The sequence below is a fragment of the Glutamicibacter sp. HZAU genome (assembly GCF_004100365.1).
Taxonomy (GTDB): domain Bacteria; phylum Actinomycetota; class Actinomycetes; order Actinomycetales; family Micrococcaceae; genus Glutamicibacter; species Glutamicibacter nicotianae.
In genome coordinates this window covers 114739-343918 of record NZ_SCKZ01000002.1, presented here as the reverse complement: position 1 = coordinate 343918, position 229180 = coordinate 114739, and the positions used below count along the sequence as shown (strand labels likewise).

202 protein-coding genes, 4 tRNA genes, 3 pseudogenes and 1 riboswitch (2 of these 210 running past the window's edge) are annotated in these 229180 nt (G+C 62.3%); of the genes and pseudogenes, 83 read left to right on the top strand and 126 right to left on the bottom strand.

Annotated features, from left to right (window positions below; all coding sequences use genetic code 11):
- Positions 1-301: the 3' portion of a hypothetical protein gene (locus tag EKH49_RS04175; RefSeq protein WP_128469827.1), read on the top strand. 41 nt of this gene lie to the left of the window's left edge; the window shows 301 of its 342 coding nt (coding positions 42-342); its start codon lies off the left edge, out of view; the stop codon is at positions 299-301.
- Positions 302-306: 5 nt separating this feature from the next.
- Here EKH49_RS04175 and EKH49_RS04170 read toward each other — a convergent pair whose 3' ends face one another.
- From EKH49_RS04170 to EKH49_RS04110, 13 genes are all read right to left on the bottom strand, one after another.
- Positions 307-1098: a TSUP family transporter gene (locus EKH49_RS04170; protein WP_128469913.1), complete on the bottom strand. Its 792-nt coding sequence runs from the start codon at positions 1096-1098 to the stop codon at positions 307-309.
- A gap of 59 nt (positions 1099-1157) precedes the next feature.
- Entirely contained in the window at positions 1158-2945 is a 1788-nt protein-coding gene (locus tag EKH49_RS04165; protein WP_128469826.1) for a proline--tRNA ligase, read from the bottom strand.
- Positions 2946-3435: 490 nt separating this feature from the next.
- Positions 3436-4176, bottom strand: coding sequence for a hypothetical protein (locus EKH49_RS04160; RefSeq protein ID WP_128469825.1), 741 nt, complete (start codon positions 4174-4176; stop codon positions 3436-3438).
- Between the two features lie 363 nt (positions 4177-4539).
- Positions 4540-5286, bottom strand: a complete 747-nt coding sequence (locus tag EKH49_RS04155; protein ID WP_128469824.1) for a hypothetical protein — start codon at positions 5284-5286, stop codon at positions 4540-4542.
- A 52-nt stretch (positions 5287-5338) separates the two neighbouring features.
- Complete coding sequence (locus EKH49_RS04150) at positions 5339-5986, bottom strand: hypothetical protein (RefSeq protein ID WP_128469823.1); 648 nt, start codon at positions 5984-5986, stop codon at positions 5339-5341.
- A 319-nt stretch (positions 5987-6305) separates the two neighbouring features.
- Positions 6306-7118: a GNAT family N-acetyltransferase gene (locus EKH49_RS04145; RefSeq protein WP_128469822.1), complete on the bottom strand. Its 813-nt coding sequence runs from the start codon at positions 7116-7118 to the stop codon at positions 6306-6308.
- A gap of 37 nt (positions 7119-7155) precedes the next feature.
- Positions 7156-8322 carry a flavodoxin-dependent (E)-4-hydroxy-3-methylbut-2-enyl-diphosphate synthase gene (ispG, locus tag EKH49_RS04140; RefSeq protein ID WP_038989684.1) on the bottom strand — a complete coding sequence of 389 codons (1167 nt, stop codon included), beginning with the start codon at positions 8320-8322 and terminating at the stop codon, positions 7156-7158.
- Between the two features lie 139 nt (positions 8323-8461).
- Positions 8462-9016: an NAD(P)H-dependent oxidoreductase gene (locus EKH49_RS04135; RefSeq protein WP_038989685.1), complete on the bottom strand. Its 555-nt coding sequence runs from the start codon at positions 9014-9016 to the stop codon at positions 8462-8464.
- Positions 9017-9138: 122 nt separating this feature from the next.
- Positions 9139-9561 (bottom strand): alternative ribosome rescue aminoacyl-tRNA hydrolase ArfB, encoded by a 423-nt coding sequence (gene arfB / locus EKH49_RS04130; protein ID WP_128469821.1) that lies wholly within the window; start codon positions 9559-9561, stop codon positions 9139-9141.
- Between the two features lie 116 nt (positions 9562-9677).
- Positions 9678-9977, bottom strand: coding sequence for a YciI family protein (locus tag EKH49_RS04125; RefSeq protein ID WP_128469820.1), 300 nt, complete (start codon positions 9975-9977; stop codon positions 9678-9680).
- Positions 9978-10000: 23 nt separating this feature from the next.
- Positions 10001-11350 (bottom strand): M50 family metallopeptidase, encoded by a 1350-nt coding sequence (locus EKH49_RS04120; RefSeq protein WP_128469819.1) that lies wholly within the window; start codon positions 11348-11350, stop codon positions 10001-10003.
- Positions 11347-12561: a 1-deoxy-D-xylulose-5-phosphate reductoisomerase gene (gene dxr / locus EKH49_RS04115; protein WP_128469818.1), complete on the bottom strand. Its 1215-nt coding sequence runs from the start codon at positions 12559-12561 to the stop codon at positions 11347-11349. Before dxr ends, EKH49_RS04120 begins: the two co-directional genes overlap by 4 nt.
- An 86-nt stretch (positions 12562-12647) precedes the next feature.
- Positions 12648-13802, bottom strand: a complete 1155-nt coding sequence (locus tag EKH49_RS04110) for an acyl-CoA dehydrogenase family protein (protein WP_128469817.1) — start codon at positions 13800-13802, stop codon at positions 12648-12650.
- Positions 13803-14035: 233 nt separating this feature from the next.
- On the opposite strand from EKH49_RS04110, the gene EKH49_RS04105 reads away from it, so the two are divergent.
- Together EKH49_RS04105 and EKH49_RS04100 are read left to right on the top strand one after the other, a co-directional pair.
- Positions 14036-14659, top strand: coding sequence for a TetR/AcrR family transcriptional regulator (locus EKH49_RS04105; RefSeq protein WP_128469816.1), 624 nt, complete (start codon positions 14036-14038; stop codon positions 14657-14659).
- Between the two features lie 69 nt (positions 14660-14728).
- On the top strand, positions 14729-15190 hold the full coding sequence (locus EKH49_RS04100; RefSeq protein WP_038989691.1) for a GNAT family N-acetyltransferase: 462 nt from the start codon (positions 14729-14731) through the stop codon (positions 15188-15190).
- Positions 15191-15535: 345 nt separating this feature from the next.
- Here EKH49_RS04100 and EKH49_RS04095 read toward each other — a convergent pair whose 3' ends face one another.
- The 11 genes from EKH49_RS04095 to pdhA all read right to left on the bottom strand — a co-directional run bounded on the left by EKH49_RS04095 (position 15536) and on the right by pdhA (position 31348).
- The gene (locus EKH49_RS04095) at positions 15536-17236 is read right to left on the bottom strand and encodes an ABC transporter ATP-binding protein (RefSeq protein ID WP_128469815.1); all 1701 of its coding nucleotides are present in this window, start codon (positions 17234-17236) and stop codon (positions 15536-15538) included.
- Positions 17233-18303: an ABC transporter permease gene (locus EKH49_RS04090; protein ID WP_128469814.1), complete on the bottom strand. Its 1071-nt coding sequence runs from the start codon at positions 18301-18303 to the stop codon at positions 17233-17235. The genes EKH49_RS04095 and EKH49_RS04090 overlap by 4 nt, the downstream gene beginning before the upstream one ends.
- 51 nt (positions 18304-18354) lie before the next feature.
- The gene (locus EKH49_RS04085) at positions 18355-19872 is read right to left on the bottom strand and encodes an ABC transporter permease subunit (RefSeq protein ID WP_128469813.1); all 1518 of its coding nucleotides are present in this window, start codon (positions 19870-19872) and stop codon (positions 18355-18357) included.
- A gap of 140 nt (positions 19873-20012) precedes the next feature.
- Positions 20013-21821, bottom strand: a complete 1809-nt coding sequence (locus EKH49_RS04080; protein WP_128469812.1) for an ABC transporter family substrate-binding protein — start codon at positions 21819-21821, stop codon at positions 20013-20015.
- A 437-nt stretch (positions 21822-22258) separates the two neighbouring features.
- Positions 22259-23902 carry an ABC transporter ATP-binding protein gene (locus tag EKH49_RS04075; RefSeq protein ID WP_128469811.1) on the bottom strand — a complete coding sequence of 548 codons (1644 nt, stop codon included), beginning with the start codon at positions 23900-23902 and terminating at the stop codon, positions 22259-22261.
- Positions 23903-23905: 3 nt separating this feature from the next.
- Positions 23906-24928, bottom strand: a complete 1023-nt coding sequence (locus EKH49_RS04070; protein ID WP_236641026.1) for an ABC transporter permease — start codon at positions 24926-24928, stop codon at positions 23906-23908.
- A complete protein-coding gene (locus EKH49_RS04065; protein WP_128469810.1) occupies positions 24921-25847 on the bottom strand; it encodes an ABC transporter permease in 927 nt (308 codons plus the stop codon). The genes EKH49_RS04070 and EKH49_RS04065 overlap by 8 nt, the downstream gene beginning before the upstream one ends.
- 189 nt (positions 25848-26036) lie before the next feature.
- Complete coding sequence (locus EKH49_RS04060; protein ID WP_128469809.1) at positions 26037-27668, bottom strand: peptide ABC transporter substrate-binding protein; 1632 nt, start codon at positions 27666-27668, stop codon at positions 26037-26039.
- A gap of 196 nt (positions 27669-27864) precedes the next feature.
- A complete protein-coding gene (locus EKH49_RS04055; RefSeq protein ID WP_128469808.1) occupies positions 27865-29229 on the bottom strand; it encodes a dihydrolipoamide acetyltransferase family protein in 1365 nt (454 codons plus the stop codon).
- The gene (locus EKH49_RS04050) at positions 29229-30218 is read right to left on the bottom strand and encodes an alpha-ketoacid dehydrogenase subunit beta (RefSeq protein WP_128469911.1); all 990 of its coding nucleotides are present in this window, start codon (positions 30216-30218) and stop codon (positions 29229-29231) included. Before EKH49_RS04050 ends, EKH49_RS04055 begins: the two co-directional genes overlap by 1 nt.
- Before the next feature lie 14 nt (positions 30219-30232).
- Entirely contained in the window at positions 30233-31348 is a 1116-nt protein-coding gene (gene pdhA, locus EKH49_RS04045) for a pyruvate dehydrogenase (acetyl-transferring) E1 component subunit alpha (RefSeq protein ID WP_128469807.1), read from the bottom strand.
- A 150-nt stretch (positions 31349-31498) separates the two neighbouring features.
- Here pdhA and EKH49_RS04040 point away from each other — a divergent pair, with 150 nt between their 5' ends.
- Complete coding sequence (locus EKH49_RS04040) at positions 31499-31972, top strand: Lrp/AsnC family transcriptional regulator (RefSeq protein ID WP_128469806.1); 474 nt, start codon at positions 31499-31501, stop codon at positions 31970-31972.
- 85 nt (positions 31973-32057) lie between these two features.
- Here EKH49_RS04040 and EKH49_RS04035 read toward each other — a convergent pair whose 3' ends face one another.
- Complete coding sequence (locus tag EKH49_RS04035) at positions 32058-33683, bottom strand: solute symporter family protein (RefSeq protein ID WP_128469805.1); 1626 nt, start codon at positions 33681-33683, stop codon at positions 32058-32060.
- Entirely contained in the window at positions 33684-34028 is a 345-nt protein-coding gene (locus EKH49_RS04030) for a DUF485 domain-containing protein (RefSeq protein ID WP_038989711.1), read from the bottom strand.
- Positions 34029-34225: 197 nt separating this feature from the next.
- Between EKH49_RS04030 and EKH49_RS04025 the strand changes: the two genes are divergently transcribed.
- Genes EKH49_RS04025 through EKH49_RS04010 form a run of 4 tightly spaced genes read left to right on the top strand, consistent with a single transcriptional unit; the run spans position 34226 to position 38046 of the window.
- On the top strand, positions 34226-35407 hold the full coding sequence (locus EKH49_RS04025) for a sensor histidine kinase (protein WP_038990116.1): 1182 nt from the start codon (positions 34226-34228) through the stop codon (positions 35405-35407).
- A gap of 29 nt (positions 35408-35436) precedes the next feature.
- Positions 35437-36153 carry a LytR/AlgR family response regulator transcription factor gene (locus tag EKH49_RS04020; RefSeq protein ID WP_128469804.1) on the top strand — a complete coding sequence of 239 codons (717 nt, stop codon included), beginning with the start codon at positions 35437-35439 and terminating at the stop codon, positions 36151-36153.
- Between the two features lie 17 nt (positions 36154-36170).
- Complete coding sequence (locus EKH49_RS04015) at positions 36171-36578, top strand: hypothetical protein (RefSeq protein WP_128469803.1); 408 nt, start codon at positions 36171-36173, stop codon at positions 36576-36578.
- A complete protein-coding gene (locus tag EKH49_RS04010) occupies positions 36571-38046 on the top strand; it encodes a sodium/solute symporter (RefSeq protein WP_442903495.1) in 1476 nt (491 codons plus the stop codon). Before EKH49_RS04015 ends, EKH49_RS04010 begins: the two co-directional genes overlap by 8 nt.
- Here the strand turns inward: EKH49_RS04010 and EKH49_RS04005 are convergent.
- The gene (locus EKH49_RS04005; protein ID WP_128469801.1) at positions 38043-38993 is read right to left on the bottom strand and encodes a DMT family transporter; all 951 of its coding nucleotides are present in this window, start codon (positions 38991-38993) and stop codon (positions 38043-38045) included. The two genes, EKH49_RS04010 and EKH49_RS04005, sit on opposite strands and share 4 nt — an antisense overlap.
- A 39-nt stretch (positions 38994-39032) precedes the next feature.
- Here EKH49_RS04005 and EKH49_RS04000 point away from each other — a divergent pair, with 39 nt between their 5' ends.
- A complete protein-coding gene (locus EKH49_RS04000; RefSeq protein WP_128469800.1) occupies positions 39033-39536 on the top strand; it encodes a MarR family winged helix-turn-helix transcriptional regulator in 504 nt (167 codons plus the stop codon).
- 105 nt (positions 39537-39641) lie between these two features.
- On the opposite strand, the gene EKH49_RS03995 is transcribed toward EKH49_RS04000, so the two are convergent.
- The 6 genes from EKH49_RS03995 to rpsB form a co-directional block, all read right to left on the bottom strand.
- Positions 39642-40214: a DivIVA domain-containing protein gene (locus EKH49_RS03995; RefSeq protein ID WP_038989718.1), complete on the bottom strand. Its 573-nt coding sequence runs from the start codon at positions 40212-40214 to the stop codon at positions 39642-39644.
- A 161-nt stretch (positions 40215-40375) separates the two neighbouring features.
- On the bottom strand, positions 40376-41905 hold the full coding sequence (locus EKH49_RS03990) for a phosphatidate cytidylyltransferase (protein ID WP_236641025.1): 1530 nt from the start codon (positions 41903-41905) through the stop codon (positions 40376-40378).
- Positions 41905-42462 (bottom strand): ribosome recycling factor, encoded by a 558-nt coding sequence (gene frr, locus EKH49_RS03985; RefSeq protein ID WP_038989719.1) that lies wholly within the window; start codon positions 42460-42462, stop codon positions 41905-41907. Before frr ends, EKH49_RS03990 begins: the two co-directional genes overlap by 1 nt.
- Before the next feature lie 78 nt (positions 42463-42540).
- Positions 42541-43263, bottom strand: coding sequence for a UMP kinase (pyrH, locus tag EKH49_RS03980; RefSeq protein ID WP_128469799.1), 723 nt, complete (start codon positions 43261-43263; stop codon positions 42541-42543).
- A gap of 203 nt (positions 43264-43466) precedes the next feature.
- On the bottom strand, positions 43467-44303 hold the full coding sequence (tsf, locus tag EKH49_RS03975) for a translation elongation factor Ts (RefSeq protein WP_128469798.1): 837 nt from the start codon (positions 44301-44303) through the stop codon (positions 43467-43469).
- Between the two features lie 145 nt (positions 44304-44448).
- On the bottom strand, positions 44449-45273 hold the full coding sequence (gene rpsB / locus EKH49_RS03970; RefSeq protein ID WP_038989721.1) for a 30S ribosomal protein S2: 825 nt from the start codon (positions 45271-45273) through the stop codon (positions 44449-44451).
- 396 nt (positions 45274-45669) lie between these two features.
- On the opposite strand from rpsB, the gene EKH49_RS03965 reads away from it, so the two are divergent.
- On the top strand, positions 45670-46203 hold the full coding sequence (locus tag EKH49_RS03965; protein WP_128469797.1) for a M23 family metallopeptidase: 534 nt from the start codon (positions 45670-45672) through the stop codon (positions 46201-46203).
- Between the two features lie 164 nt (positions 46204-46367).
- Here EKH49_RS03965 and EKH49_RS03960 read toward each other — a convergent pair.
- The 7 genes from EKH49_RS03960 to EKH49_RS03930 form a co-directional block, all read right to left on the bottom strand.
- A tRNA-Ile gene (locus tag EKH49_RS03960) sits at positions 46368-46444 on the bottom strand.
- Positions 46445-46543: 99 nt separating this feature from the next.
- Positions 46544-47731: a glycosyltransferase gene (locus EKH49_RS03955; RefSeq protein ID WP_128469796.1), complete on the bottom strand. Its 1188-nt coding sequence runs from the start codon at positions 47729-47731 to the stop codon at positions 46544-46546.
- Between the two features lie 54 nt (positions 47732-47785).
- Positions 47786-48697 (bottom strand): DMT family transporter, encoded by a 912-nt coding sequence (locus EKH49_RS03950; RefSeq protein ID WP_128469795.1) that lies wholly within the window; start codon positions 48695-48697, stop codon positions 47786-47788.
- Positions 48698-48783: 86 nt separating this feature from the next.
- Entirely contained in the window at positions 48784-49629 is an 846-nt protein-coding gene (locus tag EKH49_RS03945) for a phage holin family protein (protein WP_128469794.1), read from the bottom strand.
- 272 nt (positions 49630-49901) lie between these two features.
- Positions 49902-49977: transfer RNA gene (locus EKH49_RS03940), tRNA-Asn, on the bottom strand.
- A 138-nt stretch (positions 49978-50115) separates the two neighbouring features.
- Positions 50116-51189, bottom strand: coding sequence for a glycosyltransferase family 4 protein (locus EKH49_RS03935; protein WP_128469793.1), 1074 nt, complete (start codon positions 51187-51189; stop codon positions 50116-50118).
- 42 nt (positions 51190-51231) lie between these two features.
- The gene (locus EKH49_RS03930) at positions 51232-52485 is read right to left on the bottom strand and encodes an MFS transporter (RefSeq protein ID WP_128469792.1); all 1254 of its coding nucleotides are present in this window, start codon (positions 52483-52485) and stop codon (positions 51232-51234) included.
- A 319-nt stretch (positions 52486-52804) separates the two neighbouring features.
- On the opposite strand from EKH49_RS03930, the gene EKH49_RS03925 reads away from it, so the two are divergent.
- The 4 genes from EKH49_RS03925 to EKH49_RS03910 all read left to right on the top strand — a co-directional run bounded on the left by EKH49_RS03925 (position 52805) and on the right by EKH49_RS03910 (position 58809).
- On the top strand, positions 52805-54331 hold the full coding sequence (locus tag EKH49_RS03925) for a pyridoxal phosphate-dependent decarboxylase family protein (protein WP_442903494.1): 1527 nt from the start codon (positions 52805-52807) through the stop codon (positions 54329-54331).
- Positions 54328-55674, top strand: coding sequence for a lysine N(6)-hydroxylase/L-ornithine N(5)-oxygenase family protein (locus EKH49_RS03920; protein WP_128469791.1), 1347 nt, complete (start codon positions 54328-54330; stop codon positions 55672-55674). The genes EKH49_RS03925 and EKH49_RS03920 overlap by 4 nt, the downstream gene beginning before the upstream one ends.
- A 10-nt stretch (positions 55675-55684) precedes the next feature.
- The gene (locus tag EKH49_RS03915; protein WP_128469790.1) at positions 55685-58033 is read left to right on the top strand and encodes a GNAT family N-acetyltransferase; all 2349 of its coding nucleotides are present in this window, start codon (positions 55685-55687) and stop codon (positions 58031-58033) included.
- A gap of 203 nt (positions 58034-58236) precedes the next feature.
- Positions 58237-58809 carry an NADPH-dependent F420 reductase gene (locus EKH49_RS03910; RefSeq protein WP_128469789.1) on the top strand — a complete coding sequence of 191 codons (573 nt, stop codon included), beginning with the start codon at positions 58237-58239 and terminating at the stop codon, positions 58807-58809.
- Between the two features lie 109 nt (positions 58810-58918).
- On the opposite strand, the gene EKH49_RS03905 is transcribed toward EKH49_RS03910, so the two are convergent.
- Positions 58919-59614, bottom strand: a complete 696-nt coding sequence (locus EKH49_RS03905) for a maleylpyruvate isomerase family mycothiol-dependent enzyme (protein ID WP_236641023.1) — start codon at positions 59612-59614, stop codon at positions 58919-58921.
- Positions 59615-59775: 161 nt separating this feature from the next.
- Between EKH49_RS03905 and EKH49_RS03900 the strand changes: the two genes are divergently transcribed.
- The 9 genes from EKH49_RS03900 to bioD all read left to right on the top strand — a co-directional run bounded on the left by EKH49_RS03900 (position 59776) and on the right by bioD (position 67763).
- Entirely contained in the window at positions 59776-60120 is a 345-nt protein-coding gene (locus tag EKH49_RS03900; protein ID WP_038989731.1) for a PadR family transcriptional regulator, read from the top strand.
- Positions 60121-60122: 2 nt separating this feature from the next.
- Positions 60123-60494, top strand: coding sequence for a DUF1048 domain-containing protein (locus EKH49_RS03895; RefSeq protein WP_128469788.1), 372 nt, complete (start codon positions 60123-60125; stop codon positions 60492-60494).
- A 1-nt stretch (position 60495) separates the two neighbouring features.
- Entirely contained in the window at positions 60496-61200 is a 705-nt protein-coding gene (locus EKH49_RS03890) for an ABC transporter ATP-binding protein (protein WP_128469787.1), read from the top strand.
- Positions 61197-61964: an ABC transporter permease gene (locus EKH49_RS03885; RefSeq protein ID WP_128469786.1), complete on the top strand. Its 768-nt coding sequence runs from the start codon at positions 61197-61199 to the stop codon at positions 61962-61964. The genes EKH49_RS03890 and EKH49_RS03885 overlap by 4 nt, the downstream gene beginning before the upstream one ends.
- A 152-nt stretch (positions 61965-62116) precedes the next feature.
- Complete coding sequence (gene bioB, locus EKH49_RS03880) at positions 62117-63355, top strand: biotin synthase BioB (protein ID WP_128469785.1); 1239 nt, start codon at positions 62117-62119, stop codon at positions 63353-63355.
- A complete protein-coding gene (bioA, locus tag EKH49_RS03875) occupies positions 63352-64713 on the top strand; it encodes an adenosylmethionine--8-amino-7-oxononanoate transaminase (RefSeq protein ID WP_128469784.1) in 1362 nt (453 codons plus the stop codon). The genes bioB and bioA overlap by 4 nt, the downstream gene beginning before the upstream one ends.
- Positions 64706-65875, top strand: coding sequence for an aminotransferase class I/II-fold pyridoxal phosphate-dependent enzyme (locus EKH49_RS03870; RefSeq protein ID WP_128469783.1), 1170 nt, complete (start codon positions 64706-64708; stop codon positions 65873-65875). The genes bioA and EKH49_RS03870 overlap by 8 nt, the downstream gene beginning before the upstream one ends.
- Positions 65872-67050 carry a cytochrome P450 gene (locus EKH49_RS03865; RefSeq protein WP_128469782.1) on the top strand — a complete coding sequence of 393 codons (1179 nt, stop codon included), beginning with the start codon at positions 65872-65874 and terminating at the stop codon, positions 67048-67050. The genes EKH49_RS03870 and EKH49_RS03865 overlap by 4 nt, the downstream gene beginning before the upstream one ends.
- Complete coding sequence (gene bioD, locus EKH49_RS03860; RefSeq protein ID WP_128469781.1) at positions 67047-67763, top strand: dethiobiotin synthase; 717 nt, start codon at positions 67047-67049, stop codon at positions 67761-67763. The genes EKH49_RS03865 and bioD overlap by 4 nt, the downstream gene beginning before the upstream one ends.
- On the opposite strand, the gene map is transcribed toward bioD, so the two are convergent.
- A complete protein-coding gene (gene map / locus EKH49_RS03855; protein ID WP_128469780.1) occupies positions 67760-68533 on the bottom strand; it encodes a type I methionyl aminopeptidase in 774 nt (257 codons plus the stop codon). The genes bioD and map overlap by 4 nt on opposite strands.
- 46 nt (positions 68534-68579) lie before the next feature.
- On the opposite strand from map, the gene EKH49_RS03850 reads away from it, so the two are divergent.
- The 3 genes from EKH49_RS03850 to EKH49_RS03840 all read left to right on the top strand — a co-directional run bounded on the left by EKH49_RS03850 (position 68580) and on the right by EKH49_RS03840 (position 70496).
- Positions 68580-68873 carry a helix-turn-helix domain-containing protein gene (locus EKH49_RS03850; protein WP_058255293.1) on the top strand — a complete coding sequence of 98 codons (294 nt, stop codon included), beginning with the start codon at positions 68580-68582 and terminating at the stop codon, positions 68871-68873.
- Positions 68874-68925: 52 nt separating this feature from the next.
- A complete protein-coding gene (locus EKH49_RS03845; RefSeq protein WP_128469779.1) occupies positions 68926-69948 on the top strand; it encodes an LLM class flavin-dependent oxidoreductase in 1023 nt (340 codons plus the stop codon).
- 110 nt (positions 69949-70058) lie between these two features.
- Entirely contained in the window at positions 70059-70496 is a 438-nt protein-coding gene (locus EKH49_RS03840; RefSeq protein ID WP_128469778.1) for a 6,7-dimethyl-8-ribityllumazine synthase, read from the top strand.
- A gap of 104 nt (positions 70497-70600) precedes the next feature.
- Here the strand turns inward: EKH49_RS03840 and EKH49_RS03835 are convergent, their stop codons facing one another.
- Positions 70601-71248 (bottom strand): DUF6308 family protein, encoded by a 648-nt coding sequence (locus EKH49_RS03835; RefSeq protein ID WP_128469777.1) that lies wholly within the window; start codon positions 71246-71248, stop codon positions 70601-70603.
- Positions 71249-71384: 136 nt separating this feature from the next.
- Between EKH49_RS03835 and EKH49_RS03830 the strand changes: the two genes are divergently transcribed.
- Positions 71385-71759: a PH domain-containing protein gene (locus EKH49_RS03830; RefSeq protein WP_128469776.1), complete on the top strand. Its 375-nt coding sequence runs from the start codon at positions 71385-71387 to the stop codon at positions 71757-71759.
- Here the strand turns inward: EKH49_RS03830 and EKH49_RS03825 are convergent.
- The 5 genes and pseudogenes from EKH49_RS03825 to EKH49_RS17155 form a co-directional block, all read right to left on the bottom strand.
- Positions 71747-72994: a glycerate kinase family protein gene (locus EKH49_RS03825; RefSeq protein WP_128469775.1), complete on the bottom strand. Its 1248-nt coding sequence runs from the start codon at positions 72992-72994 to the stop codon at positions 71747-71749. The two genes, EKH49_RS03830 and EKH49_RS03825, sit on opposite strands and share 13 nt — an antisense overlap.
- 57 nt (positions 72995-73051) lie before the next feature.
- Positions 73052-73510 (bottom strand): hypothetical protein, encoded by a 459-nt coding sequence (locus tag EKH49_RS16825; RefSeq protein ID WP_236641022.1) that lies wholly within the window; start codon positions 73508-73510, stop codon positions 73052-73054.
- A gap of 15 nt (positions 73511-73525) precedes the next feature.
- A complete protein-coding gene (locus EKH49_RS03820; RefSeq protein ID WP_236641021.1) occupies positions 73526-74611 on the bottom strand; it encodes an SLC13 family permease in 1086 nt (361 codons plus the stop codon).
- Entirely contained in the window at positions 74608-74736 is a 129-nt protein-coding gene (locus EKH49_RS17045; protein WP_269088420.1) for a hypothetical protein, read from the bottom strand. Before EKH49_RS17045 ends, EKH49_RS03820 begins: the two co-directional genes overlap by 4 nt.
- Positions 74737-74765: 29 nt before the next feature.
- Positions 74766-75455 (bottom strand): annotated as a pseudogene (locus EKH49_RS17155) (HAMP domain-containing sensor histidine kinase); the annotation flags it as partial.
- On the opposite strand from EKH49_RS17155, the gene EKH49_RS16820 reads away from it, so the two are divergent.
- A complete protein-coding gene (locus tag EKH49_RS16820; RefSeq protein ID WP_236641020.1) occupies positions 75348-76010 on the top strand; it encodes a hypothetical protein in 663 nt (220 codons plus the stop codon). The pseudogene EKH49_RS17155 and the gene EKH49_RS16820 sit on opposite strands and share 108 nt — an antisense overlap.
- A gap of 365 nt (positions 76011-76375) precedes the next feature.
- Here EKH49_RS16820 and EKH49_RS03810 read toward each other — a convergent pair whose 3' ends face one another.
- Positions 76376-77185 (bottom strand): DUF4352 domain-containing protein, encoded by an 810-nt coding sequence (locus tag EKH49_RS03810; RefSeq protein WP_128469774.1) that lies wholly within the window; start codon positions 77183-77185, stop codon positions 76376-76378.
- Positions 77186-77414: 229 nt separating this feature from the next.
- On the opposite strand from EKH49_RS03810, the gene EKH49_RS03805 reads away from it, so the two are divergent.
- Positions 77415-78242: a hypothetical protein gene (locus tag EKH49_RS03805; protein WP_128469773.1), complete on the top strand. Its 828-nt coding sequence runs from the start codon at positions 77415-77417 to the stop codon at positions 78240-78242.
- Between the two features lie 128 nt (positions 78243-78370).
- Here the strand turns inward: EKH49_RS03805 and EKH49_RS03800 are convergent.
- The 4 genes from EKH49_RS03800 to dusB all read right to left on the bottom strand — a co-directional run bounded on the left by EKH49_RS03800 (position 78371) and on the right by dusB (position 82953).
- Positions 78371-78443, bottom strand: a tRNA-Asn gene (locus EKH49_RS03800).
- Between the two features lie 53 nt (positions 78444-78496).
- A complete protein-coding gene (gene dnaG, locus EKH49_RS03795; RefSeq protein ID WP_128469772.1) occupies positions 78497-80380 on the bottom strand; it encodes a DNA primase in 1884 nt (627 codons plus the stop codon).
- Between the two features lie 9 nt (positions 80381-80389).
- Entirely contained in the window at positions 80390-81673 is a 1284-nt protein-coding gene (locus tag EKH49_RS03790; RefSeq protein WP_128469771.1) for a deoxyguanosinetriphosphate triphosphohydrolase, read from the bottom strand.
- Between the two features lie 77 nt (positions 81674-81750).
- The gene (dusB, locus tag EKH49_RS03785; RefSeq protein ID WP_442903493.1) at positions 81751-82953 is read right to left on the bottom strand and encodes a tRNA dihydrouridine synthase DusB; all 1203 of its coding nucleotides are present in this window, start codon (positions 82951-82953) and stop codon (positions 81751-81753) included.
- An 85-nt stretch (positions 82954-83038) separates the two neighbouring features.
- Here dusB and EKH49_RS03780 point away from each other — a divergent pair, with 85 nt between their 5' ends.
- The 4 genes from EKH49_RS03780 (at position 83039) to EKH49_RS03765 (ending at position 86309) form a co-directional block, all read left to right on the top strand.
- Positions 83039-83500, top strand: a complete 462-nt coding sequence (locus EKH49_RS03780) for a hypothetical protein (protein WP_128469769.1) — start codon at positions 83039-83041, stop codon at positions 83498-83500.
- 2 nt (positions 83501-83502) lie between these two features.
- A complete protein-coding gene (locus EKH49_RS03775) occupies positions 83503-85176 on the top strand; it encodes a DUF5671 domain-containing protein (RefSeq protein ID WP_128469768.1) in 1674 nt (557 codons plus the stop codon).
- 210 nt (positions 85177-85386) lie between these two features.
- Positions 85387-85668, top strand: coding sequence for a putative quinol monooxygenase (locus tag EKH49_RS03770; RefSeq protein ID WP_128469767.1), 282 nt, complete (start codon positions 85387-85389; stop codon positions 85666-85668).
- Between the two features lie 50 nt (positions 85669-85718).
- Positions 85719-86309, top strand: coding sequence for an RDD family protein (locus EKH49_RS03765; RefSeq protein WP_128469766.1), 591 nt, complete (start codon positions 85719-85721; stop codon positions 86307-86309).
- Here the strand turns inward: EKH49_RS03765 and chrA are convergent.
- The 4 genes from chrA to EKH49_RS03745 form a co-directional block, all read right to left on the bottom strand.
- Positions 86263-87486 carry a chromate efflux transporter gene (gene chrA, locus EKH49_RS03760; protein ID WP_128469765.1) on the bottom strand — a complete coding sequence of 408 codons (1224 nt, stop codon included), beginning with the start codon at positions 87484-87486 and terminating at the stop codon, positions 86263-86265. The two genes, EKH49_RS03765 and chrA, sit on opposite strands and share 47 nt — an antisense overlap.
- 55 nt (positions 87487-87541) lie before the next feature.
- A complete protein-coding gene (locus EKH49_RS03755; protein WP_201739553.1) occupies positions 87542-88549 on the bottom strand; it encodes a DMT family transporter in 1008 nt (335 codons plus the stop codon).
- 83 nt (positions 88550-88632) lie between these two features.
- Positions 88633-89562, bottom strand: a complete 930-nt coding sequence (locus tag EKH49_RS03750) for a GNAT family N-acetyltransferase (RefSeq protein WP_128469764.1) — start codon at positions 89560-89562, stop codon at positions 88633-88635.
- A gap of 6 nt (positions 89563-89568) precedes the next feature.
- Positions 89569-90954, bottom strand: coding sequence for a glycine--tRNA ligase (locus EKH49_RS03745; RefSeq protein ID WP_066139473.1), 1386 nt, complete (start codon positions 90952-90954; stop codon positions 89569-89571).
- Positions 90955-91134: 180 nt separating this feature from the next.
- Between EKH49_RS03745 and EKH49_RS03740 the strand changes: the two genes are divergently transcribed.
- On the top strand, positions 91135-91365 hold the full coding sequence (locus EKH49_RS03740; protein WP_073706704.1) for an RNA-binding S4 domain-containing protein: 231 nt from the start codon (positions 91135-91137) through the stop codon (positions 91363-91365).
- Here EKH49_RS03740 and EKH49_RS03735 read toward each other — a convergent pair whose 3' ends face one another.
- The gene (locus EKH49_RS03735) at positions 91366-92016 is read right to left on the bottom strand and encodes an alpha/beta hydrolase (RefSeq protein WP_128469763.1); all 651 of its coding nucleotides are present in this window, start codon (positions 92014-92016) and stop codon (positions 91366-91368) included. It lies immediately after the preceding gene.
- 334 nt (positions 92017-92350) lie between these two features.
- On the opposite strand from EKH49_RS03735, the gene EKH49_RS03730 reads away from it, so the two are divergent.
- Together EKH49_RS03730 and EKH49_RS03725 are read left to right on the top strand one after the other, a co-directional pair.
- The gene (locus EKH49_RS03730) at positions 92351-92749 is read left to right on the top strand and encodes an SHOCT domain-containing protein (protein WP_128469762.1); all 399 of its coding nucleotides are present in this window, start codon (positions 92351-92353) and stop codon (positions 92747-92749) included.
- A 67-nt stretch (positions 92750-92816) separates the two neighbouring features.
- Positions 92817-93674, top strand: a complete 858-nt coding sequence (locus tag EKH49_RS03725) for an SGNH/GDSL hydrolase family protein (protein WP_128469761.1) — start codon at positions 92817-92819, stop codon at positions 93672-93674.
- An 80-nt stretch (positions 93675-93754) separates the two neighbouring features.
- Here EKH49_RS03725 and metX read toward each other — a convergent pair whose 3' ends face one another.
- Together metX and EKH49_RS03715 are read right to left on the bottom strand one after the other, a co-directional pair.
- Positions 93755-94900, bottom strand: a complete 1146-nt coding sequence (metX, locus tag EKH49_RS03720) for a homoserine O-acetyltransferase MetX (RefSeq protein WP_128469760.1) — start codon at positions 94898-94900, stop codon at positions 93755-93757.
- A gap of 2 nt (positions 94901-94902) precedes the next feature.
- Positions 94903-96246: a bifunctional o-acetylhomoserine/o-acetylserine sulfhydrylase gene (locus EKH49_RS03715; RefSeq protein WP_038990134.1), complete on the bottom strand. Its 1344-nt coding sequence runs from the start codon at positions 96244-96246 to the stop codon at positions 94903-94905.
- A 92-nt stretch (positions 96247-96338) separates the two neighbouring features.
- A riboswitch (SAM riboswitch) is annotated at positions 96339-96458 on the bottom strand.
- A gap of 172 nt (positions 96459-96630) precedes the next feature.
- On the opposite strand from EKH49_RS03715, the gene EKH49_RS03710 reads away from it, so the two are divergent.
- Positions 96631-97275, top strand: a complete 645-nt coding sequence (locus EKH49_RS03710) for a VOC family protein (RefSeq protein ID WP_128469759.1) — start codon at positions 96631-96633, stop codon at positions 97273-97275.
- Between the two features lie 97 nt (positions 97276-97372).
- Here EKH49_RS03710 and EKH49_RS03705 read toward each other — a convergent pair whose 3' ends face one another.
- Positions 97373-98155 (bottom strand): CPBP family intramembrane glutamic endopeptidase, encoded by a 783-nt coding sequence (locus EKH49_RS03705; protein ID WP_128469758.1) that lies wholly within the window; start codon positions 98153-98155, stop codon positions 97373-97375.
- A 96-nt stretch (positions 98156-98251) separates the two neighbouring features.
- On the opposite strand from EKH49_RS03705, the gene EKH49_RS03700 reads away from it, so the two are divergent.
- Positions 98252-99097: a phosphotransferase family protein gene (locus EKH49_RS03700; RefSeq protein ID WP_128469757.1), complete on the top strand. Its 846-nt coding sequence runs from the start codon at positions 98252-98254 to the stop codon at positions 99095-99097.
- A gap of 110 nt (positions 99098-99207) precedes the next feature.
- Here EKH49_RS03700 and tpx read toward each other — a convergent pair whose 3' ends face one another.
- Complete coding sequence (tpx, locus tag EKH49_RS03695) at positions 99208-99705, bottom strand: thiol peroxidase (protein WP_128469756.1); 498 nt, start codon at positions 99703-99705, stop codon at positions 99208-99210.
- Positions 99706-99803: 98 nt separating this feature from the next.
- On the opposite strand from tpx, the gene EKH49_RS03690 reads away from it, so the two are divergent.
- Positions 99804-100430, top strand: a complete 627-nt coding sequence (locus EKH49_RS03690) for a class I SAM-dependent methyltransferase (protein ID WP_128469755.1) — start codon at positions 99804-99806, stop codon at positions 100428-100430.
- Between the two features lie 181 nt (positions 100431-100611).
- On the opposite strand, the gene hutI is transcribed toward EKH49_RS03690, so the two are convergent.
- The 7 genes from hutI to tdh form a co-directional block, all read right to left on the bottom strand.
- Positions 100612-101811 (bottom strand): imidazolonepropionase, encoded by a 1200-nt coding sequence (gene hutI, locus EKH49_RS03685; RefSeq protein ID WP_128469754.1) that lies wholly within the window; start codon positions 101809-101811, stop codon positions 100612-100614.
- A gap of 135 nt (positions 101812-101946) precedes the next feature.
- On the bottom strand, positions 101947-102894 hold the full coding sequence (locus EKH49_RS03680; protein ID WP_128469753.1) for a carbohydrate ABC transporter permease: 948 nt from the start codon (positions 102892-102894) through the stop codon (positions 101947-101949).
- On the bottom strand, positions 102891-104030 hold the full coding sequence (locus EKH49_RS03675; protein ID WP_128469752.1) for a carbohydrate ABC transporter permease: 1140 nt from the start codon (positions 104028-104030) through the stop codon (positions 102891-102893). Before EKH49_RS03675 ends, EKH49_RS03680 begins: the two co-directional genes overlap by 4 nt.
- A gap of 68 nt (positions 104031-104098) precedes the next feature.
- A complete protein-coding gene (locus tag EKH49_RS03670) occupies positions 104099-105457 on the bottom strand; it encodes an ABC transporter substrate-binding protein (protein ID WP_128469751.1) in 1359 nt (452 codons plus the stop codon).
- 134 nt (positions 105458-105591) lie between these two features.
- Complete coding sequence (locus tag EKH49_RS03665) at positions 105592-106608, bottom strand: LacI family DNA-binding transcriptional regulator (protein WP_128469750.1); 1017 nt, start codon at positions 106606-106608, stop codon at positions 105592-105594.
- Positions 106609-106678: 70 nt separating this feature from the next.
- Positions 106679-107878, bottom strand: a complete 1200-nt coding sequence (locus tag EKH49_RS03660; protein ID WP_066139521.1) for a glycine C-acetyltransferase — start codon at positions 107876-107878, stop codon at positions 106679-106681.
- A 31-nt stretch (positions 107879-107909) separates the two neighbouring features.
- Positions 107910-108962 (bottom strand): L-threonine 3-dehydrogenase, encoded by a 1053-nt coding sequence (gene tdh, locus EKH49_RS03655; RefSeq protein ID WP_128469749.1) that lies wholly within the window; start codon positions 108960-108962, stop codon positions 107910-107912.
- A 134-nt stretch (positions 108963-109096) separates the two neighbouring features.
- Between tdh and EKH49_RS03650 the strand changes: the two genes are divergently transcribed.
- The 3 genes and pseudogenes from EKH49_RS03650 to EKH49_RS03640 all read left to right on the top strand — a co-directional run bounded on the left by EKH49_RS03650 (position 109097) and on the right by EKH49_RS03640 (position 112004).
- Positions 109097-110002 carry a LysR family transcriptional regulator gene (locus EKH49_RS03650; protein WP_128469748.1) on the top strand — a complete coding sequence of 302 codons (906 nt, stop codon included), beginning with the start codon at positions 109097-109099 and terminating at the stop codon, positions 110000-110002.
- A gap of 352 nt (positions 110003-110354) precedes the next feature.
- Entirely contained in the window at positions 110355-111335 is a 981-nt protein-coding gene (locus EKH49_RS03645) for an MFS transporter (RefSeq protein WP_236641019.1), read from the top strand.
- A gap of 92 nt (positions 111336-111427) precedes the next feature.
- Positions 111428-112004: pseudogene (locus tag EKH49_RS03640) on the top strand (GNAT family N-acetyltransferase).
- A gap of 62 nt (positions 112005-112066) precedes the next feature.
- Here the strand turns inward: EKH49_RS03640 and EKH49_RS03635 are convergent.
- Together EKH49_RS03635 and EKH49_RS03630 are read right to left on the bottom strand one after the other, a co-directional pair.
- A complete protein-coding gene (locus tag EKH49_RS03635) occupies positions 112067-112897 on the bottom strand; it encodes an aldo/keto reductase (RefSeq protein ID WP_128469747.1) in 831 nt (276 codons plus the stop codon).
- Between the two features lie 45 nt (positions 112898-112942).
- Positions 112943-114124 (bottom strand): MFS transporter, encoded by a 1182-nt coding sequence (locus tag EKH49_RS03630; protein ID WP_128469746.1) that lies wholly within the window; start codon positions 114122-114124, stop codon positions 112943-112945.
- A 114-nt stretch (positions 114125-114238) separates the two neighbouring features.
- Between EKH49_RS03630 and EKH49_RS03625 the strand changes: the two genes are divergently transcribed.
- On the top strand, positions 114239-114685 hold the full coding sequence (locus EKH49_RS03625) for a MarR family winged helix-turn-helix transcriptional regulator (RefSeq protein ID WP_128469745.1): 447 nt from the start codon (positions 114239-114241) through the stop codon (positions 114683-114685).
- 30 nt (positions 114686-114715) lie between these two features.
- A complete protein-coding gene (locus EKH49_RS03620; protein WP_128469744.1) occupies positions 114716-115399 on the top strand; it encodes an HAD family hydrolase in 684 nt (227 codons plus the stop codon).
- Positions 115400-115662: 263 nt separating this feature from the next.
- Here EKH49_RS03620 and EKH49_RS03615 read toward each other — a convergent pair whose 3' ends face one another.
- Together EKH49_RS03615 and EKH49_RS03610 are read right to left on the bottom strand one after the other, a co-directional pair.
- The gene (locus tag EKH49_RS03615) at positions 115663-115965 is read right to left on the bottom strand and encodes a hypothetical protein (protein WP_128469743.1); all 303 of its coding nucleotides are present in this window, start codon (positions 115963-115965) and stop codon (positions 115663-115665) included.
- A gap of 168 nt (positions 115966-116133) precedes the next feature.
- A complete protein-coding gene (locus EKH49_RS03610) occupies positions 116134-117045 on the bottom strand; it encodes an aminoglycoside phosphotransferase family protein (protein ID WP_128469742.1) in 912 nt (303 codons plus the stop codon).
- 248 nt (positions 117046-117293) lie between these two features.
- Between EKH49_RS03610 and EKH49_RS03605 the strand changes: the two genes are divergently transcribed.
- A complete protein-coding gene (locus tag EKH49_RS03605) occupies positions 117294-117722 on the top strand; it encodes a hypothetical protein (protein ID WP_128469741.1) in 429 nt (142 codons plus the stop codon).
- A gap of 166 nt (positions 117723-117888) precedes the next feature.
- The gene (locus tag EKH49_RS16670) at positions 117889-118221 is read left to right on the top strand and encodes a DUF1572 family protein (protein WP_201739563.1); all 333 of its coding nucleotides are present in this window, start codon (positions 117889-117891) and stop codon (positions 118219-118221) included.
- 135 nt (positions 118222-118356) lie between these two features.
- Here the strand turns inward: EKH49_RS16670 and EKH49_RS03595 are convergent, their stop codons facing one another.
- From EKH49_RS03595 to EKH49_RS03570, 6 genes are all read right to left on the bottom strand, one after another.
- Complete coding sequence (locus EKH49_RS03595) at positions 118357-118890, bottom strand: GNAT family N-acetyltransferase (protein ID WP_128469739.1); 534 nt, start codon at positions 118888-118890, stop codon at positions 118357-118359.
- 96 nt (positions 118891-118986) lie between these two features.
- Positions 118987-119574, bottom strand: coding sequence for a GNAT family N-acetyltransferase (locus EKH49_RS03590; RefSeq protein ID WP_128469738.1), 588 nt, complete (start codon positions 119572-119574; stop codon positions 118987-118989).
- Between the two features lie 310 nt (positions 119575-119884).
- Positions 119885-121393 (bottom strand): Asp-tRNA(Asn)/Glu-tRNA(Gln) amidotransferase subunit GatB, encoded by a 1509-nt coding sequence (gene gatB / locus EKH49_RS03585; protein ID WP_128469737.1) that lies wholly within the window; start codon positions 121391-121393, stop codon positions 119885-119887.
- A 5-nt stretch (positions 121394-121398) separates the two neighbouring features.
- On the bottom strand, positions 121399-122937 hold the full coding sequence (gatA, locus tag EKH49_RS03580; RefSeq protein WP_442903492.1) for an Asp-tRNA(Asn)/Glu-tRNA(Gln) amidotransferase subunit GatA: 1539 nt from the start codon (positions 122935-122937) through the stop codon (positions 121399-121401).
- A 5-nt stretch (positions 122938-122942) separates the two neighbouring features.
- Positions 122943-123239: an Asp-tRNA(Asn)/Glu-tRNA(Gln) amidotransferase subunit GatC gene (gene gatC / locus EKH49_RS03575; protein WP_038989805.1), complete on the bottom strand. Its 297-nt coding sequence runs from the start codon at positions 123237-123239 to the stop codon at positions 122943-122945.
- 84 nt (positions 123240-123323) lie between these two features.
- Positions 123324-123875, bottom strand: coding sequence for a maltokinase N-terminal cap-like domain-containing protein (locus EKH49_RS03570; RefSeq protein WP_128469735.1), 552 nt, complete (start codon positions 123873-123875; stop codon positions 123324-123326).
- Positions 123876-123960: 85 nt separating this feature from the next.
- On the opposite strand from EKH49_RS03570, the gene EKH49_RS03565 reads away from it, so the two are divergent.
- Positions 123961-124560, top strand: a complete 600-nt coding sequence (locus EKH49_RS03565; protein WP_161567441.1) for a GNAT family N-acetyltransferase — start codon at positions 123961-123963, stop codon at positions 124558-124560.
- 16 nt (positions 124561-124576) lie between these two features.
- Here EKH49_RS03565 and EKH49_RS03560 read toward each other — a convergent pair whose 3' ends face one another.
- Positions 124577-126490, bottom strand: coding sequence for a penicillin-binding transpeptidase domain-containing protein (locus EKH49_RS03560; protein WP_128469733.1), 1914 nt, complete (start codon positions 126488-126490; stop codon positions 124577-124579).
- Positions 126491-126583: 93 nt separating this feature from the next.
- Positions 126584-127249: a GNAT family N-acetyltransferase gene (locus tag EKH49_RS03555; RefSeq protein WP_330857401.1), complete on the bottom strand. Its 666-nt coding sequence runs from the start codon at positions 127247-127249 to the stop codon at positions 126584-126586.
- Positions 127250-127305: 56 nt separating this feature from the next.
- On the opposite strand from EKH49_RS03555, the gene EKH49_RS03550 reads away from it, so the two are divergent.
- The 3 genes from EKH49_RS03550 to EKH49_RS03540 all read left to right on the top strand — a co-directional run bounded on the left by EKH49_RS03550 (position 127306) and on the right by EKH49_RS03540 (position 129792).
- Positions 127306-128436, top strand: a complete 1131-nt coding sequence (locus EKH49_RS03550; RefSeq protein ID WP_128469731.1) for an ROK family transcriptional regulator — start codon at positions 127306-127308, stop codon at positions 128434-128436.
- Positions 128437-128506: 70 nt separating this feature from the next.
- Positions 128507-129313 (top strand): glucosamine-6-phosphate deaminase, encoded by an 807-nt coding sequence (gene nagB / locus EKH49_RS03545; RefSeq protein ID WP_128469730.1) that lies wholly within the window; start codon positions 128507-128509, stop codon positions 129311-129313.
- Between the two features lie 29 nt (positions 129314-129342).
- The gene (locus EKH49_RS03540) at positions 129343-129792 is read left to right on the top strand and encodes an SRPBCC family protein (protein WP_128469729.1); all 450 of its coding nucleotides are present in this window, start codon (positions 129343-129345) and stop codon (positions 129790-129792) included.
- Positions 129793-130496: 704 nt separating this feature from the next.
- Here EKH49_RS03540 and EKH49_RS17150 read toward each other — a convergent pair.
- A complete protein-coding gene (locus EKH49_RS17150; RefSeq protein ID WP_128469728.1) occupies positions 130497-130901 on the bottom strand; it encodes an amidase domain-containing protein in 405 nt (134 codons plus the stop codon).
- A gap of 119 nt (positions 130902-131020) precedes the next feature.
- Between EKH49_RS17150 and EKH49_RS17040 the strand changes: the two genes are divergently transcribed.
- A complete protein-coding gene (locus tag EKH49_RS17040) occupies positions 131021-131143 on the top strand; it encodes a hypothetical protein (RefSeq protein WP_269088419.1) in 123 nt (40 codons plus the stop codon).
- A gap of 127 nt (positions 131144-131270) precedes the next feature.
- A complete protein-coding gene (locus EKH49_RS03530) occupies positions 131271-131882 on the top strand; it encodes a hypothetical protein (RefSeq protein ID WP_128469727.1) in 612 nt (203 codons plus the stop codon).
- On the opposite strand, the gene EKH49_RS03525 is transcribed toward EKH49_RS03530, so the two are convergent.
- From EKH49_RS03525 to EKH49_RS03495, 7 genes are all read right to left on the bottom strand, one after another.
- Entirely contained in the window at positions 131879-132679 is an 801-nt protein-coding gene (locus EKH49_RS03525) for an inositol monophosphatase family protein (RefSeq protein WP_128469726.1), read from the bottom strand. The two genes, EKH49_RS03530 and EKH49_RS03525, sit on opposite strands and share 4 nt — an antisense overlap.
- 2 nt (positions 132680-132681) lie before the next feature.
- Complete coding sequence (gene ligA / locus EKH49_RS03520) at positions 132682-134958, bottom strand: NAD-dependent DNA ligase LigA (protein ID WP_236641018.1); 2277 nt, start codon at positions 134956-134958, stop codon at positions 132682-132684.
- Positions 134959-135005: 47 nt separating this feature from the next.
- Positions 135006-135962, bottom strand: coding sequence for a PP2C family protein-serine/threonine phosphatase (locus EKH49_RS03515; protein ID WP_128469724.1), 957 nt, complete (start codon positions 135960-135962; stop codon positions 135006-135008).
- Positions 135962-137173, bottom strand: coding sequence for an adenylate/guanylate cyclase domain-containing protein (locus EKH49_RS03510; protein WP_128469723.1), 1212 nt, complete (start codon positions 137171-137173; stop codon positions 135962-135964). The genes EKH49_RS03515 and EKH49_RS03510 overlap by 1 nt, the downstream gene beginning before the upstream one ends.
- On the bottom strand, positions 137170-137718 hold the full coding sequence (locus EKH49_RS03505; protein ID WP_066139600.1) for a hypothetical protein: 549 nt from the start codon (positions 137716-137718) through the stop codon (positions 137170-137172). The genes EKH49_RS03510 and EKH49_RS03505 overlap by 4 nt, the downstream gene beginning before the upstream one ends.
- An 86-nt stretch (positions 137719-137804) precedes the next feature.
- Entirely contained in the window at positions 137805-138671 is an 867-nt protein-coding gene (locus tag EKH49_RS03500; RefSeq protein WP_161567440.1) for a biotin--[acetyl-CoA-carboxylase] ligase, read from the bottom strand.
- A gap of 58 nt (positions 138672-138729) precedes the next feature.
- On the bottom strand, positions 138730-139587 hold the full coding sequence (locus EKH49_RS03495) for an SDR family oxidoreductase (protein WP_128469721.1): 858 nt from the start codon (positions 139585-139587) through the stop codon (positions 138730-138732).
- A 195-nt stretch (positions 139588-139782) separates the two neighbouring features.
- Here EKH49_RS03495 and EKH49_RS03490 point away from each other — a divergent pair, with 195 nt between their 5' ends.
- Positions 139783-141393, top strand: coding sequence for an acyl-CoA carboxylase subunit beta (locus tag EKH49_RS03490; protein WP_128469720.1), 1611 nt, complete (start codon positions 139783-139785; stop codon positions 141391-141393).
- A gap of 52 nt (positions 141394-141445) precedes the next feature.
- On the top strand, positions 141446-141664 hold the full coding sequence (locus EKH49_RS16505) for an acyl-CoA carboxylase subunit epsilon (protein ID WP_161567439.1): 219 nt from the start codon (positions 141446-141448) through the stop codon (positions 141662-141664).
- Between the two features lie 79 nt (positions 141665-141743).
- On the opposite strand, the gene EKH49_RS03480 is transcribed toward EKH49_RS16505, so the two are convergent.
- From EKH49_RS03480 to EKH49_RS03440, 9 genes are read right to left on the bottom strand one after another with little or no spacing between them, the layout of a single operon-like run.
- Entirely contained in the window at positions 141744-142445 is a 702-nt protein-coding gene (locus EKH49_RS03480; RefSeq protein WP_038989819.1) for a hypothetical protein, read from the bottom strand.
- An 18-nt stretch (positions 142446-142463) separates the two neighbouring features.
- Complete coding sequence (locus tag EKH49_RS03475) at positions 142464-144014, bottom strand: serine/threonine-protein kinase (protein WP_128469718.1); 1551 nt, start codon at positions 144012-144014, stop codon at positions 142464-142466.
- Positions 144011-146005, bottom strand: coding sequence for an FHA domain-containing protein (locus EKH49_RS03470; protein ID WP_128469717.1), 1995 nt, complete (start codon positions 146003-146005; stop codon positions 144011-144013). Before EKH49_RS03470 ends, EKH49_RS03475 begins: the two co-directional genes overlap by 4 nt.
- Complete coding sequence (locus EKH49_RS03465; RefSeq protein WP_128469716.1) at positions 146002-146826, bottom strand: PP2C family protein-serine/threonine phosphatase; 825 nt, start codon at positions 146824-146826, stop codon at positions 146002-146004. Before EKH49_RS03465 ends, EKH49_RS03470 begins: the two co-directional genes overlap by 4 nt.
- Positions 146823-147920, bottom strand: a complete 1098-nt coding sequence (locus EKH49_RS03460) for an RDD family protein (protein ID WP_128469715.1) — start codon at positions 147918-147920, stop codon at positions 146823-146825. The genes EKH49_RS03465 and EKH49_RS03460 overlap by 4 nt, the downstream gene beginning before the upstream one ends.
- Positions 147911-150265, bottom strand: a complete 2355-nt coding sequence (locus EKH49_RS03455) for a DUF4129 domain-containing transglutaminase family protein (protein ID WP_128469714.1) — start codon at positions 150263-150265, stop codon at positions 147911-147913. The genes EKH49_RS03460 and EKH49_RS03455 overlap by 10 nt, the downstream gene beginning before the upstream one ends.
- Positions 150262-151581: a DUF58 domain-containing protein gene (locus tag EKH49_RS03450; RefSeq protein WP_128469713.1), complete on the bottom strand. Its 1320-nt coding sequence runs from the start codon at positions 151579-151581 to the stop codon at positions 150262-150264. The genes EKH49_RS03455 and EKH49_RS03450 overlap by 4 nt, the downstream gene beginning before the upstream one ends.
- Positions 151581-152591 carry an AAA family ATPase gene (locus EKH49_RS03445; protein WP_128469712.1) on the bottom strand — a complete coding sequence of 337 codons (1011 nt, stop codon included), beginning with the start codon at positions 152589-152591 and terminating at the stop codon, positions 151581-151583. Before EKH49_RS03445 ends, EKH49_RS03450 begins: the two co-directional genes overlap by 1 nt.
- 49 nt (positions 152592-152640) lie before the next feature.
- Positions 152641-158838 (bottom strand): Ig-like domain-containing protein, encoded by a 6198-nt coding sequence (locus tag EKH49_RS03440; RefSeq protein ID WP_128469711.1) that lies wholly within the window; start codon positions 158836-158838, stop codon positions 152641-152643.
- A 364-nt stretch (positions 158839-159202) separates the two neighbouring features.
- Between EKH49_RS03440 and EKH49_RS03435 the strand changes: the two genes are divergently transcribed.
- Positions 159203-160870: a DUF885 domain-containing protein gene (locus EKH49_RS03435; RefSeq protein WP_128469710.1), complete on the top strand. Its 1668-nt coding sequence runs from the start codon at positions 159203-159205 to the stop codon at positions 160868-160870.
- A 53-nt stretch (positions 160871-160923) separates the two neighbouring features.
- Here EKH49_RS03435 and EKH49_RS03430 read toward each other — a convergent pair whose 3' ends face one another.
- The gene (locus EKH49_RS03430) at positions 160924-161313 is read right to left on the bottom strand and encodes a VOC family protein (protein ID WP_128469709.1); all 390 of its coding nucleotides are present in this window, start codon (positions 161311-161313) and stop codon (positions 160924-160926) included.
- 213 nt (positions 161314-161526) lie between these two features.
- On the opposite strand from EKH49_RS03430, the gene EKH49_RS03425 reads away from it, so the two are divergent.
- The 6 genes from EKH49_RS03425 (at position 161527) to EKH49_RS03400 (ending at position 170619) form a co-directional block, all read left to right on the top strand.
- The gene (locus EKH49_RS03425; protein WP_128469708.1) at positions 161527-162006 is read left to right on the top strand and encodes a DUF2975 domain-containing protein; all 480 of its coding nucleotides are present in this window, start codon (positions 161527-161529) and stop codon (positions 162004-162006) included.
- Between the two features lie 235 nt (positions 162007-162241).
- Positions 162242-163618: a dicarboxylate/amino acid:cation symporter gene (locus EKH49_RS03420; protein ID WP_128469707.1), complete on the top strand. Its 1377-nt coding sequence runs from the start codon at positions 162242-162244 to the stop codon at positions 163616-163618.
- A 113-nt stretch (positions 163619-163731) separates the two neighbouring features.
- Entirely contained in the window at positions 163732-164403 is a 672-nt protein-coding gene (locus tag EKH49_RS03415) for a TetR family transcriptional regulator (RefSeq protein WP_128469706.1), read from the top strand.
- 4 nt (positions 164404-164407) lie between these two features.
- Positions 164408-167911: an MMPL family transporter gene (locus EKH49_RS03410; protein ID WP_128469705.1), complete on the top strand. Its 3504-nt coding sequence runs from the start codon at positions 164408-164410 to the stop codon at positions 167909-167911.
- The gene (locus EKH49_RS03405) at positions 167908-168549 is read left to right on the top strand and encodes a Maf family protein (RefSeq protein ID WP_128469704.1); all 642 of its coding nucleotides are present in this window, start codon (positions 167908-167910) and stop codon (positions 168547-168549) included. Before EKH49_RS03410 ends, EKH49_RS03405 begins: the two co-directional genes overlap by 4 nt.
- 288 nt (positions 168550-168837) lie before the next feature.
- Positions 168838-170619 carry an acetyl/propionyl/methylcrotonyl-CoA carboxylase subunit alpha gene (locus tag EKH49_RS03400; RefSeq protein WP_201739556.1) on the top strand — a complete coding sequence of 594 codons (1782 nt, stop codon included), beginning with the start codon at positions 168838-168840 and terminating at the stop codon, positions 170617-170619.
- 75 nt (positions 170620-170694) lie between these two features.
- Here the strand turns inward: EKH49_RS03400 and EKH49_RS03395 are convergent, their stop codons facing one another.
- From EKH49_RS03395 to EKH49_RS03380, 4 genes are all read right to left on the bottom strand, one after another.
- On the bottom strand, positions 170695-171150 hold the full coding sequence (locus EKH49_RS03395; protein ID WP_236641017.1) for a DUF6176 family protein: 456 nt from the start codon (positions 171148-171150) through the stop codon (positions 170695-170697).
- Between the two features lie 56 nt (positions 171151-171206).
- Positions 171207-171962, bottom strand: a complete 756-nt coding sequence (locus EKH49_RS03390; RefSeq protein ID WP_128469702.1) for an SDR family oxidoreductase — start codon at positions 171960-171962, stop codon at positions 171207-171209.
- 182 nt (positions 171963-172144) lie between these two features.
- Positions 172145-173533 (bottom strand): MFS transporter, encoded by a 1389-nt coding sequence (locus EKH49_RS03385; protein WP_128469701.1) that lies wholly within the window; start codon positions 173531-173533, stop codon positions 172145-172147.
- A gap of 395 nt (positions 173534-173928) precedes the next feature.
- Complete coding sequence (locus EKH49_RS03380) at positions 173929-175341, bottom strand: NAD(P)H-quinone dehydrogenase (protein ID WP_073706651.1); 1413 nt, start codon at positions 175339-175341, stop codon at positions 173929-173931.
- Between the two features lie 123 nt (positions 175342-175464).
- Here EKH49_RS03380 and EKH49_RS03375 point away from each other — a divergent pair, with 123 nt between their 5' ends.
- The 7 genes from EKH49_RS03375 to EKH49_RS03345 all read left to right on the top strand — a co-directional run bounded on the left by EKH49_RS03375 (position 175465) and on the right by EKH49_RS03345 (position 182522).
- Positions 175465-176265, top strand: coding sequence for a purine-nucleoside phosphorylase (locus tag EKH49_RS03375; protein WP_128469905.1), 801 nt, complete (start codon positions 175465-175467; stop codon positions 176263-176265).
- A 53-nt stretch (positions 176266-176318) separates the two neighbouring features.
- The gene (locus tag EKH49_RS03370; RefSeq protein WP_128469700.1) at positions 176319-178049 is read left to right on the top strand and encodes a phospho-sugar mutase; all 1731 of its coding nucleotides are present in this window, start codon (positions 176319-176321) and stop codon (positions 178047-178049) included.
- Positions 178050-178108: 59 nt separating this feature from the next.
- Positions 178109-178795 carry a deoxyribose-phosphate aldolase gene (gene deoC / locus EKH49_RS03365; RefSeq protein WP_128469699.1) on the top strand — a complete coding sequence of 229 codons (687 nt, stop codon included), beginning with the start codon at positions 178109-178111 and terminating at the stop codon, positions 178793-178795.
- 34 nt (positions 178796-178829) lie between these two features.
- On the top strand, positions 178830-179087 hold the full coding sequence (locus EKH49_RS03360) for a hypothetical protein (protein WP_128469698.1): 258 nt from the start codon (positions 178830-178832) through the stop codon (positions 179085-179087).
- Positions 179088-179522: 435 nt separating this feature from the next.
- A complete protein-coding gene (locus tag EKH49_RS03355; RefSeq protein ID WP_201739550.1) occupies positions 179523-181421 on the top strand; it encodes a heavy metal translocating P-type ATPase in 1899 nt (632 codons plus the stop codon).
- Between the two features lie 7 nt (positions 181422-181428).
- Positions 181429-181923, top strand: a complete 495-nt coding sequence (locus EKH49_RS03350; RefSeq protein ID WP_161567438.1) for a tetratricopeptide repeat protein — start codon at positions 181429-181431, stop codon at positions 181921-181923.
- 191 nt (positions 181924-182114) lie between these two features.
- Positions 182115-182522 carry a hypothetical protein gene (locus tag EKH49_RS03345; protein ID WP_128469696.1) on the top strand — a complete coding sequence of 136 codons (408 nt, stop codon included), beginning with the start codon at positions 182115-182117 and terminating at the stop codon, positions 182520-182522.
- 320 nt (positions 182523-182842) lie between these two features.
- On the opposite strand, the gene mfd is transcribed toward EKH49_RS03345, so the two are convergent.
- Positions 182843-186457 (bottom strand): transcription-repair coupling factor, encoded by a 3615-nt coding sequence (gene mfd, locus EKH49_RS03340; RefSeq protein ID WP_128469695.1) that lies wholly within the window; start codon positions 186455-186457, stop codon positions 182843-182845.
- Between the two features lie 238 nt (positions 186458-186695).
- Here mfd and EKH49_RS03335 point away from each other — a divergent pair, with 238 nt between their 5' ends.
- Together EKH49_RS03335 and nhaA are read left to right on the top strand one after the other, a co-directional pair.
- Complete coding sequence (locus EKH49_RS03335) at positions 186696-187196, top strand: DUF2505 domain-containing protein (RefSeq protein WP_066139691.1); 501 nt, start codon at positions 186696-186698, stop codon at positions 187194-187196.
- Between the two features lie 162 nt (positions 187197-187358).
- Complete coding sequence (gene nhaA, locus EKH49_RS03330) at positions 187359-188708, top strand: Na+/H+ antiporter NhaA (protein WP_201739549.1); 1350 nt, start codon at positions 187359-187361, stop codon at positions 188706-188708.
- Positions 188709-188788: 80 nt separating this feature from the next.
- Here nhaA and sufU read toward each other — a convergent pair whose 3' ends face one another.
- The 4 genes and pseudogenes from sufU to EKH49_RS03310 all read right to left on the bottom strand — a co-directional run.
- Entirely contained in the window at positions 188789-189241 is a 453-nt protein-coding gene (gene sufU / locus EKH49_RS03325; protein ID WP_128469694.1) for a Fe-S cluster assembly sulfur transfer protein SufU, read from the bottom strand.
- Positions 189242-190534, bottom strand: a complete 1293-nt coding sequence (locus tag EKH49_RS03320; protein ID WP_128469693.1) for a SufS family cysteine desulfurase — start codon at positions 190532-190534, stop codon at positions 189242-189244.
- Between the two features lie 253 nt (positions 190535-190787).
- Positions 190788-191369 (bottom strand): aminoacyl-tRNA hydrolase, encoded by a 582-nt coding sequence (gene pth / locus EKH49_RS03315; RefSeq protein WP_073706642.1) that lies wholly within the window; start codon positions 191367-191369, stop codon positions 190788-190790.
- A gap of 42 nt (positions 191370-191411) precedes the next feature.
- Positions 191412-191684, bottom strand: a pseudogene (locus tag EKH49_RS03310) (50S ribosomal protein L25); the annotation flags it as partial.
- Between the two features lie 281 nt (positions 191685-191965).
- On the opposite strand from EKH49_RS03310, the gene EKH49_RS03305 reads away from it, so the two are divergent.
- Positions 191966-192400: a DUF1801 domain-containing protein gene (locus EKH49_RS03305; protein ID WP_128469692.1), complete on the top strand. Its 435-nt coding sequence runs from the start codon at positions 191966-191968 to the stop codon at positions 192398-192400.
- A gap of 62 nt (positions 192401-192462) precedes the next feature.
- Here EKH49_RS03305 and EKH49_RS03300 read toward each other — a convergent pair whose 3' ends face one another.
- From EKH49_RS03300 to EKH49_RS03290, 3 genes are all read right to left on the bottom strand, one after another.
- A complete protein-coding gene (locus tag EKH49_RS03300) occupies positions 192463-193443 on the bottom strand; it encodes a ribose-phosphate diphosphokinase (RefSeq protein WP_128469691.1) in 981 nt (326 codons plus the stop codon).
- 72 nt (positions 193444-193515) lie between these two features.
- On the bottom strand, positions 193516-194967 hold the full coding sequence (gene glmU / locus EKH49_RS03295) for a bifunctional UDP-N-acetylglucosamine diphosphorylase/glucosamine-1-phosphate N-acetyltransferase GlmU (RefSeq protein WP_442903491.1): 1452 nt from the start codon (positions 194965-194967) through the stop codon (positions 193516-193518).
- A 132-nt stretch (positions 194968-195099) separates the two neighbouring features.
- Positions 195100-195174 (bottom strand) — tRNA-Gln (locus EKH49_RS03290).
- A gap of 172 nt (positions 195175-195346) precedes the next feature.
- On the opposite strand from EKH49_RS03290, the gene EKH49_RS03285 reads away from it, so the two are divergent.
- Positions 195347-197137 (top strand): ABC-F family ATP-binding cassette domain-containing protein, encoded by a 1791-nt coding sequence (locus EKH49_RS03285; protein ID WP_128469689.1) that lies wholly within the window; start codon positions 195347-195349, stop codon positions 197135-197137.
- Between the two features lie 114 nt (positions 197138-197251).
- Positions 197252-197530, top strand: a complete 279-nt coding sequence (locus EKH49_RS03280; protein WP_128469688.1) for a putative quinol monooxygenase — start codon at positions 197252-197254, stop codon at positions 197528-197530.
- Here EKH49_RS03280 and EKH49_RS03275 read toward each other — a convergent pair.
- The 6 genes from EKH49_RS03275 to EKH49_RS03250 all read right to left on the bottom strand — a co-directional run bounded on the left by EKH49_RS03275 (position 197517) and on the right by EKH49_RS03250 (position 203886).
- Positions 197517-198026, bottom strand: a complete 510-nt coding sequence (locus tag EKH49_RS03275; protein WP_128469687.1) for a GNAT family N-acetyltransferase — start codon at positions 198024-198026, stop codon at positions 197517-197519. The two genes, EKH49_RS03280 and EKH49_RS03275, sit on opposite strands and share 14 nt — an antisense overlap.
- A gap of 32 nt (positions 198027-198058) precedes the next feature.
- A complete protein-coding gene (locus tag EKH49_RS03270) occupies positions 198059-199429 on the bottom strand; it encodes an NAD(P)/FAD-dependent oxidoreductase (protein ID WP_128469686.1) in 1371 nt (456 codons plus the stop codon).
- A 154-nt stretch (positions 199430-199583) separates the two neighbouring features.
- The gene (locus EKH49_RS03265) at positions 199584-200516 is read right to left on the bottom strand and encodes a 4-(cytidine 5'-diphospho)-2-C-methyl-D-erythritol kinase (protein WP_128469685.1); all 933 of its coding nucleotides are present in this window, start codon (positions 200514-200516) and stop codon (positions 199584-199586) included.
- Positions 200517-200518: 2 nt separating this feature from the next.
- A complete protein-coding gene (rsmA, locus tag EKH49_RS03260; protein ID WP_128469684.1) occupies positions 200519-201403 on the bottom strand; it encodes a 16S rRNA (adenine(1518)-N(6)/adenine(1519)-N(6))-dimethyltransferase RsmA in 885 nt (294 codons plus the stop codon).
- A gap of 100 nt (positions 201404-201503) precedes the next feature.
- Entirely contained in the window at positions 201504-202670 is a 1167-nt protein-coding gene (locus tag EKH49_RS17105; RefSeq protein WP_128469683.1) for a resuscitation-promoting factor, read from the bottom strand.
- A gap of 259 nt (positions 202671-202929) precedes the next feature.
- The gene (locus EKH49_RS03250; protein WP_128469682.1) at positions 202930-203886 is read right to left on the bottom strand and encodes a TatD family hydrolase; all 957 of its coding nucleotides are present in this window, start codon (positions 203884-203886) and stop codon (positions 202930-202932) included.
- 209 nt (positions 203887-204095) lie between these two features.
- Here EKH49_RS03250 and EKH49_RS03245 point away from each other — a divergent pair, with 209 nt between their 5' ends.
- The 3 genes from EKH49_RS03245 to EKH49_RS03235 are packed head-to-tail and all read left to right on the top strand — an operon-like array spanning position 204096 to position 208811.
- Positions 204096-205058 carry an AAA family ATPase gene (locus tag EKH49_RS03245; RefSeq protein ID WP_066139734.1) on the top strand — a complete coding sequence of 321 codons (963 nt, stop codon included), beginning with the start codon at positions 204096-204098 and terminating at the stop codon, positions 205056-205058.
- 10 nt (positions 205059-205068) lie between these two features.
- The gene (locus EKH49_RS03240; RefSeq protein WP_128469681.1) at positions 205069-206385 is read left to right on the top strand and encodes a DUF58 domain-containing protein; all 1317 of its coding nucleotides are present in this window, start codon (positions 205069-205071) and stop codon (positions 206383-206385) included.
- The gene (locus tag EKH49_RS03235; RefSeq protein WP_161567437.1) at positions 206385-208811 is read left to right on the top strand and encodes a transglutaminase family protein; all 2427 of its coding nucleotides are present in this window, start codon (positions 206385-206387) and stop codon (positions 208809-208811) included. Before EKH49_RS03240 ends, EKH49_RS03235 begins: the two co-directional genes overlap by 1 nt.
- Positions 208812-208879: 68 nt before the next feature.
- On the opposite strand, the gene EKH49_RS03230 is transcribed toward EKH49_RS03235, so the two are convergent.
- Together EKH49_RS03230 and rsmI are read right to left on the bottom strand one after the other, a co-directional pair.
- Positions 208880-210367, bottom strand: a complete 1488-nt coding sequence (locus tag EKH49_RS03230) for an NAD-dependent succinate-semialdehyde dehydrogenase (protein ID WP_128469679.1) — start codon at positions 210365-210367, stop codon at positions 208880-208882.
- 138 nt (positions 210368-210505) lie between these two features.
- Positions 210506-211366, bottom strand: coding sequence for a 16S rRNA (cytidine(1402)-2'-O)-methyltransferase (gene rsmI, locus EKH49_RS03225; RefSeq protein WP_128469678.1), 861 nt, complete (start codon positions 211364-211366; stop codon positions 210506-210508).
- Between the two features lie 68 nt (positions 211367-211434).
- Here rsmI and EKH49_RS03220 point away from each other — a divergent pair, with 68 nt between their 5' ends.
- On the top strand, positions 211435-213045 hold the full coding sequence (locus tag EKH49_RS03220; protein ID WP_128469902.1) for a dolichyl-phosphate-mannose--protein mannosyltransferase: 1611 nt from the start codon (positions 211435-211437) through the stop codon (positions 213043-213045).
- Positions 213046-213123: 78 nt separating this feature from the next.
- Positions 213124-214965, top strand: a complete 1842-nt coding sequence (locus EKH49_RS03215) for an AMP-dependent synthetase/ligase (RefSeq protein ID WP_128469677.1) — start codon at positions 213124-213126, stop codon at positions 214963-214965.
- 71 nt (positions 214966-215036) lie between these two features.
- Here the strand turns inward: EKH49_RS03215 and EKH49_RS03210 are convergent, their stop codons facing one another.
- Together EKH49_RS03210 and EKH49_RS03205 are read right to left on the bottom strand one after the other, a co-directional pair.
- A complete protein-coding gene (locus EKH49_RS03210; protein ID WP_128469676.1) occupies positions 215037-216605 on the bottom strand; it encodes a TIGR01906 family membrane protein in 1569 nt (522 codons plus the stop codon).
- 209 nt (positions 216606-216814) lie between these two features.
- On the bottom strand, positions 216815-217216 hold the full coding sequence (locus EKH49_RS03205; protein WP_073706627.1) for a DUF3499 domain-containing protein: 402 nt from the start codon (positions 217214-217216) through the stop codon (positions 216815-216817).
- Positions 217217-217307: 91 nt separating this feature from the next.
- Between EKH49_RS03205 and EKH49_RS03200 the strand changes: the two genes are divergently transcribed.
- Entirely contained in the window at positions 217308-217766 is a 459-nt protein-coding gene (locus tag EKH49_RS03200) for a metallopeptidase family protein (protein ID WP_038989879.1), read from the top strand.
- Between the two features lie 12 nt (positions 217767-217778).
- Here EKH49_RS03200 and EKH49_RS03195 read toward each other — a convergent pair whose 3' ends face one another.
- From EKH49_RS03195 to EKH49_RS17100, 4 genes are read right to left on the bottom strand one after another with little or no spacing between them, the layout of a single operon-like run.
- On the bottom strand, positions 217779-218708 hold the full coding sequence (locus EKH49_RS03195) for a COX15/CtaA family protein (RefSeq protein ID WP_128469675.1): 930 nt from the start codon (positions 218706-218708) through the stop codon (positions 217779-217781).
- A gap of 26 nt (positions 218709-218734) precedes the next feature.
- Entirely contained in the window at positions 218735-221248 is a 2514-nt protein-coding gene (locus EKH49_RS16500) for a DUF5719 family protein (protein ID WP_161567436.1), read from the bottom strand.
- On the bottom strand, positions 221248-224712 hold the full coding sequence (locus EKH49_RS16665; RefSeq protein WP_269088422.1) for a glycosyltransferase family 2 protein: 3465 nt from the start codon (positions 224710-224712) through the stop codon (positions 221248-221250). Before EKH49_RS16665 ends, EKH49_RS16500 begins: the two co-directional genes overlap by 1 nt.
- A gap of 11 nt (positions 224713-224723) precedes the next feature.
- On the bottom strand, positions 224724-225248 hold the full coding sequence (locus EKH49_RS17100; RefSeq protein ID WP_128469901.1) for a WhiB family transcriptional regulator: 525 nt from the start codon (positions 225246-225248) through the stop codon (positions 224724-224726).
- A gap of 288 nt (positions 225249-225536) precedes the next feature.
- On the opposite strand from EKH49_RS17100, the gene EKH49_RS03175 reads away from it, so the two are divergent.
- Positions 225537-226265, top strand: coding sequence for a TIGR03089 family protein (locus tag EKH49_RS03175; RefSeq protein ID WP_128469673.1), 729 nt, complete (start codon positions 225537-225539; stop codon positions 226263-226265).
- On the opposite strand, the gene EKH49_RS03170 is transcribed toward EKH49_RS03175, so the two are convergent.
- The gene (locus tag EKH49_RS03170) at positions 226262-226831 is read right to left on the bottom strand and encodes a GtrA family protein (RefSeq protein ID WP_128469672.1); all 570 of its coding nucleotides are present in this window, start codon (positions 226829-226831) and stop codon (positions 226262-226264) included. The genes EKH49_RS03175 and EKH49_RS03170 overlap by 4 nt on opposite strands.
- 176 nt (positions 226832-227007) lie before the next feature.
- Between EKH49_RS03170 and EKH49_RS03165 the strand changes: the two genes are divergently transcribed.
- The 3 genes from EKH49_RS03165 to EKH49_RS03155 all read left to right on the top strand — a co-directional run.
- A complete protein-coding gene (locus EKH49_RS03165; RefSeq protein ID WP_128469671.1) occupies positions 227008-228168 on the top strand; it encodes a 5-(carboxyamino)imidazole ribonucleotide synthase in 1161 nt (386 codons plus the stop codon).
- Positions 228169-228239: 71 nt separating this feature from the next.
- Positions 228240-228770 (top strand): 5-(carboxyamino)imidazole ribonucleotide mutase, encoded by a 531-nt coding sequence (purE, locus tag EKH49_RS03160; protein ID WP_073706622.1) that lies wholly within the window; start codon positions 228240-228242, stop codon positions 228768-228770.
- A gap of 17 nt (positions 228771-228787) precedes the next feature.
- On the top strand, positions 228788-229180 hold the 5' end (the start) of the coding sequence (locus EKH49_RS03155; RefSeq protein WP_128469670.1) for an LCP family glycopolymer transferase. The gene runs 1227 nt beyond the window's last position; only the first 393 of its 1620 coding nucleotides appear in the window; its start codon is at positions 228788-228790; its stop codon lies beyond the right edge, outside the window.

Genomic DNA, 229180 nt, shown 5'->3' with positions numbered 1-229180 from the left:
TGTCATGTCGCTCGTAGCCGCGCATCAACCGCCGGCACTGATCGCTACACTCGATCCGGAAAAAGACGATTTGTGGTTCCTCTACGTTTCCATCGGCTGCACCGCATTGAAGGTTGTGGATCCGCTGGAACCGCGCACGACAATTGCCCAACTCTACAAAGCGGCATTAGGCTCCAGCTTCCTGACCTTCAGGATCGCGCAAATGCCGACCAGTTCCATGGTTCATGCCATCGAACCGCAACAGGTCCAGCATCATGCCGGTTACCCGCCAATTAACACATCAGCTGCCGGAAGCCGCTAGACCTGTCAGTTTCCGGCCAGGATCAGGTCCGAACCGAGCTTGATGATCAGTGCCGAAACGACGATCACGAAGACGATGCGTATGAAGGCGCTGCCCTTTGAGATCGCCATGCGCGCGCCGAGGTAGCCGCCGAGCATATTCATCAACCCCATGGCCAGGCCCAAGGCTGCCAAGACGTGCCCTGTCGGAATGAAGAGCAGCAACGCACCCAGATTGGTGCACAGGTTCACGATCTTCGCCTTGGCGGAGGACTGCAGGAAGTTGTAGCCCAGCACCGTCACCATGGCGATGATCAAGAACGATCCAGTGCCCGGCCCGATCATCCCGTCGTAGCCGCCAATCAGCAGCCCGATCAGGATGGCGCGCAGATAGTGCCCATGCCCGGTGTAGCGCAGCCGCGACAGCTCCCCCGCTTTGGGCTTGAGGATCGTGAAGAGCAGCACCGCAATGAGCGCTGCGATAATGATGGGCTGAATCGCTTCGGCTGGAAGTATTGTTGCCAGCGCGGCTCCGCCGAACGCCCCGAGCATCGCGGTCAATGCCATCGGAATCGCGGTTTTCAAATCCGGGCTGGTGCGCCGGTAGTAGGTCACCGCGCTGGTGGTAGTTCCGAAGATCGAGCCGAGCTTATTCGTGGCCAGCGCCTGCACCGGAGTGATGCCGGGGAAAAGAAGCAGCGCGGGCAATTGGATCAGGCCGCCGCCGCCAACCACCGCGTCGATCCATCCGGCGCCCAAGGCTGCCAGAAGCAGCAAGGCCAGGGGCCAGAAGGAGACGGGTTCACCGTTGACGGACAGGAATTCCAAGATCTCTTGCACCGCGCTACTCCCCTATTCAGTTTTCGGCTGCCGCGCCCTTAGGCAGACAGCTCCGCAACGACGTCCTCTACCTTGACATCACGGCGTTCGCCGGAGGTACGGTCCTTGACCTCGACTACGCCCTCTGCGAGGCCGCGTCCCACCACGACAATGGTGGGGATGCCGATCAGTTCTGCATCGGAGAACTTCACACCCGCGGAAACCTTTGGACGGTCATCCAGGATGACCTCCAGGCCGGCCGCTTCGAATTCGACAGCCAGCTTCTCGGCGGCTTCCAGCAGCTCGGGGCCCTTGCCGGTGACAACCATGTGGATGTCGGCTGGGGCAACCTGCTTTGGCCATGCCAGGCCGTTTTCGTCGTGGTACGCCTCGGCGAGCGCGGCGACCGCACGAGTGACGCCAATGCCGTAGGAACCCATGGTGACGACGGTCAGCTTGCCGTTCTGGTCCAAGACCCGCAGATCCAGTGCTTCGGCGTACTTGCGGCCGAGCTGGAAGATATGTCCCATTTCGATGCCGCGTTCGGTGCGCAGCGGGCCGGAGCCATCCGGTGCCGGATCGCCTTCGAGCACGTTGACGGACTCGATGGTGCCGTCAAAGCCGAAGTCGCGCTCGGCCACCAGGCCGAAGACGTGCTTACCCTTTTCGTTGGCGCCGGTGATCCACGAGGTGCCGGATACGACGCGTGGGTCAACCAGGTAGGTGATGCCGCTGGTTCCCTCGGTGCCCAGAACAGCCTTGTCCAGGCCGTTGCCCGGGCCGATGTAGCCAGCAACCAATTCCGGGTGCTTGGCCAAGTCTTCGCCGTTGGCGGCTTCAACCTGGACCTCGCCGATGATGCCCAGCGGGGCGCCTACGGTAGCCTCGACGCGCTTCAGGTCCACCTGGCGGTCGCCTGGAACACCGATGACTACCAGCTGGCGGTTGCCTTCCGGGTCGGTCACGGCCAGGACAACGTTCTTCAGGGTGTCCTTGGCTTCCCAGGCACCGGACTCGCGTGGGCGCAGCTCGTTGGCGGCGGCCACCAGGGTTTCGATGGTCGGGGTGTCCGGGGTATCGACTACCTCGAACGCAGGTGCGTTGGTGTAATCGATAGCTGCAGGGACTACCGTGGTCACCGCCTCGACGTTCGCAGCATAGCCGCCTGCCGAACGCACGAAGGTGTCCTCGCCGATAGCCGTTGGATGCAGGAACTCCTCGGACTTGGAGCCGCCCATGGCACCTGCCTGCGCGAAGACCGGGACAACTTCCAGTCCCAGGCGCTCGAAAATCTTCAGGTAGGCGGCGCGGTGCGCCATATAGGCCTCGTCCAGGCCCTCGTCATCGATGTTGAAGGAGTAGGAATCCTTCATGATGAATTCGCGGCCGCGCAGCAGGCCCGCGCGCGGACGTGCTTCGTCGCGGTACTTGTTCTGGATCTGGTACAGGTAGACCGGCAGATCCTTGTACGAGTTGTACAGGTCCTTCACCAGCAGGGTGAACATTTCCTCATGGGTTGGAGCCAGGAGGTAATCCGCTTCTTTGCGGTCCTTGAGGCGGAACAGGCCTTCGCCGTATTCGGTCCAGCGGCCGGTCTGCTCGTATGGCTCGCGTGGCAACAGCGCTGGGAAGTGGACTTCCTGGCCGCCGATGGCGTTCATTTCCTCGCGAACGATAGCTTCAACACGCGCCAGGACCTTCAAACCCAACGGCAACCAGGTGTAGATTCCCGGGGCCGCACGACGGATGTAACCGGCGCGTACCAACAACTTGTGGCTGGCGACTTCGGCGTCAACCGGATCTTCACGCAAGGTGCGCAAGAAGGTAGTGGAAAGCTTCAAAACCACTCGGGGTGTCCTTTTCCGTCCGTCGACTTCAGAGATATTTCCGGATGCCGACTAGCTATGCAAAATCAAATGGGTTTTGGCCAGAAAATTGGCCTTAATCAATGCTACAGCTTTCGGCGACTTCCCAATAAATTCAAGGGGTCGAGCGGAACCGTGTTGCGTTTTCAGTAGCTTGCTCCCGCTACTGGGCCACTGCTGGGAGTTGCAAGGTTCTTGCTTATTGAGGAGGTGATTTAAACGAGGCCCCGCTTCGGTGCGCGTTCCTCGCTAGTTCTTGCTTGGAGCGTGTCCGCATATTGCGCAGCTCCGTTTGCCAGCAGCTCCGTTTGCCATGGGCACGGATCATCAGCTGGTTCTGAACCGAACCTTCGTCTGAGACCACTCCATCCATTGGCAGTTGCTGCCTCACTTTGGGAAGTATTTTCCATGCAAATGCGCGAATGCCCCTCTGGTCCAGGAACCAGAGGGGCATTCGCCACCGGAAGCGAGCCTACTTGGCCGCCGCCTTGACCTCTGCAACCGCCTTATTCAGTTCTTCAACGAGAGTCTTCACAGCTTCGTCTTCACTTTGTTCGGTGGTTTGGGTGTGGGAAACGGCAACGACGTTGTCGCCGACTACGCCCTGAATCTGGTACGAACCGCCCGGCACTTCAGCACCGTTCATGGTCATAGCGGTGTGGGTAGCGATGGTCTTGTCTGCGTCAGACTCAGCATCCAGGATCTTGGCAGAGGCCGAAACTTCCTGGCCTGCTACCTTCATCGAGAAGTCCTCGCAACCCTGCAAGTCCTTGGCATCTGCCATCTTGTTGATTGCTTCCAGCTTGGCAGCATCCTCGTAGCCAGCGACCGAATAGCTGCTGCTCTCACCGGTCTCGCCGACGACAATCGCTGCAGCCATGTTCACGCCGTCCAGGTCCTGGGTTCCCTGCTGCGAAACGTATTCCGCGCACTGCGCTGGTTCGATCTCCATCTGATCGATCAGTCCCTTGGCGCTTTCAACTGAGGCGCTCAGCGCAGCGCTATCCAGAACCTGCACATTCGGTTCGTCTCCACCGAGAGTTTTGGCGACCGCAGCGGCTTGCTCGGCGGTCAGCGCCGGGACTCCCGCGCTTTCCTGTTCCTGAGGGGCCTCCGAAGAGCCAGCAGCTCCTTCGGTTCCCGAATTCGAGCTGCAACCGGTCAGTGCTAGGGCAACTGCTACTGGCAGCACCCAGAGTGAACGCTTTTTCATGGTGATTTCCTGACAATGGTGATGATAAGCCACCCACAGCATTTCACAATATGTTGGAAATAAAAAGACAACGAGAGAGTGTTGCAGCGAATGGACTTGAGCAAGTTGTTCGCTTGAATGCTCAAGAGCAGGACAAGAGTCATCCACTGCCAGGAAAAGCACCAGTCAAAGAGAAATCTGCAGGCGACGCACAGGAACAAGTCCCTGGCAGTTGAATCGCGCTTCAACTGCCAGGGACTTCAATATGACTCGGAAGATGCATTGCTTCACGGCAAACTATCCAAGTCGCTACCGCTGCTGGCATCCCGCTCCTAGGCGCAGCACCGCCTGGTATTGGCGAGTCGGGACACGGAGCACAAGTGACTATTGCTTTCGAACCGCATCGATTTCGGCGAACGCACGATCCGTCAATTCCACGGCTTGCGCGGCCAGCTCAGCTGCTTGCTGCGAACCTGTCTGCAGGGTAACCAGGACGAAATTGTCGTCCCGCAGCGCCTGCACCACGACCGAGGTCAATAGCTGCCCTCCGCCTGCGTCCATCTGGGTGGACATGGTCAACGACTGGTCAGCTTTGACATCCAAGGGCAGGATCTGGCGTTCAGTTTCGATTTTTTCGCCACCTGTCTCGACGGTGACGTTTTCGCATCCCTCCAGATCATCCAAGGTCAGCGCCTGGGAGACATTCTTACGTGTGGCTTTGTCCGTCAAGGAGAAAACCTGCACAACTTTGCCGACGGATTCCGAGGAGCTGGTTGCCGTTGCGGATACGGATGCAGTCAAGTCGGTAACTGAATACTTGGCATTCAACTCGGCGCATTTCTCCGGCTTGATGCCACTGGGAGCCTTCGCGTTCTTGGCAATTTCCAGTTGCTGCTGCATTTGCTCGTTGCCGACCACCTGGACTGCGTTGTCGCCTTCCAAAAGCTTGGAAGCGACGGATTTCACCTGCTCGGCAGTGAGCGCGCCATTCGAGGCAGCCTCTTCCTGGCTGTCTGCGGAGGTCGTTGAAGCAGACGATTCCGCAGGTTCCGTGGCTGAATCTGAAGAACAGCCAGCTAGTATCATGGTCGCGGCCAATGGCAGGGCCCAAAGGGCTAAACGCTTAGTCATTTACTGCTTTCCGTTGTTGCCGCCGAAGAGCCGGCGACGTCGTAAAAATAAACTACTGGGTCAGCTGGTCCATGAGCTTCTGCAGGATCTCTGATGCTTCTTCAACTTCGTTCGCGGTGTTCCCCGCTGTTGTGGAGCGTTGAAGGCCGAGAAGGACATTCGAGCTGGCAGTGCGAATGATTAGCTGCTGCTGGGTCGACGAACCATCACTGCTGGTAATCACATACCCATCGGATAATCCCGCTGAAGAATCCATGGGCTGCTTGGCAAGATGATAGGCACGAGTCTCGTTGCCCCGCTTGACTGTGTACCGCGCGCAATCAGCGTTGGCCGCCGTTTTGGCATCCCATTGGGCCTGCAAGAATTCAGAATCCTTGTAGATTGCGACTGTAAGGTAGCTGTCCTCGAATTCTATGGCCCCCATCGTGGCGTTCTTCAATTGATCGGCTACCGGCTCAGCAAAAGTGACCCCGCATTTGCTGGGATTCACTTTGACGTTCTCGATCCATTCCTGGGCCTGCGGAATGTTCTCGCGAAGCTGCTTGTCGCCAATGACCTCGGAATTCTTTTCTTCTTGGGCGAATTCCTCAAGCAGGTTCTCCAGCTGTGCGCCATCGAGGCGAACCGGCGCGACCGGCGATGCCCCGACTTCGGTTTCTGGTGCGCTGCACCCGCTCATCAGGACTACTGCTGCGCTCATAGCAGCGCCCAAGTATGCTTTAGCGCCAAAGCCTCGAACCACAAGTTTTCCCATCACCGTCGCTGTTACACCTTCGAGTCTAGAAGACCGCGGATCATTCGCTGGGCATTGCTGCTTCCTCGTTGGGTGCAAGACGAAACATCACAAGGGCAATGCTGGGAGTCTGCATTTTCATTCCTGCGCCGTCGCACGATCGGCTTGCACTCCGAATGCCGACGGCATGGAGCCTCGCCGTGCTGAAGCCATACAGGAATCCGCGATCGAATCAGCGTCTTCAGGCTCGGCAAGCGATGCTTTGCCAAGGCGCCGGCTTCTGAGATCAGAACAGGATCGTCGCGAAGGTTCCGACTTGTTCAAAGCCGATGCGCTGATATGTCTTAATTGCAGCGGTGTTGAAGTCGTTGACGTATAGGCTCACGACTGGCGCTAACTGCATTGCATAGTCCACTGTGGAGGCCATATAGCCGGCAGCCAACCCCTGTCCGCGGTACATCGGATTCACCCAAACACCTTGGATTTGCACAACTTCATCGGTGACCGTGCCCAGGTCAGCCTTGAAAATCACGTTGCCCCGCTGGTCGCAGTCCATGAGGGTATGTCCATCACGAATTAGCTGGCGTACACGATTGCGGTAGAAGCTTCCCCCGTTTTCCAACGGCGAATAGCCAAGTTCCTCTTCGAACATTGCTGCGCTGGCCGGCAGCACTCGATCGAATTCTTGGACCTGGGCCGGGCGGAGCCGATTGCGTCGAACGCCCGCCGGGTTGTGCGAGATCGCCATCAATGGCTGATTCGCCCGGAGGTCGAAAATTTCTTGCGGACCGTCCCGCAAGACCTCATGCATGGCCAGCACGGTTTCCGCCGGGCCGAAGACCGAGGCGAATCGCTGGCGGGTCTCGATGGCATGCATGGCGAATTTCTGGGCATCGGCCTCCGCCATGGCGGTGGGCGCCATATTGGCGCCCACCCAGCATGCCGATTCAAGGCCTTCGTTGCCGTCCAAGCCAACGATATGGGCAAAGCCATCTGGAACCGCAGACTTGTGGATGTTCACCTGAGAACGGGTGAAGATGTTGGCGACGGGGTCGCGATCGAGCAACTCGATAAGGGCGGTCGTGTCACGACGGCCCAAGATGCGCGGCGCTCCCTCGACGCTTCGTCGGCTAGTTCTAGCTGACGGAGACCACGGGAGAACCCGAGGAAGGATTCTCGTCATTGTCCAGTCCCATTTCTGCCGCCAAACGGTTGGCTTCTTCGATCAAAGTCTCGACAATCTGGTCTTCCTGGACGGTCTTGATGACCTCGCCCTTGACGAAGATCTGTCCCTTGCCGTTGCCCGAAGCTACACCGAGGTCCGCATCGCGGGCTTCACCCGGTCCGTTGACGACGCAGCCCATGACTGCCACGCGCAGTGGAGCCTTCATGCCTTCGAGCCCAGCAGTAACCTGCTCAGCCAAGGTGTAGACATCCACCTGTGCGCGTCCGCAGGATGGGCAGGAAACGATGTCCAGCTTGCGCGGACGCAGGTTCAGCGATTCCAGAATCTGGTTGCCGACCTTCACTTCCTCGACCGGCGGGGCCGACAGCGATACGCGAATGGTGTCGCCAATGCCCTGGGAGAGCAGTGCGCCGAAAGCGGTCGCGGACTTGATGGTGCCCTGGAACGCAGGACCGGCCTCGGTCACGCCCAGGTGCAACGGCCAGTCGCCGCGTTCTGCCAGCATCTCGTAGGCGCGGACCATGATCACCGGGTCGTTGTGCTTGACCGAGATCTTGAAGTCGTGGAAGCCGTGCTCCTCGAACAGGGAGGCTTCCCAGACAGCCGATTCGACCAGTGCTTCAGGGGTGGCCTTGCCGTATTTCTGGAGCAGGCGGCGGTCCAGCGAGCCGGCGTTGACGCCGATGCGGATCGACGTGCCGTGGTCCTTGGCGGCCTGCGCGATTTCCTTGACCTGGTCATCGAACTGGCGGATATTGCCTGGGTTCACGCGCACCGCGCCGCAGCCTGCCTCGATGGCAGCGTAGACGTACTTCGGCTGGAAGTGGATGTCGGCGATGACCGGGATCTGCGACTTCATCGCGATGATCTTCAGCGCTTCCGCGTCCTTGTCCGTTGGGCAGGCAACACGCACGATGTCGCAGCCGGCAGCGGTCAGCTCAGCGATCTGCTGCAGGGTGGCGTTGATGTCGTGGGTCTTGGTGGTGGTCATCGACTGGACCGAAATCGGCGAGTCGGAGCCGACACCTACGGATCCAACCTGGAACTGGCGAGTCTTACGACGTGGTGCGAGTACCGGCGGTGGGCCTGCCGGCATGCCTAGGCTGACCGAAGTCAATGGACGCCTCCGAATAGATTGTGGGTATTTCTCTACTCCAAGTATGTCACCGTATCGCGGTGAGCGGGTATTGATGCGAGAAAGGCCACGGGAACCGTGGCCTTTCTCCCATCATTTTGCAGCTGGAGCCTGCGAAAGCCTAGTTGGCTTCGGCGATTTCCTTGATGCTCTTCAGCACGCCGGAAACCTGCTCGACAACTTCAGCGTCGTCCTTCGGGTGCAGTTCTGCGAAGCGCACTACCGAGTTCGGGATGGCCAGCTTGACGTTTTCCAGCACGTTGGCGCCGGCGATGTTCAGTGCCTTGCGTGCTTCGTCCTGTGCCCAGACGCCACCGTACTGTCCGAAGGCGGTGCCCAGTACTACGGTTGGCATGTCCTTCAGTGCACCGGCACCGAAGGGACGGGACAGCCAGTCAATGGCGTTCTTCAAGACAGCTGGCATGGTGCCGTTGTACTCGGGGGTGACCAGCATCAGCGCGTCGGCTTCGCCGGCTGCGTCGCGCAGGGCCTGGGCTGCGGCTGGAACGCCACCTTCCACGTCATGGTCCTCGTTGTAGAACGGGATATTCTCCAAGCCGCTGAACACGGAAACTTCCATGCCTTCGGGGGCGTTGTGCGAAGTGGCTTCCGCCAGCTGCTGGTTGGTCGAACCGTTGCGCAGGGAACCGACGAGGGTGAGGACCTTGGTGGTCATAAGGTGTTCTCCTTGAGACAGAATAAATAGAAAGCTGACGCTTCATCTACTTTCAACCGCATCACCAAACCGGGCATTCCGCCGATTCCAGTGACATGGGACACAGCAGTTGCTTCCTCCGGTCAGTCCATTCCCGGCTTGCGGCGAAGCTGCTTCGTGGCCGAGCGATTGGCCTTGGCGCTCAGCCTGCGCCGGTGCGATCCCCGGGTGGCTTTCGTTGCCTTGCGCGCGGGCGCATCCGGCGCCAAGGCTTTTTCGATGATGCGTCCCAGCTTCTCCTGCGCAATCTGGCGGTTGCGCCATTGAGATCGTTCCTCGGCGGCAGTCACGACCAGTGCTCCAGCCACCAGGCGCGGTCCAAGTTTCTCGAGCAGCCGATGGCGCTGCCAGTCGGACAACGCCCTTGAAGCGCCAATCACCCAAGAGAGCTCCACGCGGGAGTCGGAGGTATTCACATGCTGGCCGCCGGGGCCTGACGAACGGGAGAAATGCCATTTCAGCTCCGCGGCAGGGATTGCCAGTGCCGGCGTAATCTGCACATCCATGATGCTCTCCCCTTTCTTCTCCCCATACCAGTCTGGGCCATCAATGCCGTTTAACGCAGCCAGCCTCCGCCGTTCTTGGTACAGAACAACGGAGGCTGGCACATGCAACCTGTCGCCTAGGAAGCGAATTCCTTCAGCAGGCCCATGACCGGGTTCCATTCGGTGATGGTGGCCGAGCCGACTCCGCCAACCAGCTGGAATGGGTCATTGGACAGCACGTCTTCCAATGCCGCCTGCGATTCGGCTGCGAAGATCAGCAGCGCGCCGTCGCTGACCGGAGTTGGCCCCGAAGCCAGAAGGCGTACCGATCCTTCGCCAAGGAACCCCCCGAGGTACTCGCGGTGCGCCGGACGGTGTTCGTCGCGCAGATCGTTGGAGTTTTCGGCGTAAGCGTATTCAACAGCAAAAACAGTCATGCCTACAGCTTATTTCTCTCGTCTCAGAACAGTTGAATCGGCTTGAAGATATCCGCATATATTAAGAGCCCGCCCATGACCAGCATCGCCACCACGACGACATAGGTCAGCGGCAGTAGCTTGACCGTGTCAACCGGCTTGACCTTCTTGATCTTGAAGATCCGTGCAAACATGCGCTTCAGCCCCTCGTACAACGCGCCCACAACGTGGCCGCCATCCAGCGGCAGCAGCGGGATCAGGTTGAAGGCGAACAGCGCCAAGTTCAGGCCCCCGACCAGCGACAGCAACGTTGCGAATTTATCGGCAACCGAGATGGAATCCTCGGCGCTGATCTCTCCGGCGATGCGTCCAACGCCCACAATGGACACCGGCCCGTCGGGGTCGCGTTCCTGATTGCCGAAGGCCGCTTGGGCGACATCCACCATGCGCTGGGGCAGGTGAAGAATGACATCGCCGATCTTCAGCAGCTGCTCCCCGATCACGCCGGGCACCGCGCTCAAGGGCTGGGTCAAGTCGCGTTGCAAAGAGCCCATCCCGACGAAACCGACCTTGGTCATGATGTATTCGCCGTGCTCATCGAGCAGCACGTAGCCGTTCTCGTCAGTGGCCGGACGCTCGGTCAGGTACGGGGTCAGCTCAGTGGTGTGGCTCTGCCCGTCGCGGGAGTATTCCAGGGTGATTGGTTCTCCTGGATGATCGCGGATGACATCGGTGAGCTTGTTCCACTCGGCTTGCGCGACAGGGGTGCCGTTGACCGCGGTAATCGTATCGCCGGGCAGGAGGCCCGCCTCGTAGGCGGGTGCCGGGACATCCTCGTCGGTGCATTCGGTCTGCTCCGCGTTCTGCGCGCTGGCAATGCACTGGTACACCTCGGAGACCGTGGTGGTCGGTGTGGCCTGCCCGAAGCTGGTGAGCACGATGGCGATCACCACGAACCCGATGAGCAGGTTCATGATCGGGCCGCCGAGCATGATGATCACGCGCTTGTAGATCGGCAGCTGGTAGAACAACCGGCCTTCATCGCTGGGCAGCACGTTTTCATTGGCCTGCGAACGCGCGTCATCGACCATCTGGCCGAAGACCTTCTGGAAGAGATTCGGCTTCTTGCCCGGAGCGTCAGCAGCGACCTGCTCGCGTGGCGGGTACATGCCGACCATCGAGATGTAGCCGCCCAGTGGCAGCGCCTTGATGCCGTATTGGGTTTCACCCCGCTTGAAGGAAACCAGTGTCTTGCCGAAACCGATCATGTACTGCGGAACCCGCAGCTTGAAGAGCTTCGCGGGGACCAGGTGCCCGATTTCATGCAGCGCGATGGACAGCCCTACGGCTACCAGCATGAATAGTACGCCGCCGATGAACAGCAATGCACTCATGCGCTCGCCTCGATGATCTTCGTTGCATGGGCACGGGCCCAGCGGTCGGTTTCCAGCACTGTTTCCACCGACAGCTCGGCATTCACCGGGGTATACGCGTCCAGTGCGCGTTCAATGGTCTCGACGATGCCGGTGAAGCGGATCTTTCCATCATGGAAGGCATCCACTGCAACTTCGTTGGCGGCGTTGTAGACGGCCATATGCGTTCCCGACGAGGACGCTGCCTGCTTGGCGAGCTTCACAGCGCTGAAGACTTCTTCATCCAGCGGTTCAAAGGTCCAGCTGGCCGCGGTGGAGAAATCGCAGGCCTTCGTGGCCCCGGCGACCCGATGCGGCCAATTGATGCCCAACGCGATGGGCAGGCGCATGTCCGGCGGCGATGCCTGGGCAATCACCGAACCATCGATGAACTCCACCATCGAGTGGACGATGGATTGCCGGTGCACGACGGGCTCGATCTTCTCCAGCGGCACGTCGAAAAGCAGGTGGGCTTCGATGACTTCCAGGGCCTTGTTGACCATGGTGGCCGAGTTGGTGGTGACCATGCGCCCCATGTCCCAGGTCGGGTGGGCCAGTGCCTGGGCAGGGGTGACATCACGCAGCTGCTCGTAGCTGCAGCCGAAGAATGGGCCTCCGGAGGCCGTGACCAGCAGCTTGGCCACTTCCTCGGGCGCGCCTGAGCGCAGTGCCTGGGCGAGGGCGGAATGCTCGGAGTCCACCGGCGAGATCTGGCCAGGGGCTGCGATCTGCTTGACGACCTGGCCTCCGATGATCAGGGATTCCTTGTTTGCCAGGGCCAGCAGGTGGCCGGCTTCCAGCGCAGCAATGGTCGGAGCCAGGCCAATGGCACCGGTGATGCCATTGAGCACTACGTCGGCCTCGGCAAACTCGGCAACCTCGGTGGCCGCCTGCGCGCCAGCCGCCAGCTCGGGCTCGTATCCGGTCACCGATGCGTCCTCGGCGGCCTGCTTGATGGCCGCGGCCAGCTCATCCTTTGATTCCACGGCGCTGCCGACCATTGCAGGGCGGTGCTTGATGGCCTGGCGGGCCAGCAATTCAAGGTTGTATCCGCCGGATAAGGCGGCCACGGAGAATTGGCCGGATGCCTGTTCGATGACGTCCAGTCCCTGCGTACCGATGGAACCGGTGGAACCGATCAGGCTGACTCGACGGGGATGCCCGGCTGGAATGAAGGTTTTCTGGAAGCTCACCTAACCTATTATGGTTCGTTTAACTGTGAGCGCCCAAAGAGCGCCACACCCTGGAAGCAGAATGCGGCGCTCCCTGCGGGTGATGATCAGAGACCCAGGCTGCGGGCAATGAGCATCTGCTGGACCTGGGTGGTTCCTTCTCCGATTTCCAGGATCTTCGAATCGCGGTAGTGGCGTGCCACCAAGGATTCGTTCATGAATCCGTAGCCGCCAAAAATCTGGGTAGCATCACGGGCATTGTCCATCGCCGCCTCGCTGGCAATCAGCTTGGCGTGCGCGGCTTCGATCTTGAAGTCCTTGCCGGCGAGCATCTTGGCCGCGGCCGCGTAGTAGGCCAAACGGGCGGTGTGGGCGCGCGAAGCCATGCGGGCGATCATGAAGGAAATGCCCTGGTACTGGCCAATCGTCTGGCCAAAGGAAGTTCGGGTCTTGGCATACTTCACCGCCTCGTCGAGGCATCCCTGGGCAGCGCCGGTGGCCAGCGCCGCGATGGCAATACGGCCTTCGTCGAGGATTTCCAGGAAGTAGGCGTATCCGCGTCCACGCTCGCCCAGCAGGTTCTCTTCTGGAACCCGCACGCCGTTGAAGCTCAGCGGATGGGTGTCGCTGGCACGCCAGCCCACCTTGTCGTAGGCCTTTTCCGCGGTGAATCCCTCGGTCCCGGTCGGCACGATGATGGCCGAAATTTCCTTTTTCCCGGTGGCTTCGTCGACACCGGTCACTGCGGTGGCCGTGACCAGGGAGGTGATATCGGTGCCGGAGTTGGTGATGAATTCCTTGGCACCGTCGATGACCCACTGGCCATTTTCAAGTTTCGCCTTGGTCAAGGATGCCGATGCGTCGGATCCTGCGCCCGGTTCGGTCAGGCCGAAACCGGCCAAGCGCTCACCGGCGGCCAGGGCAGGCAGCCATTTCTGCTTCTGTTCCTCGTTGCCGAAGCGGTAGATCGGCATCGCACCCAGGGAGACGCCGGCTTCGAGAGTGATGGCTACCGACTGGTCCACCTTCCCCAGCTCTTCGAGCGCCAGTGCGAGGTGGAAGTAGTCGCCGCCGGAACCGCCGAATTCTTCGGAGACGGGCAGGCCAAAGAGACCCATCTGGCCCATTTGCTTGACGATGTCGTAAGGGAAGGCATGGTTGGCATCGTTCTGCGCGCTCTGCGGGGCAACGACTTCCCGGGCGAATTCGCGGACCATGTCAACCAGGTCTTGATGCTGGTCGTCGAGTTCGAGGTCAATCATCAGGCTCTCTCTTCGTTGAGGGACGAACCGGCACCGGCAGCGGAGTGTGCATTACCGGCGGCGGTCATGTTCTGCGCTTGGTGCGTGCGTTTCTTGGAAGCGCACGCTGCGACGAGTATGGTTAATATTTATTAACTGGTCACTGCCTACGGGTGGGTAGAACAGCTACATTTTTGACAGTAGTGGCAGCCGTCACAGTTGTCCAGACCGGGCTTGGCAAACGTAAGGAGTTGATGGTCTTGGCGAGCAAATATCAATCGCTCAATGAACCAACAGATCGCGAGCGCGCCAAAGCTGAACGACGCGAAGCGCTCTTACGCGAAGCCACGAGGCTTTTTGCCTTGAATGGCTACGCGGGCGTTTCCCTGGAAGACCTCGGCGCTGCCTGCGGAATTTCCGGTCCGGCAGTGTACCGGCATTTTGCCGGCAAGCAGGCCGTGCTCATCGCCTTGCTGGTAGACATGTCCAAAGACATCTACGCCGGAGGTTGCGCAGCGGCGGAAGCCGGTGGCACTCCCCTGGAGGTGCTGTCGCGCTTGGTGGATTTCCACACGGATTTCTCGCTGTCCCGCCCGGATATCCTGCAGGTCCAGGACCGCGATCTGAAATCGCTGCCGAAGGTCGAGCTGGAACTGGTTCGCAAACTCCAGAACTCCTATATCGGGCTCTGGACTACCGAACTGGCAAAATTGCATCCCACTGGCAGCAAGCAGTCGCACCGGTTCCGCGCGCACGCTGTCTTCGGATTGCTTAACTCGACAGCCCATTCCGCTCACTCGCCGAGGACTAAAAAGTCCGGTTTGAAGCCGTTATTGTCCAATATGGCACTCGCGGCGCTCACTTCCCCGGTAGTGTAGGTTTCAAGCCACTATTCCCTGGCGTGCCAAAACCGGCACGCTGACCCATTCGATTGAAAGGCCTTTATCGTGCAGCTACGTGAAGTCCGCCCTTCCGACTTGGATGCATTCTTCGCTCACCAGCAAGAACCCGAGGCGAACCTCATGGCCGCTTATCAGGCGCGTAACCCAGCCGACCGCGCGGTATTCGACCACCACTGGAACTCGATTCTGAACGATCCGAATGTTCTGGTTCGCACCATCGAGCATGAGGGCGAAGTCGTTGGATCCATTCTGGTCTTCGACGGCGAAGTACCAGAAATCAATTTCTGGACTTCGACCAAGTACTGGGGCAAGGGACTGACCACCAGCGCAGTAGAAGCATTCCTTGCCGAATACACCAAGCGCCCATTGACCGCACACGTGGTCCAGGACAACCTGGGCTCGATCAAGGTCCTGGAACGTCGCGGTTTCAAGACCATCGGCACCGAGCAGATCTTCTCCAACGCCCGTGCAGAGGTCGTCACCGAAAACGTCATGCAGCTGGATTAGTTTCCCAACGCATTATGCAAGAGCCGGCTCTCAATCGAGAGCCGGCTCCTGCTTCTTAAGCAGGCTCTGCGGCCAGGGCTTGCCACCCGGCCGGTCGCATCGTTGCCTTCGTTCGGCGAAGGGCAACTCTGTTTCCGCGGGAGGCTGGCTGGGCGTCTGTTCATCGGAATTGAGCCCTCGCCCAACCTGCGGAGCACAACGCTGTGGTATCCAATACCCGCCTTCTACCTGCCAGCAGCACCGCTTTCAACGAGCGGACATCGGCCAAGTGCCAGGGCAGGCGAAAGGGGCGCGTTTCCAAGGGCAACATTGGAAACGCGCCCCTTTCGCTGGTCAGCGCAATGCCTACTTCGTGTTGTTCAGCAGGCGCCAGGCCTCACGGCGCACTGCCTGCTCGTGCGGATCCGGAACCGGTGCCGCAGCCAGCAGCCGCTTGGTGTATTCATGGGTTGGCGCATGCAGCACAGTGTCCACCATGCCCTGCTCAACCGCCTTGCCGGACTGCATCACCACGACCGCGTCCGCCAGCATGTCCACGACGGCCAGGTCATGGCTGACGAAGAGGCAGGCGAAGTTGAAGTCCCGCTGCAGCTCCTGGAGCATCTCCAGGACAACTGCCTGCACCGACACGTCCAAGGCGCTGGTCGGCTCATCGGCGATCAGCAGCTCCGGGTTCAAGGTCAATGCACGGGCAATGCAAATACGCTGGCGCTGGCCGCCGGAAAGCTCGTGCGGGTACCGGTTGATCACGTTGCGCGGCATCTTCACCGCATCGAGCAATTCTTCGGCACGCTTGGTGCGCTCGGCCTTGCTGCCGATCTTGTGCACCACCATGGGTTCGGTGATGCATTCGCCAATCGGGAAACGCGGGTTCAGGGATGCGGCCGGATCCTGGAAGATCACGCCGATCTCCTTGCGGACCTTGCGTGCTTCCTTCGGGGACAGCTTGGGCAGGTTGTGGCCCTTGACCGACAAGGTGCCACTGGCCACCGGCAACAGGCCCAGCACCGCCTTGGCAATGGTGGACTTGCCCGAGCCGGACTCGCCCACAATGCCCAGGACTTCGCCCTTGGCAACATCGAAGCTCACGTTTTCAACGGCGCGGAAGATCTTCCCGCGCATATCGTACTCCAGCACGAGGTCCTTGGCTTCCAGAACCAGCTCGCGCCTTGGAGGGGCGGTTTCCGAGCTGTGCGCAGCGGCCTGCGTGGTGGCAACGGCCGGAGCGGACAGGCGGGGCACCGCAGCCAGCAGGCGCTGGGTGTATGGATGCTCTGGGCGCAGCAATACCTGATCCACGGTGCCCGTCTCCACGAGGTTGCCCTGGAACATCACCGCCACTTCATCGGCCATATCCGCAACAACACCCATATTGTGGGTGATGAGCAGGATGCCGGTATTCAGCCGGTCCTTCAGCTCGCGCAGCAGATCGAGGATCTCGGCCTGCACCGTCACATCAAGTGCGGTGGTCGGCTCATCGGCGATGATGACCTTCGGGTCGCAGGAGATCGCCATGGCGATGACGATGCGCTGCCGCTGACCGCCGGAGAACTGGTGCGGGTACTGCTTGATGCGCTTGTCGGGATCCGGGATGCCCACCATCTCCAGCAGCTCGATAGCCCGGTCGGTCGCTTCCTTGCCGTAGGCGATGTCGTGCAGTTCCAGTGCTTCGGTCAGCTGGCGCTCGATGGTGAGCACCGGGTTCAGTGCCGTCATCGGCTCCTGGAAGACCATGGCGATATCGGTGGCGCGCATCTTGCGCAGCTTGCCTTCGTCCAGGCCAACTACGTTGACGTTGCCGACCTTGGCGGCACCGGAGACATTCGCGTTGTCCGGCAGCAGGCCCATGGCCGCCGTCGAGGTGACCGACTTGCCGGAACCGGACTCGCCGACCAGCGCGACGACCTGCCCCGGGCGGACGGCCAAGGACAAGCCCTTGACCGCGTGGACGTCGGCACCGCCGGTGGCGAAGACGACGTTGAGGTCGTTGAAGCTCAGTGCGAAGTCTTCTGAGCCTTGTTCATTCATTGGTGCTGCGTGGCTCATGGCTTCTCCTTGCGGGTTGGAAGGGCGAACATGCCAGCGCGGCGGCGGCGCTTCTTTCCGACCTGGCGCGGGTCGAATGCATCGCGCAGGCCGTCACCCAGGAAGTTCACCGACAGGGCGATGGTAACGATGATCATGCCTGGCCACCAGAACAGCCATGGACGGGTGGTGAAGGCGTTTTGGTACTGGCTGATCAGCAAGCCCAGCGAGGACTCCGGAGCCTTCACGCCGAAGCCCAGGTAGGACAGCGAGGACTCCAGCAGGATCGCGCCAGCGATCGCGAAGGTGGCGTTCACGATGATCACGCCCATGGTGTTCGGGATCAGGTGCTTGAAGATCACGCGGCTGGTCTTCGAGCCCATGGCCTGGGCGGCGGCCACGTATTCGCGTTCGCGCAGTGAGAGGATTTCGCCGCGGACCAGGCGGGCCAGGCCGGTCCAGGTCACCAAGCCGAGCACCAGGGCCAGGATGATGATGGAGCCGGTGGAGGCACCGGCCATCTTGCCCAGCACTGCAGCCAGAACCAGCAGCGGGATCACGATGAACAAGTCGGTGATGCGCATCAGGATCTCGTCGACCCATCCGCGGAAGTAGCCGGCAACGGCGCCGATGACAGTTCCCAGGACGGTGGCGACCAGGCCGACGACCACGCCGATGATGATGGACTTCTGCGTTCCATTCATGACCAGTGCGAAGTAGTCCTTGCCGACCGAGTCCTGGCCGAAGGGGTGCTCGCCGATGCGGAAGCCTTCGCCGCCAAGCCAGGTGGGAAGCAGGCTCAGCGTCGGCTTGCCGCCATCAATGACGGCTCCTGCCTGGTAGAAGCTCTTTCCCCACCAGCCGGGGAACGGACCCCAGCCGATGGAGCTGAAGGCGAAAACGGTGATGAAAATCAGGACGATAGTGGAAATCATCGCCGGTTTGTGGCTGACGAAGCGTTCGAAAACGATGCGTCCCTGGCTCTTCGGCTTTTCGTGGATCTGGGCAAGCTTGGCGTCTTCCACCTCGGCCACAGAGTTCAGGTCCTGCGGCTCGTGCTCGTTCAGGTTCTTATTCGGAGTGCTCATCGCTGGTCCTTAGGGTTGCAGGCATGAAGGAAATACATTGGTTCATGCCTCCTAGACTCGGATTCGTGGGTCAAGCAGGGCGTAAACGATATCCGCCAGCAAGTTGAAGAGGATTGCGGCGGTACCGGTAACCAGGAAGAACGCCATCACGGGTGCCGGGTCGACATGGTTCAGGCCGGTGGCGAACATTTCGCCCATGCCCTTCCAGCCGAACACGCGCTCGGTGATCACTGCGCCGCCGATCAGGCCGGCGAAGTCGAAAGCTGCGATGGTGGCGATGGGGATCATCGCATTGCGGAACGCATGGCGGAAGATCACGGTGCGTTCGCTCAAGCCCTTGGAGCGCGCGGTGCGGATGTAGTCCTGGCGCTGCACTTCAAGCATGGAGGAACGCGTGTAGCGCGAGTAGCTGGCCAAGGAGATCACTGCGAGCAGGATGGTTGGCATCAGCAGCTGGGTGCCGTTATCCAGGAAGTGGTCCCAGAAGCCGCCTTCGAGGTTCGCTGTGGAGGATCCGATGGTCGCGATGGGGCGTCCCTTGACGTCCAGGAATCCTGGCCAGGCACGGAACATGTGGTCGATGATGGTCAGCCCTGCACCGACGACTCCGGTGATGATGGAAACGGACATGGCTGCCTTGCGCAGGCGGCCGCCCATGAAGCGTCCGATGACGGCCGGGATCACTACCGCGAGGACCAGGCCGATCAGCAGGATCCAGGCGTTTGGCTCCAGCAGCAGGGAGAAGGTCGCGTAGTACATGGCCAGGACCAGTACGGCGGTAATCAATGCCGGATACAGCACCCGCTTCTCCTTCAGGCCAACGCTCATGGCGGTGGCGCTCAGGGCTACGAGCGCGGTCAGCACGATGATGATGGCTGGACCCATTTGCGGGTAGCGGTAGAAATTCAGCCAAAGGCTGTACTGCAGCACCAGCGGAACGAAAACAGCGGCGGCGATGAAGGTGATGCCACGGCGCTTGAGCGAACCGCCGAGGAACATCTGCAAGATGAGACCGACAGCTATGCCTATGGCTATCGATGTCCCCACGGATATCTGCGGATCGGCCAGCCAGTCGTTGTAGCTGATCGCCAGGTATTCCTTGAGCAGCACAGCTGCCCAGAAGACCGGGAGCGAGAAGAAGAGGAAGGTCAGGAAGGTGACGATGTAATCCAGGCCGGAGTACTGGCGGATTGCAGTCAAAACGCCAATGGCGATACCCAGAACCGCGGCAATCACCGTAGCGAGCACAACCAAGCGCAAGGTGGACGATGCGGCGTTGGCCAGCAAGCCGGAGACCTCTACGCCGTTGATATTCCTGCCCAGGTCGCATTGGCCAATCAGGCACTTGCTGGCACCTGTCAGCCAGTCCCAGTAGCGTGCGTACCACGGTGCATCCAGGTTCATGTATTCCACACGCTGGGCCATCAGGTACTCGCGGTTATCCGCGTTGCTTTCGCGCAGGTCCTTGAGCGGGTCGCCTGAGTTGATAACCAGTACGTAGAGCAAGAGCGATGCGGCAAGCAGCACGGCCAGCGCTGAGCCCAGTCTCTTGGCGATAAATTTCCACACGGTTCTAATGTCCTACTTTCTTCTCACGGAAGTGAGCCGGCCCTTGCGGTTGGGGACCTTTGAACACACTGCGGGGCCCGACTTTTGATCGGGCCCCACACGTGTTCGCTCACATTGTGCAAGTACGTTGCCTAGGGCAACTACTCAGCACGTACCCACTGCTCGGCGTTCCAGACGATCTGGTCCTGCGTTGCGGTGTGGCGGACATTCTGGATATCCGAACCCGAGGCGCTCAAGCCTGGGTGGGCGAATACCGGGATGCCGAACAGGTCATCCCACAGCAGCTTCTCGATCTTCTTGGTCTGTTCCGCGTGGACTGCTGGGTCCAGCGAACCTGCCAAGGTCGCCCAAGCTGCATCGACTTCAGGGTTCGAATACTTGCCGAAGTTCTGCGGCTTGCCGGTGGCGTAGATGTTCTGGCCGGAGGTGATCTGGCCGGAACCTGCCCAAGCGAACAGTGCTACCTCGTAGTCGCCACGGTCCTGTGCACCATTTGGCGAGAAGAAGTCAGCCGAACCGGTGTCCTCGATCTTGAAGCCAGCTTCGTCGCAGGAGGACTTGATGGCCGAAACCTCGTTGGCACGACGCTCGTTAGGTGCCGAGTAGCCGATGCGCACTTCGGTGCCAACAGCATCCTGCTCTTCGAGGATCTTCTTTGCGCCCTCGATGTCCACCTCGTCGTAGCGGCCGTCATAGGATGCGTCCACTACTTCCTGGTAGTTGTCCTGGAACGGGAAGACTTCGCGGGCGTTCATCACGATGGCGTCTGGGTTCAACGGCTTGACCAGGTTGTCGACAATCTGCTGGCGTGGAACGCACATGGCGAAGGCCTTGCGCAGTTCCAGGTTGGTCATTGCGTTGCCCTCGGCAAAGTTGAAGTCAAGGTGCTCCCAGGTCAGGGTGTCACCCTTCTGGATAGCCACCGCGTCGCCCAGGTTCTCCAGCTGCGCGAGCGTATCCACGGTCGGCTGCGGGTTGATGACGTCGACGTCCTTGTTCTGCAGCGCCTGGACCATGCTGGCGTCTTCAAGGAATCGGAAGGTCAATTCCTTGGTTGCCGGTGCAGGGCCGTAGTAGTTCTCGTTGGCAACCAGGGTTACGGATTCGCCAGCCTTCCAGCTGCCCAGCTTGTACGGGCCGGATACAGGCGAGATCTTCTCATCGGGCAGCTTGCCCGGGTCGGTCATCCAGCCTTCGTTCCAGAAGTCGGCTGCCTTCTTCAGCTTGTCGGACTCCCCGGCGCGGATGGCGCTGACGAGTTCTTCGGTGCTCATGCCCGATTCCTCGGCCACAACATGTGCTGGGTGCAGCATCCAGGTCTGCAGAGCCCAGTCCGGATCAGACTCGGCGAATTCAACAGTGAATTCCTTGCCGTCCCAGTCGCCCTGCGGGCCTTCTGGCACGGTGTCGCCGAGATCAACGGAAACCGAGTTGAACAGCGGCTTTTCCTTGGAACCCTCATTGAGGTTCAGGTTCTGCACTGCCCATGCGAACACGGAGTCGGCGACGGTGATCGGGGTGCCGTCAGACCACTTGGCATCTTCAGCGATCGTGTACTTGATGGTGAGCGGGTCGTCGCTGACCTTCTCGTAGCTGCCCAAAGCCTCGTTCGGGTACAGGGTGCCGTCGGTGCCGAAGTAGCTGAAGCCGGCAAACATGCGGTCCACGATGGCCGAGTTGTAGGTGGAGTACGTGTTCGGAGTAAAGCCGTTGTAGCTGATGAATTCCGGTGCACCTACGGTGACGTTGATGGTGTCGTCGGCAGTGGTGATATCGCCGAGATCAGCCTTGCCGCTGTTCGCTGCTTCTGCCGAGCCGTTGCCGCCACCTGCGTTGGCATCCTTCGATGCGTCTGCGCCGGTGTCTCCGCCGCCTGGAGCACAAGCCGACAGGGCCAGGGCCAGGGCAGCTCCTACAGCTACTGCTTTCGAAACGCGCTGAAACCGCATTTCGCCTCCTAGAGTTCTTGAATGGTACGAGTTCCGGATCGGTGGATCCACTGTGGATCAGATCACATGATCAATCCATTGAGGAATAGACTAACCCGAATTTTCTGGCTTGGATATAGAAAGAAGCGCTTCAGATTTCCGCCATCCCCTGCCCTTGAGAGTCATTCGCAATGCGCTTGTTACTCACCGGTTTTGGAGATGCACCTCACAACCCCGAGATTTCAAGGATTTCTTTCAGATTGGGAAAAATCAATCGGGCAACTGTTTCAAGCATGTTGACTCGCGGAGCGATTTATAACATTTTTGCAACGTTTGTTTCAGATTCATTAAATCTGAAATATTCGTTGAATATTACGTCGTTTGAGCTTAGGTTAAGCGCCGAATGGGCCGGTGAAACCTTACGGTTTCACCGGCCCATTCAGTTGATTCCGGGGTTGCTAGATCAGCGAAGCACCAGGAATGGCAGCCAGCAGATTGCGGGTGTAAGCGCTCTTTGGCGTATCGAAAATCTCGTCCGTCGTGCCCTGCTCGACGATCTTGCCACGTTCCATCACGCAGACGTTGTCTGCGATCTGGCGGACCACAGCCAGGTCGTGGGTAATGAACAGGTAGGTGAGGCCCATTTCGCGCTGCAGCTCGTCAAGCAGCTCCAGCACCTGCGCCTGGACCAGCACATCCAACGCGGAAACAGCCTCATCGCACACGATCATTTCCGGCTGCAGGGCCAGGGCACGCGCGATGGCGATGCGCTGGCGCTGTCCCCCGGACAGCTCGTTCGGGAAGCGGTGCATTGTGGAAGCCGGCATGGAGACCTGCTCCAGCAGCTCCTTGACCTTCTTCTCCCGCGATGCCGCATTGCCAATGCCGTGAATGCGCAGCGGCTCTTCGATCGTCCGGTAGATCGAGTACATCGGATCCAGGGATCCGTACGGATCCTGGAAGATCGGCTGCACGCGTCGGCGGTACTTGAACAAGTGCTTCTCGCTCAAGTTGCCGATCTGCTCGCCATCGAAGATGATCTCGCCCTCGGTCTTGTCCAGCAGGTTCAGCACCATCTGGGCGATGGTGGATTTGCCGGAACCCGACTCGCCCACCACGGCGGTCGTGGTGCCCTTGGGGATCTCGAAGGAAACATTGTCCACCGCGGTGAACTTCTCCTTCTTGCCGAAGCCCTTGCGGATATCGAAGACCTTCGTCAGGTTGCTGACCTTCAGCAGCGGTTCAGCCTTGCCCGGCTCAATTTCGTCAACGATGGCCTCGTGCTTGTCCCCGCGCTGCGCAGACAGCGATGGGGCCGAGTTGATCAGGCGCTGGGTGTACGGGTGCTTCGGGTTGCGCAGGATCTCCAGCGCCGGGCCGTATTCGACGACACGTCCCTTGTACATCACGACGACCTTCTCGGCACGCTCGGCTGCCAGGCCCAGGTCGTGGGTAATGAGCAGCACCGCAGTGCCCAGTTCACTGGTCATGGTGTCCAGATGGTCCAGGATCTGCTGCTGCACGGTGACATCCAACGCGCTGGTTGGCTCATCTGCAATCAGCAGGCGCGGACGGCAGGCCAGGCCAATGGCGATCAGCGCACGCTGGCGCATGCCGCCGGAGAATTCGTGAGGGTACTGGCCCGCACGGGTCTCCGGGTCTGGCAGACCGGCATCGGCCAACACCTGGGCAACACGCTTCTTGGGGTTGTCCCCCGCCAAGCCGTTGGCCTTCAGGGTTTCCTTGACCTGGAATCCGATCTTCCAGACCGGGTTCAGGTTGGACATCGGGTCCTGCGGAACCATTCCGATATGGTTGCCGCGCAGCTCGACGAATCGCTTCTCGCTGGCCTGGGCAATGTCTTCGCCGTCAAAGAGAATCTGTCCGGAAGAGACCTTGCCGTTGCCGGCCAGCAGGCCGATAGCGGCCAAGGCGGAGGTCGACTTGCCCGAACCGGACTCCCCCACGATAGCCACGGTTTCGCCGGGCATCACGGTGAAGTTCGCGTCGCGGACCGCGTGAACCGGACCGTCAGGGGTGGAGAAGGTAATCGCCAGGTCCTTGACTTCCAGCAGCGGCTTGGGAGTTGCACTCTGAGTCATTGCTTAGGCTCCCTTCCGGGCCTTCGGATCCAGTGCATCACGCACTGCATCGCCGAGCATGATGAAGCTCAAAACCGTCACCGAAAGGAACAGCGCGGGCCACATCAGCATGGTCGGGTTGTTGCGCAGCTGGGTTTGTGCCGAGGAAATATCATTGCCCCAGCTCATGACATCAGGTGGGAGCCCGACGCCCAGGAAGGACAGCGTGGCTTCGGCCACGATGTACACGCCCAGGTTCACCGTCGCAACAACGATGATCGGTGCCAGGGAATTCGGAATCACGTGCTTGAGCAACGCACGGAACTTGGACAGGCCCAGTGCGCGCGAGGCCTTCACGAAGTCCGCATTGCGGGCCTCGATCACCGCACCGCGGGTAATGCGCGCCAGCTGAGGCCAGCCGAAGATCGAAAGCGTGACGATAACCGTCCAAACGCTTCGGTTCTCGCGGAATGCCGGAAGCTGCATCACGATGATGGCGCCCAGGATCAGTGGCAGGGCGAAGAAGATGTCGCCCAGGCGAGCCAGGATCGTGTCGATCCAGCCACCGTAGTAGCCGGCCAGCGCGCCGATAGCGCCACCGAGCAAGACCACGATGATAGTAGTGAAAACGCCTACCAGCAACGAGGCACGCGTACCGTAAATGGTACGGGCATAGATGTCGCAGCCCTGCAGGTTGAAGCCCATGAAGTGACCAGGGCGCCCTGGCTCATTGGAATTCTCCAAGAGGCAAGCCTGGTTGCCAGCCGGATCAATCGACGTGAAGAGCTGCGGGAAAGCAGCTACAACCACGACGGCGATGATCAGAATAGTGGAGATGATAAATAGCGGCTGCTTGCGCAGCGAACGCCATGCCTCGGCCCACATTGACAATGGCTTGCCGGTTTCCTTGACCGAGTCCACCGCCTGTAGCGGGGTCTCTTCCAGCGGAGCTACGTAGTGCTCGATCTTGTACTTGGAAACCTTGCCGGCGCGGTTGCTGCGGATGGGCAGGCCGTCTTCGGGATTAAAGTTCTGGTTCTCAGGCATAACGGATCCTTGGGTCAAGCAGTGCGTACAGCATATCCACGATCAGGTTGGCGAGTACGAAGACGATCACCAGAACGCCTACGACTGCAACCACCGTCGGGGTTTCGCCCTTCTGGATTGCTTGGTAGAGCAAATGGCCAACGCCCGGGACGTTGAAGATGCCTTCGGTGACAATCGCGCCGCCCATCAGCGCACCCAAGTCGGCACCCAGGTAGGTCACCACGGGAATCAGCGAGTTGCGCAAGATGTGCACGGTAACCACACGGTTGCGGCTCAGGCCCTTGGCGGTCGCGGTGCGCACATAGTCAGCGGTCTTGTTCTCAATGACAGAGGTTCGCGTCAGGCGCAATACGTAGGCCAGTGACACCAATCCGAGAACCAGCGCCGGAAGAAATAGCTCTCCCCAAGTGGCCGCGCCTGAAACCGTAGGCTTGGCCCATTCGAGTTTCACGCCAACCACGTACTGCAGCAGGAAGCCCAGCACGAAAGTTGGAACTGCAATGACCAGCAGCGATGCGACCAAGACGGTCGAGTCGAACAGCTTGCCCTTGCGCATGCCCGCGATGACACCGAGGATGATGCCGAATACCGCTTCGATCAACAATGCGAGAATTGCCAGGCGTGCCGTGACCGGGAATGCCCGAGCCAGCAAGTCTCGAACTTCCTGGCCGGAGAACGAAGTTCCCAGATCCAAGGTCACCAGGTTCTTCAGATACAGGCCATACTGAACCCAGAAAGGCTTGTCCAAGTTGTATTGTGCGGTCAATGCCGCTTCGGTAGCAGGGCTCATTGGCTTGCCACCTGAAAGTGCGGCGATGGGGTTACCCGGTGTTGCGAAAACCAGGAAGTACACCAGCAGCGTAGCTCCGATGAACACCGGGAACAGCTGCACGATTCGCTTCAGGGTAAAACTTAACATGCTTGCATCTCACCTCGAGACACGTGAGGGCACAGGGCCATTTTCATCCTCTTTCCGTCGATAATATTTCGACGTTTATTTTTGCGAGGCAGGACAAACACGCCAAAGGGAGACCCTGTTTTTCTCGGGTCTCCCTTAGCGCGTTTTCAGCTACTATTCGGTCTGACTAGGCCGGAAGCTGAAGGAAACTTACTTGCCAGTGATTTGCTGGTACAACGGAACACCGTTCCACCCGAACTCGACGTTGTCCACGTTCTCGCTCCAACCACCCTGGACTGCCTGGTACCACAGCGGGATGGCCGGCAGGTCCTTGAACAAGATCTCCTGTGCTTCGTTGAAGATCTTTGCGCCCTCGGCAGGATCCGTGGCAGACAGGCCCTCGGACAGCTTGTCGTCGAATTCCTTGCTGGAGTACTTGCCGTCGTTCGAGCCTGCCCCGGTGCCGAATAGCGGACCGAGGAAGTTGTACAGCGATGGGTAGTCGGCCTGCCAACCGGTACGGAATGCACCGGTCATCTTGTAGCTGGTGACCTTCTCGCGCAATTCCTTGAATGACGAGAATGGCTGAGCGACTGCATTGATGCCCAAGTTGCTCTTCAGCTGGTTGACGACAGCTTCGACGTATTCCTTGTTGCCGGCGCCATCGACGTTGTAGCCGATGGAGAATTCGTCACCGGATTCCCACTTGCTGATTTCATCAGCCTGTTCCCACAGCTTCTTGGCTTCAGCTGCGTCGAAGTCCAGAACTTCGCTACCTGGAATGTCAGCGCTGTAGCCTTCGAGCACTGGTGCGGTGAAGTCATCAGCCTTGACCTTGCCACCGTTGTACACCTTGTCGATGATCAGCTGGCGGTCAATAGCGCGGGAGATCGCTGCACGACGGAGGTTGCCCTCTTCGCCCTGCTTGAAGTGATCCAGATAGCCGGGGATGGTGATGGTTGCATTGCCGGCGTATGGCGAGTTGACCGAGCGGTCGCCCAAGTCAGACTCGTAAGAAGCCAGCGAACTTGGCGGGATCTGGTCCAGCACGTCCAAGTTGTTGGAGAGCAGGTCGTTGTAGGCCGAGTCGGTGGACTGGTAGACCTTGAAGTCGATGCCGCCGTTGGCAGCCTTGCGAGGACCTTCGTAGCTCTCGTTGACTTCCAGCTTCAGGTTGACGTCGTGGTTCCATTCGGTCAGCTTGTATGGGCCGTTGCCGACTGGCTTTTCGCCGAAGGCCTTTGGATCTTCGAATGCTGCTTCAGGCAACGGCATGAATGCGGTGTAGCCCAGGCGCAGCGGGAAGTCGGACTCAGGCTGGGACAGCTCGACGGTGAAGGTGGTGTCATCCACGACCTTCAGGCCTTCCATCTCTTCCTTCTTGGAGCCTTCCTTGTTGACCTCATCGAAGCCCTTGATGGATTCGAAGAAGTACGAGTTCAACTGCGCGTTCTTGGCTGCGGCACCGAAGTTCCAGGCATCCACAAACGAAGCAGCAGTTACTGGGGAACCATCGGAGAAGGTCTGTCCGGCCTTCAGCTTGATGGTGTAGTTCTGGGAGTCTTCGGTTTCGATGGACTCGGCGAGTTCATTGACCGGAGCGCCCTTGGCGTCGTAGCTGACCAGACCGGTGAAGATCAGGTCCATAACGCGACCGCCGCCAACTTCGTTGGTGTTGGCCGGCAGAAGGCCATTCTGCGGTTCGGTGGTGTTTGCGGTTACGACATACGAGCCGTCACCTTCGCCACTGGCAGTTTCAGTCGAACCGCCACCGCAAGCGGACAGGGTCAGCGCCAAGGCTGCAGATAAAACGACAGCCTTAGATGCGTGCGAGTATCGCATCCTATTTCTCCTCAACAGATCGTTGCTGCTTCTGCATTTCGCAGAGCCGTGCAGGCAAGCGTGAGCTATAGCACGTAGTGAATGAGATTACATCAAACATTGCGAAACAACCAATGAATAGTCATGAAAGTAATGCTTGAAATCGGTTTATTCACCCGGCTGAAATTACTTAAGCCGGGTCATGGTTTACTTTGGCTCAAATAAAAATATTCATCATTCCTGGGTCCTCCAGTACCGAGCCGACACCTGCGAGGAACTCGCTTGCTTCTTTGCCATCGACCACCCTGTGATCGAAGGACAGCGCCAGTGTCATGGTATGGCGAAGTGCAACTTGGTCTTGGTATTCCCAAGGCCTGCGCTTCACTTGGCCTAGTGCCAGAATTCCTGCCTGCCCCGGAGGAAGAATCGGGGTGCCAGCATCCACGCCGAAAACCCCCACGTTGGTGATGGAGAAGGTGCCACCGGTCAATTGGGCTGGTGACAATGTTCCTTCGCGGCCCTGGAGAATAATCCCGCTGAGTTCGGCAGCCAATACTGGCAGCGTCTTAGCTTGGGCATTTTTCAGCACCGGAACCAGCAGACCGCGGTCACTTGCCACGGCCATACCCAGATTCACTGACCCGAATTCAATGATTTCGTCAGCTTTTTCATCCCACGTCGAGTTCAGCGCGGGATAAGTCTTCAATAGTCTCGTCACCACGAGCGCTGCCAGCGTTGTGATGTTGAGCTTCAGGTCCTTGAGCAGTCGATGCGACCGCATGCGCTCCAGCAGCTCCATGGATTCGGTGACATCTACCGTGAGGAACTCGGTGGCATGCGGTGCGGTAAACGCCGACTGCACCATGGCCTTGGCCGTGGCCCTGCGGACCGCGGTGATCTTCACGTGGCGATCCGCGTCTGGCGGAGACATGGATTCGCTGTCCTTGACCGCTGGCGTGCTGGCACCGGCAGAGTCGATGGCCTGCTGGACATCCCGGCGCAGCACCAGCCCGTCTACCCCGCTGCCGGCGAGCGCCGAAATATCGACCCCGTGATCGCGTGCCAGCTTGCGTACTGGCGGGGTGCATCTGGTTACCGCATGCAGTTGGCGTTCATGGCTGCTCGGCTCGGAAACTGCGTCGGATGCAATAGGTGCCGAAGCAACTGGTGCAGGCGACGGCATCGATTCCGGGCGGCGCGAGCCGCGGGCTTTGCGCTTCGGACGGTTTCCGGTATCTGCCGGCGCACCGTAGCCAACCAGGGTGGGGGTGCGTTCACCAGCCTTGCTTTGCTCCTGTTGCGGCGAATCAGCCGCTGCCGGTTGCTCGCCGGAACCGCCGGGCTCCTGGTCGAAGGTGACCAGCGGACCGCCGACCTGAACGGTTTCGCCTTCGGTGGCGTGCAGCGCCTGGACGAACCCGGCGAAGGGCGAGGGAAGTTCAACGACGGCCTTGGCGGTTTCGACCTCGGCGATGATCTGGTTGAGCGCAACATGCTCGCCAACCTTGATCTTCCAATTCAGCACCTCGGATTCGGTGAGCCCTTCGCCGAGGTCCGGGAGTTTGAAGGTGTGGGCGGTCATCACTTGGCAGCTCCTTCGGTTGCCTCGTGGTGGCGCATCACGGTATCGACCGCGTGCATCACTCGATCCAAGTCGGGCAGGTGGTGGCTTTCGAGCCGCGATGGCGGATACGGGATGTCGAATCCGGTGACGCGCAAGGGGGCGTGCTCCAGGTAGTCGAAGCAGCGCTCGGTGATTTCGGCGCAGATCTCCGCGCCAATGCCGCTGGTCCGGCTGGCCTCGTGGACCACCACCAGCTTGCCGGTGCGCTTGACGGACTCGGCCACGGTGTCGATGTCCAGCGGATCCAGCGTGCGCAGGTCGATGACTTCCAGGCTGGTGCCTTCATCTTCCGCGGCCTTGGCCGCGTCGACCAGGGTGTAGGTGGTGGGGCCGTAGCCGACCACGGTGACGTCCTCGCCGGGGCGGACGATCTTCGCCTTGGGCGATGCATCCGGTGCCGGGGCGAGAAGTTCCGCGGTGGTTTTCTCGTGGTAGCGGCGCTTCGGCTCGAAGAAGATCACCGGATCATCGCAAGCGATGGCCTGGCGCAGCATGGAATAGGCGTCTTCGACGCTCGATGGCGCGAAGACCCGCAGGCCGGCGGTGTGGGCGAAGTAGGCCTCGGGCGATTCGGAGTGGTGTTCCGGCGAACCGATTCCTCCGCCATAGGGAACGCGGACGGTGACCGGCATCTTCACCCGTCCCCGCGAACGGTAGTGCAGCTTGGCCAGCTGGGACACCAGCTGGTCGAAGGCCGGGTAGGTGAAGCCGTCGAACTGGATCTCCACCACCGGGCGATAGCCTCGATAGGCCAGGCCGATGGCGCTGCCGACAATCCCGGATTCCGCCAGCGGGGTATCGACGACGCGGTGCTCGCCGAATTTGGATTTCAGGCCATCGGTGACCCGGAAGACTCCGCCGAGGGTTCCGATGTCTTCGCCAAGCAGGATGACCTTCTCGTCCTGGTCCAGCGCATCGTGCAGCGACTTGTTCAGCGCCTTGAGCATGGTGGTTGCCACGGCTACTCCCCACCTTCAAATTCTGCCAAGTAGTCAAGGTAGGTCTTGGCTGCGCGTTCGGTTGGCTCATGCTTCTCTGCGTACACATTGGTGAACAGCTCTTCGGCCTTGGGATCTTCCATGCTGGTAATCGCGGCGCGAAGCTTCGCGGCGAGATCATCGGCGGCGTTCTGCGCACGCTGCTCGTAGGACTGCACATCGGCACCCATCTCATGCAGGTACTTCACCAGGCGGTCGATGGGATCCTTGGCCTTCCATTCTTCGAGCTGCTCGCTCTTGCGGTAGCGGGTTGGATCATCGGCGGTGGTGTGCGAGCCCATGCGGTAGGTGACCGCTTCGATGAAGGCCGGGCCCAGGCCATGGCGGGCATGGTTCAGGGCGGCCTTGGTGGCGGCGTAGACGGCCAGGATGTCGTTGCCATCCACCCGCCAGGTCTTCAGCCCGAAGCCGTGGGCGCGGTCGGCAATCTGGGTGCGGCTTTGCAGGGCCACCGGTTCGGAGATGGCCCACTGGTTGTTCTGGCAGAAGAACAGCACCGGTGCCTGGTAGCTGGCGGCGAAGACCATGGCTTCGTTCACGTCGCCCTGGCTGGTGGCGCCATCGCCGAAGTAGGCTACGGCGACTTGCTTGCCGCCATCGAATTTGATGCCCATTCCGTACCCGGCGGCATGCAGGGCCTGCGAACCGATGACAATCTGCTGGCAGGCGATATTGACTTCATTCGGATCCCAGCCGCTGGCCTGCGCTCCGCGCCACACGCTGAGCAGGTCCTCTGCCTTCACTCCCCTGGCCCAGGCGACTCCATGCTCGCGGTAGGAGGGGAAAATGAAGTCGTCGTCATTGGTGGCCCGCACCGAGCCGATTTGCGCGGCCTCCTGGCCGAGCAGCGGGGCCCACAGGCCCAGCTGGCCCTGGCGCTGCAGGGCGGTGGCTTCATTGTCCATGCGGCGCAGGACAACCATGTCGCGCAGGAAATCTGCAAGGTCCGCTTCCTTGAGGTCCTTGAGATAGTGGTCAAGTTCTTCGTCCGGGATTCGTTTCCCGTCGACGTTCAGCAGCTGATGCGTGGGTAGGCATCCGGCGGCTACGTCAATGTGCTGTGTGGACACGATCGGCATCCTTACTCTCACGTAGTCGGTTGCGGGTTTTGATTCTCAAACACCGCTTAATGTGATGCTACTCACGCAAGGCAGGATGCACAATGGTGTTTTTAAAATTAGAGCAAAACGCACTGTTTCATTGACCTTCCCAGTGCTAACGTGCTCATTATGCAACTTCTGGACACTACCGACCGGCGCATCCTGCTGGCGCTTTCCAGCGCGGCCAAGCGCACCGGCTCAGCTATCGCCACGGCCTTGAACCTCGGGCGCAATACCGTGCAGACCCGGATGACCCGCCTGGAAAACGAGGTGCTTGATTCCATCGACCGCCGCATCCCGCCCGAAGTGCTGGGCTACGGGCTGCTGTCCTTTGTCGAGCTGCACGTCGACCAGCGCTGCCTGGGCGACATTGCCGCCAAGCTTGAAGCCATCCCCGAGGTGCTTGAGGCGCACGGGCTCACCGGCTCTGCCGACATCCTGGTGCGGGTAGCTGCCAAGGATGCCGAGGAGCTGTTCCGGGTGCACGGGCAGCTGCTGCATATCGACGGGGTGAATCGCGCGGATTCGGCGCTGTCCATGGCCGAGCTCGTCCCCTACCGCACCACCGCCCTGCTCCAGCACTCACTGTCACCCAACGCCTAGCGCGCTGGGCAGCAAAAAAGTTCCGGGAACCAGCCTGCTGGCTGGTTCCCGGAACTTTGCTATTCTGCTTACCTGTTTCTTGCGATTAGTGGTCGACCGCCTTTTCAGCACCGACACCGGTCAGCGAACGGACTTCCATTTCCGCCTGCTTGTTGATGTCCTCGACACCCTTATCGGTGACAGAGCCCAGCCAGCCCAGGAAGAAGGCCAATGGAATCGAGACGATGCCCGGGTTGGCCAGCGGGAAGATCGCCATGTCGATGCTCGGGATCATCGAGGTTTCCGAACCGGAGAATACCGGCGAGATGATGATCAAGAGCAAGGCCGAGCCGAGGCCGCCATACATGGACCAGACCGCGCCGCGGGTCTTGAAGCCCTTCCAGAACAGGGAGTACAGGATGGTTGGCAGGTTTGCGGAGGCCGCCACCGCGAAGGCCAGTGCCACCAGGAAGGCCACGTTCTGGCCCTGGGCGCCGATGCCGCCAGCGATGGAGAAGACGCCGATGACCAGAACCGTACGGCGAGCCACCTTCATTTCCTTCTCCGGGGTGGTCTTGCCCTTGGCGATGACCGAGGCGTACACATCGTGGGCGAAGGAAGCCGCTGCGGTGATGGTCAGGCCGGCCACCACCGCGAGGATGGTTGCGAAGGCCACTGCGGAGATCAGGCCCAGCAGGACGGTGCCGCCCAGTTCGTAGGCCAACAGCGGTGCCGCAGAGTTCACGCCACCGGGAGCCGCCTGGATCCGCTCCGGGCCGATCAGTGCGCCAGCGCCGAAGCCCAGCACCAGGGTGAACAGATAGAAGGCGCCGATCAGCCAGATGGCCCAGACCACTGACTTGCGGGCTTCCTTGGCGGTAGGAACGGTGTAGAAGCGCATCAGCACGTGTGGCAGGCCTGCGGTACCCAGCACCAGGGCCAGTGCCAGCGAGATGAAGTCCAGCTTGGAGGTTTCCGAAACGCCGTACTTCATGCCCGGGTTCAGGATCTCCGGGTTGCCAGCCACTTCAGCAGCCTTGCCCAGCAGTTCGGAGAAGTTGAAGCCGAACAGTGCCAGCGTCCACACGGTCATGATCAGCGCGCCGGCAATCAGCAGGCAGGCCTTGATGATCTGCACCCAGGTGGTGCCCTTCATTCCGCCAACCAGCACGTAGAGGATCATCAGTGCGCCAACGATGACGATCACCAGCGACTGGCCGAACTTCTCGTCGATGCCCAGCAGCAGGGAAACCAGCGCGCCGGCGCCAGCCATCTGCGCGAGCAGGTAGAAAACGCACACTGCGAGCGTGGAAACCGCCGCGGCGATGCGCACCGGGCGCTGCTTGAGGCGGAAGGAAAGCACATCGGCCATGGTGAACTTGCCGGTGTTGCGCAGCAGCTCTGCGACCAGCAGCAAGGCAACCAGCCAGGCAACCAGGAAGCCGATGGAGTAGAGGAAGCCGTCGTAGCCCTGGATGGCGATAGCGCCGACAATGCCCAGGAAGGATGCCGCCGAGAGGTAGTCGCCGGCAATGGCGGTGCCGTTCTGCGTTCCGCTGAAGGAGCGGCCGCCGGCGTAGTAGTCGGCTGCGGTCTTGTTGTTCTTGGAGGCACGGAGCACGATCACCAAGGTGACGCCCACGAAGGCCAGGAAGATGGCGATATTGACCAAGGGGTTGCCGACCTGGGTCGACTCGCCTGCGGCCTGGGCCAGGATGCTGAGCTGGTTCATCTAGTTCACTCCCTCGCGCTCAAGGCGTTCACGGATCTTGGTTGCCTTCGGGTCGAGCTTCTTGTTCGAGAAGCTGACGTAGGCAGCGGTGATCGCGAATGTCGACACGAACTGCAGCAACCCGAGAACAATACCCATGTTGATATTGCCGAGGACCTTAATGGACATGAAGTCATGGAAGTAGTCGGCCAGCAGCACATAGGCGAAATACCAGACGAGGAAGAAGATGGCCATCGGGAAGACGAAGCTGCGGTGGGTCTTGCGCAGTTCCTGGAATTCCTCGGATTGGCTCTCCTTGACGAAATCAACGCCGGCAGAGACGTCGTGTTCCGGGTTGGCACTCATGATGCCCTCCTTGAGCGAGTTGGTGATGTGACTGAGCGCACATCGCTTGTGTGACTAAGTTCACTATTGGGGATTAATCCTTTGGCGACTAGGGGGCCTGTGCCGTTCATGGCTCAACGGACTGCTTTCTGCGCCCAACGGCGCACCTTGGCGCGCTGAACGGTCAACGGTTTTCGCGGGGCCCTAAGATGGGGTACATGTCTCCAGCGCTGCAAGTCACCCTGATCGTCGCCATCGTGCTGGTCGGAATCGCCCTGGTCGGCTACTTCGGTTTCAAGATCTCCCGCTCCACCCGGGAAATGGGCACCGACGTCGAAGAAGCCACCTACAAGACGCTGCACCACATGTCGGTTGCGGTCCCCCATTTGGAACGCGGCCTGACCGAGGACGGAGCGGCGAAAAGCGCCAAGGCGCTGCGCCGGCTGCTGAACTGCCAGGTGCTGCTGATCTCCGACACCACCCACGTGCTGGCCACCGATGCCGGTGCCGATTTCACTGCGGAGCATGAAGAGACAGCAGCCAGTGTTTCCAAAAGCGCGTTGGCGACCGGCAAGACCCAGGTGGAGCGCTCTTCCGGCATGGACTTCGTTTCAGCACCCATCACCGTGGGAGATCTGAGTGTCGGGACCGTGACAGCGCTGTCGCGCAGGGCCGGCGCCAGCTTTGTGCGGGCCGTCTCCGAGGTGGCGGTCTTCGTTTCGGCGCAGGTCTCCACCGCGCAGCTGGATGAGTCCAAGGCCATGCTGCTCGAAGCGCAGATGCGGGCCTTGCGCGCCCAGATCTCCCCGCACTTCATCTACAACTCGCTGAATGCGATCGCCTCGTTCATCAACACCGATCCTGCCCGCGCCCGCGAGCTGGTCATCGAATTCGCGGACTTCACCCGCTACTCCTTCCGCCGCCGCGGAGAATTCACCACCCTGGCCGAAGAGCTGGAAGCCATCGACCGCTACCTGCTGCTGGAAAAGGCCCGCTTCGGCGAGCGCATCAAGGTCTCCCTGCAGATCGCCCCCGAGGTGCTGCCCACCCAAATTCCGTTCCTGGCCCTGCAGCCGCTGGTTGAGAACGCCGTGCGCCATGGCCTGGAAGCGCGTCCAGATGGCGGAGTCATCTCCATTACCGCCACCGAGGACGGAATGCACGCGCTGATCAGCGTGGAGGATGATGGCATGGGCATGGATCCCGAGCAGCTGGCCAGCGTGCTGGCCGGCGATACCCCGAATATGCATGTGGGCCTGCGCAACGTGGACCTGCGCATGCGCCAGCTCTACGGCAATTCAAATGGACTGGTCATCGAGACCGCGCCGGGGGCAGGAACACTGATCACCTTGCGCGTCCCGAAGTTCCGTCCACCCAGTGCCATTGCGTCGGATGTTTAGATAATCCCGATAAACGGTAGAATTTTCGCATGATTAACGTGGTGGTTGCCGATGATGAACTTCCAGCGGTAGAAGAGATCGCTTTTCTGCTCAGCCAGGATTCCCGCATCGGGAAAATTCACCGCGCCACCTCGGGTGCCGCGGCGCTGAAGGCGCTGGAGGAAAATGCGGTCGACGCGCTGTTCCTGGATATCCACATGCCTGCGTTGTCCGGCCTGGATATCGCCCGCGTCATCTCCCGCTTCACCAATCCCCCGCTCATCGTCTTTGTCACCGCCGATGAAGACCAGGCACTGCAGGCCTTCGAATTGGCCGCCATCGACTACGTGCTCAAGCCCATTCGCCCGCAGCGCCTGGCCGAATCCGTGCGCCGCATCTGCGAACTGGTGGAAGATACCCCTGCCAAGCCGGAAATGATCACGGTGGACCAGGGCGGCATCACCAAGCTGATTCCCCGCGCGGATATCGCCTATGTCCAGGCGCAGGGCGACTATGCACGATTGCACACCAAGGATTCGAGCTACCTCATCCGGGTTCCGCTCAACGATCTGGAGCAGCAGTGGGGCGAGTCCGGCTTCGTTCGGATCCACCGCTCCTACCTGGTGTGCATGGACAAGATCGAGACCGTGCGCCTGCAAACCGGCAAGGCCGCCGTGGTGGTCAACAGCACCGAGCTTCCCATTTCCCGTCGCGCATTGCCCTACCTGCGTGAGCGCCTGGCCGCCAATCGCGTCCGCCCGCTGTAGGAAGCAGCTGGCCTTCCGTGGAACAGATTCCCCAAGACAGCAGCCGGCAAGAGCCCCCAACGCCCGGACGATTCGCTGAACAGCGTCCGCAACGTGTGCGCGTGCAGGCTCCGCAAGACGCCTCCTTGACGGTCTCCCCTGCCCGCCCCGAGCACACGGCAGAAGAGTTCTATGTTCGCCAGCTGATCCGTTCCCAGCTGCGGCTGGCCTGCGCCGTGGCTGCGGGCCTGCTGGCGCTGCTGGTCGGCATCAGCGCGCTGCTCGTCTTCTGGCCGGTCTTCGAGGACATCCGCCTGCTCGGCCTGCCGCTGCCTTGGTGGGCTTTGGGCATCGGGATGTATCCGCTGATCATCGTGGCTGGAATGCTCTACAACAGGGCTGCCGAACGCAATGAAGAACGGTATCGGAGCATCAGCCGTGGCTAGCTTGCTGTCAGTTTCATCCTTGGTGCTGGTCTGCCTGACGACCATGCTGATTGCCTTCCACGGCTTGCGCCTGTCCCGTACTACGTCCGACTTCTACGTCGCTTCGCGCACCGTGCGCCCGTGGTGGAATGCCTCGGCGATTGGCGGCGAGTACCTTTCGGCGGCCTCATTCCTGGGTGTTGCCGGGCTGATCGTGCTCTCGGGGCAATCGGGCTTGTGGTTCCCCATCGGCTACACCGCCGGCTACTTGATGCTGCTGCTGTTCGTTGCAGCTCCGCTGCGGCGTTCCCGGGCCTACACCATTCCGGACTTTGCGCAGATCCGCTTTGAAGGCTCCCCGATGTTGCGCAAGCTCACCACCTATCTGGTGGTGGTGATCTGCTGGCTGTATATCGTTCCGCAGATGCACGGAGCAGCCCTGACCCTCTCCATTGCCACTGGATTCCCCAGTTGGGTCGGTCCGGTCATTGTCGCCGCGGTGGTCTGCGTGACGGTGCTGTCCGGCGGGATGCGTTCGGTGACCTTCGTCCAGGCTTTCCAATACTGGTTCAAGCTGGCTGCGCTGGTCATCCCCACGATCTTCCTGCTGGGGCGTGCCATCCCAGAGCATTCGTCCTCCGGCCACGCGCAGGCCCTGTATGCGCAGCTGGAATCCGCGAATGCGATGAACCTCTATGAGACGGTCTCCATCATCTTGGCGTTGCTCTTCGGCACCCTGGGGCTGCCGCATGTGCTGGTGCGCTTCTACACGAACCCCAGCGGCCAGGCAGCGCGCACCACCACGGTAATTGTGCTCTGCTTGCTCTCGGCTTTCTACCTGTTGCCCACGACGTTGGGTGTCCTGGGCTTGCTGTACACCCCGGAGCTCGGGGCCACCAATGAAACAGATGCCACCATCCTGCTGCTGCCCTCACGCCTTTTCGAAGGATTCCTGGGCGACGCGCTGACCGCAATCGTGGTCGGCGGCGCGTTCGCGGCATTCCTGTCCACCACCTCCGGGTTGGTGGTATCCCTCGCTGGCGCCCTGTCGCAGGAATTCTTCTCCGGCACCGTGCGCGGGTTCAGGATCTCCACCGTGCTGGCTACCGCCCTGCCGGTCTTGATTGCGGTGGTGACCAATTCCTTGGCCTTGGCAGGTGCCATTGGCAATGTCTTCGCCTTCACCGCATCGACGATCTGCCCGTTGCTGCTGCTGGGCATCTGGTGGCGTTCGCTGACCGCGCGAGGTGCGATTGCCGGCCTGCTGGCTGGCGGCATTTCCTGCGGGCTGTCCTTGATGATCGGCACCTTCCTGCCCCAGGAAGACGAGATCTGGATCCATCTGCTGCGCCAGCCCGCGGCGTGGAGCGTTCCGCTGGCCTTCCTGGTGATGATCTTCATTTCCAAGAGGACCAGGCGCAGCGTGCCAGCCAACGTTGAACGCGTCATGGCCCTGCTCCATGTCCCGGACTGGCGGGCGAAGTTCTAGCAGCTCTTCACGGCTTGCCCGGCAGGCGCGTCGCGGCGCGGCAACTGTGGTACGGGAAGCGGTTTGCGCCGGGAGCCGTTGGCCAGCCCCAGCAGGACTCCGCCGAGCACCAAGCCCATTCCCAAGATGCTTTGAATCCCGAGGCTTTCGGCTGCCAGCAGGGTTCCGAGCAGGACGCCGGTGACTGGATTGAGCAGGCCGATGAGGCCCACAGATGATGCTGGCAGTTGGCGCAGCCCGGTGAACCAGGCGAGGTATGCGGCCACGGTAGCGATGAGGCTGACATATCCGAAGCCCGCTGCCGCTTGGATGCCAAGCTGAGGCGGCGCTCCATGCACGAGCAGCGCGCAGGGCACCAGGACTGCCCCTCCGGCCACCAGCTGCCAGGCCGTGACCCGGACAATCGGCAGCCCTTGCGACCACCGCTTGGTCAAGATGAATCCGGCACTTGAGCAGAGCATCGCGGCCAGGGACGAGATGATGCCCCGGATATCGATGCCGCCCTGCGCATCGAAGACCATGACGGCCACGCCGATGAATCCCATGAGCGCTCCGATCATCGGCCAGCGTGCAGGCCGCTCGCCGAGCAGGAGCCAGGCGAACAGCATGAGCACACCGGCGGAACTCGCCATGGTCGTCGCGGCGGCACCCGATGGCAGCAGTTGCGCCACCACGTAGACCAGAGCGAAGAAGGCGCCGATGTTCAGGATGCCCAGGACCGCGGATTTCCACCACCAGCTGCCGTGCGGCAGTTTCCTGCATATCGCCAGCAACACCAGGCCTGCGGGCAATGCGCGGATCGCCGCACCCCAGAGCGCCGAGTCTTCCGGAAGGAATTCCTTGGTGACGTAGTAGTTGGACCCCCACGCGATCGGGGCTATAGCAGTCAGCGCAACCCATCCCAAGGTCCGCAGCCGGTTTCCGGCAGAATCTAAAGTATCTTCCATGGAAGATACTTTAGCTTCCTTGGAAGATATAATAAAGGGATGCAGCACAATGACCATGTCTCGCGCATCCAGCAGCAGTGGGCCGAACAGCGTCCCGATCTCGACACCGCTCCTCAGGGAATTATCGGACGGCTTCACCGGCTGGCCAATTACCTGACCGAAGAGCTCTGTGCAGTGTATGCAGAACATGGGCTGACCGAAGCCGAATTCGATGTGCTGGCAACATTGCGGCGGGCAGGCGAACCGTTCTCCCTGGCCCCCGGCGAACTTGCGTTGCAGACGATGGTGACCACCGGTGCCATGACCAAGCGGCTGGACAAGCTCGTAGGCAATGGCTGGGTCACCCGGACCCAGTCCGGTGAAGATCGTCGAGGACGCCTGATCTCCTTGACTGACAGCGGCAAAGAGAAAATCGACGAAGCCTTTGCCGCCCACATGCGCAACGAAAAGCGCCTCGTGGAACAGCTCTCCCCCGCTGACCGTCCGGTACTGGAGAACATGCTGCGCGATTGGTTGGCCCACCACGAACGGCCAGGCCTCTAGCCTGTCCGGTTCTTCCCTCTGCTGAATGCAAAAAAGCCGCGGACGGCAACGGGAGAAAATTTCCCGCTGCCGTCCGCGGCATGGCTTTGGAGGCGGTAGCGGCGACTAGTCGATCGAAGCCATCAGCTCTACAACACGGTCGAGGAACGCATCGACCTGCGACTCCTCGTAGCCATCGGTGCCCTGCGCAGAACGGAATTCCACGCGCCGCACGGTGTCAACGGCCATCGGCACGTCGTTCTCGAAGTAGTCGATGAGCTGATCGCACAGGCGATCGACGTCCTCGATGTTGTAGCTCGACGCGTTGGAACGCGAAGGACGGCGGAAACGCTCGCCCTTGGCACGGTGCAAGCGGCCACGCAGGATCGCGGCCAGGCGGCCTACCTGCTGCAGCCAAACCTCTTCGCCCTGATGGGCAATCAAGTCATCGCGCTCGCGCTTGGCAAAGACATCTTCCAAGCGGTCCAGCGCGCCATCGACTTCGCGGGCCTGGTACCCGCCCTTCTGCGGTGCAAAAGTAGTGCGGCGGATCAGGTGGCTGGTGACCACACTGTCGTCGTTTCCTCCACCGTTGAAGGTGGCACGGGCACGGCTCAGGAACGCATCAACTTGCTTTGCGTTGTAGCCGAATTCCGAGTCCGGTACGCGGGAAAACGGAGCATCTTGCTGCTGCGACACGACAGTTCCTTTTTCTCTAGAGAGATATCCGTTGGGCACCGCGCTCAGGCGATACCCCTCTTATTCTATTGGCTTGATCCGATAGTTGGCCTGATGGCCACACCAGCGAGTGCATTCCGGTAGCGGATCACACCCGCTGGCGTCGCGGGCCGGGGACGTGGTCAGAAGACTGCGACACTCCAGGCCAGCACATGTGAAATCACGTAACCCAGCGGAATGACGAACAGGACCGAGTCCAAGCGGTCCATGATTCCGCCATGGCCAGGAAGCAGGTTGCTCATGTCCTTGATGCCCAGTTCGCGCTTGACCATGGATTCCGAGAAGTCGCCGGTAGTCGCTGCAATGGTGGTGAAGAACGCCAGGATGACGCCCGTCCACCACGGCATGTCCATCCAGAAGTGCATTGCGCATGCGCCAATGGCCATGGAACCGGCCATTGATCCGGCAAAGCCCTCCCAGGACTTCTTCGGGGAAATCTTCGGCGCCATCGGATGCTTGCCGATCAGCACGCCCACGATGTAGCCGAAGGTGTCATTGGCGACCGCAAGCAGCAGCAACGTGGCGATGAGCCACTGGCCATTGACCGAATCGAGAATGAGCAGGGCAAAGGACAGCAGCAGCGGCACCCAGCTGATGATGAACACGCTGCTCATCACCGAGGCCACCGCGCCCTTGGCCCCATCCATCAGCCTGAAGAGCAAAGCGATCAGGATGCAGGCAATATAGCTGAACCCGAGTGCCTCTACCCCGCCCCAGATGGCACTGGCCGGCAACAAGATCGAAGACAGGTACAACGGCAATTGCGGTACCGCCGTCTTGGCATGGGTAGTAGCCCTGGCCACCTCCCAGCAGCCAATGCAGCTGAGCGCGATCAGCGCGATGACCAGCAACGGGTGGAACCACAGCAGGCCAACCAGCACGACTCCGAGCAACAGCACGCCGACGCCGATGGCCGCTGGCAGATTGCGCCCTGCACGCGACTTCTTCGGTTCCGGGGTTCCGATCAGCAGCTCGGCAGGGATATCCGCTTCTTCCGCGTCGGGCTCTCCGGTCTCGGCAAGGTCCGTGGAATCGGATACCGGCGGAGCAGGCAGCTTGCTGTCTGCGGGCGAGGGCTTCTGCGCCGCAGATGCCGCTTCCGGTGAGGCTGATTCTGCCTTCTTCGGCTTGTCATCTTCGGCCGCGGGGGCCGGAACCGCCTTGTCCCTTCCGGGCGCCGCCGGCTGTGCAGGCTTCGCTGGTTCTGCCTGCATGGCAGGAGCCGGCGCCTCAGCTTTCACCGGCTTGGACAGGTCGGCCTTGAAAGCGGCTTTGGCGCGCTCTTTCGCTTGCCCGGTATCAGCCTTGGCGGTCGATTCCCCGGCTGCAGGGCTGCCAGCCGCAGCTGGTTGAGGGGTCGGCAATGCGGCATCTTTTCCGGCATCGGGCTTCACTGCTGATACGGGCTTTGGCATGGCCGGTGGAGCGGGTACCGCAGTGGCCGGTGCAGGCTTGACCGGTTCCTGGATTCCAGTGGCAGGTTCTGGAGCTTCCTTGGCCCCGCGGTCTTTCATGAAACCGCGTTTCTTCGCCTTGGCGGCGGCTTCGCGCTGCGCGCGAGCTTCACGTCGGGTCAGGGGCTGGGATTCTCCGGATGCCACTGAGGGCACCGCCGAAGCGTTGCCCTCAGTGTTGTCTGTCGAGCCTGGCATTAGACTTCCAGCAGCTCTGCTTCTTTTTTCTTCAAGATCTCGTCGACTGCGTCAACGTGCTTCTTGGTCAGCGCGTCGAGGTCCTTTTCTGCACGGGTACCCTCGTCCTCGCCAATTTCGCCGTCCTTGACGAACTTGTCGATGGAATCCTTGGCCTTGCGGCGGTGATTGCGCAGTGCAACGCGAGCGTCCTCGCCCTTGGCCTTGGCCAGCTTGACGTATTCCTTGCGGCGTTCTTCGGTCAGCACCGGAAGGACAACGCGGATCATCTTGCCGTCCGAGGATGGGTTGGCGCCAACTTCTGGATCGCCCAGAGCCTTTTCGATTTCGCGCAAAGCGGTCACATCGAATGGGGTGATGGTGATGGTGCGTGCTTCGGGCACTGCGAAGGAAGCCAGCTGCTGCAGCGGGGTTGGGGAACCGTAGTAGTCCACCATGACCTTCGAGTACATGCCTGGGTGGGCACGACCGGTACGGATCGTCGCGAAGTCCTCCTTGGCGGCCTCAATGGTGCGTTCCATCTTTTCGGCGGTATCCGCCAGCGTTTCCTCAATCACCGGTACTCCTCAAGTACTTCATCTGTGTTTCCGCTACGGGAAATTAAATCTACTTCAATCCTAAGCCACGATCACCGATTAGACGGTGACGGTGGTGCCAATCCGCTCGCCGCGAATTGCCGCGGCCACGTTTCCTTCGCCTTCCATGCCGAAGACCAGCATGTCCAGCTTGTTGTCCTTGCACATGGTCATGGCGGTCTGGTCCATCACGCGGATGTTCTTGAGCAGGGCGTCGCTGTAGGTCAGGGTATCCAGCTTGGTGGCGGTTGGGTCGGTCTTCGGGTCGGCAGTGTATACGCCGTCCACACCCGACTTGGCCATCAGGACTTCGTCAGCATCGACTTCCAGGGCACGCTGCGCGGCCACGGTATCGGTGGAGAAGTACGGCAAGCCGGCGCCGGCGCCGAAGATGACGACGCGGTCCTTCTCCATGTGGCGGATGGCACGGCGCGGGATGTAGTTCTCGGCGACCTGGGCCATGGCGATGGCCGACTGGACGCGGGTTTCAACACCGCACTGCTCCAGGAAGTCCTGCAGCGCCAGGCAGTTCATGACGGTGCCGAGCATGCCCATGTAGTCAGCGCGCGAGCGGTCCATGCCGGAAGCGGAGAGTTCCGCACCACGGAAGAAATTGCCGCCGCCAACCACGATTGCCACCTCGACCTCGCCAACGGTCTGGGCGATCTGCTGGGCGATGCCGCGAACGGTATCTGGGTCAACGCCGATCTTGCCGCCGCCGAATACTTCGCCGGAGAGCTTGAGCAGTACGCGGCGTCGTTTGGTTTCTGGGGTGCTTGGCATGAGGTGTCTTACTCCTGGAGGTCGGAATCAAGCTGGGGGTTCTACGTCCCAGATCCCAAGCTATCGTGAGATCCGGGCTCAAGAAAAGGGAGGCGAGTCACCGAGTTTTCTCTCGGTGCCCACCTCCCTTTGATCTTGTGCGCTCAGGTTGCCCCGAACGCGGTTCGCTTAATGCGTATGGCTACTGCCTAGAGCTGCAAAGCCTAGGCGCCAACGCGGAAGCGTGCGAAAGCAACTGGCTTGGTGCCAGCTTCTTCGAAGACCTGGCCAACGGACTTCTTTGCGTCCTTGGCGAAAGCCTGGTCAACCAGGACGATCTCCTTGAAGAAGCCGGTCAGGCGGCCTTCAACGATCTTGGTGAGTGCAGCTTCTGGCTTGCCCTCGGCGCGAGCGGTTTCGTCAGCGATGCGGCGCTCGTCGGCAACCTTGTCAGCTGGAACCTCTTCGCGGGACAGGTAGGTAGGAGCCATTGCAGCGGTGTGCACTGCAACGTCGTGCGCGACGGTTGCGGCAGCTTCGCTGTCAGCGTCAACAGCCATCAGGACGCCAACCTGGGCTGGCAGGTCCTTGCTGGTCTTGTGCAGGTACGAAGCAACCTTGGCACCCTCGATGCGTGCAACACGGCGTACAACAACCTTCTCGCCGAGGATTGCGCCCTCTTCGATGACGATGTCGCCAACGGTCTTGCCATCCAGCTCGTAAGCCAGCAGTGCTTCTGCATCTGCAGCGCCGGAAGCCACAGCGGCATCCAGGACCTTGTTGGCCAGTGCGATGAACTTGTCGTTCTTCGCTACGAAGTCGGTCTCGCAGTTGATCTCGATCATCACGCCGACGTTGCCCTCAACCTTGGCAGCAACCAGGCCTTCAGCAGTCGAACGGCCTTCGCGCTTGGTAGCGCCCTTCAGGCCCTTGACACGGATGATCTCGATGGCCTTCTCGGCGTCGCCGTTGGCCTCGTCCAGTGCCTTCTTAACGTCCATCATGCCGGCGCCAGTGCGCTCGCGCAGTGCCTTGATATCAGCAGCGGTGTAGTTTGCCACGTGCAATCCCATTCAGCTAGGAGTTTCAAGTTTATTTTGCTTATGGGACGGGTCGGATTTCCGGCCCGTCCCACAAGACTTGGTGAAGTTCACCTCGAGCTACACGCTAGTGCGCCCAGGCAAACTTCTGGAGTCACGGAGGTGACTACTTGGCTTCTGGAGCCTCGGTTGCAGCGTCTGCAGCTGGAGCTTCGGCCTTGGCCTTCTCGCCCTCAAGCAGTTCGCGCTCCCACTCAGCCATTGGCTCAGCAGCACCCTCGGTCTTGCCGGCAGCCTTGTTGTTCTTGGCGATGAGGCCTTCGGCCACAGCGTCAGCAACAACGCGGGTCAGCAGGTTGACGGAGCGGATTGCGTCGTCGTTGCCTGGGATTGGGTAGGTAACCTCGTCTGGATCGCAGTTGGTGTCCAGGATGGCCACAACTGGGATGCCCAGCTTCTGGGCTTCGTCGATAGCCAAGTGTTCCTTCTTGGTGTCAACGATCCAGATAGCGGAAGGGGTGCGGGTCAGGTTGCGGATACCACCGAGGTTGTTCTGCAGCTTGGTCAGCTCGCGCTTCAACAGCAGCAGTTCCTTCTTGGTGTGGCCCGAGCCGGCAACGTCCTCGAAGTTGATCTCTTCCAGTTCCTTCATGCGCTGAACGCGCTTGGAAACGGTCTGGAAGTTGGTCAGCATACCGCCGAGCCAACGCTGGTTGACGTATGGCTGGCCAACGCGGTTAGCCTGCTCGGCAATGGCTTCCTGAGCCTGCTTCTTGGTACCGACGAACAGTACGGTGCCGCCGTGGGCAACGGTCTGCTTCACGAACTCGTAAGCGCGGTCGATGAACGACAGCGACTGCTGCAGGTCGATGATGTAGATGCCGTTGCGCTCGGTGAAGATGAAGCGCTTCATCTTTGGGTTCCAGCGACGGGTCTGGTGGCCGAAGTGGACGCCGCTGTCAAGCAGCTCTCGCATGGTTACGACTGGCATGTCGCAACTCCTTTCAGCAGTGGCGGACCGGGCGCGCGTGCGCCCGCGGTAACTGCTCTTGGTTGTTCGGGTTGATGCAGATAGCCATTGTGGATATCCGCCCTGGCATGAGTACCGATTGATGCTTGGCATCTCGACTTCGGTCCACCGATTCTCTCGGACCACTGGAACCTCAGGCCACAGCCGATTTAGCTGTGAATACTCATACGCGAAGTCAATCTCCTGCCCGATGCACCCAATTTTGGACACACCTGTGACAGGACACTGCTGCTTCAAGTGTACTACAGAGAACGCCTTGCCCCGCACCGCGGTTTCGGTGATGTGCAGCCCATTGCCTTGCCCACAATCCGTTCCCCCGGTTGCCCATGATCCATGTTCCGGGGACACCTTGGAAAGATGAAAATCAAGTATCTCTTCGCAGGATTGCAGGTTCTGCTGCTGGCCGTCAGCTTTCCTCCGGCCGCGCCCACGGACGCCGAGCCGCAGCAAGTCCAGGTACCTGCCGCACTTGCCGCCACCAATGGCTGGCGCTGGCCGCTGGCTGGCGAACCGGCAATTCTGGTGCCCTTCGACAAACCGGAGAAAAATTGGCTTCCCGGGCACCGAGGAGTGGACTTGGCAGCCAGCGCTGGTGATGCCGTTTTCGCACCGCAACGCGGCCGGGTCTCGTTTGCTTCAGTGATCGTGGATCGGCCTGTGCTGGTTATCGATCACGGTTCCGGGTTCAAGACCAGCATCGAACCGGTTTCCGCTGAAGTATCGGTGGGCGACTGGGTGGAGGCCGGCACCAAGGTGGGCCAGGCAGCAACCGGGGCGCATTGCTCTGGCCGTTGCATCCACTGGGGTGTGCGCCTCGATGGAGAATATATCGACCCGGTATTGCTGATCCGCGACATGCGTCCATCGATTCTCTTGCCGTTGAACGAATGACGCGGCATCTCCCGAGGGCGGCACGAACCGGATCAACATCCGGCTTCAATGCACTTCTTCACACACCTGTGCATCCAGCGGGATCCAGCTGTGCACTGGAGCGGAACCGGGAACAAGAAAATCGTCCAGCAACTCATTTTCAATAGCTGCTGGACGATCTGCCTTGGTAGGGAGTGACGGACTTGAACCGACGACCAAGGGATTATGAGTCCCCTGCTCTAACCAACTGAGCTAACTCCCCACATGGGTCCATCGCCGGAGCGGTGCAACCACACTCGAAATATTCTAGGGCATCACTAGCCGAAACACCGATTTGGCGCACCCAATGATGACATTCCGGCTAGTGGGTGGTCACTTCTTGGCCCCGGTAGAGGGCTTCGAAGGAGTTCATCGTCTTTTCCTGCGCGTGGTTCTTCACCTTTTCGTGCCCAGCTTCACCCATCTTGGCGCGGTGCTGCTCGTCCAAGGCCAGAACCTGGTCCAGCTTGTTGGCCAGGTCCTGCCGATCACCCGGCGTGAACATATAGCCATTGACACCTTCATCCACCAGATGGGGCAGCGCCATCGCGTTGGCCAGGACCACTGGCTTGGACGCCGAAAGCGCCTCAAGGGTCACCAATGACTGCAGCTCGGCGGTGCCTGGCTGGCAGAATACGTCGCAACGCAGGTAGGCCTGGCGCAATTGCTCGTCACTGACGTGCCCCAGGAAACGGACGCGGTCTCGGATCTGCAAATCATCTGCGATCTTCTCCAGATGGGCGCGCTGCTCTCCGCCTCCGACGATCTCGATGATGGCGTCAGGCACCTTGCTCATCAGAGGCAAAGCCTCGATCAGTTCGTTGATGTTCTTTTCCACCGCGAGGCGGCCCGCGAACAAGATCGTAGGGAACTCATTGCGGATGATTTCTTCCCCGTCCGCCAGCTCGTAGTTGCCGATCTCAATGCCATTGGACAGTGGGAGCACGTGATTCAGTTTGGCCCGTTCGCGCATGGCCTTGGCGGCCAGCGGAGTGGGGGTCGTGACGGTATCCGCACGGCCAAAGATCTTCCCCATGTCTTTCCACGAATTGTGCGCGACAATTCGCTTGAACCATTGCGGGAACGGCAGGAATGGGTCCAGGTTTTCCGGCATGAAGTGGTTCGTCGCGATGGAGCGAACGTTGTTCTTCCGCGCCCATGCGATGGTGCGCTGGCCAATCATGTAGTGGCTCTGGGCGTGGACCACGTCGGGCTTGATATCCGAGAGCAGCTTGCTGATCTGCTTATTGACTTCCCACGGGAACACGATGCGGAAGTATTCATGGGTCGGTACCGAGTGCGATTCCAAGCGATGGACAATAGCCTCATCGCGGATTTCCGTATAGGTCTTTCCCTTGTCGCCACGGGCTGCCAACACGTGCACCCGGTGGCCTCGCGCATGCATCGCCGTAGCCAACCGGTAGCAAAACATCGCTGCTCCGTTAACGTCTGGCGGATAAGTGTCAGCAGCAATGACGATGGTCAGCGGTTTTTCCTTGGCCACGGGCATCCTTCGGCGTTCACACGCGTTGTAGTTTTTGATAGAGAAATTTGCAGCTTCAGTCTATTTGGAATCAGGCATGGATTTTTCGCCTTCGGTCTTGTTCCGGCGTTCGATCACGTCGGGGTGGTGCCTGGACAGCGCGGTCACGCCGACGATAGCCAAACCGGCAGCCACCAGCATCAGCACGGTGACCAGTACCGGGACATCGGGACGCAGCTCTCCGAGGATGCTGATTCCTATGGCAATGCCAATGATCGGATCGATCACGGTCAACCCTGCGATGACGAGGTCTGGAGGCCCTTTTGAGTAGGCCTTTTGCACAAAGTACGAGCCGAGCAACCCGGCGACTGCCACCGATAGTCCAGCCAGCCACGGCAGTTGGAAAAAGCTGCTGTCGCCGATACTCAATACGGCGATGGCAATGGTTCGCACCAGCACGGCAACGAATCCGAAAAGCACACCGGCGCCGAGGATGAAGAAGAACGCGCCAAGCTTCTTGTGGAAGAAGATGGTGGCCAATCCCACGATGGCGACGACTACCGCCAGGATCATTTCAATCAGGTGGGCTTCGGTTTCAGTCACTTCCTGGTTGCCGCTGGTGGCCGTGACTGCCAACAGCACGAACCCAACCGAACCAACCATGCAGCTGATGATCGCCAGCACGGTGGGACGGTTCATCGTCAGGTCGGTTTCCTTGGCATTGACCATAGCGGTGATCACCAGTGCAATCGCGCCGATTGGCTGCACCACTGTCAGCGGTGCGCTGGCCAGGGCGAAGACGTTCAAGGCCATGCCCAGGGCCATGAGGCCCAAACCGCTCATCCAGCGCTTATTGCTGGCCAGCTTGCCGACATTCCTAAGCGTCAGATCCAGCCCGCCGACTGCGTTGCGTACTGCCTGCGATTGGAAGTGCGCGCCAAAGGCAAGGCAAAAGGCACTGCATAGTGCCGCTGCGATAGCGATCCAAACCATGTCAGTGCCTTTCTAGCCTAAGTTTTCAAATGACGGGGCAGGTGCACGCGTATTAAGGCCGATGCACGGCTCCGTCGGCGAAAGACCTAGGAGCGCTTGAACAATGCCCGGATAACAGCAACCAGTGCCAGCCCGGAACCTGCCATCACGATATATGGACGTGCCTGTTCAGCGCGGTGCGAGCCGGCTCTGTCAGCCTCCGATTGGTCTTCGGAAGACGAAGACGAGGAAGGGCGGACAAATCCCTTGGCCTTGGCCGCTGCCCCGGCAAACTTTTCTCCAGCACCGTGGGTGAAGGAACGCACCTTGTCGATCTTGGCCAGCGGAGCCTGCACGCTTTCGCCCAGGTTGTCACGCAGTGCCTGGATCTGGCGGCGGCGACGCTTGGTGCGAAGGACCAGCTCATCGGCGCTCGGTGCCGGCGGCTTCGGTTCCTTCTTCTTGTCTGCGGACTCATCATCCTCAGCCGTTTTCTTCTTCAACGGCTCGTCAAGAGTGCTGACATCGAAGGCGCTGCCGTCCTTGAGCACGCCAAAATCGTGGCGGAGTCCGCGAATAGCTGCTTCCGGCTTCAGCGGCAGTGCCTTCTTGACCTTTGAATATCCGACCAATCCCAAGATGGCGGCAATCAGCAAGAAGAAACCTGCAACGATCAATGCGGCGGCCCAACCTGGCAGCCAAAGAGCCAACACGTTGACCAGGGTTACTACTACGGCAATGACGAAGAGCAGCACTACGAGCAGTGCGGCGCCTGCTAGCGCCGCGGCCATGCCAATGCTGATTCCCTTGCCCTTGAGCACGGTAGTCGCAAGCTTGATCTCGTCCGAGAGCTGTTGTGGAACAAGCTCCTTGAGTCCATCAACCTGCGCCTTAGCACTCTTGACACTCGACTTAAGGCTTTCGTCAGCTTGCGTCGATTCAGCTTCAGACATGGTTTCTCCATATTCTCGATCGCTCAGCAACCGGTACAACAAACGCTAACACCCCGGTTGCCGCATACGACTCAGTCTTCAGGCGTAAAACCCACTGCTTTTTCTCATGCTGTGGGTGTAACTGGTAACGATTCGAAAGTCTATCGTCTAATCACCTGTGGTTATAGGAGATTCAGGCGTTGCCGGGTTTTCACTTCAATTTTGCGCACCGGCACCACTGTTTTCGGGTAAAGCAAAACCTCCCAGCTGCTGGTGCAACTGGGAGGTTTTCTTGGCTCCTCCAACTGGACTTGAACCAGTAACCCTTCGATTAACAGTCGAATGCTCTGCCAATTGAGCTATGGAGGAATGCAACGAGTAATACTTTAGCACTGGCCAAGTCCGGTTTTCAAATCGGCAGCTCCTCATGCGGAGCACACGTTCCCTTCCCGATTTTCCGCCATTATTCGCGCGCGACAAGGTGCTCAACCGCCACTGCGAAGCAAATTACTTTCTGTGATCTGCCGCATATCTGGCCAACTCCAGCAGCTGCTGCGCCGAATGCTCCCATGAGTAGTGGGCGGCTCGTTCCACAGCCCGCTGCGAATATTCTTTCCAGATTCCCGGCTCATCCAGGACGCGTACCTGGTCCGCGAAACCCTGCGCATCATCTGCCGACGCATACAGCGCGGCGTCTTCTGCGACTTCCCGGAAGATCGGCATGTCGGTGGCAATCACCGGAGTTCCCATGCTCATGGCTTCAACCAGTGGCAGGCCGTAGCCTTCTTCGCGCGAAAGGGTGACCAAAGCCGTGCACTCGCTGAGCAACCGTTCGTATTCCTCATCACTGACTCCCCGGTGGAATACCACAGTGGCACCTGAAGGAATGAGCTTGGTTAATTCGGCATGACGCTGTTCGCTGATCCCGCTGAGCAGATGCAGCTCATAGTCCGGCAGATGCGCCATACCCCGGATGAGCGTCTCGGCATTCTTGTATTCCATGAAGGAGCCCATATAGATCAGGGTCTTCCTTGGCTGCTTCGCCTGGTCCCGGCGTGCAAAGTTTCCCGTCGGCGCGTTGGACACCAAGCCAATATGCTTCTTGGTCAATCGATGCTTGCGCATCAGCTTGGCGGTGGTGTTGGAGACGGTAGCTACCGCGTCGGCACGATTCAGCAGCATTCTTTGCGGCCAGTAGACCTGGTGGAACAGGAACCACCCGGCACGGATCGGCAGGGGCAGGAATTTCGGCGCGTGCGGATGCGAGTAGTAGATCAAATCATGCAGGGTCAGGATCACGGGATATTTTCGCCCCACGGTCCCCATGGTTTGCATGGGCGAAAACACGACATCAGGGTTGAGCTTATTGACCTGCAAGGCCACGAACGGTTCGAACACACTGGTGGGTCCGGAAATCTTCAAATACGGGACATCTGGAAGCATACCCAGTTGCCTGGTGTCGTTGACCAGCATCGTGACGTCGGCAACTTTGCTGGCGGCTTCGATCAACCCAGCGGTGTACCGGCTGATGCCGTCGTGGTGGGTGATGCGGGTGTATCGAGCGTCGATAACGAGTTTCACGTGCGCAGTTGCCTTTAGTTCGTGGTGCTTACGCTGTCCAGCCTAACGGGTTGCCGGGCCGCGCATCGCCAGGTAGCTGATAACCGAGAGGGCCGCGGCAACAACCCAGCCAAGCAGTCCGGCGGCAATCCCCCATGCGCTGGCCACTGCGCCGCCAGCCAAACCGCCGACGGGAACCACTCCAAAGGTGAATAGCCTTCGTGCACTGAGGACTCGCCCCAGCAGGTGCTCGGGAACGATCTGCACGACCCATGAGGAGGCAGCAATGTTGAAGAGCAGCACGATGATTCCCCAGCCCAACGAGAACGTGCCCAGCAGCACCATAGACCACAGTTCCGGCGCGTAGGCTGCGGCCAGTACGCAGCCAGTCAATGCCGCCTGCAGTGAACCGGTGTAGACCAATAGCGTTGCCGGCGGAAACTTCCCAGCCAGCTTTCCTGCGACTGCTGCGCCGATCAGCCCGCCGATGCCGCCAATCGAGACGAAGATGCCGTACCCGAATTCGCCAAAGCCGAGCTCGTTGATGATGAAGATCGCCTCCACCGACGAGCCGATGGCCAACCCCAAGTTGGAGAACATCACGGCAACCGTGATCGCCAAGAGCAGCCGATGCCGGAGAAGATATCTGAGGCCGGCGAGCATGCCGCCCTGTTCGGCCGACGGCTTGAGCGTGCCACCAGGGCCTTGCGATGGGCGATGGGAATGCACGCGCAGCGCCATCAGCAAGGCCAGCAGGCCCAGTGCCGCCGAAATGCTCAGCAGCGGCGGCGCTCCCCACAGCGCGAAGCCGGTTCCCGCAAGGGCCGGGACAACCACTGTCATGGATTGGTCCGCCGCGCTCAGCGAGGCGATCAGCTTGCTAATGCCCGCTGATCGGTCCTCGGGATCATCTTCGATGAGTTGCGGGACGGCAGTGGTTTGCGACGTTTCGGAAAAGACGTTGCAGATGCCAAGCAATGCGCACAGCAGCATTCCCATCGGGATCGATAGCGCGTCTGCGGATGACAGCACCGCCAAGCACCCCAGCAGGAACAGCTTGGCGCCGAGACCGATGCGCAGCACACGGAACGCGGAATACTTGTCGACCATATGGCCCGCGGGAATGCTTGCGAGCACGAAGGCCAGGGAACCAAGCGCATTGAGCATGCCCATTTGCATGGCGGTTGCCCCAAGGGTGCCAACGAACAACAGGTCAATCGTGATATCCGACAGCGAGCGTCCTGCCGCGTCCGTCGCATTCGACCCGAGGAGCAGACGCTGGGAACGCTCGGCTTTCCCTGGGCTTACCGTGGTCACTTGCCCTCCCTTGCTCCAACTGTTTGATCATACATACTTGCGCTGAAAACACAATCAAACGATTAGCGATACTTCTTGAACGCTACAAGTCGAGTCGATTACTCCGCTTCGCTATTGAAAGAGCTAATTATTGAAACATCAACATACAGGTCAGAGGGCAACTTACCACAACCACGTGCCACTGACGCGAAAATTGAGAAATTTTTCCCTGGGAGTATCCATCGAATTACTCGGCTTGCATTAACTAATTGAAGTGTGTTGTTAATAGATTCTTGTTAGGTGAGCCTGACCAACTATTGATTGTCTCTATCTGAGGAGCATGCTCTTGGGTGCCTCACTGCCTACCCTGCAAATGCCTGATCTGCCGCTGCCGATCTACGACGATGCGCTGCTCTGCGCAGACACCGTCCACGACTACGAAAACGAATCACGTGATGCCATCTCACGTGTGGCCAACCGATTGGCATCGGTCAACGCGCCGACAACCGGACCGACCCCGCAGCAGCTGAAAGCACGCATCGACCTGGTTGATCTGCATCGCCCCTTGGGTTCGACCCAGGACTCGTTCACCGAGTTGAACGAGTTGTACTTCAACGACGCGGTCTACTTCCACGACCCGAAGTATGCTGCGCACTTGAACTGCCCCGTCGTGATCCCTGCAGTCGCCGCCGAAAACTTCGTCACGAGCATCAACACCTCGATGGACACTTTCGACCAGAGCGCCGGAGCCACACTGATCGAACGCAAGCTCATCGAGTTCACCGCCGAGCTGATCGGCTTCGAGGCCGGGCAGGCCGATGGAATCTTCACCTCTGGCGGAACGCAATCCAACCTCCAAGCCATGCTGATCGCGCGGAACACCGCGACCGCGAAGCTGCGCGGAACTTTGCCTGAACGGCTGGCCAACCTGCGGATCTACTGCTCGGAGGACGCGCATTTCTCGATTCGCAACGCCGCGATGCTCCTGGGCCTGGGCTACGACGCAGCCGTGTCCATCCCTACCGACGCCCAGCACCGCATGGATGTACAGGCCTTGCGCGTGCAACTTGACGCGGATCGCGCCGCCGGTCTGGTGCCCATGGCCATCTCCGCCACCAGCGGGAATACCGACTTTGGGGCCATCGATCCGCTGCCCCAGTTGCGTGCCATCGCCACGGAAGTCGGTGCTTGGTTCCACGTCGACGCCGCGTACGGTTGCGGTCTGCTCGTCTCCAGTTCCCACCGCCACCGGCTGGATGGAATTGAACAAGCCGACTCGGTCACCGTCGACTACCACAAATCGTTCTTCCAGCCCATCGGTTCAAGCGCCTTGGTGGTCCGCTCTGCGGCTTCCATGGAATCCATCGCCCACTATGCCGAGTATCTGAACCCGCGTGCGGAGGCCGACGCCACCCCTAACCAGGTGGCGAAGTCGTTGCAGACCACTCGGCGCTTCGATGCGCTGAAGCTGTGGGTCACCTTGCGCTCCTTGGGGGCTCAACGCCTGGGCGACATGTTCGACCAGGTCATTGCGTTGGCCGAGGACGCGCAGCAGGAAGTGGCCATGCGCGCCCAGTTGCATATGGCAGCCGATGTGCAGCTGAGCACGCTGGTCTTCTCCTTTGAAGATCCGCAGCACCCTTTGGACCTGGCCGAGCACAATGCACTGGCCAACCAGATCCGCCAGCGCCTCTATTCCAGCGGCGAGGCAATGATCGCCGCCACCACGGTCAAGGGCAAGCGGCTGCTGAAACTCACGCTGCTGAATCCGAATACGACCCTGGCCGATATCAGCGAGATCCTCGACGCCATCTGCCGCGTTGGTTCCGGCATCCTGGCCGAACGCACCCTTGGAGAGAAGAAATGATTCAACCTGCCGAACACTTTGATGCCATCGCCATTGGAGCTGGCCCCTTCAACCTGGGCTTTGCCGCCTTGACCGATGGCTTGGACGATCTGGAAGTCGCCGTGCTGGAAGCCGGAGAGGAGTTCGTCTGGCACCCCGGGATGATGCTTCCCGGAACCCACCTCCAGGTTCCCTTCATGGCGGATCTGGTGACCATGGCGGACCCGACCAGCAAGCATTCATTCTTGAACTACCTCAAGGAAAAACAGCGGCTTTACCCGTTCTACATCCGCGAAGACTTCTATGCCTTGCGCGAGGAGTATTCCAACTATCTGGCGTGGGCGGCGGAAAATATCCGCAGCGTTCGTTTCGGGCACCGGGTGCTCGAAGCCGACTACCGCGATGGGACCTACCAGCTGTCGGTGCTCACCGCCGCGGGACTGACCCGCTTCACCGCAGACAAATTGGTGCTCGGCACCGGAACCCAGCCTTATCTGCCGCCTGTCATCACGCCGGAAGCGCAAGCCAGCGGCAAGGTGCTGCACTCCAGCGACTACGCGTTCCACCGCGAACGGATCCTTTCGCCCCGGGCCCCAGGTTCAGCTCCGCAGGTAGCAGCTGTGCTGGGCAGCGGCCAGAGTGCCGCAGAAATCTTCCTGGATCTTCTGCGCAGCTTGCCAGCCGAGGACCATCTGGTGTGGGCAACCCGTTCGGAGCGCTATTTCCCGCTGGAATACACCAAGCTCACCTTGGAAATGACTTCTCCGGAGTACATCGACCACTTCCACTCCCTGCCCATGGACCAGCGGGATGTGCTTTCAGCTGAGCAAAAGGGGCTCTACAAGGGCATCAATGCGGATCTGATCAATGAAATCCATGAAGAGCTCTACCAGCGGAGTGTCAATGGAGCCGCGAATGTGCACCTGCGCACCGGTTGCGCTGCCACGAGCGTCGACGCGGACTCGGATTACCTGGCCATCCGCCTGCGCCATGAACGCACGGGAGAAGACCTGGAATTCCTTGCCGACAACCTGGTCATGGCAACCGGCTACCGTGCCAGCACGCCGGACTTCCTGGAAGGCATCAGCCAACGCATCGACTACCTTCCCGATGGGCGATTCAATGTAGACCGCGAGTATTCCATCGGGCTGGACCAGGACATCTTCGTGCAGAACGCCGAATTGCACACCCACGGCTTCACCGCCCCGGACCTCGGCATGGGCGCCTACCGCAATTCGGTCATCATCAACCGCCTGGCTGGACGCGAGGTCTACCCGGTCGAGCAACGGATCGCCTTCCAGAAATTCGGCGCCGCTGAACTCACCGGCCTGCCAACTTCCGCCAACGCCAGCGCACGAGCCTAAGGATTTCCCGATGACCAGCTACACCTTCCGCCCCGTTTCACTGCCCGACGATTCGGCGCTGCTTCATTCGTGGATTGCCACCGAGCACGCCTCGTTCTGGGGCATGCCCAACGCCACCGAAAAGGAGCTCGAAGCGGAATACCGCACCTTGCTCGCTACCGCCGGATACGAAGTGCTCCTCGGCATCGACGCATCAGGAGACGAGAAATTCCTCGTCGAGCTCTACGACCCAGCCGCATCCCCACTGGCCGACGCGTACAACTATGTACGTGGCGACCGCGGATTGCATTTCCTGGCGCCGGCGGCGGCAAACCCCCAGCCCGGGTTCACGCTGGAGGCACTGGCCGCAGCCATGGTCCAGGCGTTCGCCCTGCCTGGAACTGAACGAATCATCGTGGAGCCAGATGTGCGCAACAAAGCCATCCATGCGCTGAATGCCCGCGTCGGCTTCCGCCCGGTACGGCCAGTGGAGCTTTCCGAGGCAGACGGCTCGATCAAGCAGGCTCTGCTGTCCATTTGCACCCGCCAGGATTTCGAGAGCGCAACCGGCCGACGTCTGGAATCCTCGTTCCTCTCCCCCGTGCGTTGGGATATCGCCAATCGCCATGTTCTGGCCAAGGCCTTGGGCGAATTTTCGCATGAGCGCCTGCTGGAACCTGCCGAGCATGGAGAGAAGCGCTATTCAGTCCAGAAGGACGCGCACCGCTACAGCTTCAGCGCCCAGCGCTACCAGCTGAACCACTGGATGGTTTCCCCGCAGTCCGTGGAACACCACGTTTTCGTTGACGGCAGCTGGCAGCCGGCAGACGCGGATGCCATCGAATTCATCACGCTCTTCGCCGAGGAACTCACGCTCTCCCCAGCGCAGCTTCCCACCTATCTGGAGGAGCTCTCCTCCACGCTGAGCAGCCACTGCTACAAGCAGGTCCATGCCACCCATGATTCGGCGCAGCTGGCCGAATTCAATGGCAGCGCCGCACAGTCCTTCCAGCTCATCGAATCCTCGATGACCGAGGGGCACCCGTGCTTCGTCGCCAACAATGGACGCATGGGCATCGGACGCACCGACTACCTCAAGTACGCCCCCGAAACCGGTGCCGCCCTGCACCTTGGCTGGGCGGCAGCCCACAAGTCCAGGGCGCAGTTCGATGCCATCGATTCGCTGGATTACGAAGGCCTGCTGGCCACCGAGCTGGAACCGGCCGAACGCCAGCGCCTGGATGCGGCCTTGGAGGCCGCCTTATTCGGTACCGGCTATGCACCCGAAGACTACCTGTTCATCCCGGTTCACCCCTGGCAGTGGGAGAACCGCCTGTCGATCACATTCGCCAACGACATTGCCCGCAAGCAATTGATCTGGCTGGGCAGCGGCGCCGACGAATACCAGGCGCAGCAGTCGATCCGCACCTTCTTCAACCTGTCCACCCCGCACCGCCACTACGTCAAGACGGCAATGTCGATCTTGAACATGGGCTTCATGCGCGGCTTGAGTGCCGAGTACATGAAGGTGACTCCGGCGATCAACCAGTGGCTGGGCGAGCTGTTTGCAAAGGATCCGGTGCTCTCGACCCAGCCGGTCGCCCTGCTGCGGGAAATCGCGGCCGTCGGCTACCGCAACCCGCAGTTCGAAGCGGCCACGGCCAAGAGCGATCCGCAGCGCAAGATGCTTGCCGCGCTGTGGCGCGAGTCCCCGATCAGCTTGCTCGGCCCGGAAGAGAAGTTGGCCACGATGGCCAGCTTGCTGCACGTCGATGCATCCGGCCGATCCTTTGCCGGCGCCCTTATTCGCCGCAGCGGACTGGCTCCGGCCGAGTGGCTGAGCCGCTATCTGGATGCCTACCTGATTCCGCTGGTGCATTGCCTGGCAGCCTATGATCTGGTGTTCATGCCGCATGGCGAGAACGTGATCATGGTGCTGGAAAACGGTGTCGTGAAGAAGGTGCTGCTCAAGGATTTGGGCGAAGAGATTGCGGTGCTGTCGGATCGGGTGGAACTGCCGGAGGAGATCCGCCGGGTGCGTACCGGAGGAGACCCGGTCTTGTCGGTCTTCACGGATGTCTTCGATTCGTTCTTCCGCTTCCTCGCCCCGCTGCTGGATGCCGAAGGCCTGCTGTCGGAAGCTGGATTCTGGAAGACCGTGGTGGATCGGCTGCTTGATTACCGTGGGCAGCACCCGCAGTTCGCTGGCCGCTTCGACGAGCTGGGGCTCTTTGCACAGAGTTTCCCGCTCTCCTGCCTGAACCGCTTGCAGTTGCGCAACAACCAGCAGATGCTCGACTTGGCCGACCAGTCCGGAGGACTGCTCTACGCGGGAGATCTGGAGAACCCGCTGGCCGCCGTGGCCGCCCCGGTATCCTGACCGATTACTCTCCCCAGTGCCGCCGCGCCCAGATCAGGCGCGGCGGCACTGTCGTTCAATGGCCTAGTCAACGCTCCAATCCACAATTCAAGAAGCAGTACGGCGGCTATTGGTGAAATTTTCTTTGAAAAATTACTTGATGCTTCAATCAATTGCTCCTAGTATTTAGTTAAAGCTTCAACCAACATTTCCAAGGAGTCATCATGGTCAACGTCAGCATCATCGGCAAGGGCAACATGGGCCAGGCCCTCTCGTCGGTCTTCACCAAGGCAGGGGCAACCATCCAGCTGCTCGGCTCGGGCGATTCGGCCACCGCCGCCTACGGCGACATCATTGTTCTCGCCGTCCCGTACCCGGCCATCGAAGGCATCATCGCCGAACGCGGCGAACAGCTGGAGGGCAAGATCATCGTGGACATCACCAACCCGCTGAACTTCGAAACCTTCGATTCGCTGACCGTCCCGGCAGACAGCTCGGCCACCGCAGAAATCAGCAAGGCGCTGCCTAACTCGCGCGTGATCAAGGCCTTCAACACCAACTTCGCTTCCACCATCGCCGAAGGCAAGGTCGGCACCACCCCGACCACCGTGCTGATCGCCGGAGATGACGAGGATGCCAAGTCCCAGCTGGCCTACCTGGTAACCGCCGGCGGCCTGCGCGCCATCGACGCCGGCGCCACCAAGCGCGCCCGCGAGCTGGAAGGCATCGGCTCCATGCAGATCTCCCTGGCTGCCGGCGAGAAGATCGCTTGGACCGGAGGCTTCGGGGTCAACTAATCCCGCCAACCCCTCATGCGCACCATGCCCCGGCGGTGGACAATGTCCACCGCCGGGGCATTGCCGTTCACAAGGCTGCCCGCACTCCCCACCACTGGCTGCCAGTTGCCTATGTCCGCGCTTGCGCTGCGATCCTGCGGTCGAGTTCTTCAACCCCTGCGCCTTCAAGCCGCGGGAGCACCTGTTTCCTGCCGGCCATGGCGAGGAGAAGATCCAGCAATCCGCCGCGAACCTCGGGCCCCTCCCCGCTGCTGAAATCATCATCGGCTGCCGATATCCGCAACCCCTTGACCAGGGTGCTGCTGTTGACCGCGAAATCCCTGGAGGCGAAGAATTCTGCCACAACGCGCAGCGCCTGGGGATCCGGGAACAGCGGCGCATCCAGCGCCTTGGCGATATCTTGCCCATGCACCACCACTTCGCCCAACAAACCGGTCACCGAGTTCAGCGGGGCAATGCTTTTGGCCGCGGAACGGTTGAAGTTCTCCAGTGTTTCCCGGGGACTGGCCCCAAGCTGCTTGCGCAGCAGCCGTTCATTGTGCCGGCCGGTATTGAATCCGGAGCGGGCCATGCTCGCCAGCCAATGGACGGTGGTGGTGGATCCGGCAGCCGCCAGATGCGCTGCCACGTCACGCACCTGCCAGTTCTCGCACAGCGACGGGGCAGTCCACTGCTCAGGGGCCAAGCCGCCCAGCATTTCCGCCAGCTTTGCACGCTCGGCATCAACCAGCTCCCAGTGCCATGTCGCATCTTTCATGGTGGCTCTTCCCATCGGGTCCAGTTCCGGATCAGCTTCAAGGAGCATACCGGATTGGGCGCCTCGTTACCTTGCCACTGGCCATCCCCACTTCCCTGGATCCCCGAAGAAAGTCCCTGAAATCCTTCGGTACTAAGTGATGCTAAATACCGCTACCTAGTTCTACTATCTAGTTGTACTCAATGACGCTAAGTAGAGAGGTGCGCAGCATGGCCTCGCAGATGACCGAGATGCTCAAGGGCACCTTGGAGGGGATCGTCTTGGCGATCCTGGCTGAACGCCCGGCCTACGGATACGAGATCACCACGGAACTGCGCGAACGCGGCTTCACCGATCTGGCCGAGGGGACCATCTACGCACTGCTGGTGCGCATCGAGCAAAAGGGCCTGGTTTCGGTGGAGAAAGTCCCCTCCGAAAAAGGACCTCCACGCAAGGTCTTCACCCTCAACCCCCGAGGCAGGCAGCAGCTCGACGATTTCTGGAGCACCTGGAACCTGCTCGTTTCCCGCATCGACAGCCTCCCCCACCCAACCACTCCGAAAAAAGGGCACTGATCATGGTCGCCAAATGGATTGAAACCTTCACTGGATCGCTGGAACAGAAAAAGCAGTACAAGCATGGCCTGGCGCGCCTCAAGGCGCTGCCGCAGCCCTATGCGAAGGCCGCTGCGGGATTGCAGCGCTACCTGATGAACCAGAGCGGAATTACCGACGCCGAGACAATGATCTCGATGTACTCGGATTTGGCAGACCTCTTCGAAGGGGCGGCCACCAACGGCACCTCGCTGCGCGAACTGCTGGGCGAAGATGCGGCAGAGTTCGCCGACGACTTCGCCCAGGCCTACGGCGGCAAGCGCTGGACCGACAAGGAGCGCGCCCGTCTGGCACAGGCCATTTCCGAAGCGGAAAACGAGACGAAGGAGCAATGACATGAACACCGCACTGGCCCCCGAACCGGCCATCGAGGTCATCGGCTTGGCCAAGTCGTTCAAGAAGCTGCCCGTGCTGCGCTCACTGGACTTCGCCGTGCAGCCTGGCAGCATCTTCGCCTTGCTCGGCTCCAATGGCGCCGGCAAGACGACACTCGTGCGGATCCTGGGCCTGACCGGCCAGTTCGCCGCCGTGGATGAGGTCTTGACCGGACGCGAGAACCTGCTGCTGGTCGCCCGGCTGCTGCGGCTGCCCGATCCGCCAGCGATCGCCAGCGGACTGCTGGAGCGATTCAGCCTCTCGGACGCGGCCGACCGCCCCGCCGGCACCTACTCCGGCGGGATGCGCCGGCGCCTGGATATCGCCATGGGCCTGGCCGGCGACCCGCCAGTGCTCCTGCTCGACGAGCCGACCACGGGACTGGATCCCCAATCTCGCCGGGAGGCCTGGCGGCTGATCCGCGGCTTGGCCGAGTCCGGAACCACAATCCTGCTCACCACGCAGTATTTGGATGAAGCGGAACACCTGGCCGATCACATCGCCATCCTCCACGAGGGCACCATCATCCAGCAGGGCACGCTGGCCGAGCTGCAGGCCCAGCTGCCGCCGGCCACCACCGAGCTGGTCACCAAGCGGCCGAGCCTCGAGGAGATCTTCCTGGAACTGACCGGCAGCAACCAGCGAACCGAAGGGAGCCAGCCATGAGCATCGCAGCACTGCGTGAAACCCGGATCCTCACGGGCCGCTCGATGCGCCACGTGATGCGCAGCCCCGACACGATCATCACCACCGCAATCACCCCGGTAGCCATGATGTTGCTGTTCACCTATGTCTTCGGCGGTGCCCTCGGCACTGGCGCCCCCGGTCCGTACATCAACTACTTGCTGCCGGGCATCCTGGTCATCACCATCGCCTCCGGGGTCGCATACACCTCCTACCGGCTGTTCCTGGATCTGCGCGATGGGCTGGTGCAGCGCCTGTGCGCCATGCCGATCTCCCGTTCCAGCGTGCTCTGGAGCCATGTGGCCACCTCGCTGGCGGCCAATTTGCTCTCGCTGGCGCTGGTGCTGGGGGTGGCCGTGGCCATGGGCTTCCGCTCCTCGGCCTCCGTTGCCTCGTGGATCGCGGTGCTTGGGCTGCTGTGCCTGGTGACCCTGTGCCTGACCTGGATCGCCGTGCTGGCCGGATTGAGCGCGAAATCGGTGGATGGTGCCAGCGCCTTCAGCTACCCGCTGATCTTCCTGCCCTTCATTTCCTCGGCGTTCGTTCCCACCGCGGCCATGCCCGGCCCGGTGGCCTGGTTCGCGCAGCACCAGCCGATCACGGCGATAGCCGATTCCCTGCGCGCCTTGCTATCGCAGGACCCCGTGGGCTCCGAGCTGTGGGCAGCACTGGCGTGGCTGGCGGGCATCACGCTCCTGGCTTGGGCGCTGGCCGCGCGGATCTACCGGGGCAAGACCACCAGCTGAGCAGCAGATGCCGCATGCGGAGCAGTACAAGCCCCTAACTTGAACATTGTTCAAGTTAGGGGCTTTTCGTGCTACATTGAGGCCAGTAATTGAACACCGTTCAGGACTGGCTGATTCTTGGCAGGCAGTCACCCAACCACGCTAAGGACCCCATGAGCATCTCCACGCATCGCATCGGCACCGCAGATTTCACTGAGCTGGCCGTCCGCATCGCCGACGGCCACCAGCTCACCGAGGCAGAAGCCCTCGGCCTGCTGGCAACGCCGGACGGCGACACGACGCGGCTGGTCAACGCGGCCGGGTTGCTGCGGCGCAAGCATTTCGGCAACACGGTGAAGGTCAACTACCTGGTCAATCTGAAGTCCGGCCTGTGCCCCGAGGACTGCACGTATTGCTCGCAGCGTTTGGGCTCCAAAGCGGAAATCCTGAAGTACACCTGGCTCAAACCCGAAGAAGCGGTGCACCAGGCCGGCCTGGGCATCGCCGGCGGCGCCTCGCGGGTCTGCATGGTGGCCTCCGGCAAGGGGCCCACGGACCGCGATGTCGACCGGGTTGCCACGATGATCGGCGCGCTGAAGGAAGACCATCCCGAGGTCGAGGTCTGCGCCTGCCTGGGCATCCTGAAGCAGGGGCAGGCCCAGCGGCTCAAGGAGGCCGGTGCCGATGCCTACAACCACAATCTGAATACTGCCGAATCCCTCTACCCGGAAATCTGCAGCACGCACAGCTTTGACGAGCGCGTCTCCACCGTCCAGCAGTCCCAGGCCGCCGGCCTCTCCCCCTGCTCGGGGCTCATCGTCGGAATGGGCGAAACCCCAGAGCAGCTCGTCGAGGCGATCTTCGCACTGCGCGCGCTGGATGCCGATTCCATCCCGGTGAACTTCCTGATGCCATTCGATGGCACCCCGCTGGAAGGGACCTGGAACCTGACCCCGCTGGCCTGCCTGCGGATCCTGGCCGTGGTGCGCATGGCCTGCCCGGACAAGGAATTGCGGATGGCCGGCGGTCGCGAGATGCACCTGCGCTCCCTGCAGGCCACCGCGCTGGAAGTGGCCAATTCGCTGTTCCTCGGCGACTACCTGACCAGCGAAGGCCAGGATGCGAAAGCCGACCTGGCAATGATTGCCGACGCCGGGTTCGTGGTGCTCGGGCAACAGGGCAAGGACCCGATGCAGCTGGCCGCGGAACTGAGCGAAGCCGCCGGCCATGCTGCCCGCCAGCCATCGGATGCCGGCAATGCCGGATCCTCGGGCTGCGCAGGTTCCTGCTGCTCCGCTGCTGATTCTTCGCCCTGCGGCAGTTCTGCCCCCGGTTGCGGCAGCGGCAACGGAAGCGCCGAACCGGTGCTACGCCGCCGCGGCGCCGGAACCGCGCAGAGCCCTAACGCATGATCGCCACCGGAACGACGCTGCTGGAGCGGGATGCCGGGCTGCTCTGGCACCCCTATGCTTCCCTGGATGCCGGCGCGCACTATGCGGTGCGCGAGGCGCACGGCGCCCAGCTGGTCCTGGAAGACGCCGCAGGAAACCGGCGGGAGGTCATCGACGGGATGTCCTCATGGTGGTCGACGGTGCACGGCTATCGCCACCCGGCTCTGGATGCCGCGGCCCGCGGCCAGCTGGAGCGCTTCAGCCACGTGATGTTCGGCGGCCTGACACACCAGCCGGCCATCGAACTGGCCGAACGCCTGGTCGCGCTGGCCCCGGAGAGCTTGCGCCACGTGTTCCTGGCCGACTCCGGGTCGATCAGCGTCGAAGTCGCGCTGAAGCTCGCCCTGCAATACCAGGAGGCCAAGGGCCGCACCGGACGCCACCGCTTTGCCGCGTTGCGCGGCGGCTACCACGGGGACACCTTCGCCACCATGGGCATCTGCGATCCGGTGGACGGAATGCATGCCGCGTTCGCCCCGCGCTCCTCCGGCGAGCTGTTCCTGCCCAAGCCTCCGGCGGCGCGCCGCGACGCCGCAGGCGGCTGGGAATATTCAGCCGCCGAATTGGCGCAATGGGAACAGGAAACGCACGAGCTGATCGCGGCCCACGCCACCACGCTGGCCGGGATCGTCTTCGAGCCGGTGCTGCAGGGAGCCGGCGGGATGCACATCTATCCCCCTGCGGTGCTGCGCACCCTGCGCGAGCTGGCAGACCGCCACGGACTGGTGCTGATCGCCGACGAAATCGCCACCGGCTTCGGTCGCACCGGGCAGCTGTTCGCGGTGCAGCATGCCGGCATCGAACCGGACATCATGTGCGTGGGCAAGGCGCTGACCGGCGGGTATCTGACCCTGGCGGCGATGCTGTGCTCTTCGCGGATCGCTTCTGCCCTGTCCGGCAGCGGGGGCTCGGCGGGCGCGGCATTGCTGCACGGCCCGACGTTCATGGGCAACCCGCTGGCCTGCGCGGTGGCTTGCGCTTCGCTGGATCTGCTCGCCGGGGAACCGGGCACCGCACCCGGCCGCGCTCCGTGGCGGCAGCAGCTCGCCACCTTGGAATCCGGGTTGCGCACCCACCTGGCACCGGCCGCTGATCTGGCCTCGGTCCAGGAGGTGCGGGTGCTGGGCGGGGTGGGAGCCATCGCGCTCGCCTCCCCGGTGAAGGTGGCCGCGGTGACCGAAGCTGCCGTCCAGCGCGGGGTCTGGGTCCGTCCCTTCCGGAACCTGGTCTACGTGATGCCGCCGTATATCAGCACCCCCGAACAGCTCGCGGTCCTGGGCTGCGGCGTGGTGGGCGCCGTGGAGCAGGTCCATGGCTGAGCCGGGTTGGGACTCCTGGCTGGCCACGCGCGCCACGGTGCGCCAGCGGCGGGGGCTGCAACGCAAGGACTCGTCCGCGGCGGGGCTCTTCGACTTGTCTTCCAACGACTATCTGGGGCTGTCCGGACACCGCGATATCCGGCAGGCCGCCGCTCAGGCCGCCCTGGATTACGGCGCGGGAGCTTCGGCCAGCCGGGTGGCCGCCGGAACCCTGCCGGTGCATCGCGAGCTGGAAGCCGGACTCTGCGACTACGCCCAGCGCCAAGCCGCCTTGGTGTTCTCCAGCGGCTACACCGCCAACCTCGGGGTGCTCGCCGCCCTCGGCGGTCCGGGGAGCCTGTTCATCCTCGACGCGCATGCCCACGCCAGCCTGATCGACGGCGCCCGGCTTTCAGGTGCCGAGGTCGCCACCGCAGCGCATAACGACCTGGCTGATTTCACCCGCCTGCTGGAAGCCAACCGCAGCGCCCAGCGCCCCAAGCCCCGCGTGCTGCTGGTGGTCGAATCCGTCTATTCGGTATTCGGCGACGCCGCGCCGCTGCCTCAGCTGGCGGCCCTGTGCGCCAAGTTCGACGCTTTGCTGCTGGTTGACGAAGCGCATTCGCTGGCCGCCACCGGCCAAGGCTCCGCAGTGCTGGCCGCCGGACTGGCCGGCCACGGACGGGTAGTGTCCACGGCGACCTTGTCCAAGGCCCTGGGGTCGCAGGGCGGCGCGGTGCTCATGGGCGGGCCTGGCGCGGCGGCACTGCGCGATCATCTGGTCAACACTGCCCGCACCTTCATCTTCGATACCGCGCTATCCCCTGCCGCGGCAGCCGGAGCACTGGCAGCCCTGCGCTTGGCCGGGCCACAACGCCGTGGCGCACTGGCGGAGAACGCCCTGCTGATCCGCGACCAGCTGCAAGCCCACCCGGCCCTGGCCGGCCGCGTGGAAGCCGGAGCCGGAGCCGTGCTCTCGGTGAAGATGCCCAGTGCCGGCGCCGCAGCACGGGCCGCAGTCGCGCTGGCCGTCCAGGGCATCTCGGTAGCCTGCTTCCGCCCGCCCAGCGTGCCCGATGGCATCTCCCGCATCCGGCTCACCGCCCATGCCCACCACCGGCACACGGAATTATCTGCAGCTATCCACGCGGTAGCCCGCGCCATCATCCAGGAGGATTCATGAACTGCCCTTTCGCCGCGACGGCGAGCGCCTTGGATCTGGCACCGCTCGCCGGGCCGCTGTCCGAGGCCTACCCGGACGTTGTCAACGCGCGCTACCGGAGCATCGAGGATCCGGACACCGTCCGCGCCATCCTGGCGCGGCCCGATGAGTTCTCGCCGGCCAATGCCCTGTCCACTGCGGTGGAGCCGGAACCTGCGGCGCTGCGGGTCCTTGCCCGGGCGCGCTTCGCGCTTCCCGAGGTGCTGGCCAGCGCTTCGGGCCCAGCGCATCTGGAAGTGCGCAGGATTGTCGCTGGATTCTTCAGCCCCGCCAAGGTCCGTGCCCAGCGCGAGCCGATCCTCGACCGGGTGCGCGGGATCTGCGCGGACCTCGAACCCAGGCTGCGCAACGGGGAATCGGCGGATCTGGCCACCGAATTGGCAGCCGTGATCCCGGTGGAAGCAATGGCCCGGCTCACCGGGGTGCCGGTGCCCGACCTGGGGACGCTCAAGGCCTGGAGCCGGGACTCGCTGGAGCTGTTCTGGGGTTGGCCCGATGCGCAGCGGCAGCTGGTGCTTGCCCGCAGCGCGGCAGAATACTTCGGCTGGCTGGATGCATCGGTGCACCAAGCAGTGCAACGCGACGATGGGAATCTCTACGCCGCATTGCACCGGGCCGGGGTATCCGAACCCCAGATCCGCTCGCTGGCTTATTTCCTGGGCATCGCCGGACAGGAAACCACTTCGATGCTCATCCAGACCGCGTTGCATGCGGCGTTGCACGAACATCGCTGGGAAGCCCTGGCCCAGGCGGGCACGGAAGAGGCCGCGGCCCAGGGGCTGGTGCGCGAGGTGCTGGCCCGGGCCTCCTCGGTGCCGACCTGGCGGCGCATTGCCCTCAAGGACACACGGATCGGGGACCTGGAATTCGCCACCGGGGAGCAGCTGGTGCTGCGCTTGGCCGGTGGCGAGCTCGGCGCCGCCGGCGATGATTCACTGGCTTTCGGCTACGGGATCCACCGGTGCCTGGGCGCTTCCCTGGCCAGGATGGAAACCGAGCTGGTGCTTTCCGAAACCGCACGCTGCCTGCCGCTGGCCGTCGCCGATGGGCCGCCCGTGCCCTTCGGCCATCTGCTGTCATTCCAGGCACCACCCGCAGTGCCCATCACCTACCCTGCAGAGAGGATGCTGGAATGATCCATGCAATGACCGGAACCGATACCGAGGTCGGAAAGACCGTAGCCACCGCGGTGCTGGCCGCCCGCTCACTGTCCCACGGGCACAGCGTCGCCATCTACAAGCCGACGCAGACCGGTCTGGGTAAGTCAGAACCCGGGGACGCCCAGGATGTGGCACGCTGGCTGGGCAATCCCGGCCAGCTCTCGGCCTTCGAAGGGGTGCGCCTGCGCCACCCGATGGCACCGGTGGATGCAGCGCTGTGCGCTGGGCTGGATCCGGATGCTGTGCTGCCCACCTTGGCCCACCACGTGCAGCAGGTCGGCGAGCTCACTGCCACGCATGATGTGGTGATCATCGAAGGGGCCGGCGGATTGCTCGTGGAACTGACAGCGGCCGGGGAAACCATCGCCGATCTGGCGCAGGCCGTGGCGGCCAGCCTCGTCGTGGCCGCCCGCCCGGATCTGGGAACGCTGAACCATACGGCATTGACCCTGGAGGCCTGCAGTACCCGCGGTTTCACCCGGGGCACGCTGCTGCTGGGCGGCTATCCGGAACACCCCGAGCCGCTGCATCAACGAAATCTGGCGAATCTGCGGAACATGGCCGCCGGCCACGGCTGGGATTTTGCCGGGGCGCTGCCAGCTGGCCTAGTCCGCGATCCTAGCCGGTGCCGCTCCGCCCTGCATGAAGCGGCCGCGACACTGGCCTGGCCTTACCCTGGACCCTGCTAGTTCTTTGGCAGGGTGAGGATCTCGGCTCCGGTATCCGTGATCGCGATGGTGTGCTCGGTATGCGCGGTGCGGCAGCCGGTGGAGCTGCGCAGAGTCCACCCATCCTTATCAGTGACCAGCTTGCTGGTGTCTTCCATGATCCAGGGTTCAAGCGCGAGCAGCAGGCCCGGGCGCAGCGTGTAGCCCCGGCCTGCACGGCCGTCATTGGACACGTGCGGGTCCTGGTGCATCGTGCTGCCGATGCCGTGGCCGCCGAATTCCAGGTTCACCGGATAACCTTCGGCGGTGAGCACCGAGCCAATGGCGAAGGAAATATCGCCAATCTTGGCTCCCGGGACCGCAGCTGCGATACCTGCGGCCAAGGCGCGCTGGGTTACCTCGATCATCTTGAGATCTTCTGCCCGCTGCTTCTCTCCCACAATGAAGCTGATGGCCGCGTCCGAAGCGATGCCGCGCAGCTTCACCGCCAAATCCAAGGTCAGCAGGTCGCCATCGGCGAGCGCATAGTCGTAAGGTAAGCCATGCAGCACCGCGTCGTTGACACCGGTGCAGATGTAGTGGCCGAAGGGACCATTGCCGAAGGCGGGGGCGTAATCGACATAGCAGGATTCCGCGTCGGCTTCCTCGATCATTTCCTTGGTCCAGGCATCGATTTCCAGGAGGTTGGTGCCGACCTTGACCCGGTTCTTGAGCGTTTGCAGGATGGTGCCAACAAGGCGTCCGGTGTCCCGGGCGCGGTCCAGTTCGCTGGGGGTGAGTATCTCAATCATTCCAATTATTATACCGGTCAAACATTACCGGTACTATAATTTTCCCATGGTCAGATTGCCGCTTACTCCCCGCGAAATCGAGCAGGGAAAGAACCTTGGTGCACTGCTTCGGCGGGCGCGCGGGGAACGCACCATCCTCGATATCGCGCTCGAGGCCGGGCTTTCCCCTGAAACATTGCGGAAAATCGAGACCGGACGGGTAGCCACTCCCGCGTTCTCAACCATCGCCGCAATTGCAGCAGTGCTGGACCTCTCCCTGGACAGCATCTGGTCCAGCATGAACGACGCGGAGCCGGATAGGGCCGCAGGGCTTTCGGATAGGCGGCTGCTGCGCCGCTAGCCATGCTGGTCCGCCGCGGAATAACGGGATGCGGCCGCTTGTTGCCCCAAGCATGAAGAACATCGGTTTTTTGTCCTTCGGCCACTGGACCGACCATCCGCAATCCGGCACCCGCTCAGCATCCGACGCACTGCTGCAGGCCATCGACCTGGCAGTCGCAGCCGAGGAGCTCGGCGCGGACGGCGCCTACTTCCGCGTGCACCATTTCGCGCAGCAATACGCTTCCCCGTTCCCGCTGCTCGCCGCCATCGGCGCACGGACCAGCCGCATTGAGATCGGCACCGGCGTGATCGACATGCGCTACGAGAACCCGTTGTACATGGCCGAGGATGCAGGTTCAGCCGACCTGATTTCCAATCGCCGGCTGCAGCTGGGCATCAGCCGCGGCTCGCCCGAGCAGGTTATCGACGGTTGGCGGCATTTCGGTTTCGAGCCCCGCGAGGGCGAATCGGATGCCGACATGGGCCGCCGCCATGCCGAGCGGCTGCTCGAAGTGCTCTCCGGCGAGGGCTTCGCCGAACCCAGCCCCAAGCCGATGTTCCCCAACCCTCCCGGATTGCTGCGCATCGAACCGCACTCCAGCACCTTGCGAGAGCGCATCTGGTGGGGTTCGGGCTCCAATGCCACCGCAGTGTGGGCGGCGAAGCTGGGCATGAACCTGCAAAGCTCCACGCTGAAGGACGATGAATCCGGCAAGCCTTTCCACGTCCAGCAGGCCGAGCAGATCGCGCTCTACCGCCAGGCGTGGAAGGATGCCGGCCATGTCCGCGAGCCACGGGTTTCGGTCAGCCGCAGCATTTTCGCGCTGACCGACGAGCGCGACTGGCAGTACTTTGGCCGCGACCGCTACAGCTCCGACCAGGTGGGCAACATCGATGCGAAGACCCGGGCGGTCTTCGGCAAGTCCTATGCCGGGGAACCCGATGAGCTGGCCAAGAAGCTGGCCGAGGACGAAGCCATCGCCGCAGCCGACACGCTGCTGCTGACCGTTCCGAACCAGTTGGGCGTCGATTACAACGCGCATGTCATCGAATCGGTGCTCAAGCACGTGGCCCCGCAATTGGGTTGGCGATGAACCGGCCGAATCGTTACGCGGAATCCTTTCCCAGTTATTCCATTGAGACCTGCGCCACTAGGGTGGATCCAGAGAACAGGAAAATTGCACGCAGATACAGGGAGCAACTCATGAGCAAGCCATTGAACGTCGCCTTCATCAAGGCCAGCTGGCACGCGGACATCGTTGACCAGGCGCTTGCCGGGTTCAAGGCCGAGATGGAAGCTTCCGGGCAAGAATGCTCCATCAACGTCGTTGCCGTGCCCGGTGCCTATGAAATGCCGCTGCAGGCGATGCGCCTGGCGAAGACCGGGAAGTACGATGCCGTGGTGGCCGCGGCCCTGGTGGTTGATGGCGGCATCTACCGCCACGATTTCGTAGCCCAAGCTGTCGTCGATGGCCTGATGCGTGTGCAGCTGGACACCGATGTGCCGACCTTCTCAGTCAGCCTGACCCCGCACCACTTCCACTCGAGCGATGAGCACCAGGCCTTCTATTTCGAGCATTTCCTGAAGAAGGGTGCGGAAGCTGCCCGCGCAGTGCGGGCAGTGGCAGCTATCGAACTCTAGCGAATTCGCGAAAACAGGAGTGCCGCCTTGGCCAAGATTTCACCGGCCAAGGCGGCACACCTGCGTTGTTTCGAAATGCTATACCTGCCACGGATCTACAATGGTCATTTTTCACGCTTACCTTGCTTCCACAAGGCAATGTCCAAAACTCGCAATAGCGACAAATGATGTTGGCCTGCTGCAAGCCTGATCGCTCTGAGCATGTCTACGAATTCGGCTGCTTCAGGCGAACCGTCGTGGAACGCGGAATACCAAGCGTTCCACTGTTCTCCGCTACCCTTGATGCCGACAACTGCTTTGACAACCGAATCATAAACCGGAATTAAATCTGGCCGTTTACGAGCCATAATTTTGCTCACCTTGGTTTGGCCGAGGTCCCAAGGATCGTCATACTGCCGCAGAATCTTCCACAATTTATCTGCAGGCGATCCCGGGGCGAGATATTTCTCGAATAGCTCAGGCGTCAGATTCTCAAACTTCAAGTCCTGCGGAATTTGTGACAGCAATTCACTGATTTGCTCGGCTAGTGTTTCAAGGATTCCCAAGGAAGCCTGCGCTGGCACTTCCACGGACAGCATCGACACTGCCACCAAGTCGATCGCAGTGATCTGATTTGGATCAATGTCGACATCTTCGCCGAGAGTTTCAAAGCGGGATCCAGAATATTTTGGCCGGCCGTTTTCCATGGTCGCAAAATAGTCCTGTATATCGGTTACCGCAGAGTCGAAGTCGACTTTTGATCGAAGTTGCATTTATGCCGATCCCATCCTTGGTTGAATCTCTGATCATTACAACATATCCGAGAATACCGACGCTTTGGACTGGCAATCTTGATTTAGGAAATTAGGCGTCACGTAGTTTGTCCGCCGCACTCGATACGCTCGATGCATGATCGATTTCAATAATTCTTCCGTCTTCAAATTGGGTCCCTGGGACCTGTCGCAGGTAGCTCCTGAAATCATGCCCATGCTGGTTGCTGGCGAAGAGCTGCAGGCCGCCTTCAAGGGCGCCCGCGACTACGTGGTGTTCACCAATAAGCGGCTCATCGCCGTCAATGTGCAAGGCATGACCGGCAAGAAGCGGGACTACACCTCGTTGCCGTATTCTAAGGTCCAGTCGTTCTCGGTTGAAACGGCTGGAACCTTCGATCTGGATGCTGAACTGGATCTCTGGTTCAGCTCACTGGGCAAGGTCCGCTTGGAGTTCAAGGGCAAAGTGGATATCCGTGCCCTGTCCCAGCTGGTCGCCGGCTACGTCTTGTAGCGGAATCTTTTACCAGGCACGCGCGGGCTCAGCCGTGCCGCCGCCATCGACGCGCCCAGGATGATGGTGCGCATGAAGCGTTCGGCCGCTTCGATGAGCAGCCGTTCCCCGTCATCCACTGCTTCCTGCAATGTCATGGGAATGGGCATGATCGAGGCAATGGCATCGATGCCGATATCATGCACGTCGCGGCAGCCGCGGCCCAGCGTTCCTGCCAAGGCCACCACCGGCACCCCATGCAGCGAGGCGCGCCGCGCAACTTCCGCCGGCACCTTGCCCTTGGGCGTCTGGAAGTCGATGGCGCCTTCTGCGGTGATGACCAGGTCCGCTCCGCGCAGCATCGAATCCAGATCGATGCCGGCCAAGCCCGAGTCCAGGATCGCCTCGAAGCGGGGCAAGAGCACCGCCCCGACTGCGGCCAGCCCGGCACCCAGTCCGCCCGAAGCACCGGATCCGGGGGCCAAGGCGAAATCGGTGGAGCGCGCGGACTCCAGCGCATCGCGGCGCAGGATCGAAGCCCAGCGTTCAAAGCCTGCCGACATGCTTTCCACCTGTTCCTCGGTGGCACCCTTCTGCGGGCCGAATACGCGCGCCACACCGCGCGGTCCGGTCAGCACATTGTGCTGGTTCAACGCCATCGTGATCTGCACCTGCCCGGCGGCCAATGCCGGGTGCAGGCCGGAAAGATCCAGCCGGTCCACGCGTCCGAGGTAATTTCCGCCGGCTTTGACCTCGCGGCCCTTGGCATCGAGCATCCGTGCTCCCAGTGCCTGCAATGCGCCCATACCGCCATCGGAGGTGCCCGAGTCGCCGCAGCCCACCAGGATCTTCGAAGCCCCCGCATCGATCGCGGCCGCGATCAGCTCCCCCACTCCGTAACTGGTCGTGGTTCCCGGATCCCGCTGGTCGCGGGGAACCAGCCGCAGGCCGGCCGCGGCTGCCATTTCCACGACCGCGGTTCCTGCCGCCTCGCCGCCGAGCATCGCATAGTGCGACTGGACCTGCTGGCCGACCGGACCGGTGACCGTGACCGGGACCAGCTGGCCGCCGGTAGCGCAGGCCAGGGTTTCTGCGGTGCCTTCGCCGCCATCGGCGATGGGCACGGCCTTGACTGCCGCTCCGGGCAATGCCCGGCGGACGCCGGCGCCGATGGCTGCCGCCACGGCTGCCGCGTCGAGGGATTCCTTGAAACCCGATGGTGCAACCAGGATGCGTTGTGGAAGTGAGTGTGCCATGATTCTTTGTCCTTTTCAGTGAGGATGGATGCGTTGGAAATGAAGCTTTGAAGTGAGTCAGAGGAACAGCGGCAGTCCCATGGCCGGCCAGATCCAGAAGGCGAAGGCCAGGACCAGCAGGACCATGAGCGGTCCGAGCACCGCGCTCAGGCGCAGCAGGTCTGCTGGCCGATAGGTTTCGATGCCTTCGATCTCGGAGAACAGGTTCACCGGTTTCGCGCTGCTGGTCAGGGTGTGGCAGAAACCGGCCGCGGCGGTGGACGCCAGCGCAATGGCCACCGCATTGACCCCGACGCCCGGGGCGAGGGACACCACCAGCGGGATCAGCACCGCTGAGCGGGCCGAGCGGGACTGGATGACCAGGTGCGCCGCGGCGGAGATCACCACCACCAGAATGGTGAAGACCCAGGCGGCGGCAGCTCCGAGCTGCTCTACCGGGCCAAGCACCCGGCGGGCCAGCCAGTCGGCGGCCCCTGTTCCGGCGAGCGCGGTCCCCAAGGTCAGGGTCGCTGCCATGAAGATCAGCATCGATCACGGCACCCCCTTCAAGGCCTTGGCCAAGCCGACCGAGCCGTATCCCGGACTGGCGACCAGCAACGAGCCGAGCAGGGCCACGATGGCTGGGTGGAGCTGGTGCAGCGGCTCGGTGCACCAGAGCGCCACCACCGCCGCGACCAGCAGCGCTGCCCTGGATTGCCCTACCGTGAGCGGACCGGTGAGCGGCACCGGCGAATGCTCCTGCAGCCGTTCGATGCTCACGGCCAGCGGCTGGGCACGATCTTCGGCGCGGGTGAACATCCACAGCACCAGTTCGGCGCACAGATGCGAGGAAACGAACGCCAACGGCAAGCCGTAGACCAGCCAGCCGGCGAAGGAGAAACCTTCATGCCCTGAGGCCGTGAGGATCTGGCTGGTGATCAGGTGCGCTCCCGCACCCAGGTAGGATGCCACCGCCGAAAGCAGGATGACCGAGGGGAAAACCAGGGCCAGGGCCAAGACGACACGGCGGCGATCTGCCAGGGCCTCGGCCAGGGCGATGAACACCGGGATGGCCAGGGCCGCGCGCCCGGAGGTGGAGGGCACCGCGAAAGCGGTGGCAACCAGCACCCCGGTGCTCAGGTGGATCAGCTGCCGCGGGGTGTTCGCGCCCGCGGCGATCCAGGCCGCGGCACGGGTCGCCAGTCCGGTGGCGGTGATCCCCGCCGCGATCACGAAGGCGGCCAGCAGCAGCCAGATGGTGTCTTCGCCCAGCGAGGAGAACAGTTCGGCTTCGGGCAGCACCCCCATGAGCACCAGCACCACCGCTGCACCCAGGGCGATGAAGGTATCGCCGACCGGCGAGAAGATCCAGAGCCAGATGGCCACGGCGAAAACCGCCAAGGTCAGGGCTCCTTGCGCCGGCAGTGCCTGCGCTGTCCCGGCCGCCGGGCCGAAGGCTCCGTAGGCGCACCAGGCAAGGAAGGCCAGCAGGAGCAGCGCGGCGATGATCCGCGCGAAGTTCTGCCTGCTCCACCGGCTTGGTGCCGCGCCGGCCTTGCCCGGTTCGGCGCTCTGGCCCATGGGCCGCTGGGCGGTGTAGCGGAATCCCGCGCGGGGCGCGGTTGGCTTGATGCTCATGACTCGCCTCCAAGGCTGCTGGCCATGGATTGGGCGAAGTCTTCCTCGCAGCTGCTGCCTTGCCCGGCGTCGGCCAGCGGCAAGGAGAATCCGAAGCTGGTCCCGTTGCCCTGCCCTGATTCCACCCAAGCCGTGCCGCCTGGGCTTCGGCGACCGCTTTCACCACGGCCAGTCCGAGACCCATGCCGGATCCCTGCTCGCCGGTACCCGGTGCGCTGCGGTAGTTCTCCAGCAGGGCACGGGCCTCTTCCGGATCCAAGGCCGGTCCATCATTGGCAACCCAGAAGCTGGCCATGCCATCGGCTGCGGCAGAACCGATCCGGATGCTTTGACCGTCTTCGGTATGCGCGACCGCATTCTGGATCAGCTGGTGCATTCCCTGGGCTACGCGTAGCGGATCCAGCCATGCCTGGGCCTTGGCGGACTCGGCGATCCTGAATCGGCGGTCCGGGTAGGCTCCCGGACGGGAAGCCGCCGCGGCGACATCCGCCGTGACTTCGCCAACGGAGATCATCTGCCGATGGATGAAGTTCGGGGTGGAGCTTTGCGCCAGCAGGTCCAGGTCGGCAAGGGTCTGCCCTATCTGCGAAATATGGGCGTGCGCGGTGCTGATGATGGCGTTGCGTTGCTTGCGCGGAAGATCTTCCTCATTCAGCTTCTGCAGGGCGGAGGCCAGCTGGCGTTGCGGGCCGCCTAGGTGCTCGCGTGCTTCGGAGATGAAGTGGAGTTGGGCCAGATGCGAAGCTTCAACCCGGTCGAGCATCGCGTTCAGCGTGCTGGCCAGCTGCGCCGGGTCGTCCCGTCCTTCCACCGGAACGCGGGCCGAAAGGTCATTGGCGGTAATCGATGCGGCGGTTTCGCTCATGGTGCGGATGGGGCGCATGATCTGGCCGGCTGCCAGCCAGGCGATGCCCGCCGTCAGGGCCAGTCCCCCGGCTGCTACGCCAAAGAGCATCGTTGCTTGCCGGTTGGCTTCGTCCTGGGCACCGCCGATAAAGTGCGCAACGACCAGGTGCGCCTGGTGGCCTTCGCCGTTGGCCCCGGAGGCATCTTTCGCCTCGGCTTTCGCCCAGTGGACCGTCCCGTGGTTGCTTTCCAGGATTCCAGAGGTCTTCGCGTCATTGAGAATCCGTCCCAGGAGCACCGGGTCTTCAGCCAGCCAGCTCCCGGCCTGGTTTGCGGCGGTTCCTGCGGCGAGCACCCGCCCGTCGGCCTGGCCGATGATCGCTTCGCCGGCCATTGGCTGCTGGCGGGCCAGATAGCGTTCCATCAATTCGCCCATGGAGGAAAACGGCCGGGCAGTCTTCGGGTCCAGCCCCTCAGCCGCGAATGTCCGGAACTCCTCGATTTCCTGCGCGATGCCCACGTTGGCTGCCTCGGCGACCTGGCCGGAGGATGAGAAGTATGCGACGAATCATGTTTTGAACATTAAAAAACCCTTGTGAGGAGCTCATTAGGCACTTGTTAGAAGATCATGGCTCGCCCATGAGAAGTAAATGAGAACGTTCGGAAAACCGCGATTTCCAGCGCTTTTCCGGGACTCTGGCTTGGGGAAAATCCCATGAAAATTTCTTCAATCCCACCGGTTTCCGTGTTCCTAGTGCTGTAACAATCGCCGGCTGGCCTACGGCCGATCCAGCGGGCGGCAGGGATTCGTCGAAGTCGGCGGACGGCCGGCTCCGGCTCCGCCGGCGCGAATGAAAAGCGGCACAAAAAGAGGCTCCGCCATCCTTGATTGGATGGCGGAGCCTCTTCGAATGCGAGCTACTTGGTGGCCCAGAGCACCGATTCGTCCGAGAACGAGATCGTCTCGCTCACACGGATTTTCGCATCTTCCACGGCCTCGGCCGGCACGTCGAAGACTACCTGGTAGCTTCCCTTGCCGCCGTTGGCCAGGGTAGGCAGATCGGTGCCCGGCTTCGCGGGGACTGCGAACGAGCTGGTCGTGCTGTAGATGCTGGCATCCGATCCCACGAGTTCTGGATTCAGATCCAACCAGGCATCTCCCTCTTCGTCTCCGTTGTAGACAACCGAAAGATCCACAAGGACGTACTGCCCTTCGGCCTTCTCATTGAACTCGTTGGCCTTGGCGATCTCTGCTCCGGCATCCAGATTCACTGCGCTGACGTTCACCGAATACTCGCCAACGGTAGCCGCCTGTCCCAAGGCCAGTACCTGTGATTCATCTTCGGCCTGCTCGATGACCTCCGCCGGGGCTGCCACCTCGCCGTCCGAGGCGTCGGCAATATCGTTGGCAACCTCGTCGATCGCCTTCACGTAGGCTGCCTGGGTGGCAAACACGAGGATGATGGCGACGATGGAGATGATGCTCGATGCGATGCCCAAGCCCTTGCTGCCATGGCGCTTGGAGGCGACGACGAGCGAGATGATGCCGAGCACCAGGGCAACGAAGCCGAGCACCGCGGCGATGTTGTTGACGATCGGCACCCAGCACAGAACCAAGGCAACGATGCCTACAACCAGGGCTGCGATGCCCAGGCCCTTGCCAGCAGAGGTCTTGGCCTGGGGCACCGGCGGCACCACATTCGGGTCGAGCGGATTTTGTACAGACATGAAAGCTTCTTTCGAGTGAAGACGGCGCCCAGCTGGCACCGAGTCGGCGATCGGCTCAAGCGGATGACTGCTTCAGCCGATTCGGAGTCTTTGTTGACTCTTCAAAAGCTTGTCATTGCGCACCGACAATTTAGCTTCCCGCAATTCATTGCCTGCAATTCTGCCGGGAATTTTCCTTCCCTTGGCGGGCCGTTCGCACAACCCGGGCGATTAATTACAGAATGCAGTCATGGCCACTTCAATCGAACGTTCTCCGGGCCGGAGCACGCTGCGCTATGTGCGCCTGATGCTGCTCGTGGTGCCCCTGCTCCTCGTCGTCGCGATTGTCATCTATGGCATTGCCAACCAGCGCATCGAAGACTCGCTGAGTTCCTACTACCTGGGACCGGCACGAGACCTCTTCGTCGCAATGCTGGTGACTACCGGGGTGCTGCTGGTGGTCTATACCGGAGAAGAGCTGGAAGATTTTGCCCTGAATTTAGCCGGCTTCTACGCCATGTTCGTTGCAGTGGTCCCGACCAGGCTGGGAGAAACGCTAGCAAGCCTGCCAATCGGCGAGCAGCAGCGGCTGATCTTCTCCGTGCAGGTATCGGTCATTGCGGTACTCGTCGTCAGCGTGGTTTTCATCTGGCTGGGAATCCGGACCAGCAACGCTCCGCACCGCGCGCTGTTCCAGAGCAACTTGACCAAAATCCTGGGATTGCTCAGCACCCTGCTCCTGATCGCCTTTGTCCTTCTGCTGTTGTGGCGGACCATCGAAGGCAGGCAGTTCGCCGGAGTGCATGCCAGCGCCGCGTTCCTGCTGATTTTCTCCATGGGCATCGCCATCGCCAGCCATCTGGATCATAGGCCGCTGTGCTCCATGGATACCAGCGGCGGCAAGAAGACCCACTATGCAATCCTCTTGGTACTGATGCTGCTCGGACTGATTGCCTGGCCGATTCTGCTGGCACTGGGTATTGAGGAAGCACTGTTCATTGTCGAATGGTTCGAGATCGGCCTGTTCTCGTACTTCTGGTATCTGGAATCCCGGCGCTTGTGGAACCTGGCGGACTGACTGCTGCAGGAAAAATTGCACCGGCGTGCCCGGCCAATGTCCCCGATAAACGCCTCGTGGATTCCGGGCTTCTCAGGCGAAAATAAAAAGTTCCGGCTCGCAGATGCGAGCCGGAACTTTTCTGTAAGCTCCTCCAACTGGACTTGAACCAGTAACCCTTCGATTAACAGTCGAATGCTCTGCCAATTGAGCTATGGAGGATTGCAACGAGATATAACTTTACCCAAGAATCCCGTGATTGCAAAATCGGGATCCTAGGTCCCGCGCAAGATCCTCCGGCGCATTTCCAGTTCCATCAATTCTCGGTTGATCTGGGCATATTCTTCACCCTCAGGTTCCATTTCCGCACGCTGAAGCCGGCCGATGAGCTCAGCCTTGCGGTGTGTGATTTGAAGCTCAATCAATCCGTTGATGATGTCGGCGCAGTAGCGGTTCAGGCTGTGCTCATCCGATGCCGGAATGCTGGTCACGGCAAGTTCCGAAACGAAGCTGCGCAATTGCTCGGGAACTTCGTTGCGGATCACTTCAACCCAGGAGGTCGCCGAGGCACCCGCGCTGGAAGCGGCAACGATCCCGTCATGGACAGCCGAATGGGCCGGGGCCAGGAATCGGGCCTCGTAGAACGCCTGCCACTGCTCATCCTTCAGCCGTTGCGGCTGCTGGATGACAACTTCCAGTGCCTGCCGCTCAAGGCGCATCACCGGGTCTCGGTGATCCGGGCGTTCGAAGGCCGGCGCGGCCGGGATGGCCGGTCCGGCTTCGCCTGGCTGCGGGCGCGGTGCCTGCAGCTCGGCGTTTTTCGGCAACCGGGCGCGCTTGATGGAGGCGCCGACCGAGCGGTTGACGTCCTCGTTGTTCATTCCCAGCCAACCGGCCAGCTCGCGGGCATACGCCGGACGAATGGCGGAGTCGCGGATCTGGGCAACGATGGGGGCGGTCTGGCGCAAGGCCTGGACTCGTCCTTCAACGGTGTTCAGATTGAATTTCTTCAGTTCCGCACGGATGGCGAATTCGAACAGCGGACGCTTGAGCTCAATGAGCTCGCGTACCGCTTCATCCCCGCGGTGCAAGCGCAAATCGCAGGGGTCGGCACCGGTTGGCTCAACGCACACGTAGGTCTGGGCGATGAACCGCTGGTCTTCTTCGAACGCGCGCAACGCGGCCTTCTGGCCCGCGGCGTCGCCGTCAAAGGTGAAGACCACTTCGCCTCCGGTGCCGTCATCCTGCAGCAGGCGGCGGGCAATCTTGATGTGGTCGGTGCCGAACGCGGTACCGCAGGTGGCCACCGCGGTGGTGATGCCAGCCAGATGGCAGGCCATCACGTCGGTGTAGCCTTCCACCACGACAATCTGCCGGCTCTTGGAGATCTGCTTCTTGGCCAGGTCGATGCCGTAAAGCACCTGGGACTTCTTGTAGAGCTGGGTCTCCGGGGTGTTCAGGTACTTCGGCCCCTGGTCGTCCTCGTAGAGCTTGCGCGCACCGAAGCCGATGGTTGCACCTGACAGGTCGCGGATCGGCCACATGACTCGTCCGCGGAACCGGTCGTAGATGCCGCGGTTGCCTTCGGAGAACATGCCGGTGAGCTTCAGCTCGTCATCGACGAAGCCCTTGGAACGCAGGTGCTTGAGCAGCGAATCCCAGCCCTTGGGCGCATAGCCTACCGAGAATTGGGCGGCGACTTCCGCGTCGAAGCCGCGGCCGGCGAGGAACTCGCGGCCCGCGGCGCCTTCATCGGTGGCCAGCTGCGCGCGGAAGAATTCCTCGGCGACCTTGTGCGCGTCGACCAGGCGCTGGCGCTTGCCGTAGTCCTCGCGGCGCGGTCCCGGTCCCCCGTCCTCGTAGTGCAGCTCGTAGTTGATCCGGGCGGCGAGCAGTTCCACGGTTTCGGTGAACGAGGAGTGGTCCATTTTCTGGATGAAGGCGATGACATCGCCGGACTCGCCGCAGCCGAAGCAATGGAAGGTGCCCAGCTGCGGGCGGATATGGAAGGACGGGCTGCGTTCATCGTGGAAAGGGCACAGGCCCTTGTACGAGCCGATGCCCGCGGATTTGAGCGTGACATAGGATTCGACGACCTCGCGCAGGTCGGTGCGGTTGCGCACCTCGTCGATATCTTCACGCTTGATCAGCCCTGCCATGATTCCCTTCTAGAACAACTTTGCGTCAGGGGCTTCGCCCTTGACCAGATACGAGTGCCATTCGGTGGCCGATACGTCGGTGAGCGAGGCGACCTGGTCAATCACCACGCGCAGCTGCGCGGCCTCATCAGCGGCGTCCTCCCAGTCGGCTGCGAAGATCGGCTCCAGGTTATCCCGGCCGGTCTCGAAGAGCAGCTGAACCAGTTCGGCCAGCAGCGTGCGCTGGTCCTCGTAGAGCGGCTGGCGCACTTCGGAGGTCATCACGTAGCTGGCGGCGATGCCCTTCATCACGGCAATCTCGTGTTCGGTTTCCTCGGGCACGATCAGGCTCGCGTTGTAGCGGGTGAGCTTGCCGTCCCCGTAGCGGGCACGGGTGGCATCCATGGCAGCGGCGGCGAAACGGCCTATGAACTGGCTGGTCATGTCCTTCAGCGCGGCCATGGAACGCCGCGAGCCGTCGAAGTGGGCAACCCATTCCTCGCTGGCTTCCAGGCGGCGCAGCGCAGCATCGATATCGGCCTCGTCGGTCATCGGCAGGTACCAGTCCTTGGTCACCTGCAGCGCGCGCTCGCGCTGCATATTCTGCTTGAGCCAGCGCAGCTGCAGCTTGCCACCGACAATTGCGTCTTCCACGTCATGCACGGAGTAGGAGATGTCGTCCGCAAGGTCCATGACCTGGCCTTCCATGCAGACTGCTCCCGCGGTGGCCTCCGGAACATTGCGCAGCCAAGCGAAAATCGTCGCGTCGTCTTCATAGACGCCGAACTTCTTGGTCTTCTTGCCGTTGACTTCCGGGGCATCTGCCTTCAGCCACGGGTACTTGCATGCCGCGTCCAGCGAGGCGCGCGAGAGATTCAGCCCGGCCGAATGCCCATTGTGCCTGAAGGTCTTCGTTTCCAGGCGGGTCAGCAAGCGCAGCGTCTGCGCATTGCCCTCGAACCCGCCGATGTCCTTGGCGACCTTGTCCAGGGCTTTTTCCCCATTGTGGCCGAAGGGCGGATGGCCCAGATCATGCGCCAGGCAGGCGGTATCGACGACATCCGGATCGCAGCCCAGGGCTGCACCGAGCTCGCGGCCCACCTGGGCCACTTCCAATGAGTGCGTCAGCCGATTGCGTACGAAGTCATTCTGGTTCGGTGCCACGACCTGGGTCTTGGCACTCAAACGGCGCAATGCCGAGGAATGCAGCACGCGGGCACGGTCCCGCTCAAACGCGGTGCGGTACGACTTCTTTGCTGGTTCAGGCACCCACCGTTGCTGGTCGGCTTCGGTATATCCGGGGATCTGAGTCATGGTTCCCAGTCTAGTGAGTCTTTGCCTGCAATTATGAGTTATCCACTAGTGGCGTAGCCGTGGCCAGCGAATGGGACCTAGCCGCCGGAGATATCCAGTTCGGCGGCCTTGATCATTTCGCGGTGGGCGTCGCTCATCACGCGGTTATCCAGCCAGCCGTCAGGCACGTGGGTCTTCTTCGGGTGGCCGGCACGGCCACGGGTGCCCTCGGCGCCTTCGCCGGGGTACGGCAAATCCAGATCCAGCTGGTCCAGCAGTTCGCGCAGGCGGGCCAGGGATGGCACCTGGGCCAGCTGCGAGCGGATCTCGCCGCCGACCGGGTAGCCCTTGAAATACCAGGCGATGTGCTTGCGGATATCGCGCATGCCCTTGCCCTCGTCCTCGAAGAATTCGGTGAGCAGCTCGCCGTGGCGGTACACGGTCTCAGCCACCTTGCGCACCCCGGGGCGGAAACGGTCCTCGCGGCCTTCGAAGGCAGCCTGCAGGTCGCCGAAGATCCATGGGCGGCCCTGGCAGCCTCGGCCCACCATGATGCCGGCGGCACCGGTCTGCTCCACCATTGCGATGGCGTCCTCGGCGCTGAAGATGTCGCCGTTGCCCAGTACCGGCATATCGTCCATGGTCTCGCGCAAGGTGGCAATGGCCGACCAGTCGGAGTGGCCGGCGTAGTACTGGCCCGCGGTGCGCGCATGCAGGGTCACCGCTGCGGCGCCGTGGTCGCGGGCGATCTTGGCGGACTCCAGGTAGGTCACGTGGTCCTTGTCGATGCCGATGCGCATCTTCACGGTCAGCGGGATATCGCCCTTGGCGGCCTCGGACGTGGCTGCTTCAATGATCGAGGTGTAGAGGTCGGTCTTCCAGGGCAGCGCCGAGCCTCCGCCCTTGCGGGTGACCTTGGGGACCGGGCAGCCGAAGTTCAAATCGACGTGGTCCGCCAGGTTCTCGTCAACCACCATGCGCACGGCGGCACGCACGGTTGCCGGATCCACGCCGTAGATCTGGATGGAGCGGATCTCTTCGTCGGGGTCGTGCGAAATAATGCGCAGGGATTCGGGGTTGCGTTCCACCAGCGCGCGGGCGGTGACCATCTCGGTGACATACAGCCCGCCGCCGTATTCACGGCAGAGGCGGCGGAAGGCGCGGTTGGTCACGCCAGCCATCGGAGCAAGGACCACCGGAGTATCAATGGTCAGCTTGCCCAGCTGCAGCGGTGGCAGCTTGAGGGTCGGAGTGTTGGTTGGCGCATCAGTCAGGGTCGTCACCACTCCATTATCGCCCATGGGGGCAAATCCGGTGGTGAGATCTTGATCAAACCGCAATGTCACAGTACTGGTTTATCAATCCGCGGTAGTAGAAAATTGGGCTATGACAAGTATTTCCGTGCCTGCGAAGGGCGCATTGATCGCCCTGGCAACGCTCAGTGTGGGCTTGATTATAGCCGCCCTGATTGTTGTTTCCCTGCGCCCCGCCCCTCCGCTGCGCGATGCTGACACCCCTGCCGGGGTGGTCCAGCGCTACGTGCTCGCGTTCCAGTCCTCGGACCTGTCCGCGGCGCAGAAGCTTGTCGAGGACGGCGGCGACAAGCAGGTCTGCGACCCCTACTCCAGCGAGGGTGAGACCGCACAGGTCAGCCTGGTTCGCGAGGCCACCACCGAACAGACGTCGACCATTACCGTATCCATGGCCTACGGGATCGAAGGAGGGTTGTTCTTCGAATCCTACGAATCGCAGGACGTCTTCCAACTGAAGAAGGTCAACGGCACCTGGCTGATCACCGCCACACCGTGGCAGATGGGCCTGTGCACCGCCGAAGAAATGGGGCTCTAGCCATGAGCTCACCGTCTAAATCCGCCACCGGGCAGACCGTCAACGCCCTGCGCGGCCTGATCCTGCACGGCCTGCTGCTGGTCCTGCTGATCCTGCTGGGCACGGGGCTGTCGTTGCTCGTCGGCATGGCCCTGCGCGGCCTGGTCGTCGACGACGACCGGCAGCTGGTCCTGGCCACCGCCTTGGCCTTCACCGTCATCCCCGGGCCGTTGGCCTGGCTGCTGTGGGTATGGATCCGCAAGAAGCTAATCGACGCGCACCCCACCGACGCGGCCATCTGGTCCCTGCAGGGGGCGGCCGTCTACCTGATCGCGTTGGTGATGTCCTCGGTCGCGCTGCTGCGTCTGCTTTCCGGGCTGGTCGACGGCATTGCCTCGAATTCCTGGCAGGAGTTGACCGGCACCGTCGTGGGCTGGGGCTTGGTGGCCTTCTGGCAATTCCGGATGCTGAATTCAGTGAAGTACGCGCCGCGCGAGCTGCCGCACCTTGCGGCCTGCCTGGGCAACGCCTATGCGCTGGGCCTGACCGCATTCGCCCTGGCCGCGGCACTGCGCACCGCGCTGGATCTGCTGTTCGTTCCGTCCGTGATCCTGGTGGGCCAGAGCCCGCTGCCGCGCCTGCTGGGCTCGGTGATCTGGGTCTTGGGCGCCGCCTTATTGTGGTTCTGGCACTGGAAGCTGCAACGGGTCCAGGCCCTGCGCGATATCTTCAGCTCCTTCGTGGTGATGCTGGTCGGCGTCTGCCTGGCCGCGCTGGCCACGCTGCTGGCGGCCGCGGCAACGTTGAACATCGTCATCCCGCTGCCGTGGGATTTCACCGAGATGGGCCGGCGTTTCGCGGACTCGGGGCCGCTGGCGATCTCCGCGCTGCTGTCCGGCGCCATTTTCTGGACCTACCACCACTGGCAGCTCGCCGGCCGCGGCCTGCTGGTGGTAACGGTGTCGCGGCAGATCATCAGCGGCATTTCGCTCGCGTTGCTGGCCAGCGGCTTGGGCATGGTCGTGAACGCGCTGCTCGCTTCGGTCTCCTCGCCGCTGAATTCCGACACCGCGCCGTCGGTGCTGCGCACCGGCATCGCGCTGGCAGTGGTCGGTGTGGTGTTCTGGGCGTTGTACTTCCGTCCGGGGGTCCCGGCAGATCCCGAGTCCCGGCGCGTGTACCTGGTGCTCTTCTTCGGCGTCAGCGCCGTGGTCGCCCTGGTTGCGTTGTTGATTGTCGGTTACCGCGTCTTCGAGATCCTGGTGGCCGGCACGTCTGCTGCGCTGAACCTGTTGGACTACATCCGCGCCCCGCTGGGATGGCTGCTCGCCACCGCGGGGGTGTCGGCCTATCATTTCGCCCTGTGGAAGTCGGACCGGGAACGGCTGGCCTCCCAGCGGCCGCAAGCCCCGGCGGCCCCGTCCGCAGGCTCCCCGGTTCCGGCCGAGCCGGCCCCGGCAGCAGCACGGACGGTAATCGTGGTGGCGCCGCATGGCAGCGACCATCTGCTCGCCACGCTGCAGCTCACCGAAGGACTGGTGGTGCGCTGGATCGCTTCCAGCGGCCCGCGCCTGCCCGAGGAAATCACCCAGCAGCTGGTCAACCGGATCACCGAAACCCTGGCCACCCGGCCCGGCTCGCTGCTGGCCGTGGCCGGCGCCGACGGACAGGTGAGTTTCACGGAACTGGCGGACTGATCCCGGGCACCGCCGCAAGGGGTGTGGCAAGGTAAGGCGCGCTCCTGGCCGGAGACGACGCGGGATCCCACGGCGGACAACAACAGGGCAGGGCGCCTTCGCCTCTTGCCATTGGGCTCGAAGCCTGCAGGGGTTGATCGGTAGTGAACCCGCGGGCATCAAAGGGCGAAGGAATCTGACCGGGACTCAACCGAAACGGAGAATTGACGAATGGACCACGTGCGCTTGAGCGGCCGGCTGCTGTGCAAAAACACGGCGGAAGCCGAACTGGTGACGGCTTATCTCCCCGGGCATATCGAGCTCACCCGCAAGGAGCAGGGCTGCATCTTTTTCGAGGTCGCGCCGACGCAGGATCCGCTGATCTGGTCGGTCGAGGAACGTTTCACCGATCCAGCGGCGTTCAGGGCCCACCAAGAACGCGGGGCTTCGAGCTTATGGGGACGGATGACCCGCGCAATCACCCGCGACTACACGATCAGCGGACTGGACTGAAAACGCCGCAAGCCATGGCAGGCCCTCCAAAGCCGTGTTAGCGTACAGCCATGGCGGCCGCGCAGGAGTCGACCAGGCCCGCTTTGTGGAGTCGGGTTCTGGCCTCGCTCGTGGATTACCTGGTGATCCTCGGGTGGATGCTGGCGCTCGCGGCCACCGTCGCTCTGCTCCGGTTGAGCACCGGCAAGTTCTGCAACTGGCTTGTGCTGGGCCCGGCCGGCGCCCAGCTGCTGGGTTTCGCGGTCTTGGTGCTGCCCGTGGGCATCTACCTGTTTCTCACCGAGTCCTCCGCCGCCCAAGCGACACTGGGCAAACGCCGGCTGCAGCTGCAGGTCGTCGACGGGCGCACCGGCGAACGGGCCTCCACGCCGCGGATCCTGCTGCGCACCGCGGTCAAGCTGCTGCCGTGGGAGATTGCGCATTTCTCCGTCTGGAATTTCGCGGCCATCGCTTCCACCGGCAGCACCACGTTTCCGGTCTGGCTGTACACGGCGGCGGTTGTCGCCAACGTGCTGCCGGCGGTCTACCTGCTGATGCTCGGGGTGCAGCGCGAGGGCCGCGGACCGCATGACCTGGCGGCCGGCACCAAGGTCGTCAGGCTCCGGCCAGCGCCAGCAGAACTCCTCCCAGGGCTCCGATAACCACCACGCTCCACGGCGGAAGCTTCCAGGACACCAGCAGCACGAAGCACAGCAGACCCAGGGCGAACTGCCCGGGCCCGGTGACCGCGCTGGTGAACACCGGGCTGTACAACGCGGCGGCCAGGATCCCCACCACCGCGGCGTTGGCGCCGCGCATGATGGCCTGCGCCCGCGGGCGGCGAGAAATCACGTTCCAGAACGGCAGCACCCCCACCAGCAGCAGGAATCCGGGAAGGAAGATGGCCGTCAAGGCGATCGCGGCGCCGAGCATGCCGCCGGGACCCACCGTGGAAATGGTTCCCAGATAGGCTGCGACGGTGAACAGCGGTCCCGGGACGGCCTGCGCCGCACCGTAGCCGGCCAGGAAGTCCTGGTTCGAGACCCAGCCGGTGTCCACCACCGCCCCCTGCAGCAGCGGCAGGACGACATGCCCGCCGCCGAAGACCAGTGCGCCCGAACGGTAGAACGCGTCAAACAGCGAGAGCGCTCCCCACCCGGTGGCGGCCGCGGCCAGCGGGACGCCCACCAGCAGCAGGGCCAGCGCGCCCAGGCTGAAAACGCCGGCACGGCGGCTGACGGTGAACCGCAGCGGCGCCTCGTCACTGCTTGTCTTCGCGGACGGGGGTGTGAGGCAAAGGAAGTAGCCGGCCGCCAGCCCCAGCACGATCGCCAGCACCTGTCCCAGGCTTCCGCCCAGCAGCAAGGCTGCCATCGCCGCCGCCACCGCAATCGAGGCGCGGGTGGCATCCGGGGTCAGTGTCTTGGCCATGCCCAGCACCGCCTGGGCGATGATGGCCACCGCCACGATTTTCAGCCCGGACAGCAGCCCCGCCCCCACGGTTCCTGTGAACAGCGAGGCGCCGTAGGCGAACAGGGCCAGCAGCACCGCTGAGGGCAGGGTGAAGGCGGCAAAGGCGGCCAAAGCCCCGCGCAGCCCGGCCCGGTGCAGGCCGAGCGCGAAACCCACCTGGCTGGAGGCGGGTCCGGGGATGAACTGGCACAGCGCCACCAGCTGCGCATACTGGGTGTCGGTGACCCACCGGCGGCGTTCGCTCAGCTCGGTCCTGAAATACCCCAGGTGCGCTATCGGGCCGCCGAAGGAGGTTAAACCAAGCTTCAGGAAGACGCGGAACACTTCGCCTGCCGATCCCCTGCGGGTGTGCTGCTCGCTGTTCATGCGGCCAGCCTACGCGGGCAAGGAAAACGCCAGGTAAACAGCGCTTCCGGTGCCGCTAGCGGCGGATCTTCTGCCGGGTTTCCACCGCCGCCGCGGTGCCGCGCGCCCCGGACACCGAGGCCAGCGCCACCGCCAGCAGGGTCAGCGCGGTGCCCAGCACCGTCGCGGTGCTCAGGCGGCTTCCGGCCGCGGGTACCACGATGTCCAGGACCAGCGAGCCCACCAGCTGCCCGCCCACCGCGGCCAGGCTGGTGACCAGCACTCCCAGCCGCTTGATCACGGTGGCGGTCAGGCCCACGAAGATGCAGCCCAGCAGCCCGCCGATGTAGTACCAGGGCTCCGCCGGCAGCGGCGCAAGCCGTGCCCCGCCGGCCAGCCGCGCCAGCATCACCGCGCCCAGCACCGCGAAGCCCACGACGAAGTTCACTAAGGTGGCGGCGATCGCGCTGCCGTAGGCCGCGGACTGCGCCCCGTTGGCCGCGCCCTGGAACCCCATCAGCATGCCCACCAGCACGGCGAAGCCCATGGGCAGCAGCTGCCCAGACAGCCCGGTGCCGGCGGCGCCGGGGTCCACCGCCCAGATGACGCCCACGATGGTCAGCGCCACGCCGATGATGCGCGGAATGCTGATCCTGCGCGGCGCCGCCCCGCCGAAGCCCACGCGGTCCATGGCCATGGAGCCGATGGACTGGCCGGTGACAAGGCAGACGGTGAACAGCGCCACCCCGATCAGCGGGACCGTGGCGGACTGGCTGAACACGATCAGCGCGCCGACCGCTCCGGCGGCCAGGTACCACCACGGGACACGGCGCCCGCGCAGCACCGCGGGGATCCGCCGCACGCCCCGGCGGGCCGTGGGAGCTGCCAGCGCGGTGAGCGCCAACGCCAGCAAGCCCACCCCGAAGCTGAAGGCGGCCGCGGCGATCGGATCGCCCAGGGCCGTGGCCAGTGCGCCGTTAATCCTCGACTGGAGGGAGAGCAGCAGCCCGGAGGCCGCGCCGAGCAGGATGAAAAGCAGGGTGCCGCCGGCGTGAACCGGCGGCGGGGTGGTACGGGAGGTCAAAAGCTGGCTTTCGTGCAGAAGGTTTCCGGTTCAGAAAACCGCAACGGGACCTGCAGTGCAGGTCCCGTTGCGGTGTGCCAGGGCTAGCGAACGGCGTCGGACGCCATGATGTGGGTCGTGGAGATGACGGTGGCCTGCTCAACCGCTGCCAACGCGTCGATCAGCGAGGAGAGGACAAACATCGACGAGTCGACTTCCAGCTTCACCGGGTACTGGTGGATCAGCATGGCGACCATGTCGCGCACCGCTTCGGCCACCTCGTCATCGCTGAAGGCCGGATTATGGCCCACCAGCACGTCGGTCGGGGCGTTCTCGCGGGCCGGCACGTAGCTCACCGCGAAGGCCAGCGGAACGCCGCCCTCGCGCTTGGGCTTGTCGCGCAGCACCAGTGCGCCCTGCGCGCCGGTGTGCTCATCGAGCAGCATGCGCTGCGCCGAGCCTACGGTCATCTTGGCCGGATCCCAATCGGTGTGCACCGCGTTGTAGAAGTCCATCACCAGCTTGGTCAGCTCGACGCTGCCGGTGGACAAGTCCTCGATCACCCGGTCGTTGGTGTCGAACACCGGCTCGGCCAGCGCTCCCGGTTCCAGCACGACATCGCGCGAGACCTGGATTTCGCCCAGGCCCAGCGACTGGCAGAAGCCGGCCGCCGCGGTGGCCGGGTCTCCGGCCGTAACGGTATAGCGGGCCTTGAGCTCCTGCGCCTGGCCTGCAGGGATCTGCTGGCGCAGCTGCTGCACCAGCGCGGTGCCCACGCCGGAACGGCGCTGCTCGGCAGCCACCTCGACATAGAGCCAGAGCCGCTGCGGGTGCAGCGAGGAGGCGAATACCACGCCGGCGCCGATGGCCACACCGTCAACCGTGGCCACCAGCGTGCGCGAGAACGGCGCATCGCTGTTCTCGCGCAGCATGGTGCGGTCCTGGTGGGCCTGCGGCGAACGCGGGTCCCCGAAGATCTGCAGCAGCTCCAGGTCGTCGCCGGAACGCCAGGGACGGAATTCCAGTTCGTTCATCGGGCTCTAGGCTCCGTTCAGGCGCTCGGAAAGGTAGGCGGTGACCTGGTCCAGGGACACGCGTTCCTGGGACATGGTGTCGCGTTCGCGGATGGTCACTGCCTGGTCTTCGAGGGTGTCGAAGTCCACGGTGATGCAGAACGGGGTGCCGATTTCGTCCTGGCGGCGGTAGCGGCGGCCGATGGCTCCAGCGTCGTCGAAGTCGATGTTCCAGCGCTTGCGCAGCTCGTTGGCCAGGTCCTTTGCCTTCGGCGAGAGGTTCTCGTTGCGGCTCAGCGGCAGCACGGCGGCCTTGACCGGGGCCAGGCGCGGATCGAGCTTGAGCACGGTGCGCTTGTCCACCCCGCCCTTGGTGTTCGGTGCCTCGTCCTCGGTGTAGGCGTCGACCAGGAACGCCATCATCGAACGGGTCAGGCCGAAGGACGGCTCGATCACGTACGGGGTGTAGCGTTCCCCGGTGGCCTGGTTGAAGTAGGACAGCTCGGAGCCCGAAGCCTTGGCGTGGCTGGACAGGTCGTAGTCGGTGCGGTTGGCGACGCCCATCAGCTCGCCCCACTCCGAGCCGGCGAAGCCGAAGCGGTATTCGAAGTCGATGGTGCCTGCCGAATAGTGGGCGCGCTCGTCTTCCGGCACGTCGAACTGGCGCAGGTTCTCTTCCTTGATGCCCAGGTCGATGAACCATGCCCAGCAATCCTTGACCCACTGGTCGAAGAACTTCGGTGCGTCTTCAGGTGCGGTGAAGAACTCGATTTCCATCTGCTCGAACTCGCGGGTGCGGAAGATGAAGTTGCCCGGGGTGATTTCGTTGCGGAAGGCCTTGCCGATCTGGCCGATGCCGAATGGCGGCTTCTTGCGGCTGGCGGTGAGCACGTTGGCGAAGTTCACGAAGATGCCCTGGGCGGTCTCCGGACGCATGTAGGCCAGGCCGGCTTCGGAATCAACTGGGCCCAGGAAGGTCTTCATCAGCCCGGAGAACATCTGCGGCTCGGTGAACTGGCCCTTGGTGCCGCAGTCGGGGCAGGCGATCTCGCTCATGCCGTCCTTGGGCGCACGGCCCTTCTTGGCTTCGAAGGCCTCGATCAGGTGGTCCTGGCGGTGGCGCTTGTGGCACTGGATGCATTCGACCAGCGGGTCGGTGAAGGTGGCTACGTGGCCCGATGCTTCCCAGACGGCCTTGGGCAGGATGATCGAGGAGTCCAGGCCCACCATGTCCTCGCGGCCGCGAACGAAGTTCTGCCACCACTCGCGCTTGATGTTTTCCTTCAGTTCGGTGCCCAGGGGTCCGTAATCCCATGCGGAACGGGAACCACCGTAGATCTCACCGGCCTGGAAAACGAATCCTCGACGCTTTGCGAGGGAAATAACCTGGTCTAGCTTGGACTGTGGCGCCATATCAACTCCAATGGGACTTACGAGGCCGCTGGTTGCGGTCCGTAGAAAAATACATACATTTCAAGGGTATCGTTTCAACGCCCTGCGCACGAAGCCGAATCAGGTAACGCTGGCGTGAACTTCCACGCCTTTGGGCCATATCCACGGTGCAGGCCGGTTATATAGGGAAGAATGGAAGCCATGAGTGCCAATGAAGCTTTTGACCTAGAAATCCGTGACGAGTCCATCCGCTTGGGCCAGCTGCTCAAACTCGCCTCGCTGGCAGAGGACGGCATCCACGCCAAGGAAATGATTTCCGAGGGAATTGTCACCGTCAACGGCGAGGTGGACACCCGCCGCGGGGCGCAGATCCGCCCCGGCGACGTGGTGTGCGTGAACGGCGAATGCGTGCGCGTCACCGCCCAGCCGTAGCTAGCCCTTCTTCAGGACGACCTTGGTGAGGAAGCCGGCAACGTCCTGGATTTCTTCCATGCACACCGAGTGGCCGATCTGCGGGTAGGTTTCGCTGGTCAACACGGTATGCCCCGGGACCCAGCCCAAGGTGTATTCGATCTTGTCCCGGGTGATCACCGGGTCAGCCAGGTCGCGGCCCCAGAACATCGGCAGCGGCTTGTCCGCCAGCTTCGCGTCATCGAAGATGTCCAAGGTCTTGGGATCCACGGCAAAGCCGGAGAGACCCACGACTGCCTCAATGGCATCGCGCTGGTAGCGGGCCAGCGAGGTGGCCATGGCCATGCCCTGGGAGAAACCGAGCAGGGTGATCGACGAGTGCTGCTGGGACAGCGGTTCCAGCAGTGCCCACAGCGCTTCGACGCTGCCGGCCACCGACTCGATGGAGTAGTCGATTTCCTGGGTCAGCGGGAACCAGCTGTATCCCGGGCCTGCCGGCAGCGGTGCGCGCACGGAGAGGTAGGTGAATTCTTCGGGCAGGTGCTGCGAGAGCCCCATGAGGTCTTGCTCGTTGGAGCCGTAGCCGTGCAGGAACACCAGCAGCGGAGTTCCTAGGCGGGATTCGTCGTTGCGGGAGATGATGGCTACCGGAGCCTGGTCTTGGTATGTCATAGTTCCCCAAGACTATCGAACAGCGCCGCGCCGATTCGACGGTTCCGCAGAGCCCTGCCATCGTTTCCCCGGGTATCGCGATCCGCAGCGCCAGGATGCAGGTGAAAGTCCGGTGTTTGGCCGACGGGCGGTCCGATGGAGCGGTCGCCAGCGGCATGGAAAACCAGTTTCTCCACCTCCATAAAGCCACATGGCATGTAACAAGATAATAAAACTCCAAAATTATCTTAGGCATTCAAGCGCTTTTCGTGTTCAACTGGATTCACTGCTTCACGGCCATCTGACTTGGGGATCCCACCGGTAGAAGCTGCAACCGGCAAAGGACAAGGGCATCATGGGCGAAATCGAATACAGCGAGGAAATTTCAGAACTGGCACCCGAGGATCTTGCTGAACTCGGCTACGTCGATTTGGATCCCGGCACCTCGTCGTCGCTCTTCGATACCGTCGACACGATGTTGTCATTCGGCCTTCCCTTGTTCTCCGTGCTTTTCATTGCCTTTGCCGGACTCATCATCTTCGTCATTGTGCGCAACTTCCGCAAAGCCAAGAGCGCCGGCTTCGATCCGTTGACCATGGAAACCGACCTGATGGCCAGAGCAGCGAATTCAGCTTTGCTAGCGCCGAAGAAATCCATTGAAGACAAGCTGTCCGAACTCGACTCACTGCACTCGCGTGGAGTCATTACCCGCGACGAGTACCTGCAAGCACGCAGGGATGCTCTGGGCGGGTAGAGTGGTGCCCACCGAATCATCCTCTTGAATGATTGACTAGAAGTTACCCTTTGGTAACAATGGATTCGTGCCCAACAATATTGCTTCTGAACCGTCAAACACCGCCGACTCCCCGCTCCACCCATGGCGCCGCTATGTAGCCATCGGGGACTCGTTCACCGAAGGCATCGGCGACCCCGATCCATCGAGCGCAGGACGGCACCTAGGCTGGGCCGACCGCTTGGCTCAGGAGCTCAGCCGCACCGTCCCGGACTTCTCCTATGCCAACCTGGCCATCCGCGGCCGGCTCATCGGCCAGATCGTTGCCGAACAGCTCGATCCCTGCATCGATCTGAAGCCGGATCTGATCTCGCTGTGCGCGGGCGGCAACGACGTGCTGCGCCCGGGCGGCGATCCAGACAAGATTGCCGACATCCTAGACGACGCGGTAGCCAAGCTCACCGCAACCGGTGCCACGCTCCTGCTCTTCAACGGACCCGATATCCGCGATACCCCGGTCCTTGGAAGCATCCGCGGCAAGGTGGCGATCTACAACGAGAACGTGCGCACCGTCGCCGCCCGGCATGACGCCATCGTTGCCGACATGTGGGCGTTGCAGGAATTGCACCAGTCCCAGATGTGGGCGCCTGACCGCCTGCACTTCTCCCCCATCGGCCACCAGCGCATTGCCGCCATGGCACTGGACTCGCTGAACGTCCCGCATCAGCTGGATACCGACATCGTTCCGGTCGTGGATGAGCGCAGCTGGCGCGAAGCACGCAAGGAGGATCTGCAGTGGGCCCGCGAGCATCTGGCGCCCTGGGTGCTGCGCCGCCTGCGCCACCAGTCCTCCGGCGACGGCATCACCCCGAAACGGCCTTCGGCTACGCCGTTCGCAGATGCCAAGCCCAACGACTCGCTCGGTGCCGGAGACAGCGCCAAATAGCAAGAAAGACTGAAGCGGTTCCGCCGATTACTGGCGGAACCGCTTCAGGCTTTAAAGACTTGCCAAACTTTGTCCAGATCCTAGTCTCCGAAGACCAAGGTCCGAAGCACCCCATCCAGCTGCGTCGCATCGGTCAAGAACCCATCATGGCCAATGGGCGAATCGATGTAGTGCACCGGCTTCGGCCTGGCCAGCGACGAGGCCAGCTTCACCGACTGCTCGGGGAAGTACAAGCGGTCGGTGGTAACCGCGGCAACCACCACGTTGACCTTCTCCAGGCGCGCCAGGGCTGCCTCCAGGGATTCATGGCCACGGGCAACATCGTGGCTCATCAGCGCCTCGGTGAGCACCAGATAGCTGTTGGCATCGAAGCGATTCACCAGCTTGCTGGCCTGATGGTCGAGGTAGCTTTCCACCTGGTAGCGCCCGCGCGGCCCGTCCAGCTGGCCCGTCGGCTTCTCGCCATCTTGCGGATTGCGCGAGAAACGGGTTTCCAGCTCGGCCTCGGAACGGTAGGTGATGTGGGCCAGGCGGCGAGCCAGGCCGAGACCGGCATCAGGACGGGAATCGTTGCCGTAGTAATCGCCATTGCAGAAGTGCGGATCCAAGCGGATGGATTGGGTTTGCACCTGCGCAAAGGCAATTTGCTCGGCAGTCGCCTGGGCACTAGAGGCCATCACGACCAGGTTCTTGACCTGCTCGGGGAACTCGACAGCGTATTCCAGCGCGCGGGCACCGCCCATCGAGCCGCCGATGACCGCATGCCAGGAATCGATTCCCAGCTGCTTGGCCAGCCGCGCTTCGAGGCGCACCGAGTCCTTGATGGTGACGAAAGGGAATCTGGAGCCGTAAGGCAGGCCCTGCTCGTCCAAGGACGAGGGGCCGGTGGATCCATTGCAACCACCCACCATGTTGATGGACACGACAAAGTACTCATTGGTGTCAACCGTGGCGCCGGGGCCAACGAAGCCTTCCCACCAGCCGGCGCTGTGCGAATCGCCTTGCGCGACGTGGGCGTCACCGGTGAGTGCATGCATCACCAGCACCGCGTTGGAGCCATCAGCTGCTAGCTTCCCCCACGTCTCGTAGGCCAGCACCACGTCGGGAAGGTATCCACCGAATTCAAAGTGGTACTCCCCCACGGAACTACGGCGCAAAATGCCGTCTTGTCCGCCAGCGAGCTCTTCGGCGCGCAGAGTATCTTCAGTAGTCACAATGGATGGCATGCCTAGAGGGTTTCCTGCAATTCCTTGTTTTCAAGGGCCGCAACAGCTTCGAAGCCCAGCTCAAGATCGGCCAGGATGTCCTTGATGTTTTCCAGCCCGACGCTCAGCCGCACCAGTCCCGGGCTCACACCGGCGGCAATCTGCTCCGCTTCGGAGAGCTGGGCGTGGGTGGTGGAGGCCGGATGGATGACCAGCGAGCGCACGTCGCCGATGTTCGCGACGTTGGAGTGCAAGACCAGTGCGTCCACGAAAGCCTGTCCGGCTTCCGCGCCGCCCTCCAGCTCGAAGGCGATGATCGAGCCAGCACCGTGATCGCTGTACTTCTGCGCGCGCTCATGCCACGGAGAGGACTGCAGGCCGGCGTAGGCGACCTTCTGCACTTCCTCGCGGGCTTCGAGCCAGTTGGCAACTTCCACTGCGTTCTGGCCGTGGCGCTCAATGCGCAGCGACAGGGTTTCCAGACCCTGGGCGATCAAGAACGCGTTGAACGGCGCCACTGATGAACCCAGATCGCGCAGCAGCTGCACGCGTGCCTTGAGGATGTAGGCCAGATTCGCGCCGAGGATGCCGTTGACGCCCAGGTCGCGGGCGAAGACCAGGCCGTTGTAGGACTCGTCCGGGGTGTTGAATCCCGGGAAGCGTTCGGCGTCCTTGGCGAAGTCGAAGTTGCCCGAGTCCACGATGACCCCGGCGATGGCATTGCCGTGGCCGCCAAGGAACTTGGTGGCCGAATGGATCACGATATCGGCGCCCCACTCGATAGGGCGGATCAGGTATGGCGTGGCCAGGGTGTTGTCCACCAGCAGCGGCACGCCGGCTTCGTGGGCGATCTCCGAGATGCCCTCGATATCCAGCACGTCCTGCCGAGGATTGGAGATGCTTTCGCCGAAGAAGGCCTTGGTGTTCGGGCGCACCGCGGCACGCCATTCGTCCAGGTTGTCCGGGTCGGAGACGAAGCTGACTTCGATGCCCAAGCGCTTGAGCGTGTGCTTGAGCAGGTTCTGGGTTCCGCCGTACAGGCTCGGGCTGGCTACCAGATGGTCGCCGGCTTCGGCCAGGTTCAGGATGGCGAAGGTGGTGGCTGCCTGTCCCGAGGACAGCAGCAGCGCGCCAACGCCGCCTTCCAGATCAGCGATGCGGGTTTCCACGGCGTCGGTGGTCGGGTTGCCGATACGGGTGTAGATCGGTTCCAGTTCCTGCAACGCGAAACGGGCAGCGGCACTCTCGGCGCTCGGGAAGACAAAGGAAGTGGTTTGGAAAATCGGGAGAGCTCGCGCTCCGGTCGTCGGATCCGGGGTCTGGCCGGAATGGATCTGACGGGTTTCAAATGACCAGTTGTTGCTCATGGTTTCCTCCAAATAGCGTTTCATGACTATGGGGGTACGCCGCTGAAAAGACACCGACAGGAAGCACCGTATCGAAACGACTTCCAGGGGGTAACCCGCGCTTGTCCTTGATGCCTTGTGCATTCAAGGGCCAGGTCTTCACCCGGGGCACCCCACCGCGGTTGGAGGGTTGCCGCCCAGTAAGCCGGGGCTTGTTACTGAGACTCATGACCTGCTATCAGTTTGCCCGAAAACCGAAGATCTTTGCAACGCAGTGGACCGGCATTGGACTCAATCGGTCATATTTCGCGAATTCCGCAGATTTTCCGCAGAGTATTCGATAACATCAGCGCACTTAGGGGAGCCTAAGTAGAGACTCGCATCACATGTTGCCATGATGGGCACATGATGAGGCTAGATCACGTAAGTTATGCTTGCGGCCCAGACGGGCTGCTGCCAACCGCTGAAAGAATCTCCGAGTCCCTGGGACTGGAATTCGTCAAGGGCGGCGTGCATCCACGATTCGGAACACGCAATGTCATCTTCCCGCTCAAGCATGGCCAGTACCTGGAAGTGGTTGAAGTCCTGAACCACCCGGCCAGCGACAAGGCTCCCTTCGGCCAGGCCGTGCGCGCCCGCTCGGAGCTCGGCGGCGGATGGATGGGATGGTGCGTCTCGGTGGAGGATCTATCCAGTGCCGAAGACCGCTTGGGCCGCAAGTCCGTGCCGGGGAACCGCAAGTTCCCGGATGGCCGCGAACTTACCTGGCAGCAAATCGGCATCAAGGGCCTGATCGCTGATCCGCAGGTCCCGTACCTGATTTCCTGGGATGAAGACTCCGAGCCGTTGCATCCGTCCAAGGCGCTGGAGCCTGTCGGCGAGATCAGCCAGATCTCCATCGCCGGCTCACGCGATCGGGTGCTGGATTGGCTGGGCCAGCCGCAGAACGTCAATTTGGGCGCCGTCACCATGCAATATGAAGCGCCGAATGGCACTCCGGGCATCATGTCGGTAACCTTTGAAACCGAGTCCGGCACCGTGGTGCTGTAGGAAACTCGGAAACGAACGCAGGTAGGCGGGGACAATGGCGTCCCCACCTACCTTTTTCGTTAATGGCGTTTCAGTCGCTGGCGCAGGCCTTCGGGCACTACTGGCCGATTCCGATGGCAGGCCCAATCAGCGCGTAGCCGACGAAGCCGATAGCATCGAGCAGGAAGTGCGCGATGACCAGCGGCATCACCCGGCCGTACTTCTGGTACACCCAGCCGAAGACGATGCCCATGAGCATATTGCCGATCATCGGCCCCACGCCCTGGTAGAGGTGGTAGCTGCCGCGGAGCACTGCAGAACCGATAATGGTGCTCCACAATCCCAGCTTCAGCTTCTTGGCATAGGTGAACAGGAAGCCGAGCATCAGCACTTCTTCGAGCACTGCATGGCGTACAGCCGACAGCAGCAGCACGGGGACGCTCCACCAATAATCACCGAGATTGGCTGCTGACAGTGCTGTGGTGACGCCCAGTGCCCGTCCGGCAGCATAGACGCCCAGCGTCCCCACGCCCATGGCCAGGAACAGCCCCGCCCCGAGCATCGTGTCCTTGCCCGGACGTCGCATGTCGAAGCCGATGTCACGGATGGTTCGGCCGGTCGTGCGCTTCATCAGGTAGAGTGCCAGCACCACGGGTACCAGCGCGAAGATAATGTCCAGAAGCTGGTAGGTGAAATCAAAGAACTCGCGTGTGCTCAGCGGGTTGTTCAGCGATGTCGTCTGATCACGCAACGGTGCCCTGGTGACTTTATCCGCAAAGCTCAGCAGCGAGTAGACCGCGCTCTGCCCCAAGGACAGGGCGAGAACCAAAATGATCTCGAACCTGAGGGTTCTGCGGGTTGCCGTCTGCTCAATTTGTTCAGCGTTCACGTTCTCGATCATAGGCTGATCTGGCTGTGCGCGTACTGAGTAGCCACGTGGCAAACCTGCGATAGCCTGAAGGTGAGACCACCAGCGAGCTGAACGAGAAGGGTACGAATGAGTCGTCCTGCCACCAGTGGAGAACTGCAAATCGCCCGCCAGCTCTGCCCCGATCTTTCGTGGGAAGATGCGGCCGTGAATGAAGGCGGACAATTCCACAAGGTGGTCATTGGCAATCCGCAGGCGGTGATTCGCATGGCGCGCACGCCAGCGGCGACCGAACAGATGCCGCGAACCGTCGAGCTGCTGTCTTTGCTGGAAAGCCAGCTCAACTATCAGATCCCGGTGGCGGTCTCCGAGATCCTGCATGTCGACGGGCTCAGCTCAGTTGCCATGTCCTTCATCCCCGGAAGCGCGCATGAGCCTCATTACGGGGATCCAAAGGTGCTGGGCCAGCTGGTGAAGGAATTGGCCGAGGTACCGCTGGAACAGATCAGCGCTCATCTGGCCAAACCGTTTTCATTCCGTGGCGAATGGACCCAAGCCCGGCAGCAGCAATGCTTCGATGCGCTGCCCGAGGAACTTCGAGCTCCTGCAACCGCACTTTGGGATCAGCTCGATATTCTGGCGCAGGTTCCAGCGGGACTGGTGCATGGTGATTTGGCTGGCCACAACATGCACTGGATTGACGAGAAGTTGATTGGCATCTTGGATTGGGACCTCGCAGCAGCGTGGGACCCTGCCTTGAACACCGCGTACCTGAGCCTGTGGCATGGTTTGGAAATGGTGGATTTGATTGCTCCCAACTCTGAGGAAGCGCACCGGGCCAAAATCTGGTTGGGTCTCATGAGCCTTGAACGGTTATCGGATGCGCTCTCGCGCTCGGACAACCCGAAGATGGGCAAGCTCATGCGCAAGATTGGTCCGCGCATCCTCACTGCAGCGCAATCAATCAATGGATAGGAAGCAATTTGGCCTGACCCGCCGATGAGCAAGCCATCTGGAGCGTAAAGAAAGCCCGCCTGAATGTTGTCAGGCGGGCTCTCATGCACCGTATCGGGTGCAATGCTTGCTTAGCTCAGGGCTGCGATAGCTGCATCGTAGTCAGGCTCGGTGGTGATCTCCGGGACGATCTGATTGTAAACAACCTTGCCTTCCTCATCCAGCACAACAACCGAACGGGCCAGCAGGCCAGCCAGTGGTCCGTCAATCTGGGTGACTCCGTAGTCCGAACCGAAGTCGGAACGAAAGACTGAACCAGCGGTAACATTCTCGATGCCTTCGGCACCGCAGAAGCGGCCCAGTGCGAATGGCAGGTCAGCAGAAACGCACACGACGGTGGTGTTCTCCAGGCCGGCAGCCAGTTCGTTGAAGCGACGCACGCTGGCAGCGCAAACGCCGGTATCAACCGACGGGAAGATGTTCAGGACAACGCGACGGCCAGCCAGCGATTCGCTGGTGACATCTGCAAGGCCGGTGTCGGTGAGAGTGAAAGCTGGAGCCTGCGAGCCAACGGCCGGCAGATCACCAATAGTCTGTACAGGGGTTCCCTTGAAAGCAGTATTAGCCATAGGTCTTGTCTATCATGAATGCCTAATTCGGAGCTATCTTTTCAGCCTAGTAGCGCAAACAAGTCGTTCGGATCCTGTTTCCATGCAAAACTGTGGATATGGGCCCCGACTACGATTCATACGCGGCGAAAATGCGTGCTCAAACAATGGACGGGATTGATCTGGAGGTAGTTGCCCGTTTCGCGGACATGCTCTGTCCTCGTAATTCACGAATTCTCGATATCGGTTGCGGGATTGGCAATACCGTCAATGCGTTGCGTCGCTGCGGACATGATGCCTATGGCGTAGATCCAACCCCCCAAGTTCTGGATGTAGCAAAAGACCTATTCGATGGAAGCTGGTTCAGACAGTTATCAGCCGACCAACTGAGCTTGGGTACACTCAACGAGCATTCGCTGCCGGAACAGTACGACGCCATACTGATGACCGGAAATGTGCCTGCCTTCATTTCACGTGGCGAACTGCGAAGCGTATTCGATTTTGCCGATCGGGTGATCCGTTCAAATGGAGTACTCATCGTTGGGACCACCAGCAACGCCCATGGCGGCCCCACGGACCAGACCGATATTCTCAAAGGAACCTCGCTGCCGCTCGTACAACGATTTGCGGACTGGCATTTAGGCCCCTACGGTTCAGACTCTCTGTGGTCCGTGAGTGTGTATGCGCGGACTGCGCAACGGTCCGGGTTCGGGATGCCTGACGGAATATTCGTCCTGCCTTCCTAACCTCGTATTTCCCTTCGAAACTCTAGCCGCTACCGGATTGGGCACAAGCTCTGCAACTCCGGAAATCGTTTCCTGAAATCGAACGGTACTTCGTAGCCAACTACATTAAAAATCGAGATGATCGCTCTATCTCACCGGATGGCCGAATCATGTCTCCTTTGGAAGAACAGCTTCCGAGGAATCACGTAAGTCGATCAACTAGTTCGCCCGCCCGATACACACTATGCGTCAGGTTCATTCCGGGGCGGTACGCCAGATGCGCAGCAACCGGCGCGTCAAGCACATGCAGGTCTGCGCGCTTGCCGATCTCGATGGATCCCACCTGGTCGGCAACCCCGAGTGCAAGCGCCCCTCCGTAGGTTGCCGCCTCGATGGCTTCAGCCAGGGACAGGTTCATCTGGAGCACCGCCGTAGCCACGCAGAAGTTCATGTTGCTCGTGTAGCTGGTCCCCGGATTGCAGTTGCTGGCCAGCGCGATTCGCACCCCTGCATCAAGCAGTTCGCGGCCCGGCGCAAGCGGCTGCCGGGTGGACAGGTCGCAGGCGGGCAAGCAGGTAGCTACCGTGCCCGGCTCACCCGTACGCGCCGAGGCATCCCAGCCGGCCCAGCTGCCGGCGAGCGCCTTGAAGTCCCCTTCATCCAGGTAATTCACGTGGTCCACCGAATGGCTGCCGAATTCTACGGCCAGCTTCACTCCGGGGCCAGGGCCCAGCTGGTTTCCATGGACCTTGGTCGACAGCCCTTTGCGCTGCGCGGCTTCCAGGACCCGGCGCGATTGCTCTTCGGTGAATGCACCGCGTTCGCAGAAGACATCGACGAAGTCGACGTTGCCTGCCACGGCATCAAGCATCGGTCCGGTGACCAAATCCGTATAGGCGTCGGCATCCCAGCCTTCCGGTACCAGGTGGGCGCCAAGGAAGGTCAGTGAATCCACCAGCGGCTTGCCGAGCACGGAATGCCGGGTCTCTTCTTCCAGTGTCAACCCATAGCCGGTCTTGGTTTCCATCCAGGTGGTGCCCATGGCCAGGGCTTCACGGCGGCGTTCGCCCACAACGCCGGCCAGCTCCGTGTCGGAGAGCTGCCCGGTGGCCGAGGTGGTGACCGCGATGCCTCCGGCGGCGTAGGTCTGGCCTGCCATGCGGGCCACGAATTCTTCGGCGCGGTCGCCGCCGAAAATCAGATGGCTATGGGAATCAACCCAGCCGGGCAGCACCGCACGGCCGCCCAAATCGATCTCGTGCGCCGTTGCTGGCGCCAGCGCCATGTGGCCGACCCATGCAACAATCCCATCTTCGATTAGCACCGCGGCGTCTTCCAGCACGCTGCCTTTCGCGTCAACCGTCGTCAGCTGTCCGATGTTGGTAAGCAACAAGGTTGCCATGAGCGCTCCGCCTTCGTGGTAATTCCAATCCTTCAGGCACGAGCCTACCTATGGCCGGCCGCCCGCGGGGGAGAACAAAAGGGTGCCCGTCTGAAATTTCAGACGGGCACCCTTGTGCCTTGTTTCAGGGCCGGTTTATCCCTTGGTGGCGCCTGCCAGCAAGCCGCGCACGAAGAACCGCTGCAGCGCGAAGAACACCGCCAGCGGAATGATCATCGAGATGAAAGCACCTGCGGTAAGCAGCTCCCAGGATTGCCCATAGGTACCCGAGAGGTCCTGGAGCGCCTTGGTAATCGGCAATTCCCCACCCGAGGTGAAGACGGTTGCCACCAGCAGGTCATTCCAGACCCAGAGGAACTGGAAGATTCCGAAGGAAGCAATGGCCGGCATCGACAAGGGCAGGACGATTTTCGAGAAGATCTTCCCGTGCCCGGCTCCGTCAACGCGCGCGGCCTCGATGACCTCATCCGGGATCTCCGAAATGAAGTTGTGCAGCATGAAGATCGCCAAGGGCAAGGCGAAGATCGTGTGCGCAATCCAGACCTTGGCGTAGGCGCCATCCAATCCGTTGACGCCCAAGCCTGGCAGGATATACAGCCCGCCAATTTTCACTCCGTCCGAGAAGAGCTGGAGCAGCGGCACCAGCGCCATCTGGATCGGAACGATCTGCAGGGCGAAAATGAGCACGAAGAGCGTATTGCGTCCCTTGAAGTTGATCCAGGCGAACGCGTAGGCAGCCAAGCTGGCAATCAGGATCGGCACAATCGCCGCCGGAATGGTGATGACCAGCGAATTCAGGAAGGCCTTGGACAGCGGAAGGCTGTCGCCGGAGGCGAAGGCCTGCACATAGTTGTCCAGCGTGAACGACGGGTTGGACAGGGCCGTCCACCAGCCCGTGGTCTTGATGTCATCAGCCTGCCGGAAGGAGGAGACGAACAGCCCGAAGGTGGGGATGGTCCACACTGCGGCAATGATGAACGCCGCAATGGTGGCGCCGCGGGAGGTCGTGGCCTTGCGCAGTTTCCCGCTGGTTTTCTCGGTGGCCGCCATCAGGCGCCGAGTGGATTCGCCGACGGTGCTCATCGCATGACCCCCTGCTTCTTATGCTGCCTGACGTTGTAGATGATGATCGGCAGCACCAGGATGAACAGGATGACGGCCAGGGCCGAGCTGTAGCCGGTACGGGCCCCAAGCTGGAACTGGCGCACCATTTCGTAGGCCAGGACCGTCGTATCCGAGCGGCCGCCGGTCATCGAGGAGACGATGTCGAAGACCTTGAGCGAGGCAATGGAAATCGTGGTCAAGACAACGATGACCGTGGAGCGGATCCCCGGCAGGGTGACATTGGCGAAACGCTGCCACGGGCTGGCTCCGTCCAGGGCCGCCGCCTCCAGCTGCTCTGCGGGCACGCCCTTGATGGCAGCGGAGAGGATCACCATGGCGAATCCCGCCTGTGTCCAGATCAGGATGACCACCAGGAACAACGTGTTCCACGGTTCGAGCCCGAGCCAGTCGACCGGCTTGGCGCCGAATGCCGTGATGATCGCATTGAGCACGCCGATCTGGTCGCCTTGGCGAATGTCGTAGAAGAATTTGAAGATGATCGATGCGCCCACGAAGGAAATTGCCATGGGCATGAACACGAGCAGCTTGAAGAACTTCTCGCCGCGGCTCTTGTCGATGAACACTGCATAGGCCAAGCCGATGATGGTGGAAACCACCGGCGCCACCAGAACCCAGACCAGGGTGTTGAGCAGGGCTGTCAGGCCATCGGGGCTGGTGAATACCCAGCGGAAGTTCCCCAGGCCCACGAAGCCCGACCCGTCATTGGCCATGAAGGCGCTGATGGCGGTGCGGATCGTCGGGTAGATCAACCCGATGGCGAGCAGCAGCATGGCCGGAGCAAGGAACCCTGTCAGCTGCAGCAGCGAGCCGGCACCGTGCCGCGAGCGCCGGTCCGCGAAGAACAGCACCGCGCCGAGCACGGCGGCCAGCGCGGCCACCCACATCACCGAGTTGTACAGCCCCAGGACCAGCAGGATCGCTGCCGGAACCACGACCGCGGCTACAAATCGCACCACGGCAAATGCGCGTCCGCCATTGGTCGCTATCTCGACAAAGCCGAGGATCGCCGCGATCAGGATCGCGAAGGCAAGCAGCACCACCGGCACCTGGATCAGCGGCGGGACGCCGGCAAGCCATTGGAAGAATTCGGACATGGCCTCAGGCTCCTGTCATCTCGCCAACGGCCGGGATTCCCGGCCGTTGGCGGCTTGCAAGGTGGTGGCTAGGAGTCATAACCGGACTGGATGTTCTCCAGCACTTCCTCGGTCGGCTTGCCGTCGATCCAGTCCACCAGTCCCTTCCAGAAGGAGTCGGAACCCACGCTCTTGGGCATCAGATCAGACCCGTCGAAGCGGAAGGTGGTGTTCGGATCCTGCAGCAGTTCAACGGCGGAGCGCAGCAGGTCGCTGCTGGCGTTCGCTGGATCCAGCCCGGAGTTGGCCGAGATCACGCCGCCGAGCGAGACCCGGCTATTGGCCCAATCCGCGCTGGCCAGGTATTCCTGGACCTTGGCGGTCTCCTCGTCGTTGGAGAAGGCTGCGACGAATTCGCCGCCGCCGACGACGGATACCGGGTCATCGGCCTTGGCTGGAGGTGCGACGAAGGCCCAGACATCTCCGTCAGGTGCCACGGTGGCCTTCTCGCCATCGGCATTCTTGGAATCGAGGACATAGCCTTCCAGGAAGGAGGCCTGGTGGGTCAGCGGGCAGGTTCCCTTGGCCACTGCCGTACCGACATCGCCGAAGGCGGTGGCGTTGATCGACTTCACATCGCCATATCCGGCGTTGACTTGTTCGGGGTCGAGCAGGATCTTCCCGACGGACTCGAAGGCGCTGGTGATTTCAGGCGAGGTGAATTCCAGGTCGCCGGAAACCCACTTGTCGTAGGCCTCGGGCCCGGACTGGCGCAGCACCGCGTCCTCGATCCAGTCGGTGCCCGGCCACCCCGATGCCTCGCCTGATGCGAATCCGGCACACCAGGCCGGTTCATCGGTCTTCTTCGAGATTTCGGTGCCCAGGGCGATCATTTCATCCCAGGTTTCAGGCACGCTCACGCCCCACTCCTCGAACTGCTTGGGCGAATACCAGATGTAGCCCTTGACGCTGGCCATCAGCGGCACCCCGTACTGCACGCCATCGACCTTGCCGTAGTTCTGCCAGTCCTCGGACCAGTTGCTCTGCAGCTGGGCCTGCACTGCTTCGGGCAGCTGCTGCACCTTGCCCTGGGCCACGGTGGCCTGCAGCAGGCCGGGCTGCGGGAAGACTGCCAAATCCGGGGTGTCTCCGCCCTGGACCTTGATTCCGATCTGGGATTCGAAGTTCTTGTCTCCGGTGTAGCGGATCTTGATGCCGTTTTCCTCGGACCACTTGGCCCACGACTTTTCCAGCAGTTCCGCTTCGAGGCCGGTGACCGGACCATAGATGTCCACGACGCCGTCGGCTTCGCCCACCTGGGCTGCGCCGCCTCCGGAGGCGTTGGGGTCATTGGGGTCTGCCCCGCCGGAGCAGCCGGCCAGGAGCATGCCGATAGCTGCCATCGAGATAACCGGCGCGAGCTTCAGCCTGCGTTGTGCTTTCTTCATGATGCCCTCCACGTTGACTAGTACCTTGCCGAGTGAAGCGGCCTGGCACGAATGATCCTCTCCATAGTGACGCAGGTCATCGACGCGCGTCAACACCTATGGAAGAAGATCGTCCAGAGATTGTCGTGGGATGCTCAGCGCGGAGCCGGGCCGGTGCTGTCGCGGACCGTCATCAGCGGCGCGATAAGCTGCTGCATGGCACCCTGGGAACGGCCTTCGATTTTCTGCACCAGTGCGTCCACCGCCGCATGGGAGACCGCCTCGCCCGGTGGGGCGACCGTGGTCAGTGCCGGGGCTACCATTTCGGCCGAGCGATCGCCGACACCCAATGCAATTACCGAGAGGTCTTCTGGGATGCGCAACGACGCCATGCCAGCGGCGTTGACGAAACCGGCAGTGGCGAATTCCTTGAGCGCCAGCACCGCCGTGGGGCGCGGGTGCAGGTCCCGGTAGGCATCCAGCGCCGTCCGTCCGCCGCGCGCGTTGTTTTCTACCGGGACTTCCTGCATCGACATGCCGCGGAGGCGCGCGGCTTCAGAGATGGCGCGGGCCGTGCGGATGGCCGGACCGTTGCCGGCCTCCTGGTCTTCCACGGAGACGTTGATGTACATGATGGATTGGTGGCCGAGACTTGCCAGGTAGTCCACCGCGATGCGCCCGGCCTGGGCGAAATCATTATCGACATAGGACAGGTCGGCATTGTCATCGGGGCGGCCAATGGAAGCGAAAGGTATGCCCGCGCGCCGCAGGACATCGAAGCGCGGGTCATTGATCGATACTTCCATCAGCAGCACCCCGGCCACCAGTTTCTGCCCGACCAGGCTTTCCAATCCCATGACATCGGTCATCGGATTGGACCATAAGAGCATGTGGTAGCCCAGCGCGCGGGCACGCTCCATGGCGGCGGTGACGTATTCGAACTCGGTGGAGGAATACCCGTCCACGCTGGTGGGAAAGTGCAGGGCAAGGATCCCCCGGCGGGATCCGGCCAGGCCCTGGGCAAAGGCATCCGGGGTGTAGTTCAGCTCCCGCATGGCCGCCAGGACCCTGGTCTTGGTCGCCTCGGAAATGGTGCGCCTGCCGCTGATCACGTAGGACACGGTACTGGGAGATACGCCGGCCAAGCGCGCCACATCATCCCTGGTAGCCATGAGCCCTCCGCCTTTGGTTATGCCAACTCGTCATCCCTATTGAAACACGGCGCCGGGCCAACCGAGCTGGTCAGCGGCTGGCGACGAAGGCCTGCACGCAAGCCTCGATGTCCTCGGCCGAATGCGCGGCGGAGAGCTGCACGCGGATGCGCGCGGCGCCCTTGGGCACCACCGGGAAGCTGAAGGCGGTCACGAAGACGCCCTGTTCCAGCATCTTGCCTGCCACCTCTGCGGCCTTGACCGCGTCGCCGAACATCACCGGGATGATGGCGTGCTCGCCGTCGAGCAGCTCGAAGCCCTCTTCGGTCATGCGGCGGCGGAAGTGAGCGGCGTTCTCGAAGAGCTTCTCGCGCAGGTCACCGGAATCCACCACCAGGTCCAGCGCCTTGAGGGTCGCGGCGACAATCGACGGGGCCAGCGAGTTGGAGAACAGGTACGGGCGGGCCTTCTGGCGCAGCATCGCGACGATTTCGCCGCGGCCGGAGACGTAGCCGCCCGAGGCTCCTCCCAGGGCCTTGCCGAAGGTGCCGGTGTAGATGTCCACGCGGTCCGAGACCCCTGCATGCTCGGGAGTGCCGGCACCGGTGGCGCCCATGAAGCCCACCGCGTGGGAGTCGTCGACCATGACCAGCGCGTTGTACTTGTCGGCCAAATCGCAGATGGCTTCGAGCGGTGCCAGGTAGCCGTCCATGGAGAAGACGCCGTCGGTGACGATGATGGTGCGGCGTGCACCGGCCCCGTCGTTGAGCTGCGCGGCGGCCTGCAGCTGGGTTTCCAAATCGGCCATGTCCTGGTTGGCATAGCGGAAGCGCGCGGCCTTGGACAGGCGGATGCCGTCGATGATCGATGCGTGGTTCAGCGCATCGGAGATGATGGCGTCTTCCTTGCCGAACAGCGACTCGAAAACGCCGCCGTTGGCATCGAAGCAGCTGGAGAACAGGATGGTGTCGTCGGTGCCCAGGAACTTCGAGAGCCGGGATTCCAATTCCAGGTGCAGGTCCTGGGTGCCGCAGATGAAGCGGACCGAGGCCATGCCGAAGCCGCGCTCGTCCATGGCGGACTTGGCGGCGTCGATGATCTGCTGGTTATCGGCCAGCCCCAGGTAGTTGTTGGCGCAGAAATTCAGCACCTTCCGTGCATCGTCACCCAGCGAGCCGGCCAGGATGGACGCGGACTGGGCCGAGTCGATGTGGCGTTCTGCCTTGAACAGGCCGGAGGACTTCAGCTCGTCCAGTTCGGCGGCAAGCTGGTCTTTGAGATCCGTGTACATTGCAAATGCTCCTTGTTGATCCGGAAAATTCTTAGCCTGGGAAAACGGTCCAGTCGAGCACGACCTTGCCGCCGTGGCCGCTGCGGGCAGCTTCGAAGCCCTGCTGCCATTCGGTGGCCGGCAGGAAGTCGGTCACCACCGAGGCAATGCGCTCGCGCATGACCTCTGAAGAGGTCAGCATGGCGCTCATGGCGTACCAGGTCTCGAACATCTCGCGGCCGTAGATGCCGCGCAGGGTCAGCATGTGGGTGACCACCTTGCCCCAGTTGATATCGATGGAGGTGCTGGGCAGCCCGAGCATGCAGATCTTGCCGCCGTGGTTCATGTTCTCGATCATTTCCGGCAAGGCGGTCTTGTGCCCGGACATTTCCATGCCGTAGTCGAAGCCTTCGACCATGCCCAGCTGCTGCTGCGCTTCCTTAATGCGCGTGTCCGCTACATTCACGGCCAGGTCGATGCCCATGGTCTTTGCCAGTTCCAAGCGCTGCTCGGAAACATCGGTGATGGCGATGTTGCGTGCACCTACGTGGCGGGCCACTGCCGCGGCCATCAGGCCGATAGGGCCAGCACCGGTAATCAGCACGTCTTCGCCAACCATGGGGAACTGCAGTGCGGTGTGCACGGCATTGCCGAACGGATCGAAGATCGCGCCGAGCAGCGGGGTGATGCGCTCGTCGCGGTGGATGTAGACATTGCTTTCGGGAATGACGACGAATTCTGCGAAGGCGCCGTCGCGCTGCACGCCGACCGAGTCGACATTGATGCACATCTGCTTGCGTCCTGCGCGGCAGTTGCGGCACAGGCCGCACACGACGTGGCCTTCACCGGAAACACGGTCGCCAACCTTGACGCCATGGACGAAGCTGCCGACCTCCACGACCTCGCCATAGAATTCGTGCCCGGGAACCAGCGGGGTGTTGATCATGGCCTTGGCGGCGTCGTCGAAGGCTTCGATGTGCAGGTCGGTGCCGCAGATGCCAGCAGTCATGACGCGGATCTTCACGTCATGGGCCCCGGTTTCCGGTTCTGGGCGATCAACGAGTTCCAGTCCCGCGTGCGGACCGGACTTGTACAGTGCTTTCATGCTGGTTCCTTAGGATTGGGCACCTGCTGTGCGCAAGACAGACATGGGGTCGCTTCAAGTGTCGCACCCAACAGCACGAGGCGACACCTTAGAAGATCACTGATTTACTGATCCAACGATTTAGTATTTACTTCATGGAATTGCATCAGTTGAGGATTCTGCGTGAACTCGCGGATCTGGGCAGCGTCAACGCCGTGGCGAAGGCCCTTTTCGTCTCGCCCTCGGCGGTCTCGCAGCATTTGGCGCAACTGCAACGCAATTTCCCTGTGCCACTGACACAGAAGGACGGACGCAGGCTGGTCCTGACAACCGAGGGAAAACTGTTGGCCTCGGCCGCGGCGTCAGTCGCTTCGACCCTGGCCGAGGTGTCGGCGAGGATCCGCACCCAGGAGCAAGAGCGGGACACACCCATTCGCATCGCGGGATTCCATTCCATTGGGCAGACCATTTTCGCCCCGTTGCTAACCTACCCGGAAGGCCAATTGCCCCCGCTGCGCTTTTCCGACGAGGATGTCTCGCAGCAGGATTTTCCGGCGCTGACCTCGACGTACGATTTGGTGCTGGCGCACCGGATGCCGCACACGGCCCCATGGCCCGAAGACCGAATCAGTGTTATACCTCTGGCTTTCGAACCGCTGGATGTCGCGATCCACAAAGATCATCCACTGGCCGAATTCGAGCAGCTCTCCCCCGAACAGGTCATCGACGAGCCCTGGGTAGTTTCGCGCTCCGGCTACTCCCCGGCCGACGTCCTTGAAACCATCGCTGCACTGGCCGGCCAAGCCCCGCGAATCGAGCACCGGGTCAATGACTATGCCACCGCCGGAGCCCTGGTTGAAGCCAGCGGCTGCCTCGGGATCCTTCCCCGCTATACCGCACGGAAATCGCTGGACAACAAGGTGACTTTACGACCAATCAAAGGCCTATCAGCCGGTCGACAAATCGACGTTCTGGTGCGTGCGGAGCACCTCCACCGAGAACCAGTCATGGACGTCATCGAGGCCATCCGGCAGACCATTCGGGGGCTTGTCGGCGCCTAGCCGTGAACTTCCTGCCTACGCACCGAAGCCGCCACTGAATCAATCCTGGCTGCCTGAAAATCTGCAAGGAACGCGTACCGGAGCCAACCTCCGAAATATGCACGCAGAATGGCCATCTCCACGAGTCTCGCAGTTAAGCTGGGGGCGTGGTTGATCAGAAACGCGGCATGGGTCCGCTGTACTTGGCAGGATTCACGACGGCTTTCGGCTCCCACGGCGTCGCTGCCGCCCTGGGCACCTAAACCGATAATCTCGGCATGACTTTTGCCGCCTTTGGCCTCATCCTGGCGACCACGACATCGCCGAGGTCATCTCGAAACCGGTCTTCGGCGCGCTGAGCGACCGGATCGGGGTGAAGCCGGTAATCGTGGGCGGGCTGCTGGTATTTGCGGCGGCCTCGCTGCTCGGTGCCTTCGCCGCTTCCCCTCTGCTGCTCGCCATCGCGCGTCTGGCCCAGGGAGCCGCAGCAGCAGGCTTCTCCCCCGCTTCCTCTTCCGCCGTAGCCCGGATGGTCGGGCCGTCCTTGGCCGGACGCTACTTCGGCAAATATGGTTCCTGGAAGGGGCTCGGGCACGCCGGCGGTCCGCTGCTGGGAGCAGCCCTCATCACCTGGGCTGGCCTGCCAGCGCTCTTCCTGGTTCTGGCAGTGCTCTCGCTGGGCGCTGCGCTGTGGACCGCCCTGCACATGCCTTCCATACCGGTACTGCCCAAGCAGCGTGCCACGCTAGCTGACATGGTGAAGCAATCCACCGCGCCAGCTTTCCTCGGACCGGTACTCCTGCTGGCCGTTGCCACCGCGATCCTGGGGGTCGCGGTGGGCTTCATCTCGTTGCTCGCAGGCCGCCTCGGTGCCGACCCGATCCTCGGTATGGGAGCTGTCAGCATCCTGGCCGTCATCTCGGCCGTGGTGCAGCCGCGGATCGGGCGGATCCACGATGCCGCCCCGCAACGGGCCAATACCCTGATGCTGGCTGGTGCGGTCCTGCTGATTGCGGCGGTGGTGCTTTTCGCGGCTGTTCCGTCACTGCCGGTGATCTTGCTGGGCGCGGCGGCAATCGGCCTGGGAGTCGGCCTGATCACCCCGCTCGGATTCGCACGCTTGGCCGCTACCACGCCTCCAGAACGCATGGGCCGCACCATGGGCAGCGCCGAGCTCGGACGCGAGGTGGGAGATGCCGGCGGACCGATCCTCGTGGGTCTGGTGGCCGGTGTGGCCACCCTGTCGCTGGGGCTGGGAGCACTGGCTGTTGCCTGCGCCGTGGCGGCGGCAGGCGGTGCCAGCATGATGCGTTCCAGGGCTTCATCCGCGGAACGTCCGCAGAACGCCGGCTAATCGGTTCCCGGATCCTGCAGTGCCATCCCACCACAGAAACTGGCGGCAGCGCAGGGGTGCCGCGATGATATTTCGGCGCGTACAGTGTTCGCATGAATGCCCTTGAGCCACCCACCCTGCGTGGTGTACATGTCACCCTTGAACCGTTGTCCATGGAATTCCAAGACGGTCTGGTGCAGGCTGCCAGCGACGTCGAGTTGTGGAACCTCTGGTCCACCTCGGTGCCACGTCCTGAGAACATGTGCGAAGAAATCCGCAGGCGCCTTGCGTTGCAGGCGGAAGGGTCGTTGCTGGCCTTCACCACCCCGCTCAATGATCCCGTTAGCGGACTGCCTGGCCGGATCATCGGCATGACCACCTACTGCGGCATTGACCGCGTGCTGCCCCGGGTGGAGATCGGCTACACCTGGAACGCCGCCAGCAGCCACGGTTCAGGCACCAATGCCGAAAGCAAGCGCCTGTTTCTGGGCCATGCCTTCGAAACGCTGGATGAATCTCCGTTCGCGCATGGCCGTCAGCCGCTTGGGTGACAAGCAGGACGGCGTGCTGCGCGCCCATTCGCGGATGCCGGACGGATCGTTGCGGGACACGGTAATGTTCTCAATCCTGAGAGCCGAATGGCCGCAGGTGCGCAACGAACTGGATCGCCGCAATGGCGCCAGGCACTGACTGCAGCATGTGCGCAGGCCGCCCGCCCCATGCAAGGACGGACGGCCTGATGGAAACCGCCGCTAGCCGTTGAACGTCTCCGGGTGCGGGCCGGTGCGCCCTTCGCTATCCAGTGCGTCGATTGAAGCCAATTCCGCGGCGGACAGCTCGAAACCGAACAGGTCCAGGTTCGCGGCGATGCGTGACGGGGTCACCGACTTCGGGATGATCACCCGGCCCTGCTGCAGGTGCCAGCGCAGGATCACCTGGGCGGCGGTCACCTGATGGGCCTGCGCGATCTCCAGGATGGTCTCGTCGGCGAGCAGCGCTCCCTGAGCGAGCGGGCTCCAGGCTTCGGTGGCAATTCCGTGCTGCCCGTTGGCGGCAATCACCTCGCGGTTCTGCAACGCCGGATGCAATTCCACCTGGTTCACGGCAGGAACGATAGTTCCCTCGGTGATCAGCTTGTCCAGGTGATCCGGCTGGAAGTTCGAAACGCCAATGGCCCGGACCTTGTTCTCTGCGTACAGCTTTTCCAAGGCCTTCCACGTCTCAACGTAGAGGTCCTTTTCGGGAGCTGGCCAATGGATCAAGAACAGGTCCAGGTAGTCCAGGCCCAAGCGCCGCAGGCTTGCGTCAAAGGCTTCAAGTGTCTGTTCGTACCCCATGTCGGCGATCCAGACCTTGGAGGTGATGAACAGTTCTTCGCGAGCAATGCCCGACTCGGCCAAAGCCTTGCCGACGCCCTCTTCGTTGCCGTAAATCGCGGCAGTATCGATGCTGCGGTAGCCAGCCTTGAGAGCTGACCTCACTGCGTAGGTGGCTTCCTGGTTGGGGACCTGGAAGACGCCAAATCCTACTTGGGGCATTTCAACGCCGTTGTTCAGGGTGATGGTTTGAATGGCGGTAACCATGCCTAGCTCCTAAAAATTGGTTGTGGGAGAGGGGAAAACTGCGGATTAGCCGGCTGCGACCAGATGGGGCGATGCGACTGAAGCCTTCTTGGCCAAGATCATGGCCAGAACGATAACGAGCAACGCAACGAGGGTGATCAGTGCACCAATCCAGATCGGAGAGGTGTATCCGAGTCCTGCCGCGATGCCGAGTCCTCCGGCCCATGCACCTAGGGCGTTGCCCACATTGAAGGCACCGATGTTGGCGCCTGAGGCCAAGGTGGGCGCGTCGCCGGCGTAATGCATGATGCGGCTTTGCAGGCCCGGAACGGTGCCGAAACCGAAACCGCCCATGAACAGCAAAGCGAGTACGGTGGCGACCTGATTGTCTGCAAAGAATCCGAAGAGGACAAGCACCACCAGCAGCGCGGAGATGAAGAAAAGCAGTGTGCGGTCGATGCTCTTATCGGCCATGCGCCCGCCGATCCAGTTGCCTGCGAAGAGGCCAACTCCGAAGAGCATCAGCAGCCAAGGCACGGTGGTTGCGTTGAAACCGGTAATTTCGGTCAAGGTGTAGGCGATGTAGGTGAAGGCACCGAACATGCCACCGTAGCCCAGGATGGTGACGCCCAGGGACAGCCAGACCTGCAGCGAGGTGAATGCGCCAATTTCCTGGCGCAGCGAGATTCCCTCGGCGACGTGCCTGATGGCCGGAACCAGTGCAAGAATCCCAACGAGCGCCAGAACGCCGATGCCGGAGATTGCCCAGAAGGTCGAGCGCCACCCTGAGTGCTGGCCGAGCAGGGTTCCAAAGGGTACGCCCAAAACGTTGGCCGCGGTCAGCCCGGTGAACATGATGGCAATGGCGCCAGCCTTCTTGTTGGCCGGGACCAGCTCGGCTGCCACGACCGCGCCGATACCGAAGAAGGCACCGTGGCACAGGGCGGCGATGACGCGGCCGATCATGGCCACTTCGTACGTTGCGGCCATCGCGGTAAGCGAGTTGCCGATGATGAAAAGCACCAGCAAACCGACGAGCACCGGCTTGCGCGGCCAGCGGACGGTGGCTGCGGTCAGGCCGAGCGCGCCGACCACCACGCTCAATGCGTATCCGGAAATGAGCCAGCCAGCTGCGGCCTCGCTGACGCCGAAGTCGGCCGCCACATCCGGCAACAAGCCCATGATGACAAATTCGGTAAGCCCGATGCCGAAGGCACCGATGGCCAACGCAATAAGACCGAGCGGCATAGCGTTACTCCTGATAGACTAGATAAATTAGTTGCACACGCTTGTTATTGCGCGATGAACACAATCGTTGCACACGCAACTAACCAGCGCAAGCAAGTACTTTTGGAGGAACCGATGGGAATCGCAGATGATGCTGTCGAAATCCGTGCTCGCGGATGGCGCACTTTGGCGTCATTGCACGGATTAATCGATGCCGCACTGGAAAAGGATCTGACTGCCCAGGTAGGCCTTTCTGTGGTCGAGTACACATTATTGGACGCCTTGAATCGGCAGGATGGGTGGCATATGCGCATGGCTCAGCTCGCCCGCGCCACCGCCTTGAGCCCGAGTGCAACCACGCGCTTGGTCACCCGGCTCGAAGACCGCAACCTGCTTTCGCGAGTTCTGTGCGCCGATGACCGTCGTGGAATCTATACCGAGCTGACCCCCGCAGGCCACGAACTGTATCAAAAAGCCAAGCCCATTCACGATGCCACGTTGGAACGCGTACTGAAACAGGCCGAAGAACGGCCTGAGCTGGCGCCGCTGGCCCGCATTCTTCACGAATTCTCCGCAGTCTAGCGAATCGCACATTTGAAGGAAGAGTCAGCCATGTCCTTGTCGCGTCCAAAATTCTCCGCCGCCCTGTTCGATTGCGATGGCGTGTTGGTCGATTCCGAATCCATCACCAACGCAGTGCTCCGCGAAATGCTCATTGAGTTGGGATGGAACATCAGCCAGGAAGAATGCATCAGCATCTTCATCGGCAAGGCCCTGAAAGACCAGTGGGAACCCATCTTTGTGAATACGGGTGTACGAATTGATGAGCAGTGGATCGCTGGCTTCAGGCAGCGTCGAGATATTGCCCTACGTGAAGGCTTGCAGGCCATACCTGGTGCCCTGGATGCGGTGAAGCACATCTCTGCCAGCTACAACGGCAGAGTTGCATGCGCTACGGGCGCTGACCGCGGGAAAGTCGAGATGCAGTTGTCCCTGACGAAGATGGCACCATTCTTCGGCGAGCATGTTTACAGCGGCATGGAGTGCGCGCAGAGCAAACCTGCTCCGGATGTCTATCTGGCAGCGGCTGCTGGCTTGGGAATCGATCCGAGCCAGGCAGCGGTCATCGAGGACACTGTCACCGGCGTAACTGCAGGCGCCGCGGCCGGAGCTACGGTCTTCGGCTACTGCCCAGGCGGACCTATCAGCAGCACCAGGGAAAAGCTCTTAGCCGCGGGGGCCACCGCCGTGTTCACGGACATGGCTCAGTTGCCAGGACTTCTCACCCAGAATTAACTGAGCTCATGCCTCCCAGACCCGGGCATCACTTCAACCCAGCCCCACGGTTCTCGAGCGAAGTCGTTGCTGCGGCACGAGCGCCAGCTCAACCACGCGAACGGAATCGAGCACTCGGCTCAAAATCACGTTCTTGATAACTGGTCAAGGCTTGGCTGATCCTACCGGTCGATGCTCGCCAGCTGCAAGGGGATACGTGCCGAATTTTGGTACGAATCAGGACGGAAAATCAGGTCTGCCGAGGCTTGGCTCTGTGGCCGTTGTCAGTTATCTATTTCTATTCTCATACTTGCCCCGTGCATGGTCCCGCGTGAACCAGTGAATGTATGAAGAGCTGCTGTCAATTCCGAAAATGCGTACTGTTGGCCACCGGTAAACCCTCTCGGCATTCGAATGCCGTTCAAACCAGCAAGTTCGTGTTCCGTAACCCGCCAATTCACGACGGCCGTGCCGTTGTCGTCGAAATTGGGGTATTCAATATAGATACCCCATGGTGTTACCCGGGCGTCATATCCGTGTTCACCCACCAAGTAATCAACGTACTTTTGGCGCTTGCTGGTCTCCATGAATCAAGTCTAAGGAAACACTCCTGCGGCGTTACCGAAGACCTCCGATTATGAATCCTACGATTGACGTTGAAATCGTTCTATCGTCAAAAGGACCGATCAGGATTCCTTAGGTCATTTGGAACGCAGCTGACGGACTGAGACAGGTCGGATGGATCTGGAGTGCGCCTACACGGAACTACCCAAGAGTGAGTTTAGGGTCTCCCGCCCAACTATGCCCAGAAGATCGTCGGCGCCTAGATTTGCGGTCATCATGGCGTAGCGCAGACCCCAGCCTCGCGCTCGCCTCCACATTGGGCTTCCCACTGCGATGCCGTATGCCTCGAAGGCTTGGCCGATGCCCGCGGAACTGAAATGCATCCAGCACATGCCTAGATCTGATGCCGGGTCGCCGACGCATAAGTCACCGTAGTCAATCAGAGAAACGGTCAGGGATGGCTCTTCGCCGTCTACAACAGTGTTGGATGGATGCGGATCTCCGTGCAACCACACTGGGCTGCCCCCGTACACCTCCGCATCCAGCGCTTCCTGCCAAAGTTCCAATGCCGCGCTCTGCAGTGGCAGATCCAATGTCGAGATTTGCTCTCGAGTCCGCTCATCAACTTGGGACAACGCGCAGCCTCGGAAATCGCTTCGTGGCTCCTTCGAGTTTGCGGGTTGATGGAGAGCCTTCAGCAAACCAGAGAACTCCTGCGCGTATTCATCGCGTTCCTTTCGATTGAGCCGAGCTGCACTTATACCCGGAACGTACGGGCAGATCGAAAAGGTAAAGGGGTAGCTGGAAGTAGGTTGCCCTTCAAAGATCGCCAGGTCGATGTCCACCCCGGAGTCTTGCGCGAGTTGTGGAAGCCAGCGCCGTTCCTTGACTCCGATGTCCTCCCCCACCTGTCGGCGGGGCAAGCGAATCAGCAAGGTATCTCCGAGACGATAGACTTCGTTATCCCAACCGGTAGCCAAGTAATTGATTTCTTCATGGGCCCAATGCGGAGCTTGTACCGCAATCAACTCGCGCACCATTGCCAGATCAATGGACACTTCAGCATCGGGCATGGCAGTCTTCTTAGCCGGTGGCAGGTTCATCGCTCAATCGTAATCGCCCTCATTCGTGGACCTCAACCTTGCACTGCTAGCCACGCTGCCCGAAATGGAGCACAGTCAAGCGCGAATCGAATGCAATCAGAACACTGGTGGAAAGACAACATTCCAATCCACGCAGGTTTTCGGAGATCAGGGGTCCATGCAACTGGTCAGATGCCCAGGGTGAGTGGGGCTGGGAGGCGGGCAATGCTGAAACTGTCTGGAAGCAGCGCCACAGCCTCGATCCGGTCATGCGAATAAGGCAATTCACGCTCGCCGCTGGCGAGATCGTTCTGGAAGCGGTGGCCAACATCCAGCGTCCAGTCCAGTCCTTTATCGTTGGCTGCACCCCGCTGCTCGGCCGGGCGGGCATCGGACTTGGTGCCGTGGAGACGATGTTCGTCAGCAATCCGCTGTCGGGGGCAACCATGCCGTGGCAATTCCTGGCGGCACCATGGGGTGCGATCGGGAAGCACATGGTTCCAGGTGCTTCAAGCTCTCTCATTCGATCACTCAGCTACTTCCCCGAGGCCTCCACCGCCCAGCAGTGGTGGACGCTCGGCGCGTGGGCACTGGGCGGCATGGTGCTGGCCTTGATTGGGCACTTCCGCTCCAAGGAAACCATGCACGTCCCGGAAAGCACGTTGGAGGCTCCTCATGCCGGGAAGCACGCCTCCTAGCAAGATTGCGCAGAAGTGCGTTGATTTCCTGATGAAGTGATTGGCTGCTCAGCAAATTTCCAGGGTATGGAAGAAGATCTTCTTCCATACCCTGGAGCTGCTCGACTGCTCCTGCCGAATTTGAAGCTCGACAGAGACTCCGGAGAGCCTGAACTAGAATCAGGACATGAATTCATCGGTGCCTGGCCAGCGAGTCCTGGTTCAGCTTCTGCTTGAGAAATTCGACCAGCTTGTCGATACCGTTAATGGCATTCCCGATGAGTTGGTCAACTTCACGCTGCCGGCCCAGGCCAGCAACTCCCCTGTTCAGATCCTGGTGCACTGTTGCGGAATGATGCGGCGCTGGTCTTCAACAGTGAACCTGGGCGTTGCCGTTCCCCGCGACAGGGATGCCGAATTCAGCGCGCAGATGGAGAAGCAGGACGGCATTCATCGCCGATCTTTCCCACACCCGGATGCACCTGCCTCCGGCTGCCACCCCTCCGGGCCGCGAGAGTGAATACTGGATGGCCACCTGCGAGGGCGTCCTGCTGCACGTATTCGAGGAGCTCTGCCAGCACTTGGGGCATCTGGAAATCACCCGGGACGTGCTGGTCCTCCCCGCTTCTTGAAACCCTGGGTGTAGAACTCAGATTTACACATCGTTCCAGTCGAAGGCGGTCGTTTCTCCTGACTGCCAGTCCTGGCGGAGAATGGCGTAGGCGACCGAAGCCAATCGTAAGCCGTCTTCAGCTGGCCAGCCCATCCGGTAGTGGGCTTCCTTGAGGAAGCCGGACTTCAGGAACACCTTGCGCATCGCAATGTTGTCTTCCCGGGTTTGCCCTTCGAAGCGCACAGTCTCCGGGTTCTCATTGAAGACCTTGGTGCACAGTTCCTTCAGTATCTGCGTACCCAATCCTTGCCCCCGATAACCCTCCGCAAGGCGGAGGTCGAACATCGGGGTGTCGTCTTCCAGATCTTCAAGAACCACCATGCCCAGGCAATCGCCATTGCCCATGATCCAGAAACCTTGGCTCTCGCTGTTCCAATATCTTCCGCCATCAACCAGTGCCCGCAGCTCCTTCTGCGTCCAGTCTCGACGGACATGGAAGGGGAACTTGTTGCCGAGCAGAAATGCGACAATGCCATCGCTGTCTTCAGGACCCAACGGCGTGAACGAGATATTCATGGCCCAAGCCTATCCAAAACGGCGTTGCCTTCAGCCGACCACCGTGGCAACTTCGTATTGCTCGATGCCAGGGGACCCGGAGCGGCACAGGGATGGCTATGCGGCTTTCCTGTTCATAGAAACGTAGCGCGAAAAGCCAGCACGTTTCGCGAACCTGGCCGGGCGCGAATCCGACTCGCTAAAACCAAGCTTGCGGTACAGCGACAACGCAGCGACATTGGTGTCCTTTATATCGCGGAGCACGAATTCATCGAACGGCAGGGCCAGCAGGTGCTTCATCAACTCCGTGGCCACCCCACGGCCTTGGTATTGGGGTGCGGTAGTCACGAATCCGATTTCCGCCAGTCCGGGCCGAGCCCCCTTGAAAGCTCCCAGGAACTGCGTGCGGACGATGAAATAACTGATCAGCCCGTGCCACGTTCCGAGATGGCGTTGGAATTCACCCCGGTCCGGCGAGAAGCACTCCTGATCGGCTTCGGTGAGGCTCGCGATGGCGGCGGGAACCCTGTCCACCAGCACCACATAAAAACGTTCCGGGATGATCATGTGGGCAAACGCCCGCGCCAACGTTTCCTGATCCTTGGAAAAGTAGGCGAAGTCCTCGGCGAAACCGCCGACGAGCACCGCGGCAATGTCCGATGGCTGAAATCCGGCCAGTGCATCAACCCGTTTGATTTCGATCATTGCGATTCCTTCAGCCTCGGTCAGCTCAATGCATCCGACCCATCCCGGGCGGGCCTGTGCATGTGCTTACGCATACTCTAGCGAACCCGGAGTCCGGGTTCGACCTCTCCGAATCCATCCGCGTGCAGCCGCCAAGCCGCATTCGGCTTGATAACCAGCACTCGGCGTCCCGGCAGTGCCGTGATGCCGGCCCTTCGGCCAGCTTCGATGCAGTGCAAGCAGGGAGCCGATGACGAAGAAGCCCAAACGAGACAGCGGCGGCCCGTACTCCCCACCGGGAATACGGGCCGCCGCTGCAAGAATGCGGACCTTACAGGCCCAGTTTCTCCATCACGATCTCGCGAACGCGGCCGGCATCGGCCTGTCCGCGGGTGGCCTTCATGACAGGGCCCATCAGCGCACCGATGGCCTGCATCTTGCCGCCCTTGATCTTCTCGACCACATCAGGCATGGCGGCCATGGCCTCATCCACTGCCTTGCCCAGGGCATCATCGTCATTCACCACAGCCAAGCCGCGCTTCTCGACGATTTCGCTTGGGGTGCCTTCGCCAGCAATGACGAATTCAAGCACCTGGCGGGCGATCTTGTCGTTGATCTTCTTGCCCTCGATCAACGAGTTCAACTCGACGATGGTTTGAGGGGTGACGCCCAGATCAGCGATCTCCTTGTCCGCGGCCTTGGCCAGGCGCGCGATCTCGCCCATCCACCACTTGCGGGCCACGGCAGCCGATGCGCCGGCAGCCACGGTGGCTTCGATCTCGTCGAGCACGCCGGCGTTGACCACGTCGCGGAATTCCTTGTCCGCGTAGCCCCACTCGGCCTTCAGGCGCTTGCGGCGCTCGGCTGGAGGCTCCGGCAGGCGTGAGCGCAGCTCTTCGACCCACTGCGCGGTGGTAACGATCGGCACCAGGTCAGGCTCCGGGAAGTAGCGGTAGTCATCGGCGTCCGACTTCGGGCGGCCCGAGGTGGTGGAGCGGGTGTCCTCATGCCAGTGGCGGGTTTCCTGGACAATCTTGGCCCCGGAATCCAGCACTGCAGCGTGGCGCTCGATCTCGAAACGCACTGCATGCTCCACAGCGCGCAGGGAGTTCACGTTCTTGGTCTCGGTACGGGTGCCGAACTTGTCCGCGTCCTTTGGCATCAGCGACACGTTGGCGTCGCAGCGCACGTTGCCGCGTTCCATCTTCGCATCCGAGACGCCCAGGTTCTTCACGATCTCGCGGATCGCCGCCACATAGGCGCGGGCCAGCTCCGGGGCGCGCCTGCCAGCGCCCACGATCGGCTTGGTGACGATTTCCACCAGCGGCACGCCGGCGCGGTTGTAGTCCACCAGCGAGTAGTCGGCGCCCTGGATGCGGCCTGCGGCGCCGCCCATGTGGGTCAGCTTTCCGGCGTCCTCCTCCATGTGGGCGCGCTCGATCTCCACGCGGAAGACCTCGCCGTCCTCCAGCTCGATGTCCAGCCAGCCATCGTGGGCGATCGGGTCATCGTACTGGGAGGTCTGGAAGTTCTTCGGGGTGTCCGGGTAGAAGTAGTTCTTCCGGGCGAAGCCGCACTTCTCGGCAATCTGGCAGTTCAGTGCCAGGCCGATCAGGATGGAGTACTCCACAGCGGTCTTGTTGACCACTGGCAGCACGCCGGGCAGGCCCAGGTCCACCGGGGTGACGTTGGTGTTCGGCTCGTCGCCGAAAGCGTTCGGGGCGTCGGAGAACATCTTGGTCTTGGTGTTCAGCTCGACGTGGACCTCGAAGCCCAGGACCGGGTCGTAGCGGTCCAGTGCCGTATCGAAGTCGACCAGTTCATCGGTGTAGTTGCTCATGGTGCCTAGGCCTCCTGCGCGATCGAAGCGGTGTCAATGGCTGGTGCCTGCGAGATCAGCGAGTGGCCCCACTGCTTTTCGAGCAGCGCTTCCAGCGCCGCGCCGGCACGGTACAAGCGGGCGTCCTCGTAGGCCGGAGCCAGGAACTGGATGCCCACCGGCAGGTTCTCGGACAGGCCGCCAGGCACGGTGATGCCCGGGACGCCGGCGAGGTTGGCCGGGATGGTGGCCACGTCGTTGAGGTACATGGCCAGCGGGTCGTTGTCGTTCGCGCCCAGCTCGAAAGCCACGGTCGGCGCGGTCGGCGAGACCAGCACGTCAGCCTGCTCGAAGGCGGCGTCGAAGTCGCGCTGGATCAGCGTGCGGACCTTCTGCGCCGAGCCGTAGTAGGCGTCGTAGTAGCCGGCGGACAGTGCGTAGGTGCCCAGGATGATGCGGCGCTTGACTTCGTCGCCGAAGCCTGCGGCGCGGGTGGCGCCCATGACGCGCTCGATGGTCATCGGGCCGTCTTCCGGCAGCACGCGCTTTCCGTAGCGCACCCCGTCGAACTTGGCCAGGTTGGAGGAGACCTCCGAAGGCATGATCAGGTAGTAGGCGCCCAGCGCGTACTTGAAGTTCGGGCAGGAGACCTCGACGATCTCGGCGCCGGCAGCCTTGAGCAGTTCCAGCGACTCGTTGAAGCGCGCCTGCACGCCTTCCTGGTAGCCCTCTCCGGTCAATTCCTTGATGACGCCGATGCGCAGGCCGTTCAGGTCCCCTGCGGCACCGGATTCGGCGGCGGCCACCAGCCCTTCAAGGGCGTTCGGCAGCGAGGTGGAATCCTTCGGGTCGTGCCCGCCGATCAGTTCCTGCAGGTAGGCCGAGTCCAGCACGGTACGGGAGACCGGGCCGATCTGGTCCAGCGAAGAGGCCATGGCGATCGCGCCGTAGCGCGAGACAGCACCGTAGGTCGGCTTCACGCCGACGGTGCCGGTGACGGCGCCTGGCTGGCGGATGGAGCCGCCGGTGTCGGTGCCCAGGGCCAGCGGTGCCTCGAAGGAGGCCACGGCTGCGGCCGAGCCGCCGCCGGAACCGCCCGGAATGCGGTTCAGGTCCCACGGGTTGCGGGTCACGCCGTAGGCGGAGTGCTCGGTGGAGGAACCCATGGCGAACTCGTCCAGGTTGGTCTTGCCCAGCATCGGCAGCTTGGCGGCACGGATCTTCTCGATCACGGTCGCGTCGTACGGGCTCATCCAGCCCTCGAGCATCTTCGATGCCGCGGTGGTGGGCTGGCCCTTGGTGACGATCAGGTCCTTGATGGCGATCGGCACGCCGGCCAGCGGGTGCAGGGCTTCGGCGTCGGCACCGCCGGCGGCGCGGATCGCGTCCACCTCGGCGGCCACGGCGAGCGCCTCTTCGGCGTTCACGTGCAGGAAGGCGTTCAGGGCGCCGTCGACTTCGGCGATGCGGTCCAGGTGGGCCTGCACGGCGTCGACGGAGGTGACCTCGCCGGCGCGCAGCTTGGCTGCCAGCTCGGTGGCGGAAAGCTTGATCAGTTCATTCACTGGGATTATTCACCATCCAGAATTGCCGGGACCTTGAAGCGGTCCGAGTCCGAATCAGGCGCGTTGAGCAGAACTTCCTCGATGCTCAGCGTCTGCCCCACCGTATCTTCGCGCAACACGTTGGTCAGCGGGATCGGGTGGCTGGTGGCTGGGACGTCGGAGGCGGCGACTTCGCTGACGGACGCGATGGCACCGACGATAGCGTCGAGTTCACCGGTCATTTTGTCCAGCTCCGCGTCGCTCATCTCGATGTGGGCAAGGTGTGCCAGATGCACAACGTCCTCACGGCTGATGGCAGACATGTATCTCCCTAGAATGGCGGTTGGGTTTCATAGACAAGTCTATCCCTTGCGCGCCGGGCCCGAGGCATTATTCCGGGGCATTCATTATGCTGTGCGCAATACCAAACCGCTCAGATCCTGCCCGAGGGCGTTCTCCCACAACCCGATCACCCCGGCTTCGGCCGGTTCGCCGGCCACCGGCTTGCGGATGATCTCCGCCTGCTTGCCGGCGGTCTGCCCGTGGACGCGGATCCGCGGATCTTCGGTGAAGGATTCGGTCCGGTGCTGCGGCACCGAGTTCCCGGCCAGCAGCTCGCGGGCCTGGGCAATGAAGACGGGATCGCCGGCGGCATCGTAGACGTAGCGCAGGCCCAGGATCGCGTGCTCGCTGGTGCCCAGCAGGTGCTGCTCCGCGCCTTCGATAGGGGCATCGCGATAGGTCAATGGAACGTGGTAGACCACGTCGGAGGTGTCGGCGTGATCGGCGTAGAAGCTCAGCTCAATGCCGACCTCGCCCTGCGGGTCCTCGAGGCGGAATCCGCCGATGTTCTCAAGTTTCGGGGCGCCCTGGCCGGTGTAGAACTCCTGCTTGGCCAGCCAGGCGGTCACCAGCTCGGTCTTCGTTGGAGACATGGTGGTGTTGTAGACGATTCCCATGAGCATAGTCTGTCAACAGCTGGTATTAGGCACAAGTGTTGGCGCAATGGTTCTTGGTCCGGGCAAAAGCTCCTACGATGGATCCATGCACACCGATGAGCCGTGGAATGATCTCCAGCGGGCGCAGCAGTACGGCGAGCGCCTGCTGCGCGATGCCGCCGTTGAACTGCGCGCGTCCGAGCCGGAGGACTTCGCGGCCATGGCCCGGTGGTGGAATGACCCGGCTTGGGCGGTGCTGCAGCAGCGGATCATCAAGCCGCGCCCCGAGACTGGGCTCATGGACATGTTCGCCCAGTGGAGCCGCAACGAGCCGAATAGCGGCGATGCCGGTTTCAGCATCTTCGAGCGCGGCACCGGAAGCTTCATCGGCCACATCTCGCTGCATGGCGGGCAGCTGCCGCATCGCGCGGCCGAGCTGGCGGTGATGATCGGCCCGGACTTTGTCGGCCAGGGCTTCGGCACCCGCGCCACGAAGCTGATGTCAGCCTACGGTTTCCGCGAGCTGGGGCTGCACCGGATCAGCCTGTGCGTTGCCGCCTTCAACCAGCGGGCCATCAAGGCCTATGAAAACGCCGGGTACATCCAGGAAGGACGCCAACGCGAGGTGTACTTCCATGACGGGGCATTCCACGACCAGGTGCTGCTGAGCCTGCTCTCCGGCGAATATTTCGCCCAGCAAGGCTGAGCGGCACCCCGCGAAGCTACTTGGCAGCTTCCTGGAGCATGGACTTCACCAGTGGTCCGGCCGATTGGGCACCGCCGTCCCCGTCCTCGACGAATGCGGTAATGGCCAGATCGCCCTGGGCGGCGATGGCCCAGGCATGCGCGTTCTTCTCGCTGTCGTATTCTGCGGTGCCGCTCTTGCCGATGATCTTGCCGCTGCCTGTCCCCTTCAAATCCTTCAGGGTTCCATGGTCCACGACCTCGGCCATCATCGCCGACAGCTGCTCGGCTTCCTTTTCGGTGAGCGTAGAGGCCGGCTTGGCAGCCGCCTCGGGTTCAGGCGAGAGCACCAGTTTGGGTTGCACGGTGGATTTGGCCTGGATAGATGCCATCACGGTGGCCATGCCCAGCGGCGAGGCTTCCACCACGCCCTGGCCAATCATGTTCGCGGCCTGGGTGGTGCCTGTCGAATCCTCGGGCACCGAACCGAACACGGCGCCGGTACCGGTGCCGTCCTCGGCCAGCAAGCCGAGCGAGGTTGCGGCGTCGGCCAGCTTCTTGCCGCTGATCTCCTGCCCCTGGTTCACGAAGACCGTGTTGCAGGATTGGGCAATCGCCTCGGAGAGCGGGATGGTGCCTACCGCGGACGCCGGGTAGCCGTCGTAGTTCTTGAAGCTCTTTCCGTCCACCACCGTGGTTGCCGGGCATTTGACCTCGGTGCCCGGGGTGGCTCCTTCACGCAGCATGGCCAGGGCGCTGATGACCTTGAAGGAGGAGCCTGGCGCATAGGAGGCTTGCAGGGCGGTGTTCAAGCCGGAGGATACCGGGCCGGAAGATGCAGCCAGGACGCTGCCGTCCGAGGGCCGGATAACCACGATGGCCGAGTTCGATTCGGCGTCTTCCAGCAGTTCATCCGCGGCTTGCTGCAGGCTGGTATCAAGGGTGGTCTTCAGATCCTCACCTGGCACCGGGGCGTTGGAGAACAGTTCCGCTACCGCTTCATGCTCAGCATCGTATTGCGACACCGTGACTCCGGCGGTTCCCGAGAGGGTGTCGTTGTAGGCGGCCTGCAATCCCGATTGGCCTACCTGGTCGCCGGCTTTGACCTTGCCCTCGGACTTCTTGATGATTTCCGCAGTGGCCTTTCCTACGCTGCCCAGCAGCGGCCGGGCGAAGGAACGGGTGGGTGCCAATGGCAGCTCGTCGTTCTGGAAGTTTGCCCCAGGGATGGCTTTGATTTCTTCGTCGGTAACCTCACGGGTTGCGTCATCGCGCAAGACGATGGCTTCTACCCATGCCTTATCGCCTGCGGCCATCACGCGTTTCGCAAACGCGTCCTCATCGATGTCCACCAGCTTGGCCAGCTTTTTCGCGGAGCTTTCCCAGTTCTCCTTGCCGGTGTGGGTCTTGTCCATGCCGACGCGGATCACCGGCCGGTCAGCGACAATGCTCTCGCCTTCTGCATTGGTGATGTTTCCTCGTGCTGCCGGCTCGAATACCGCCTTGAGGTAGTCGCCGGTTTCGAATCCAGGGGCGAGGATTGACGGGTCGAAGCGCAGTTTCCAGGCCTCGGCTTCCTTGTCGTATTCCCAGACGGCCCGGGTGTCATAGCTCAGGTCCTTGTCCGATGCGTCGACATCCCACACCGTGGTGATGTTCGCGGTGGCCGTCTTGACTCCGTCTTGTTCCTCTTCGTCCTCTGCTACCGAGCTGACGGTACTCGTGTGCTTGATTTCGCCCATGGTGCCAAAGGCTGTTTCCTGGGCCTTCGCCGCGTCCTGCGGGCTGGTGCCGGTAAATTGCACGCCGGCGAAATCACCGCTGTTCATGGCGGCCACCAGCGCATCGGCTGATGGTGCCGGGTCGGGTGCGCCGGCGCTGCAGGCGCTCAGCGACCCGAGGGCGAGAGCGGCGACGGACAGGGCGGTGACACTTCGGCGAACAGCACTCATGGCGCCATTCTATTCATGCGCTTTGGCAGACCACAATGCGTGTCTGCCTATGTCATGGGCGGTTCAGCTGGAGTGTGGAGGAATCCGCCGTGGCTAGAGGCGGTAGGCGTAGACCACCAATTTGATATCGGTGTTCGGCACCACCCAATCGCGTTCTGGATGGTGGGCGAATCCGAGGGTTTCATACAAACCCCGGGCGGAAGCCCAGGTGCTGCCGGTGGTCAAGGAGACGGCGTTGATTCCCGGAATAAGCCGGGCACGTTCAATGGCGGCCAGCACCATGGCCCGCCCGATCCCGCCGCGTTGCGCGGCGGGATCGACGCTGAGCATGCGGATTTCCAGCTCGTCGTCCCGGGCGATGTCCGCATAGTCGCTGCCCGCGCGGATCAACGTCATGGAACCTACAATTTCACCGGATCGGCGGACCACATAGACTTCGGTCTGCGTTGCCCGCTCGGCAACCTTGCGGACAAAGTTCAGGTATTCGTCCTGCGGGCTGCTGAAATGCCCAGCGGCAAAGTAGGACTCAGCGGTCAGCTCCCCCACCCGCTGGTAATCGGCCGGCGTGGCTAGTTCAATCGACAGATCGCCACTGCAGTATGAAAAAGTTTGCTCGTCAGTCATGATCTTCCAAGTGTGCCACGGCTTCTGGAGGTTTTCCGCAGTTGACCAGACGCTGCGGAAACAATGCATCGCTGAAAACTCTTGCCGCCGACGAATCTCCGATCTGCAGCAATTGACCCAAAAGACGCTTGCCATGCAATGTCCACGGAGCAAAATTGTCCAAAAGTTTGTTAATAGAGTTAACTAACCCTGTGACCTCCCCACGCAAGGACTGGAATGTGCTGTCCCACGGCAGCGCCATCTTGCCGTCCCATGGAAGGGAGCACAACCTGTCGCTGGTTCTGCAAACACTTTCAGACCAAGGTGCACTGAGCCGTGCCGATCTGGCACGCGCAACCGGTCTGACACGTGTCACCGTCTCGGAACTAGTCGCCGAATTGATCAACCGTTCCCACGTGATCGAGACCGGACAGCAAGAAGGCAAACGCCCTGGAAAACCCCCAACCCTCGTCGATTTGAATCGTCCCGGACTCAGGATCATCGGCGTGGATTTATCCGGCATTGTCCCGTTCCGAGCGGCGATCATGGATCTGGATGGTGCCATTCTCCAGAGCTTTTCCTCCCCGAAACGCGGAGCAACTCGGGAAGCGGCGGTAGCCCAGCTCCTTGAACTGATCGACACGGCGTTAGGGCAATGCGACGCACCGGTGCTCGGTATCGGCATCGGTTCCCCCGGGGTAGTGGCTGATAGGGGAATTGTCGTCGTTGCCGAAAAGTTCGATTGGCGCGGTTTCGACTTGGGCGCCGCAGTCGAACAGGCTACAGGTATCAACACCCATATCCTCAATGACGCCGACTGCGCCATACTCTCCGAGCATACGTTTGGCCAAGGCAGCGACCACATGGTCTTGCTGCGCCTAGGGCGCGGTGTGGGGTGCGGCGTCATCACCCACAACACCCTGGTGCGCGGCACGGATTTTGCCGCCGGTGAGCTGGGGCATGTTCGCCAGCGCGCAGAAGACACGGCGTTATGCAGCTGCGGAGAAATCGGCTGTTTGGAAGCCTATGCATCCATTCCTGCAATTTGGAAGTCCTTGGCCGAAGGGGAAGAGAAAGGGCAATTGAACCAGCGGGTCGCGGCCTATCTTGCTGGCGCAGTGGCTCCGCTTCTTTCAATACTGGACATTCGAAATGTCATTTTCACCGGCACCCCAGACGTCGTAGACCAGCATCTCGCACAAGCGTTGCGCGAAGCGCTTGCCCTGCGCTCGCGTACGGCTCGTGCCGACGACTTCAGTCTTTCACTCAGCGAAGATCCAGAGCATCTAGTGCTCCGGGGTTGCGCCGTGAACGTGCGGTTCCACGAACTAGGGATCGCCTAACGGCTCCGTTGCGCTCATTTGCATCTGCCATTCCACTAATCATCAACCCCAAGATCGGAGAGTCCACACCATGCGAGTACTCATTGGTTCATCCCCTGAAGAAGTTGCCAAGATCGCGGCCGACAACGTGCTGGCCGGACTGGCTCACCATAGCGCCGGCTCTGACCCGGTGCTAGGGCTGGCTACGGGCTCCTCCCCGCTGGGACTGTATCGTGAATTGTCCCGCGCAGTTCAGGAAGGACGCGCCGATTTCAGCCGTGCACAGGGATTCGCCCTCGATGAATACATCGGGATCCCCGACACCCATGAACAGTCCTACCGGCAGACGCTGATCAACGAAGTCTGCAACGTCATCGGCTTGCCTGAGCAGTCATTGCATGTTCCGCAGGGCATGGCGGCTTCGGTGGAAGCCATTGAGGCGGCGGCCCGCGCGTACGATGCCTCCATCGCACAGGCCGGGGGCATCGATGTGCAGATCCTCGGCATCGGATCCAACGGGCATCTGGGCTTCAACGAACCAGGCAGCGCTCTGCGCAGCCGCACCCGGATCAAGCGCCTGGCCGCGAACACCCGTGAAGACAATGCGCGCTTTTTCGACGGCATTGCTCATGTCCCAACCCACTGCGTCACCCAGGGTCTCGGCACGATCCTGGATGCAGGCCGCCTGGTCCTGGTGGCCGTGGGCGCCGGCAAGGCGGAAGCCATTGCCGCTGCCGTGGAAGGCCCGGTCTCAGCTTCCTGCCCAGCATCAGTCCTGCAGCTGCATCAGGATGCCGTGGTAGTCGTAGACGAGGCTGCTGCCGAGGGCTTGAAGCTGCGCGACTACTATGATGATGCGGCTGAGGAATTGACCGTTCTGGACCTCACCGTCCGCTAAAACACCCATGCCAGTGGCATACTTTAGCCATGGCCGTCTACTTTGAATGTGTTACGCAAGCCAACCTCAGCCCTGCTGAGCTCTTCGAGAAGTCGTTGAGCATCGACGCGCATACCGGGTCAATGGCCAAGTCGCAGGAGCGGGCAGTGGCTGGGGTGACCAGTGGAACCATTGGCCTGGGCGAACAGGTCACCTGGCGGGCCAAGCATTTCGGCATTCCCCTCCGGATGACCTCCACGATTTCCGCCGTGGATGCCCCGCGCAGCTTCACCGACCAGCAGCTGCGAGGACCGTTCAAGTCCTTCCACCACGTCCATGAATTCCATGCAATGGACCACGGTACGTTGATGATCGACAAGATCCAATTTAGTGCTCCGCTTGGTCCATTGGGGTGGCTGGCCGAACGGCTCGTCCTCGGTTGGTACCTGCCCAAGCTCATCCGGATTCGCAATGACTACCTGGTCAAGGAGCACGGCTAGTCTGCAGCAGGGGCTATCGGAACCGGCTATCAGTGAACTAGTCGCACAGTTTCCTCCGGGTCATCCCGGGTTGTTGACTCATAATTTTCCGCTGTGCCAGGGTCAACCGTCTCAAACCGGCATATTTTCAATAACGACAGTTTTCGGTTATTACACTTTGAAACAAACCAACAGAAAAAACCGCTGCGGTAATGAGCATCCCTCTAGGAATTCCAATCACCGCAGCAGTTCTCATAAAGGTAGCGGAAACTACCTTGTTAGTGATTCAACGAAGTATCACGTGAACGAGCTTTGACATGGGGAATTAGTGAAACCACTGACGATCCAACCCCTAGTACGAGTAGCACCGTTCCCGCCCAAAACACCCTCCACTGTGCGTCCCTGCATTCGTATCCACCATAAGAAGGAGGATTATCCCAGCCTGTAGCGCCAGCTCCCCGACCGCACATCGCACCATTAATGGTGACAGGGTAAACCAACACCGCTAGAGAAGCTGCAATAAGGAGCGTCCCCACAACCGCGAGTGTTTTGCCGCTGCGATTCGACTTAGAGAAAGACCAAAGTAGCGGCCCGACTGAAAGCAACCCAACTCCGCACACTCCAGCGAGGACCCAAAAAGAGAGCGGCTGACTATTCCACAAATCGCTCATTCTGACCGCTTTCTACCGTAGATCCAGTCCGTACCAGGTGTATTTCTTGCCCTGCTACTTGGCTAAGGCTACCGTTGTTTCTAGGGAAATATTCGAGCGGTTCGATGACTTTTGTGAAATTCTTGGGGCATAGTTTGCTCGTCCTGTGACAGCCATTACGTGATCAATATACCCGTCTGGGTAGCCGTTCGGATCCCAATCTACAAAGATCAAGTCTCCTGAACGTGAATTCCAGACGTTCGATAGGAACTTGTACCTACCGGTGTTCAGCGCATAAGAATAGAGATTGCTGGCCTTCGACCAAGTTCTCGTTGCCCCCTGGAATACCGGCAAGGTTGAACGTCCACGGGCCTTGTCGCATGGAGTATCCGTGCAATAGGTTTTCGTAGAAAGTTGAGTCAAAGCGACGTCACACGCATACTGGACACTGGACGTCCATATGCAAGATAGGAACGCCATTCTTCCAATAGAATCTGGAAACCTGGATCGGCTGAAGACTCCACTGGTGAGAAAGCTTGAATCTCAAGGGCCAAATTCACGCGAATGGAATTTGTGCGTTGGTGCATCAAGAATCTTCCATGCTGACTGCCAAGCTGCACAGTGAGCTGCGCAAAAACGGAACCAACCGCGTCATTGACACGATGCTCAAATCACATGCTTTGGCACAGGAAGTCGCGGCTGCTTTGGACAGGCGCGCCTAGATCAAAGATTTTTGAGTGCGCAGGCTGTTTCGAGGAATCCAAGGCCGGATTGTATGGTCGATTGCAAGAAGGCAATGAAGCGCGTTCTGTCAGCAACCCGCTACCCAGATGAAGGCCAATGACCCGAATGCAGCAGACCTCGCAAGCCAACGCCCCGACCGCAGTGCGGAAATTCGCTCTGGTGGTTTCCCACCTGCTCTCCCCTATCATCTTGGCTACCGTGCTGCTGCTGGCCACTCCATGGCGGGATGCTTCGGTGCGCTTCAGCGAGTCGGTCACCGCGGCCCTGTTCACCACGATTATTCCGTGGCTGATCCTGGCCGGCGCGAAACTGCGTGGCAAGGTCACCGACATGCACGTGACCGTAAGGCATCAGCGGCATTGGATCTACGCCTATACCGCCGGATTGATCCTCTGCGGCCTGCTCGTGCTGCGGCTCATGGACGCCGGGACGCGGATGTACCTCGAAGTGCTCAGCATCCTGCTGGGATTGGCAGTCGTCGCTGTAGTCAATATTTGGTGGAAGGTCTCGGTGCACCTGGCCGTGGGCACCTACGTGATCCTGCAGGTGGCCGGGCAGTTGAACGAGCTGATGCCGCTGGTGGTGTTCTTCATTGCGGTGCTGTCCTGGGCACGCATCCGCAGTTTCCAGCACACCGCCACACAGGTGTGTGGCGGTGTCGCCGTGGGCATTGCCATCCACTATGCGCATGAGTGGATGGCAGCCGTTCTGCTTTAGGCGCCAGGCTCCGCGAGCTTTGCCGGGTCCACAAATCCGGCGTACTGCCAGCCCGGATTGCTGCTGGGCCGGCCAACCTGGCATCCTGCTTCCTCGGCAATCAACGCACCGGCGGCCCAGTCATACTCCTGGGTGCCGTATTCGGCGTAGGCGTCCAAAGATCCCTCGGCCACGAGGCACAAATCCAGCGCGGCCGAGCCGAGCCGGCGCACATTCACATAGTCCTCAAGCATCGTCCCGAGCACCTGGGCTTGGAACTGCCGGCGCTCGGAATCATAGCCGAAGCCGGTAGCCAGGATCCTGGTTTCCGATTCAACCGGGCCGCTGAGCTGGGTGAGCTTTCCGGAACGCAGATCATGCTTCCATGCGCCCAATCCCTTCCCGGCAAAGTACTCCACCTGCAAGGCAGGGGCAACGATGGCCGCGGCCACCCAGGTCTCGCTGCCATCATCGTTGCGCTGGCAGACGCCCACCGACGAGCAGTAATAGGCAATGTTGCGCACGAAGTTCGTGGTGCCATCCAGCGGATCAATGCTCCAGCGCAACCCGCTGGGATGCGCCGGCTTGGCGCTGGGATATTCTTCTCCGGTCAATTCGTCGTTGGGCCGGGAGGTCACAACGGCATCGCGAATCGCTTCCTCGGCAGCCCGGTCGAAGTCGGTGACCCAGTCCCCGGCCGCCGACTTGTCGGTGAGGTTGAACTGCGATTCGTCGCGGCGGCCAAGTACTTCAGCGCCGGCGGCGGCAGCCCGGCGGGCCACCATCACCAGCGGATCGTGGGTTACTGCGCGGTCCATGTCTAGCCTTCCGTTGGTGCGGCGAGTGCTGCCTTGCGTGCTGCTTCCGGTCCTTGCTCCAGCAAGATGCCGAATCCGGCTTCGTCCAGTACCGGAACGCCCAGGGACTGGGCCTTGTCCAGCTTCGACCCGGCTGATTCGCCGGCCACCAGGAAGTCGGTCTTCTTCGAGACACTGCCCGTGGCCTTGCCGCCACGGACAATGATCGCTTCCTTGGCGGTATCCCGGGAATAGTTCTCCAAGGTACCGGTCACCACGATGGCCAGGCCTTCGAGGTTCTTGGTGATATTCGCATCCTGCTCGTCTTCCATCTGCACGCCGGAGGCCTGCCAGGAGGAGACGATCTCGCGGTGCCAATCCACCGTGAACCAGTCAACCAGCGCTTCGGCGATGATTGTGCCAACTGAATCGATTTCGGCCAGTTCCGCCACCGCGTTGCCCGAGTCCAGGACCTCAAGCAGCGCATCCATGGAACCGTAGCGGGTGGCAATCGCCCGCGAAGCGTTCGGGCCGACGTGGCGGATGGATAGCGCCACCAGCACCCGCCACAGCGGGTTGCCCTTGGCCTTCTCCAGCTCATCAAGCAGCCTCAGGGTGCTCTTGGTCGGCACCGAAGGCTTCTTGGCGGTGGCCTTGGAATAGAAGTACGGGACGAGCTCGAACTTGCCGGTGCCCTCCCCCTTGGAGCGCTTTTCCCGCCAGACCTTGACCTCGCCAAGCTCCTCGAGCTTGTCCTTGAGGTTGAACAGGTCAGCCTCGTTCTTCAGCGGGCCGGGTCCGGCGGGCAGGATGACGCCGCCCTGGGTGGCCGGGTCCTCGCCCGGACCGCTGGTCAGGGCAGCAGCCGCTTCGTAGCCCAGCGCCTCGATGTCCAGTGCGCTGCGTCCGCCGAGGTAGGCCACGCGCTCGGTGAGCTGTGCCGGGCAGGATTCGGCGTTGAGGCAACGGATATCCACGTCGCCTTCCTTGGCCGGGGCCAGCGGCTGCCCGCAGGAAGGGCATTCGGTGGGCATGACGAAATCACGCAGGTCCACGTTGCCATCGCGCAGCGGAAGCACCGGGCCGACAATCTCCGGAATGACGTCTCCAGCCTTGCGCAAGATGACGGTGTCGCCGATTTTGACGTTTTTCGCCTTGACGACTTCCTGGTTGTGCAGGGTCGCGCGCGCGACGGTGGAGCCGGCGACGAGGACTGGTTCCATCACGCCGAAGGGGGTCACGCGGCCGGTGCGGCCCACCTGGACCTGGATGTCCAGCAGCTTGGTGTGCACTTCTTCGGGCGGGTACTTGTAGGCGACGGCCCAGCGCGGAACCCGCGAGGTGTAGCCCAGCTGTTCCTGGGTGGCCAGGTCATCGACCTTGATGACAATGCCATCGATGTCGTGGATCAAATCATGGCGCTTCTCGCCGTGCTCGGCGATGTAGTCCTTGGCTTCCCGGCGGCTGCCGACCACGCGGCCGTACGGAGAGACCGGCAGGCCCCAGCCGCGCATCAGCTCATAGGCCTGGGACTGCTCGGTCAGGTTGAAATCGCGGCTGCGGCCCAGGCCGTGCACGAACATGCGCAGCGGACGCTTGGCGGTCTGCTCCGGATCCTTCTGGCGCAAGGACCCGGCGGCGGCGTTGCGCGGGTTGGCCAGCGGCGCCTTGCCCTGGGCAATCAGTGCCTCATTGAACTTGTTGAAGTCCTCGGTGGCGATGAAGACTTCGCCGCGGACTTCGAATTCCGCAGGCCAGCCGGAGCCGGACAGCTGTTGCGGGATATCGCTGATGGTCAGCGCATTGTGGGTCACGTCTTCGCCGGTGGTGCCGTCCCCGCGGGTGGCCGCGCGAACCAGCTTGCCCTCGCGGTAGGTCAGGTTCAGTGCCAGGCCGTCGATTTTGACTTCGCACAGCCACTTGACCGGGGTCTGCGGGTGCACGCGTTCGGCGTTGGCCTGGGCACGCTCCAGCCACGCGTCGAGTTCATCAAGCGAGAAAACGTCTTCCAGCGAGTACATCCGGCTGGCGTGGGTGACCGATGCGAACGCTGCGGAGGCTTCGCCGCCGACTTCCTGGGTGGGCGAATCCTGTCCGGCAAGGATGGGATAGTTCGCCTCAAGCAGCTGGAGCTCCTGGAATAACGCGTCGTATTCCGCGTCGGAGACCAGCGGAGCATCATTTTGGTAATAGGCCTCGCGGTGGGCGCGGATCTGCTCGACCAGCTGTTCATAGCGGGTCTTGTCAGCTTCCGGCGGTACGTTGGCGGTCTCGACTGGTGCTGCGTCTTTTTCACTCACGTATTCAATTGTGCCCCACCGGCGGACAGTTTAGCTGGCTTGGAGCCCTAGTTCCCAGGTGCGTCTGCTGGCGCGGGTTCGGCCGCCAGCACGTCAATCACGATCACCGCGATGTTGTCCCGGCCGCCGGCTTCCAGCGCCGCCCCGGTGAGAATCCGGGCCGCTTCGGCGCGGTCCTTGCAGTTCACCAGCAGCGTCTGCAAGATGTCCTCGGTCAATTCGCCCGAGAGCCCGTCGCTGCACAGCATGTAGCGGTCGCCGATGCGTGGCTGCAGGACGGTGACATCCGGCTGGCTTTCGGCGCCTGCGCCCAGCGCGCGGGTAATCAGGTTCCGGTGCGGATGGTTGCGCGCTTCCAGCTCGGTGATCTGCCCGGCATCCACCATTTCCTGCACGGCCGAGTGGTCGCGGGTCAGCTGCTGCAGCGCACCGTCGCGCAGCCGATAGCCGCGCGAATCTCCCACGTTGACCAGCAGCAGGCTCGGGACTTCCTCGGTGACCACCGGCAGCGGCGCGGTAGCCGGCGCCAAGTTGGCGCGGTGGTTCTCCAGCATTTGCGGAGTGATCTTGGAAATCACGTCGGTATTCTGCGTCATTGCGAAGCTGGAGGTCCATGGCGGCACGGCAGCCAGCGGAGCGGTCACGCTGTCCCGGCCCTTGCTGGGGGTCTTGATCTGCACCAGGGCGCACAGGGTCGTGCCGCCGCGCGATTCAAGCGCTTCGCGGATGCGGTCATCGGCCAGCTGCACCTGCCGCTGGACATCCGGCACCGATGGCAGTTTCCGCACCGAGGTCTTATTGGCGAAGGTGCAGATTTCCTCCATGGTTTCCACCGCAAGCTGGCTGGCCACCTCGCCGGCTTCATGCCCGCCCATGCCGTCGGCAACCGCGTACACGATGTCGTGCATCAGGATGCGGTCCTGGTTCTGCGAGCGCTTGCGTCCCACGTCGGTCAGGCCTGCCGCGGCGAGGATGAAGGGAACCGGTGCTGGTTCATTAGCCATCAGTCAATCACCAGTCCTGCTCCCTCGCCTGCCGAGAGTTCGTAGGGTTGGATATCCCCGAAGCCGCGCACCGCGGTAATTTCCTGGGCGGTGAGCACGAAGCGTGCATCATTGCGCAGCGTATTCGCGGTAATCGCATCGGTCAGCACGGTGCCGGGCTCGGCCAGCGAGGTCAGCCGGGCCGCCATGTTCACCGTCGGTCCGTAGATATCGCCCAGGCGCGAGAGCAGCCGGCCCCAGACCACCGCTCCGCGGGTTTGCGGGAAGAGCTCGTCCTTGGCCAGCTCGCGCGAGAGGGACAGCGCGATCTGCGCGCCGGCCTGCGGGGTTTCTGCCACGTAGAGCACTTCATCGCCGATGGTCTTGACCAGGCGGCCGCCGCCCACGGAAATGATTTCCGCGCATTTGGCCTCGAAGCGCTGGACCAGCTGGGCCAGCGTGCGCTCGTTCATGCGCCGCGACAGCGAGGTGTAGGAGACCAGGTCGGCGAAGCCCACCGCGCGGGCCAGCGGCAACGGGGTGCCGCCGTCGTCCTCGCCGCGGTCCTGATTGTAGGCGGCCACGCCGGTTTCCACGCGCAATGCCATGCGATGCACGGCGGAGTTCAGCTGGCGGCGCCACGAGTAGAGCAGCAGGTCCTCGATGGCGGGGATGATTTCAGGCAGCAGGCTGAACAGCTGGCGGCGGGCTTGGCGGTCGGACATGTTCTGGTTGGCGATCATGTCCTCGACCAGTGCCTCGATTTGCCAGACCACCATGCGGTCGGTCATCTGGCCCACCGAGCGCATCAGCGAGATGGCGGTTTCCTCGGTCAGCGTGCCTTCGCGGACCATGCCCACCATGGTGCCCAGGGCTTTCTTGTCGGCCTCGGTGAAGAACACTTCGTCATCGCTGAGTTCCGGGAAGCCCATGGCGCGCCACAGCTTGCGTGCCGAGTGCAGGGAGACCCCTGCCTCGGAGGCGACTTCTCGGCGGCGGAATTCGCGCTGGCCGCCGATGAGCCGTTTTTCCAGCGAGGCGACGGTGTCGCGGACAGCCTCGGGGGTGTGGGCCGGAATGCGCAGCGGGCCTTCCATGGCCTCGGCAAGTTCGAGAATTGGATCCGATTCGGCGGGGGTTGCCGCGGGAGCGTGCTGGCGGGCGCCACGGACAGCCTCGGCGGCGGACTGCGGAGAGTCTGCCCGAGGTGTGTTGGTGTGCTCGGTGCTCATGCCCCCATGCCCTCACTGTTCGTCGTTTCGGTGTGCGCCATACTCTGGCTGCTGCGCAGGTTCGCCATCGCCTCCATGGCCAGGGAACGGAAATACTGTACCGAGGGCACATGCGAGAGCCGCACGTATCCCTGGTTCAGCACGATATCCAAGGTTCCCGCACGCGTCATGGCATTTTTCGCCTTGCTGTGCGCGACCAGGTCGCGAACTGTAAATAATCCTACAGATTGCAGCTTGCCGTCGTTATACGTCGGCCGGAACATGATCCGCTCGGTAGTCAGCACGATGCGGCTGCGCAGCCACCGGGCCCAGGGAATCACGCTCCAGATGAGCACCAGCGCGGCCCAGAGGACTACCGCAACGATCATCCACACATTTGCATTGGAAGCCAGCCAGTCCGAGAGATCATCCCGGGAAAGATAGCCAAGCGAAAACGTGCACAGTGCGGTCAAGACGAGGAAGGCTCCCACGGGCTGGCGCAGCACTCGGGAATGCTCACGAGTTTTGATGATCACTCGTTCCCTTTCATGCAGCGGCAACTTCATCGTGTTGTTCCTCGTCCCTCCTGTTCCCGGCTGAGTGCTTCGGTCGTCTCTTCCAATACTAGTCCCGGGCCAATACCCAAGCCGGGTTAGGCATACTTTCCGTCGGCGCGCCGCACGTGGTGCACGTCGCCTGCCAGCACATGTTCACGCTGCCCGGTGCCGTGTTCCAGCACCAGCGAGCCATCGGTGCCCAGCTCTATGGCAGTGCCCACCAGCGTGGACCCGTCAGGGAATTCCACACGCACGTCATGTCCCAGCGTGGCCAGCTTGGCGCTGACCAGCTGGTGCAAGGATTTCCCGTTGCTTGCCGGCAACGGCATCTGCGCCATGCCACCGACTTGGCGGAATCCCCGGTCCAAAGCCGCAAATTGCTTCAGGTACTCAGCCAGCAATTCGGTGCGGTTCAGGTTCTTCGCACCGGCCAGCCGCAGGGATGTCGCGGTAGCAACCGGAAGTTCCTCCCGGCTCTGGTTCACATTGATTCCGGTCCCGACCACCACGCCGTAGCCGTTGCCGACAGGAACCATTTGCGCCAGGATGCCGCAGACTTTCTGCTCGCCAGCCAACAGGTCGTTGGGCCATTTGATGCCCAGTGGAACGCCGCAGGTATTCTCGGCCGCCCGGCTCCAGGCCAGCGCCGCCAGCATGGTGTACCAGGACAGGGATTCGGGAGGGAAACCAGGTCCGGGCACGGCCAGGACGCTGACGGTGAGGGAAGATCCTGCCGGGGTCACCCATTCACGGCCCAAGCGCCCCTTGCCGGCCTGCTGGTGCTCGGTGTAGTACACGCTGAGATGGCCGGCCTCGCCGGTGCTGGCCAGTTGCGCCAGCTCGGTATTCGTAGAACCGGAGGTTGGCTTGAGATTGACCATCCCCAAATCCAACGGGGCGGTGAGCTCATTGAAGATCCGGGGATCGAGAACAGCGCGGTCGGTGCCATACGGGTTTTCCATATCTCCAACCCTATGGCACCGGCCGCCCATTTTTCCCTGTTTTACCCCGCTTGACCGCCTACAGGAAGATGTCCTGGACCAGCGGGATCTGCGGGTTCAGGGTGTACTTCTCCAGATCCGTTTCCCCGGCCAAGGTCAGCACCTGGCCGTCGGTGAAGAAATTGCCGCTGACGCCCGCGGGCGGGCTGGCAAGAATTGCCATGGCAGCGTCTGCCACGACCGAAGCGTCGCGTGCGCCCTGGACCATTTTCTGCCCGCCTGGCAGGTTGCGGATTGCTGCGGTGTCGATCAGGGTTTCAGGCCAGAGCGAGTTCACCCCGATGCTGTCTTCCTTCAGCTCTTCAGCCAGCCCAAGGGTGGTCAGCGACATCCCGTACTTAGCCATGGTGTAGGCCAGGTGCTGCCCTGCCCACTTGGGGTCTAGGTTCAGCGGCGGGGAGAGGGTCAGGATATGGGCGTGCTCGGAGGCGCGCAGGTACGGGAGCGCGGTCTTGGACAGCAGGAAGGTGCCTCGGACGTTGATGTCCTGCATCAGGTCGTAGCGCTTCATATCGACCTGCTCGGTCTTGGCCAGGTTGATGGCCGAGGCGTTGTTGACCACGATGTCGATGCCGCCGAATTTCGCCACCGCTTCCTCCACGGCGCGCTGCACGTCGGCGTCCACGCGGACATCGCCGACAACGGCTAAGCCCTGGCCGCCGGCTTCCTCGATCTGCGCAACGGCGGTATGAATGGTCCCTTCCAGCGTCGGGTGAGGTGTATCGGTCTTGGAGAGCAGAACCACGTTGGCCCCTTGCCGGGCTGCGGCCAAAGCGATGGCCAGGCCGATGCCGCGGCTGCCGCCGCTCATCAGGATGGTGCGGTTCTTCAGGTTGCCGGGAACGGGCGCGATAAGAGTGCGTGATTCAGTAGTCATGTGATACAGATTACTCGATGATCCACCACTAAGCTACCGACCAGTAACTTATTCTGGCGTGCCACGCACCAGATATCGGACCATTTTGTAAGTTTCCTACAACCGGAAGAGCTGTTTCCCCAGCTAGACTGGCTTGGATGGCATTTTTCTTGTGCCATTCCTACACATTGATGACAACTCAAGGGAGTCGAAGGCATGACGCAGGGCAGAACTGAGGCAGCCGAGTCAATCGACCTGTCCACCACCGCCGGAAAGCTTGCTGAGTTCCGCCGCCGCCAGAAGCTCGCTGAAGCGCCAAGCGGCGAAGCGGCGATCGAAAAGCAGCACTCCCGCGGCAAGCACACTGCCCGCGAACGCATCGAAATGCTCATGGACGAAGACTCCTTCGTCGAGTTCGACGCACTTGCAGTCCACCGCTCCACCGCCTTCGGCATGGAGAAAAAGAAGCCATTGGGCGATGGCCTGGTCTCCGGCTACGGCACCGTGGATGGCCGCTTGGTGGCCGTCTACTCGCAGGACTTCACCGTCTACGGCGGCTCGCTTTCCCAGGTCAACGGCGAGAAAATAGTCAAGGTCCAGGAATTCGCGCTGCGCAACGGCTGCCCGGTTGTCGGCATCCTCGATGGCGGCGGTGCCCGCATCCAGGAGGGCGTCGCGTCCCTGGCCATGTTTGCTGACATCTTCCGCAACAATGTCCACGCTTCGGGCGTTGTCCCGCAGATCTCGCTGATCATGGGACCATCGGCCGGCGGCGCGGCCTACTCCCCCGCACTGACCGATTACGTGATCATGGTCGACAAGACCAGCCACATGTTCATCACCGGCCCGGACGTCATCAAGACGGTCACCGGCGAGGAAATCGACATGGAAACCCTGGGCGGCGCCCGCCAGCACAACGCCAATACCGGCACCGCCACCTATCTCGCCTCCGACGAGGAAGACGCTGTGGAGTTCTGCAAGGAACTGCTGGACTTCCTCCCGTCCTCCAACCTCTCGGATCCGCTGATTGCCGAATTCGATGAAGAACCGGATATCACCGCCGAGGACCTGGAGCTCGATACGCTCATCCCGAATTCGGCAAACCAGCCTTATGACATGCGCACCGTGATCGAGTCGGTTGTCGATGATGAGCACTTCTTCGAGATGCAGTCGCTCTACGCACCGAATGTGATGATTGGCTATGCCCGCATCGAAGGCCGCACCGTGGGCATTGTCGCCAACCAGCCAATGCAGTTCGCCGGCACCTTGGACATTGCCGCCTCGGAAAAGGCCGCCCGCTTCGTGCGCAACTGCGACGCCTTCAATATCCCGATCCTCACCTTCGTGGACGTGCCGGGCTTCCTGCCGGGCAAGGACCAGGAGTTCCAGGGCATCATCCGCCGCGGCGCGAAGCTGCTCTACGCCTACGCCGAGGCCACCGTGCCGAAGCTGACCGTGATCACCCGCAAGGCCTACGGCGGAGCGTACATCGTGATGGGCTCGAAGAAGCTGGGCGCAGACCTGAACCTGGCTTGGCCGACCGCGCAGATCGGCGTGATGGGCGCCCAGGGCGCGGTCAACATCCTCTACCGCCGCGATCTGGCCGCTGTGGAAGCCGAAGGCGGAGATGTCGAGGCTCGCCGCAAGCAGATTATCGACAACTACGAGGCCGAACTGCTCAACCCGTACCAGGCGGCTGAGCTGGGCTACGTGGATGCGGTCATCGCCCCGAGCGAGACCCGCTTCCAGCTGGTTCGCGGCCTGCGTGCGCTGCGCGAGAAGCACGCCACCCTGCCTCCGAAGAAGCACGGCAACATCCCGCTGTAAGCGGCAGATTCTGCCCGACCAGTACCCACCAGAACCACAAAGGAGCACGCCGATGGAACAGAACAGCGCCTTGCCTGCTGCCCCGCAGATCCGTGTCACCAAGGGAAACCCGAGTGACGAGGAATTGGCGGTGGTCACTGCATTGATCGCTGCCATGGGCAACGCTCCAGCGCCTGCACCTGAGGCCGCAGAGGCCAAGAAGCGCGTGGATCGGATTCGCCGGCGCCGCGCACTCGTCCCGCGTTTGGGCTGGACTATCGGACGGCGCTGAGCATTCCAATGGCCAATGGGCTGGACAATTCCGCAAGGAATCGTCCAGCCCATTGGCCATTGGCGTATCAGCCGGGAACCTAGTCTTCGTCGGGTACTTCGGAATCCAAGATGGCCAAATCGGCACGGGTGACCAGATGCGAACTCACCGCGTGCTCCACCAGCCGGGCGCGACGGTTGGTGGCCAGTTTTCCGGGCCCCCCGCGCAGTCCGGCAACGCCAGCCTTGTCCAATTTGTCGCACACGTTATCGAGTTTGCGATTGAACTTCGTAATTCCCCACCCCAGCCGTGCGGCAGCCGCCGCGCTGGTGGGAATCGAGCTCAGCCCGGTGCCTTCGCGGCGCAGCATCGGCTCAGCCAAGACCACGACCAGCGCCCGCTGGGCGCTGGTCAGCAGCACCGGCCCAATGGTGGTTTCGCCGCACGCATCGTATTCCAGGTAGTCTTGCCGGAATGCCGGCTGCGCGACATGAATCGACAGCTCATAGGTGGTGGGACCGGCAGTGAACACCACGCCCACCCGATTGAGCACCAGCGGCAGGCTCGACTCCGGCGACAGCCAGGCTTGCAGGCCGCCGGTTCGATCCGCAATGGTCGCGGTCAGCCGGCTGCCCACGTTGTTGAGCCACCACAGTCCGCTGTGCTTGCTAATTGTCAGGAAGTGCCGGTGCAAGTACGGATTGTCGTCGATTGCGAGATCGCCTTCACGTCCGATGGTGAAGGGTTTGCCATCCTGGACAGGATAGTACTGCCCGCAGTACTCGATAGTTACTTCACTCATCGCTTATGCCTACCTTGCTTAACCTGCGCCGGTGCAGAACCGTGCTCCATCCGAGATACGTCCATCATCGCGCACGAGCTTGACCTCGATACAAGTTTGCCCGCCTTCGCCGATGTCGGTAGTCGCGCTAGGAGACTTCGTCTGCTTGAACTCTCCCGTTTCCGTTGCGGTAATGGGAGCCCAACGGTAATGGTCATCCTTATTCGGTTCCGGGTTGGACCAGCGGAAGGTTACCGTTTCTCCCACCGTAGAGTACTCGAAATTATCCACCTTGGGGACGGTGCCGCCAACTAATGCGTCCTTGGGACCGTCCGTGGCGGTAATGGGCGGGCCGGTACGCTGCGCGGCTTCCTGCTCCGGCAAGAAAATGTTTGCAATGAAGGCGCCGCCAACCAAGATGAACAGCACTATGCCCACCGCGATGAATACCTTCGACAGGCTCTGGCGTTGCTTCGGCTCTGCCGGCTTGGCCGATGGCGTTCCGGATTCGTCTTGCGCTTTGTCTTCTGGGTTCGGAGCCGGCGCAGGTTCCTTCGGCATGTGCAGCCGCGGTATCGGCGCTGACGGTCGTACCCGCCGTGCCTGTTGCCCGGGAACGGAGGAAATCATCGGTGCAGAAGGCAGCGGACGCTGCACGTCGCTGATCGAAATGACATTGCGGACGCGCGTGCTTTCACCGTCCTCCTCCTCAGCCGCTTCGGCAGGTTCTTCGATAACCTCAAAAGGAGTGACCGAGAAGCCCAACTCGATCTGGATTCGCTGCAGGGAGCGGGCAAATTCGGCGGCCGAGCCGAATCGCGAAGCCGGGTTCTTCGCCATGGCTACCGACAACGCCTGGTTCAGCGACTCGGGAACGTCAAGCCGCTCCAACGGCTTCAATGGAGAATTGCAGATCCGCTCAATGAGCACTGGCTGCGCATTATCCTGTCCCGGCCGGACGAACGGCGAATGCCCTGCCAAAACCGTATAGATCGTGGCACCGAGCGAGTATACGTCCATGCGCACGCCCGGAGGCGTGTCGCCGCTGAACGCTTCCGGGGCGGACCATGGCACCGACAGCCCTGCGGTGTGCGATCCGATGGTTCCCGAGATGCCGAAGTCGGTCAGGGCCGGCCGGTTGTAGTCAGTAGTCAGCACGTTTCCCGGCTTGATGTCTCGATGCACGATGCCCGCTAGATGCGCGGTATGGACCGCTGAGCACAATTGGATGGCCAAGGTCAGCGTTTCATCGATGCTCAAGACACCGCGGCGGTAACGGGCTTCCAAGGAAGGCCGGGAGCAATACTCCATGGCCAGATAGGAACGTCCGTCATCGGTGATCTCCGCTTGGTAGATCGTGACGATATAAGGATGGGTGGACAGCTGGGCCATCAAATTGGCCTCGGCCTCGAAACGTTGGCGGGCTTCCTCATCACTGACATCAGCCAGCAGCACCTTGACCGCCACCTTGCGGTTGGGCCGGTGCTGCTCGTAAAGATAGACATCGGAGAATCCGCCGGTTCCCAGTGGCTTGACGTACGCGAATCCCGGTATTTGCGGTGCCGGAGCTGGCGCGCGCTTTGGGCTCACGGCAGATCCTCGAAGCGGATGCTGACGCCATCACCCAAGTCAGCGACGTCGCCGTTGATCAGCATGATCTCCTGGTGGCGGGACAGGCGCCGTGGCCGGTGCCCTTCGCGCAGCAGCACGGTGCCATTGGTCGCACCAAGGTCCACCAGTTGCACATGCCATCCCTCCACACGCACGTGCAGGTGCGAACGGGAGATGTCGCCGCTGGGGCTTTCAACCTTCAGCAGGCGGGGTTCGCTGTCGGATTTGACGGCTCCTGCGCTTGGCTGGCGTCCGAGAACCACCGAGCGGTTCAGCTCGTGGGCGTATTCGCGGGTACCGCCGTGGTCGCTGACAATCATGCGGCCCATGGCAGGCTTGCGAACCTGCTGCGCCTGGGCGGTCAATCGCTCGCCGCATTGCCTGCACGTCGACGCGGTGGGTGGATTGGGGTGCCGCTTGGAGCAAGAGCGCGCCAGGATGAATTCATTCAGGGACACCGAACTTTCTGTACCGTCCTTGGCATCCAACCCTGATGAAGGCCTGGATTTCGGAACACTGGAGCCGCGGATGATCGTGTGCTCGTCGTCAGCTGGTTCGGCGGGAGGCGCAGCGATGGCAAGACCTGCCGGGCGGGGCTTGATAATCGTGTCCTGGTCATCGCCCTGGCCGGTATCGTAAACGGTCTCTGCCGCACCTCTGGCTCCGAGCAGCTGCCCGGCAAGCGATAGTTCCTCCGAGAAAACTTCCTGCTCGTACTGTGCTGGATCCTGGGTTGCTTCTGAGTCAAAGGTCCTGTCGTGCTCGGCGTCCTCTGCCGATGCCTTCGCGGACTTGGCTTCATCGGCCGCCTTGGCAGCGTCGGCTGCCCGTGCCAGCACATCAGCTGGGCCCTTGGGATCTGCAGCTTCCTTGGCTGGTGCAGCGTTCGGTGCAGCAGCAGGCTTGGCCGCCGCCGGTGCCGTGTCCTTTGCTGGCGGTGCAGCTGACTTGGCAGCCGCTGGTGCCGGATTCTTTGCTGGCGCATCAGTTGGTTTGGCCGCATCAGGTGCGGAAGCAGCCTTAGCCGGAGCAGAAGCTGGCTTGGCCGCAGCCGGTCCCGGGTCCTTTGCTGGCGCCTCAGCTGGTTTGGCCGCATCAGACGCAGAAGCAGCCTGAGCCGGAGCAGAAGCTGGCTTGGCCGCAGCCGGTGCCGGATCCTTTGCCGGCTCCGCTGCCGGCTTAGCCGTGGCAGGCGCAGGGGTCTTGACCGCAGCAGGCTTGGCTGCGGCAGGCGCAGGGGTCTTGACCGCAGCAGGCTTGGCTGCGGCAGGCGCAGGGGTCTTTGACGAGGCAACAGCCGGCTTGGCAGCATCTGTCGCAGGGGCAGACTTAGCTTCGGAAGGCGCAGGAGTTTTTGCCTGAGCTACCGCAGGTTTTGCAGCATCGGATGCTGCAGCGGGCTTAGCCGCAGCAGGAGCCGGAGCCTTCGCCGGATCAGCGGCAGGCTTGGCATCAGCCGGTGCCGGGGCTTTAGCCGGTGCCGGGGCTTTAGCCGCGGCTGGGGTCTTTTCCGCAGCGGTGGGGTCCTCTCCTGCGGCCCATTCCAGCTGCGATACGCGTACGATGCCTTCGCCAATTGGCAGCGCGAATGTGGCTTCGGCTTTCGCCGAACCGGTGCTCAGCGTCCACGACTTCGACTCCCTCAGCTTGCGTTCGGCCCAGGTGGCGATGCCTGCGCCGCTCACTTTCTCCTCGCCGGAGGCAGTCCGGGCGATGAATTCCGGGGCACCGCGCAGGATCAGATGCGGTGCGCTGTCACGGGAGATCAAAGCGAAGTTCGGCAGTTCGGCAATGTTCATCTGGTACATCGGCAACAGCTCCGAGAGCAGTGCTTCCACCGTGGTCTTCCCAGCGAGCTTGGCCCACAAGCCATTGACCTGTTCTGCGCTTGCGCTGGAAGGAAGGAGGACAATGTGCTGGCCATTGACCAGGGCGTACCAGTCTCCGGGAAGGTAACGCAGGCTGTTCATGATTTCTCCTCTTGGTGGCTCGTAGTCGATATGCGCGGAATAGTAATGCCAACATCGTCGGGGTGCCCATGCTCCACATCGGCAACGATCACGCTGATATTATCGCGTCCCCCGGCATCCAGGGCCGCTTGGACCAATTCTTCGGAAGCTTGCTGCGGATCTGGGAATCGCGCAAGGATTTCCTGGATTGCGGCATCGCCGACTTCGCTGCTCAGACCGTCTGAGCAGACCAGGATGCGCTCCTGCCCTGCCAGCGGCACCAGCCAGTAGTCCGGTTGGCTGTTGGCGTTGATCCCCAAGGCGCGGGTGATCACATGCCGGCGTGGATAGGTGGCTGCCTGCTCGGCGTCCAGCTCTCCGATATCCATCAATTCCTGCACTTCGGAGTGATCTACGCTGACCTGTTGCAGCACTCCCTGGGTCCACAAGTAGGTGCGCGAATCGCCGACATTGAACACCAGCAGCTGGGGTTCTTCCGCCCGCCCGCTGGCGGCGACTGCATCAATCAGCACGGCCCCGGCCAGGGTGGTGCCGGCTCGACCCGAGCCCGCCTCCACGATGCTGCGATCAGCTTCGACCAGCAAAGTATCCAAGGTCTCCGGATCCAGCTGCGCGCCGGCATCCATGAATCCATCGCCAAGGATCTTGAGGCACAGGGCGCTGGCTATTTCGCCTGCTTCATGCCCGCCCATGCCATCGGCAATGGCCAGCAGCCGTTCAGAGGCCAGCAAGCTGTCCTCGTTCAGGGCGCGGCGCAGTCCACGGTCAGTCGCCTGGCCATGGCTGAATCTGAGGCTTGCCCCAGGGTTGAGATCTGTCACGGACGTTCCACCTGGAAATAGCGGTCGCCAAAGTACACCGTATGGCCTATCATTGCCTGTTCCGGCTTGCCCGGGACAAGTTCGCGCACGTTCCCGTCCTCGTCGACAATGCACGAGCCGTTGCCCGAATCCCGGTCGGTCACCCAGACGCTGCCAACGCCTGGCTGGATCAGCAGATGCGTTTTGGAGACCGTGCGGTCCGGATCATCCAGTGCAACCAGGTGGACACCCACATCGCCATCCGAGTACGTGGGGTTGCGCCCGATCAGGATGCTGCCGGCCAGGTCGAGGCACTGGCTATCGTCGAAGAGCAGATGCACGGCATCCGGGGATTGGGGACGAATTTGCGTATGACCGAGGTCTTCATCCGGATCAGCTGCGGCCTCGGTGGAGGGAACCTCAACGATCTTCGCTTCCGGCTTGGGCCGTGCGGAGGGACGGGGACGAACCGATTCCTGCGCTTCGGGGGCAGCGGCGCGCACAGCACCTGGCACCGAATCGATGACTCCACCAGAAGTGCCCTGCGCATCGTCCGGCTCCCCCACAAAGCGGCGGCCCGGAGCATACTGCTGCGGAGGCGCGAAGGACTGCGGCCCTGCGGCGCCCCCGGTGGTCAGCGGGTCACGTCCAGCCTTGATATCCAGCACCAGCGTCCCGGCCACCTTGTCATGCCAGCCCTGCTTCTTGCCGTTCGCATCGAAGTGATTGGAGATGACCATCAGCACCGATCCAAGAATCGGGACGATGCCTGCCACAGCGATCAGCAAGCGGCGGATGATGGTTTTGCCCCAGCCCGGGCGCTCGCCCTTGAGGGTGGTGGTGCGCAGCCCGAGGAGCACATTGCCCAGGGTCTTGCCCGAGGTAGCTTCCCACCACCACAAGAACACCGTGTAGGCCAGTGCGAGGACGCTGTACAGGATATATGTTCCGGCGATTTCGCCCGCAAGCTGCGGAGCGCTCAGCGAGGCCACCATCTTGGAGGCGATCATCGGCAGGAAAATCACCGACAGGACCAGCACCGGCAGGAAGTCGATCAGCCATGCGAGCAGCCGCTGGGTAGTTCGGGCATCGACCAGATCCATCTTTACCGCCATGGCTTCCTCCGGTTTTTCTGTTGCAGTATTCGTGCCGTCTTGGCTGTCTTCGCAGCCAGCTCATGTATCAGGGATCGTGGGGAGTACTTCACGCGCATCTTGCCGAAGAATCCCAGCGGTTCCTGCATCTTCCGGGTATGCGCAATGACATCTTCCCAATACTTCCGCACCTGTTCCTCGGTCGGCTGCTCATGGGAGAAGTTCGCCGCGTCCGCACGCTGCGCCAGGGAGCGCACCGGATCGGACAGAGCCGGGAAGCCGGCAGCCAGCACGCTGGCGCTTTCCCGCCGGGTCGCGCCGTTGGCCGTAGCGATACGGTGATCCGTGGCATGGCTGAGCAGTTCCTGCCAGCCGCCGCTCATGCGGTCCCCTGTGCTGCCGGACTTCGCCCGCTTCTCGCGGCGGCGCAGCTTCAGCAGGGCAATCAGCAGCAGCGGCGAAAGCAGGAGCAGCAGCGACCCCAGCGAAATGCCGACGACGATGATGACCTGTCCCCAGCGCTCCCAGAAAGTTTCTGGTTCCTCTTCCACTTCCTGCGGCTCCGGTGCAGTTTGCGGCGGCAAGTCGGCTTCTTCCTGCGCCGGTGGCGGAGGCTGCAGCACCTGCGGCTGCGGCACGGCCTTGGGTTCCTGTTCCGGAGGGGTCGGCTGCTCATCCTCGTTGGGCGTCGGGTTGAAAGCAACCCAGCCTACATCTTCAAAGGCGATCTCCACCCATGCGTGGACATCGGAGCCCTTGATTTCGATTGCCTTTTCAGGCGCGTATTCCTCGGGATAGAAGCCCATGACCACGCGCGCAGGAATCCCCTGCTCGCGGGCCATCAGCGCCATCGCAACAGCATACTGCTCGTCATCGCCAATCATCTGCTCGGCATCGAGCAGGCTGGTGATGCGTCCCGCGCCGTGCCCGGACAGCGAGGGCACCTGTCCCTCGGTGCCGTTGGAGAAGAACCCGGTTCCGGAGAGCATCGCTTCGATGCTCCGCACACGCTCCAGGTCCCCGCGGCCCGATCCGGTGAATTCAGCGGCTTTCGCTCCCGCTATGGCTGGCACATTGGCCAGCTCAGGCATGCGGAACTGCGCCAAGTCCAGTTCGTTGAGCTGCTCATCGCTGGGCTTGGCCGGGAACAGCACCTTAGCCGTGTAGGCATCGCCCTCCGCCAGCCCGATGGAGCTCAGCGCGCTCTCGGAGGAATCGCTGTAGAACAGCGAACGGGCCAGTTCATCTTCACGCCCGCCGGTCAGTTCCATGCCCAGCAGCTTGCCACCGGACGGAACCCACACGCCTTGATAGTCCTTGATCGAGAATTCAAGCTCGGCGGCTTCGCGGCCTTCCACCGTGTCGGCCGAACGGATATCGCTGGCATCGCCCACCGGGGCGAAACTGCCACCCGCGGACGGATCCACGTTGATGACCATGCCGTTGTAGGAATCCAGAGCGGCCAGGCGGATGCGCTCGTCCTTGGGCAGGCCCTTGACGGTCATCAGGGTGTCGTCAGCCATCGTTTTCACATATTTACGGAAACGCGTCAGGGGGCTCGGGTAGTCATAGAGGTCCACCGGCGGTTCCAGTGCATCGCGCAGCACCTGGCGCGGGGTTTCCGGGGCCAGCAGCGGCGTGGCCGCCGCGGTCGCGACGCCGGCACCGGCCAGCACCAGGGTTCCGGCAATCACGCGGCGCAGCAGCAGCTGCTTGGAACCCTGGGAGTCAAGCTGTTCGTGGTTCAGCGAACTGAATCCGGCGGAAACGCGCGTGTCGATGAAGCGCCGCCAGGCAAGCCAGCCGACCAGCACCGCGATGAAGGAGACGCCGCGGACGACGGGCATCGGCACATCGCGGGTGCCGAAGACAATGCCCAGCACGAACATCGCCAATAGCGGCAGCAGCGTCCAATACGGCGAGCGCAAATGCCAGGCGGCCAAGCCGGCCAGCAGCGCGGTGAGCAGCGCGGACAGGAAGGCCACAATCAGCACTCCGCCGTAGGAACCTACCGGTGGCGCCACGGTGAGCATGTCTTTCCAGCTAAAAACCAGGCCGGTCAACAAGGTGCGCAGGGATTGGCCGGTGGGCAGGAGGCCAAAGGCTGCCTCGCGCGGGGTCGCCAACGGCGTGCCAAGCACGAGGTACAGCAGCGCGAACAGGCCCAGGGTCCGCCAGGTGCCCAGCTTGAAATGCACATTGGCCCAGGCCAAGGCCAGGCCGGCAACCAGTCCGCCAACGGCAGCGAGGATGAAGTTCAGGCTCGCGCCGTAGGCTTCCAGCAGACCCAGCGCGCCAAGCACCAGCGCCAGGGCGAGGCAGGCCGCGTCGACGCCATAGCGCCAGAGGGGAATCGTCTGTTTCATGCCACGGCCTTTCGCAGCATCACGCCGAGTTCTTCCAGCTTGCCGAGGCTCAATACGGTCAGCTCGCCAATATTCGAGCGCGAAGGTTCAATCCCGGTTTCGCAGCGGATGGCGATGGCGCGCACGCCGGCCGGCACGTGCATCCATGCCTCGCGCAGCGATTTGGCGCTGGTTCTGGTGCCGGTGAGGAAGAAAATCACCGAGGCGCCGGGCACCGTGTCAGCGGTGTGGCGCACCACGTCCACCAGGTTCTCGCGCTGGCCGGTGGCCGCCTCGATGCGGGTCAGCCCGTCCATCATCTGCCGGCCGCTGCCGGTGCGCACCGGGCCCTGCTGGGTCAGGATGGCCAGCTTGCGCTGTTCGGCCACGGCCTGCTGGCCGATGGAGGCCGCCACCGAGATGGCCAATTCGAAATCCTCCTCGGCGTGCGCCTCGGCATACTCGTCCAGGTTGGTGCTCAGCGACAGGGCCAGGTGCGAGCGCCGGGTCTCTTCGAACTGGCGGACCATCAGCTCGCCTGTGCGGGCCGTGGATTTCCAGTGGATGTGCCGGCGGTCATCCCCCGACTGGTATTCGCGCAGTGCGTGGAAGGACACGTCGGAATTCGAGAGGTCGGCGGTGGGCATGCCTTCCAGGTCGCGGATGAACCCGGCCGAGGAACCATCCAATGCGGTGGTGCGCGGATGGATGAACAGCTCGTAGCTCTCGGTCCATTTCACCTGCCGGCGCAGGATCGCAAAGGGGTCCTGGCGGACCGAGCGGACCGGGCCCACGTCCAGTACCTGGCGGCGCTGGGTGGGGATGGTGAACAGGTCCTCATGAGTTTGCTGCGGTTCCAGGCGCGGGATCCGGAACTGGGCGGCGCCGTGGCCCACCGGAAGTTCCATCATCACCGGTGCCGAGCTGCGCGAAGCCTTGTTGGCTACCTGCATGGCTCCCACGGCACGGTCCCCCACTGCCACGCGGGTGCGGTGCAGATCCAGGTCGACGCTGAAGTCGTTGCGGCCCAGGACGAAACCCACCGAGGCGAGCAGCAGCACGGTGGCCATGAAGGCGCCCAGCAGGGCTTCCTGCCAGCCGAAGCTGGCGCCGAGGATCCACAGCAGCACCGCGGTGCCCAGCAGCACGAAGCCCAGCGGGGAGATGACCGTGGCGATCGGCGCGAGGTACCGGGTGGACAGTTCCCTGGCTCGCGCGATGGCAGGGCCCAGGTAGTCGCGCAGCACCGCCATGGCCTCGCTGGCCATGGCCAGCGACGTCTCGGCCCCGCGATTCAGCTTGCTGTTCCGTGCAGGACGCTTAGCTCGTCGGCTCATTAATGCTCGTCCTGGTCCTTGCTCTCGGCTTCGGCGGAGTCCTCGTCGCCACGGCGGGTCGGGGCCGGGACCTTGCGCAGCACCGAGGCGATGACCTGCTCGGCGGTGGTGCCGGTGAACTCGGCTTCCGGGTCCAGCACCAGGCGGTGGGTGAAGACATGCGGCGCCAATTCCTTGATGTCATCGGGCAGCACGTAGTTGCGGCCCTGGCTGGCGGCCCAGACCTTGGCCGCGCGCACCATCGCCAGGGCGCCGCGCACCGAGACGCCCAGCCGGGTATCGGCGGAGTCGCGGGTCGCTTCGCACAGGGCTGCAACGTATTCCAGCACGGCGGTGTCCACGTGCACGGTGGTGGCCAGCTCGGCCATTTCCACCACTGCTTCGGTGGTGATGATGGCGTTCAACGCGGCCGAGCGGTCGCGCTGGGTGCTGCCCGAGAGCAGCGCCACGGTGGCCTCGCGGTCGGGGTAGCCGATGGAGGTCTTGATCAGGAAGCGGTCCAGCTGCGCTTCGGGCAGCCGGTAGGTGCCTGCCTGCTCGATCGGGTTCTGGGTGGCGATCACCATGAACGGGCGGGCCTGCGGGTAGGTGGTGCCATCGACGGTCACCCGGCCTTCTTCCATGACTTCCAGCAGCGCCGACTGGGTCTTGGGCGACGCGCGGTTGATCTCGTCGGCCAGCACGAGGTTGGCGAAGATCGGCCCATGGTGGAAGTCGAATTGGCCGCTGCGCTGGTCGTAGATGGTGATGCCGGTGACATCCGAGGGCAGCAGGTCCGGGGTGAACTGGATGCGCGAGTTGCTGCCGCGCACGGTGGCGGCCAGCGAACGGGCCAGCATGGTCTTGCCGGTGCCCGGTGCGTCCTCCAGCAGCACGTGCCCTTCGCTGAGCATGGCGGTGAGCACCAGCTTGATGGCCTGCTCCTTGCCCAGGACGGACTGGCCGACGTTGGACACCAATTTGGCGAAGGTATCGCAGAACCAGTTGGCCTGCTCGGTGCTCATGGTCATGGCAGTGTTTGTTCTTTCTGTACGTCTTGATGCCCGGTCGATGCCGCGCTTATCTGAAATTAACGTGGTCGGATTCGGTGCCGTCGATGCGTGCGAAGTACGGCTGGGAGTATCCCGGCTCGATCACGCATGGCAGGTCCTTCGAGGCCCGGCCATTACCGTTGACGTTGAAGGTCACGTAGTTATCCGAGAACATCCCGCCGGAGTGGTAGCACTGGGCCAGGTAGGTGTGGGTTCCCGGGGCGAAGTTGTAGAGCTCCACGTGGTACTTGTAGCAGTTCGGCGGGCAGGTCGAGTTCGAGTAGCCGTTGTACATCGGCCCCTCGGACAGCTTCACCGAACGCGCCGGCTTCGGGTTGGTCTTCTCCGTCTTGGACCAGGACCTGGATTGGCCTTCGGTATCCGTTGCCACGATCTTGATGGTGCGGCTGGTGGAGTAGCCCAGGCCGGTGACCTTCTGCGAGCCGTCGTTCTTGGTGCTGTTGCCACCGATCTTCACCGTCTGGGTGACCTTGCGCCCGTTGGATTCCCCGGCGGCGGTATTCCAGCTGAAGGAGATCCAGTCGTTGCCGTGCGAGGAAGAAATCTTCGCGTTGTCGCGCAGCGGACCGTAGGCGCTGGTCTTGTTGCTGGCCGGGCTGGCGGTGCCTGCGCCGGCGGCATTCAAGGCGCGCACGCGCCAGGTGTGCGCGGTGCCGTTGGAACCGGTGTCGATCACCGAGCCGGGTCCGCCGAAGGACTTCCAGCTTCCGCCGTCGGTGGAGTACTGGTAGCCGGTGATCTTCGAACCATTGGCCGCCGGAGCCTGGAAGTCCAGCCGCACCATGCGGTTGGCGCCCGTGGCCTTGGCGCTCACGCTGGATACGGCCTTGGGCCGTCCATACGGGGTCACCGCCACCGACTTGGAGCTCTGTTCCGAGCTGCCCTTGCGGTTGGTGGCGGCAATGGTGAAGGTGTAGGAACCGGAGGTGCTCAGGCCGGTGACCGACTGGCTGGTCTGGTTCGCGGCAATGGAGCCGATGGTCTTCTCCAGGGTTCCGGACTTGAACACGCGCAGGGTGTAGCCGGTGATCGGCGCGCCGTTGGTGCCCGGGGCATTCCATGCCACGTTGACCACGCCGCCATCCACCGCGGAGTCCTTGCGGGCCGCGGTAGGCGCCGATGGCTTGAACGGCTTGCCCGCCGGGGTCACCGCGGCCGAGTAGGCGCTGAAGGCCGATGGCTTGGAGGCCTTGTTCACCGCGCGCACGCGCACCTGGTAGTCGGTGCCGTTCTTCAGGCCCTTCCAGGTGTAGGAGGTGCCGGTGATTCCGGTGACCTGGGTGACGCCATTGGCCGGTGCCGGGGAGATCTCCAGGGTGTAGCTCTGGATGGCCGAACCGCGGCTGACCGGGGCGGTCCATTTGAAGGCAGCCTGCTGGTCGCCGTCGGTGCCGGTGGGGGCGGCCGGCTGCTCGGGTTCCACGTCCGGACGGGCGTCGGCAGATTGCGCCGAGGCCGGGGATTCGCCGATCTCGTTGGTGGCGGTGACGGTGAAGTTGTACACGGTGTCGTTGGCCAGCGGGGTGATGGTGCAGGTGGTGGTGGCGCACTTCTGGGTGTGCCCGCCGCCGCGCACGGTGTAGCCGGTGATGTCCGAGCCGTTATTTGCCGGTGGATCCCACTGCAGCACGACCTTCTGGTCGCCGGTGGACTGGACGCGAGGCAGTCCCGGGGCTTCCGGGGCGCCCTTGACGTTCAGCGTCACGGTGCCGATGACGTTGCGTGCCACGTCTTCGGTGACATCGCCAATGGTGTATTCCACCCGCATGGTGCCCACGAAGTCGTCGTTCGGGGTAATTGCCACCTGGTCGCCGCGCTTTTCCACCGTCCCGGTGTCTTCCAGGGCGCGGGCGTTGATCAGGCGCAGCGGACCTTCATCCGCGTACGGGTTGTGGTCATTGGCCAGCACATCAACCACTTCGGTCTTGCCCTGGGCGGCATCGGCGACGTTGTCGGCCACGGCTACCGGCAGCTCGCGCACCGAGCCGGTGACGGTAATGGCCATGGCGGCCGGGACCGGCGGGTTGACCCCGTCGCTGACCGTGACGGTCACGCTGCCGGTGGTGCCCTTCGGGGTCGATGCTTCGGCGCTGACCTTCAGGTTGTGCCCCTCGACCAGTTCGGCCGTCACGCCCTGGATGTCCACCGAGGCAATGGCGAACTTCAGGTTCGGGACATCCTCTTCATTGGCATCGCCGGCGGCCATGCGCAGGTCCAGGAAAGCAGGCTCCTCGCCCTGGCCCACCGCCAGGGAATTGGCCTGCAGGGTCGGTGCGAAGTTCTCCTCGTCGGGCTGTTCCTCTTCCTCTTCTTCTTCGGGTTCGTCTTCATCCGGCTGGCCTTCCTCATTCTGGTTCTGGCGTTCCTCGGAATCGTTCTGGCGCGGCGCCGGGGTGACGTTGATCGGCAGGGTCAGCTTGGACTTCAGCCCCTTCTCGTCGTCCGGGCCGGTGCCGTCGGTGACTTCGAAGCTGACGGTCGCCGAGCCGTCGAAGTCAACCGGGGCGCGGAAGGACAGCTCGGTGGCGGACTTGACCAGTTCGCCGTCGTTCTGCGGCATCGAGGTCACCGATTCCTCGGTGGTCAGGCGCGGGGTGCGGCCATCGCGCACGAGGACCAGGTCTTCCAAGTTCAGCGGCAGGACTTCTCCCGCCTGGACCTGCAGGTTCAGCCCGCTGCGCAGGATCGGACGGGCGCCGGCGGTGCCCGGCACGTGGACGAAAGCAGTTGAGGTCAGTTCGTCCGGGTCGGTCAGGGTGTAGGCGATGATCTGTGCCTCTTCGGTGGCGGTGACCACCAGGCCGTCCTCGGTCACCTGGGCGGTGGACGGGTTGTCCGGCAAGCTGATTTCCAGTTCGCTGGAGCTGCCGTCCGGGTCCTCGTCGTTGCGCAGGATATCGACGGTCACCTGCTCATCGGCAATGACTTCTTCCAGCGACACACGGTCGTCGCGGGCAATCGGGGCGAGCAGCTGCGCCTCGGGATCGGACTTGACGCTCAGCGTGCCCGCCGCGGTGCCGCCGCGGCCATCGGAAATCATGTAGCGGATCGACACGTTGCCGTCTTCCGGAGGCGAGGTGAGGGTGACGCGGCCGTCAACGACTTCCACTTCGGTGCTGGATTCGGTGGAGACCTCGCTCATCAAGGCGATCGGGTCGCCGTCCGGGTCGGTGTCGTTGTCCATCACGTCCACGGCGACCGGGCGGTCCGGGCGCACGGTCAAGAAATCGTTGACCGCTACCGGGGAATTATTGGATTCGGCCAGCGGCGCCACGCCGATCTTGATCGTGCCGGTGGCGCGGGCACCCAGGCGGTCTTCCACCACGTAGCTGAATTCGTCGGTGCCCGAGGCATCGGGATTAGCCGTGTAATCGATGGAGGCCCCGCGGATCTTCGCGGTGCCCATGCGCGGCGAATCGCCGAATTGCACGAGGGACACCGAGTCGCCATCGGGGTCGATGGCGTCAATCGGGACCAGCACGTTGGTGCTGGATCCGGCGAACACTCGCCCGGTGACCGGTTCAGGGTTCGGCGGGCTGTTCTTCTCCAGGTCGTTGGCTTCCGCTTCGGGCAGCACGTTGAAGGTGACGCTGGCGCTGGTTTCCTGGCCATCGGGTCCGGCCACGGTGTAGACCGCGGACACCTGCTTGGCCTTGCCGCCGAAGTCGCCGGCACGGAAGCGGATCGTCTCATCGGCGACCGAGATCAAGGATCCCTCGCCCAGGTCATCGGCTTCCTCCAGGTCCGGGCGCAGGATCAGCTCTCCGCCGTTGGGGTGGATGTCGTTTTCCAGGACCTTGACGGTGGCCACGTCGTTTTCGCGGACGGTGACGGTGTCGGGGTTGGCCTGCGGCGGATCCATGCGCGGCGGGGCCGGAATCGGGATCACCCGGATGGAGCCGGTCGCTTCGCGGGAGCCGTTGGAGACGGTGTAGCTGATGGTGGTGGGGTCGGTGAGGCCGCGCACGTCGGTGATGCGCACGAACGTATTGCGTTCCACCGAGGTGGAGAATGGCTTGTCGCTGGCGGTCTGCACGCCGGTGACCACCAGCACGCCGCCGGCCGGGTCGGTGTCGTTGCCCAGCACGTTGACCAGCACATCCTGGCCGGCAGGCAGCAGGGCTACATCGCGGACAGCGATCGGGTCCTCGGCCTTTTCCTCCGGCTTCTTGATGTCGATGCGGGCCAGGCCAGGTGCGCTGGCCGGGCCGTTGGTGGCCATGTATTCGACGTAGTAGGTGCCGGCGCGTTCGGCGCGGGCGGTCACGGTTCCGGTCTGCGCATTGGTCTTCAGTTCCAGTCCGGGCACATCGTCCACGCCGGCCAGGCGCAGTCCTTCTCCGGTGGGGTCCGTGTCATTCTCCAGCGGGGTGAAGCTGGCGGATTCATTGATGGTGGCCACCACGTGGTCGGTGGCGGTCACCGGCTTGACCACGGAGTCGGCCAGGACCTCGATCAGCACCCGGCCCTTGGTGCCTTCCTGGCCGTCGGAGACCTGGATGGCCAATTCCTTCTGGCCCAGCTTCTTCCCGTCGTCCTGGAAGGTCAGGGTGCCATCGGGCTGGACCCGGATCACGTCATCGCCCTCGGAGGTGCCGCCGAGCAGGCGCAGGTCATCGCCTTCCGCGTCGGTCCAGTCGGTGAGCACGTTGTGGCTGACCGATTCGCCCTGCTGCACGCGCAGCACGGTGGTGCGCTGCTGTTCCGGGGCCTTGTTGGTGTCTTCATCCACCACGTTCAGCTTGACCCGCGCGGTGTCCTGTCCCCCGCGGCCGTCCTTGGTGGTGTAGGCGAAGCTTGCCCCGCCCTTGGCGTCCTCGGGAACCACAATCTGAAATCCGGTGCCGTCATGGACCGGCTGGACTGCGCCGATCGAAGGCGCAGCGCCCTCCAGGTTGGCAGTCAGCAAGTCGCCGTCCGGGTCCACGTCGTTATAGAGCACCGGGAGCAAGGTGGTGCGGCCGGGGCGCACCGAATAGGTGTCGTCTTCGGCAATCGGCTTCTTGTTTTCTTCGGTGCGGTTGGGCAGCTCGATGGCGTCGGTGATTTCCTTGGTTTCTTCTTCCTTGGCCTCGCCCTCGCCGGCAGGCGGTTCCAGATCGCTCCAGTTGCTGACGATTTCCATGCCTTCATTGGCCAGCCAGACCTGTCCCGAATGCACATCGTTCAACACGACCACGTCGCGGTTGACGCGGAATGCCAGTTCAGCGCCCTCGGTCATTTCCGGGATTTTGGTGCTCTGGTTATCGGCCGGGTTGTCGCAGAAGCGAAGGTATTCGCCGCTGGTCTGCCAGGCCGCGTAGGTGCAGCTTCCCACGCGTACCGGCTGGATCGGGGTGCCAGCGGTTTCCAGCTGCTCGTAGTTGGCGTCCTTGCCGGACAAGCTCACCGTGGCCAGCGACTGGTCCAGCGCGACGGCAATGGTCTCGGCTTCCGGACCCGGGGACTGGATTTTGGCGTTGGCCGGGTTCTCCAGGATCGCGGAGCCGCCTTCGGAGGTGATCAGCTGGCCGCTGGCATCATCGAAGACCACGCCGACCTTGCCCACGGCAGAGAGCTGCGGCTTCTTCATTTCGGCCAGTTCGGGAATTTCGATCTCCTGGCCGAGCTCGGCTGTTCCCTCATCGTCAAGGGTGAAGCTGGACAGGGTTCCGGCGCCAATGTCTGCGGCCCAGATGGTGTCATCGGCGCCAACCACGGCGGCGACTTCGCCCTTGGATTCGATCAGCGGTTCGGCGCCTTCGCCTTTGAATTCCGCGATCTGCTCGAGGTTGCTGGCATGCACGGTACCGTGTTCTGCGTCGGTAACTGCGACAACTGAGGCGCCGAAGGAGAAGGACGAGTTGGCCGGCAGGTGGTTGTCCCCGGCGAATTGCACCATTGCGGGGTCGATGGTGGTCAGCGATGCCTGTTCAAGGTTGCGCACCAGCACGCTTTCCTCATGCTGGACCAAGTCGTAGTTGGCCAGCGGGGTGGCGACGCCGCCGTCAATGGTGCGCGACTGGTAGTTGACATGCCCGATTTTGCCTTCGGACTGATTCACCACCCAGACGCCGCCGTCGTTCAGTTCCACGTCAGCGGTTTCGAAGCCCGGATAGATAATGGCACCGGTTACGGCAAGCGCCGCCACCACTGGAATAGCAGTCACCTTGAAGCCGGTGCTTTTGAGCAGTCCGGTCCATCCGGTCGAAGCGGCTTTTGCCATCTAGAGGTCAGTCCTTGTTTTGCTGGTACGAGTGCGCGCTGGAATCCGGCTTCATTCCCCAAAATCAGATTCGGCGCCCTCCAATTCTAACGAACTGACAAAACCATCACCATGGAGAGTTCTCCCCATGCATGCTGACTAGGCAGTTCGGCAACGCAACACAATCCGGAAGGCCGTTCATGGCTTACCGCGGATCACTGCTTTCCAAGGTGTTGCACACACATCCACCGACGGCAACACTAGCGATGCAGCCCTCACCCTTTGAATGCCAGCTTGGGCGACGGATAAGTAACCGATAAGTAATAGAGAATGAACCACCTGAAAAGTCTTCAACAAATCTTTCATATCAACTACTGTTAGCTACATGACATCCCCCGCACCGCACCGCGAACCCTCGGCCATCGACAAGATCGCCGAAGACTTCTTCGCCAAATCCCTTGAACTGACCCCGGAGTGGGGAGTTTCCCTTGGCATGCCGGGTTACGAAACCGCCTACGGCGACTATTCCCCTGCCGGCACGACCCAGATGATCAGCTTGCTGCGCGAGACCTTGGGCGCATTGGCCAACGCCACCCCGGTCGACGCCATTGACGAGGTCTCCCTCGATGCGATGACCGAGCGGTTGAGCCTGGAATTGGAAATCCTGTTCACCGGGCGCACCGAACTGAACAATATTGCCAGCGCGGCCCAGGAAATCCGCTCGATCATCGACTTGATGCCGCAGGATACCTCCGCGGATTATGCCTTCATCGCCCAGCGGATGTCGAACATCCCTGCCGCGATTGACGGCTACATTGCGTCCCTGCGAGATTCCGCCTCGAACGGCTTGGTCGCGGCGCAGCGACAGGTCTCCATTGTGATCACGCAAACCACCGACTACGCCAAGGACGGCGGCTTCTTCGACCAGCTGGCCGTCTCCGGCACCACGGTGGATGCCGCATTGCAGGAACAGCTTCAAGCCGGTGCAGACGCCGCAAAGACGGCCTACCGCAAGCTCGCCACCTACCTGCAAGATGAACTCCTCCCGCAGGCACCAGCCGAAGACGCGGTGGGCCGGGAGTACTATTCGCTGATGTCCCGCCGCTTCCTGGGCGCAACAGTGGACCTGGAAGAGACCTATGCCTGGGGAGTTGGCGAGCTCGATGCCATCATCGCCGAGCAGCAGCGCGTCGCCGAGCAGATCAAGCCGGGCGCCACGATTGAGGAAGCCAAGAAGATCCTCAACGAGGATCCGGCACGAAAGCTGAAAGGCACCGATGCCTTGCGCGATTGGATGCAGGGCAAGGCGGATCAGGCCATGGCCGATTTGTCGGGCACGCATTTCGAGATCCCGGCACCCATGGACCGCATCGAGTGCATGATTGCGCCCACCCAGGATGGCGGCGTGTACTACACCGGGCCGTCGGAAGACTTCAGCCGTCCGGGCCGGATGTGGTGGTCGGTTCCGCCGGGAGAAGATGAATTCACCACGTGGGCCGAACTGACCACCGTGTACCACGAAGGCGTGCCGGGCCATCACCTGCAGATTGGCACCGCGCAGATGCAGGCAGCTACGCTGAACAGCTGGCGCCGATTGATGTGCTGGGTTTCCGGCCACGGCGAAGGCTGGGCACTGTATTCCGAGCGTCTCATGCACCAGCTGGGCTACCTCGACGACCCAGGAGACTACATGGGCATGCTTGACGCGCAGCGCCTGCGTGCAGCTCGCGTGGTCTTCGACATCGGTGTCCATTTGGGCTTGGAAGTCCCCGCGCCGTGGGGCACCGGCACCTGGAATGCTGAAAACGGCTACGAGTTCCTCCAGAAGAATCTGGACATGTCCAAGGGACAGCTGGACTTCGAATACAACCGCTACCTCGGTTGGCCGGGCCAGGCTCCGTCCTACAAGATCGGCCAGCGCCTCTGGGAGCAGATCCGCGATGATCTCGCAGCGACCCAGGGCGAGAACTTCTCGCTCAAGGATTTCCACACCGCGGCGTTGCAGCTCGGTTCAGTGGGCCTGGATACCTTGAAGCGCGCACTGGTCAAGTAGCTACCAGCAATGCGATTTGGCGGCCCTGCATATTGCAGGGCCGCCAATTTGCATTACGCCTTGTAGCTGGAAATCTGGATCAGATTGCCGCAGGTGTCATCAAAGGTCGCCACCATCACGGGACCTGCGTCCATTGGCTCCTGGGTGAACTCCACCCCCAATGAACCCAAGCGCTCGAATTCCGCCTGGACATCATCAACGGCAAAAGACGTTGCCGGGATGCCATCGGCTTTCAGCGCCGCGCGGTATGGCCCGACCGCTGGATGCGCCGCCGGTTCGAGAAGGACTTCAGGACCTTCTTCCTGGTCGGCAGCGACGAGGGACAGCCAGCTGTACTCCCCGACGGGAATGTCGCGCTTCACCTTGAAGCCCAGCACCTCGGTATAAAACGCCTTGGCTTTCGCCTGGTCATCGACGAAGACACTCGTGATGTATACGCGCATTAGTTTCCTTCTTTCCGCTCCGGAATGGACCAAGGCAATAAATTCGCACCGCTTTGCTGGCTCCTACCTTTCCACAAGACACCGACAGATCAAGACTGGCAGGCCCTGCGTGTGAGATCACCGCCCCGAATCACGGAGTCCAGTAGCGTGAAATCGCGATACACTCGACAGATCCTATTGATAATCGATAGATTATGATTGATAATCAATCATATGACGAATTCTGCCATTGCTCTGCTTCGGGCTTCGCTGATCGCTATCTTCCTCGGCTCACTCTTGGCCCAGACGCTGATTTTGCCGCTGTTTATCGCAGAGTCCGTCAGCATCCATCCCGAAGTTGCCTATCTGGCCACCCCATACCGATGGGTGGTGACGGCGGGAATCATATGCCTGCAGGTTGCCCTGGCCTGCATCTGGATACTGCTGTCAAAGGTTCAACGCCAGAGAATCTTCGAGAATAGTTCACTGCGCTGGGTCACCACCATCATCTGCGCATCCGCGATCGCCACCTTCTTGATCCTGGGATTGGGATTTCACTTGCTGGCGATCGTCGGCGCCGGCGGTCCCGGCGTATTCTTGATGGTCGCTGGCACCGTGGCGTTCGGCAGCGCCGCCACCTGGCTGCTGGTTGTGATGCGCAATCTGCTCGCGTCGGCAATAGGACTGGAAGCCGAGATGCGTGCAGTGATCTGACTTTCCATTGCACAGTCAAGGCAAATAGTCCAGAAGCAATGAACGACACGCAGAAATTCCCAAATGACGAACTTTGTTTCGGTGCCCAAGGAACCCTTCATTTCTTGCGTAATTTCACCGGATTTGTGACCCCGGGCACCGCTTTGGAGTGCAATGAAGCACAAACAGCGAAATATCGTCATGTTCAGTAACATTGACTGCTGGCCGAGCAGATGAGCACCCTAATCTTGAACGCATGTCTACTAACGCACCTGCATCTAAGCTTCCCCGCTGGATGACCAGTTTCGGACCGCAGATCATTGCGGCACTGATTGTCGGTCTCCTTTTGGGCCTCGTGGCCAAGTACACCGGCAGCACCGCCGAAGAGCCCAACGGCCTGGGTGAAGCCCTGTCGATCATTGGATCCAGCTACGTAGCCCTGCTGCGCACCGCGGTAATCCCGCTGATCTTCTTTGCAGTTGTCGCCTCGATTGCCAACCTCGCCAAGGTCACCAATGCAGCACGGCTCGCATGGCAGACCCTGCTGTGGTTCGCCATCACCGCTCTGGTCTCCGTCGTCATCGGCATGGTCCTCGGCACCGTTTTCCGCCCCGGAGCGAATACCGGCCAGGACATGCCGGATGACTACACCGGCAAGACCGGCGACTGGCTAGGCTTCCTCACCGGATTGGTCCCAGCCAATTTCCTGGGCCTGGGCGCCAGCACCAAGCTTGCCGATGATGCCACCGCCACCACCTCGATCAGCTTCAATGTCCTGCAGATCCTGGTGATTGCCATTGCTGTGGGCATCGCCGCACTCAAGGTCGGAAAGGCAGCAGAACCCTTCTTGGCGTTCTCCACTTCTATCTTGGCGATCATCCAGAAGGTCCTCTGGTGGATCATCCGCATTGCACCGATCGGCACGGTTGGCCTGATCGGCAACGCTGTCGCCACCTACGGCTGGGACACCATCGGCGCGCTGGGCAAATTCACCGTAGCGATCTATGTCGGCCTGGCACTGGTGCTGTTCGCGCTGTACCCGGTCCTGGTCCGTGCTCATGGCCTGTCCATCAAGCAGTACTTCTCGGGCGTTTGGCCAGCCGTGCAGCTGGCCTTCGTCTCGCGCTCGTCGATTGGCACGCTGCCATTGACCCAACGCGTCACCGAACGCAACCTCGGCGTGCCTTCGGGCTACGCTTCCTTCGCGGTGCCGTTGGGCGCCACCACCAAGATGGACGGCTGCGCTGCCATCTACCCGGCGATCGCCGCCATCTTCGTTGCCCAGTTCTTCGGCGTCGAGCTCTCGCTCACCGATTACTTCCTGATTGCCCTGGTATCCGTCCTGGGCTCGGCGGCAACCGCAGGCACCACCGGCGCCATCGTGATGCTGACGCTGACCCTGTCCACCCTGGGCCTTCCACTGGCAGGCGTCGGCTTGCTGATGGCCGTTGACCCGATTATCGACATGGGCCGCACCGCGGTGAACGTCGCGGGACAGGCACTGGTTCCAACCATTGTCGCCAAGCGCGAGGGCATCTTGGACATCGACATGTACAACGCACCACGCAATGGCAATCCTTTTGCCGACGAAAGCATCTCGGCTCCAGGTGCTGAGGCAGCCGCGGCCAAGTAGGCATTGCTGGAGACGATCGGCGCACGGGCATTTTCGCCCGTGCGTCGATTTCTTGCTTAAGGTCACATCCATCAATTTTGCACAGGGTGCAACTTTGCACCTAGTGTAATCATGTGACTTCTCCAAGTACCGGCACCCGCCGCGAACTGAACAGGCAGGCGACGAAACAAGCCATCGTCGAAGCCGTCGCGGATCTGCTCCGCCACGGCTCTGGCACAGCGCTCACTGCTACCCAGATCGCCGAGGCGGCAGGAATCTCCCGGCGTACGCTCTTCAACTACTTCCCCTCGGTGGATGCGGTCTATTCCTATCCGCTGCACCAGGTCCTGGGAACCATGGTGGATTCCATCAGCGACCTGACCGATTCCATGCCATTGGTCGAAGCGATCATCGAAGCGCTCAAGTCCGATGATGTCGCGCGGTTGCTCGGACAAGTGGCGCACTTCGGTGCGTTCTTGCGGACCGAAGGTGCCAACTGCGGCTTCCCCGCCATGATGAACGAATGGCAGACAGCCGCCACTGAAGTCATCGAGAAGGTCGCCCGGCGCTATCCGCACGCCAATACCTTCACCGTCAGGGTCTTCACCCATGCGCTGCTCGGCGCAGGCCAAGCCGCCTTCGACGAGTGGATCGAACGTCTGCCCGCCACCGAAACTGTCGGCATGGACATCTCCCCCGAACTCATTTCCGTCTTCCATTCCTTGATTACCCAGGCCATGGAAACCCTTGACGAGGGTTTCAAGGCCTTGCCGCTTTCCAGCACTAGCACCGTGAAGGACATCTAAGCTCATGGCTTCCCTCCTCTACCGCCTCGCGCGATGGGCACACCTGCACCGCTACCGCGTCATTTCGATGTGGCTGGCAGCCTTCATCTTCATTGGGCTGTGCGCCAGCTTGTTCATGGGCCAGCTGTCCAATACCTTTACCCTTCCGGGAACCGAAACCCAGCGCACCCTGGACCGGATGAAGGAAGAACTTCCGGATCTCGCCGGCGGTTCCGGCTCCATCGTGTTCCGCGAAAGCTCGGACCGGCCGCTGAATGAAACCCAGAAGCAGGCCATCGCCGAGTCCTTGGACCAGTTGGGCATGCATTCCCAGGTCATCGAGGCCATGAGCCCCTTCGAATTGCAGGAACAGCTCGAAAAGGCGCAGCCTGAGCTGGACAAGGCGCAGCAGGAACTGGTTGACGGCCAGAAAAAGCTGGACGATGCCAAGGAGCAAATTGCCGATGGCAAGGTGCAGCTCAAGGATGGCCGTGAGGAGCTCACCGAAGGCTGGGCCCAGTACTTCGACGGGCAGAAGGAAATCCAGGATGCTGAACCGCAGATCGCCGCAGCCGAAAAGCAGCTGGCCGATAGCCGCGCACAGCTGGATGCCGGGCAGCGTGAGCTGAACTCCGGCCGCGAGCAGCTGGAGGCTGGCGAAGCGAAGTACGAGGCCGGATTGGCCCAATACAAGGACGGCAAGGCCGAATACGACGCGGGCCGGGAACAGTTCGAGGCTGGCGAGAAGAAGCTCGAAGCCGCCGATGCCAAACTGGCCGCGGGCGAAAAGGAATACCAGGCTGGCATGGACCAGCTGCTCGGCGACTCCTCCCGCAAGGAATTCGAGGCAAACCTGTCCGACGGCAAGAAGGAAGCCACTGCGGGCCTGAAGGCTGCCGAGGACGGACTGGCCAAGGCACAGGCAGGCCTGGCCGAAGCTGAAGCGGCGATCAAGAATCTGCCTGCCCAGATAGAGAACACCCAGCAGCTATTGGCTGAGGCCGAGGCTGCTGGAAACCAAACTGAAATTGATACATACACAGAACAACTAGCGAAACTAGAACGCACTTTGGCTGCTGCGAAAGCAGCGAAGCCCAAGGCCGAAGATGCCATTCGTCAAGCGACCGCCGTCAAGAAGCAGGCCACCGCCGCGCTTGACCAGATTGCCAAGGCCCAGGCCGGGCTGAAGCAGCTTGATGCCGCGCGCAAGGAACTCGACGCCGGCCAGGCCCAGGCCAAAGCCGGCCACAAGGAACTGGAAGCCAACCGCGGCCAGCTTGATGCCGCCAAAACCCAGCTGGATGCAGCCAAAGCGCAGCTGGATGCAGCCAAGAAGGAAATCGCCACCAACAAGGCGAAGCTGAACCAGGGCCAGGCCGAGCTCGATGCCGGCAAGGCCAAACTGGAAGCCGGGCAGCGTGAATTCGATGCCAAGAAGGCCCAATTCCTTGAAGGCAAGGCCGAACTGGCAGCAGCCAAGAAGCAGCTTGAAGACGGCGAAAAGACCATCAAGGAAAAGACCGCCGAGCTCGAGCAGGGCGAAAAGGATGTCGAGCAGGGCCTGAAGGACCTGGAGTCCGGCCGTGCTGAGCTGGAATTCGCTTCCCGACAGGTGGGTGCGAGCTCCGGCATGCGTTTCGTTTCCGAGGACGGAAGCACCGCAGTTTCGCAGGTAAGCTTCAAGGTCCAGACCGATGCCCTGACTCCGGATGACCGCGAGCAGATCAAGGCCATCGCTGCAGGGCCGCAGGCCAATGGGGTTCAGGTGCTGTTCTCCAAGGAGATCATGCAGGACATGTCCCAGGTCTTCGGCGCTTCGGAAATCGTTGGCGTGGTGATCGCCGCCATCGTCCTGTTGGCCATGCTCGGCACCTTGGTTGCCGCCGGCTTGCCGCTGCTGCTGGCGATCCTCGGCGTGGGCGCCGGCGTGGGCACCACCATGGCGTTCTCCTCGCTGATCGACATGGCCTCGATTACCCCTGCCCTGGCGCTCATGCTGGGCCTGGCGGTGGGCATCGACTACGCGCTGTTCATCATCCACCGCCACCGCTCGCAGCTGCTGTCCGGCATGGAGGTCGGAGAATCGATTGCACGCGCAGTGGGAACCAGCGGCAACGCGGTGGTCTTCGCCGGCCTGACCGTGATCATTGCGCTGGCAGCCCTGGCTGTCCCGGGACTGCCGTTCCTGACCGTCCTGGGCCTGTCGGCCGCGTTCACCGTCCTGTGCTCGGTGTTGCTGAACATCACCCTGCTTCCGGCGCTGCTGTCCCTGGCTGGCAACAAGCTGGTATCCAAGCGGGCCCGCAAGAAGGCCGCCGCAGATGCCGAGAATCCGAAAGTCAAGGAATCGATCTCAACCCGCTGGGTGCGCATGGTCACGAAGATCGCTGTCCCAGTGACCTTGCTGGTGGTAGTCGTTCTGGGTGCCATCGCGCTGCCGGCCACGCAGATGCGCACCGCATTGCCCGATGGCAGTGCTGAACCGGCTGATTCGCAGGCCTTCCAGGCCTACGAGCAGACCAGCGACAAGTTCGGCTCGGGCTACAACGGCCCGCTGCTGGTGCTGGCTGACCTGCCTGCGGGGCTAAGCGAACGCGAAGCGGAGGAGAAGAGCCTTGACGTGGCCGACCTGCTGCGCGAATACGACGGTGTCGTGGCCGCCATCCCGGTCACCATGACCGATGACCGCAGCCTGGCCGCCATCCAGGTGATCCCTACCGATGGCCCGTCCTCAGAAGCCACCGAGGCGCTGGTGCACGAGCTGCGCGCAGACTACTCGAAGTTCTCCGAAGCCACCGGCACCGATATTGCCTTGACCGGACAGGTTGCCGCGCAGATTGACGTCTCCGAGAAGGTCACCGCCGCGCTGGTCCCATACCTGAGCATCGTGGTGGGCCTGTCGCTGATCCTGCTGCTGCTGGTCTTCCGCTCGGTGGTGGTTCCGCTGCTGGCTACTGGCGGCTTCCTGCTTTCGCTCGCGGCCGCCTTCGGCGCCAGCGTCATGGTCTACCAGTTCGGCTGGTTCTCCGCGCTGTTCGATGTCAACGTTCCAGGTCCGCTGCTGTCCTTCCTGCCGATCCTGCTCACCGGCATCCTGTTCGGCCTGGCCATGGACTACCAGGTCTTCCTGGTCTCGGCGATGCGCGAACGCTACGCCCACGGCGAGCCTGCCAAGGAGGCGGTCCGTTCCGGCTTCTCGATGGCCGCACCGGTGGTCACCGCGGCCGCGCTGATCATGATTTCGGTCTTCGCCGGCTTCGTGTTCTCGCACCTGGCAATGATCCGGCCGCTCGGTTTCGCGCTGGCCTTCGGTGTGCTCTTCGATGCATTCATCATCCGCATGACCCTGATTCCTGCAGTCATGCACCTGCTGGGCGACAAGGCCTGGTACCTGCCCAAGTGGCTGGACAAGATCTTGCCCGACGTTGATGTGGAAGGATCGAAGCTCAACGAAATGCTGGAATCCGAGGAGAACTCCTCCCATGACGGTTCCAGCCAGGACCAGACCAAGGAGAATGCGGCAGTATGAGCGAACAGCTGAAACCCGAAACCCGGCTGCTCTTGGCGTCGGCTTCCTGGGGGCGCAAGAAGGTCCTGTCCGATGCCGGCATCGCTTTCACCACCCAGGTATCCGAGGTGGATGAAGATGCGGTGCTTGCCGCCGCGGTGGACCGCGATGGCGATCAGTCGCCAGCGCAGACCGCTTTGCTGCTGGCCCGTGCCAAGGCTGAGAATGTGGCGCAGGCCAGGCAGCCGGATGGCACCGTGGTGCTGGGTTGCGATTCGGTCTTCGAGCTTGATGGCGTGGCCTACGGAAAGCCGCACACCGCGCAGGTGGCCCGCGAACGGTGGCAGCAGCTGAGCGGTGCCACCGGCATCCTGCACTCGGGCCATTGGCTGATCGATACCGCCAATCCAGCCCTGGCCCGCGGCCAGGTCTCGTCGACCGTGGTGCATTTCTCCACCGTGAGCGATGCCGAGATCGAGGCCTACGTAGCCAGCGGGGAACCACTGCCCTGTGCCGGAGCCTTCACCATTGATGGGCTGGCTGCGGCCTTCATCGAGTCCATCGAAGGCAACTTCCAGAACGTTGTCGGTTTGGATGTCTTCGTGCTGCGCGGCCTGCTGGCGCAGGCCGGGATCAGCCTCGTGGATCTCTGGAAATAGCCCGGCTCTCGCCGGATGATGGTGCCTTCCGCTGCATGGCGGAAGGCACCTTCTTCATGCCTGGAATTCCTTGCTCAGCAGCATCTGGTCCTCCCCGGCCCCTCGGATGCTGGCCGCCGCAGGCCTCGCCGGGCAGGTTCAGCGAAGCCATAGAGCGAGATTGCCTTGTAGGATTCCTCTAAAAATTTCACCCTAACACCCTCGTTTTAGGCGATAACTACATATAGTTCCCACAAAAACGATAGGCTCATAGCTGAGAAACCCTATTTTTAAAAGACAAGGTTCATGATGAATCCATTGACGAAGGTGCTTATCGCCAACCGTGGCGAGATTGCAGTGCGTATTATCCGTGCCGCCCGCGATGAAGGAATCGAGTCTGTTGCGGTCTATGCCGACTCCGATCGCGATGCGCTGCATGTGCGTCTGGCTGACGAAGCCTACGCACTGGGTGGCACCACCGCCGCTGAATCGTACCTTCGCATTGAGAAGATCCTGGACGCCGCCGAACGCTCCGGTGCCGACGCGATCCACCCTGGCTACGGCTTCCTCTCGGAGAACGCCGAGTTCGCCCAGGCCGTGGTCGACGCCGGCCTGACTTGGATTGGCCCTTCGCCAGAATCCATCGACAAGCTCGGAGACAAAGTCAAGGCCCGCCACATCGCTGAAAAGGTAGGCGCTCCGCTGGTGCCAGGCACCAAAGATCCGGTGGCCTCGGCCGACGAGGTGTACGCCTTCGCCGACGAGCACGGACTTCCATTGGCCATCAAGGCCGCGTACGGCGGTGGCGGACGCGGCATCAAGGTGGTCCGCAACCGGGAAGAAATCGGCGAAATGTACGATTCGGCAGTCCGTGAAGCTGTCGCGGCTTTCGGCCGCGGCGAATGCTTCATCGAGCGCTTCCTGGACGCACCGCGCCACGTGGAAACCCAGTGCCTGGCCGATGTCCACGGCAATGTGGTTGTCGTTTCCACCCGCGACTGCTCGCTGCAGCGCCGCAACCAGAAGCTCGTCGAGGAAGCACCGGCCCCGTTCCTGAGCGACGAGCAGACCGCCCGGCTGTACGAAGCGTCCAAAGCGATCTTGCGCGAGGCAAAGTACAACGGCGCAGGCACCTGCGAATTCCTGGTGGGCCAGGACGGTGTCATTTCCTTCCTCGAGGTCAACACCCGTCTGCAGGTGGAGCACCCGGTCTCCGAGGAAGTCACCGGCTTGGATCTGGTTCGCGAGCAGTTCCGCATCGCCCGCGGCGAAGAGCTGGGCTACACCGACCCCGAGGTGCGCGGCCACTCCTTCGAGTTCCGCATCAATGGCGAGGATGCCGGTCGCAATTTCATGCCGACCCCCGGCACCATCAGCAAGATGAACCTGCCCACAGGCCCCGGCGTCCGCGTGGATTCGGGCATCGAGCAGGGCGAGACCGTTTCGGGGAACTTCGACTCGATGATCGCCAAGCTGATCGTCACCGGTCCGACCCGCGCGATCGCCGCAGCCCGTTCGCGCCGCGCCCTGGAGGAATTCCAGATCGAGGGCATGGCCACCGTGCTGCCATTCCACCGCGCGGTGATGAGCGATCCGGCGTTCGTCCCGGAAGAGGGATCCTTCAAGGTCCACACCCGCTGGATCGAGACCGAATTCGATACCGTCATCGAGCCTCACCCGATGCCAACGGGAGGCGAGGCGGCAACCGAGGAAGAGCGCACCAGCGTGACCGTCGAGGTCGGCGGCAAGCGCCTGGAAGTCACCCTTCCCTCGTCGCTGGGCACCGTATCCTCCAACGGCGCCGAAAAGGCCGCGGGCAAGAAGAAGCGCAAGCCGGGCCGCAAGGCAGCCGGAGCCGCTGGTGGCAACAGCGCCGAACTGCGTTCGCCAATGCAGGGCACCATCGTGAAGGTTGCCGTCGAGAATGGCGACACCGTTTCCCAAGGTGATCTGATTGTCGTGCTTGAAGCGATGAAGATGGAGCAGCCGATTACTGCTCACCGTGATGGCGTGGTCAGCGGCTTGGAAGTTGCTCCGGGCGAGACCCTGTCGTCGGGCGCCGTCATCGCGTCGATCGACGACGCCAAGTAGAACCCGCCAAGCGCACCGGAGGGCCTGGACAGAATTGTCCAGGCCCTCCGGTGTTCTTCTTTCAGCCCATGGCTTCTACTTTGGAACTTGTCCATGTTCGGCCCAATGCACCATCGATGCCCTGAGGTGATCTGGCATGAGCAGGAACTTCGGTTCGAGTTCTTCCCAGTCCGGCATTTTCGCCTGGCGGCTAGCTGCTTCGTGGGTCGCATCGATATCTTGTCGCGTATCGAGCCCGTTGCCGTTCTCGCCCACCAAGCTCAAGTGATAGATCCACACCGAACCATCGGCCTCCACGTGCCTGAATGTCGCTTCCAGCACTGCCCGCTGCGCAGATAAGGATGCCTCGCATTCTTCGTAGCGGTTGTTCAGCGTTTCCATCCATGCGCCGAAGTTCTCATCTTGCCCATCCTTGATTCTCGAACGGCTCAGCTCCAGCCGCATGCCTTGCGGCACTGAAGATGGCATCGTGAAGCCGGGAAAGTCCCGAGGCGTGGGGATATAAGGAACATATGGTTCTTTTTCGTCCATGACGTGATACTTCCAGGATCCGCCACTTTTGTCACGGTTATTTGGCGACTGGAAACTCAGGCTGATCCGGGCTGCTGTCGAGCCAGCCAGGCATCGAAGGTTTCGTGTCCTAGCCTCGCGGAATTGCCGGGCAGCAGTCCCCCATCGCGCATTGCCTTGCCCATGGGACCGGGAACGGGCACTTCAACAATCTTTGGCGACTTGCCGTGGGCTTGCAGGTATTTGGCAATTAAATCGGGAGCGTATTCCTCTTGCGGCCCCGCAAGGTCTTGCACCACGCCCTGTGCCGGTCCCCCAGCAAGGGCGACGAGTGCGGCCGCCACCTCGCTGCCCGCGATGGGTTGCATCCGCATCTTCGGGGCCATCTGCACCGGCCCTGCACCCAGACGGCCGATATTCTGGCCAATGAATTCGTAGAACTGTGTAGTGCGCAACAGGGTGTAGCCGCCGGGAAGCATTTGCAGCATCCGCTCTTGCGCCGCTTTACCGGCGTAGTAGCCAGAATCCACCGTGACGGCACCAATGATCGACAGCGCCACGTGGTTCTGCACCCCGGACTCGCGTCCTGCAATGACGAGGTTGGCCGTCGATTGGGTGAAATACCGCATGGAGGCAGCAGAACTCACCGTGGAGGCGCCGGAAACATCGATGACCGACTCGCAATCGACCAGCCTTTGCTCGACCGCGCTGCGGCTCGTCAGGTCGCATCCTTTGGACCGGGCTAGCACAACTGGTTCGTGGCCTGCATTCTTGAGCTGTTCCACCACCAGCGAGCCGATGGCACCGGTGCCTCCCGCAACTGCGATACGCATGAGCGCTCCCCTTCGGTATTGAACATGTCGTGTCCCATGCTTCCATGCCTTGTATGAAGTTGTATGGGGCGGAGCTCTCTTTCACCTCGCATTCACCTATGGCCGTCGGGAATGGCAAACGGCCCGGCGAATCATCGTTGCCAGATGATTCTCCGAGCCGTTCACTCAGCAATGCCGTCGAATTACTCGACCCACTCTTCCATATCCATGTCCGAGGTATCGCGAGTCATGAACAGCGCAACCAAGGTCAGGACCGCGCCAAGCGCCAGGTACAGGCCAACACCCATGGTGTTGCCGGCACCGGCCTTCCACAGGGCCACAGCCACGAAGGAAGCAGGAGCCGCACCAATTACCGAAGACATGTTGTAGGCAACAGCCGAACCGGTGTAGCGCACGTTCGAGGGGAACAGCTCCGGCAGGTAGGCGGCCATCGGGCCGAAGGTCAGACCCATCAGGGTGAACCCGATGATCAGACCGGCCATGGCAGCGCCTTGGCCTGGACCGAAGAACAAGGTCCAAGCCAGCCCGAAGACCAGGATGCCCGAGGTGACCCAGATCAGGAACTTGCGGCGGCCGAACTTCTCAGCCAATGGACCAGAAACCACGGTGAAGATGCCGAAGAAGACAACGCCGATAATCAGCATGGTCAAGAAGGTTGGGCGTTCAATGCCCAAGCCTGGAACGAAGCCGGCTGCGTCAAAGGTCTTGCCCTTGGCCTCAGCGGCAGCCGTCGCCTGCTCGACGCTAGCTGGCTGCGTGCCGTAGGTCAGGGTGAAGGAAGTCATCAGGTAGAACAGCACGTAGGTTGCCAGCATGATGAAGGTACCGGCCAAAGTTGGGCGCCAGTGCTTCTTCATGGTCACCGCGAATGGCGACTTCACGACCTTCTGCTGATCCAGAACCTTCTGGAAGGAGGAGGATTCGACCAGCTTCAGTCGTACCCACAGGCCGATGATCACCATGACAGCCGAGAAGAAGAACGGAACGCGCCATCCCCAAGCCATGAACTGTTCTGCGGTGCAGAAGGTCTGCAGGGCCACGAACATCAGGTTCGCAATGATGAAGCCGATTGGAGCGCCCAACTGAGGGAACGTGCCGTAGATGGCGCGCTTGTTCTTCGGAGCATTCTCGGTGGCCAGCAGCGCCGCGCCGGACCATTCGCCGCCGAGCGCCAGGCCCTGGGCGAAGCGCAGCAGCACCAGTGCGGTCGGAGCCAATACGGTCCAGTGGCCGGCAGCCGGCGGCAGGAAGCCGATCAGGAAGGTAGCGATACCCATCAGCAGCAGCGAGGCTACCAAGGTGCCCTTGCGGCCGAGCTTGTCGCCGTAGTGGCCGAAGATGATCGAACCCAATGGACGAGCCACGAATGCCACACCGAAGATCGCGAACGAGGAAAGGATCGCGTTGATGGTGGAGGCGTTGGGGAAGAAAAGGGCTGGGAAAACGAGAACCGACGCGGTGGCGTAGGCATAGAAGTCGAAGAATTCGACGGTGGTGCCAATCATGCTGGCGAACAGCACGCGACCGCGGGTGTTTTCCTTCGGCGCCACTGCTTGGTTAGCCTGCGACATGTGAGGCTGCTCCTTAGAGTGAAAGTACGAGTGAGATGTTCAATTTTGCTGTCATAATCGTAAACCTCAGTGACCAGTATTCGGATATTGATGTCCATTATTTGGACACATGCTTAATGGAATCTGAACCACGATCGGCAAATCGCAGGCCTACTAGCGCGAATATGCACTTCCACATATTGAGACGTGACCTGAGAAAACAGTTTTTACACTTATATCAGAGTCGTTCGCCAAAGTGAATGGAGTCACAACATCTTGTATTACGGATGTTGGGAAAACATGTCGCGTTTCAGGACTTCGCTGGCGTTCTCCGACAGGTTCAGCATCGTTAAATGCCAGAGGCGGCATCCGCCCCAATATGAGGACGGATGCCGCCTGGAAAAGTTCGTCAGGACCTACCGATGGCGGTGCAGGCGGCGAGCCGCTTCAGCCAGCGAACCCGACAGCGACGGGTACACGGTGAAAGTTTCAGCCACGTCGTCAACGTGCAGGCTGTTCTGGACTGCCAGTGCCAGTGAGTAGATCAGCTCGCTCGCGCGCGGTGCAACCACGACACCGCCGATGACGGTGCCCGAGCCCTTGCGGGAAACGATTTTCACGAAGCCCTGGTCCACGTTCATCATCTTGGCGCGGGCGTTGGTGTTCAGGTCAACCTTGATGATGTTGGCCTGGTACTTGCCCTCAGCCACCGCACGCTGGGTAACACCCACGGTAGCGATTTCCGGGGAGGTGAAGACGTTGGACGCCACGAGATCCAGATTCAACGGCTTGACCGAGTCGCCAAGCAGGTGCGCCACGGCGATGCGTCCCTGCATGGCTGCCACCGAAGCCAAGGCGAATACGCCAGTGCAGTCGCCGGTTGCATAGATGTTGGTTGCGGTAGTGCGCGAAACGCCATCCACCTTGATGTGACCCGAGTCGGTCAGCTGCACGCCGGCTTCTTCCAGACCCAGGTTGGCGGTATTAGGGATGCCGCCCACGGCAACCAGGCAGTGGCTGCCTTCGAGCACGCGTCCGTCAGCCAAGGTAACCAGCACCTTGTCTCCCTGGCGCTCCACGCCTTCGGCGCGGGCCTGGGAAACAACATTGACGCCGTTTTCCTTGAAGGCGTCTTCCAGCACGCCCGCTGCGTCCGCATCCTCGCCGGGCAGCACGCGGTCGCGCGAGGAAACCAGCGTGACCTTGGCACCGAGCAAGTTGTAGGCCGAAGCGAACTCGGCACCGGTCACGCCAGAACCGACAACGATCAGGTGCTCAGGCACCTCGTTCATGTTGTAGATCTGGGTCCAGTTGAAGATCCGCTCGCCGTCGGGCTTGGCTGTAGGCAGTTCGCGCGGGTGGGCGCCCACTGCTATCAGCATGGCGTCCGCTTCGATTTCCTGCTCGGAACCATCTGGGTGTGATACTGCAACCGTGTGGTCGTCGAGCAGGCGGCCTTCGCCGATCACGATGCGCACGCCGGCGCGTTCAAGGGTGGTGCGGATATCCGAGGACTGCTCCTTGGCAAGGTCCAGCAGTCGGTGGTTCACCACCGAGAAGTCGGTGACGGCCGAGTCGAGTCCGTCAACGTGAACTCCAAAGGTTTCCGCGTGCTTCACGCGGCGCACCGCATCCGCCGTGGCAATCAGGGTCTTGGAAGGCACGACGTCGGTCAGCACCGCCGAACCGCCCATGCCTGCACGTTCCACGACGGTGACATTGGCGCCCAACTGGGCTGCGCCCATGGCGGCTTCGTAGCCGCCTGGTCCTCCGCCGAGAATAACTAAACGGGTTGCTTCATTCCTACGATCTGCGCTCACAATCACCATTGTTCACCATGCCGGGTGATTGCGCACATCGAAGCACAATCCGGGAACGTGATTTTGATTCTGAAGCACTAGTTTCACCTGACAAAGCGCCCCGCTACCGGTAGCGTATTTCACGTGACTGATATGCAAAATGACCCACAGGTCCTGGCAGCGCAGGCTGCCCAGGCAATCGCCGAACAGACCGGCGTCGCAAAACACGACATCGCGCTGGTCCTGGGCTCCGGTTGGGGCCAGGCCGCCGAACTCATCGGCGAAACCACCCACACCCTGGATGCCACCGAAATTCCAGGCTTCCATGCCCCGGCCGTACCGGGCCACAAGGGCAGCATCTCCTCGATCCTGGCCTCCACCGGCAAACGGGTCCTGGTCCTGGGTGCCCGCACCCACTACTACGAAGGACGCGGCCTCCGCGCGGTAGTCCACCCGATCCGCACCGCGGCGGCTGCCGGCTGCGAGCAGCTGGTGCTCACCAACGGCTGCGGCGGCCTGAATCCAGACTGGAATCCAGGCACCCCGGTGATGATCTCGGATCACATCAACCTGACTGCCACCTCACCGCTGGAGGGCGCGACCTTCGTCGACCTGACCGACCTGTACTCCTCGCGCCTGCGCGAGCTTGCGCTCTCCGTTGATCCGACACTGGATCAGGGCGTGTATGCGCAGTTCACCGGCCCGCACTACGAAACCCCTGCCGAAGTGCAGTACGCAAAGACCATCGGCGCGGATCTGGTCGGCATGTCCACCGCACTGGAGGCCATCGCGGCCCGCCACGCAGGCATGGAGATCTTCGGCATGTCCCTGGTGACCAACCTGGCAGCCGGCATCAGCCCGGTTCCGCTGAGCCACGAGGAAGTCATCGAAGCCGGCCAGGCAGCCGGTCCGCGCATCTCCAAGTTGCTGGCGCAGATCATCGCGAAGCTCTAGGCCTCGCATTCTCAGCGCTAAGCAAGCAGCCAGTGTCCTTTGAAGGGAAATCAGTGAACCACACGCAGAAAATCCAGTTGCTTGACGCGGCGGGCCAATGGGCGGCCCAGGATCCCGATCCGCAAACGCAGGAAGAACTGCAACTGCTGATCCAGCGCGTCAATGATGGCGACGCACTGGCCTTCGAGGACATTGCCGACCGCTTCAGCGGCGTGCTGGAATTCGGCACCGCCGGGCTGCGCGCAGAATTGGGCGCCGGCCCGATGCGCATGAACCGCGTGGTAGTCATGCGCACCGCGGCGGGCATCGCCCGCTTCCTGGCCGAGAAGGCCAATGGCCAGTACACGCCCAAGGTGGTCATCGGATTCGATGCCCGGTTCAACTCGGATGTCTTCGCCAGGGATTCGGCCGGCGTCTTCGCCGCGGCCGGGTTCGAGGTGCTGCTGATGCCTTCGGCACTGCCTACCCCGGTGCTGGCTTGGGCCGTGCGCGAATTCAGTGCCGAGGCCGGCGTCATGGTGACGGCCAGCCACAACCCTCCGCGGGACAACGGCTACAAGGTCTACGTCGGCGGGAAGATCACCGATGAATCGGGCCGCGGAGCCCAAATCGTCTCCCCGATCGATGCGCAGATCGCTTCGCTGATCGACCACGGCCAGCCGGTGGCGCAGATCCCGCGCGCCGAAAACGGCTGGGAAGTGCTCCCCGCAGCCGGCGCAGAAGGCGACATCGAAGCAGCCTACCTGGCTTCCATCCGCCCGATTATCGACGCTGGCCAGCCGCAGGACTCGGTACGCAAGAACCTGCGGATCGTGGTTTCGGCCATGCATGGCGTGGGCGGCCACACCATGCGCCAAGCCCTGCTGAACGCCGGGTTCGGCGACGTGCACATGGTCGCCGCGCAGGAGCACCCGGATCCGCTCTTCCCTACCGTGAAGTTCCCCAACCCCGAAGAGCCCGGGGCCATCGACCTGTCGCTCGAGCTGGCCCGCACGGTGGGCGCAGATCTGGTGATTGCCAATGACCCGGATGCCGACCGCTGCGCGGCGGCGATCCTCGATAACGGCAGCTGGCGGATGCTGCGTGGCGATGAGGTGGGCTGGCTGCTCGGTGACCAGGTTTCCAAGACCTTGCCGGAGGGCAAGAAACTGGCCAATTCCATCGTGTCCTCGCGCATGCTGGCAGCCATCGCCAAGGATGCCGGACGCGAGCACGAGGAAACCTTGACCGGTTTCAAGTGGATTTCCCGTGTTGAGAACCTCGGCTTCGGCTACGAAGAAGCCCTTGGCTACTGCGTGGCCCCGGAGCTGGTGCGCGACAAGGACGGAATTTCAGCTGGCATCGTCCTGGCTGATCTCGCAGCGCAATTGAAAGCAGCCGGAAGCACCATTGCCGGCCGCCTCGATGAGCTGGCGGCCAAGCACGGCGTGCACGTCACCGACCAGCTCTCCCTGCGCTTCACCGATCTGGCGCAGATCCCCGCGCTCATGGACAAGATCCGCAATGACGCTCCGGCAACCCTGGGCGGCTCCGAGGTTTCCGAGGTCACCGACCTGTCCCAGGGCACCGAGAAGCTGCCGGCAACCAACGCCATGGTTTTGCATACGTTCTGCGGTTCCCGCGTGATCGTCCGCCCCTCGGGAACGGAACCGAAACTCAAGTGCTACTTGGAAACCATTGAACCGGTCGATGATCCGGCCGAAGTCCCCGAAGCCCGCCAACGCGCAACAGCGAAGGTCCTGGCCATCAAGGAAGAATTGGCAGCTTACCTGAATGCCAACTAGGCTTACCCCTTCGAGACCTTCATTTGAAATGATTGAATTCTTTATTGTTAGAGGAAAAGATGACTGAACTAAGCGCCCGCGAGATCGCCAGCTACATCGACCACACCCTGCTGGCCCAGAATGCTTCCCGCGAACAGGTTGTGCAGATCTGCGACGAAGCCAAGCAGTACGGCTTCAAGTCGGTTTGCGTCAACCCTTTGTGGGTTTCCACCGTTTCGCGTGAGCTGGAAGGCTCTGAAGTGCTGACCTGCTCGGTCATCGGTTTCCCGCTGGGTGCTTCGGCCACCGATACCAAGGTCTTCGAAACCAAGCACGCTGTTGCCGACGGCGCCAACGAAATCGACATGGTCATCGACGTCGCTGCCGCCCTGCGTGGCGATCGCGATGCCCTGGTGAACGAGATCTTCGCCATTGCGCAGGCTGCGCATGAAGGCGGGGCCATCTTGAAGGTCATCATCGAAACCTGCCTGCTCACCGAGGAAGCCAAGGTCCTGGCCTGCGAGGCTGCCAAGGCCGCCGGCGCCGATTTCGTCAAGACATCCACCGGTTTCTCCACCGGTGGCGCAACCGTTGAAGATGTGGCGCTGATGCGCAAGACCGTCGGCCCGGACATGGGCGTCAAGGCCTCGGGCGGCGTGCGCAGCGTTGAAACCGCGCGGGCAATGATTGCAGCCGGCGCAACCCGGCTAGGTTCTAGCTCAGGAGTTGCTATCCTAGAAGGAGAGCAAAGCGGTTCCAGCTACTAGGAATTCGCCCCCATCTGTTTCCCAAGGAGAAAAAGTGTACTCGAACGGCAAGAACACTGCCCATTCCGGTGAAGGCCGCCTTGTCGGCAACCTCGTCAGCTTCGTGATCTTCTTCGTATTGTTCGCGGCTGGCATCTACACCTTGGGCTACTGGACCCTTGAGGTTGCCTGGTGGCCAACCCTGGTCAGCTTCGCTCTGATGTTCTTGGCTTTCGCCATCCCGATGCACCTCATGGGCCGCGCCGACAAGGCCGAGGAATTGGTTGCAGCAGCATCGGAATTCCAGAAGTAAAACACTTCATCACAGCGGGGAGGCCTACGGGCCTCCCCGCTGTTACTTAACCGGCCTTCGGCCCCGGCCCTGGGACCAGATTCCAGCACGGCCGACGTCCCCTGCCTGTAGTGTGGGGGTGCATGAATCCATTAATACCCAACGCGTATGAAGTAGTTGTCTTCTACGTCCTCCCCCTGGTCATCACCGTGGTTCTGGCCATCGTGGTCTATAAGCTGATCAGGAGATCCACGAAGGAAACGGAACTCCACCGGAATAGTGATGATCAGCATCCCGATCATGACTCCTAGGCGGTTCTGAAGAGCTGTTTGAAGTTACCGTCACGACTCCCCTGTTGGACTTCACCGCCAGACGAATCCCGGCTCCGGACCGGCCATCATTGCTATGGTGAGACTATTCGATACACAGGCGCTGACCGGTCGATAGGGAGACATCGTGATACTGGGACAACTGATTCGACGCTATCCGCTGTTGGCCGCGGCGGTCATCGCCCTGCTCGCCACGGGAGCCGCCGCCTTGGCCGGCATGGACGCCGCCAGCCGGTGGATCGCATGGATTGCCATCGCTGGCGCCGTGCTATGGATCGGCGCCGGGATGGTCAAGGACCTGCTGCGCGGCCACTACGGACTGGATATCCTGGCGCTGGTGGCGATTATCGCCTGTCTGCTGGTCGGCGAGTACCTGGCGTCCCTGATCATCGTGCTGATGCTTTCCGGCGGCGAAGCCCTGGAGGACTTCGCCCAGCGCCGGGCCACCAGCGAGCTCTCCGCGCTGCTGAACCGCTCCCCACTGCAGGCCCACCTCGCCGCGGATGAGTCCGGTCAGGATGTCGCCGACGTCCCGGTGGAACAGGTGGAGGTCGGCGACCTTTTGCTGGTGCGTCCCGGCGAGCTGGTTCCCGTCGACGGCCTGATGCGTTCCGAGGCTGGAAGCTTCGATGAATCCTCGCTGACCGGCGAACCGCTTCCGGTGATCCATGCCAGGGGGTCCGAGGTGATGTCGGGGTCGGTCAACGGATCGCAGGCCGTCTACCTGCAGGCGCTGCGACGCAGCAGCGACAGCCAGTACCAGCAGATCATCGCGCTGGTACGGCAGGCACAGGACTCCAAGGCACCGGTGGTGCGGCTGGCCGACAAGTTCGCGATTCCCTTCACCCTGCTGTCCCTGCTGATTGCGGGCATCGCCTGGGCGGTGTCCGGAGACCCGGTGCGCTTCGCCCAGGTCCTGGTGCTCGCCACCCCCTGTCCCCTGCTGATTGCCGTGCCGGTCGCCTTCCTGGGCGGCATGTCCCGCGCGTCCAAGGAAGGTGTGGTGGTCAAGGGCGGGGCCGTACTTGAGCAGCTCGCCAAGGTCCGCAGCGCCGCCTTCGACAAAACCGGCACCCTGACCGCAGGCCGGCCCGCGCTGGTCGGCATCCAGACGCAGCTGGATCCGGACGAACTGCTGCAGCTGGTAGCCTCCGCTGAGCAGTTCTCCACCCATGTCATGGCCGCGGGCCTGACGGCTGCGCTTGCCGACCGGGGGCTGCCGCTGCTTCCTGCCGAAGACGCGCAGGAAGTGGCCACCAACGGCGTCAGCGCCCTGGTCGACGGGCGCCGGGTAGCCGTGGGCAAGCCGTCGTTCATCGCCGCCATGGACCCTGCCCTGGAGCGGGTCGAGCTTGAGCCAGGGCAGTCCGCGGCCTACGTCGCGGTGGACAACAGCTTCGCCGGCGTGATCCTGATGGCCGACGCACCGCGCCCTGAAGCCTCCGCGGTGCTGCGCTGGATGCGCGACCACGGCGTGGAAAACCAGGTCATGCTCACCGGCGACGTGGAACAGACCGCGCTGGGCGTCGCCGCCCAGGTGGGCATCGGCAAGGTCGAAGCGGAGCTTCGCCCGGGGCAGAAAGTCCAGCTGCTCAAGGACATGCAGCCCCGGCCGGTCCTGATGCTGGGCGACGGCACCAACGACGCCCCGGCACTGGCCGCCGCGGACATCGGCATGGCCATGGGCTCGCGCGGCTCCACCGCTGCCGGGCAGGCCGCCGACGCCGTGGTCCTGCGTGATTCGCTCGGACCGGTGGCCCAGGTGATGGCCATCAGCCGCTACACCCTGAGCGTGGCGCACAGCGCCATCTGGATCGGCATCGGGCTGAGCGTTGGGCTCATGCTGGTCGCCACCACCGGTGTGATTCCGGCGGTGACCGGAGCCCTGCTGCAGGAGGTCGTGGATCTGGTGGTCATCGTCTATGCGCTGCGCACGCTGCGCGGGCCCCGCCCCGCCGACTTCCACGGTGCGCTGCCGACCCCCTCGACCGTCGCCTTGGCGCAGCATGTGCGCAGCAGGGATTGAGATGGGCATGGACTATTGGCAACAACGGATCGATGATTTTTGGGAATCGGCCCAGGGCAAGGATGCCGCGGCATTGCGTGCGGAGCTGGGTATTCTCTTGGAGCCCGCGATTCCCGCAGGGCACGCGGCATTCGAACTGGCCAGCCTGCACGACTACCTCGGCGAGGAAGTACAGGCAATACCGCTGTACAAAACGGCGCTGGACAGCGGGACGCTGAGCAGGGCCAAGCGCAGCGAGGCGAGTATCCAGCTCGGCAGCAGCCTGAGGAATATCGGTGAACCGGCACTAGCAGCCAAGGCTCTCAACGAGGTCGACCCCGATGACCCGCTGTATGCCGATGCGCAGGCGTTCCTGGCCCTCGCGCTCTTCGACGCCGGGGAAGAGTCGGCGGCATTGAAAACCGTGCTGGCGGCACTCGCACCGACCCTGCAACAATATGCAGGACCGGTACGCCGCTACGCGCAGGATCTAGAGGACTGCCGGCCGCCCAAGAACCGCTGAGGGTTCGCCCCGGCCCCCAGATGCGGCCAGGCAGACGACGCCCGGCAACAGAAGGTATCGACAGTTAAGGGGCAGGATATTTTGCTGTCGCCTGTGCATCAGCCTCACGCGATGGACACATTAGCTGGGCTGGCGAATGCCGTGAGCAGGCATGCGATGATTATTCGCTGAGTCGACCCCGCAAACGCTTCGTGAATTGGCCATCCGCCATAGCCGCGATATTCGTTGATTCGCTATTGATATGGCTACCGGCGTGGGGAGCGCTCTTCCTGGACACCGGCAACGATCTGGTGTTGGCCATCGCCTGGGTTTCACTTGTTTCGATCGTCAATTTCGCGTCGCATGTCAAGGGAACCAGTGTGGGATCGCTTGCGGCAGGGATCCGGTTCGAACGAAACCAAGGTCAAGCCCCAGGAAAAGGTTACGCGCGCTTGTTGTCATTTCTGAGCTTGTTTTCCATTCCCGTACTGGCCGTGATCATTTTGATCGACTACCTCGGAAACGATATCCCCTCGAAGCCCCTGTCCAAATACCAGCTCATCGGTATTCGGACCGCCAAGCGTCGCGTGCTGGAAGCTTGCGACAAGCTCTGGGGGTGATCGCCAGTTCTCAGTGCATGCACGGCGGCCATAGCCTCGATGGTCAGGTAACTCTACGGTCGATGCCACGCCATTTTGTGGTCAGCGGGGCCAGAAATGGATGGATTGCATGGTGTTCATCGCCCGTCTTTTTACCCATCAATCCGTGGCGAATGGCGGTTGCTGACGCCAAAAATGGCAGGGGGCACCAGTTCCAGGAGAATTCAGCCCTGCCGGTGCCGCCGGCTGGCTTCGCAACGAAGCATCGGGAGCTGCGGACAACTCCCGATGCTTCGTTCTGCTAGTTCCTGCGTTTGCCGACGCAAGACGCCGAGCGTACGCTACCCCTTCGCCGCAGCCACCGGGGTGGGTTCGAAGATCGCGTAGAGCAGCTTCTCTGCCCATTCAAGGATCTCCCCGTCGGCCAGATCCCTGCCGCCGATTGGCGAGGTCTTCGGCTTCGGAATGAAGATCGAATTCAGCGCCGGCTTGTTCGCAGCCCCCGGGTACAGGCGTTCCAAGCGCACCTGTCGCGAAGCAGGCAGGTCCTCGATCTTTGCCGGGGCCAGCTTGATGTGGTTGCCGATCTGCTGGATATCATGCAGTCCCACGGCACGCGCACGGATGCGCAGGGCCGCCACCCGCATCAGGTTCTCCACCGGAACCGGCAGCTTGCCATAGCGGTCCACCAGCTCATCACGGACCTCGGCGAGCGCCTCGTCGGTCTCGGCCTGCGCAATGTTGCGGTACGCTTCCAGGCGCAACCGCTCGCCTGGCACGTAATCGTGCGGCAGGTGGGCATTGACCGGCAGGTCGATCTTCATTTCGGTGGCTTCTTCCTCGCCTTCCCCCTTGTAGTCGGCCACGGCCTCGCCGACCAGGCGCAGGTACAAGTCGAAGCCCACCCCGGCGATATGCCCGGACTGCTCGCCGCCGAGCAGGTTGCCGGCTCCACGCAGTTCCAGGTCCTTCATGGCCAGCTGGTAGCCCGAACCCAGCTCGTTGTGCGCGGCCACAGCCTTCAGCCGCTCCAGGGCGATCTCGCCCAGCGGCTTCTCCGCATCCCATAGGAAGTAGGCGTAGGCGCGCTCGCGGCCACGGCCCACGCGGCCGCGCAGCTGGTGCAGCTGGGACAGGCCGTAATTATTCGCCCGGTCGACGATCAGCGTGTTCGCGTTGGAGATATCCAGGCCGGTTTCGATGATCGTGGTGGAGACCAGCACATCGAATTTCTTTTCCCAGAAGTCCTGGATGATCCGTTCAAGCCTTGATTCGCTCATCTTGCCGTGGGCCACCTCCACGCGGGCTTCGGGAGCCAGTTCGCGCAGTTCGGCCGCCACCCGTTCAATGGAGCTGACCCGGTTGTGCACGAAGAACACCTGGCCATCGCGCATCAGCTCGCGCTTGATGGCAGCGGAAATCTGCTTGTCGCTGCGCGGACCCACATAGGTCAGCACCGGGTGCCGTTCTTCTGGCGGGGTGGCCAGGGTGGAGGTTTCGCGGATGCCGGTCAGCGACATCTCCAAGGTGCGCGGGATCGGGGTGGCGCTCATCGCCAGCACGTCCACGTTCGTGCGCATCTTCTTGAGCTCTTCCTTGTGCTCCACGCCGAAGCGCTGTTCCTCGTCGATGATCACCAGGCCCAGGTTCTTGAATTCCACGTTCTTGCTCAGCAGGCGGTGGGTGCCGATGACGATATCCACACTGCCGTCCTTCAGCCCGGCCAGGATCTCCTTGGATTCCTTGGCAGTCTGGAAGCGCGAGAGCGTCTTCACGCGCACCGGGAACCCGGAGTAGCGTTCGGTGAAGGTCTGGTAGTGCTGGGAGGCCAGCAGCGTGGTGGGCACCAGCACGGCCACCTGCTTGGAGTCCTGGACCGCCTTGAACGCGGCGCGGACCGCGATCTCGGTTTTGCCGAAGCCCACGTCGCCGGAGATCAGCCGGTCCATCGGGATTTCCTTCTCCATATCGGACTTCACCTCGTTGATGGCGGTGAGCTGATCCGGAGTCTCGATGAAGGCAAAGGCTTCCTCCAGCTCGTTCTGCCACGGGGTGTCCTGGGCGAAAGCGTGGCCGCGGCTGGCCATGCGAGCCGAGTACAACTTGATCAGGTCGCCGGCGATCTCCTTGACCGCCTTGCGCGCCTTGGATTTGGTGCTGGCCCAGTCCGAGCCGCCCATCTTGGACAGGGTCGGCGCTTCGCCGCCGACATACCGGGTGACCATATGCAGCTGGTCCATCGGGACGAAGAGCCGGTCCCCCGGCGCGCCGCGCTTGGAGGAGGCGTATTCCACCACGAGGTATTCGCGCTTGGCGTCCTTGCCCGAGCCGTTGACCTTGCGGGCCATGAGCTCAACGAACTTGCCGATGCCGTGCTGCTCGTGGACGATGAAGTCCCCCGCTTCCAGGCTCAGCGGGTCAACCGCATTGCGCTTGCGCTTGACGGTGAGCTTGCGGCCCTTGCGGTTAGGGTAGGCGCTGGAGCGGCCCAGCAGGTCTGCTTCGGTGAGCAGGCCCAGCTTGAGCTCCTCGAAGACGAACCCTCGGCCGGCGGTGGCCTGGGTGATCTCGATCAGACCGGCGGTTGGCTCGGCGGACAGGTCATCCACGCGGTGCGCTGGGATCTTGAATTCGGCAAAGAGCTCGGAGAGGCGGGCAGCCGGGCCCGGGCCCTCGGTCGCCACGACAAAGCGCCATTGGTCCTTGACCCGCCCGGCAATGAATTCCATCATCGCTTCGATGTCGCCTTGGTAGCCATGCGGTTCGCGGGCCGGCACGCGGATGGTCGCGGCACCCAGATCCAGTTCTTCATCGGCGCCCAGTGAGGTGATGGCCCACCAGGAGACCTTGGCGGCGCATGCGTGCTCCACCGTTTCGGCCAGCGAGGCGAAGTCGCCGGTGGCCAGCTTGCGTTCAGACCCGGCGGTGGCCAGATCCAGCGGGGCGCTGGCCCCATCCGAGGCCGAGGCCCACGCGGCTGCCAGGAACTCGGCGTTGGTGGCATTCAGGTCCTGGGCTCGGGCGCGCACCCGCTCTGGTTCCATGACCAGCGCGATGGAGGATTCGGGCAGCAGCGAGAGCAGCGGCACCATCTTGTCCACCAGCAGCGGAGCCAGGGATTCCATGCCTTCCACGGCGATGCCGCCGGCAATCTTGGTGAGCATTTCCTGGGCGGCCGGGAACTGGTTCTTCAGGTTCGCGGCCCGGCTCATCACCTGCGGGGTGATGAGCATTTCGCGGCAGGGCGTGGCGATGATCCGCGTAGGCCCGGGGTCATCGGTGGAGCGCTGGTCTGCGATGGCGAAGTAGCGCATCGAGTCGATCTGGTCGCCGAAGAAGTCGATGCGTACCGGATGGTCCAGCGTCGGAGGGAAAACGTCAATGATGCCACCGCGCACAGCGAACTCGCCGCGGTGCGTCACCATGTCCACGCGGGCGTAGGCGGCGGCCGCCAGGTCCTTGATGACGTTGTCGAATCCCGGCTCGGCATCCAGTTCCAGTACCACCGGGCGCAGTTCGCCCAGGCCTGCGACCAAGGGCTGCAGCACAGCACGGATTGGCGCGATGATGATATTCAGGCTCTCGTCCCGGTCGTGCAGCCGGCGCAGCACTTCCAGCCGGCGGCCCACGGTATCGCTGCGTGGCGAAAGGCGTTCATGGGGCAGGGTTTCCCACGAAGGGAATTCGGCGATCTGCCCCGCCGGGAGGAAAGCGCCCAGGGAGCTGGAGACCTCTTCCGCTTCGCGGCCGGTCGCGGTGACGATCAGCGTCACGCCCGGATGCTCGCTGCGGCTCAGTGCCTGGCTAATGTGCGCCGAGAGGATGGGGCGCATGCCCTGCGGGGCGGCGATTTCCAGTTCTTCGCTGCGTGCATGGTAGTCATGAGCGGCGCTTTGCCCAATGCGCCTGAAGGAAGGTTCTTCGCGCAGGAAATCATGAAGTCCGCTTAGGCTCATGGGGTTCGGGTCCTCTCATGCAGACGCTTGGCTCGGTGCTTTCGTGCGGCGGTGCGCCGATATGACACCACGAGTGCCGGCCGTCGATGATTATCCACGGCCGAAACGTCAATATGTTGTTTTGGGTGCAGTCCTAGCCTACCCAATGCGCCTTTGCAGATAGGGTTAATACTGTCCGTCGCCGGGCCTGCACTTTTGCTGCCCGGCCACCTAGATTTCCAGATTGGGATTAGCTTTCATGGCATTGAACGCAAGCACTCAGATCGCCCACCCTGCAGACCAGGTCATCGCAACGCTCAGTGATCGCGGCTTTGCCGAGCACCTGACCAAGGTGGCCAACGGTTCCTTGACCGACTTCTCCGTGAACGGCGACACCGCCGGCGCCTTCACCGTGACCACCGTTCGTTCGGTCCCCACCGATCGCGTTCCGGATATCGCCCGCAAGTTCGTTGGCGCAACCATCGAGATCACCCAGGTCGATGAGTGGACCGCCCCTGATGCCGCCGGCAACCGCTCGGCCACCGTGAAGATCTCTGTTGCCGGCGTTCCGGTGAACGTCAGCGGCACCGAGCAGCTCACGGCGCAGGGCGAAACCTCCGAGTTCTCCATCGATGCGAAGGTTTCTTCCTCGATTCCCTTCATCGGCGGCAAGCTCGCTTCGGCCGCTGAGCCATACCTGGGCAAGGCACTGAATCTGCAGGCTGCCCAGGTCGATGCCTGGCTCTCGAAGCAGGCCTAGCGAATAGTTACGCAACACCTCAGTCCCCGGACGTGCGATATCTCGCAATACGTCCGGGGATTTGTGCTCTGGAGCACTGTTCGCGCTAGTGTTGAATGCAGGTGTGCCGGGAAGTCTGGTCGGCGAGAAATATTCATTTAACGAAGTAAGCGAGTTAAACGCATGAGCCAAACTCCGTCTTCGGGTTCCGGCAAGAACCTGTTTTCGCGCCCCAGCTATAACGAATCAGTCCGTATCGGCGACATCCTGCGCAAGGAAACCGTCGGCGGCATGGTTCTCATCGCCGGCGCCCTGCTGGCCTTGGTCTGGGCCAACACCCCGCTGCGCGATTCCTATTTCGCACTGCGTGATTTCCACTTCGGCCCAACCCTGTTCGGCGTGGACCTAAATCTGTCCGTCGGCCACTGGGCCGCCGATGCGCTGCTGGCGGTGTTCTTCTTCCTGACCGGCCTGGAGCTGAAGAAAGAATTCGTCATTGGCGATCTGCGCAATGTGAAGACTGCGGCCGTTCCGGTAGCAGCCGCTTTCGGCGGCGTGCTGGTGCCGGCGTTGATCTTCGTCGCCATCGCGTCCATGTCCGGTGGCGGCGAGCTGCTGCGCGGCTGGGCCATCCCGACCGCAACCGACATTGCCTTCGCCGTGGCGGTGCTCGCGGTGATCGGCTCGGCGCTTCCCGCGGCACTGCGAATCTTCCTGCTGACCCTGGCCGTCGTCGATGACCTGATCGCCATTGTCATCATCGCCGTCGTGTTCACCGACGATCTGAACCTGTCCTATCTGGGCCTGTCGCTGATCCCCATCATCCTGTTCACGGTGCTTGCCCGTTCCCTGGGCAAATTCTTCGCCAAGCGGGCGTGGGCCGCGTGGGTCATCCTGCTGCCTCTGGGCATCATCACCTGGATCTTCGTCTTCGGCTCCGGCATCCATGCCACCATCGCCGGTGTGATTCTGGGCTTCTGCGTCCCGGTCAAGCGCACCGACGGCCGCGAAGGCATCGGCCTGGCCGAACAATTCGAGCACCGATTCCGCCCGCTGTCCTCCGGCTTCTGCATCCCCATCTTCGCCTTCTTCGCCGCAGGCGTGACCGTCATTTCCCCGGAGCAGGGCAGCGGCGGCTTGCTCACCGATCCGGTGTTCTGGGGCATCGTGCTGGGTCTGGTGCTCGGCAAGCCGATTGGCATCATGGGCTCGACCTGGGTAGTGACCAAATTCACCAAGGCCTCGCTGGACAAGGATGCCCGCTGGGGCGATCTCTTGGGCGTCACGTTGCTGGCAGGCATCGGTTTCACTGTTTCCCTGCTGGTTTCCGAACTGTCCTTCGGGCTGGAGTCCGCGCACTACGAGCACGCCAAGGTAGCGATCCTCGCCGGATCGTTCCTTGCCGCGATCCTCGGCGCCCTGTGGCTGATTCCGCGCAACCGCCGCTACAAGGTCCTGCACGAGCAAGAGACCCGCGACGACGACAAGGATGGCATCCCCGACGTATACCAGCAGGATGACGGGGCGAACTAGTCTTTTGAACTGCTGAGGATACAGCTCGGGCGCCGGCTCTCAGATGTGAAAGCCGGCGCCCGAGCTATTTGGTTGTGCTGCTACTTGCGCGCTTCATGCATGGCGACCTCGGCGGCCACCCAGGCGAGCATGGCGCACTTAACGCGTGCGGGGAATTTGGAGACACCGACAAAGGCGGCGGCGTCTTCCAGCACATCTTCATCCGGTTCGAAGTTTCCCTTGGAGCGCATCATCTCGCGGAAATAGTCCCGCTTTCCAAGGAACTCTTCCTTGGTCAGTTCCGGCAGCATCTCGGCCAGCACCGAGGCCGAGGCCATGGAGATGGAGCAGCCATCTCCTTCCCAGCTCATCGAGGTGAAATGCTCCTGGTCATCGAGCTCGACGCGGACCCGGATCTGGTCGCCGCAGATCGGGTTGTGCTGGTGCGATTCGCCGTGCAGCAGCCCTTCGGTGTGCTCTACCAGTGGCGAACCGATCCGGCGCTTCGAGTGGTCCAGGATGACCTGCTGGTAGAGCTGATCCAATTCGTTCATTTAGACTCCAAAGTATTCGCGCACGGAGCCCAAGGCCTCAAGCAGGGCCTTGATGTCTGCTTCCGTGTTGTACAGGTAGGTGCTGGCGCGGGTCGTGGAATTCACGCCCAGGGCGCGGTGCAGCGGCTGCGCGCAGTGGTGGCCCACGCGCACCGCGATGCCGCGCGAATCCAGGTACTGGCCCACATCGTGCGGGTGCACACCGATTACTTCAAACGGGACAGTGCCGATGCGCTGGGCGTCGGCCGGGCCGAAGACGCGCACGCCGTCGATCTTGGAGATGCCCTCGTAGAGCATCGCTCCGAGGTGCTCTTCCCAGGCGGCGATCCGGCCCATGCCGATTTCGTCCAGGTAGGCAACTGCGGTGGCCAGACCGTGGGTCTGGGCAATGCGCTGGGTACCGGCTTCGAAGCGCTGCGGCGATGGCATGTACTGCGCATGCTCCATGTCCACCACGGTGATCATGGATCCACCGGTCAGGAATGGCGGCATGGCGTTGAGCAGTTCTTCGCGTCCGTAGAGTGCGCCAATGCCGGTTGGGCCGAGCATCTTGTGGCCCGAGAAGGCCATGAAGTCCACGTCCAGGGCCTTCACGTCGACCGGCAGATGGGGCACGGACTGGCATCCGTCCAACACCGTCAAGGCGCCGACCTTGCGGGCGGCATCAACGAATTTCTGGGTATCGGTGATGGTTCCCAGCACGTTGGACACGTGGGTGAAGGCCACCAGCTTGGTGCGTTCGGTGACCAGTTCATCGAGCAGGTCGTAGCGCAGCGCTCCGTCTTCGGTGATGGGCACGTAGCGCAAGGTGGCACCGGTTCGGAAGGCCAGTTCCTGCCATGGGATCAGGTTCGCGTGGTGTTCCAGTTCGGTGGTGAGGATTTCATCGCCCGGACCCAGACGGAAGCGGGCTGCAGCTTCTCCCCCGCGGCCCAGGGAGGCATTGGACATCGAGTAGCTGATCAGGTTCAGCGCTTCGGTGGCGTTCGCGGTCCAGACCAGTTCGTTGGTGCGTGCACCGATGAACTTGGCCACCGTCTCGCGTGCCTGCTCATAGATTTCGGTCGCTTCAACTGCCAGGGAATGCGCACCGCGGTGCACCGCGGCATTGGCGTTCTCGTAGTAGTGCTGCTCGGCTTCGTAGACGCAGCGCGGCTTCTGGCTGGTGGCGCCGGAGTCCAGGTACACCACGTCAACGCCGTTGACTTGGTGCTCCAGAATTTCAAAGTCGGCCTTGATGCGCTCAACTTCTCCAGCTGTCAACGCTTCAAGTGCTTCTGGCTGACCGGTCATCGTGTGCACGTGGTCCTCCGAATAATTGTCTTGGATGCCTGGCAGAACGCGGAATCAAGTAATCGGCGACCTATTAGGCAAGGGGTACATTGGGTAATTATTCCATTCTGGGCCTCGAAGCACATCTAAGTCAGGCCTTAGTAAGGAACGCCTCGCTACATGGCATTCCTAATTTTTAACGAGAGGAGGACCGCTGCGAACTGGTCCAGTCCGCAGCGGTCCCCCGCTTCACCGCTCCCGCCAGGGGCAGCGATCAGCTGATATGGAATTTTGCCTGGGCGGCTTCCAGTCCCGAGGTCATCAGCAATTCCACTGCGTCAGCGCAATTGTCGATCAGGAACGGAAGATCCGTTTTCTCGGTCTTTGAGAAGTCCTGCAAAACCCATTTGGCGGTATCCATGCGGCCCGGAGGACGTCCAACGCCTGCGCGCACGCGCAGATAATCCTTGGAACCCATGGCCTTCGAGATATCGCGCAATCCGTTATGCCCGCCTTCGCCGCCACCGCGCTTGAGCTTGATGGTGTCGAACGGAATATCGATCTCGTCATGCACGACGATCAAGCGGTCCACTCCGATGCCGAAGAACTTCGCGGCATTTGCTACTGGCCCGCCCGAAAGATTCATGTACACCATGGGCTTGGCCAGCACGATGCGCGGACCGCCAACCCCCATGCGCCCCTCGACCACTTGGGAACGCGAAGAGTGGGTCTTGAATTTTGAGCCGACGCGATTGGCCAGCTCGTCGAGCACCATCTGCCCGATATTGTGTCTATTGCCAGCGTAGCCGGACCCGGGGTTCCCGAGTCCGGCTACGAGCCAAGTTCCATCACTCATGATGCTCAGCTGAAACCTAGGTCGCTGGAATTAGGCAGCGATGATCAGGTCCAGGTGATCAACGGTGCGGTTCAGCGCGTGGATCTGGATGTCCTTGATGGTGGTCTTGACGGTCTTGCCTTCGATGTTCAGAACCAGCTCAACACCGCGGTCGCGAACGGCCAGGGTGGTTTCGCGACCTGGCAGCAGGACGTGCTGCGGCTCGGAGCCTGCGCCGTAGACTACAGCTGGGATCTGGCCGTCGCGGCGAGCCTGGCGGGCAGCGCCCTTACCGAAATCGGTGCGTACAACGGCGTCAAGGTTGACAGATGCCATAATGATTCTCCTTAGGAAATGGTTGCTTCGTTCAGGCCCTTGCGTGGACTCGGGAAGCAACCAACATCTAGGAGATGAAAGAGCTTTTCCGGCCTTGTCGATAACGGTCCCACCATTGCTGGTGTTTCCCTCGCCTGGGCACAGTCAATTATTCTAGCAGTCCCACGCCCCTGGACGAAAATCTGTCACCCAGAACACAGCGGGCCCTTGAGCTGGCGGGTAGCGTTGAGGCAAGTCCCCGCAAGCCGCTGCAGCCGACGAACGCTGCAGGAAGGAATTCCATGGCCAGCAAGCAGCCCGCAATGTCCCCTTCCGATCTTCCGATTGCACCGGTATTGGACCGGGCCACCGGTCCCCGGCGTGCCGAAGCAGATGAGCTGCTGGCGCTGTTCAAGGAAATTTCCGGTGACGAACCGGTAGTCTGGGCCCGGCGGATCCTCGGCTTCGGCCAGTACGAGTACCGCTACGAGTCAGGGCACGGCGGCATCGCTCCGCTGCTGGCCTTTGCTCCCGGCCCGAGCAACCACACCATCTATCTGGCTACCGGCTTTGCCGAACGCTGGCCGGAGCTGCTGGAGAAGCTCGGCAAGCACCGGAGCAGCAAAGCCTGCCTGTATCTGACCCGGCTTGCATCGGTGGACCGGGCCATCCTGCGCGAACTGGTCGAGAACTCGCTGCAGGCAACGCTGTCCGACGACACGACCATGAACAGCTGATTTAACTGCCTTCGGCCGGCACCCGCAGGGGTACCGGCCGAAGGCTTGCGAAACGAGGGCTGCTAGGCGCGGCCGTCAAACAGGTTCGTAACCGAACCGTCGTGGAACACCTCGGAGATCGCGCGGGCGATCGTCGGTGCGATCGAGAGCACGGTCAGGTTCTCGAAGCGCTTCTCTTCAGGGATCGGCAGGGTGTTGGTGACCACGACCTCGCGGGCACCGCACTCGGCCAGGCGCTGCGCGGCCGGATCCGAGAATACGGCGTGGGTCGCAGCGATGATGACATCCTTGGCACCGGCTTCCTTCAGCACACGCACGGCGCCGGCGATGGTTCCACCGGTGTCGATCATGTCGTCGATCAGGATCGCGGTGCGGCCCTCGACCTGGCCCACCACGGTCTTGGACTCGGCCTGGTTCGGCACGGTCAGATCGCGGGACTTGTGCACGAAGGCCAGCGGAGCGCCACCCAGGCGGTCAGCCCACTGCTCGGCCACGCGCACGCGTCCGGTATCCGGGGACACCACGGTCACTTGGCTGACATCCACCTTGGACTTGATGTAGTCGGCCAGCAGCGGGAAGCCGAACAGGTGATCCACCGGACCGTCGAAGAAGCCCTGGATCTGCGCGGTGTGCAGGTCGCAGGAGATCACGCGGTCGGCGCCGGCGGTCTTGAACAGGTCGGCAACCAGGCGGGCCGAGATCGGCTCGCGGCCGCGGCCCTTCTTGTCCTGGCGGGCGTACGGGTAGAACGGCGCCACGACGGTGATGCGGCGAGCCGAAGCGCGCTTCATCGAGTCGATCATGATCAGCTGTTCCATCAGCCAGTTGTTCAACGGGGCTGGGTAGGACTGCAGCAGGAACACGTCCTTGCCGCGCACCGACTCGTCCGAGCGCACGTAGATCTCGCCGTTGGCGAAGTCGTAGGCGTTCAAAGGCAGCAGTTCGGTGTCGAGTTCCTTGGCTACTTCTGCGGCAAGTTCCGGGTGCGCGCGCCCGGTGGCCAGCACCAGCTCTTTGTCGACGTTATGGCGGATTTCACTCATGGGGTTTGCTTTCTCGCTCGCTTCGCTATCACGTATGAGGTTGTTGTCGAGGAAATGTAGTCCGTAGCTGGATTACTCGGAAGCCGAGGAGTTCAGCGAGGACTTGAATGCTGCGTCAGCCGAAGGGGTGCCTGGGCGCTTTTCCAGCGTCCATCCCTCGGAGTTGCGCTGCGGTGCCACAGACAGTGCCAAGGCACCGGCCGGGACGTTCTTGCGGACGATGGCTCCGGCTCCGGTGTATGCGCCGTCCCCGATTTCCACCGGGGCGACGAATACGGTGTTGGAGCTGGTGCGCACATGCGACCCGATCTTGGTGCGGTGCTTCTTCTCGCCATCATAGTTTGCGGTGATGTTGCCGCAGCCGATGTTGGTGAATTCACCGATTTCAGCATCTCCGGCGTAGCCGAGGTGCGAGAGCTTGGAGCCACGGCCAATCGTGACATTCTTGGTTTCGTAGAAAGCGCCGATCTTGCCATCTGCACCGAGGTCGGTGCCCGGGCGCAGGTAGGCGAACGGGCCAACCGAGGCGCCGTCGGCGATGCGCGAGTCGGTGGCGTCGGTGCGCTTGACGGTAGCGCGCTGGCCAACCACCACGTTGGTCAACGTCGTGTCCGGGCCGACGGTAGCGTTGGCGCCGATGACGGTCTCGCCGTGCAGCTGGGTTCCCGGCTTGATCGTTGCGTCCTGGCCGATCATGACGTCGGCGCCGATCCAGGTGGTCGCCGGATCAACGATGGTCACGCCCTGGCGCATCCAGAATTCGGTCTTGCGCTGGTTGTAGATGCGGGCCAGGTTGGACACCTGCACGCGGTCGTTGGCACCCTCGATCTGCCAGCGGTCGGCGATCTGCGAGGAAGCGACGCGGCCGCCGCGTTCACGGGCGATGGCGAGCACGTCGGTCAGGTACATCTCGCCCTGTGCGTTGTCGGTGGTGACCTCGGTCAGTGCCGAACGCAGCATCTGGGCATCGAATGCGTAGATGCCGGAGTTGATTTCCTTGACTGCCAATTCCTCCGGCGAGGCGTCCTTCTGTTCGCGGATGCCGGAGACATCCCCGTTGGCGTCGCGCAGGATGCGGCCGTAGCCGGAAGGGTCATCCAATTCGGTGGTCAGCACGGTCACCGAGTTGCCGTTCGACTCGTGGGTTGCCACCAGTTCCTGGAGCACCTCGCTGGTGAGCAACGGCACATCTCCGTAGGTCACCACAACGGTGCCCTCAAGCGACGGGTCGACAACTTCCAAACCCTGCTGCACGGCGCGGCCGGTGCCCGGGATCTCATCCTGGTCGGCAATGGTGATGGAAGGGAACTGCGTCAGGATGTGCTCTGCGACCAGATCGCGCTGGTGGCGCACAACTGCTACCAGGTTCTGCGGCTGCAATGCCGATGCCGCGTGGAGTGCATGGCCAATCATCGACCGACCTGCAATTTCATGCATGATCTTCGGCTTCGCCGATTTCATGCGGGTACCGGCGCCAGCGGCGAGGACGATGACAGCTACTGGTGCATTGACCTGATCACTCAAGTGCATTCTCCTGCAAATTGGTTTCAAGGTTTTGGGCAGAGAAGTAAAACCTCAGAGCAAGTCTATCGCGAGCGCCGGGATGTGCTGAATTGATTAAAAAATAACGGCGCCACATCCGTGGCGCCTTATCAATGGTTCCGCCCCTAGGATTCGAACCTAGAATGCACAGCTCCAAAGGCTGGCGTGTTGCCATTACACCAGGGCGGAAAATCGCTTGCGCAGGGCATGCCCGACAAGCACGGTAATTATTCTGCCATGATCGGCCCGTTGTGCGAAATCGCAAAACACCGTAGCTAAACTCACTTTTGTTCTCTGCTTGAAACAACCCGGGACAGCCTGCAATGACCTCGATTTGCCCTCGGAACGTAAAATGGGAATCGTGGCTCATTTACTCGGGGGCGAAGCCCTGCATCTGGAATATCCCACCCACGTCGTTTTCGACTCGGTCACCATCGGCATCTCCGACGGCGACCGCATCGGCTTGGTGGGTCGCAACGGCGAAGGCAAGTCCTCGCTGCTCGGCATGCTCTCCAACAGGATCGAGCCCAACTCCGGGCGGGTGACCAAGCGCAACGGACTGCGCGTGGGCGTGCTGGACCAGTCCGATACCCTGGATCCCGAAGCAACCGTGCACTTCAGCGTGGTGGGCGAGATGGACGACCACGAATGGGCCGGCCAGGCCCGGATCCGCGACATCATCTCCGGGCTGGTCGCAGACCTGGACTGGGAAGCGAAGGTCGGCACCCTTTCCGGCGGCCAGCGCCGCCGCGTGGCCCTGGCCGCGTTGCTGGTTCAGGACTGGGATGTCATCATCTTGGACGAGCCGACCAACCATTTGGACGTCGAGGGCATCTCCTGGCTCGCCGAGCACATCAACAACCGCTGGTCCAAGAACTCCGGCGGCCTGATGGTCGTCACCCACGACCGCTGGTTCCTCGACGCGGTCTGCACCACCACCTGGGAAGTGCACGACCGCCTGGTCGAGCCGTTCGAGGGCGGCTACGCCGCCTACGTGCTGCAGCGTGTGGAACGCGACCGCATCGCCGCGGTCACCGAATCCAAGCGGCAGAACATGATGAAGAAGGAGCTGGCCTGGCTGCGCCGCGGCGCACCGGCCCGCACCTCCAAGCCGAAGTTCCGCATCGAGGCGGCCAACCAGCTGATCGCCGACGTACCGCCGGTGCGCAACCCGCTGGAACTCAAGCAGATGGCCACCAGCCGGCTGGGCAAGGACGTCATCGACCTGCTGGACACCGAGGTCTCCTTCGGGGACAAGCAGGTTCTCAAGCCCTTCACCTGGCGCATCGGGCCGGGTGAGCGCACCGGCCTGCTGGGGGCCAATGGCGCCGGCAAGTCCACCCTGCTGGGCCTGATTGCCGGCACCGTGGCGCCCACCGGCGGCAAGATCAAGCGCGGCCAGACGGTCAAGCTGGCGGTGCTTGACCAGCAGTTCCGCGAACTGGAGCAGATCGGCGAGGACCTGGTCCGCGAGGTGCTCGGCCGCTTCAAGACCACCTTCAATGTGGACGGCAAGGACCTGACCCCGGCACAGCTGCTCGAGCGCCTGGGCTTCTCCTCCGCGCACCTGTCCACCAAGGTCCGCGAGCTCTCCGGCGGCCAGCGCCGCCGCCTGCAGCTGCTGATGATCCTCATGGGCGAACCGAACGTAATGATCCTCGATGAGCCGACCAACGACGTCGATACCGACATGCTGGCCGCACTGGAAGATCTGCTGGACTCCTGGCCGGGCACGCTGATCGTGGTCTCCCACGACCGCTACCTGCTCGAACGCGTCACCGACCAGCAGTACGCCATCCTGAATGGCATCTTCCGCCACGTGCCTGGCGGTGTGGACGAGTACCTGAAGCTGAGGGCCGCCCAGGGATCGACCGGCGGATCGAATCCCACCCAGGCTTCTGCCCAGGCTGGCGAGAAGCCTGCCGGCCCGTCGGGGGCCGAGCTGCGTGCCGCGCAGAAGGAACTGAATGCCAATGAACGCAAGGTAGGCCAGCTGGAGGAAAAGATCGCCAAGGTCCATGCCAAGATGGCCGATCATGACCAGAGCGACTACGAGGGCCTGGCCAAGTTCACTGCCGAGATCAACGACTACCAGTCGCAGATCGATGAGCTGGAAGAGCGCTGGCTGGAACTGTCCGAGCTGCTCGGATAGCTTCTGCGCACTGCGATCGAGCTGGCGGGCCCGGAAACTTTTCGTTTCCGGGCCCTCCAGCTTCTCCGGTAATTTTTCTCCCAGTCTGCCACCGATCGTGGCAAACTTGCTGGCATGGGAACCGTGATCTTGGAGGGCCGGCTGCTGTGCAAGGATGCGGCCGAAGCTGAGGTAGTGAAGAAATCGCTGCCGAAGCATATCCGCCTGACCAAGGCCGAGCCCGGCTGCGTCTCCTTTTCTGTCACGCCAACCGAAGATCCCTGGGTGTGGCTGGTCCACGAGGAATTCGAAGACAGCGACGCCTTTGAAGCCCACCAGCAGCGGGCCGCGGCAAGCAAGTGGGGCCAGGCAACCAAAGACATGCAGCGGATCTACAAGATCAAGGGTTTATAGGCAGCCGCATCTTGAAGCCCACATGCGACGCGGAGAAGCCCAGCGCCTCGTAGAATCGGTGCGCGTCGTTGCGCTGCGCATCACTGGTCATTTGGACCAGCTGGACATTTTCGTTCTCTGCTTCGGAAATGGCCCAGCGGATCATTGCAGTTCCCAGTCCCCTGCCGCGCACAGCAGAAGTCACGCGCACTGCCTCGATCTGCATCCGCGTTGCTCCCCTGCGTGCAAGTCCCGGCAAGATGGTCAACTGCATCGTGCCGACCAGAGTTCCGTCCTGGGCCTCCACCACGATCAGCGAATGCGCCGGGTCCGCATCAATTTGGTTGAACGCGTGGAGATACTGTTCCGTATCCTCCTCGGCACCTTGATGCCCCGCTCGGCGAATGTCATCGTCTGCCATCAAGGCAATGATCTGATCGAGATCCGCTGCTTTCGCTTCGCGCAGCAGGTAGTCCTGGCCGCCGGCCCACAAGCTTCCGCGCTTTGCCGTTTTCATGGCCACAGCCTAGGCCTTGCAAGGCCAAGCCCTCAAGGCTTCCCGGTGATCTTGTCGGCCAGTACTGCCAGTGGAGACGAGCTGGCACGCCCCTTCAACTCGCTTCGATCTGCCGCGCCATAGGCCGCATACAGGCCCTTGGTTGCCAGCCAGCGCAACGGTTCCGGCTCCCATTTGCGCACCTGGTGGTTGACCCACGGCAGGCTGGTCAATTCAGTGGTTTCCCCGAGGATCAAGTCGCGCAGGGTGCGTCCGGCAAGATTCGTCGTGCTGACCCCGGTGCCGACGTAGCCACCGGCCCAGCCAATACCGGTCGCCGGGTCCAGTCCCACGGTAGCCGCCCAGTCGCGAGGCACGCCAAGCACCCCGGACCATACGTGGTCGATTCTTGCGCCACGGGTCTGCGGGAACATGCGGTGCAGGATTTCCTGCAATCCCTGGACGGTGCTGTGCGGCGTCACGCCGTCGGTATCCGTGCGCGAACCGTACTTGTATGGGACGCCCCGACCACCAATGGTGATGCGATCATCCGCGGTGCGCTGGGCATACATGTACACGTGGGCGTAGTCCCCCAGCACCTCGCCGTGATTCCATCCCAATTCATCCCACACGGACTGCGCCAGCGGTTCGGTGGCGATCAGCGAAGAATTCATCGGCAGCCACAAGCGCTTGTGCCCGGCCAGCCCGGCGGTGAACCCTTCGGTGGCACGGACAATGTATTCGGCGTCCAGCGTGCCGCCGTCGAATTCGACGCGGTGCGGGCGCAACGCGGTGGCACGGGTGTTTTCATGGATCGTCACGCCGAGCCGCTCCACCGCGACGGCGAGACCGCGGACCAGTTTGGCCGGGTGGATCCGGGCGGCATGCGGATGCCACACCCCTGCCCGGGCGTTGGCCACGTTGACCTTGCGGCGCACCGCGTCGGCTTCCAGCAGCTCGGTGTCCGAGTGCTGCCATTGCGCAGCTGCCACAGCGTCGGCACGCAGCCGTCTCTCCTGGGCCGGGGTGTAGGCAACTTCGAGCTCTCCGCCTTGCAGGATATCTGCGTCAATCCCTTCGGCGGCACACACCTCGATGACCTCGGCAACGGTACGGTTCATTGCCAGCTGGAAGTCGTTGACCGCCTGCCTTCCATGGGATTTCAGGTAGCGTTCGCGACCGGCGGTGATGGTGTTGGTGAGCCATCCCCCGTTGCGTCCCGAGGCGCCGTAGCCTGCGTGCCGGGCTTCGAGGATCGTGATGCTCAGCTCCGGGTTGGCCTTGGCCAGGTAGTAGGCGGTCCATAGGCCGGTGAATCCGGCACCTATGATGGCCACGTCTGCGCTGCCATGGCCGCGCAGCTGCTGGCGTGGCTCTGGCAGTCCGATCTCTTCCCACCAGTGTGAGACGCGTCCGTTGAGCATGTTGTGTTCCGCCCCAGAGTCATAAATGAATAGTCTTCAATATTTGCTTTGGGATTCAGCCTAGGGCCATGCCGAAGTCGCAACAAGGGGTCGGGAGCAAATGATGAAAGAACTCCCTGCCCGGCTCAAGGCCAGACAGGGATTTTTCGGAGGATTATTCTGCGAGGGTGATGTGCGCTCCGGGTGCTGGTGCGGTCACCGGGATGGTAGCCACACCCACTTCGTCGCCCAGCTGGGCCATGACCTCATCAGCATGCTCGGCGTCCTTGACCAGCAATGCCAAGGTCGGGCCTGAGCCGGATACCATGGCGCGCAGCGCGCCGGCTCCTTCTGCCATATCGCGCATAGTGCCCAGCTCCGGGGCCAAAGCCAGGGAAGCCTGGGTCAGGTCATTGGCCAGCACCCGGGCCAAGGCTGGCGCGTCCGAGGCCATCAGCGCCTCGATCACCGCAGGATCGATTTCCTGCGGAACTTCGATTTCCATGCCCGCGCGCAAGCGATCGAGCATGCCATAGACGCGCGGAGTCGACAGGCCATAGCTGGCCGGAATCAGCACCCAGTGGGTCTTGGCGCGGGTCAGCAATGGGGCCAGCTTGTCGCCGATGCCCAGTCCAATGGCGGCCCCGCCCATCAAGGCGAAAGGCACGTCGGCACCGAGCCGTGCGCCCAGGCGGCCGAGTTCCTCGCGGTCCAGCCCGGTGCCCCACAATTCGTTGCAGGCCACCAAGGTGGCCGCGGCGTCGGCGGAGCCGCCGCCCATGCCGCCGGCTATGGGAACGCGCTTGGTGATGTGCAGGTCCGCGCCGAGGCTGCAACCGGTGTGCTCGCGCAGCAGCTGGGCCGCCCGGTGCACCAGGTTACCGGCGCCCAATGGGAAATTCTCCGGTTCGGAAACTACCGGGGAATTCGGTTCCAGGCTCAGCTGCAGCTCGCCGTCGGTGCGCAGCCTCGCTTCGATCTGCTCGGTCAAGGACACCGCGACGTAGAGGCTGGCCACCTCGTGGTAGCCGTCTTCGCGCGGAGGGCCGACCTTGAAGTAGCAGTTGATCTTGCCCGGTGCGGTTGCAATGACGCGCTGCTTGGACATGCCTAGGCCTCGCTCGCCGGAGCTTCAGCCGGAACATCCTGAGCGGCCCTGGCAATGTCGATGTATTGCTCGATGTCCAGTTTCTCGCCGCGTTCCTTCGGATCGATGCCGGCGGCCACCAGGATCTGTTCTGCGCGCGCACCGGATCCGGCCCAGCCTGACAGGGCCGCGCGTAAGGTCTTGCGGCGCTGGGCGAAAGCCGCATCGATGATGGCGAAGACTTCTTCGCGGTCCGGGGCATCGCTGCGGTCCTTGTCGCGGGTGAAGCCCACCAGGCCGGAATGGATCTTCGGAGCTGGCCAGAAAACATTCATGCCGATCACGCCGGCCTTGCGCATGGTTCCGTACCAGGCGCCCTTCACCGAAGGTACGCCGTAGATCTTGCTGCCTGGGGTGGCGGCCATCCGGTCGGCCACTTCGTCTTGCACCATGACCAGGCCGTTGCGGATGGACGGGAAGTGCTCCAGCAGGTGCAGCACCACCGGGACGGCGACGTTGTAGGGCAGGTTGGCGACCAGCGAGGTGGGTTCGCCAGGAAGTTCGGTGACCTTCATGGCGTCGGAAAGGATCACGGTCAGGTCGTCTTCGCGGCCCGGGCGGAATTCGGCCATGGTCTGCGGGAGGCGCTTGGCCAATGGCGGATCAATTTCCACGGCCACGACCTTGGCGGCGGCGTCCATGATGCCCAGGGTCAGGGAGCCTAGGCCCGGGCCTACTTCCAGCACCGTTTCTGAGGGGTCGACTTTGGCGGCGGCGACGATGCGGCGGATGGTGTTCCCATCAATCACAAAGTTCTGCCCCAGCGTCTTGGTAGGGCGGATTCCCAGCTCTTGGGCCAGACGACGGATTTCGGTGGCCCCAAGCAGCGGCAAAGATTCCTTAGACATCACAGATCCAATTCTAGTTCAGCTAGATTCATCCAAACATAACAACGCGACGCGTCCACCGTGATGGTGGACGCGTCGCGTTGCTGCTTGGCTTATGTCTTTAGCGCAGGCCCAGCTTGGCCGAGCATGCTGGCCAGTGGCCCCAGCCACCGGAACGGCGCAGTACCTCAGCCGCGGCGATCTGCTCCTGCGGGGTTGCCTGGTGCGGCAGCGGTGCGTACTGGGTGCCGCCGACTGCACGCCATGAGGAAGCGGAGAACTGCAGGCCGCCGTAGTAGCCGTTGCCGGTGTTGATCGACCAGTTGCCACCGGATTCGCATTTGGCCAGTGCTGCCCAGGTTGCGGAGATGCCGCCCGGGGTTGGCGTGTTCTTGGAGGAGGAGGATTCCTTCTTCTCTTCCTTGGTGCCCACGCGGATTTCCTCGGCCACTGGCTTCTTGGTGACCTTGGACTTGAGGACTTCTTCCTCGCCCTTCTTGCCGTTGCGGGTTTCCTGGCGCAGGGTCAGCTGGCGCTCGCCCTTCTTGCCTTCGGTCTTGACCTCGGTGTCGCCCTTGTCCAGCGAGCTGTCCTTGATCTTCTTGGTCTCGAAGTCGATGTCGCGGGTTTCGTCCCAGGTCTTCACGGTGACGTCGATGACCTCGACGGTAATGCCGGCTTCCAGCTTGACGCTGTCCTTGACGTTCTTGTCGGTTTCGCCCTTGATCTTGACGTTGATCTCGTCGTTGCCGTCGACCTCGATCTTTTCCTCGGCAAGCAGTTCCTTGACGGTCGAAGCGGTCGTTGCGACCTTCTTCTTCTTATCCTTGACGACCAGGGTCATTTCCTTGGGCGTGATGACTTCCAGGTCATCGCTCAAGGCGGCCAACTGCATGTCCTCGTCCAGGGATACCTCGGAACCCTTTTCCAGGTCGAGCTGCTCGACAACGTCGGCAACGGTCATGCCGGTGGTGTGCACTACACGCTCGGTGCCATCCACGGTGACTTCAATCGACTTGTTGCGCTTGATGTCAACCAGCTGCTGGTCGACAAGTTCGGAATCCAGTGCTGCGGAGATCTCATCGCGCTCAGCCAAGGTGACATCCTGCTGTTCCAGCAGTGCGCCGACGGTGGCGGCACGGGTAGTGATTTCCTGGCGCTGTCCATCAACCGACATGACAACTGACTTCTGTCCGGAAATGTAGAAAACAGCGCCGGCGATAACCACGGCTACGGCGAGCGCCTGCGCCAGGTATTTCACCCAGGTCTTCTTGAGCAAGTGAGTCACGGTAATGAGATCCCCATCGTTTGTAGGCCCGCTTCCGCCGATTCCGTCCAGAATCATCGGTGGGCCCGGCAGTGTTCGCTGTCTGTCCTTCAATCAAAATTGCGCCGTGTTTCCACCTGCTGCAAAGCGTTGAGGATCAGGCTGTCCCGAACACGCCTTGCCGAAAACAGGCAGGGGCGGTACCGGACATCTCATCCACCGTAACCGAATTGTTATATTTGTGGCAAGTGTCCTGTAACGAGACACACAACCGGCGGGTCTAGAATTCTCCGTACACTTCCCGGGTATTCGCATCGATCAGGGTGCAGAATTCCGCCAGCTCGATTCCCTTGTTTTCCGCCAAGAACCTAGTCGTGTAGGGAATCATGTAACTGGCGTTCGGGCGGCCGCGGAAGGGGTGTGGGGTCAAGAACGGCGCATCGGTTTCCACGAGCAGCAATTGCGGATCCGCCAGCGACAAAGCCTCGCGGAGATCGTGGGAATTCTTGAACGTCACGGTTCCGGAGAACGACATGTACCAGCCGTTGTCGTTGCAGACCCGGGCCAGCCGGGCATCACCCGAGAAGCAATGGAAGACCACTTTCCCAGGCAATGGCGCATCCTTGAGCACCCGCACCACATCCTCGTGGGCATCACGGTCATGGATCTGCAGCGCCTTGCCCTGCTCCACCGCAATGCGCAGGTGCTCGCGGAAGGAATATTCCTGGGCGCCTTGTCCGTCTTCGCCGGTGCGGAAGTAGTCCAACCCGGTTTCGCCAATGGCACGTACCCGCGAATCCGCGGCGAGCTCCTCGATCCGGGCAATTGCCGCTTCCAGCTCTCCGCGCTCGGCCAGGCGCGCGGCATCGTTGGGGTGGATGGCCACCGCGGCCAGGATATTCGGGTACTGGTTGGCGACCTCGACCGCGTACTCGGATGATTCCACGTCGCAGCCGACTTGGATCAGCCCCTTGACACCAACGGAGGCCGCCGCGGCCAGCGCATCGGCAGCCTCGACCTTCACGGTTCCATCCAGGAAATCCAGATGCGTATGGTTATCGACCACGGGCACCGGCAGCGGCTCGGGCGCTGGCGGGTAGTGCAGGTTGCGCTGGCTTCCGCCATTTTCGTTGCCCGTGGCGCGCGCCCGCTCCCCCTGGCCTGCTGCTGTAGCTTGCTCCGCGGGGCGGTAGGCCTCGGGAACCAAGGTGGGATCAGTGTGCTTCTTCTTGGACACGATAATCCTTTGCGCGTGGGTACTGGGATGGAATCTGTGGTTAATTGTGGCACCACTAGGCGCATTGGCAACAATCAGGCGCTCATCCCGCGGCAGTTAGGCTCTGTTACTGGATAAAAGAACCCCATATGATGTGATGCAAGACCCAATTGAATGCATCCCGGGACGGTGGATCTTGTCCCTGGTTCATTCTCCAGGAGGAACTGCGCATGAGTGCTAACCGAACAGTGCCGTCGCTCGATTCGGCATTCCAGTCCAATTGCCAGCGCATTTTCGACGCTGTCCAAAGCGTCATCACCGGAAAGCCCGAGGCTGTGACCAGCGCGTTGACGGTCCTGCTGGCACAGGGCCATCTGTTGCTGGAAGACGTTCCCGGTGTCGGCAAAACCATGCTGGCCAAGTCATTGGCCCGCAGTGTCAACGGTTCGGTGCACCGCATCCAGTTCACCCCGGATCTCTTGCCCAGCGATGTCACCGGCGTCTCGGTGTACTCCCCGCAGACCCACGAATTCACTTTCCATCCCGGGCCGGTCTTCGCCAATATCGTCATCGCCGATGAAATCAACCGCGCGAACGCCAAAACCCAGTCGGCACTGCTCGAATGCATGGAAGAGCAGCAAGTCACCGTCGATTCGATCACCCATCGGCTGGAGCAGCCATTCATGGTCGTGGCCACGCAGAACCCGGTGGAGTCCGAAGGCACTTTCGCTTTGCCCGAGGCGCAGCGCGACCGATTCATGGCACGGCTGTCACTGGGCTACCCGCAACGCGACGCCGAAATCACCATACTGACCGGCCGGCATGAATTCGACCCCTTGGAAGCGCTGCAGGCAGTGGTGCAGCTGGAGGATCTGGGGCACATGATCGAGCAGGTGAAAGCGGTAACGGTCACCGAACGGCTGGGTGCCTACGTGGTGGACCTGGGCCGGGCCACCCGCGAGCATCCGCAGATAGCGCTCGGCGCTTCGCCCCGCGCGCTGATCCAGTGGGTTCGCGCTGCCAAGGCCCACGCAGCGATCCATGGGCGCGACCATGTCTTGCCGGAAGACGTCCGCAGCGTCGCCGAGATGGTGCTGAACCACCGGTTGATCCTGACCCGGCGAGCGGTGGCGGACGGGTTGGGTGCCAGTGCGGTAATCCAGGAGCTGGTTGCCAGCACCCCGGTGAACTAGCGCCGCAACCATGGAGAAGATCCCCCGCTATGATTCGCGCGATGCGCTGTCCTGGACGCGCACCGAAAGCGCGGATACTGCATTGCGCCGCTGGCACCTTGACCTGTTCACGGTGCGCGGCTGGTGCACCGCCGGGGCAGGCGGGCTTCTGCTCTTCCTGGCCTATCTGCTAGGCCGGCACGAAATGATGGCCTTGGGCATGGGCCTTCTGGCCTTGGCTTTGGCCAGCTGGGGTTTGGCCATGCGCCTGCGCGGACGCACCAATATCCACCGCGAGCTGCTCTCGGAGGTTCCCACAGTCGGCGAGGTCAGCAAGTTCCGCTTGTCCTGTGCTGAGCGGTCCACCATCCAGGAGCGATTGCCCGAAGATTTCGGTCCCGGCCCACGGCTCCAAGCTCCGGGATCCATAGAGTACGAATTGGTGTTCCGCACCCGCGGGATCCATCTCATGGGCCCAGCCCAGCAGATCGTCGTTGACCCGCTGGGGCTGATCCAGGGCATGGTGCGTACCGGTGAGTCATTGCAGGTTCCGGTGCGCGCGCAATTGCATGAGCTGGATCGTTTCGCCTCGCTCGGAGAGCGAACGCTCACCGGCGATGCGAAGTTCTCCCGGAGCACCACCGCCGATTACTACGATGTCGCGACCCGCGACTACCAGCAGGGCGACTCCATCCGCCAGGTGCATTGGAAGGCCAGCGCCCGCCACGCCAAGCTCATGGTCCGCCAGGAGAACCATGTGGCAACCGCCCAAGCCCTCCTGGTCTTGGATACCTCCTTCGAGCATTGGAACCACAGCGGATCGGATCTGCGGATCTCCCTGCCGCAGGCTCACGCTGAAGCGCTGACCAGCAGCCGCCGCTTTGAAAACGCGTTGTCCTTGGCCAGCAGCATCGGCCTGAGATACGCCACCAGCGGCTACCAGCTCGCCTTCCGCAACCTCGCCGGGACCTCCTTGGCCCAACGGGACCCGCATAGCATCTCCGAGCTTGGCGCACTGAACAGTTTCGAGGATTTCCATGCCGCGACCACGGAGCTGTCCTTGGACAACGGCAGCGTTGAAGCCAACGGTCCCGAGATCCTGGGCAGCACCCTGCACAAGGAGCTGCTGGGATTCCGCGAAGAACCGGTCATCATGATCCTCGGCGAACTCGATGCCCCGCAGGCAGCCTGGCTGGCGACGCTCTCACGCACCGTACCCCATGTTGAAATTTTCCTGCTGGTCAGCCACCCTGAACGCTATCTGGCGATCCAGCATGAACTGGCACGCACCAGCTGGAAGGTGCATATCCTTCCCGGCAATATGGCAATAGACGAGATGTGGGGATGATGAGCGCTGGCCTTGCTGTGGCTCCCGGTCAATCCCTGGAGCCCGAAAATCACGTTCCGCGCCCCGGTCCTGCGGCCGCGATGCGGCTCTTGCTGCTGCGTGTGGCCGCTACCTGCTGCCTTGCAGTCGCAGTCTTGGCCGGGACCGCCTCGCTGTCCGGGGTCATCGAAGGTTCCGGCTGGTTCCCGGCCCTAGTCGTACCGGTCTTCGCCGTGCACCTGTGCGCCGGGCTGCTGCGCGCAGTCCGCGGCGTGCGCTGGGCCGCCCTCCCGGCCGCCGCTGGCATAGCCGTGGCATCCCTCGCGCTCAGCCCTGCCAGCGAAATCAACATCTACGGGTTGCCGTTCGCCCAATGGGTCTGGTCTGCGCTGGCTGAAGCGGGCATGCAATTCGCTACGCAGGTTCCTCCGGTAGCCAATTCCCGCTATGTGGCGTTCAGCATCTTGTGCTTTACCCTGGCTATCAGCCTGCTCGTCGAGCTGCTGGCCAGCTTCCGGCGCACCTCCATGCTGATCATCATGCCCTTGTCCCTGGCACCTGTCATTGCCTCGCTGTTCAAGCAGGAAGGTGCGGGAATCGGCTATCTCTCGCTGCTGGTGCTGGGAGTTCTCGGCTACATAGCGCTGATTCCCTATCTTTTCGCCCCTGCATCGTCCAAGCACTCTCAGCCGAAGCTCCCCGCGCCCAGGTCGCTAGGCATTCTCGGCATCAGCGCGATGACCTGTGTCGGTGTGCTCTTGGCAGCCAGCTTCTGGATGCCTGGTTTCCGCAGCGGCATGTTCCCCGAGGGGCAACGGCCATCCGGCGACCTGCTGGCCAGCAATGTCGATCCGCTGATCAACCTCGGAAGAGACCTCCGCTCTAACAGCGGAGCTCCCATCCTGGACTACTACACCACCGCTGAGGAAGCACCCTACCTGCGCACGCAAGTGATCAAGGATCTTTCCACGGACCGCTGGGAACCAACTGAGGGCCTGATGCAGCACACGCTTGATGGCACGTCAGCGGTGACACGGAATTTCAGCACGTTCAACAGCACCAGCGAAGTACTGCGCATGAGTTGGCCCGAAGGCATCAGCAATCCCGTGCTCCCCCTGCCCAACCAGTCCTATTTCGTGCAGGGCATCGTCGGAGACTGGAACTGGACCTACGAAACCTCGGTGGCCAGGCTCACTGGCGACGCCATGGCAGCCACCAACGACATTTCAGTGGCCTACTCGGATCTGGACATCAGCACGCAAATGGTCCGCAATATCGGGCACTTCGGAATTGATGCCGGGGACCAGCTGGCCGATGAATACCTGCGTCTTCCGCAAGATCCGGACAACACCCTGGAACCGCTGTTGCAGCAAACCCTCGATGAGGCCTTCGGCGACGAGGGGAAGCCGGCAAATGACATCGATGCCGCCGTGGCCTTGCAGCATTTCTTCCGTTCCGGGAATTTCGTGTATTCCGAACGCACTCCCCTGCGCGAAGGCTACGACGGGGCCAATCGCCGCGTCGTTGAAGCGTTCCTGACCCGGCGCCAGGGGTACTGCGTGCACTTCGCCTCGGCCATGGCCCTGCTGGCCCGTGAAGCCGGCATCCCATCGCGCATTGCTGTGGGGTACGCACCGGGCGAAGCCAACGGGGAAACCCTCGAAATCACCGGGGACACAGCCCAGAGCACGCCGGAACGCCGTCTGGCAGAAGGTACCGAGCTCACCGGCTACACCGTCAGCGGAAAGCAGTCCCACGCTTGGCCAGAACTGTATCTGAACGGGCTGGGCTGGATTCCCTTCGAACCCACACCTGGGCGTGGCTATGCCCCGAGCTACGCGCCGGAACCAACGCGCACCGCGGCCCCGCAGGAAAGCACGGCACCGGATGTCCCCACTGAGCGCAGCAACCCTAGCCTGCCTGCCAGTGACAGCCCTTCCGCCCAGGCGCAGCCCGCAGAGCCCGTGGAACAAGGCGCGCAGGCTGCGTGGCTGGTGCCGACCATCGTGCTGCTGGCCGCCGTGGCGCTGGGGATTGCCCCGTGGCGTCGCCATCGCCTCCGCGAAGAAAGGCTGGGACGCGTGCGCCAAGGCGGGGATGACGCCGCGCCAGCGCTGCTGGCCGAGCTGCAGGCCATCGGGGCCGATTACCGGGAACCAGCCGGCAACCACGAGTCAGCCGGCGACTACACCACCCGGCTGGGCGAAGACCACCCCCAGATCGCCAGGGAATTGCAGTCCTTGAAAACTGTCATCCAGGAAAGCTTCTACGCCAACCGGCATCTGGGCGCTGATGATGCCGCCAGGTTGCTGGATGCCTTGCATGCGGTCCAAGCCAATTTGCGTGGCGAGCTGACGGTGTTGCAGCGAATCTCGGCGTTCTTGTTCCCTGCTTCGGTGCACCCGCGTCCTGCCCGCACGCGCAGCTCCCGTCGAATCCAGCTGTAGCACCCGGGTCCTAACGGCCAAAGCCCAACCGGAACGTTCCGGTTGGGCTTTGGCAGGAGCTGGAGAATCTACTTCTTGGCTGCGTATGGATCGGCAATGCCGATGTACTGCACGGTGGTGTATTCCTCCAGGCCTTCGGCGCCGCCTTCGCGGCCCAGGCCCGACTGCTTCACGCCGCCGAATGGCGCCGCGGCGTTGGAGATCACGCCAGCATTGAACCCGACCAGGCCGAATTCGATCTGCTCGGAAACGCGGAACATGCGGTTCAGGTCCTGCGAGTAGATGTAGGAAGCCAGACCGTATTCGGTGGAGTTGGCCAGCTTGATTGCCTGGGCCTCGTCCTTGAAGGTGGTCACTGGCGCCACTGGGCCGAAGATTTCCTGGGTCAGGATCTTGGCGTCGTTGGCGACATTGGCCAGCACGGTTGGCTGGTAGAAGTAGCCCGGGCCCTCAACTGGGGCACCGCCGGTGACGGCGGTCGCGCCGGCGGCCACGGCGGCCTCGACCAGCGAGTGGACCTCGTCGCGGGCCTTTTCCTCGACCAGCGGGCCTACGGTGGTGTCGGCTTCGGTGCCGCGTCCTGGCTTCAGCGCCTTCATCGCCGCGGCGAACTTTGCGGTGAATTCCTCGGCAACATCCTCGTGGACCAGGAAGCGGTTGGCTGCGGTGCAGGCTTCGCCCATGTTGCGCATCTTGGCGGCCATGGCGCCCTCGACAGCGGCATCCAGATCGGCATCCTCGAAGACGATGAATGGAGCGTTGCCGCCCAGTTCCATTGAGGTGCGCAGGACCTTGTCAGCCGCGTCCTTCATCAGCTGCTTGCCCACTGGGGTCGAGCCGGTGAAGGATACCTTGCGCAGGCGGTCATCGGCCATCAGCGGGCCGGAGATCTTCGAGGCCGAGGCGCCGGAAACCACGTTCAGCACGCCTGCTGGAAGTCCTGCTTCCATCATTGTGGCAGCGAACAGCTGGGAGGTCAGCGGGGTCAGCTTGGCTGGCTTGAGCACCATGGTGCAGCCTGCTGCTACTGCCGGTCCGACCTTGCGGGTAGCCATGGCCAGCGGGAAGTTCCATGGGGTGATCAGCAGGCAGGGGCCAACCGGCTTGTGCTGGACCAGAACCTTGTTCTTGCCCTCTGGGGTGGTGATGTAGCGGCCGTAGTGGCGTACGGTTTCCTCGGAGAACCAGCGCAGGAATTCGGCACCGTAGGTCACTTCGCCGTAGGCCTCGGCCAGCGGCTTGCCCATTTCCAGGCTCATCAGCAGCGCGAAGTCGTCCTTGCGCTCGGTGACCAGGTCGAAAGCGCGGCGCAGGATCTCTGCACGTTCGCGTGGTGCGGTCAGCGCCCATTCGGCCTGGACAGCGTCGGCCGCATCCAGGGCTGCCATGGCGTCTTCGCTCGTAGCACTGGCCAGGGTCAGCAGCTTCTCGCCGGTAGCCGGGTCAAGCACGTCGAAGGTGCCTCCGTCAGAGGCATCTCTCCATTCGCCATTGATCAACAGGCCGGTTGGAACCTTGGCGAGCAGCTCTGCTTCGCGCTGGGCAGTAATCGACATACGAGCATCTCCTGATAGAAAATAATGAAAACTGATCGTCTTTGATGTCTACGCTATTCCGGGCAGATGGCAGCTGTAAATCTCCGTCTGCACCATGGAAGCGAGCATTCATTGTGCATTTAGCCTATGCGGTCACGGCTATTTTTCCGCTTCGTGACGTGCTGCCAGGACCGCCTCGTAGAGCTCGCGTTTCTTCACGCCGGATTTTTCTGCCACTTCGGCCACGGCCTGCTTCATCCGCATGCCTTCCTCAACCAGTGCTGCAACCTTGGGCAGCAGGTCCTCGATGGAGGCGGCCTCGGCTTCCGGGGCTCCGTGGATGACCACGACAATTTCTCCGCGGACGCCGTCTTCCGCCCAGGCGCGCAGTCCCGCCAGCGAATCCCGGCGGACTTCCTCGAACTTCTTGGTCAGCTCGCGGGCCACGGCCGCCTGGCGGTCCGGTCCGAACGCTTCGATGGCAGCGTCAAGGAAATCGTTGAGCCGGTGCGGAGCTTCGAAGAACACCATGGTGCGGTCCTCGGCGAGCAGGGAATCCAAGCGCTTGCGGCGTTCGCCTGCCTTGCGCGGCAGGAAGCCTTCGAAGGTGAAGCGGCCGGTGGGCAATCCGGACAGGGCCAGCGCGGTGAGCACCGCCGAAGGCCCAGGTACCGCGGTGACCCGGATGCCAGCGCTCAGGGCGGCTGCCACCAATGGGTACCCGGGGTCCGAGACCGCCGGCATGCCGGCGTCGGAAACCACCAGCACGGTGGCGCCCTCGGCGGCCAGTTCAATCACCTCGGAGCGCTTGTGCGCCTCGTTGTGCTCATGCAGGCTCATCACCTTCGCGGTGATCTTGATGCCCAAGGCATGGGCGAGGTGGTGGAAGTTTCTGGTGTCCTCGGCGGCGATGATATCGGCGCTGGCCATGATCTCCCGCAGACGCGGGGAAGCATCGGACAAGTTGCCAATCGGGGTGGCGCCCAGGACGATTACGCCCTCATTATCTGAGTTCTGCACGTTCACAACCCTACGCGACGCAGGAAAAGCCCACTTTCTGGACTTTCCACCGGTAGCATGAACTGGTGATGGGCACCTCGGCTTTAGACACTCCGGACACCGGCCACGTACGCTCGGCGCGACAGGCCTTCACTTTCGAGAGCCTGAAACAGCGGCTCCTGCCTGTGGTGGCCCCTGGCGGTCCGCTGATGTGGATTGTTCCGCTCGTCGTGACAGCCATTGCCGGCCTGCTGCGCATGGTCAATCTCGCCCACCCGCACCTGCTGATCTTCGACGAAACCTATTACGTCAAGGATGCTTTCGCGATGCTGCAAAGCGGCTATGAGCGCGAATGGGCCGACGACAGCGACGAGCAGTTCATCGCAGGCAATCCGCAATTGGAAAATGAATCTTCCTTTGTCGTCCACCCGCCGCTGGGCAAGTGGATGATCGGCGTGGGAATGCTCCTGTTCGGCGACTTCAACGGCTTCGGCTGGCGTTTTTCCACGGCCCTGATCGGCACCCTTTCGGTTCTGCTCGTCACCCTGTGCGCCCGCCTGCTCTTCGGTTCCCACCTCCTGGCCGGCATCGCCGGGTTGCTCATGGCCATCGACGGGCATTCAATTGTCATGTCGCGCACCGCATTGCTGGACATCTTCTTGATGTTCTTCGTGCTTGCAGCGTTCTATGCCTTGCTCAAGGACCGGATCCATGGCAGAACCGCGCTGGCGCGGAAGCTCTCGGTGCCCGAGGGCAATCGCCCCGATGATTTCCTGCTCATGCATGGCCCCATGCTCTGGTGGCGTCCTTGGCGGCTGATCGCCGCAATCATGCTCGGCGGTGCCGTTGGCATCAAGTGGTCGGCGCTGTCCTTCGTGGCAGTCTTCTGCCTGATGGCAGTGCTCTGGGATTTCGGCGCGCGGCGCACCGCAGGAATCCACAAGTGGCAATCGGCGGCATTCATCCGCGACGGCGTGTATTCCTTCTTCACCATGATGCCGCTGGTGCTGCTGACCTATTTGTCCACCTGGACCGGATGGCTGGTTACCCAGGGCGGACGCTACCGCCAGTGGGCCGTGGAGAACCCCGGCGAAGGCATCAGCTGGCTGCCAGCTCCACTGCGTTCCTTGTGGCACTATCACCAGGCCGGCTACGAATTCCATACCGGGCTGAATTCCGAGCACGGCTGGCAGTCCTCGCCGTGGACGTGGCCCTTCGCTGGACGTCCCGTGCTGTTCTACTTCGAAGGCTACGACAAGGGCGTCAACGGCTGCGAGCTGGACCGCTGCACCGAGGTCATCACCGACCTTCCCAATCCACTGATGTGGTGGGCCTGCACCATCAGCATGTTCCTGCTGATTCTCTGGTGGATCGGCGCCCGGGACTGGCGCGCCGGAGCGATCCTTTCCTCGGTGGCGGCCGGGTTCCTGCCGTGGCTGATGTACCCGGAACGCACCATGTTCTTCTTCTATACCCTGCCGCTGGTCCCGTTCATGGTGCTCGCATTGACGTATATGATTGGCAGGTTCATTCCACGCCATCCGAATTCCGGTGCCGTGTACCGGTCACGCGTCATCGCGGTCACCGCATTCATGGCGCTGCTCCTAGTCACATCGGCCTTTTTCTGGCCGATCTGGAGTGGGGAAATGATCGCGGATGACTACTGGCGCTTGCACGTGTGGCTCCCCAGCTGGGGCTAGGCCGCCCGTGGCTTGGCCACCTGTTTCCATGAAATAGGCCACTAAGACGACCATCGATTTCCAAAGGATAGTTCCTCAATGCAAGAAGTGACCGTCGAGCTGCTGACTGATCTGGCACCAGAGGTCAACACGACGAACCTGCTCCTTGATCGCGTAGCACGCGGCGCACAACGCCCGCTGTTCAGCGTGCAGCGAGACGGCACCTGGCATGATCTCAGCGCCGGTGATTTCCTCATCGACGTCAAGCGCCTGGCAATGGTGCTGATCAATGATGGATTGCAGCCCGGCGACAAGGTCGCCATTATTTCCCGCACCCGCTACGAGTGGGCCTTGGCCGAGGAAGCCGTGTGGTTCGCCGGCGGCGTGTCGGTGCCAATCTACGAAACCTCCAGCGCTTTCCAGGTCGAATGGATCCTGCGCGACTCCGGTGCGCGCGTGGTGTTCGCCGAAAACCATGAGCTGCGCGCTACCGTCCGCCAGGCGGCGGCTCAGCTCGGCGAACCGGTGCGCACCCATATCTTCGTGGGCTCCGACGCGGACGATACGACGCTCATCCCCTCCGCCGGTCTGCACCAGCTGATGGTTCCGGCCGATCAGATCGACGAGCAGCTGATCGAGTCACGCCGCGCATCCATGGCCCTCAAGGATGTGGCCACGATGGTCTACACCTCGGGCACTACCGGACGCCCCAAGGGTTGCAATATGACCCATTCGAACTTCGCCATGGTGGCGCACAACCTGGCCGGAAACATGCTCGAAGTGCTCGGTGAAGAACGCCGGACGCTGATGTTCCTTCCGCTGGCCCACGTATTGGCTCGTGCCGTCCAGCAAACCTGCATCCACGGCGGATCGGTGATTGCGCACTCCAGCTCGATGGCCAACCTGGTCGAGGACATGTCCGCGGTCAAGCCCGGCTTCCTGCTGGCCGTGCCGCGCGTCTTCGAGAAGATCCGCACCAGCGCCCTTGCCACAGCTGAACGCGGCGGCAAGGCTGACCTCTTCCTCAAAGCCGAGCAGGCGGCCATCGAGGTCTCCAAGATCCGTGATGCGCGGTCGCGTGGCCTCAAGGCGCGCATGCCGTTGGGCTTGCGTGCCCGCCATGCCATCTTCAGCAAGGTGCTCTACCCGAAGTTGCAGGCGGTTTTCGGCGGCCAGTGCGGTTACGCGATCTCCGGAGCCAGTGCGCTGAATCCGGATCTGGCGCACTTCTTCCGCGGCGCCGGCATCCAGCTGCTGGAGGGCTACGGCCTGACCGAAACCACCGCACCGGCCACGGTGAATCAGGCATCGCGAAACCGCGTGGGCACCGTGGGCCGTCCGATTCCCGGCACCTCCATCAAGATCGCGGATGACGGTGAAATCCTGGTCAAGGGGATCGGAGTTTTCGCCAGCTACCACAACAACCCTGTAGCCACGGCCGAGGTTTTCGACGAAGCCGGCTATTTCAAGACCGGCGATACCGGTGTCCTGGATGATGGCGGATTCCTGCAGGTGACCGGTCGCAAGAAGGAACTGATCGTCACCGCCGGGGGCAAGAATGTCTCGCCAGGCCCGCTGGAAGAGATGGTCCGCGCCGGACGCATCGTGGCCCAGTGCGTGCTGGCCGGCGAACAGCGCCCATTCATCACGGCCATGATGACGCTCGATCCCGAAGAGTTGGCAGTGTGGGCCAAGGCCAAGGGCCTTGGGGCAATGACCCTGGCTGAGGCGGCAGTTGATCCTGCGGTGATCGCCGAGGTCCAAGGCTACGTGGATACCGCCAATTTGACCGTTTCCAAGGCCGAGTCCATTCGCAAGTTCGTGGTGCTGGATGAGGAATTCACCGAAGCTTCGGGGCACCTGACGAACTCGCTGAAGCTCAAGCGCCAGAGCGTTCTCGAGGAATTCGAAGATCGGGTGGACGCCCTCTACCGCAAATAATTCTCGCTGGGAATAGCCAAGGGGAGCAGTTCATGGTGAACTGCTCCCCTGCTGTTTATGGCCTGTGCCGGCTAGTTGCCAATGCCGAAGGCGCGGGCCTCCTGGCGCAGCCTGGCTGCCTCGCGACGGCGCCCGGTAGGCCAGCAGCTGATGATCACGGCGATGATGGTGGCCAGCACCAGCACGGCAATGGCGATCGCGCTATCGAGCCAGAACTGCTCCGGGTACAGGCGGATCAGCGTATCGCTGACGTTGAAGGTCCAGGTGCCGTCTGAGAAGAACAACGCGTGGAACTGGGTGAAGAAGTTATCCCATCCCATGATCGCAAAGACTGCCAAGGCTGCAATGCCGACCAAGGCCAAGATGGCTCCGGAGAACAACGCACGGCGTACGCCGCCTGCATAGCGCTTGGCCAGATACCAGATCCCGATAATCAAGATGACCGCGAGCACCGCTCCGAGGATGTAGGCGAACCCGATGAGGTTCTTCACGTCCACCATGTGCTGGACCTCCCCCTCGGTGAACATGCTTGAACCGGTGGAAAGCTTCAGCCCGGACAGGTATTCCGGTTCGGCGAAGTTGTTCAGGTAGTCCACCCCGTAGCTGCCGTAGGTCAGGCGCTCGGCATCGGTGAAGCCGAAGGAATCGCTAGGGAATCCAGGGCGGCCGTAGGACAGGGCAAGGAACGCCGGTGTGGCGACCAAGCGGATCGCGGCAATCAGGGTCAGCAACGGGAAGACCAGCGCCACAATCACCTGCGCCGTGCGCCCGAGGGCAGGCTTCGAGTTCAGCGCCCGTTCACGTGCAACCCGACGCTTCATCGCCGCTTCGGAGGGTTCTGGCTCTGGGGCGTAGCTGCCGAAGACGCGATTGCGCGCTTGGGCGACGGCTGCCTTGGTTGTCGGCAGGGATCCGGTCTTCGGAGCGGCGGACACCGGCGGCACGCTTTGCGCGGTGGATGTCTTCTCGTCGGCTTGCGGCTCTGCGGTCTTTCCGGCTGTTGCCTTGGCTTCGCTCTGCGCACGCTTCTCGGCTTCGATTTCGTGCGGCAGCTTGATGGCACGGATGACATCTTCCACTGGCTCTTTGGCTGCCGGCTTGGCAGCTGGAGCCTTGGCTGCAGGCTTCGCGGCGGCTGGCTTGGCGGCAGCTGGAGCCTTGGCTGCAGGCTTCGCGGCGGCCGGCTTGGCGGCAGCTGGAGCCTTGGCTGCAGGCTCCGCGGCGGCTGGCTTGGCGGCAGCTGGCTTGGCCGCAGCTGGCTTGGCTGCAGGTGCGGCGGCTGGCTTGGCCGCAGCTGGCTTGGCTGCAGGTGCGGCGGCTGGCTTGGCTGACGGGGCCTTGGCTGCGGCTGGCTTTACCGGGGCAGGCTGCGTCTTGTCCGCTGGTGCTGGAGCAGGGTTCTTGGCATCGGCTTCGGTCTTGCCTGACATCGCGCGGCGGATAGCCTCCTTGCGAGCCTTTTCCCGTTGGGCAACGGCGTCGGCTTGGGCCTGGTTCTTGTGCTGTTCCAGGCGCGCAGTGAGCTCTTCAGCTTTTTGGCTCAGGCTGGCCTGTGGGCTTGGCACGTTGCCAGTGGCAGCCGGTGCCGGCTGGCCCGTAGATCCTTGCCCTCCAGTGGGGTTCTTCGCCGCCTCAGCCATGAGGAGTCCTCCTGCAATTCGCGCGATGGTGTGCTGTTTTAGGGTCGCATCATGGGCCGAACACGGCCCATGCGCCTTTAGCATATCCAGCGGGCCCAGTCATCCGGCGGATTACCACACCAAAAACGGGTTTCAGCTAGGACACAAAGCCGTGGGGGCAAATGCCGCCAACGAACGGAGGCAGCTTCAAGAATTCGTGGAGAAGTGGTCTAGGATTCTTCGTCGGCGGCCGGAAGAACAGCTAAGCGGACCCGGGAGTCGAAGCGCTGGGCACTGGTTTCGCGGGTACGGACCGAATCAATGGGCGAATTCGATGCGTGGCGTGGTTGGCGAACCTTCGGTTCCCGATCGCGGACGGCATTCACCAAGGCGTTCAGTTCGTCCTCCGGTTCCAGCACGTCCGGGATGGCTCCACGGATCAGGTTCCAGCCGCTGGGAACCGTCAGGCGGTTGGCATGCTGGGCACACAGGTCATAGCAATGCGGTTCGGGGTATGTCGCCAAAGGTCCAAGAACGGCAGTTGAATCTGCGTATACGTAGGTGAGAGTAGCGCGGGCCGCTTCACGGCAGGCAGGGCGAGAACAAAGACGAAGACCTTCCACGCTTCCCATTCTACTTCGCCGGGCAGCACATCTTTGGGATCTTCGCCCAATTGCGGGCTTATGGGCATCGGCACAGCGCCCGACGCGCTAGGCTGAATCAATGAGCTCCAAGTTGCCTGATCGTCCCAGCGGTCCGCGGCGCGGCCGCCACGGACGCGGGCGGCGTGGCCCGCTGATGCCCATGCATCTTCCCGCCTACCGTTCGCGCCCGGAAAGATTCGATGATGCGGTGATGGCCAGCGCGCAACGGCTGTCGCAACGCTGGCCCGGAGAAATCGAGAAGATAGATTTCCTGATCGATCCGGTGCCCAGCGGAAAGTTGCTGGAACAGGCTGCCGCGCTGGGCGAGCGGGTGCCGCTGGCATCCTCCAAGCCGGCTGCGCCCGGCCGGCCAGCGCGCATCGTCATTTACCGGTTGCCCATCGAGCAGATTGCGGAGAACGCCGGCGAACTCCTGGACCTGGTCCACCAGTGCGTGGTGCATGAGGTCGCACAGCTCTGGATGAAGCCGATCTCGGAAGTCGATCCCATGTATTTCCCTGAGGATCCTGACTTCTAAGCGGACATTTCCCTAGCTGTTTTGGGGCTGGATGCCACGTGCCGTTGCATGGGAGGCCAAGCCAACGCGCACGGCGCCGATCCAGACCAGCGCAGAACCTACCAAGTGGGCCACCACCAGCAGCTCTGGCAAGCTGGTCACTGCCTGGACCACCCCGATCAGCCCCTGCCCGGCCAATACCCAGATGAACAGCTTGGCCTTGTGCGCCACAACCGGAACTTGCTGCTGTCTTGCCTGATGCCACAGCACCAGGGCAACAACCAGCGCGCCGACAGCTGCGGCGGCATGCACGATGGTGATCTGCAGCCAGTCGAAGCCCATCCGCGGGACCTCGGCCGAGTCCCCTGCATGCGGGCCTGATCCGGTCACCCCGGTGCCGATGATGACCAGCAGGGCGCTGATCGCCACGAGCCAGGTTCCCATCGACTTGAGCGAATCGGTGCTGGCCGCCTCGCTGGCAAAGCCCAGATTTTGGACCTTGTCCCAAGTTGCCGCCGCGGCGGTGAGCAGCAAGGTTGCGGCCAGGAAATGCGCGGCCACGACATAGGGGTTCAGCTTCACCCAAACGGTGATTCCGCCGATGACCGCATTGAGCACGACAAGCCAGAATTGGAACCATGCCCATCGGGTGATGCCCGGAACCGGCTCGCGTTGCAGGCGGGCGGCAATGATGACCCAGCCGACGGCCGCGCACAGCACAAAGGTGAGCAGCCGATTCAGGAACTCGATGGTCGCGTGAATTCCCATTTCAGCGGTTGGGGCGATGGAACCGCCGGTGCAGGTTGGCCAGTCCGGGCAACCCAGCCCGGAACCGGTGACGCGCACGACACCGCCGCCGACGATAATCAGGATTGCCGCGATCATCGCCGAGAGCGAGGCCGCCTTGAGCGAGCGCCGCTCCAGCCTGATCCGCTGCGCCAGCCACGCGAAGGGAGTCGTCAAAGTTCCAGTTCCTTAATGGCGCGTTCCTAGCCGCCGATGTTCACCACAATGCCGTCGCGTCCGGCATTCGCCTGCGGCATGGCAGCCCAGGCGATGGAACGGTCGGAACCGAGCACCAGCTGGGCCAGGTAGGCGTTGGCATCCGTCGAGAAGATGACTGCCTGGGCGTCATCGGAGACCGACTTCGGATCAAAGACAATGCTTTGGCCGGCCTTGATCTGCAGCTTCTCTGGGTCCTCCAGCTTGCCGTCCTTGTTGACGACCACTGCTTCCACCGCCGAGTCCGCCGCGACGGCGGCGATGGCGAATTTGCCGGTGCCGTTAGCCGACAGCGGCATGGCTTGCGTCCCGGCGAGCACATTGGAGCTGGCCGCCCACGCAGTGTCCGAGGAATCCTTGGGATCAGCGCCGCGGACCATCTTCACCGCTGCGGTGACCGGGGCATCGGATTCAACGACTACCGTGTAGTACCCGCCAGCCAACTGGTTCAGGTTCACGACCTTCGTGGCGTCCGAATCAACTGCAAGGTTCTCGTCGAAGCTGGCAGCAACTTCACCGTCAGCCCCCAGGACCTTCACCTTGAACCCGGCGCCCGAGGAACCGGTGGCCGAGACATGCAGCTGCGGAACCAGGGACTTGTCGTCCTTGCTGAGCTTGGAAACATTCTCCTTGCTCTCGATCCACACGCCCGGAATCACCTGGCTGTTGGAAGCCGTCGCGTTCGCGCCGACCAGTTCAACACCCGATGGGGTCAAGCCGCGCAAGGCGGCCTGCTGGACCGAGGCGGTGATCTTGCCGCCGAGGCTGGTGACCTCGGCCGAAATGGAATTCAAGTCCTGCGCATAGCCGCCGAGCACGATCGCCCGGCTCTCCCCCGCTGCCAGGACAATGTTCTGCAGCGTGGAGGTGTCGATCAGGCCGTCCGGGCCGCGCAGACGCAGGGACACCTGGGCCGTGGTGTGCGTTGGGTTGGCCAAATGCATCACGCTGGTGGATCCGGTGCTGGTCTGCAGGCCGGTGAAGCGCCAGCTGGACGCCGGAGCCTGGCATGTTGCGGCGGCAAGCCCGGCGAGGTCGCCGTCCTTGGCCTGGTAGCTGCGCAGGGCGCTGCCCTTCGAAGCGAGTTGGCCCAGCGGCTGCAACGTGTAGACCTGGGTGTCATCGATATCGTTGGCAGTTGAGATCTTGCTGGCGCGCCCGGTCAGCCCCTCCTCATCGGCGCCACGGGCCTCGGCAGCTTCATCCTCGGCGATGCGCTCGGTCAGCTGACGCGCATCGCTGCCATCAAGCTTGGTGAAGGATGAGCCGGGAATGCGCTTGGCCAGATCCGACACGGCAATGCTGCGCAGGTTGCTGGAAACGTCCTTGGCGCCGGGAGCGAACTGCGCGTCGGTGCCTTCCACGCCCTTGAGCAGCTGCGGGGTTCCCGGGCAAACGCTGCTGGAGTCGCCAGCAGGCAGGTTCGTCACGGCAGCCGGCAACGACTTCACGGCCGGTGCCGGGGCAAAAATCGATCCGGCGCCCACTACGGCTCCGGCGGCCACCACGGCAACCAGGCTGAGCAGTACCGCGCCGGTTTTCTTCCGCACCGGCGCGGACACCGCATCCTTGGAAGCCGCGGCTCGGGCCTTGTCCAGCTTGTGGCGGCGCTCGGCGACCTTGCCGTCTGCAGGCTCCGCCTCCGGCTCGGCTGCCGGATGAGCAGCCGTGCTGGCAGCCGCAGGGGCAGCTTTCGCGGCTTTCCGTGCGCGGACCTTCTCCAACTTCTGGCGGCGCTTTGCGGCTCTCGGATCTTCCGGTGCTTGTGCCGTCGCGGCTTCTTCTCCGGACTGTGAATCGCCGGCTTTGGCCTTCCCCGCGGCAGCAACGGCTGCCGCGGCGGCACCAGCTTCTGAATCCTGGGCGGAGGAGGTCTTCGGCTCAGCCTCGCGCGCAGGTGCAGAATCGGCATTGCCGGCTACTGCCGTTGCGCCCTCCTCCTTGGCAGGCTCCGCCTTGGCGACGTGATCCGGCTTGGCAGCCGGTTCTGACTTGGCGGCTGCATCGGTCTTGCCGGCTGCGGATTCACCAGCCGTTGCAGGCTTGGCGGTCGCAGCCTCGGCCTGGGCTGAACTATCCTGCACTGGTTCAGGCGTGGGTGCCTGTTCCTGTGCTGCGCGCTTGCCTTCAGCCTGCTCATCGGCCGGAACCGCAGCAGGCGAGGTTACCTTGCTGTCCTTTGCTCCGGATTTCGACTCGGACAGCTGTTCTGCCTTTGGATCTTCCTGCTTAACCGCCTTGGGCTCAGCCTTCGCGGCCTTCGCCGCTTCCTTCGCCTCGGCCTTGGCTCGGGCTTGGGCTTCCTTGGCGCGGGCCTTCTCCAGCTTGGCATCGACCTTGGCCCTGGCCTTGGCGGCCTTGGCTTCGGCACGCGAGAGCGTCGCCGACACCGGGGTGGCGTCCTTGGCTTCTGGCTGTGCCGAGGCCGGCTTCGGGGCCGGGGTCTGTGCAGTTGGCTGGTCAGCAGAGTCCGCTGAGTCCACGTTCTTCTCGTCGCTCACTACTTCTTCTCCTGCTCGGCATCAGCATCCGAAATCCGGTCGCTGAGCTTCGGGGTCAAGTTCTCACGAATCTCGCTGGCGCGTTCGCGTGCCTCTCGGCGGCTCAACGGCATCGTTCCGGTGGCCGTTGCCGGGCTCTGGACTTCGGCCGCGGCCAGAACTGCCGAACCATCGGCAAGTTCTTCATTCTCGCCGCGTGGTTCACGGAAGCGGTATTCGATGTTCCGGTAGTTGGCCAATCGGCGCGAACTTGGCACTGGGATGGCCAGTAGCACCGTGATCAGCAGGACTACTGCACTGAGCAGCAGCACCGGAATGGCCATGGAGTCCTTGTGCGACAAGGTCAGCTTGCCGCCCTCGGCAGGAAGCTCGTAGGCCTGGGCCCAACGGGTTTCCGAATCCTCGGGATAGGCCACCGAACGCAGGGATTCGCCATCGACGCTGGCGCGCAGCTTCGGATCCGACGCGGTAGCCAGGACCAGCGTGCGCTCGGAATCCGCGGCCGGGATCTGGAGATTGGTGATCTTGCCACGCTGGGTCGGCAGGACGGTCACGTCTCCATCGGCGGAGACGATCCGGGCAAAGCCGGCGCTTTGCCGCTCGTCATCGGCTTCGTAGTCCACGCGCCACAGCCAGCCGCTGTCGGTCTGGCCAACCGACGCCAACCCCGTTGCCGCATCCAAGGTGCGTACGGTCGCCGGGACGGATTCGCCGGTTTCGTTCAGCACCACGAAGCCCACGCCCAAGTCGCGCAAGGACTCGCGCGAGTCCAACGCAGATTCGGACAGCAGCATCGCTACGGCATTGCTCTGGACCTTTGCGGTGGCGGAATCTTCATTGCGCTCAGGCTCCAGCAGCGGACCGGCCAGCTGCTTGACCTGCGAGTAGCGGCTGATGCTGTCCAGCGTCTCGCCGGAACCCGACACCAGCTGGCTGTCAATCTCGCCGGAGGACCGCGGGCTGAGCACCAAGGTGCGCTTCTGGAACTCGGAGCGGCCTGCATCGGCTGCGGTTGCCGGCAGGGTGCGCGGCTGCGAGCCGTGGACCTGCTGGGCCGAGTTCATCGCGGTCAGCGTTTCGGATTCGGCTGCCGGATTTAGCTGGGCGCCGAGCAGCACGCAGCCCGAGGCCAGCACGGCAAGCACGCTGAAAGCGGCCATCAGGCTCATCGCCGGACGTGAACCGGCGGCACGCATTGAGCGCTGCTGGTCCTCGTGGCGCAGGGCGGCCAACGCGTTGGCGGCAGCTGCCAGCAGCGCGAACATGGCGAAGGAAACGTACGGGCCGGTGTAGGCGCTCACCGCGGTATGCGAGTCCAGGGTGAAGGGCACAAAGCCGACGGCCCAGCCCGCTGCCAGCGACAGCACCGCGCCCCACAGCAGGCGGCGGGAGTTGCGGCGCATGCTGGCGCTGTGACTGAACGAAGAACTCAAGGTTCCGAAGACCGCCAGCGCGAGGATCGGGGCACCGACCAGCAGGGCTGCGACCAGGGCCCACGGTCCGGCAGGCAGGAAGTCCCAGCCCACCAGCGAGGCGTTGGCGTTGAAGGCTTCCGGGAAGCCCAGCAGCATCTGCCACGGGGCAGCCGGCGTGAACGCATTCGCGGCGCCGGGCTCAGTGAACAGCAGCCGCGCATCGCCCAGGCCGGCGAACAGCAGCGGAAGGTTCCACACGATCGCAGGCAGCGGGATCCACCACAGGCTGCGGGCGCGGCGCACCGAGAAGATGGCCAGCACGTAGACCAGGATGCTCGCGGTCAGGAAGAAGGAGACGGAGCCGGCGGAGATCACCCAGAGCAGCAATGCGGCGCTGGCCGAGGCGGTCCATGCGGAAACCGACTGCTGCTTCGCGGTCTTCGGCTTCGCGCCCTCGATCGCCACATGGGCGTTCATGGCGCGGATAATCGCCAGGAAGAACAGCGGCAGCAAGATGTGGATCAGCACCGAGCCGATGCGTCCGGAGGCCAGCGAAGAAATCAATGACGGCAGCAGCGCCCAGATCAGCGCGGCAAGGAACCGCACCGCGCGCGAGCGGCTGACCGCGCCAATCCCCCACCAGGCGGTGAGTGCTGCCAGCGGCATCGCGGCGAAGAAGAGATAGACGGAGGCTTCATTGGCATGGTTGAAGGTCACCAGCGAGAAAAGCCAGAACAGCAAGTCGGAATTATCCGGCGGGGCGCTCAAGCCGGTGGTGATGTTCTGCCACCAGGACAGGGCGTTGGCGCCGATTTCCCGGCTGCTGTTGGACAGCGGGCGCAGCGCGCCGCCGGACAGTGCGGTGGAGCCGAACAGGCTGCGCCATGCGATCAGGGAGGCCGCCGCGGAGAGCAGCAGAGCCAGGATCAGCGAGAGCACCGCGGTGGTGCGCGGCGGACGGGCAATCCGAACGAAGTCGGAGAAGTTGTCGCCGCTGGGTTCGACCATGGCGTCGGCACCACTGCCATCGCCATAGACTTCGCCATCGGCGCGTCCGGTATTCACATTGCGGCGGTACTCGCGCACCTGGGCACCGGAGACCATCAGCTTGCGGACCAGGCGGCGCGGGATCTCGCGGATCTGGGCGACATTACGGCGTGATGCCGCCAGCTTGCCCGGGGAGAACAGCCCGCGCAGCACCGATCCCAAATGGCCGAACCCGTGGCCCGGATCCTTGGCCAGCAAGGCCACGAGGAAGTGGCCGATGCCGCCGAGCAGCAACCCGATCCACAAGAAGGGCAGCACCGCTGGCGAAGCGAACTTCAGGCGCTGGAAGACCTCGGAGCGCTTGGCTTCGCGCGGACCAGCCAGCGAGTCGACAACTTCGACCTGGTGGTACATCTTGGCGCCGGGCACCACGACCACGCGGTGCCCGGCCAGGCGGTTGCGCCAGCACAGGTCCACGTCGTCGCCGCGGCCCGGGATCGCCGGGTCGAATCCGCCCAGCTGCTCGAAGACCTCGCGGCGGATGAACATGCCGGCGGAGGACACGGCGAAGTAGTCGCTGCGTCCGTCGTATTGGCCCTGGTCGACTTCGTCGATGTCGATCATGGTCAGGCGCTGGGCCTTGCGGTCGACGCTCAGGCCTACCTCCACCAGGTGGCGGGGGTTGTCGATATCCAGCAGCTTGCATCCGGCAATGGAGACGGACTCGGAAGCCTCGACGGTGCGGGTCAGCTGTTCCAGCGCGTCGGGAGCAGGCATGGAGTCATCGTGGATGATCCACAGCCATTCGTCGCGGTCCGCACGCGCTTCGGGCAGCTGCGACACCGCCACTTCCAGCGACAGTCCCAACGACCCCTCATCGGCCACCAGCAGGGCGGCGTTCGACGGCAAGTTCGCCCGCAGGACCTCTAGCGATGCGTCGGAGGACGATGCGTCAACTCCGACAAAGCGTTCGATAGGCCGCGACTGGTTGCGCAGTGCGGCCAAAGTGCGTGGTAAAAAGTCAGCGCCATCGTGCGAAGCAACGATGGCGGTGACGTGAATTGGCGGACGAATTAGATTGCTCGTTTCCGTAGACGGCGACGTTCACGCTCTGAGAGCCCTCCCCAGATTCCGAAGCGCTCATCATTGCTCAAGGCATATTCTAGACATTCCGAACGGACAACACATGCGCCGCAGACACGTTTCGCGTCGCGGGTCGAGCCGCCCTTTTCAGGGAAGAATGCCTCGGGGTCGGTCTGTGCGCACAGGGCACGGGCCTGCCAGCCCAGCTCGCCCTCGTCAACTTCTCCGCCAACACCAAGCCATACTGCCTTGATGGTTTCGCGCACTTCGTCATCTTCGTCGAGCTCAGGCGCCCAGGATCCAACCGAGGAGATTTCTTCGGTGGCGGATAACGTGTCCTGTTCTTTCAAGAAGTTGTCGGCCGCGGTCTCCAGATCGGCTGCAACTGCAACCCGTGCGGACTCACCGGCTTGAGGATCGACAAACCAGTCAGATGGTGCGTCCTCCAGCCCGTATTGAGCCGATGCAACAGCCGAGGTCGAAAATTCGGAGTACCCCTGCTCCAGATTCGCCATGGTGATGTTGACCTTTCGATTGGTTTGAGAAGATCGGGCCATCACTGCTCCCGATCCATCCGGCAGCATTTATTCCATCGAACTAGCGAAAAGTGATGAACCTGCTCGGACTCACCATCTAATTACAGCCGTGTAACTCCGCTAGAGTCAAGTGGGGAGGTCATTCTAAGAAGACTTCTCAGGAAACTCCCGGCACAACACGCCGTCAAAAGATGCAGATGAGACGGGCATGTCCCGTCTTGGCTGAATTCTCGGTGAATTCTCAGTAATTAAATTTAAGGACACCCAATGAGCAACATCCTGCAATCAGGAACCTTTGTGGAGAATCTCCTCGCGCCGCGGCGCGCTTCGGCCTCGCCGTGGCTTACCTGGTACTCCGCCAGCGGGGAACGCATCGAGCTCTCCGGACGGGTATTCGACAATTGGGTCGCGAAAAGCGCCAATCTCCTGGGCGAGGTTTTCGACCTCGAAGAAGACTCGCTCGTGGTGCTTGACCTGCCAGCGCATTGGAAGTCCCTGGTTGTGGCCCTGGCCGCCCTGCATCATGGCGCCACGCTGGTTGATGCCGAGCATGATGATGCCCAGCAGGCAACGCTATGGGTTACCGCCCAGCCGAATGATGAGCGCATCCCCGGCAGCTGTGAAATCCTCGCCGTGAACCCGGCAGCTCTCGCGCTGTCCTTCGGCTCGGATCTCGGCCCGGTCGCAGAAGACTTCAATGCCTCCGTGCGTTCCTATGGGGACCAGTTCTATCCCTCGCCGGTTGCTGGTGATGCAACAGCCATCGCAACCAATGGCGGCGCCCCGCTCAGCCTTGCCACGCTATTCGGTACCGAGGCGAAGAGCCAAGGGACCATTCTCGTGCGTGCCCAGCTGCCTGTGCTCGACCTGCTGCCTTATGCCATCGGCCAGTGGGCGGCAGGAGATGGAATTGTGCTAGTCGAAGATGGGGTGGAAGTGACCGCGCGCCTGCGCGACGGCGAACGCATCAACTTCGACTATTCCCCTCAGGACTAGCGAACCACCGTCGGCACGGTGCCGGTATCGCACTGGCCCGCGGAACCCGCTGGTCCGGTGGCGGTATCGGCCTTGTGCTTGCCCAGAACTTCGTGGTCATGGGCAAATGCTTCTTCCTGGTCCATCTCCTTGCCGAAGACCCAGAAACGGTAGGCGAAGAAACGGAAGATCGTGCCGAGCACCAAGCCGACGACCGAACCTGCGATGAACACCGAGGTCGGATCGGTCAGGCCCAGCCAGTATTTGGTGACCCACACGCAGGCCGCGGCAATGCCCAGGCCGATGGCATTCATGATGATGAACATCACCAGCTCGCGCAGCACATTGGCCTGGCGGCGGTGGCGGAAGGTCCAGTAGCGGTTGGCACCCCAGGAGAACATCGTGGCGACGACACCAGCGACGATCTTCGCCTTGACCTGCGAATCGCTCATGGGACCATGCAGGAGCCAGACGTAGATCCCCGAGTCGATGACGAACGCAACGCCACCGACCACGCCGAACTTCGCCACCTCACGCCACAGCAGCGAGATGAGTCCGGCTATTTTGAGTTTGATGCGCTCGAGCAATTGTCCTCCAGGGAATGAAGTTCCCGTCTGGCTAGCAGTAACAAGGCGCGCTCAGCACTGGGAAAAGCGCGCGATCTTGCCATTTTATCGGCACTTTCTGGAAATTGGCCGATTTCTGAGAGTAATCAGACATCGCGCATGCGATTCTCCACGCCGCTTTCGTTACCCTTGTAATCGTGAGCTTTCCAAAAATTGGTGTGATTGGTGGCGGGCAGCTGGCCCGAATGATGGCCCCCGAGGCCTTGAACCTAGGTTTTGAACTGCATGTTCTCGCCGAAGGTCCGGATGTTTCGGCTGCGCGCTGCGTTCCCGACGCACCGGTAGGCGATTACAAGGACCTCGATACCCTGCGCGAATTCGCCAAGGGCAAGGACGTCGTCACCTTCGACCACGAGCACGTTCCCAATGAATTCCTGACCACCCTGATCAATGAGGGCGTGAACATCCAGCCGCGTCCGGCAGCCCTGATCCATGCCCAGGACAAGCTGGTCATGCGCGAGGCCATCGAGCGCCTCGGCCTGCCCAACCCTGCCTGGGCCAAAGTCGACGACGTCGAGGCGCTGATCGCCTTCGGCGAGCAGACCGGCTGGCCCATTGTGCTCAAGACCCCGCGTGGCGGCTACGACGGCAAGGGCGTGCGCATGCTCGACGGCATCCAGGATGCCAAGGATTCCGCCGACTGGTTCGCCAACGGCCCGCTGCTGGCCGAAGACAAGGTTGACTTCTCCCGGGAGCTGTCCGCATTGGTGGCCCGCACCCCTTCGGGCGAGGCCAAGGCGTGGCCGGTGGTCCACACCATCCAGGTCGATGGGGTCTGCGACGAAGTGATCGCGCCCGCCCAGGACATCGACGAGGCTACCGCTGCCACCGCTGCCGAAGCCGCCCTGCGCATCGCCGAGGAATTCGGCGTCACCGGCGTCATGGCCGCCGAGCTCTTCGAAACCCCGGGCGTCGGCGCCGGGTTCGTGATCAACGAATTGGCCATGCGCCCGCACAATACCGGGCACTGGACCATGAACGGCTCGGTCACCAGCCAGTTCGAGCAGCACCTGCGTGCAGTGCTGGATCTGCCGCTGGGGGAAACCCGCGAGCTGGGTGTGACCGTCATGAAGAACTACCTCGGCGGCGCCAACCAGGACCTCTACTCCGCGTTCCAGGCCGCGCTGGCCGCCGGCCCGGAAGTCAAGGTGCACACCTACGGCAAGTCCGTGCGACCGGGCCGCAAGATCGGCCACGTCAACGTCGTGGCAAACGCAGGGCAAAGCGTAGATGAACTTCGTTCGCAGGCGAACAAGGTGGCCGCGCTGATCCGCGACGGCGCCGGCACCGCCAACTAGCATTTATATTAATCAAGAGCCGCTGCCTGCCGGGCAGCGGCTCTTACTGAAGCACTGCAAGGAAATATCTGATGACTCAAGCACCACTCGTCGGCCTCGTAATGGGTTCTGACTCCGATTGGCCGGTGATGCGCCTGGCCGCGCAGGCGCTGGCCGAATTCGGCATCCCCTTTGAAGCGGATGTCGTTTCGGCGCACCGCATGCCCGAGGAAATGATCGATTACGGCAAGAAGGCCCACGAACGCGGGCTGCGCGCAATCATCGCCGGCGCAGGCGGCGCAGCGCATCTTCCCGGCATGCTCGCAGCCGTTACACCGCTGCCAGTGATCGGAGTTCCAGTTCCACTGGCTAAACTAGATGGAATGGACTCCCTGCTCTCCATCGTCCAGATGCCTGCAGGAGTCCCCGTAGCAACTGTTTCCATTGGCGGAGCACGCAATGCCGGCCTGCTGGCCGTGCGCATGCTCGCAGCGGGAACCGATGAGCTAGCCGAATCGTTACAGGTAAAGTTGCTTCAGTTTGCAGATTCGCTGCGCGAGCAGGCCCATGCCAAGGGCTCGGCTCTGCGCGATGAAGTTGCCAACGAGAATTTCGCCTCCTAGGGAAAGTCCAAAAGTACATGGGTTCTGCCAGTCACCGCGCACCAAGTCCGTTGCGCCAGCCGGAGACCATCAGCTCTCCGCAGCGCAGCAAGCGTGCCCTGATCCTGGTCCTGCTGACCATCTTCTTCCCCGGCGGCGCCCAGCTGGTTGCCGGAAATCGCAAGCTCGGACGGATCGCGGTGTCCATCACCATGCTCTGCTGGGTGGCGGTGCTGGCGCTGGTTGCCCTGTACTTCATTGACCGCTCGATCCTGCTCGGCTGGGCGGCCCACCCGAACTTCCAGCTGTTCCTGATCATCGTGCTCGGCACGCTGGCGCTGGGCTGGCTGATCATGTTCATCAACACCCTGGTGATCATCCGGCCCAAGCTGCTGGCCCCGGGCATGCGTGCCATCGTCACCGTCTTCACC

Excerpts from the sequence above, each read along its gene's own strand:
- EKH49_RS04160 (WP_128469825.1), bottom strand. The coding sequence starts at position 4,176 with ATGAAAAAGCGTTCACTCTGGGTGCTGCCAGTAGCAGTTGCCCTAGCA.
- EKH49_RS04155 (WP_128469824.1), bottom strand. The coding sequence starts at position 5,286 with ATGACTAAGCGTTTAGCCCTTTGGGCCCTGCCATTGGCCGCGACCATG.
- EKH49_RS04150 (WP_128469823.1), bottom strand. The coding sequence starts at position 5,986 with ATGAGCGCAGCAGTAGTCCTGATGAGCGGGTGCAGCGCACCAGAAACC.
- EKH49_RS04135 (WP_038989685.1), bottom strand. The coding sequence starts at position 9,016 with ATGACCACCAAGGTCCTCACCCTCGTCGGTTCCCTGCGCAACGGTTCG.
- arfB (WP_128469821.1), bottom strand. The coding sequence starts at position 9,561 with ATGGATGTGCAGATTACGCCGGCACTGGCAATCCCTGCCGCGGAGCTG.
- EKH49_RS04125 (WP_128469820.1), bottom strand. The coding sequence starts at position 9,977 with ATGACTGTTTTTGCTGTTGAATACGCTTACGCCGAAAACTCCAACGAT.
- EKH49_RS04120 (WP_128469819.1), bottom strand. The coding sequence starts at position 11,350 with ATGAGTGCATTGCTGTTCATCGGCGGCGTACTATTCATGCTGGTAGCC.
- EKH49_RS04110 (WP_128469817.1), bottom strand. The coding sequence starts at position 13,802 with ATGATTGACCTCGAACTCGACGACCAGCATCAAGACCTGGTTGACATG.
- EKH49_RS04105 (WP_128469816.1), top strand. The coding sequence starts at position 14,036 with ATGGTCTTGGCGAGCAAATATCAATCGCTCAATGAACCAACAGATCGC.
- EKH49_RS04095 (WP_128469815.1), bottom strand. The coding sequence starts at position 17,236 with ATGAGCCACGCAGCACCAATGAATGAACAAGGCTCAGAAGACTTCGCA.
- EKH49_RS04090 (WP_128469814.1), bottom strand. The coding sequence starts at position 18,303 with ATGAGCACTCCGAATAAGAACCTGAACGAGCACGAGCCGCAGGACCTG.
- EKH49_RS04080 (WP_128469812.1), bottom strand. The coding sequence starts at position 21,821 with ATGCGGTTTCAGCGCGTTTCGAAAGCAGTAGCTGTAGGAGCTGCCCTG.
- EKH49_RS04075 (WP_128469811.1), bottom strand. The coding sequence starts at position 23,902 with ATGACTCAGAGTGCAACTCCCAAGCCGCTGCTGGAAGTCAAGGACCTG.
- EKH49_RS04070 (WP_236641026.1), bottom strand. The coding sequence starts at position 24,928 with ATGCCTGAGAACCAGAACTTTAATCCCGAAGACGGCCTGCCCATCCGC.
- EKH49_RS04065 (WP_128469810.1), bottom strand. The coding sequence starts at position 25,847 with ATGTTAAGTTTTACCCTGAAGCGAATCGTGCAGCTGTTCCCGGTGTTC.
- EKH49_RS04060 (WP_128469809.1), bottom strand. The coding sequence starts at position 27,668 with ATGCGATACTCGCACGCATCTAAGGCTGTCGTTTTATCTGCAGCCTTG.
- EKH49_RS04055 (WP_128469808.1), bottom strand. The coding sequence starts at position 29,229 with ATGACCGCCCACACCTTCAAACTCCCGGACCTCGGCGAAGGGCTCACC.
- EKH49_RS04050 (WP_128469911.1), bottom strand. The coding sequence starts at position 30,218 with ATGCTCAAGGCGCTGAACAAGTCGCTGCACGATGCGCTGGACCAGGAC.
- pdhA (WP_128469807.1), bottom strand. The coding sequence starts at position 31,348 with ATGCCGATCGTGTCCACACAGCACATTGACGTAGCCGCCGGATGCCTA.
- EKH49_RS04040 (WP_128469806.1), top strand. The coding sequence starts at position 31,499 with ATGCAACTTCTGGACACTACCGACCGGCGCATCCTGCTGGCGCTTTCC.
- EKH49_RS04035 (WP_128469805.1), bottom strand. The coding sequence starts at position 33,683 with ATGAACCAGCTCAGCATCCTGGCCCAGGCCGCAGGCGAGTCGACCCAG.
- EKH49_RS04030 (WP_038989711.1), bottom strand. The coding sequence starts at position 34,028 with ATGAGTGCCAACCCGGAACACGACGTCTCTGCCGGCGTTGATTTCGTC.
- EKH49_RS04025 (WP_038990116.1), top strand. The coding sequence starts at position 34,226 with ATGTCTCCAGCGCTGCAAGTCACCCTGATCGTCGCCATCGTGCTGGTC.
- EKH49_RS04020 (WP_128469804.1), top strand. The coding sequence starts at position 35,437 with ATGATTAACGTGGTGGTTGCCGATGATGAACTTCCAGCGGTAGAAGAG.
- EKH49_RS04005 (WP_128469801.1), bottom strand. The coding sequence starts at position 38,993 with ATGGAAGATACTTTAGATTCTGCCGGAAACCGGCTGCGGACCTTGGGA.
- EKH49_RS04000 (WP_128469800.1), top strand. The coding sequence starts at position 39,033 with ATGCAGCACAATGACCATGTCTCGCGCATCCAGCAGCAGTGGGCCGAA.
- EKH49_RS03990 (WP_236641025.1), bottom strand. The coding sequence starts at position 41,905 with ATGCCAGGCTCGACAGACAACACTGAGGGCAACGCTTCGGCGGTGCCC.
- pyrH (WP_128469799.1), bottom strand. The coding sequence starts at position 43,263 with ATGCCAAGCACCCCAGAAACCAAACGACGCCGCGTACTGCTCAAGCTC.
- rpsB (WP_038989721.1), bottom strand. The coding sequence starts at position 45,273 with ATGCCAGTCGTAACCATGCGAGAGCTGCTTGACAGCGGCGTCCACTTC.
- EKH49_RS03965 (WP_128469797.1), top strand. The coding sequence starts at position 45,670 with ATGAAAATCAAGTATCTCTTCGCAGGATTGCAGGTTCTGCTGCTGGCC.
- EKH49_RS03955 (WP_128469796.1), bottom strand. The coding sequence starts at position 47,731 with ATGCCCGTGGCCAAGGAAAAACCGCTGACCATCGTCATTGCTGCTGAC.
- EKH49_RS03950 (WP_128469795.1), bottom strand. The coding sequence starts at position 48,697 with ATGGTTTGGATCGCTATCGCAGCGGCACTATGCAGTGCCTTTTGCCTT.
- EKH49_RS03945 (WP_128469794.1), bottom strand. The coding sequence starts at position 49,629 with ATGTCTGAAGCTGAATCGACGCAAGCTGACGAAAGCCTTAAGTCGAGT.
- EKH49_RS03925 (WP_442903494.1), top strand. The coding sequence starts at position 52,805 with ATGCTCTTGGGTGCCTCACTGCCTACCCTGCAAATGCCTGATCTGCCG.
- EKH49_RS03920 (WP_128469791.1), top strand. The coding sequence starts at position 54,328 with ATGATTCAACCTGCCGAACACTTTGATGCCATCGCCATTGGAGCTGGC.
- EKH49_RS03915 (WP_128469790.1), top strand. The coding sequence starts at position 55,685 with ATGACCAGCTACACCTTCCGCCCCGTTTCACTGCCCGACGATTCGGCG.
- EKH49_RS03910 (WP_128469789.1), top strand. The coding sequence starts at position 58,237 with ATGGTCAACGTCAGCATCATCGGCAAGGGCAACATGGGCCAGGCCCTC.
- EKH49_RS03905 (WP_236641023.1), bottom strand. The coding sequence starts at position 59,614 with ATGCTCCTTGAAGCTGATCCGGAACTGGACCCGATGGGAAGAGCCACC.
- EKH49_RS03900 (WP_038989731.1), top strand. The coding sequence starts at position 59,776 with ATGGCCTCGCAGATGACCGAGATGCTCAAGGGCACCTTGGAGGGGATC.
- EKH49_RS03895 (WP_128469788.1), top strand. The coding sequence starts at position 60,123 with ATGGTCGCCAAATGGATTGAAACCTTCACTGGATCGCTGGAACAGAAA.
- EKH49_RS03890 (WP_128469787.1), top strand. The coding sequence starts at position 60,496 with ATGAACACCGCACTGGCCCCCGAACCGGCCATCGAGGTCATCGGCTTG.
- EKH49_RS03885 (WP_128469786.1), top strand. The coding sequence starts at position 61,197 with ATGAGCATCGCAGCACTGCGTGAAACCCGGATCCTCACGGGCCGCTCG.
- bioB (WP_128469785.1), top strand. The coding sequence starts at position 62,117 with ATGAGCATCTCCACGCATCGCATCGGCACCGCAGATTTCACTGAGCTG.
- bioA (WP_128469784.1), top strand. The coding sequence starts at position 63,352 with ATGATCGCCACCGGAACGACGCTGCTGGAGCGGGATGCCGGGCTGCTC.
- EKH49_RS03870 (WP_128469783.1), top strand. The coding sequence starts at position 64,706 with ATGGCTGAGCCGGGTTGGGACTCCTGGCTGGCCACGCGCGCCACGGTG.
- EKH49_RS03865 (WP_128469782.1), top strand. The coding sequence starts at position 65,872 with ATGAACTGCCCTTTCGCCGCGACGGCGAGCGCCTTGGATCTGGCACCG.
- bioD (WP_128469781.1), top strand. The coding sequence starts at position 67,047 with ATGATCCATGCAATGACCGGAACCGATACCGAGGTCGGAAAGACCGTA.
- map (WP_128469780.1), bottom strand. The coding sequence starts at position 68,533 with ATGATTGAGATACTCACCCCCAGCGAACTGGACCGCGCCCGGGACACC.
- EKH49_RS03850 (WP_058255293.1), top strand. The coding sequence starts at position 68,580 with ATGGTCAGATTGCCGCTTACTCCCCGCGAAATCGAGCAGGGAAAGAAC.
- EKH49_RS03845 (WP_128469779.1), top strand. The coding sequence starts at position 68,926 with ATGAAGAACATCGGTTTTTTGTCCTTCGGCCACTGGACCGACCATCCG.
- EKH49_RS03840 (WP_128469778.1), top strand. The coding sequence starts at position 70,059 with ATGAGCAAGCCATTGAACGTCGCCTTCATCAAGGCCAGCTGGCACGCG.
- EKH49_RS03835 (WP_128469777.1), bottom strand. The coding sequence starts at position 71,248 with ATGCAACTTCGATCAAAAGTCGACTTCGACTCTGCGGTAACCGATATA.
- EKH49_RS03830 (WP_128469776.1), top strand. The coding sequence starts at position 71,385 with ATGATCGATTTCAATAATTCTTCCGTCTTCAAATTGGGTCCCTGGGAC.
- EKH49_RS03825 (WP_128469775.1), bottom strand. The coding sequence starts at position 72,994 with ATGGCACACTCACTTCCACAACGCATCCTGGTTGCACCATCGGGTTTC.
- EKH49_RS16825 (WP_236641022.1), bottom strand. The coding sequence starts at position 73,510 with ATGGCAGCGACCCTGACCTTGGGGACCGCGCTCGCCGGAACAGGGGCC.
- EKH49_RS03820 (WP_236641021.1), bottom strand. The coding sequence starts at position 74,611 with ATGAGCATCAAGCCAACCGCGCCCCGCGCGGGATTCCGCTACACCGCC.
- EKH49_RS16820 (WP_236641020.1), top strand. The coding sequence starts at position 75,348 with ATGCGAAGCTTCAACCCGGTCGAGCATCGCGTTCAGCGTGCTGGCCAG.
- EKH49_RS03810 (WP_128469774.1), bottom strand. The coding sequence starts at position 77,185 with ATGTCTGTACAAAATCCGCTCGACCCGAATGTGGTGCCGCCGGTGCCC.
- EKH49_RS03805 (WP_128469773.1), top strand. The coding sequence starts at position 77,415 with ATGGCCACTTCAATCGAACGTTCTCCGGGCCGGAGCACGCTGCGCTAT.
- dnaG (WP_128469772.1), bottom strand. The coding sequence starts at position 80,380 with ATGGCAGGGCTGATCAAGCGTGAAGATATCGACGAGGTGCGCAACCGC.
- EKH49_RS03790 (WP_128469771.1), bottom strand. The coding sequence starts at position 81,673 with ATGACTCAGATCCCCGGATATACCGAAGCCGACCAGCAACGGTGGGTG.
- dusB (WP_442903493.1), bottom strand. The coding sequence starts at position 82,953 with ATGGGCGATAATGGAGTGGTGACGACCCTGACTGATGCGCCAACCAAC.
- EKH49_RS03780 (WP_128469769.1), top strand. The coding sequence starts at position 83,039 with ATGACAAGTATTTCCGTGCCTGCGAAGGGCGCATTGATCGCCCTGGCA.
- EKH49_RS03775 (WP_128469768.1), top strand. The coding sequence starts at position 83,503 with ATGAGCTCACCGTCTAAATCCGCCACCGGGCAGACCGTCAACGCCCTG.
- EKH49_RS03770 (WP_128469767.1), top strand. The coding sequence starts at position 85,387 with ATGGACCACGTGCGCTTGAGCGGCCGGCTGCTGTGCAAAAACACGGCG.
- EKH49_RS03765 (WP_128469766.1), top strand. The coding sequence starts at position 85,719 with ATGGCGGCCGCGCAGGAGTCGACCAGGCCCGCTTTGTGGAGTCGGGTT.
- chrA (WP_128469765.1), bottom strand. The coding sequence starts at position 87,486 with ATGAACAGCGAGCAGCACACCCGCAGGGGATCGGCAGGCGAAGTGTTC.
- EKH49_RS03750 (WP_128469764.1), bottom strand. The coding sequence starts at position 89,562 with ATGAACGAACTGGAATTCCGTCCCTGGCGTTCCGGCGACGACCTGGAG.
- EKH49_RS03745 (WP_066139473.1), bottom strand. The coding sequence starts at position 90,954 with ATGGCGCCACAGTCCAAGCTAGACCAGGTTATTTCCCTCGCAAAGCGT.
- EKH49_RS03740 (WP_073706704.1), top strand. The coding sequence starts at position 91,135 with ATGAGTGCCAATGAAGCTTTTGACCTAGAAATCCGTGACGAGTCCATC.
- EKH49_RS03735 (WP_128469763.1), bottom strand. The coding sequence starts at position 92,016 with ATGACATACCAAGACCAGGCTCCGGTAGCCATCATCTCCCGCAACGAC.
- EKH49_RS03730 (WP_128469762.1), top strand. The coding sequence starts at position 92,351 with ATGGGCGAAATCGAATACAGCGAGGAAATTTCAGAACTGGCACCCGAG.
- metX (WP_128469760.1), bottom strand. The coding sequence starts at position 94,900 with ATGCCATCCATTGTGACTACTGAAGATACTCTGCGCGCCGAAGAGCTC.
- EKH49_RS03715 (WP_038990134.1), bottom strand. The coding sequence starts at position 96,246 with ATGAGCAACAACTGGTCATTTGAAACCCGTCAGATCCATTCCGGCCAG.
- EKH49_RS03710 (WP_128469759.1), top strand. The coding sequence starts at position 96,631 with ATGATGAGGCTAGATCACGTAAGTTATGCTTGCGGCCCAGACGGGCTG.
- EKH49_RS03705 (WP_128469758.1), bottom strand. The coding sequence starts at position 98,155 with ATGATCGAGAACGTGAACGCTGAACAAATTGAGCAGACGGCAACCCGC.
- EKH49_RS03700 (WP_128469757.1), top strand. The coding sequence starts at position 98,252 with ATGAGTCGTCCTGCCACCAGTGGAGAACTGCAAATCGCCCGCCAGCTC.
- tpx (WP_128469756.1), bottom strand. The coding sequence starts at position 99,705 with ATGGCTAATACTGCTTTCAAGGGAACCCCTGTACAGACTATTGGTGAT.
- EKH49_RS03690 (WP_128469755.1), top strand. The coding sequence starts at position 99,804 with ATGGGCCCCGACTACGATTCATACGCGGCGAAAATGCGTGCTCAAACA.
- hutI (WP_128469754.1), bottom strand. The coding sequence starts at position 101,811 with ATGGCAACCTTGTTGCTTACCAACATCGGACAGCTGACGACGGTTGAC.
- EKH49_RS03680 (WP_128469753.1), bottom strand. The coding sequence starts at position 102,894 with ATGAGCACCGTCGGCGAATCCACTCGGCGCCTGATGGCGGCCACCGAG.
- EKH49_RS03675 (WP_128469752.1), bottom strand. The coding sequence starts at position 104,030 with ATGTCCGAATTCTTCCAATGGCTTGCCGGCGTCCCGCCGCTGATCCAG.
- EKH49_RS03670 (WP_128469751.1), bottom strand. The coding sequence starts at position 105,457 with ATGAAGAAAGCACAACGCAGGCTGAAGCTCGCGCCGGTTATCTCGATG.
- EKH49_RS03665 (WP_128469750.1), bottom strand. The coding sequence starts at position 106,608 with ATGGCTACCAGGGATGATGTGGCGCGCTTGGCCGGCGTATCTCCCAGT.
- EKH49_RS03660 (WP_066139521.1), bottom strand. The coding sequence starts at position 107,878 with ATGTACACGGATCTCAAAGACCAGCTTGCCGCCGAACTGGACGAGCTG.
- tdh (WP_128469749.1), bottom strand. The coding sequence starts at position 108,962 with ATGAAAGCACTGTACAAGTCCGGTCCGCACGCGGGACTGGAACTCGTT.
- EKH49_RS03650 (WP_128469748.1), top strand. The coding sequence starts at position 109,097 with ATGGAATTGCATCAGTTGAGGATTCTGCGTGAACTCGCGGATCTGGGC.
- EKH49_RS03635 (WP_128469747.1), bottom strand. The coding sequence starts at position 112,897 with ATGGTTACCGCCATTCAAACCATCACCCTGAACAACGGCGTTGAAATG.
- EKH49_RS03630 (WP_128469746.1), bottom strand. The coding sequence starts at position 114,124 with ATGCCGCTCGGTCTTATTGCGTTGGCCATCGGTGCCTTCGGCATCGGG.
- EKH49_RS03625 (WP_128469745.1), top strand. The coding sequence starts at position 114,239 with ATGGGAATCGCAGATGATGCTGTCGAAATCCGTGCTCGCGGATGGCGC.
- EKH49_RS03620 (WP_128469744.1), top strand. The coding sequence starts at position 114,716 with ATGTCCTTGTCGCGTCCAAAATTCTCCGCCGCCCTGTTCGATTGCGAT.
- EKH49_RS03615 (WP_128469743.1), bottom strand. The coding sequence starts at position 115,965 with ATGGAGACCAGCAAGCGCCAAAAGTACGTTGATTACTTGGTGGGTGAA.
- EKH49_RS03610 (WP_128469742.1), bottom strand. The coding sequence starts at position 117,045 with ATGAACCTGCCACCGGCTAAGAAGACTGCCATGCCCGATGCTGAAGTG.
- EKH49_RS03605 (WP_128469741.1), top strand. The coding sequence starts at position 117,294 with ATGCGAATAAGGCAATTCACGCTCGCCGCTGGCGAGATCGTTCTGGAA.
- EKH49_RS16670 (WP_201739563.1), top strand. The coding sequence starts at position 117,889 with ATGAATTCATCGGTGCCTGGCCAGCGAGTCCTGGTTCAGCTTCTGCTT.
- EKH49_RS03595 (WP_128469739.1), bottom strand. The coding sequence starts at position 118,890 with ATGAATATCTCGTTCACGCCGTTGGGTCCTGAAGACAGCGATGGCATT.
- EKH49_RS03590 (WP_128469738.1), bottom strand. The coding sequence starts at position 119,574 with ATGATCGAAATCAAACGGGTTGATGCACTGGCCGGATTTCAGCCATCG.
- gatB (WP_128469737.1), bottom strand. The coding sequence starts at position 121,393 with ATGAGCAACTACACCGATGAACTGGTCGACTTCGATACGGCACTGGAC.
- gatC (WP_038989805.1), bottom strand. The coding sequence starts at position 123,239 with ATGTCTGCCATCAGCCGTGAGGACGTTGTGCATCTGGCACACCTTGCC.
- EKH49_RS03570 (WP_128469735.1), bottom strand. The coding sequence starts at position 123,875 with ATGGGAATCGTCTACAACACCACCATGTCTCCAACGAAGACCGAGCTG.
- EKH49_RS03565 (WP_161567441.1), top strand. The coding sequence starts at position 123,961 with ATGCACACCGATGAGCCGTGGAATGATCTCCAGCGGGCGCAGCAGTAC.
- EKH49_RS03560 (WP_128469733.1), bottom strand. The coding sequence starts at position 126,490 with ATGAGTGCTGTTCGCCGAAGTGTCACCGCCCTGTCCGTCGCCGCTCTC.
- EKH49_RS03555 (WP_330857401.1), bottom strand. The coding sequence starts at position 127,249 with ATGGCAAGCGTCTTTTGGGTCAATTGCTGCAGATCGGAGATTCGTCGG.
- nagB (WP_128469730.1), top strand. The coding sequence starts at position 128,507 with ATGCGAGTACTCATTGGTTCATCCCCTGAAGAAGTTGCCAAGATCGCG.
- EKH49_RS03540 (WP_128469729.1), top strand. The coding sequence starts at position 129,343 with ATGGCCGTCTACTTTGAATGTGTTACGCAAGCCAACCTCAGCCCTGCT.
- EKH49_RS17150 (WP_128469728.1), bottom strand. The coding sequence starts at position 130,901 with ATGGCGTTCCTATCTTGCATATGGACGTCCAGTGTCCAGTATGCGTGT.
- EKH49_RS17040 (WP_269088419.1), top strand. The coding sequence starts at position 131,021 with ATGCTGACTGCCAAGCTGCACAGTGAGCTGCGCAAAAACGGAACCAAC.
- EKH49_RS03530 (WP_128469727.1), top strand. The coding sequence starts at position 131,271 with ATGCAGCAGACCTCGCAAGCCAACGCCCCGACCGCAGTGCGGAAATTC.
- EKH49_RS03525 (WP_128469726.1), bottom strand. The coding sequence starts at position 132,679 with ATGGACCGCGCAGTAACCCACGATCCGCTGGTGATGGTGGCCCGCCGG.
- EKH49_RS03515 (WP_128469724.1), bottom strand. The coding sequence starts at position 135,962 with ATGGCTAATGAACCAGCACCGGTTCCCTTCATCCTCGCCGCGGCAGGC.
- EKH49_RS03510 (WP_128469723.1), bottom strand. The coding sequence starts at position 137,173 with ATGAGCACCGAGCACACCAACACACCTCGGGCAGACTCTCCGCAGTCC.
- EKH49_RS03505 (WP_066139600.1), bottom strand. The coding sequence starts at position 137,718 with ATGAAGTTGCCGCTGCATGAAAGGGAACGAGTGATCATCAAAACTCGT.
- EKH49_RS03500 (WP_161567440.1), bottom strand. The coding sequence starts at position 138,671 with ATGGAAAACCCGTATGGCACCGACCGCGCTGTTCTCGATCCCCGGATC.
- EKH49_RS03495 (WP_128469721.1), bottom strand. The coding sequence starts at position 139,587 with ATGACTACTGAATCACGCACTCTTATCGCGCCCGTTCCCGGCAACCTG.
- EKH49_RS03490 (WP_128469720.1), top strand. The coding sequence starts at position 139,783 with ATGACGCAGGGCAGAACTGAGGCAGCCGAGTCAATCGACCTGTCCACC.
- EKH49_RS16505 (WP_161567439.1), top strand. The coding sequence starts at position 141,446 with ATGGAACAGAACAGCGCCTTGCCTGCTGCCCCGCAGATCCGTGTCACC.
- EKH49_RS03480 (WP_038989819.1), bottom strand. The coding sequence starts at position 142,445 with ATGAGTGAAGTAACTATCGAGTACTGCGGGCAGTACTATCCTGTCCAG.
- EKH49_RS03470 (WP_128469717.1), bottom strand. The coding sequence starts at position 146,005 with ATGAACAGCCTGCGTTACCTTCCCGGAGACTGGTACGCCCTGGTCAAT.
- EKH49_RS03460 (WP_128469715.1), bottom strand. The coding sequence starts at position 147,920 with ATGGCGGTAAAGATGGATCTGGTCGATGCCCGAACTACCCAGCGGCTG.
- EKH49_RS03455 (WP_128469714.1), bottom strand. The coding sequence starts at position 150,265 with ATGAAACAGACGATTCCCCTCTGGCGCTATGGCGTCGACGCGGCCTGC.
- EKH49_RS03450 (WP_128469713.1), bottom strand. The coding sequence starts at position 151,581 with ATGAGCCGACGAGCTAAGCGTCCTGCACGGAACAGCAAGCTGAATCGC.
- EKH49_RS03445 (WP_128469712.1), bottom strand. The coding sequence starts at position 152,591 with ATGACCATGAGCACCGAGCAGGCCAACTGGTTCTGCGATACCTTCGCC.
- EKH49_RS03440 (WP_128469711.1), bottom strand. The coding sequence starts at position 158,838 with ATGGCAAAAGCCGCTTCGACCGGATGGACCGGACTGCTCAAAAGCACC.
- EKH49_RS03435 (WP_128469710.1), top strand. The coding sequence starts at position 159,203 with ATGACATCCCCCGCACCGCACCGCGAACCCTCGGCCATCGACAAGATC.
- EKH49_RS03430 (WP_128469709.1), bottom strand. The coding sequence starts at position 161,313 with ATGCGCGTATACATCACGAGTGTCTTCGTCGATGACCAGGCGAAAGCC.
- EKH49_RS03425 (WP_128469708.1), top strand. The coding sequence starts at position 161,527 with ATGACGAATTCTGCCATTGCTCTGCTTCGGGCTTCGCTGATCGCTATC.
- EKH49_RS03420 (WP_128469707.1), top strand. The coding sequence starts at position 162,242 with ATGTCTACTAACGCACCTGCATCTAAGCTTCCCCGCTGGATGACCAGT.
- EKH49_RS03410 (WP_128469705.1), top strand. The coding sequence starts at position 164,408 with ATGGCTTCCCTCCTCTACCGCCTCGCGCGATGGGCACACCTGCACCGC.
- EKH49_RS03405 (WP_128469704.1), top strand. The coding sequence starts at position 167,908 with ATGAGCGAACAGCTGAAACCCGAAACCCGGCTGCTCTTGGCGTCGGCT.
- EKH49_RS03400 (WP_201739556.1), top strand. The coding sequence starts at position 168,838 with ATGAATCCATTGACGAAGGTGCTTATCGCCAACCGTGGCGAGATTGCA.
- EKH49_RS03395 (WP_236641017.1), bottom strand. The coding sequence starts at position 171,150 with ATGGACGAAAAAGAACCATATGTTCCTTATATCCCCACGCCTCGGGAC.
- EKH49_RS03390 (WP_128469702.1), bottom strand. The coding sequence starts at position 171,962 with ATGCGTATCGCAGTTGCGGGAGGCACCGGTGCCATCGGCTCGCTGGTG.
- EKH49_RS03385 (WP_128469701.1), bottom strand. The coding sequence starts at position 173,533 with ATGTCGCAGGCTAACCAAGCAGTGGCGCCGAAGGAAAACACCCGCGGT.
- EKH49_RS03380 (WP_073706651.1), bottom strand. The coding sequence starts at position 175,341 with ATGGTGATTGTGAGCGCAGATCGTAGGAATGAAGCAACCCGTTTAGTT.
- EKH49_RS03375 (WP_128469905.1), top strand. The coding sequence starts at position 175,465 with ATGCAAAATGACCCACAGGTCCTGGCAGCGCAGGCTGCCCAGGCAATC.
- deoC (WP_128469699.1), top strand. The coding sequence starts at position 178,109 with ATGACTGAACTAAGCGCCCGCGAGATCGCCAGCTACATCGACCACACC.
- EKH49_RS03350 (WP_161567438.1), top strand. The coding sequence starts at position 181,429 with ATGGACTATTGGCAACAACGGATCGATGATTTTTGGGAATCGGCCCAG.
- mfd (WP_128469695.1), bottom strand. The coding sequence starts at position 186,457 with ATGAGCCTAAGCGGACTTCATGATTTCCTGCGCGAAGAACCTTCCTTC.
- EKH49_RS03335 (WP_066139691.1), top strand. The coding sequence starts at position 186,696 with ATGGCATTGAACGCAAGCACTCAGATCGCCCACCCTGCAGACCAGGTC.
- nhaA (WP_201739549.1), top strand. The coding sequence starts at position 187,359 with ATGAGCCAAACTCCGTCTTCGGGTTCCGGCAAGAACCTGTTTTCGCGC.
- sufU (WP_128469694.1), bottom strand. The coding sequence starts at position 189,241 with ATGAACGAATTGGATCAGCTCTACCAGCAGGTCATCCTGGACCACTCG.
- EKH49_RS03320 (WP_128469693.1), bottom strand. The coding sequence starts at position 190,534 with ATGACCGGTCAGCCAGAAGCACTTGAAGCGTTGACAGCTGGAGAAGTT.
- pth (WP_073706642.1), bottom strand. The coding sequence starts at position 191,369 with ATGAGTGATGGAACTTGGCTCGTAGCCGGACTCGGGAACCCCGGGTCC.
- EKH49_RS03305 (WP_128469692.1), top strand. The coding sequence starts at position 191,966 with ATGGCCAGCAAGCAGCCCGCAATGTCCCCTTCCGATCTTCCGATTGCA.
- EKH49_RS03300 (WP_128469691.1), bottom strand. The coding sequence starts at position 193,443 with ATGAGTGAAATCCGCCATAACGTCGACAAAGAGCTGGTGCTGGCCACC.
- EKH49_RS03280 (WP_128469688.1), top strand. The coding sequence starts at position 197,252 with ATGGGAACCGTGATCTTGGAGGGCCGGCTGCTGTGCAAGGATGCGGCC.
- EKH49_RS03275 (WP_128469687.1), bottom strand. The coding sequence starts at position 198,026 with ATGAAAACGGCAAAGCGCGGAAGCTTGTGGGCCGGCGGCCAGGACTAC.
- EKH49_RS03270 (WP_128469686.1), bottom strand. The coding sequence starts at position 199,429 with ATGCTCAACGGACGCGTCTCACACTGGTGGGAAGAGATCGGACTGCCA.
- EKH49_RS03265 (WP_128469685.1), bottom strand. The coding sequence starts at position 200,516 with ATGTCCAAGCAGCGCGTCATTGCAACCGCACCGGGCAAGATCAACTGC.
- rsmA (WP_128469684.1), bottom strand. The coding sequence starts at position 201,403 with ATGTCTAAGGAATCTTTGCCGCTGCTTGGGGCCACCGAAATCCGTCGT.
- EKH49_RS03245 (WP_066139734.1), top strand. The coding sequence starts at position 204,096 with ATGAGTGCTAACCGAACAGTGCCGTCGCTCGATTCGGCATTCCAGTCC.
- EKH49_RS03240 (WP_128469681.1), top strand. The coding sequence starts at position 205,069 with ATGGAGAAGATCCCCCGCTATGATTCGCGCGATGCGCTGTCCTGGACG.
- EKH49_RS03235 (WP_161567437.1), top strand. The coding sequence starts at position 206,385 with ATGAGCGCTGGCCTTGCTGTGGCTCCCGGTCAATCCCTGGAGCCCGAA.
- EKH49_RS03230 (WP_128469679.1), bottom strand. The coding sequence starts at position 210,367 with ATGTCGATTACTGCCCAGCGCGAAGCAGAGCTGCTCGCCAAGGTTCCA.
- EKH49_RS03220 (WP_128469902.1), top strand. The coding sequence starts at position 211,435 with ATGGGCACCTCGGCTTTAGACACTCCGGACACCGGCCACGTACGCTCG.
- EKH49_RS03215 (WP_128469677.1), top strand. The coding sequence starts at position 213,124 with ATGCAAGAAGTGACCGTCGAGCTGCTGACTGATCTGGCACCAGAGGTC.
- EKH49_RS03210 (WP_128469676.1), bottom strand. The coding sequence starts at position 216,605 with ATGGCTGAGGCGGCGAAGAACCCCACTGGAGGGCAAGGATCTACGGGC.
- EKH49_RS03205 (WP_073706627.1), bottom strand. The coding sequence starts at position 217,216 with ATGGGAAGCGTGGAAGGTCTTCGTCTTTGTTCTCGCCCTGCCTGCCGT.
- EKH49_RS03200 (WP_038989879.1), top strand. The coding sequence starts at position 217,308 with ATGAGCTCCAAGTTGCCTGATCGTCCCAGCGGTCCGCGGCGCGGCCGC.
- EKH49_RS17100 (WP_128469901.1), bottom strand. The coding sequence starts at position 225,248 with ATGGCGAATCTGGAGCAGGGGTACTCCGAATTTTCGACCTCGGCTGTT.
- EKH49_RS03175 (WP_128469673.1), top strand. The coding sequence starts at position 225,537 with ATGAGCAACATCCTGCAATCAGGAACCTTTGTGGAGAATCTCCTCGCG.
- purE (WP_073706622.1), top strand. The coding sequence starts at position 228,240 with ATGACTCAAGCACCACTCGTCGGCCTCGTAATGGGTTCTGACTCCGAT.